General features: G+C 61.4%; 232 protein-coding genes, 1 tRNA gene and 5 pseudogenes (1 of these 238 only partly in view). 112 read left to right on the top strand and 126 right to left on the bottom strand.

The annotated features are described in order from the left end of the window. Nucleotides 1-961 carry the 5' portion of an oxygen-independent coproporphyrinogen III oxidase gene (hemN, locus tag NKJ77_RS08585; protein WP_352534967.1) on the bottom strand. It extends 389 nt beyond the left edge of the window, so the window shows 961 of its 1,350 coding nt (coding positions 1-961); the start codon lies at nt 959-961; the stop codon falls past the left edge of the window. Nucleotides 962-1,116: 155 nt separating this feature from the next. Here hemN and NKJ77_RS08580 point away from each other — a divergent pair, with 155 nt between their 5' ends. Beyond that, nucleotides 1,117-1,845: a Crp/Fnr family transcriptional regulator gene (locus NKJ77_RS08580; protein WP_352534910.1), complete on the top strand. Its 729-nt coding sequence runs from the start codon at nt 1,117-1,119 to the stop codon at nt 1,843-1,845. Here NKJ77_RS08580 and NKJ77_RS08575 read toward each other — a convergent pair. Further along, complete coding sequence (locus tag NKJ77_RS08575) at nt 1,842-2,258, bottom strand: hemerythrin domain-containing protein (protein ID WP_352534965.1); 417 nt, start codon at nt 2,256-2,258, stop codon at nt 1,842-1,844. The genes NKJ77_RS08580 and NKJ77_RS08575 overlap by 4 nt on opposite strands. Nucleotides 2,259-2,511: 253 nt before the next feature. Between NKJ77_RS08575 and ccoN the strand changes: the two genes are divergently transcribed. From ccoN to NKJ77_RS08520, 11 genes are all read left to right on the top strand, one after another. Continuing rightward, a complete protein-coding gene (ccoN, locus tag NKJ77_RS08570) occupies nt 2,512-4,122 on the top strand; it encodes a cytochrome-c oxidase, cbb3-type subunit I (RefSeq protein ID WP_352534908.1) in 1,611 nt (536 codons plus the stop codon). An 11-nt stretch (nt 4,123-4,133) separates the two neighbouring features. Further along, on the top strand, nt 4,134-4,865 hold the full coding sequence (gene ccoO / locus NKJ77_RS08565; RefSeq protein WP_352534906.1) for a cytochrome-c oxidase, cbb3-type subunit II: 732 nt from the start codon (nt 4,134-4,136) through the stop codon (nt 4,863-4,865). A gap of 12 nt (nt 4,866-4,877) precedes the next feature. Further along, nucleotides 4,878-5,027, top strand: a complete 150-nt coding sequence (locus NKJ77_RS08560) for a cbb3-type cytochrome c oxidase subunit 3 (protein ID WP_352534904.1) — start codon at nt 4,878-4,880, stop codon at nt 5,025-5,027. 2 nt (nt 5,028-5,029) lie between these two features. Continuing rightward, nucleotides 5,030-5,893, top strand: coding sequence for a cytochrome-c oxidase, cbb3-type subunit III (gene ccoP / locus NKJ77_RS08555; protein WP_352534902.1), 864 nt, complete (start codon nt 5,030-5,032; stop codon nt 5,891-5,893). Nucleotides 5,894-6,110: 217 nt separating this feature from the next. After that, nucleotides 6,111-7,670, top strand: coding sequence for a cytochrome c oxidase accessory protein CcoG (gene ccoG / locus NKJ77_RS08550; protein ID WP_352534900.1), 1,560 nt, complete (start codon nt 6,111-6,113; stop codon nt 7,668-7,670). After that, nucleotides 7,667-8,164, top strand: a complete 498-nt coding sequence (locus tag NKJ77_RS08545; RefSeq protein ID WP_352534898.1) for a FixH family protein — start codon at nt 7,667-7,669, stop codon at nt 8,162-8,164. The genes ccoG and NKJ77_RS08545 overlap by 4 nt, the downstream gene beginning before the upstream one ends. Beyond that, nucleotides 8,161-10,449: a cation-translocating P-type ATPase gene (locus NKJ77_RS08540; protein ID WP_352534896.1), complete on the top strand. Its 2,289-nt coding sequence runs from the start codon at nt 8,161-8,163 to the stop codon at nt 10,447-10,449. Before NKJ77_RS08545 ends, NKJ77_RS08540 begins: the two co-directional genes overlap by 4 nt. Beyond that, nucleotides 10,446-10,616 (top strand): cbb3-type cytochrome oxidase assembly protein CcoS, encoded by a 171-nt coding sequence (gene ccoS, locus NKJ77_RS08535; protein ID WP_352534894.1) that lies wholly within the window; start codon nt 10,446-10,448, stop codon nt 10,614-10,616. The genes NKJ77_RS08540 and ccoS overlap by 4 nt, the downstream gene beginning before the upstream one ends. A gap of 66 nt (nt 10,617-10,682) precedes the next feature. Next, entirely contained in the window at nt 10,683-11,381 is a 699-nt protein-coding gene (locus NKJ77_RS08530; RefSeq protein ID WP_352534892.1) for a CBS domain-containing protein, read from the top strand. Between the two features lie 446 nt (nt 11,382-11,827). Then, nucleotides 11,828-12,934 (top strand): copper-containing nitrite reductase, encoded by a 1,107-nt coding sequence (gene nirK, locus NKJ77_RS08525; RefSeq protein ID WP_352534890.1) that lies wholly within the window; start codon nt 11,828-11,830, stop codon nt 12,932-12,934. A gap of 52 nt (nt 12,935-12,986) precedes the next feature. Beyond that, nucleotides 12,987-13,856 carry an SUMF1/EgtB/PvdO family nonheme iron enzyme gene (locus tag NKJ77_RS08520; RefSeq protein WP_352534888.1) on the top strand — a complete coding sequence of 290 codons (870 nt, stop codon included), beginning with the start codon at nt 12,987-12,989 and terminating at the stop codon, nt 13,854-13,856. A 57-nt stretch (nt 13,857-13,913) separates the two neighbouring features. Here the strand turns inward: NKJ77_RS08520 and NKJ77_RS08515 are convergent, their stop codons facing one another. Both NKJ77_RS08515 and NKJ77_RS08510 read right to left on the bottom strand, forming a co-directional pair. Further along, nucleotides 13,914-15,089 (bottom strand): NnrS family protein, encoded by a 1,176-nt coding sequence (locus NKJ77_RS08515; RefSeq protein ID WP_352534886.1) that lies wholly within the window; start codon nt 15,087-15,089, stop codon nt 13,914-13,916. 102 nt (nt 15,090-15,191) lie between these two features. Next, a complete protein-coding gene (locus NKJ77_RS08510; RefSeq protein WP_352534884.1) occupies nt 15,192-15,629 on the bottom strand; it encodes a pseudoazurin in 438 nt (145 codons plus the stop codon). Nucleotides 15,630-15,780: 151 nt separating this feature from the next. On the opposite strand from NKJ77_RS08510, the gene NKJ77_RS08505 reads away from it, so the two are divergent. Next, nucleotides 15,781-16,482 (top strand): Crp/Fnr family transcriptional regulator, encoded by a 702-nt coding sequence (locus tag NKJ77_RS08505; protein ID WP_352534882.1) that lies wholly within the window; start codon nt 15,781-15,783, stop codon nt 16,480-16,482. A 3-nt stretch (nt 16,483-16,485) separates the two neighbouring features. Here NKJ77_RS08505 and NKJ77_RS08500 read toward each other — a convergent pair whose 3' ends face one another. From NKJ77_RS08500 to NKJ77_RS08490, 3 genes are all read right to left on the bottom strand, one after another. After that, entirely contained in the window at nt 16,486-16,701 is a 216-nt protein-coding gene (locus tag NKJ77_RS08500) for a DUF1858 domain-containing protein (protein ID WP_352534880.1), read from the bottom strand. 160 nt (nt 16,702-16,861) lie between these two features. Next, nucleotides 16,862-17,557, bottom strand: coding sequence for a VIT1/CCC1 transporter family protein (locus NKJ77_RS08495; RefSeq protein ID WP_352534878.1), 696 nt, complete (start codon nt 17,555-17,557; stop codon nt 16,862-16,864). Between the two features lie 4 nt (nt 17,558-17,561). Continuing rightward, nucleotides 17,562-18,080 (bottom strand): cytochrome b, encoded by a 519-nt coding sequence (locus tag NKJ77_RS08490; protein ID WP_352534876.1) that lies wholly within the window; start codon nt 18,078-18,080, stop codon nt 17,562-17,564. Between the two features lie 682 nt (nt 18,081-18,762). On the opposite strand from NKJ77_RS08490, the gene NKJ77_RS08485 reads away from it, so the two are divergent. The 3 genes from NKJ77_RS08485 to NKJ77_RS08475 are packed head-to-tail and all read left to right on the top strand — an operon-like array spanning nt 18,763 to nt 21,321. Beyond that, the gene (locus NKJ77_RS08485; protein ID WP_352534874.1) at nt 18,763-19,065 is read left to right on the top strand and encodes an FMN-binding protein; all 303 of its coding nucleotides are present in this window, start codon (nt 18,763-18,765) and stop codon (nt 19,063-19,065) included. 25 nt (nt 19,066-19,090) lie between these two features. Continuing rightward, nucleotides 19,091-19,813, top strand: coding sequence for an FAD:protein FMN transferase (locus NKJ77_RS08480; protein ID WP_352534872.1), 723 nt, complete (start codon nt 19,091-19,093; stop codon nt 19,811-19,813). After that, a complete protein-coding gene (locus tag NKJ77_RS08475; protein WP_352534870.1) occupies nt 19,810-21,321 on the top strand; it encodes a hypothetical protein in 1,512 nt (503 codons plus the stop codon). Before NKJ77_RS08480 ends, NKJ77_RS08475 begins: the two co-directional genes overlap by 4 nt. 7 nt (nt 21,322-21,328) lie before the next feature. Here NKJ77_RS08475 and NKJ77_RS08470 read toward each other — a convergent pair whose 3' ends face one another. From NKJ77_RS08470 to NKJ77_RS08460, 3 genes are read right to left on the bottom strand one after another with little or no spacing between them, the layout of a single operon-like run. Continuing rightward, nucleotides 21,329-22,672, bottom strand: coding sequence for an ATP-binding protein (locus NKJ77_RS08470; RefSeq protein WP_352534868.1), 1,344 nt, complete (start codon nt 22,670-22,672; stop codon nt 21,329-21,331). Further along, nucleotides 22,672-23,337, bottom strand: a complete 666-nt coding sequence (locus NKJ77_RS08465; RefSeq protein WP_352534866.1) for a response regulator transcription factor — start codon at nt 23,335-23,337, stop codon at nt 22,672-22,674. Before NKJ77_RS08465 ends, NKJ77_RS08470 begins: the two co-directional genes overlap by 1 nt. After that, nucleotides 23,334-23,651 carry a PepSY domain-containing protein gene (locus NKJ77_RS08460; RefSeq protein ID WP_352534864.1) on the bottom strand — a complete coding sequence of 106 codons (318 nt, stop codon included), beginning with the start codon at nt 23,649-23,651 and terminating at the stop codon, nt 23,334-23,336. The genes NKJ77_RS08465 and NKJ77_RS08460 overlap by 4 nt, the downstream gene beginning before the upstream one ends. A 140-nt stretch (nt 23,652-23,791) precedes the next feature. Here NKJ77_RS08460 and NKJ77_RS08455 point away from each other — a divergent pair, with 140 nt between their 5' ends. The 3 genes from NKJ77_RS08455 to NKJ77_RS08445 all read left to right on the top strand — a co-directional run bounded on the left by NKJ77_RS08455 (nt 23,792) and on the right by NKJ77_RS08445 (nt 25,428). Beyond that, nucleotides 23,792-24,025: a hypothetical protein gene (locus NKJ77_RS08455; protein ID WP_352534862.1), complete on the top strand. Its 234-nt coding sequence runs from the start codon at nt 23,792-23,794 to the stop codon at nt 24,023-24,025. A 120-nt stretch (nt 24,026-24,145) separates the two neighbouring features. Next, the gene (locus NKJ77_RS08450) at nt 24,146-24,613 is read left to right on the top strand and encodes a DUF2231 domain-containing protein (protein ID WP_352534860.1); all 468 of its coding nucleotides are present in this window, start codon (nt 24,146-24,148) and stop codon (nt 24,611-24,613) included. Nucleotides 24,614-24,729: 116 nt separating this feature from the next. Further along, a complete protein-coding gene (locus NKJ77_RS08445) occupies nt 24,730-25,428 on the top strand; it encodes a CBS domain-containing protein (RefSeq protein ID WP_352534858.1) in 699 nt (232 codons plus the stop codon). 118 nt (nt 25,429-25,546) lie between these two features. Here NKJ77_RS08445 and ccmE read toward each other — a convergent pair whose 3' ends face one another. The 5 genes and pseudogenes from ccmE to NKJ77_RS08420 all read right to left on the bottom strand — a co-directional run bounded on the left by ccmE (nt 25,547) and on the right by NKJ77_RS08420 (nt 30,425). Beyond that, nucleotides 25,547-25,990: a cytochrome c maturation protein CcmE gene (ccmE, locus tag NKJ77_RS08440; protein WP_352534856.1), complete on the bottom strand. Its 444-nt coding sequence runs from the start codon at nt 25,988-25,990 to the stop codon at nt 25,547-25,549. A 134-nt stretch (nt 25,991-26,124) separates the two neighbouring features. Beyond that, nucleotides 26,125-26,394, bottom strand: coding sequence for a DUF6455 family protein (locus NKJ77_RS08435; RefSeq protein ID WP_352534854.1), 270 nt, complete (start codon nt 26,392-26,394; stop codon nt 26,125-26,127). Between the two features lie 62 nt (nt 26,395-26,456). After that, nucleotides 26,457-26,965 (bottom strand): annotated as a pseudogene (locus NKJ77_RS08430) (NUDIX hydrolase). Nucleotides 26,966-26,988: 23 nt separating this feature from the next. Continuing rightward, entirely contained in the window at nt 26,989-29,613 is a 2,625-nt protein-coding gene (mgtA, locus tag NKJ77_RS08425; RefSeq protein ID WP_352534852.1) for a magnesium-translocating P-type ATPase, read from the bottom strand. After that, nucleotides 29,613-30,425: a putative universal stress family protein gene (locus NKJ77_RS08420; RefSeq protein ID WP_352534850.1), complete on the bottom strand. Its 813-nt coding sequence runs from the start codon at nt 30,423-30,425 to the stop codon at nt 29,613-29,615. The genes mgtA and NKJ77_RS08420 overlap by 1 nt, the downstream gene beginning before the upstream one ends. A gap of 202 nt (nt 30,426-30,627) precedes the next feature. Between NKJ77_RS08420 and NKJ77_RS08415 the strand changes: the two genes are divergently transcribed. From NKJ77_RS08415 to NKJ77_RS08400, 4 genes are all read left to right on the top strand, one after another. Next, nucleotides 30,628-32,181: a PAS domain S-box protein gene (locus tag NKJ77_RS08415; protein WP_352534848.1), complete on the top strand. Its 1,554-nt coding sequence runs from the start codon at nt 30,628-30,630 to the stop codon at nt 32,179-32,181. Further along, nucleotides 32,171-32,785 carry a response regulator FixJ gene (gene fixJ, locus NKJ77_RS08410; protein ID WP_352534846.1) on the top strand — a complete coding sequence of 205 codons (615 nt, stop codon included), beginning with the start codon at nt 32,171-32,173 and terminating at the stop codon, nt 32,783-32,785. Before NKJ77_RS08415 ends, fixJ begins: the two co-directional genes overlap by 11 nt. A 375-nt stretch (nt 32,786-33,160) precedes the next feature. Next, the gene (locus tag NKJ77_RS08405) at nt 33,161-33,409 is read left to right on the top strand and encodes a lipoyl domain-containing protein (protein ID WP_352534844.1); all 249 of its coding nucleotides are present in this window, start codon (nt 33,161-33,163) and stop codon (nt 33,407-33,409) included. Nucleotides 33,410-33,469: 60 nt separating this feature from the next. Then, on the top strand, nt 33,470-33,856 hold the full coding sequence (locus NKJ77_RS08400) for a translational machinery protein (RefSeq protein WP_352534842.1): 387 nt from the start codon (nt 33,470-33,472) through the stop codon (nt 33,854-33,856). A gap of 123 nt (nt 33,857-33,979) precedes the next feature. On the opposite strand, the gene NKJ77_RS08395 is transcribed toward NKJ77_RS08400, so the two are convergent. Together NKJ77_RS08395 and NKJ77_RS08390 are read right to left on the bottom strand one after the other, a co-directional pair. Next, the gene (locus NKJ77_RS08395) at nt 33,980-34,339 is read right to left on the bottom strand and encodes a c-type cytochrome (RefSeq protein WP_352849883.1); all 360 of its coding nucleotides are present in this window, start codon (nt 34,337-34,339) and stop codon (nt 33,980-33,982) included. Next, nucleotides 34,336-34,590 (bottom strand): hypothetical protein, encoded by a 255-nt coding sequence (locus tag NKJ77_RS08390; RefSeq protein WP_352534837.1) that lies wholly within the window; start codon nt 34,588-34,590, stop codon nt 34,336-34,338. Before NKJ77_RS08390 ends, NKJ77_RS08395 begins: the two co-directional genes overlap by 4 nt. A 193-nt stretch (nt 34,591-34,783) precedes the next feature. Here NKJ77_RS08390 and NKJ77_RS08385 point away from each other — a divergent pair, with 193 nt between their 5' ends. The 5 genes from NKJ77_RS08385 (at nt 34,784) to NKJ77_RS08365 (ending at nt 38,901) form a co-directional block, all read left to right on the top strand. Further along, entirely contained in the window at nt 34,784-35,608 is an 825-nt protein-coding gene (locus NKJ77_RS08385; RefSeq protein ID WP_352534835.1) for a universal stress protein, read from the top strand. Between the two features lie 272 nt (nt 35,609-35,880). Beyond that, nucleotides 35,881-37,158: a 5-aminolevulinate synthase gene (hemA, locus tag NKJ77_RS08380; RefSeq protein WP_352534833.1), complete on the top strand. Its 1,278-nt coding sequence runs from the start codon at nt 35,881-35,883 to the stop codon at nt 37,156-37,158. 61 nt (nt 37,159-37,219) lie between these two features. Continuing rightward, entirely contained in the window at nt 37,220-37,711 is a 492-nt protein-coding gene (locus NKJ77_RS08375) for a DUF2267 domain-containing protein (protein WP_352534831.1), read from the top strand. 3 nt (nt 37,712-37,714) lie between these two features. Then, nucleotides 37,715-38,443: a phosphoribosyltransferase gene (locus NKJ77_RS08370; protein WP_352534829.1), complete on the top strand. Its 729-nt coding sequence runs from the start codon at nt 37,715-37,717 to the stop codon at nt 38,441-38,443. A gap of 11 nt (nt 38,444-38,454) precedes the next feature. Then, a complete protein-coding gene (locus NKJ77_RS08365) occupies nt 38,455-38,901 on the top strand; it encodes a pyridoxamine 5'-phosphate oxidase family protein (RefSeq protein ID WP_023829806.1) in 447 nt (148 codons plus the stop codon). Between the two features lie 71 nt (nt 38,902-38,972). On the opposite strand, the gene NKJ77_RS08360 is transcribed toward NKJ77_RS08365, so the two are convergent. Beyond that, complete coding sequence (locus NKJ77_RS08360) at nt 38,973-39,809, bottom strand: universal stress protein (protein ID WP_352534827.1); 837 nt, start codon at nt 39,807-39,809, stop codon at nt 38,973-38,975. Nucleotides 39,810-39,994: 185 nt separating this feature from the next. Between NKJ77_RS08360 and NKJ77_RS08355 the strand changes: the two genes are divergently transcribed. The 5 genes from NKJ77_RS08355 to NKJ77_RS08335 all read left to right on the top strand — a co-directional run bounded on the left by NKJ77_RS08355 (nt 39,995) and on the right by NKJ77_RS08335 (nt 44,687). Next, nucleotides 39,995-41,848: a heavy metal translocating P-type ATPase gene (locus NKJ77_RS08355; RefSeq protein WP_352534825.1), complete on the top strand. Its 1,854-nt coding sequence runs from the start codon at nt 39,995-39,997 to the stop codon at nt 41,846-41,848. Between the two features lie 28 nt (nt 41,849-41,876). Continuing rightward, nucleotides 41,877-42,326, top strand: a complete 450-nt coding sequence (gene trxC, locus NKJ77_RS08350; RefSeq protein ID WP_352519942.1) for a thioredoxin TrxC — start codon at nt 41,877-41,879, stop codon at nt 42,324-42,326. Between the two features lie 13 nt (nt 42,327-42,339). Then, entirely contained in the window at nt 42,340-43,593 is a 1,254-nt protein-coding gene (locus NKJ77_RS08345) for an MgtC/SapB family protein (RefSeq protein ID WP_352534823.1), read from the top strand. Between the two features lie 86 nt (nt 43,594-43,679). Beyond that, on the top strand, nt 43,680-44,066 hold the full coding sequence (locus NKJ77_RS08340; RefSeq protein ID WP_352519940.1) for a hypothetical protein: 387 nt from the start codon (nt 43,680-43,682) through the stop codon (nt 44,064-44,066). Nucleotides 44,067-44,096: 30 nt separating this feature from the next. After that, entirely contained in the window at nt 44,097-44,687 is a 591-nt protein-coding gene (locus NKJ77_RS08335) for an NAD(P)H-dependent oxidoreductase (protein WP_023829812.1), read from the top strand. 180 nt (nt 44,688-44,867) lie between these two features. Here NKJ77_RS08335 and NKJ77_RS08330 read toward each other — a convergent pair whose 3' ends face one another. Next, nucleotides 44,868-45,344 carry a plastocyanin/azurin family copper-binding protein gene (locus NKJ77_RS08330; protein ID WP_031203498.1) on the bottom strand — a complete coding sequence of 159 codons (477 nt, stop codon included), beginning with the start codon at nt 45,342-45,344 and terminating at the stop codon, nt 44,868-44,870. 441 nt (nt 45,345-45,785) lie between these two features. Next, nucleotides 45,786-46,015: pseudogene (locus NKJ77_RS08325) on the bottom strand (alcohol dehydrogenase); the annotation flags it as partial. Nucleotides 46,016-46,123: 108 nt separating this feature from the next. Between NKJ77_RS08325 and arcD the strand changes: the two are divergent. The 6 genes from arcD (at nt 46,124) to NKJ77_RS08295 (ending at nt 52,013) form a co-directional block, all read left to right on the top strand. Continuing rightward, nucleotides 46,124-47,590: an arginine-ornithine antiporter gene (gene arcD / locus NKJ77_RS08320; protein WP_352534821.1), complete on the top strand. Its 1,467-nt coding sequence runs from the start codon at nt 46,124-46,126 to the stop codon at nt 47,588-47,590. Between the two features lie 13 nt (nt 47,591-47,603). Then, nucleotides 47,604-48,818, top strand: coding sequence for an arginine deiminase (locus NKJ77_RS08315; protein ID WP_023829815.1), 1,215 nt, complete (start codon nt 47,604-47,606; stop codon nt 48,816-48,818). Between the two features lie 16 nt (nt 48,819-48,834). Further along, nucleotides 48,835-49,836, top strand: coding sequence for an ornithine carbamoyltransferase (argF, locus tag NKJ77_RS08310; RefSeq protein ID WP_023835091.1), 1,002 nt, complete (start codon nt 48,835-48,837; stop codon nt 49,834-49,836). A gap of 1 nt (nt 49,837) precedes the next feature. Further along, nucleotides 49,838-50,758 carry a carbamate kinase gene (gene arcC / locus NKJ77_RS08305; RefSeq protein WP_023829817.1) on the top strand — a complete coding sequence of 307 codons (921 nt, stop codon included), beginning with the start codon at nt 49,838-49,840 and terminating at the stop codon, nt 50,756-50,758. 132 nt (nt 50,759-50,890) lie between these two features. Further along, nucleotides 50,891-51,781 (top strand): putative universal stress family protein, encoded by an 891-nt coding sequence (locus tag NKJ77_RS08300; RefSeq protein WP_352519936.1) that lies wholly within the window; start codon nt 50,891-50,893, stop codon nt 51,779-51,781. Between the two features lie 55 nt (nt 51,782-51,836). Beyond that, a complete protein-coding gene (locus NKJ77_RS08295; RefSeq protein ID WP_023829819.1) occupies nt 51,837-52,013 on the top strand; it encodes a hypothetical protein in 177 nt (58 codons plus the stop codon). Nucleotides 52,014-52,118: 105 nt separating this feature from the next. Here the strand turns inward: NKJ77_RS08295 and NKJ77_RS32390 are convergent, their stop codons facing one another. Next, entirely contained in the window at nt 52,119-52,340 is a 222-nt protein-coding gene (locus NKJ77_RS32390; protein ID WP_502902090.1) for an exopolysaccharide production repressor protein, read from the bottom strand. A 239-nt stretch (nt 52,341-52,579) separates the two neighbouring features. On the opposite strand from NKJ77_RS32390, the gene NKJ77_RS08290 reads away from it, so the two are divergent. Further along, entirely contained in the window at nt 52,580-53,227 is a 648-nt protein-coding gene (locus tag NKJ77_RS08290; RefSeq protein WP_023829820.1) for a helix-turn-helix domain-containing protein, read from the top strand. A 201-nt stretch (nt 53,228-53,428) separates the two neighbouring features. Here the strand turns inward: NKJ77_RS08290 and NKJ77_RS08285 are convergent, their stop codons facing one another. From NKJ77_RS08285 to NKJ77_RS08275, 3 genes are all read right to left on the bottom strand, one after another. After that, complete coding sequence (locus NKJ77_RS08285) at nt 53,429-55,123, bottom strand: tyrosine-type recombinase/integrase (protein WP_352534818.1); 1,695 nt, start codon at nt 55,121-55,123, stop codon at nt 53,429-53,431. Between the two features lie 441 nt (nt 55,124-55,564). Then, nucleotides 55,565-57,037: a tyrosine-type recombinase/integrase gene (locus NKJ77_RS08280; protein ID WP_352534816.1), complete on the bottom strand. Its 1,473-nt coding sequence runs from the start codon at nt 57,035-57,037 to the stop codon at nt 55,565-55,567. A gap of 86 nt (nt 57,038-57,123) precedes the next feature. Then, complete coding sequence (locus NKJ77_RS08275) at nt 57,124-57,285, bottom strand: hypothetical protein (RefSeq protein ID WP_023691300.1); 162 nt, start codon at nt 57,283-57,285, stop codon at nt 57,124-57,126. Nucleotides 57,286-57,471: 186 nt separating this feature from the next. Here NKJ77_RS08275 and NKJ77_RS08270 point away from each other — a divergent pair, with 186 nt between their 5' ends. Further along, entirely contained in the window at nt 57,472-57,663 is a 192-nt protein-coding gene (locus NKJ77_RS08270) for a DUF3606 domain-containing protein (RefSeq protein WP_023668952.1), read from the top strand. A gap of 347 nt (nt 57,664-58,010) precedes the next feature. On the opposite strand, the gene NKJ77_RS08265 is transcribed toward NKJ77_RS08270, so the two are convergent. Further along, the gene (locus tag NKJ77_RS08265) at nt 58,011-58,739 is read right to left on the bottom strand and encodes a hypothetical protein (protein WP_352534814.1); all 729 of its coding nucleotides are present in this window, start codon (nt 58,737-58,739) and stop codon (nt 58,011-58,013) included. Nucleotides 58,740-59,170: 431 nt separating this feature from the next. Between NKJ77_RS08265 and NKJ77_RS08260 the strand changes: the two genes are divergently transcribed. The 6 genes from NKJ77_RS08260 to rimO all read left to right on the top strand — a co-directional run bounded on the left by NKJ77_RS08260 (nt 59,171) and on the right by rimO (nt 64,653). After that, nucleotides 59,171-59,560, top strand: coding sequence for a sugar 3,4-ketoisomerase (locus tag NKJ77_RS08260; protein WP_023696117.1), 390 nt, complete (start codon nt 59,171-59,173; stop codon nt 59,558-59,560). Between the two features lie 43 nt (nt 59,561-59,603). Further along, nucleotides 59,604-60,824 carry an FAD-dependent oxidoreductase gene (locus tag NKJ77_RS08255; protein WP_352534812.1) on the top strand — a complete coding sequence of 407 codons (1,221 nt, stop codon included), beginning with the start codon at nt 59,604-59,606 and terminating at the stop codon, nt 60,822-60,824. Next, entirely contained in the window at nt 60,825-61,751 is a 927-nt protein-coding gene (locus NKJ77_RS08250; protein WP_352534810.1) for a glycosyltransferase family 2 protein, read from the top strand. It begins immediately after the preceding gene. 119 nt (nt 61,752-61,870) lie between these two features. Beyond that, a complete protein-coding gene (locus NKJ77_RS08245; RefSeq protein WP_032904882.1) occupies nt 61,871-62,278 on the top strand; it encodes a DUF930 domain-containing protein in 408 nt (135 codons plus the stop codon). 262 nt (nt 62,279-62,540) lie between these two features. Next, nucleotides 62,541-63,200 (top strand): TerC family protein, encoded by a 660-nt coding sequence (locus NKJ77_RS08240; RefSeq protein WP_023668959.1) that lies wholly within the window; start codon nt 62,541-62,543, stop codon nt 63,198-63,200. A gap of 139 nt (nt 63,201-63,339) precedes the next feature. Next, nucleotides 63,340-64,653: a 30S ribosomal protein S12 methylthiotransferase RimO gene (gene rimO / locus NKJ77_RS08235; protein ID WP_023691314.1), complete on the top strand. Its 1,314-nt coding sequence runs from the start codon at nt 63,340-63,342 to the stop codon at nt 64,651-64,653. A 139-nt stretch (nt 64,654-64,792) separates the two neighbouring features. On the opposite strand, the gene NKJ77_RS08230 is transcribed toward rimO, so the two are convergent. The 8 genes from NKJ77_RS08230 to NKJ77_RS08195 all read right to left on the bottom strand — a co-directional run bounded on the left by NKJ77_RS08230 (nt 64,793) and on the right by NKJ77_RS08195 (nt 73,085). Beyond that, nucleotides 64,793-65,860 (bottom strand): BMP family ABC transporter substrate-binding protein, encoded by a 1,068-nt coding sequence (locus NKJ77_RS08230; RefSeq protein WP_023682527.1) that lies wholly within the window; start codon nt 65,858-65,860, stop codon nt 64,793-64,795. Between the two features lie 50 nt (nt 65,861-65,910). Continuing rightward, the gene (locus NKJ77_RS08225; protein ID WP_023668962.1) at nt 65,911-66,831 is read right to left on the bottom strand and encodes an ABC transporter permease; all 921 of its coding nucleotides are present in this window, start codon (nt 66,829-66,831) and stop codon (nt 65,911-65,913) included. Beyond that, complete coding sequence (locus tag NKJ77_RS08220; RefSeq protein WP_031193354.1) at nt 66,831-67,955, bottom strand: ABC transporter permease; 1,125 nt, start codon at nt 67,953-67,955, stop codon at nt 66,831-66,833. The genes NKJ77_RS08225 and NKJ77_RS08220 overlap by 1 nt, the downstream gene beginning before the upstream one ends. Next, entirely contained in the window at nt 67,952-69,529 is a 1,578-nt protein-coding gene (locus NKJ77_RS08215) for an ABC transporter ATP-binding protein (protein ID WP_023691315.1), read from the bottom strand. Before NKJ77_RS08215 ends, NKJ77_RS08220 begins: the two co-directional genes overlap by 4 nt. 216 nt (nt 69,530-69,745) lie before the next feature. Beyond that, complete coding sequence (locus NKJ77_RS08210; RefSeq protein ID WP_023807406.1) at nt 69,746-70,723, bottom strand: quinone oxidoreductase family protein; 978 nt, start codon at nt 70,721-70,723, stop codon at nt 69,746-69,748. An 18-nt stretch (nt 70,724-70,741) separates the two neighbouring features. After that, nucleotides 70,742-71,572 carry a phosphatidylcholine synthase gene (pcsA, locus tag NKJ77_RS08205; RefSeq protein ID WP_023682522.1) on the bottom strand — a complete coding sequence of 277 codons (831 nt, stop codon included), beginning with the start codon at nt 71,570-71,572 and terminating at the stop codon, nt 70,742-70,744. Next, nucleotides 71,569-72,183: a DUF1326 domain-containing protein gene (locus NKJ77_RS08200; RefSeq protein ID WP_023691317.1), complete on the bottom strand. Its 615-nt coding sequence runs from the start codon at nt 72,181-72,183 to the stop codon at nt 71,569-71,571. The genes pcsA and NKJ77_RS08200 overlap by 4 nt, the downstream gene beginning before the upstream one ends. A 14-nt stretch (nt 72,184-72,197) precedes the next feature. Continuing rightward, a complete protein-coding gene (locus NKJ77_RS08195; protein WP_023682520.1) occupies nt 72,198-73,085 on the bottom strand; it encodes a DUF2182 domain-containing protein in 888 nt (295 codons plus the stop codon). A 95-nt stretch (nt 73,086-73,180) separates the two neighbouring features. Between NKJ77_RS08195 and NKJ77_RS08190 the strand changes: the two genes are divergently transcribed. After that, nucleotides 73,181-74,392, top strand: coding sequence for a UbiH/UbiF family hydroxylase (locus tag NKJ77_RS08190; protein WP_023714196.1), 1,212 nt, complete (start codon nt 73,181-73,183; stop codon nt 74,390-74,392). On the opposite strand, the gene NKJ77_RS08185 is transcribed toward NKJ77_RS08190, so the two are convergent. Next, nucleotides 74,369-75,331: an AEC family transporter gene (locus NKJ77_RS08185; protein ID WP_023714197.1), complete on the bottom strand. Its 963-nt coding sequence runs from the start codon at nt 75,329-75,331 to the stop codon at nt 74,369-74,371. The two genes, NKJ77_RS08190 and NKJ77_RS08185, sit on opposite strands and share 24 nt — an antisense overlap. Before the next feature lie 224 nt (nt 75,332-75,555). Here NKJ77_RS08185 and hspQ point away from each other — a divergent pair, with 224 nt between their 5' ends. Continuing rightward, nucleotides 75,556-75,879 (top strand): heat shock protein HspQ, encoded by a 324-nt coding sequence (gene hspQ, locus NKJ77_RS08180; protein ID WP_023668971.1) that lies wholly within the window; start codon nt 75,556-75,558, stop codon nt 75,877-75,879. Nucleotides 75,880-75,960: 81 nt separating this feature from the next. On the opposite strand, the gene NKJ77_RS08175 is transcribed toward hspQ, so the two are convergent. Continuing rightward, on the bottom strand, nt 75,961-76,584 hold the full coding sequence (locus NKJ77_RS08175) for an invasion associated locus B family protein (protein ID WP_023668972.1): 624 nt from the start codon (nt 76,582-76,584) through the stop codon (nt 75,961-75,963). Between the two features lie 260 nt (nt 76,585-76,844). Here NKJ77_RS08175 and NKJ77_RS08170 point away from each other — a divergent pair, with 260 nt between their 5' ends. Beyond that, complete coding sequence (locus tag NKJ77_RS08170) at nt 76,845-78,665, top strand: extracellular solute-binding protein (RefSeq protein WP_023829831.1); 1,821 nt, start codon at nt 76,845-76,847, stop codon at nt 78,663-78,665. Between the two features lie 49 nt (nt 78,666-78,714). Then, nucleotides 78,715-79,395: a DsbA family oxidoreductase gene (locus NKJ77_RS08165; RefSeq protein ID WP_023726576.1), complete on the top strand. Its 681-nt coding sequence runs from the start codon at nt 78,715-78,717 to the stop codon at nt 79,393-79,395. 125 nt (nt 79,396-79,520) lie between these two features. On the opposite strand, the gene NKJ77_RS08160 is transcribed toward NKJ77_RS08165, so the two are convergent. After that, complete coding sequence (locus tag NKJ77_RS08160; RefSeq protein WP_023832176.1) at nt 79,521-79,955, bottom strand: hypothetical protein; 435 nt, start codon at nt 79,953-79,955, stop codon at nt 79,521-79,523. Nucleotides 79,956-80,560: 605 nt separating this feature from the next. Here NKJ77_RS08160 and NKJ77_RS08155 point away from each other — a divergent pair. Further along, nucleotides 80,561-82,447 carry an ABC transporter ATP-binding protein/permease gene (locus NKJ77_RS08155; RefSeq protein ID WP_023682514.1) on the top strand — a complete coding sequence of 629 codons (1,887 nt, stop codon included), beginning with the start codon at nt 80,561-80,563 and terminating at the stop codon, nt 82,445-82,447. A gap of 289 nt (nt 82,448-82,736) precedes the next feature. After that, a pseudogene (locus tag NKJ77_RS08150) lies at nt 82,737-83,923 on the top strand (magnesium transporter). A gap of 74 nt (nt 83,924-83,997) precedes the next feature. Here NKJ77_RS08150 and gor read toward each other — a convergent pair. The 3 genes from gor to rpiA form a co-directional block, all read right to left on the bottom strand. Continuing rightward, complete coding sequence (gor, locus tag NKJ77_RS08145; RefSeq protein ID WP_023832175.1) at nt 83,998-85,389, bottom strand: glutathione-disulfide reductase; 1,392 nt, start codon at nt 85,387-85,389, stop codon at nt 83,998-84,000. 124 nt (nt 85,390-85,513) lie between these two features. Beyond that, entirely contained in the window at nt 85,514-86,131 is a 618-nt protein-coding gene (locus NKJ77_RS08140) for a DUF2059 domain-containing protein (RefSeq protein ID WP_023668979.1), read from the bottom strand. Then, complete coding sequence (rpiA, locus tag NKJ77_RS08135; RefSeq protein WP_023832174.1) at nt 86,118-86,849, bottom strand: ribose-5-phosphate isomerase RpiA; 732 nt, start codon at nt 86,847-86,849, stop codon at nt 86,118-86,120. The genes NKJ77_RS08140 and rpiA overlap by 14 nt, the downstream gene beginning before the upstream one ends. Nucleotides 86,850-87,003: 154 nt before the next feature. On the opposite strand from rpiA, the gene NKJ77_RS08130 reads away from it, so the two are divergent. Both NKJ77_RS08130 and NKJ77_RS08125 read left to right on the top strand, forming a co-directional pair. After that, complete coding sequence (locus NKJ77_RS08130) at nt 87,004-87,687, top strand: phosphoglycolate phosphatase (RefSeq protein WP_023691328.1); 684 nt, start codon at nt 87,004-87,006, stop codon at nt 87,685-87,687. Nucleotides 87,688-87,816: 129 nt separating this feature from the next. Then, nucleotides 87,817-87,891: transfer RNA gene (locus tag NKJ77_RS08125), tRNA-Val, on the top strand. 38 nt (nt 87,892-87,929) lie between these two features. Here NKJ77_RS08125 and NKJ77_RS08120 read toward each other — a convergent pair. The 5 genes from NKJ77_RS08120 to NKJ77_RS08100 all read right to left on the bottom strand — a co-directional run bounded on the left by NKJ77_RS08120 (nt 87,930) and on the right by NKJ77_RS08100 (nt 95,655). After that, nucleotides 87,930-88,202 (bottom strand): hypothetical protein, encoded by a 273-nt coding sequence (locus NKJ77_RS08120; protein WP_023832173.1) that lies wholly within the window; start codon nt 88,200-88,202, stop codon nt 87,930-87,932. A 107-nt stretch (nt 88,203-88,309) separates the two neighbouring features. Continuing rightward, nucleotides 88,310-90,970 carry a DNA/RNA non-specific endonuclease gene (locus NKJ77_RS08115; protein WP_352534805.1) on the bottom strand — a complete coding sequence of 887 codons (2,661 nt, stop codon included), beginning with the start codon at nt 90,968-90,970 and terminating at the stop codon, nt 88,310-88,312. Then, a complete protein-coding gene (locus tag NKJ77_RS08110; protein WP_155923996.1) occupies nt 90,967-92,097 on the bottom strand; it encodes a hypothetical protein in 1,131 nt (376 codons plus the stop codon). The genes NKJ77_RS08115 and NKJ77_RS08110 overlap by 4 nt, the downstream gene beginning before the upstream one ends. A 304-nt stretch (nt 92,098-92,401) precedes the next feature. Then, nucleotides 92,402-93,379, bottom strand: a complete 978-nt coding sequence (locus NKJ77_RS08105) for a trypsin-like peptidase domain-containing protein (protein WP_023832170.1) — start codon at nt 93,377-93,379, stop codon at nt 92,402-92,404. A gap of 11 nt (nt 93,380-93,390) precedes the next feature. Next, nucleotides 93,391-95,655: a DNA/RNA non-specific endonuclease gene (locus NKJ77_RS08100; RefSeq protein ID WP_352534801.1), complete on the bottom strand. Its 2,265-nt coding sequence runs from the start codon at nt 95,653-95,655 to the stop codon at nt 93,391-93,393. A 68-nt stretch (nt 95,656-95,723) separates the two neighbouring features. On the opposite strand from NKJ77_RS08100, the gene NKJ77_RS08095 reads away from it, so the two are divergent. Both NKJ77_RS08095 and NKJ77_RS08090 read left to right on the top strand, forming a co-directional pair. Next, nucleotides 95,724-96,065, top strand: a complete 342-nt coding sequence (locus NKJ77_RS08095) for a hypothetical protein (protein WP_156936196.1) — start codon at nt 95,724-95,726, stop codon at nt 96,063-96,065. A 96-nt stretch (nt 96,066-96,161) separates the two neighbouring features. Then, a complete protein-coding gene (locus tag NKJ77_RS08090) occupies nt 96,162-96,848 on the top strand; it encodes a Crp/Fnr family transcriptional regulator (protein WP_023668987.1) in 687 nt (228 codons plus the stop codon). Nucleotides 96,849-96,855: 7 nt separating this feature from the next. Here the strand turns inward: NKJ77_RS08090 and NKJ77_RS08085 are convergent, their stop codons facing one another. Both NKJ77_RS08085 and NKJ77_RS08080 read right to left on the bottom strand, forming a co-directional pair. Next, entirely contained in the window at nt 96,856-101,178 is a 4,323-nt protein-coding gene (locus tag NKJ77_RS08085) for a cytochrome P450 (RefSeq protein ID WP_352534799.1), read from the bottom strand. A 129-nt stretch (nt 101,179-101,307) separates the two neighbouring features. Beyond that, complete coding sequence (locus NKJ77_RS08080) at nt 101,308-103,080, bottom strand: adenylate/guanylate cyclase domain-containing protein (protein ID WP_352534797.1); 1,773 nt, start codon at nt 103,078-103,080, stop codon at nt 101,308-101,310. A gap of 357 nt (nt 103,081-103,437) precedes the next feature. Here NKJ77_RS08080 and NKJ77_RS08075 point away from each other — a divergent pair, with 357 nt between their 5' ends. The 3 genes from NKJ77_RS08075 (at nt 103,438) to NKJ77_RS08065 (ending at nt 105,081) form a co-directional block, all read left to right on the top strand. After that, entirely contained in the window at nt 103,438-103,695 is a 258-nt protein-coding gene (locus NKJ77_RS08075) for a PepSY domain-containing protein (protein ID WP_023668990.1), read from the top strand. Between the two features lie 83 nt (nt 103,696-103,778). After that, complete coding sequence (locus NKJ77_RS08070) at nt 103,779-104,519, top strand: lysozyme inhibitor LprI family protein (protein ID WP_352534795.1); 741 nt, start codon at nt 103,779-103,781, stop codon at nt 104,517-104,519. A gap of 91 nt (nt 104,520-104,610) precedes the next feature. Further along, nucleotides 104,611-105,081, top strand: a complete 471-nt coding sequence (locus NKJ77_RS08065) for a hypothetical protein (protein WP_023668992.1) — start codon at nt 104,611-104,613, stop codon at nt 105,079-105,081. Between the two features lie 96 nt (nt 105,082-105,177). Here the strand turns inward: NKJ77_RS08065 and NKJ77_RS08060 are convergent, their stop codons facing one another. Next, nucleotides 105,178-107,058, bottom strand: coding sequence for a L,D-transpeptidase family protein (locus NKJ77_RS08060; protein ID WP_352512081.1), 1,881 nt, complete (start codon nt 107,056-107,058; stop codon nt 105,178-105,180). 212 nt (nt 107,059-107,270) lie between these two features. Beyond that, nucleotides 107,271-108,017: a 3-oxoacyl-ACP reductase family protein gene (locus tag NKJ77_RS08055; RefSeq protein ID WP_023734707.1), complete on the bottom strand. Its 747-nt coding sequence runs from the start codon at nt 108,015-108,017 to the stop codon at nt 107,271-107,273. A 97-nt stretch (nt 108,018-108,114) separates the two neighbouring features. Between NKJ77_RS08055 and NKJ77_RS08050 the strand changes: the two genes are divergently transcribed. Both NKJ77_RS08050 and NKJ77_RS08045 read left to right on the top strand, forming a co-directional pair. After that, the gene (locus NKJ77_RS08050) at nt 108,115-108,723 is read left to right on the top strand and encodes a TetR/AcrR family transcriptional regulator (RefSeq protein WP_023668995.1); all 609 of its coding nucleotides are present in this window, start codon (nt 108,115-108,117) and stop codon (nt 108,721-108,723) included. A gap of 62 nt (nt 108,724-108,785) precedes the next feature. Further along, complete coding sequence (locus NKJ77_RS08045) at nt 108,786-109,184, top strand: rhodanese-like domain-containing protein (RefSeq protein ID WP_023682502.1); 399 nt, start codon at nt 108,786-108,788, stop codon at nt 109,182-109,184. Between the two features lie 45 nt (nt 109,185-109,229). Here NKJ77_RS08045 and NKJ77_RS08040 read toward each other — a convergent pair whose 3' ends face one another. Further along, complete coding sequence (locus NKJ77_RS08040) at nt 109,230-110,138, bottom strand: alpha/beta hydrolase (protein WP_023832164.1); 909 nt, start codon at nt 110,136-110,138, stop codon at nt 109,230-109,232. 48 nt (nt 110,139-110,186) lie between these two features. Here NKJ77_RS08040 and NKJ77_RS08035 point away from each other — a divergent pair, with 48 nt between their 5' ends. Further along, on the top strand, nt 110,187-110,639 hold the full coding sequence (locus tag NKJ77_RS08035; RefSeq protein ID WP_023668997.1) for a MarR family winged helix-turn-helix transcriptional regulator: 453 nt from the start codon (nt 110,187-110,189) through the stop codon (nt 110,637-110,639). Nucleotides 110,640-110,665: 26 nt separating this feature from the next. On the opposite strand, the gene NKJ77_RS08030 is transcribed toward NKJ77_RS08035, so the two are convergent. Next, nucleotides 110,666-111,277: a pyridoxamine 5'-phosphate oxidase family protein gene (locus tag NKJ77_RS08030; protein ID WP_023820733.1), complete on the bottom strand. Its 612-nt coding sequence runs from the start codon at nt 111,275-111,277 to the stop codon at nt 110,666-110,668. 65 nt (nt 111,278-111,342) lie between these two features. Then, a complete protein-coding gene (locus tag NKJ77_RS08025; RefSeq protein ID WP_023668999.1) occupies nt 111,343-111,696 on the bottom strand; it encodes a gamma-butyrobetaine hydroxylase family protein in 354 nt (117 codons plus the stop codon). 198 nt (nt 111,697-111,894) lie between these two features. Here NKJ77_RS08025 and moaA point away from each other — a divergent pair, with 198 nt between their 5' ends. The 14 genes and pseudogenes from moaA to NKJ77_RS07955 all read left to right on the top strand — a co-directional run bounded on the left by moaA (nt 111,895) and on the right by NKJ77_RS07955 (nt 121,755). Next, nucleotides 111,895-112,890: a GTP 3',8-cyclase MoaA gene (gene moaA / locus NKJ77_RS08020; RefSeq protein ID WP_031195678.1), complete on the top strand. Its 996-nt coding sequence runs from the start codon at nt 111,895-111,897 to the stop codon at nt 112,888-112,890. Nucleotides 112,891-112,942: 52 nt separating this feature from the next. Further along, on the top strand, nt 112,943-113,443 hold the full coding sequence (locus NKJ77_RS08015) for a hypothetical protein (protein WP_023832162.1): 501 nt from the start codon (nt 112,943-112,945) through the stop codon (nt 113,441-113,443). A gap of 96 nt (nt 113,444-113,539) precedes the next feature. Beyond that, nucleotides 113,540-113,896: a hypothetical protein gene (locus tag NKJ77_RS08010; protein WP_023832161.1), complete on the top strand. Its 357-nt coding sequence runs from the start codon at nt 113,540-113,542 to the stop codon at nt 113,894-113,896. 227 nt (nt 113,897-114,123) lie between these two features. Beyond that, nucleotides 114,124-115,044: a DMT family transporter gene (locus NKJ77_RS08005; protein ID WP_023832160.1), complete on the top strand. Its 921-nt coding sequence runs from the start codon at nt 114,124-114,126 to the stop codon at nt 115,042-115,044. A 7-nt stretch (nt 115,045-115,051) separates the two neighbouring features. Next, on the top strand, nt 115,052-115,684 hold the full coding sequence (mobA, locus tag NKJ77_RS08000) for a molybdenum cofactor guanylyltransferase MobA (RefSeq protein WP_023706846.1): 633 nt from the start codon (nt 115,052-115,054) through the stop codon (nt 115,682-115,684). Next, nucleotides 115,681-116,184 carry a molybdopterin-guanine dinucleotide biosynthesis protein B gene (gene mobB / locus NKJ77_RS07995; protein WP_023832159.1) on the top strand — a complete coding sequence of 168 codons (504 nt, stop codon included), beginning with the start codon at nt 115,681-115,683 and terminating at the stop codon, nt 116,182-116,184. Before mobA ends, mobB begins: the two co-directional genes overlap by 4 nt. 318 nt (nt 116,185-116,502) lie before the next feature. Next, a complete protein-coding gene (locus NKJ77_RS07990) occupies nt 116,503-117,288 on the top strand; it encodes an ABC transporter substrate-binding protein (RefSeq protein ID WP_023688509.1) in 786 nt (261 codons plus the stop codon). Between the two features lie 75 nt (nt 117,289-117,363). After that, nucleotides 117,364-118,080 carry an ABC transporter permease gene (locus NKJ77_RS07985; RefSeq protein WP_023669007.1) on the top strand — a complete coding sequence of 239 codons (717 nt, stop codon included), beginning with the start codon at nt 117,364-117,366 and terminating at the stop codon, nt 118,078-118,080. After that, nucleotides 118,077-118,907, top strand: a complete 831-nt coding sequence (locus tag NKJ77_RS07980) for an ABC transporter permease (protein WP_023832158.1) — start codon at nt 118,077-118,079, stop codon at nt 118,905-118,907. The genes NKJ77_RS07985 and NKJ77_RS07980 overlap by 4 nt, the downstream gene beginning before the upstream one ends. Before the next feature lie 104 nt (nt 118,908-119,011). Continuing rightward, the gene (locus NKJ77_RS07975; RefSeq protein ID WP_023755279.1) at nt 119,012-119,881 is read left to right on the top strand and encodes an NAD(P)-dependent oxidoreductase; all 870 of its coding nucleotides are present in this window, start codon (nt 119,012-119,014) and stop codon (nt 119,879-119,881) included. Nucleotides 119,882-119,890: 9 nt separating this feature from the next. Further along, a pseudogene (locus tag NKJ77_RS07970) lies at nt 119,891-120,595 on the top strand (DNA alkylation repair protein). After that, entirely contained in the window at nt 120,555-120,875 is a 321-nt protein-coding gene (locus NKJ77_RS07965) for a hypothetical protein (protein ID WP_245266171.1), read from the top strand. Before NKJ77_RS07970 ends, NKJ77_RS07965 begins: the two are co-directional and overlap by 41 nt. Nucleotides 120,876-120,893: 18 nt before the next feature. Then, on the top strand, nt 120,894-121,139 hold the full coding sequence (locus tag NKJ77_RS07960; protein WP_280791736.1) for a GNAT family N-acetyltransferase: 246 nt from the start codon (nt 120,894-120,896) through the stop codon (nt 121,137-121,139). A gap of 46 nt (nt 121,140-121,185) precedes the next feature. Then, on the top strand, nt 121,186-121,755 hold the full coding sequence (locus tag NKJ77_RS07955) for a DUF3299 domain-containing protein (RefSeq protein ID WP_352534790.1): 570 nt from the start codon (nt 121,186-121,188) through the stop codon (nt 121,753-121,755). A gap of 47 nt (nt 121,756-121,802) precedes the next feature. On the opposite strand, the gene NKJ77_RS07950 is transcribed toward NKJ77_RS07955, so the two are convergent. From NKJ77_RS07950 to NKJ77_RS07935, 4 genes are all read right to left on the bottom strand, one after another. Next, nucleotides 121,803-122,294 carry an Lrp/AsnC family transcriptional regulator gene (locus tag NKJ77_RS07950; protein ID WP_023832156.1) on the bottom strand — a complete coding sequence of 164 codons (492 nt, stop codon included), beginning with the start codon at nt 122,292-122,294 and terminating at the stop codon, nt 121,803-121,805. Nucleotides 122,295-122,437: 143 nt separating this feature from the next. Beyond that, on the bottom strand, nt 122,438-123,055 hold the full coding sequence (locus NKJ77_RS07945) for a uracil-DNA glycosylase family protein (RefSeq protein WP_023708350.1): 618 nt from the start codon (nt 123,053-123,055) through the stop codon (nt 122,438-122,440). After that, complete coding sequence (locus tag NKJ77_RS07940) at nt 123,055-123,666, bottom strand: glutathione S-transferase (protein ID WP_023708349.1); 612 nt, start codon at nt 123,664-123,666, stop codon at nt 123,055-123,057. Before NKJ77_RS07940 ends, NKJ77_RS07945 begins: the two co-directional genes overlap by 1 nt. Before the next feature lie 39 nt (nt 123,667-123,705). Further along, entirely contained in the window at nt 123,706-124,329 is a 624-nt protein-coding gene (locus NKJ77_RS07935) for a thermonuclease family protein (RefSeq protein ID WP_023832155.1), read from the bottom strand. Nucleotides 124,330-124,404: 75 nt separating this feature from the next. On the opposite strand from NKJ77_RS07935, the gene NKJ77_RS07930 reads away from it, so the two are divergent. Beyond that, on the top strand, nt 124,405-125,928 hold the full coding sequence (locus NKJ77_RS07930; protein ID WP_023832154.1) for a sensor histidine kinase: 1,524 nt from the start codon (nt 124,405-124,407) through the stop codon (nt 125,926-125,928). 9 nt (nt 125,929-125,937) lie between these two features. On the opposite strand, the gene NKJ77_RS07925 is transcribed toward NKJ77_RS07930, so the two are convergent. Further along, nucleotides 125,938-126,936 carry a nicotinate-nucleotide--dimethylbenzimidazole phosphoribosyltransferase gene (locus NKJ77_RS07925; RefSeq protein WP_352534787.1) on the bottom strand — a complete coding sequence of 333 codons (999 nt, stop codon included), beginning with the start codon at nt 126,934-126,936 and terminating at the stop codon, nt 125,938-125,940. A 187-nt stretch (nt 126,937-127,123) separates the two neighbouring features. On the opposite strand from NKJ77_RS07925, the gene NKJ77_RS07920 reads away from it, so the two are divergent. Both NKJ77_RS07920 and NKJ77_RS07915 read left to right on the top strand, forming a co-directional pair. Further along, entirely contained in the window at nt 127,124-127,357 is a 234-nt protein-coding gene (locus tag NKJ77_RS07920) for a DUF1289 domain-containing protein (protein WP_031195677.1), read from the top strand. Between the two features lie 13 nt (nt 127,358-127,370). Further along, complete coding sequence (locus NKJ77_RS07915) at nt 127,371-128,075, top strand: TIGR02281 family clan AA aspartic protease (protein WP_023832151.1); 705 nt, start codon at nt 127,371-127,373, stop codon at nt 128,073-128,075. Between the two features lie 5 nt (nt 128,076-128,080). On the opposite strand, the gene dusA is transcribed toward NKJ77_RS07915, so the two are convergent. After that, complete coding sequence (gene dusA / locus NKJ77_RS07910; RefSeq protein ID WP_352534784.1) at nt 128,081-129,073, bottom strand: tRNA dihydrouridine(20/20a) synthase DusA; 993 nt, start codon at nt 129,071-129,073, stop codon at nt 128,081-128,083. A gap of 128 nt (nt 129,074-129,201) precedes the next feature. On the opposite strand from dusA, the gene NKJ77_RS07905 reads away from it, so the two are divergent. Continuing rightward, complete coding sequence (locus tag NKJ77_RS07905; protein ID WP_023835072.1) at nt 129,202-130,296, top strand: site-specific integrase; 1,095 nt, start codon at nt 129,202-129,204, stop codon at nt 130,294-130,296. Nucleotides 130,297-130,454: 158 nt separating this feature from the next. Here NKJ77_RS07905 and NKJ77_RS07900 read toward each other — a convergent pair whose 3' ends face one another. After that, nucleotides 130,455-131,402, bottom strand: coding sequence for a LysR family transcriptional regulator (locus tag NKJ77_RS07900; RefSeq protein WP_023832148.1), 948 nt, complete (start codon nt 131,400-131,402; stop codon nt 130,455-130,457). 272 nt (nt 131,403-131,674) lie between these two features. Here NKJ77_RS07900 and NKJ77_RS07895 point away from each other — a divergent pair, with 272 nt between their 5' ends. The 4 genes from NKJ77_RS07895 to NKJ77_RS07880 all read left to right on the top strand — a co-directional run bounded on the left by NKJ77_RS07895 (nt 131,675) and on the right by NKJ77_RS07880 (nt 135,324). Beyond that, entirely contained in the window at nt 131,675-132,334 is a 660-nt protein-coding gene (locus NKJ77_RS07895) for an ABC transporter permease subunit (RefSeq protein ID WP_023832147.1), read from the top strand. A gap of 12 nt (nt 132,335-132,346) precedes the next feature. Further along, nucleotides 132,347-133,096: an ABC transporter permease gene (locus NKJ77_RS07890; RefSeq protein WP_023832146.1), complete on the top strand. Its 750-nt coding sequence runs from the start codon at nt 132,347-132,349 to the stop codon at nt 133,094-133,096. A 51-nt stretch (nt 133,097-133,147) separates the two neighbouring features. Next, nucleotides 133,148-133,996, top strand: coding sequence for a transporter substrate-binding domain-containing protein (locus NKJ77_RS07885; protein WP_023832145.1), 849 nt, complete (start codon nt 133,148-133,150; stop codon nt 133,994-133,996). Between the two features lie 74 nt (nt 133,997-134,070). Continuing rightward, nucleotides 134,071-135,324 (top strand): CapA family protein, encoded by a 1,254-nt coding sequence (locus NKJ77_RS07880; RefSeq protein ID WP_352534780.1) that lies wholly within the window; start codon nt 134,071-134,073, stop codon nt 135,322-135,324. A gap of 16 nt (nt 135,325-135,340) precedes the next feature. On the opposite strand, the gene NKJ77_RS07875 is transcribed toward NKJ77_RS07880, so the two are convergent. Continuing rightward, nucleotides 135,341-135,853, bottom strand: a complete 513-nt coding sequence (locus NKJ77_RS07875) for a helix-turn-helix domain-containing protein (RefSeq protein WP_245260152.1) — start codon at nt 135,851-135,853, stop codon at nt 135,341-135,343. Between the two features lie 165 nt (nt 135,854-136,018). On the opposite strand from NKJ77_RS07875, the gene NKJ77_RS07870 reads away from it, so the two are divergent. Beyond that, nucleotides 136,019-136,255, top strand: a complete 237-nt coding sequence (locus NKJ77_RS07870) for a helix-turn-helix domain-containing protein (protein WP_023716174.1) — start codon at nt 136,019-136,021, stop codon at nt 136,253-136,255. 276 nt (nt 136,256-136,531) lie between these two features. After that, a complete protein-coding gene (locus NKJ77_RS07865) occupies nt 136,532-136,777 on the top strand; it encodes a hypothetical protein (protein WP_023804518.1) in 246 nt (81 codons plus the stop codon). 204 nt (nt 136,778-136,981) lie between these two features. Here the strand turns inward: NKJ77_RS07865 and NKJ77_RS07860 are convergent, their stop codons facing one another. From NKJ77_RS07860 to NKJ77_RS07825, 8 genes are read right to left on the bottom strand one after another with little or no spacing between them, the layout of a single operon-like run. After that, nucleotides 136,982-138,058, bottom strand: coding sequence for an ABC transporter ATP-binding protein (locus NKJ77_RS07860; RefSeq protein WP_352534778.1), 1,077 nt, complete (start codon nt 138,056-138,058; stop codon nt 136,982-136,984). After that, on the bottom strand, nt 138,055-138,855 hold the full coding sequence (locus NKJ77_RS07855; protein WP_023716176.1) for an ABC transporter permease: 801 nt from the start codon (nt 138,853-138,855) through the stop codon (nt 138,055-138,057). The genes NKJ77_RS07860 and NKJ77_RS07855 overlap by 4 nt, the downstream gene beginning before the upstream one ends. A gap of 1 nt (nt 138,856) precedes the next feature. Then, the gene (locus NKJ77_RS07850; RefSeq protein ID WP_023835070.1) at nt 138,857-139,717 is read right to left on the bottom strand and encodes an ABC transporter permease; all 861 of its coding nucleotides are present in this window, start codon (nt 139,715-139,717) and stop codon (nt 138,857-138,859) included. A gap of 59 nt (nt 139,718-139,776) precedes the next feature. Beyond that, the gene (locus tag NKJ77_RS07845; protein ID WP_352534776.1) at nt 139,777-140,781 is read right to left on the bottom strand and encodes an ABC transporter substrate-binding protein; all 1,005 of its coding nucleotides are present in this window, start codon (nt 140,779-140,781) and stop codon (nt 139,777-139,779) included. A 60-nt stretch (nt 140,782-140,841) separates the two neighbouring features. Further along, complete coding sequence (locus NKJ77_RS07840) at nt 140,842-142,311, bottom strand: aldehyde dehydrogenase (protein WP_023697484.1); 1,470 nt, start codon at nt 142,309-142,311, stop codon at nt 140,842-140,844. Nucleotides 142,312-142,321: 10 nt separating this feature from the next. After that, nucleotides 142,322-143,359 (bottom strand): LLM class flavin-dependent oxidoreductase, encoded by a 1,038-nt coding sequence (locus tag NKJ77_RS07835; protein WP_352534773.1) that lies wholly within the window; start codon nt 143,357-143,359, stop codon nt 142,322-142,324. Next, nucleotides 143,356-145,155 (bottom strand): alpha/beta fold hydrolase, encoded by a 1,800-nt coding sequence (locus tag NKJ77_RS07830; RefSeq protein ID WP_023716180.1) that lies wholly within the window; start codon nt 145,153-145,155, stop codon nt 143,356-143,358. Before NKJ77_RS07830 ends, NKJ77_RS07835 begins: the two co-directional genes overlap by 4 nt. Beyond that, entirely contained in the window at nt 145,148-145,735 is a 588-nt protein-coding gene (locus NKJ77_RS07825; protein ID WP_023716181.1) for an amino acid synthesis family protein, read from the bottom strand. Before NKJ77_RS07825 ends, NKJ77_RS07830 begins: the two co-directional genes overlap by 8 nt. 133 nt (nt 145,736-145,868) lie before the next feature. On the opposite strand from NKJ77_RS07825, the gene NKJ77_RS07820 reads away from it, so the two are divergent. After that, nucleotides 145,869-146,540 (top strand): GntR family transcriptional regulator, encoded by a 672-nt coding sequence (locus NKJ77_RS07820; RefSeq protein ID WP_023716182.1) that lies wholly within the window; start codon nt 145,869-145,871, stop codon nt 146,538-146,540. 472 nt (nt 146,541-147,012) lie between these two features. Here NKJ77_RS07820 and NKJ77_RS07815 read toward each other — a convergent pair whose 3' ends face one another. Then, nucleotides 147,013-147,387: a hypothetical protein gene (locus tag NKJ77_RS07815; RefSeq protein WP_352534771.1), complete on the bottom strand. Its 375-nt coding sequence runs from the start codon at nt 147,385-147,387 to the stop codon at nt 147,013-147,015. Between the two features lie 191 nt (nt 147,388-147,578). On the opposite strand from NKJ77_RS07815, the gene NKJ77_RS07810 reads away from it, so the two are divergent. Then, nucleotides 147,579-149,021, top strand: coding sequence for a LuxR C-terminal-related transcriptional regulator (locus NKJ77_RS07810; RefSeq protein ID WP_352534769.1), 1,443 nt, complete (start codon nt 147,579-147,581; stop codon nt 149,019-149,021). A 183-nt stretch (nt 149,022-149,204) separates the two neighbouring features. Here NKJ77_RS07810 and NKJ77_RS07805 read toward each other — a convergent pair whose 3' ends face one another. Then, nucleotides 149,205-149,912, bottom strand: a complete 708-nt coding sequence (locus NKJ77_RS07805) for a winged helix-turn-helix transcriptional regulator (RefSeq protein ID WP_023825148.1) — start codon at nt 149,910-149,912, stop codon at nt 149,205-149,207. Nucleotides 149,913-150,065: 153 nt separating this feature from the next. Here NKJ77_RS07805 and NKJ77_RS07800 point away from each other — a divergent pair, with 153 nt between their 5' ends. Continuing rightward, nucleotides 150,066-150,344: a YjiS-like domain-containing protein gene (locus NKJ77_RS07800; protein WP_023716186.1), complete on the top strand. Its 279-nt coding sequence runs from the start codon at nt 150,066-150,068 to the stop codon at nt 150,342-150,344. Between the two features lie 281 nt (nt 150,345-150,625). On the opposite strand, the gene NKJ77_RS07795 is transcribed toward NKJ77_RS07800, so the two are convergent. After that, nucleotides 150,626-152,398, bottom strand: coding sequence for an adenylate/guanylate cyclase domain-containing protein (locus NKJ77_RS07795; RefSeq protein WP_352534767.1), 1,773 nt, complete (start codon nt 152,396-152,398; stop codon nt 150,626-150,628). Nucleotides 152,399-152,668: 270 nt separating this feature from the next. Continuing rightward, complete coding sequence (locus tag NKJ77_RS07790) at nt 152,669-152,866, bottom strand: RraA family protein (protein ID WP_196813640.1); 198 nt, start codon at nt 152,864-152,866, stop codon at nt 152,669-152,671. A 1,014-nt stretch (nt 152,867-153,880) separates the two neighbouring features. Between NKJ77_RS07790 and NKJ77_RS07785 the strand changes: the two genes are divergently transcribed. Both NKJ77_RS07785 and NKJ77_RS07780 read left to right on the top strand, forming a co-directional pair. Continuing rightward, nucleotides 153,881-155,353 carry a winged helix-turn-helix domain-containing protein gene (locus tag NKJ77_RS07785; protein ID WP_023829984.1) on the top strand — a complete coding sequence of 491 codons (1,473 nt, stop codon included), beginning with the start codon at nt 153,881-153,883 and terminating at the stop codon, nt 155,351-155,353. A 195-nt stretch (nt 155,354-155,548) separates the two neighbouring features. Further along, on the top strand, nt 155,549-155,671 hold the full coding sequence (locus tag NKJ77_RS07780) for a hypothetical protein (protein WP_023825152.1): 123 nt from the start codon (nt 155,549-155,551) through the stop codon (nt 155,669-155,671). Between the two features lie 297 nt (nt 155,672-155,968). On the opposite strand, the gene NKJ77_RS07775 is transcribed toward NKJ77_RS07780, so the two are convergent. Then, a complete protein-coding gene (locus NKJ77_RS07775; protein WP_245260153.1) occupies nt 155,969-156,973 on the bottom strand; it encodes a GlxA family transcriptional regulator in 1,005 nt (334 codons plus the stop codon). A 113-nt stretch (nt 156,974-157,086) separates the two neighbouring features. Here NKJ77_RS07775 and NKJ77_RS07770 point away from each other — a divergent pair, with 113 nt between their 5' ends. Further along, nucleotides 157,087-158,493 (top strand): FAD-binding oxidoreductase, encoded by a 1,407-nt coding sequence (locus tag NKJ77_RS07770; protein WP_023716192.1) that lies wholly within the window; start codon nt 157,087-157,089, stop codon nt 158,491-158,493. 263 nt (nt 158,494-158,756) lie between these two features. Here the strand turns inward: NKJ77_RS07770 and NKJ77_RS07765 are convergent, their stop codons facing one another. Together NKJ77_RS07765 and NKJ77_RS07760 are read right to left on the bottom strand one after the other, a co-directional pair. Further along, nucleotides 158,757-159,143, bottom strand: coding sequence for a hypothetical protein (locus tag NKJ77_RS07765; RefSeq protein ID WP_023740788.1), 387 nt, complete (start codon nt 159,141-159,143; stop codon nt 158,757-158,759). Between the two features lie 34 nt (nt 159,144-159,177). Continuing rightward, a complete protein-coding gene (locus NKJ77_RS07760) occupies nt 159,178-159,507 on the bottom strand; it encodes a MoaF-related domain-containing protein (protein WP_023682056.1) in 330 nt (109 codons plus the stop codon). Between the two features lie 166 nt (nt 159,508-159,673). Between NKJ77_RS07760 and NKJ77_RS07755 the strand changes: the two genes are divergently transcribed. The 3 genes from NKJ77_RS07755 (at nt 159,674) to NKJ77_RS07745 (ending at nt 165,562) form a co-directional block, all read left to right on the top strand. Next, nucleotides 159,674-160,729 carry a LacI family DNA-binding transcriptional regulator gene (locus NKJ77_RS07755; protein WP_352534963.1) on the top strand — a complete coding sequence of 352 codons (1,056 nt, stop codon included), beginning with the start codon at nt 159,674-159,676 and terminating at the stop codon, nt 160,727-160,729. A gap of 372 nt (nt 160,730-161,101) precedes the next feature. Continuing rightward, nucleotides 161,102-163,279 carry an adenylate/guanylate cyclase domain-containing protein gene (locus NKJ77_RS07750; protein WP_286461259.1) on the top strand — a complete coding sequence of 726 codons (2,178 nt, stop codon included), beginning with the start codon at nt 161,102-161,104 and terminating at the stop codon, nt 163,277-163,279. Nucleotides 163,280-163,381: 102 nt separating this feature from the next. Next, a complete protein-coding gene (locus NKJ77_RS07745) occupies nt 163,382-165,562 on the top strand; it encodes an adenylate/guanylate cyclase domain-containing protein (RefSeq protein WP_352534765.1) in 2,181 nt (726 codons plus the stop codon). A gap of 15 nt (nt 165,563-165,577) precedes the next feature. Here NKJ77_RS07745 and NKJ77_RS07740 read toward each other — a convergent pair whose 3' ends face one another. From NKJ77_RS07740 to NKJ77_RS07720, 5 genes are all read right to left on the bottom strand, one after another. Further along, a complete protein-coding gene (locus NKJ77_RS07740; protein ID WP_352534763.1) occupies nt 165,578-166,081 on the bottom strand; it encodes a YHS domain-containing (seleno)protein in 504 nt (167 codons plus the stop codon). Nucleotides 166,082-166,093: 12 nt separating this feature from the next. Beyond that, nucleotides 166,094-166,684, bottom strand: a complete 591-nt coding sequence (locus NKJ77_RS07735; RefSeq protein WP_031198904.1) for an ankyrin repeat domain-containing protein — start codon at nt 166,682-166,684, stop codon at nt 166,094-166,096. A gap of 361 nt (nt 166,685-167,045) precedes the next feature. Next, complete coding sequence (locus NKJ77_RS07730) at nt 167,046-168,458, bottom strand: hypothetical protein (RefSeq protein WP_352534761.1); 1,413 nt, start codon at nt 168,456-168,458, stop codon at nt 167,046-167,048. Beyond that, entirely contained in the window at nt 168,448-169,653 is a 1,206-nt protein-coding gene (locus NKJ77_RS07725; protein ID WP_352534759.1) for an MFS transporter, read from the bottom strand. Before NKJ77_RS07725 ends, NKJ77_RS07730 begins: the two co-directional genes overlap by 11 nt. 106 nt (nt 169,654-169,759) lie before the next feature. Further along, nucleotides 169,760-170,647 (bottom strand): helix-turn-helix transcriptional regulator, encoded by an 888-nt coding sequence (locus tag NKJ77_RS07720; protein WP_352534757.1) that lies wholly within the window; start codon nt 170,645-170,647, stop codon nt 169,760-169,762. A gap of 278 nt (nt 170,648-170,925) precedes the next feature. Here NKJ77_RS07720 and NKJ77_RS07715 point away from each other — a divergent pair, with 278 nt between their 5' ends. Next, nucleotides 170,926-171,921, top strand: coding sequence for a class I SAM-dependent methyltransferase (locus NKJ77_RS07715; protein ID WP_352534755.1), 996 nt, complete (start codon nt 170,926-170,928; stop codon nt 171,919-171,921). Nucleotides 171,922-171,932: 11 nt separating this feature from the next. Further along, nucleotides 171,933-172,892 carry a LysR family transcriptional regulator gene (locus NKJ77_RS07710; protein ID WP_023835361.1) on the top strand — a complete coding sequence of 320 codons (960 nt, stop codon included), beginning with the start codon at nt 171,933-171,935 and terminating at the stop codon, nt 172,890-172,892. Between the two features lie 44 nt (nt 172,893-172,936). On the opposite strand, the gene NKJ77_RS07705 is transcribed toward NKJ77_RS07710, so the two are convergent. The 28 genes from NKJ77_RS07705 to NKJ77_RS07570 all read right to left on the bottom strand — a co-directional run bounded on the left by NKJ77_RS07705 (nt 172,937) and on the right by NKJ77_RS07570 (nt 195,155). Next, nucleotides 172,937-173,161: a DUF2274 domain-containing protein gene (locus tag NKJ77_RS07705; RefSeq protein WP_031204816.1), complete on the bottom strand. Its 225-nt coding sequence runs from the start codon at nt 173,159-173,161 to the stop codon at nt 172,937-172,939. A 1-nt stretch (nt 173,162) separates the two neighbouring features. Beyond that, nucleotides 173,163-174,416, bottom strand: coding sequence for a TraB/TrbI/VirB10 family type IV secretion system protein (locus NKJ77_RS07700; protein ID WP_023835363.1), 1,254 nt, complete (start codon nt 174,414-174,416; stop codon nt 173,163-173,165). Then, a complete protein-coding gene (gene trbG / locus NKJ77_RS07695) occupies nt 174,413-175,552 on the bottom strand; it encodes a P-type conjugative transfer protein TrbG (protein WP_352534752.1) in 1,140 nt (379 codons plus the stop codon). The genes NKJ77_RS07700 and trbG overlap by 4 nt, the downstream gene beginning before the upstream one ends. Then, the gene (gene trbF / locus NKJ77_RS07690; RefSeq protein WP_023731494.1) at nt 175,549-176,232 is read right to left on the bottom strand and encodes a conjugal transfer protein TrbF; all 684 of its coding nucleotides are present in this window, start codon (nt 176,230-176,232) and stop codon (nt 175,549-175,551) included. The genes trbG and trbF overlap by 4 nt, the downstream gene beginning before the upstream one ends. A gap of 2 nt (nt 176,233-176,234) precedes the next feature. After that, on the bottom strand, nt 176,235-177,596 hold the full coding sequence (gene trbL, locus NKJ77_RS07685) for a P-type conjugative transfer protein TrbL (RefSeq protein WP_023835364.1): 1,362 nt from the start codon (nt 177,594-177,596) through the stop codon (nt 176,235-176,237). A gap of 1 nt (nt 177,597) precedes the next feature. Continuing rightward, complete coding sequence (gene trbK-alt, locus NKJ77_RS07680; protein ID WP_352534749.1) at nt 177,598-177,993, bottom strand: putative entry exclusion protein TrbK-alt; 396 nt, start codon at nt 177,991-177,993, stop codon at nt 177,598-177,600. 10 nt (nt 177,994-178,003) lie between these two features. After that, nucleotides 178,004-178,762: a P-type conjugative transfer protein TrbJ gene (trbJ, locus tag NKJ77_RS07675; RefSeq protein ID WP_023835365.1), complete on the bottom strand. Its 759-nt coding sequence runs from the start codon at nt 178,760-178,762 to the stop codon at nt 178,004-178,006. Continuing rightward, on the bottom strand, nt 178,759-181,227 hold the full coding sequence (gene trbE, locus NKJ77_RS07670; RefSeq protein ID WP_352534747.1) for a conjugal transfer protein TrbE: 2,469 nt from the start codon (nt 181,225-181,227) through the stop codon (nt 178,759-178,761). The genes trbJ and trbE overlap by 4 nt, the downstream gene beginning before the upstream one ends. Before the next feature lie 14 nt (nt 181,228-181,241). Beyond that, nucleotides 181,242-181,508, bottom strand: a complete 267-nt coding sequence (locus tag NKJ77_RS07665; protein ID WP_245261998.1) for a VirB3 family type IV secretion system protein — start codon at nt 181,506-181,508, stop codon at nt 181,242-181,244. A 29-nt stretch (nt 181,509-181,537) separates the two neighbouring features. Then, the gene (locus NKJ77_RS07660; protein WP_023816724.1) at nt 181,538-181,831 is read right to left on the bottom strand and encodes a TrbC/VirB2 family type IV secretion system protein; all 294 of its coding nucleotides are present in this window, start codon (nt 181,829-181,831) and stop codon (nt 181,538-181,540) included. A 35-nt stretch (nt 181,832-181,866) separates the two neighbouring features. Beyond that, nucleotides 181,867-182,883 carry a P-type conjugative transfer ATPase TrbB gene (gene trbB, locus NKJ77_RS07655; RefSeq protein ID WP_352460843.1) on the bottom strand — a complete coding sequence of 339 codons (1,017 nt, stop codon included), beginning with the start codon at nt 182,881-182,883 and terminating at the stop codon, nt 181,867-181,869. A 217-nt stretch (nt 182,884-183,100) separates the two neighbouring features. Further along, complete coding sequence (locus NKJ77_RS07650; protein WP_006338687.1) at nt 183,101-183,418, bottom strand: helix-turn-helix domain-containing protein; 318 nt, start codon at nt 183,416-183,418, stop codon at nt 183,101-183,103. Next, nucleotides 183,415-183,762, bottom strand: coding sequence for a type II toxin-antitoxin system RelE/ParE family toxin (locus tag NKJ77_RS07645; protein ID WP_031203332.1), 348 nt, complete (start codon nt 183,760-183,762; stop codon nt 183,415-183,417). Before NKJ77_RS07645 ends, NKJ77_RS07650 begins: the two co-directional genes overlap by 4 nt. A gap of 354 nt (nt 183,763-184,116) precedes the next feature. Next, the gene (locus NKJ77_RS07640) at nt 184,117-184,572 is read right to left on the bottom strand and encodes a ribbon-helix-helix protein, CopG family (RefSeq protein WP_023835370.1); all 456 of its coding nucleotides are present in this window, start codon (nt 184,570-184,572) and stop codon (nt 184,117-184,119) included. Between the two features lie 7 nt (nt 184,573-184,579). Continuing rightward, on the bottom strand, nt 184,580-186,571 hold the full coding sequence (locus NKJ77_RS07635) for a conjugal transfer protein TraG (RefSeq protein WP_023835371.1): 1,992 nt from the start codon (nt 186,569-186,571) through the stop codon (nt 184,580-184,582). A 26-nt stretch (nt 186,572-186,597) separates the two neighbouring features. After that, nucleotides 186,598-188,337, bottom strand: coding sequence for a relaxase/mobilization nuclease domain-containing protein (locus NKJ77_RS07630; RefSeq protein WP_352534744.1), 1,740 nt, complete (start codon nt 188,335-188,337; stop codon nt 186,598-186,600). Nucleotides 188,338-188,581: 244 nt separating this feature from the next. Further along, the gene (locus NKJ77_RS07625; protein WP_352534742.1) at nt 188,582-189,352 is read right to left on the bottom strand and encodes a lytic transglycosylase domain-containing protein; all 771 of its coding nucleotides are present in this window, start codon (nt 189,350-189,352) and stop codon (nt 188,582-188,584) included. Nucleotides 189,353-189,355: 3 nt separating this feature from the next. Then, nucleotides 189,356-189,691, bottom strand: coding sequence for a DUF736 domain-containing protein (locus tag NKJ77_RS07620; protein ID WP_023835374.1), 336 nt, complete (start codon nt 189,689-189,691; stop codon nt 189,356-189,358). Between the two features lie 69 nt (nt 189,692-189,760). Next, the gene (locus NKJ77_RS07615; RefSeq protein ID WP_352534740.1) at nt 189,761-190,306 is read right to left on the bottom strand and encodes a S26 family signal peptidase; all 546 of its coding nucleotides are present in this window, start codon (nt 190,304-190,306) and stop codon (nt 189,761-189,763) included. After that, a complete protein-coding gene (locus NKJ77_RS07610; RefSeq protein WP_023835376.1) occupies nt 190,303-190,824 on the bottom strand; it encodes a DUF2840 domain-containing protein in 522 nt (173 codons plus the stop codon). Before NKJ77_RS07610 ends, NKJ77_RS07615 begins: the two co-directional genes overlap by 4 nt. After that, a complete protein-coding gene (locus NKJ77_RS07605) occupies nt 190,821-191,015 on the bottom strand; it encodes a hypothetical protein (protein WP_352534738.1) in 195 nt (64 codons plus the stop codon). Before NKJ77_RS07605 ends, NKJ77_RS07610 begins: the two co-directional genes overlap by 4 nt. Before the next feature lie 43 nt (nt 191,016-191,058). Next, on the bottom strand, nt 191,059-192,219 hold the full coding sequence (locus NKJ77_RS07600; RefSeq protein WP_023835378.1) for a replication initiator protein A: 1,161 nt from the start codon (nt 192,217-192,219) through the stop codon (nt 191,059-191,061). An 18-nt stretch (nt 192,220-192,237) separates the two neighbouring features. After that, nucleotides 192,238-192,519, bottom strand: a complete 282-nt coding sequence (locus NKJ77_RS07595) for a helix-turn-helix transcriptional regulator (RefSeq protein ID WP_352534736.1) — start codon at nt 192,517-192,519, stop codon at nt 192,238-192,240. A 142-nt stretch (nt 192,520-192,661) separates the two neighbouring features. Then, nucleotides 192,662-193,204: a DUF2285 domain-containing protein gene (locus tag NKJ77_RS07590; protein ID WP_352534961.1), complete on the bottom strand. Its 543-nt coding sequence runs from the start codon at nt 193,202-193,204 to the stop codon at nt 192,662-192,664. Beyond that, nucleotides 193,086-193,427 (bottom strand): transcriptional regulator domain-containing protein, encoded by a 342-nt coding sequence (locus NKJ77_RS07585; protein ID WP_352534734.1) that lies wholly within the window; start codon nt 193,425-193,427, stop codon nt 193,086-193,088. The genes NKJ77_RS07590 and NKJ77_RS07585 overlap by 119 nt, the downstream gene beginning before the upstream one ends. A gap of 135 nt (nt 193,428-193,562) precedes the next feature. Further along, nucleotides 193,563-193,823: a DNA -binding domain-containing protein gene (locus NKJ77_RS07580; protein WP_023715497.1), complete on the bottom strand. Its 261-nt coding sequence runs from the start codon at nt 193,821-193,823 to the stop codon at nt 193,563-193,565. A 175-nt stretch (nt 193,824-193,998) separates the two neighbouring features. Beyond that, nucleotides 193,999-194,325 carry a DUF736 domain-containing protein gene (locus NKJ77_RS07575; protein WP_023816712.1) on the bottom strand — a complete coding sequence of 109 codons (327 nt, stop codon included), beginning with the start codon at nt 194,323-194,325 and terminating at the stop codon, nt 193,999-194,001. Nucleotides 194,326-194,960: 635 nt separating this feature from the next. Then, entirely contained in the window at nt 194,961-195,155 is a 195-nt protein-coding gene (locus NKJ77_RS07570; RefSeq protein WP_502897177.1) for a hypothetical protein, read from the bottom strand. A gap of 344 nt (nt 195,156-195,499) precedes the next feature. Here NKJ77_RS07570 and NKJ77_RS07565 point away from each other — a divergent pair, with 344 nt between their 5' ends. From NKJ77_RS07565 to NKJ77_RS07555, 3 genes are all read left to right on the top strand, one after another. Then, nucleotides 195,500-197,002 (top strand): winged helix-turn-helix domain-containing tetratricopeptide repeat protein, encoded by a 1,503-nt coding sequence (locus NKJ77_RS07565; RefSeq protein WP_352534731.1) that lies wholly within the window; start codon nt 195,500-195,502, stop codon nt 197,000-197,002. Between the two features lie 175 nt (nt 197,003-197,177). Further along, nucleotides 197,178-198,011: a thermonuclease family protein gene (locus tag NKJ77_RS07560; RefSeq protein WP_352534729.1), complete on the top strand. Its 834-nt coding sequence runs from the start codon at nt 197,178-197,180 to the stop codon at nt 198,009-198,011. Nucleotides 198,012-198,251: 240 nt separating this feature from the next. Continuing rightward, nucleotides 198,252-198,944: an SOS response-associated peptidase gene (locus tag NKJ77_RS07555; protein WP_023723954.1), complete on the top strand. Its 693-nt coding sequence runs from the start codon at nt 198,252-198,254 to the stop codon at nt 198,942-198,944. A 202-nt stretch (nt 198,945-199,146) separates the two neighbouring features. Here the strand turns inward: NKJ77_RS07555 and NKJ77_RS07550 are convergent, their stop codons facing one another. Together NKJ77_RS07550 and NKJ77_RS07545 are read right to left on the bottom strand one after the other, a co-directional pair. Continuing rightward, nucleotides 199,147-199,989: a plasmid partitioning protein RepB C-terminal domain-containing protein gene (locus tag NKJ77_RS07550; RefSeq protein ID WP_352534727.1), complete on the bottom strand. Its 843-nt coding sequence runs from the start codon at nt 199,987-199,989 to the stop codon at nt 199,147-199,149. Beyond that, nucleotides 199,983-201,509, bottom strand: a complete 1,527-nt coding sequence (locus tag NKJ77_RS07545; protein WP_280806193.1) for a recombinase family protein — start codon at nt 201,507-201,509, stop codon at nt 199,983-199,985. Before NKJ77_RS07545 ends, NKJ77_RS07550 begins: the two co-directional genes overlap by 7 nt. A gap of 192 nt (nt 201,510-201,701) precedes the next feature. Here NKJ77_RS07545 and NKJ77_RS07540 point away from each other — a divergent pair, with 192 nt between their 5' ends. The 3 genes from NKJ77_RS07540 (at nt 201,702) to NKJ77_RS07530 (ending at nt 203,321) form a co-directional block, all read left to right on the top strand. Further along, entirely contained in the window at nt 201,702-202,214 is a 513-nt protein-coding gene (locus tag NKJ77_RS07540; RefSeq protein ID WP_023834010.1) for a type II toxin-antitoxin system HicB family antitoxin, read from the top strand. A gap of 88 nt (nt 202,215-202,302) precedes the next feature. Continuing rightward, a complete protein-coding gene (locus NKJ77_RS07535; protein WP_023690487.1) occupies nt 202,303-202,620 on the top strand; it encodes a YMGG-like glycine zipper-containing protein in 318 nt (105 codons plus the stop codon). Nucleotides 202,621-203,153: 533 nt separating this feature from the next. Next, on the top strand, nt 203,154-203,321 hold the full coding sequence (locus NKJ77_RS07530) for a hypothetical protein (RefSeq protein WP_023834013.1): 168 nt from the start codon (nt 203,154-203,156) through the stop codon (nt 203,319-203,321). Nucleotides 203,322-203,541: 220 nt separating this feature from the next. On the opposite strand, the gene NKJ77_RS07525 is transcribed toward NKJ77_RS07530, so the two are convergent. From NKJ77_RS07525 to NKJ77_RS07500, 6 genes are all read right to left on the bottom strand, one after another. Then, nucleotides 203,542-204,420 carry a YihY/virulence factor BrkB family protein gene (locus tag NKJ77_RS07525; protein ID WP_023834014.1) on the bottom strand — a complete coding sequence of 293 codons (879 nt, stop codon included), beginning with the start codon at nt 204,418-204,420 and terminating at the stop codon, nt 203,542-203,544. Between the two features lie 78 nt (nt 204,421-204,498). Continuing rightward, complete coding sequence (locus tag NKJ77_RS07520) at nt 204,499-204,696, bottom strand: hypothetical protein (protein ID WP_352534723.1); 198 nt, start codon at nt 204,694-204,696, stop codon at nt 204,499-204,501. Nucleotides 204,697-204,755: 59 nt separating this feature from the next. Further along, nucleotides 204,756-205,037 carry a hypothetical protein gene (locus NKJ77_RS07515; protein WP_352534721.1) on the bottom strand — a complete coding sequence of 94 codons (282 nt, stop codon included), beginning with the start codon at nt 205,035-205,037 and terminating at the stop codon, nt 204,756-204,758. A 375-nt stretch (nt 205,038-205,412) separates the two neighbouring features. Next, nucleotides 205,413-205,874, bottom strand: a complete 462-nt coding sequence (rnk, locus tag NKJ77_RS07510; protein ID WP_023834017.1) for a nucleoside diphosphate kinase regulator — start codon at nt 205,872-205,874, stop codon at nt 205,413-205,415. A gap of 626 nt (nt 205,875-206,500) precedes the next feature. Beyond that, nucleotides 206,501-206,752 carry a GlsB/YeaQ/YmgE family stress response membrane protein gene (locus NKJ77_RS07505; RefSeq protein ID WP_023699916.1) on the bottom strand — a complete coding sequence of 84 codons (252 nt, stop codon included), beginning with the start codon at nt 206,750-206,752 and terminating at the stop codon, nt 206,501-206,503. Between the two features lie 891 nt (nt 206,753-207,643). Further along, nucleotides 207,644-208,039: a hypothetical protein gene (locus tag NKJ77_RS07500; RefSeq protein ID WP_352534718.1), complete on the bottom strand. Its 396-nt coding sequence runs from the start codon at nt 208,037-208,039 to the stop codon at nt 207,644-207,646. Between the two features lie 404 nt (nt 208,040-208,443). Here NKJ77_RS07500 and NKJ77_RS07495 point away from each other — a divergent pair, with 404 nt between their 5' ends. Further along, complete coding sequence (locus NKJ77_RS07495) at nt 208,444-209,088, top strand: sigma-70 family RNA polymerase sigma factor (protein ID WP_352534716.1); 645 nt, start codon at nt 208,444-208,446, stop codon at nt 209,086-209,088. Beyond that, complete coding sequence (locus tag NKJ77_RS07490) at nt 209,045-209,317, top strand: hypothetical protein (RefSeq protein WP_352534714.1); 273 nt, start codon at nt 209,045-209,047, stop codon at nt 209,315-209,317. Before NKJ77_RS07495 ends, NKJ77_RS07490 begins: the two co-directional genes overlap by 44 nt. A 661-nt stretch (nt 209,318-209,978) precedes the next feature. On the opposite strand, the gene NKJ77_RS07485 is transcribed toward NKJ77_RS07490, so the two are convergent. The 7 genes from NKJ77_RS07485 to NKJ77_RS07455 all read right to left on the bottom strand — a co-directional run bounded on the left by NKJ77_RS07485 (nt 209,979) and on the right by NKJ77_RS07455 (nt 215,566). Then, nucleotides 209,979-210,353, bottom strand: coding sequence for a VanZ family protein (locus tag NKJ77_RS07485; protein WP_245260896.1), 375 nt, complete (start codon nt 210,351-210,353; stop codon nt 209,979-209,981). A gap of 700 nt (nt 210,354-211,053) precedes the next feature. Next, a complete protein-coding gene (locus tag NKJ77_RS07480; protein WP_155923648.1) occupies nt 211,054-211,296 on the bottom strand; it encodes a hypothetical protein in 243 nt (80 codons plus the stop codon). Between the two features lie 667 nt (nt 211,297-211,963). After that, the gene (locus tag NKJ77_RS07475) at nt 211,964-212,344 is read right to left on the bottom strand and encodes a hypothetical protein (RefSeq protein WP_023734502.1); all 381 of its coding nucleotides are present in this window, start codon (nt 212,342-212,344) and stop codon (nt 211,964-211,966) included. Nucleotides 212,345-212,723: 379 nt separating this feature from the next. After that, nucleotides 212,724-213,134, bottom strand: coding sequence for a TadE/TadG family type IV pilus assembly protein (locus NKJ77_RS07470; RefSeq protein WP_023708223.1), 411 nt, complete (start codon nt 213,132-213,134; stop codon nt 212,724-212,726). Then, nucleotides 213,124-213,549 carry a TadE/TadG family type IV pilus assembly protein gene (locus tag NKJ77_RS07465; protein WP_352534712.1) on the bottom strand — a complete coding sequence of 142 codons (426 nt, stop codon included), beginning with the start codon at nt 213,547-213,549 and terminating at the stop codon, nt 213,124-213,126. The genes NKJ77_RS07470 and NKJ77_RS07465 overlap by 11 nt, the downstream gene beginning before the upstream one ends. Nucleotides 213,550-213,568: 19 nt before the next feature. Next, nucleotides 213,569-214,810 carry a pilus assembly protein TadG-related protein gene (locus NKJ77_RS07460; protein WP_352534710.1) on the bottom strand — a complete coding sequence of 414 codons (1,242 nt, stop codon included), beginning with the start codon at nt 214,808-214,810 and terminating at the stop codon, nt 213,569-213,571. A gap of 564 nt (nt 214,811-215,374) precedes the next feature. Further along, entirely contained in the window at nt 215,375-215,566 is a 192-nt protein-coding gene (locus NKJ77_RS07455) for a hypothetical protein (RefSeq protein WP_352534708.1), read from the bottom strand. A gap of 708 nt (nt 215,567-216,274) precedes the next feature. On the opposite strand from NKJ77_RS07455, the gene NKJ77_RS07450 reads away from it, so the two are divergent. The 4 genes from NKJ77_RS07450 to NKJ77_RS07435 all read left to right on the top strand — a co-directional run bounded on the left by NKJ77_RS07450 (nt 216,275) and on the right by NKJ77_RS07435 (nt 217,898). Beyond that, the gene (locus NKJ77_RS07450) at nt 216,275-216,535 is read left to right on the top strand and encodes a hypothetical protein (protein WP_023728158.1); all 261 of its coding nucleotides are present in this window, start codon (nt 216,275-216,277) and stop codon (nt 216,533-216,535) included. Next, complete coding sequence (locus tag NKJ77_RS07445; RefSeq protein ID WP_352534706.1) at nt 216,532-216,891, top strand: class I SAM-dependent methyltransferase; 360 nt, start codon at nt 216,532-216,534, stop codon at nt 216,889-216,891. The genes NKJ77_RS07450 and NKJ77_RS07445 overlap by 4 nt, the downstream gene beginning before the upstream one ends. Nucleotides 216,892-217,495: 604 nt before the next feature. Continuing rightward, nucleotides 217,496-217,720 (top strand): hypothetical protein, encoded by a 225-nt coding sequence (locus NKJ77_RS07440; RefSeq protein ID WP_023670653.1) that lies wholly within the window; start codon nt 217,496-217,498, stop codon nt 217,718-217,720. Then, entirely contained in the window at nt 217,710-217,898 is a 189-nt protein-coding gene (locus NKJ77_RS07435) for a hypothetical protein (RefSeq protein WP_031243249.1), read from the top strand. Before NKJ77_RS07440 ends, NKJ77_RS07435 begins: the two co-directional genes overlap by 11 nt. Before the next feature lie 109 nt (nt 217,899-218,007). Here NKJ77_RS07435 and NKJ77_RS07430 read toward each other — a convergent pair whose 3' ends face one another. Together NKJ77_RS07430 and NKJ77_RS07425 are read right to left on the bottom strand one after the other, a co-directional pair. Further along, nucleotides 218,008-218,286, bottom strand: a complete 279-nt coding sequence (locus NKJ77_RS07430) for a hypothetical protein (RefSeq protein WP_023670652.1) — start codon at nt 218,284-218,286, stop codon at nt 218,008-218,010. A 41-nt stretch (nt 218,287-218,327) separates the two neighbouring features. Beyond that, nucleotides 218,328-218,669 carry a transposase gene (locus tag NKJ77_RS07425; protein ID WP_352534704.1) on the bottom strand — a complete coding sequence of 114 codons (342 nt, stop codon included), beginning with the start codon at nt 218,667-218,669 and terminating at the stop codon, nt 218,328-218,330. Nucleotides 218,670-218,747: 78 nt separating this feature from the next. Here NKJ77_RS07425 and NKJ77_RS07420 point away from each other — a divergent pair. After that, nucleotides 218,748-219,147, top strand: a pseudogene (locus tag NKJ77_RS07420) (VOC family protein); the annotation flags it as partial. 1,047 nt (nt 219,148-220,194) lie between these two features. Next, nucleotides 220,195-220,497, top strand: coding sequence for a DUF1330 domain-containing protein (locus tag NKJ77_RS07415; RefSeq protein WP_023670645.1), 303 nt, complete (start codon nt 220,195-220,197; stop codon nt 220,495-220,497). Between the two features lie 523 nt (nt 220,498-221,020). Here NKJ77_RS07415 and NKJ77_RS07410 read toward each other — a convergent pair. Both NKJ77_RS07410 and NKJ77_RS07405 read right to left on the bottom strand, forming a co-directional pair. After that, on the bottom strand, nt 221,021-221,287 hold the full coding sequence (locus NKJ77_RS07410) for a hypothetical protein (RefSeq protein ID WP_352534702.1): 267 nt from the start codon (nt 221,285-221,287) through the stop codon (nt 221,021-221,023). 786 nt (nt 221,288-222,073) lie between these two features. Then, nucleotides 222,074-222,787, bottom strand: a complete 714-nt coding sequence (locus NKJ77_RS07405; RefSeq protein ID WP_352534700.1) for a hypothetical protein — start codon at nt 222,785-222,787, stop codon at nt 222,074-222,076. Nucleotides 222,788-223,491: the final 704 nt, after the last annotated feature.

Here is a 223,491-nt window from a genome sequence, read left to right as displayed (position 1 = left end):
GACCCAGGCCGATCAAGGTTTCGCATCGATCCTCGGTGTAGCCCTGAAAGTTCCGGTGCAGAGTGCCGGTTCGGGCCGCTACGGCCAACGCATCGTTAGACCTGGCGAAATGGTCGAAGCCGACGGCTTCATATCCCGCGTTCAGCATAAGACAAGCGGCCAGTTGTGCTTGAGCAAACCGCTCCGCGGGACCGGGCAGCCATGCCTCATCGATCATCGTCTGATGCTTCTTGAACCACGGCACATGGGCGTAGCCAAAAAGCGCTATCCTGTCCGGTTCCAGGGTCAGCGCCTGCGCGACGGTAGAGGAGACGCTCTCCCCCGTCTGGTGCGGCAAGCCGTAGAGCAGGTCCAGATTGACGGATTCGACACCTCGTGAACGAACGCCGTCGACAACCGCTTTGGTTTGCAAAAAACTCTGCTCGCGGTTGATCGCCTTCTGCACCTTCGGATCGAAATCCTGGACGCCGAGGCTCGCGCGGGTCATGCCGATTTCGGCAAGCGCGTCGAGGCGGGCATCGTCCATATCGTTGGGTTCGATTTCGACGCTGATTTTGGCGTCGGGAAGAAATTCGAAACTGTTACGCAGAACGGTTGACAGTGCCACTATATCCTCGGGCTTCAGCATCGTCGGCGAACCACCGCCGAAATGGACGGCACGCACGCGCCCTTTGGCTGCGACAAGACTGGCGACGGTGGCGATCTCTGCATGCAGTGAGCGGAGATAGATCGTCACCGGTTCGTAATGGCGTGTCTGCTTGGTATGGCAGGCACAGAACCAGCAAAGCTTGTCGCAGTAGGGGATGTGCAGATAGAGCGAGATCTCGTCACCACCGCAGAGCGCTTGCAGCCAGCCACGACAAACGGCAGCGTCAACGCCGGGATGGAAATGCGGCGCGGTCGGGTAGCTGGTATAGCGGGGAACGTTCTCACCGAGCTTGGCAACTAATTCTGGCCGCATGTCGCTATCCGATCCCCTTTGCATGGCGCGACACTGATCACATTGGGCGCCTGCGGCCTTGATTTCGGTCAAGGCCCCCGCAGACAAACTGCCGCAAGGCTTTTTTATCCGGCGATGGTAGGTTGCCGGCACATGGAATCCTTTGGAAGATCAAGATGACGGTGCGCCAGGACGTTCACAGTTCCGGCATCCCACTGCTTTGCCAGTCTTGCGAGGCACGACACCGAGGCGTTTGCGGCGCGCTCGATCCCGAGCAATTGGTCGGCCTCGCGAAGACCTCGTCGAAGCACAACGTTGAACCGGGTGTGGAATTGATTGGCGATGCCGAGACCGTCGACAGTTATTCCAATGTACTTTCCGGCGTGGTGAAGCTCACCAAGAGCCTTTCGGATGGACGCCAGCAGATTGTCGGCCTGCAGTTCGCCCCCGATTTCCTGGGGAGGCCCTTCAAGGTGGAAAGCGCGATCAACGCCGAAGCCGCAACCACCGTTTCCCTGTGTTCGTTTCCAAAGGCCGCCATCGAGCGCATGATGAAGGAATCGCCACAGCTCGAGCATCGTCTCTTCAAGCAGACGCTCAATGAACTCGACGAAGCACGAGACTGGATGGTGACGCTGGGGCGCAAGAGTGCTTCGGAAAAGGTGGCGAGCTTTCTCCTGATGATCGCCAGGAACATCGATCCCACGCTGGACCCGGCGGCCCAGTCGACGACCTTTGACCTGCCGCTGACGCGCGCTGATATCGCCGATTTTCTCGGCTTGACGATCGAGACGGTCAGCCGCCAACTGACCAGGTTGCGAACAGACAGCGTGATCCGGATCGACAACAATCGGCACGTGACGGTGGACAACATGGGCCGGCTGGAACGCCGCTCCGGCGCCTAACCGGCATCGACGGCCCCGATCATCGGCAAGACGTGCTCGCGTTCGAAGGCGATATGCCGGCGCAAGCTTTCGAAGAAGCCGCGCAGCATGAAGCCGACAGCCTCGGCGTTCTCAACCGTCTCTCCATGGCCGATCGCCAGCAGGATTTCAGTCACCTCGCCGGCAAAGCATTCGTCCTCCACGTGTTCGGCGCGCAATCGACGAGTTGAAACAAGGTTGGCATCGCTGCCGGTCAAAGCAGCCTCGTAGGCCGGAAAGATCACCGTCTCCTCGTATTGATGAATGTTGCGCAACAGCGGAACGATCGCGTTTGCCGCAGCCAGGCATGCCAGGCTATCGACCCTGGGCAGGGTGTCGGCTATTCTTTCCAAGGCATCGCAGAGCTGCAGCTTTTCCAGATGCGCACGTTTCATGAGCGCCGCCGGGACCGCTTCTCTGCCAGATCGAACTGTCGGTATCGACCTGTCGCGGCTCGGTTCGAACAGCGACGATCGCAGCTCCCTCTCCCTGTTCAAAGACAGTCTCCTGATCGTTTGCGCGAGCGACGCTGCCCAATCCAAAAGCAAATGGCTTTGACATGGATCAATGCGGCGATGAGGCGACTGCTGAATTGCTGTCCCGGCGGATTGGCGTCCGCGCATCGGAATCCGACGTCGGGGACAAGTCATGAAGTTCGGCACGCAAATCTTCGCTTTGGCCCTTTTTACATTTGCGGCTCTCGTGGCCGCCGGTTTCGGTGTGGACGCACCTTTCCGGCAGCATATGTGGGTGCTGTTCTTCGTGCTGCTCGGTTTTGTCGCCATCCTCATCCGCAACACGAATTTCGAAGTACCCGCTCCGATCGACCCCTCCGCCTACATGGACGGGCCAATCCGCTACGGCGCCATCGCCACCATGTTTTGGGGCGTCGTCGGCATGCTGGTCGGCGTGGTCATCGCGCTGCAGCTCGCCTACCCCGATCTCAACATCCAGCCCTGGTTCAACTTCGGCCGTTTACGGCCATTGCATACGTCGGGCGTCGTCTTCGCCTTCGGCGGCAATGCGTTGCTTTGCACGTCACTTTACGTCGTGCAACGAACCTGCCGCGCCCGGCTGTTTGGCGGCGATCTCGCCTGGTTCGTGTTCTGGGGCTACCAACTCTTCATCGTCATGGCCGCGACCGGATACCTGCTCGGCATCACCGAAAGCCGCGAATACGCAGAGCCCGAATGGTATGTGGACATCTGGCTGACCATCGTCTGGGTCGCCTATCTCATCCTGTTCCTCGGCACGATCTTGAAGCGCAAGGAACCGCATATCTACGTCGCCAACTGGTTCTACCTGTCCTTCATCGTGACCATCGCGATGCTGCATGTGGTCAACAACCTGTCGATGCCGGCCTCCTTCCTCGGCTCCAAGAGCTATTCAGCCTTTTCCGGTGTCCAGGACGCCTTGACGCAGTGGTGGTATGGCCACAACGCCGTCGGCTTCTTCCTGACAGCCGGCTTCCTCGGCATGATGTATTATTTCGTGCCCAAGCAGGCGAACCGGCCGGTCTATTCCTACCGCCTGTCGATCATCCACTTCTGGGCGATCATCTTCCTCTACATCTGGGCCGGGCCGCATCACCTGCACTACACCGCTTTGCCCGACTGGGCGCAGACGCTTGGCATGGTGTTTTCGATCATGCTGTGGATGCCATCCTGGGGCGGCATGATCAACGGCCTGATGACGCTGTCCGGCGCCTGGGACAAGCTGCGCACCGATCCGATCATCCGCATGATGGTGATGGCCATCGCTTTCTACGGCATGTCGACCTTCGAAGGCCCGATGATGTCGATCAAGACAGTCAACTCACTGTCGCACTATACCGACTGGACCATCGGCCATGTCCATTCGGGCGCCCTCGGCTGGGTCGGCATGATCTCGTTCGGCGCGCTCTATTACATGGTGCCGAAGCTGTGGAACCGTCAACGCCTCTATTCGCTGCGGCTGGTCACCTGGCACTTCTGGCTGGCGACACTTGGCATCGTTGTCTACGCCGCGGTGATGTGGGTGTCCGGCATCATGCAGGGCCTGATGTGGCGCGAATACGACGAGCAGGGTTTCCTGGTCTACTCCTTCGCCGAAACCGTGGCCGCCATGCACCCCTACTATGTGATGCGCGCCATCGGCGGGGCCATGTACCTCTCCGGCGCCCTGATCATGGCCTGGAACATCGCCATGACCATCCTCGGCTACCAGCGCGAAGAACAACCGATGCCGGGCGCCCTGCCCGTCCTGCAGCCTGCCGAATAAGGAGCCAGACAATGGGCTTGATGGACAAACACGCGCTGATCGAGAAGAACGCTACGCTTCTTCTCGTTGGCTCCCTTCTTGTGGTGACGGTCGGCGGCATCGTCGAGATCGCGCCGCTCTTCTATCTCGACAATACGATAGAGAAGGTTGAAGGCATGCGGCCCTATTCGCCGCTGGAGCTCGTCGGGCGCAACATCTATGTGCGCGAGGGCTGTTACCTCTGCCACAGCCAGATGATCAGGCCGTTCCGCGACGAAGTCGAGCGCTACGGCCATTACAGCCTGGCGGCTGAGTCGATGTATGATCATCCCTTCCAGTGGGGATCGAAGCGCACGGGACCGGATCTCGCCCGCGTCGGCGACCGCTATTCCAATCTATGGCATGTCGAGCACCTGACGGATCCACGGTCCGTGGTGCCGGAATCGATCATGCCGAGCTATGCGTTCCTGAAGGATACGCCGATCGCGGTGAAGGACTTCTCGACGCATCTGGTTGCCAACCGGCGTGTCGGCGTCCCTTACTCCGATGACATGGTCGCGAACGCCAATGCCGATTTGATGGCGCAGGCCGACCCGGCCGCAGATACGTCCGGCCTCGAGGCCCGCTACCCCAAGGCCAAGATCGGCGACTTCGACGGCAACCCGCAGCAGGTGACGGAGATGGATGCGCTGGTCGCCTATCTGCAGATGCTTGGCACGCTGGTCGATTTCAAGAATTACGACGAGGCCGCCGGCTACCGCTGAGGAGTTTTATCGATGGATTACAATTTGATGCGGGCGTTCGCTGACAGCTGGGGTCTGGTCGCCATGGCGCTGTTCTTTGTCGGCGCGATCGCCTTCGCCCTACGCCCTGGCAGCCGCAAGCTGGCCGATGAAGCTGCCCGGATTCCCCTTGAGGACGAGTGATCATGAGCGACAAGCACATCGATGAAATCTCCGGCGTTGCGACCACCGGTCATGAGTGGGACGGCATCCGGGAACTCAACAACCCGCTTCCGCGCTGGTGGGTCTGGACCTTCTACATCACCATTGTCTGGGCGATCGGATACACCATCGCTTATCCGGCATGGCCTTTGCTGCATTCGGCAACCAAGGGCGTACTCAGCTATTCCAGCCGCAATGAGGTTGGGAACGAACTTGCAGCGGCTGAAGCGGCCAAGGGCAAATATGTCGCCGCGATAGACTCGAAAAGTGTTTCGGAAATCGCCTCGGACGATACGCTGCGTGAATTCGCCGTCGCCGCCGGCGGCGCCGCGTTCAAGCTCAATTGCGTTCAGTGCCACGGTTCCGGCGCCCAGGGCTCCAAGGGCTTCCCCAACCTAAATGACGACGACTGGCTGTGGGGCGGCAAGGCGGACCAGATCCAGCAAACGATCACGCATGGCATACGCTTTGCGTCCGATGCCGATACGCGCCTGTCGGAGATGCCAGCCTTTGGCGAGATCATCAGCGCCGACCAGATCAAACAGGTCAGCGCCTATATTGCCAGCCTGTCCCAAACCGTCAGCGATCAAGCGCTGGTGGCGCCCGGCGCCAAGGTTTTTGCCGAAAACTGCGTCGCCTGTCATGGCGACAATGCGAAAGGCAACAAAGAACTCGGCGCTCCAGATCTGACCGATGCCATCTGGCTCTACGGATCGGGCGAAGCAGCCATCGCCGCCCAGGTCACCGCACCGAAACAGGGCGTGATGCCGGCCTGGGGTGCGCGCCTGGGTGAAACCAGGGTCAAGGAGCTGGCCGTCTACGTGCATTCGCTAGGCGGTGGAGAATAGGACTGGGGGTCTATTCTCCGGCCCTCACCGCCCAAGCGACGAGGCCCGGCTCTGCCGGGCCTCGATCTGCTTACGTGTTATCGGCGATTGACCTGCATCAACGCGGCGCGATCCAGTCGGCGGCACAATCCACTCGACGCTGTATTTCGCTGACCTGTCTGCACCCAGTCAGGTCACGTGCCCGGCGAAATCACGAGTTGCGCGACGGGAGAAACCGGTGCTGGACAATACGCAGGTAGAACGGCTCGAGGCTGAGGCGGTCAACTCCGCCAAAGTGCGACAGCCAATGTATGCCGCGCGCAAGAAGATCTTCCCCAAGCGAGCCTCGGGCAGCTTTCGCCAGTTCAAATGGCTGGTGATGGCGGTTACGCTCGGCATCTACTATCTAACGCCCTGGCTGCGCTGGGACCGCGGACCGTTTGCCCCGGATCAGGCCGTGCTGCTCGATGTCGCCAACCGGCGTTTCTACTTCTTCTTCATCGAGATATGGCCGCAGGAATTCTACTTTGTTGCCGGCCTCTTGGTCATGGCCGGCGTCGGTCTTTTCCTGATCACGTCGACGGTCGGCCGTGCCTGGTGCGGCTACACATGCCCGCAGACCGTGTGGGTCGATCTCTTTCTGGTGGTCGAGCGGGCTCTCGAAGGTGATCGCAACGCTCGCATGAAACTCGATGCCGGCCCCTGGACCAGCCGCAAGGTGGTGCTGCGTGTATCAAAGCACCTCATCTGGCTGGTCATAGGGGCGTTGACCGGTGGCGCCTGGATCTTCTATTTCGCCGACGCGCCAACGCTGCTCGGCGAACTCTTCACCGGCACAGCAGCCCCCGTCGCCTATATCACCGTCGCCGTGCTGACAGCGACGACCTACACGTTCGGCGGGCTGATGCGTGAGCAGGTCTGCACCTATATGTGTCCATGGCCGCGCATCCAGGCGGCCATGCTCGACGAAAATTCGCTCACCGTCACCTACAATGACTGGCGCGGCGAACCGCGCATGCGTCACGCCAAGAAGGTTCAGGCCGCAGGGCAACCAGTCGGCGATTGCGTCGACTGCAATGCCTGCGTCGCTGTCTGCCCGATGGGGATCGACATTCGCGACGGCCAGCAGCTCGAATGCATAACCTGCGCACTCTGCATCGACGCCTGCGACGGCGTCATGGACAAGCTTGGCAAGGAGCGTGGGTTGATCTCCTACGCGACGCTCTCCGACTACAACGCCAACATGATGCTGGCGACCGCAGGCGGCGCCTGTTCGGTCAACCCGTCATTGGTCAGGACGGATGACGGCCTGTTTTCGGACAGGGTGGCGCATTTCCATATCCGAAAGATCTTCCGGCCACGCACCTATGTCTACATGGCCATGTGGTCGCTGATCGGCCTGGGTCTGCTCTTTTCGCTGCTCACGCGCGACCGGCTCGAAATCAACGTCTTGCACGACCGCAATCCGCAATTCGTGACGCTGTCGGACGGCTCAATCCGTAATGGCTACACCGTCAAGCTTTTGAATATGATCCCCGAGCCAAGAACGATCGTCGTCGCCCTTGGGGGTTTGCCGGGCGCAGAAATGAGCATCGTTGGCGTCGACCTGCCGGCCGCCCGCTCGTTCGCGGTCCAGGTTGAACCGGACCGGCTGAAGATGCTGAAAATTTTCGTGCGCCTGCCTGCAGATCAGATCCACGACGAAGCGCAGACCTTCACATTCCGGGTCGAAGACAAGGTGAGCTTCGAGTCCAACGAATATACAGCCACCTTCAACGCGCCGGAGATCGCCAGATGAGCGCCACCACGCGAAAGCCACGCGAATTCACCGGCAGGCACATGCTGGCCATCATCCTTGCCTTTTTCGGCGTGGTCATCGCGGTCAACCTGACGATGTCGACGCTTGCCAGCACAAGCTGGACCGGCCTTGTCGTCGAGAACACCTATGTGGCCAGCCAGCAATTCAACAAGAAAGCCGAGGAAGGGCGCGCGCAAGCAGCCCTCGGCTGGACCGGCAAGCTGACCATTGCATGGGGCGAAGTCCGCTATGGCCTCACCGACGGCGCAGGCAAGCCGGTTCCCTTGCATGGCGTGAAGGTGCTGTTTCGCCATCCCGCCTACGAGAAGGAGGACGAGTCCGTCACGCTCGCCCTCGCCTCGGGCCAGGAGTTTACAGCACAGCACATGCCAAGGGACGGTGTGTGGATCGTCGAAATCGACGCCGATGCCGGCCTGGCCAGACCGTATCGCGACGTGCGCAGGATCATGATCTCCCATGGAGCGCTGCAATGAGCTGTTGTGCACCCGGTGCTGAAATGGCGTTGGATCTCCACACCGACACATCCGTCCTGCCGTCCAGCCAGGAAATCAGGCTGGCCAGCCGATCGCTTGGCGATGATCTCCATCAAACCGATCTGTCGGTACCGACGGTTCATTGCGGCGCCTGCATCCAGACCATCGAAACGGCGTTGGGAAAACTTGATCACGTCGAGGCCGCTCGCGTCAACCTGTCAACCAAGCGGGTCTCGGTCCGCTGGCGCGGGGATGAAGTCCCGCCTTTTGTCACTGTGCTCGAGCGCCTGGGCTACCAGGCGCATCTGTTCGAAGCCGACACCGATGCGAAGGACAAGACGCTTTCGGAGCTCATCCGCGCCGTCGCCGTCGCCGGTTTCGCGGCGGGCAACATCATGCTGCTTTCGGTATCGGTCTGGTCCGGCGCCGAAGGCGCGACCCGCGACCTGTTCCACTGGGTCTCCGCACTGATCGCCATTCCCGCCCTCGCCTTCGCCGGCGGTATCTTCTTCAAGTCGGCATGGAATGCGCTGCGCCATGGCCGCATGAATATGGACGTGCCGATCGCCGTCGGCGTGTCGCTGGCCTACGCCATGAGCCTCTACGAGACGGTCACCCATGGCGACCACGCCTATTTCGACGCGTCGGTGTCGCTGCTGTTTTTCCTTCTGATCGGCCGCACGCTGGATCACGTGATGCGCGAACGCGCCCGCACCGCGGTCAAAGGCCTCTCACAACTCGCCGCGCGCGGCGCCATGGTGCTGCGCAGCGACGGAGCACGCGACTATCTGCCGGTGAGCGAGATCGAACCGGGCATGCTGTTGCTGATCGCGGCCGGCGAAAGGGTCCCCGTCGATGGCAAGATCGCGCGCGGGACATCGGATATCGACTGCTCCCTGGTGTCGGGCGAGAGCACACCCAGAAACGTGGCGCCGGAAGATTGCGTGCAGGCCGGCGTCCTCAACCTTACCGGCCCACTGACGATAGAGGCCACTGCCGCCGCCAAGGATTCGTTCCTGGCGGAAATGGTTCGGCTGATGGAAGCCGCCGAGGGCAGTCGTGGGGGCTATCGCCGGATCGCCGACCGCGTTTCAGCGCTCTATGCGCCGGTGGTGCATCTCACCGCCTTCCTGACGTTCCTTGGCTGGATGGCGGCAACCGGCGACTGGCACCGGGCAATGACAATCGCCATCGCCGTCCTCATCATCACATGCCCTTGCGCACTCGGCCTCGCCGTGCCGATCGTTCAGGTGGTCGCCGCGCGGCGCCTGTTCGAACAGGGCATCATGGTCAAGGATGGCTCGGCCATGGAACGATTGGCAACGATTGATATCGCCGTGTTCGACAAGACCGGAACGCTCACTTTGGGTCAGCCGCGGCTCGTCAATGCGACCTCTCTTGATCCGACCATGCTGGCGATTGCAGCCGGAATGGCTGCACATTCGCGTCATCCGTTCTCAAAGGCCATCTCCGATTTTGTTGCTCCTGGCGGGCTACACACATTCGATGCCGTCAGCGAGCATCCCGGGTTCGGAATCGAAGCCACTGAAACTGGAATCACCTGGCGACTGGGCCGGCGCGGATGGGCTGGATGGAAGGCGCGGACTGGCGGCGAAGGCAAGCATGGTTATGGCGGAACGGTTCTGACACGGAACGGGCTGATTGTTGCAACCTTCGCGTTCGATGATGCGCTGCGTGCCGACGCCAGGGCTGCCGTCCAGCAGTTGGAGGATGCCGGAATAGCGGTGGGAATGCTGTCGGGCGATACCGCTCATGCCTGCCAGGAAGTCGCGGAAAGGCTGGGCGTCGGGGACGTCGTCCCTTGCCTGCTGCCATCCGGCAAGGTTGAAAGGATCGAGTCCCTTAGACATGATGGACATAAGGTCTTGATGGTTGGCGATGGTCTCAACGATACGCCTGCACTGAGCGCGGCACATGTCTCGATCGCACCCGCCACCGCCGCCGACATTGGCCGCAATGCAGCCGATTTCGTTTTTCTGCGCGAAAGCCTCTTGGCGGTCCCACTGGCGCTAGACGTCTCGCGCAAGGCGGGAAGCCTGATCCGACAGAACATAGCAATTGCGGTCGTTTACAACGCTGTGGCTGTGCCCATCGCCATTCTCGGCCATGTTACTCCTCTTGTCGCGGCGGTTGCGATGTCTGCCTCGTCGTTGCTTGTGATTGGAAATGCCATGCGCCTGCAAGGCTTCGCAACGGGTGCGTCGTCCGCAATTGCGCGGCAGGACAGGCCCACGCGGGCCGGCGCCTTGGCCGAATCCTCATGACGACGCTCGTCTACCTCATCCCGGTCGCCCTCTTCCTTGGCGCGCTAGGCCTGGGCGGGTTCCTGTGGGCGTTGAGAAGCGGCCAGTACGATGATCTCGATGGCGCTGCGGAGCGCATTTTAATCGACCGCGACGACGGCGCGGAGAATGCTCCTCGCTCCAAGTGACTCAGATCAAAGCGCTGCGGGTCGGGATGTCCCATCGTCGGCCGACGTAAGATCAGGAGGGTAAGGATGCGAGCCGAAGCCATCATGACGAAAGCAGTCATCACGACGGATGCGAACGCGACGATCGCCGAAGCGGCCGAGCTCATGCTTTCAAACAAAGTCAGCTGCCTCCCGGTAACCGACAGCGACGGTGCCCTGGTTGGCATTGTAAGCAAAAGCGACTTCTTGCGCCGGGAGGAACTTGGGACCCAGCGTGTGCGTCCGCGCTGGCTGGAGTTTGATCTTGGCCCGGGCACAGTCGCCCAAGACTATGCGCGCTCGAACGGACGGATCATCCATGAGGTGATGACCACAGCCGTCATTTCGGCGCCTCCAGGCGCCTCGATTGCACAGATTGTCAACTTGATGATGCAACACCGCATCAACAATGTGCCGATTGTCGATCGGGACAGGGTCGTCGGCATCATCACGCGAACTGATTTGCTGCCTGTCCTGATCCGCGCCATGCCGAAACAGGGCACCACGCCACCCGATGACGACCTGATCCGCAAGGCCATACTTGCCGAGCTGCAGGGACAATCGTGGGGCGGCGGTGACTTGATTGATGTAAGGGTCAGCGACGGCGTCGTCGAACTGACCGGGGCGATTGTCGACGAGCGTCAACGGAAAGCCGCGATCGTTGCGGCGGAGAACGTTGCCGGCGTCGGACAAGTCAAGGACAGCCTCTTCCTCCGTACAGATCCGCTCTCGGTGATGGTTTCATAGCTGCGAAAAAAGCGGGGACGCAAAGCAGAGTCCCTTTGGGTTCTGCTCCCTTCCCACATCACTTGGACATGATGCCGTCGGCGAGTTCCTCCGGCGTATAGCGCCCTTCATGCTTGGCGAGCACGCTGTCAGCAGCGAAGACGCCCGTCCTTACGGAAAGGCGATGGCCGTTGCCCTTTCTTGGTGGGATTGGGCACCGAACGAATTCCGATCTGTCTGTAAGGCAATGGCGGCCGCTGATCGTCAGAGAGCCGCCAGTGACTGCGCACGCTTGCAGATAACTGCTACACCAAACTGCTGCATCTCAAACTTGGCGCACAAGATTGCCGCAGTCCGAGGCTGTTGTTGCTCCAATTAACACTCACTAATTTGCTCCAGCGCAAAGAAACGCTGCGTCAGGTCAGTTACCTTCTGCTCATCCGCAACGGTAGAGATAGGAGATTGATATGATCACGCGACGCGAAGCCCTCTTCGGAGCAGCGATTGGCGCTGCCGCCGTGGCGGCACTGCCCGCACTGTCGGCAACGGTGACGAAAGCAGACATTCGAGGACTTCCCCGCGACAAGGTCAAGCTCGTGGCACCGCCTTTTGTGCATCCGCACGACCAGATCGCCAAAGGCGGTCCGAAGGTCGTCGAATTCACCATGACGATCGAGGAGAAACCGATGGTCATCGACGCCGACGGGACGCAGCTCAATGCAATGACTTATAACGGCTCGATCCCGGGCCCGCTGATGGTCGTCCACCAGGACGATTATGTCGAACTGACGCTCATCAATCCGGACACCAACTCGCTAGCCCACAACATCGATTTTCACGCAGCGACGGGTGCGCTGGGCGGCGGCGCCCTCACCTTGATCAATCCGGGCGAACAGGTGACGCTGCGCTTCAAGGCAACCCGAACGGGAACGTTCGTCTATCACTGTGCCCCCGGCGGACCGATGATCCCGTGGCATGTCGTCTCCGGCATGAACGGCGCCATCATGGTGCTGCCGCGCGACGGGCTCAGGAACGACAACGGCGAGCCGGTCAAATACGACAAGATCTTCTATATCGGCGAGAGCGACTTCTATATTCCGCGCGATGAGAAGGGCAATTACAAGAGCTATGAATCGGCAGGCGACGGCTACGACGACATCGTCAAGGTCATGCGCGGGCTGATCCCGACGCATGTGGTGTTCAACGGCAGGGCCGGTTCGCTGACCGGCGACAACGCCATGAAGGCGAAGGTCGGCGAGACCGTGTTGATCGTCCATTCGCAGGCCAACCGCGATACGCGGCCGCATCTGATCGGTGGTCACGGCGACTATGTCTGGGAACAGGGCAAATTCGCCAACCCGCCGGCCAAGGATCTGGAAACCTGGTTCATCCGCGGCGGCTCGGCGGGGTCGGCGCTCTATACGTTCCTGCAGCCCGGCGTCTACGCCTACGTCAATCACAATCTCATCGAGGCCGTGGAACTTGGCGCGACCGCTCACTTCATGATCGACGGCGAGTGGAATGATGATTTGATGACCCAGGTCGAGGCGCCGAAACCCATCGCCACCAACTGACGGCACTCCAAATTGCCCGGACAGCGTCGCTGTCCGGGCACGGACAACAGCCATGTCTCGTTACATCCTGAAGATTCTCGCGGTCGCGATGGCGGCTACTTCTGTGCCGGTGGGTCTGTCGATAAAGGCGGCCAGTTGGGACCGGCAGCCTCACTCCCCAGCTGCCACGACGACCTTGCAGTCCGGCTCCATAATCTATCCGACGCCTGGCGAGTTCCTGAAGGACGGCCGCCCGCAAGGTAATCCCCGCCTCAAGCGCCAGCTCAACAAACCGCTCGAAATCATGACCTATCAGGTCAGCGCTGACGACTATGCGGACTGCGTGTCGGCCGGAACCTGTCAGCCGGCACAGGAGACGCACGCAATCCCGAGCAATGCTCCCGTAACCGGCGTGAGCTATCTCGATGCGAATGCCTACGCCCGGTGGTATTCGCAAGCGACCGGTGACGACTGGCGATTGCCGTCCGACGAGGAATGGGCGTTTGCCGCGGCGGAACGGTTCGCAGGCGAGTTCGAGGGTGTCGAAAACGACGCCAGCAACCCCGCCAGACGTTGGCTCACCAGCTACAAAGCCGAGGTGGACCTCAATCGCAAACCGGACCCGCTGCCCAGGAGCCGTGGCTCTTTTGGTTTCAATTCCCTGGGCCTCGCCGACTTTTCCGGCAACGTCTGGGAGTGGACTTCGACCTGCTATGTCCGCACCACATTGGCTGAGGATGGAAACGGCGTCGCGAGTTCGGTCGACAATTGCGGCGTCCACGTCCTTGAAGGGCTTCACAGAGCCTACATATCGAACTTCGTCAGCGACGGAAAAAGCGGCGGCTGTGCCGTTGGTACCCCTCCCGACAATCTGGGTTTCAGGCTGGTCCGGGACCATCGGGGGTGGGCGAACCGTTTCCTCGGCTATCTCGGCATTGCGTGACAAATCAGAAGCGGCTTTTCCATTCGCGTTTGGACAGTCGCCTGCTCCCCTGCCGCCTCACCGCGCCTTTGGCCTCATCAACGCAGCTCCATAGATCAGACTGAAGCCGCCAAATGCCGCCACCCATGCGGTGCCGGCCATGTCGATCGCCATGTCGAAGGGGACGAAGGCAGCCAGGATCCTCAATGATCCCGCGAGGAGGACGCTCACGAAGATGAACGAGGCGCCTTTCCCGGCCTTCAGCGACCGCCCGGTATGCCCGAGCGTCGCGCGGGTCATTACGGCAAGCGTCATCGCGCCGACCGCGCCAGTTCCGAGCGCGTGTAGCCCTGCAGCAGCCGGCACGATGGCAGGATAGAAGATCGACGCCGAAACCAAGGCAAGACCGACAGGCACAAAGGCATATGCAAGATGGAGGATGAGCACCAGCGGATCCCGCAGCGTACGTTCGCCAGCCCAGCGCGACAGACGCCATGCCTGGCAGATTGCGGCGACAGCCATGAGCATTCCTGAGGCGCTGTTGCCGGGGGCGAACGTCCATGCTCCCAGCGCAATGGCTGAGATCGCTACCGATGCGATGTCAAAACGGTCGAACGGTGCAGGCAGCCTGCCAGGATTTTCGCGGGCGAGCCAGTTGCGGGTGAAGTTCGGAATGATGCGCCCCCCGATCAGCGAGATGAGCATGATCGCCGCAGCCATGCCGAGCCTGCGGCTGATATCGGACGTTCCTTCAAGGTGCGCCTCGATGTGGAACGCACCGTTGGCGCAAGCCAGGACGACAAGCGGCAGCAGCACCTTGAGATTGCGCCAGTTCCGTCCCGCGACGATTTCGCGTGCCGCCGCGGCACTGACCGCAAGCAGAAAAGAACCATCGATCAACGCGGCTGCTTGCCAGCCAATATCGGCCGAGAAGAAGACAGCGGCACGACCGGCGAGCCACAGGACAACCAGCGCCAGCAGCGGCAGGCCTTGCACCGGCAGCCGGCCGGTCCAGTTCGGGATGGCGGTCAGCAAGAACCCGGTAACGATCGCCGGCAGATAGCCGAACAACATTTCATGGATGTGCCAGTCGACCGGGACAAACGCACTGTGGGCATCGAGTTCGCCGGCATAGATCGGCAGCCAAAGCAGAACGGACAGTGCAGCATACAGCGACCCAAGCAAAAAGAAGGGCCTGAACCCATAGGAAAGAAGTGCAGGCCCGGCGTAGGCCCGCAGGCGTTGAATTCCCATGATTTGTGTCTCCAAATGAACAGGGCCGGATGAACCGCCGCCCTCGGTCCGTCCGGCCCGTGCCCGCCCTTTATGCGGCAGGCATGCCTGTATCGATTGCTCTCAGTTGGCGGGAACCTGGGTGAACAGGTCGGCGAACACCGTTTTTGCCTTCCCGGGGTGCTTGACCGCCTTGGCGGTATCGAGATTGACCGGCTTGCCGACAATGATCAGCGCGACCATGCCCATGCCGTAATGGGGCGCGCATTTGACGCCGTAGACACCCTCCTTTGTCACCGTGACGGTAATTTCCTCGCTGGGCTTGCCCTTGAAAGGCTCAGCGCCATCCGGAAGCATGCCCTTGATCGACTCGGCGTCGTGTGTCTTGTCGGTCGGCACGAACTTGACGGTGTCACCGGGCGCCGCCTTGACGAAGGCTGGCTGGAAAACCATGGCGCCTTTTTCGCCCTTGTTGAGCATTTGCACCACGTGCTCTTCCGCGCTTGCACTGCCGGCGAGCGCGAGGATGGAAATTGCGGCGGCGAGGATGGAGAGTTTCATCGGTTTGTCCTTTGTTTCGTCTTCGCGGCGTTGCGCCGTTCCATGCCATTTAGCTTGATGCGGCCCGAGACAATTTGCGCTGGCGCAAACTCGGGATAAGAAAGGTTTGCTGCACGATTGATGCGGCCCGTAGGACCTTGAGGAAATCCGTTTGGTTGCGCTGGACAGATCGCTGATATCGCAGCTGCCGCTCTTCCAGGGGACGGAGCCCCAGGAGCAAAGCGAGATTCTCAAAGGCGCTCGATCGTCACGCTACGCCAAGGACTCCGCGATCTTCGAGCAGGAAACTGAGGCCCATTCGTTTTTCGTGCTGATCTCTGGCCACATGCGGGTCGTCCGCACCACTCCGGATGGGCAGCAGATCATCGCCAGATACATCAGCGAAGGTGAAATTTTTGGTGTCGCCGCGGCGCTTGGCCGGACGACCTATCCCGCCAGCGCTATCGCGGCGGTCGACTGCGTGGTGCTGGCTTGGCCCAACGCCCTTTGGCCGGAGCTGGCGCGCCGGTTTCCCGCGTTTGGGGCAGCCACCTACAGGACGGTTGGAAGCAGGCTGCAGGAGACGCAGACGCGGGTGGTGGAGATGTCCACCGAGCAGGTGGAGCAGCGCGTTGCGCATGCGCTTCTGCGACTGGCTAACCAGACCGGACGAAAGACCGACATCGGCATTGAAATCGACTTCCCGATTTCGAGGCAGGACATTGCCGAGATGACGGGAACGACGCTGCACACCGTCAGCCGGCTCCTCAGCAAATGGGAAGAGAACGGAATAATTGTCAGCGGGCGCCAGAGAGTCACGGTCAAAGATGCGCATCGCCTTGTGGTTCTGGCCGAGAACCGGGTAAAGGACTGACCGTCATCGTTCTCCTCGAATGGCCAATTCGAGTTCGACCAGAAAGTCGCCCTCATCGACTTGATGTTCCCGGCATGCCTCAGTCACCGTATGGAAAGTGCCTATCGGACAGCCGACGCAGAGCATCTTGCGTCTCAACACCACAGCGACCGTTGCCGGCCATTTCCTCATGATTTCGTCGACGACCATATCGGGGTTGATCGAACTGCGCTGTTTCATGATGACGTCTCCGCGATTTGCGAAGCCCTCTTCATAAATCCGGCTCGGACTGCCTTCGTTGCGCTTACGCAACTTCACAGCAAATGCGCTGAACCACTCTCTGAGCAGGACTGTTTTGCGCGAGGAACAAGTGTTCAGAGATCAACGCCGGACAACCGGATCAGATGGCAGTACCAACCGCAGCGCCAATGCCGGCGGTTAGTGCCATCGCCAGTGCCCCCCAGAATGTGACGCGAACAGTTGCCCTTGGCACATTGGCGCCGCCAGCCTTGGCGCCAATGGCGCCCAGCACGGCCAGGAACAGGAGTGAGGCGACAGATACTGTTGCGGCAAGCCATGCGGCTGGTGAAACGAGTACCATCGCCAATGGCATGGCCGCGCCAACCGAAAATGCCGCCGCCGAAGCCAGCGCCGCCTGAATTGGTCGCGCTGTCGTCACTTCCGAAATGCCGAGTTCGTCGCGCGCGTGGGCGCCAAGCGCATCCTTCGCCATCAACTGGGTGGCGACCTGCAATGCGAGCGTTTGCTCCACACCACGCTTGACATAGATGTCTGCGAGTTCCTGTCGCTCGAAGTCTGGCTGCGTCGCCAACTCGCCTCGCTCACGGTCGAGGTCGGCTCGCTCAGTATCGGACTGCGAACTGACCGAAACATATTCGCCGGCCGCCATCGACATCGCACCGGCGACCAACCCGGCAACGCCGGCCACCAGAACATTGGAGGCCGCGGCATTGGCCGCCGCCACGCCAACGATCAGGCTGGCGGTCGAGACGATGCCGTCATTGGCGCCAAGCACGGCGGCGCGCAGCCAACCGATGCGCGATACAAGATGGTTTTCACTGTGCAGGCGGCTCATGACATCACGGCGCGCGCCGTCCGGCGGGTCGCAGCATCCTCACCAGCACATCCGATTTCACATAGAAATGTTGCCACAGCGCCGCTACGGCATGGAGGCCGACGACAATGATGATCACCGGCTTGGCGAGTTCGTGTATCTCACCCATCGCTCGAAAGCTGAAGAACCATGCCAGCGCCCCAGTGATCGGCATCCCGAAAATGAAAAGATACAGCAGGAAATGGGCGGCCGCGGCAATCCGTTTCAGCCAGACGCTTTCTTCGGGCGGCGCCGCCGGTACACCATGCCGCAGACGGACCGCAAACCGCCAGATGGCCAGCACCAGAACGGCCAAACCGACATAGACATGAATGTTCGCGTTGAAGATGTCGTCAGCTGCCGGCTCGGTGCCACGCGAGAATGCCCGGTAAGCCGGATTGATGTCCTCGCCAATTAAAAGCTGAAGGACGATCAGCACTGCGATAGTCCAATGCAGCACTATCTGGGTTCCGGAGTATCCGGTCGGCTCGTTGGCAACAGTCACAGGCAGTACCTCGCTTGAGAGAACCTTCCTACCACGCTGCTTATGCGACAATCTTGATCTAGGACAAGTCAATTTGCCGTCCCCTTGCGCTTTCACGGGCCCCTCGCAGGTCGACTTCGGCTGACAGCCAGTTGTCAGCTTGGTCGTGGGATATTGCATCCGAACCGGGCCAGACGGATCGCCGTGCGAGATTCAACGTGGAAACAAAATTCCGATGAAACAGATTGCCTTTTCACTTTTCGTGATCGCCGCCTCTGGCGCTTATGTCTGGGATCAGGCCGGCAAGAAACCGGCGAACGATATGCTTGGCGAAGCGCTGCCGGCCAACACAGCCGAAGCGCCTTCCGTGCAGCCAACAGAGCCGGCATCCGCTGCTGCTTCGCCGGTGCTTCGGACCTTGCCGGCGCCCTCACCCCAGTTCAGAACAAGGTCCCCGGTCGCCAGGGAAACGACGGCTGGCATAGCAGCTCCCGCCGAACGGTCAAATGATCCAGTCAAGCAGACAGTGGTTCCAGTGGCACCACAACCGTTACCAATGCCGCCGGCGCAGCCAGTGACGCCGGCTGTCACAGATACTGCGTCGTCAGCGCCTTCATTCGCCGTAACGCCCGCCGTCTACATACCAGTCCCGCAGCCGAGGCCGGCATATCCGGAAGCACCAGCACGTGTCGTCCGGGTGGGCATGAAGCTCGCCGCACAGGGCTATGCCGATGGCGTCTACACCGGCCCCACGGCCGATGCCTACTACGGCATCATCCAGATTCAGGCCCTCGTACAAGGCGGGCAGCTTACAGCGCTGAAAGTGCTGAAATATCCATCCGACCGCCGCACCTCCGTCAGCATCAACAGGCAGGCGCTGCCCATGCTGCGCGACGAAGCGATCAGCGCACAGAGCGCCAATGTCGACATTATTTCGGGAGCGACGCTGACCAGCAGGGCTTTCATCCAGTCGCTTCGCGGCGCGCTGAAGAAAGCGTCGTCGTAGGTCCATGCGCGAAACGCGAATTTTGATGGGCATGCCCATCACGGTCGATGTCGGCGGCGCGTCGAACGGGGAGCTGATCGACACGGTCTTCGGCTATTTCGAGCATATCGACCTGCGCTTCAGCACATACCGGGCCGACAGCGAGATCACAGCCATCAACCGCGGCGATATTCCCGTCGTCGAGTGGTGCGGCGAGATGACCGAAGTGTTTGCTCTCGCACGGCAGACGAAAGACGAGACGGACGGCTACTTCGACATTCGCAAGCCCGACGGTTCGCTCGATCCTTCCGGCATCGTCAAGGGCTGGGCCATCCGCAACGCGGCAGCCATCGTTCAGCGAGCCGGCATCAGCGATTTCTTCATCGAAGCGGGAGGTGACGTCCAGTCCAGCGGCAAGAATGCCTCGGGCCATGACTGGAGCGTCGGCATCCGAAATCCCTTCAACGCGGATGAGATCGTAAAGATCGTCTATCCCCGCGGTCGCGGTGTCGCAACCTCCGGCACCTATGTCCGCGGTCAACACATCTACAACCCTCATGGGATTGGCAGTCCGATCCAGGACATCGTCAGCCTGACCATCATCGGCGCCGATGTGCTCGAAGCCGATCGTTTCGCCACCGCTGCCTTCGCCATGGGACGGGACGGCATCCTCTTCATCGAGCAGACGCCCGGCCTGGAGGGCTATGTCATAGACACCAATGGCCGCGCCACGCCGACAACCGGGTTCGGAGCCCTTTGCCTGCCATGATCAAGACCATCGACCGATTTCTCGATCACCTGACCATGTACAGGCTGGTCCTCTACTATCTGATGGCACTGGTCGGCGCGGCGTTCGTGCTCGGCTTCGTCAAGCTGGTGCCACATGATCCGATTGCGCTTGCCTTCACCACGGCGCTTGCGCTGGCCGCCTGCTGGACCACCAACAAGGTCTTTGCGCATGTCTTCGCAGTCCCGGCCAACAACGAGTCCGTCTATATCACCGCACTCATCCTGGCACTCATCCTCGATCCGGTAGCAGTCACTGACATAAAGGGGATTGCGGCGGTGGCGTTCGCGGCCGTCTGGGCGATTTCATCGAAATTCATTCTCGCCATCGGCCGGAAGCACCTTTTCAACCCGGCTGCGCTGGGCGTGGCGCTGTCCGCGCTGCTGCTCGACCAGCCAGCCACATGGTGGGTGGGCGGCAATCTGCCGTTGCTTCCGATCGTGCTCGTCGGCGGCATGCTCATCGTCCGGAAACTGCGCCGGCTTGACCTTGTCTCGACCTTCGTTTTTGTGGCGTTGGCGACCATTCTGGCAACCACGGACCCAGCGCAGTACTGGACCGCGCTCGCAGAGACACTGGGTTCATCGCCGCTGCTGTTCTTTGCCTTCGTGATGCTGACCGAGCCGCTGACGGCACCGACGATGCGTTGGCCGCGTATCGCCTTTGCCGCCATCGTCGGCTTTCTGTTTGCTCCCAACATCCATATCGGCTCGTTCTATTTCACACCGGAAGTAGCCCTGCTGGCTGGCAACCTGTTTGCCTACGCGGCAGGCCCGAAGGGACGCTTCGTGCTGACTTTGGAACGCATCGAGCAATCGGCCGTCGACAGCTATGACTTCATCTTCCGGTCGCCGCGCAAGCTCGCCTTTGAGGCCGGCCAGTATCTCGAATGGACGCTTGGCCTCGATCGTGCCGACAAACGCGGCAACCGCCGCTATTTCACGGTCGCCTCGGCACCTACGGAGGAAACGGTCCGCCTCGGCGTCAAGTTCTATCCGCGATCCAGTGCCTTCAAGCGCGAATTGATGACCATGAAACCGGGCAGCACGATCCACGCCGCGCAACTGGCCGGCAACTTCACACTGCCCGCCCGTCGTGAAACCAAGATCGCTTTCCTGGCCGGAGGCATCGGGATCACGCCGTTCCGCTCGATGCTGCAATATCTGCTCGACCGCAAGGAGCGGCGACCGATCGTCATCCTCTACGGAACAGAGGGACAGCAGGACATCGCATATCGCGACGTGCTTGGCGCGGCCAGGCAGGAACTTGGTATCAAGACGGTCCACGCTGTGGCGCGCGGGGGCGAGCGCGGGCAGTATCCCGGATATATCGACGAGCGCCTGATACGTCTGGCCATACCCGACTACCTCGAGCGCACCTTCTACATTTCCGGCCCGCAGGCCATGGTCAAGGTGCTGCGCCAGAAGCTGCTGGCGCTGGGCGTGCGTCGCTCGAAGATAAAGGTCGATTATTTCCCAGGTTTCGCCTGAAACACGCTCAACTGTGTCGCGGCAAGGAAATGGTCACAACCAGACCCGGATCGGCGTTGGCCATGGCAAGGCGTCCGCCATAGGCTTCGACAATGTGGGAAACGATGGCCAGGCCAAGGCCGTTGCTGCCGGCCCTGCTGTCGAGCTGGACGCCACGTGACAGAGCGGTCTCCCGATCGGCATCCGGAATGCCTGGGCCATCATCGGCGACAGTGACGATTACCTCGTCAGCGGTGGAGGATGCATCGACACGGACTGACGACTTTGCGTAGCGCGCGGCGTTTTCGACCAGATTGCCGAGGATTTCCGACAGGTCGCCTTCGTCGATTGGTGCCGTTAATTCTACCGCGACGTCCATCTTGAATGAAAGCTTCCTGCCGCTTGGCGTGCGTTTGACGACGGCAATGACGCCGGCCGCGACGTCCGACACAAGGCACGATGCCTTGCCAGAGACGCCTGGCGCGAGTCGGGCGCGAGCGAGCTCCCGCTCGACATGGCGCCGGATCGCTCCAGCGCTCTTCTCGATCTCGTCGGCCAGTTCCGTCTCGCCTTTCTTGCGTAACGCGCGAATGTCGGCCGACAGCACTTGCAGCGGCGTCTTGAGGCCGTGTGCCAGATCGGTGGCACGCGAGCGGGCCCGCGCGAGAGCCTTCTCCTGGGCATCGAGAAGACGGTTGATTTCGTCAGCGAGCGGCTGCACTTCGCTTGGTGCCACCACATCGAGCCGTGCTGTTCGCTGTGCTATCACGCTTCCAACGGCAGCACGTAAGGTTTCCAGGGGTGCAAGGCCGATGGTGATCTGGATGAAAAACGCGGCCATGAGGACTGCAGCGAGCATCAAGAGAGCCGGAGCAAGATCGCGGACATATTCGCTTACCGACACCTCAACGGTTCGATGATCTTCCGCCACGATAGCGCGAAAGGACCGGCCGCCGGCATCGATGATCGTGCGCTCGACCGCAATAGTGAGTTCTCCGCCCGGGCCCGTGAACTCCTCGACCGTTCGCAACCCACCACTTGCGCTCCGGGCAGGCAGGAGCAGCTTGGCGTCCCACAATGATCGCGAACGCTCGAGGCTGCCGGTGGCGACGTCCTCCACCTGCCAGTAGTAACCGGACAGCGGATTGGCAAACCGAGGATCGGTCAGCACCGGGGTTACGACAAGGTGGCCGTCACTTGTGAAGGTCGTTGCGCCGATCAACTCGTTGAGGTCGACCGTCAGTTCGCCCACCACGCGCCGCTCGACGTGCAGTTCGAACAGATAGCGCAATCCGGCGCCGGCGACAGCGAGTGCGACGAGAATCGAGATGGTTGCCGCCAACCACAGCCTGAAGCGGATCGAGTTGCCCATCAGGCGGCATCGTCGGGCATCAGATACCCAAACCCGCGTCGTGTTTCGATGACGTCGCTGCCGAGCTTGCGTCGCAGCCGCGCGACAATGACCTCGATCGCGTTCGGATCGCGGTCATTGCCTGAATCGTAAAGATGCTCAGCCAGTTCGGTCGGCGCCACCACCCGCCCTGCATGATGCATCAGAAACGCCAGGAGCCGGTACTCCAGCGGCGAAAGAGAAACGGGAATACCGCGCAGCGAAATGCGCATCTGGCGCGTATCCAGAAGCAGCGGGCCGGACCTCAAAACGGGTGCCGCCTGCCCTGCCGAGCGACGCAGGATCGCCCGCAACCGGGCGAGCAGTTCTTCCATTTCGAAAGGCTTGGGAAGATAGTCGTCAGCACCCGAGTTGATGCCCTCCACGCGCTCCGTCCACATCCCCCTTGCGGTCAGGATGAGAACCGGAAACCGGCGGGCGTTGGCTCGCCAACGTTTCAAGATCGTGAGGCCATCGAGCTTGGGCAATCCGAGATCCAGAATCGCGGCATCATAATTCTCGACATCGCCCGCGAACCAGGCAGCTTCACCATCCTTTACGACATCGACCGCCATTCCGGACGCCTTGAGGGCGGTCGCGATATCGGCAGCGATACGGGGCTCGTCCTCGGCCAGGAGGATCTTCATCGATCTCCCTCCCCATCGCGCATAATGACACCCGCACCGGCGTCGACGTCGACGGTCTTTCGCCGACCATCGGCACCGACGACCTGCAACCGATAGACCCATCTGTTGGCTTTGCGGATGAGATCGACCGCAACAACATCGCCAGGCGCTTTGGCGCGGACAACGTCCAGTATGTCGGCAAGGCCCTTGATCTCGCCGTGCTCGTACAAATCCCGCGCCCGGTCATGGTCACCGTCATCGTCCTCATCGGCACGGACAGCGACAGGCATGGCCAGGACAAGTCCAGCGAGACCCAGCACCGCCAAACGCTTCAACTGGCTTTTCATCGGCAAGGCATGTCGCACGTTCAAGCTTTCAATTTGCTGTCAGTCATCCTCAGCCCGCAGCAAGCAAAGGGTCCATATCAAGGCATTATCGCGTCCAATCATGGCCGCGCCGAGAAGGATACCAAACCATGCGCAATTCCATGCTCATCCTTGCAGCACTTGCAGGCTTCACGATCTTTGCACTACCGGCGGCCGCTGAATCGGACGAAGGATCATGCGGGGCGTCATCGTCTGTGGCCCCAGCCGGCCCGATCGACCTGCAGGCTATCCCGATGCAGGACGCCGCCACCCCGAAAGCCATCAAGGGTGATGACGGTGCGTGCGACGACCGGCAGGGCGATGAGGCCGACGAAAACGACTAGATCTCTCGTTCGCGGTGCGTGGCCCGCCACAGCACATAGCACGCGCCAATGTCGTGGGCCAAGGCTCGCTGCAAGGCCGGCAATTATCCAAGATCCCCTGCCAATCTCCGGAGAGTTTTCGTGGTCCCCATTCAACACATCCACCCCGTTCTTGTTCATTTTCCTATTGTTCTGATCTACACGCTCGCGGCTATCGACCTTGTGGCGTTGGCTGGTGGCAGCGCCGTCACCAGGAAATCGGGCGCCGGCACCATCTCTACGTTTGTGGCCCTGGCTGCCGGAGTGTTCGCCATTGGGACCTGGTTCTTCGGCGGTCTTGCCCTGGATCACGCCGAAGCGGCCGGCTTCAGCAGCGATATCGCAGAAATCCACGAAAGCCTGGGGGGTATCACCGCCTTTGCCTTCCTGATTTGGGGACTTGTGCGGCTCGCGCTTTGGATACGGAATCGCGAGTTTCGGGCTGTAACGATCGCCATCCCTTTGATCGAAATCGGCGGAGCGGTGCTGGTCACGGCGACGGCCTACTATGGTGGACTGCTTGTCTACGAACTTGGCGTGAATGTCGCCAAGGCCGCGATCGCTGGTTGACGGGAATGCCGACCTTCCTTTGGACCATTTGCCTTGAGAGCAAAATGATCCAGATCAAGGCCCTTCCTGCATGTGTCTTTTAAGAAGTCGGAGAATTGGAAACTCCGGAGAGCGACATGCAAGCCGAAGCCATAATGAGCAAGTCGGTCATCGCAATAGATCCGTCCGCATCGATCGCCGAGGCGGCCGGATTGATGCTCACCAACAAGATCAGCGGCCTTCCCGTCATTCGCAGCGACGGTTCTCTTATGGGGATCGTCAGCGAAGGTGATTTTCTTCGCCGCAGGGAACTGGGCACGCAGCGCAAGCGCCCACGCTGGCTGGAGTTTCTGGTTGGCCCGGGAAGCCTTGCCCAGGAGTATGTCCTCGCCAATGGACGGTTGGTCGAGGAGGTGATGAGCGACAGCGTCCTGACCGCGCCTCCCACCGCGTCGATCGAGCAGATCGTCGAACTGATGATCAAGCACCGCGTCAAACGCATCCCGATCGTCGAGCATGGAATGGTCGTTGGCATGATTGCCCGCTCCGATCTGCTCCGCGCGCTGTTGCGCGTTTCGACAAGCGCGGCGTCAAACGCCGCCAGCGACAACGAGATCCGGCAGAGAATTGTCGCGGAGTTCTCGGCACAGAAATGGGCCAATGCCGATTTGATCGGCGTCGTCGTGGAAAATGGCGCGGTCGAACTGAGTGGCGCCATATTCGACGAACGCCAGCGCCAGGCGGCCATTGTCGCCGCGGAAAACGTCGCCGGCGTCAAGATGGTGAAGGACAATCTCTTCTGCGCCGGGCCGATGTCCGTGCTGCTGGTTTCCTGAGCTGGGGAACCGTGCGTCGCGGACGCACCGCGCGATCGGTGTAAACCAGGCTGGCGGCCGAGCCACTGGCTGCGACCGATTAGTGTCGCGCTGAGCGGCGACTTTTACAATCACCAGGCTACTCACCGTTGCTTTCTTGCCAGACGTCCTTGGCCTTGAGTCCGTCGGCCACATCCTTGGGCATATAGCGCTCGTCATGCTTCGCCAGAACGCTGTCTGCGACGAATACGCCATCCGGATTGAAGGAGCCCTCGGTGATGACGCCCTGCTCCTCACGGAACAGATCAGGAAGGATACCGATATAGGTGACCTTGACCGATTTTTGCGTGTCGGTGACCGAGAAGGCGACGGTTGCGCCCTGCCCGCGGGTGATACTACCTTTCTCGACCAAACCGCCCAGCCTGATGCGCTGGCCGGGCTGCACACTGGCAGTGGTCAGCTCGGCTGGCATGTAGAAATAGGAGGCTTTCTGGCCGAGCGCATAAAAGGTCAACCCGGTGGCCGCGCCGAGGAAGGCCAGCCCTCCGATGATCACAGACAGTCGCTTCTGCTTGCGGGTCACGGCAGGTTACTCCGGCGCCGCCACGCCAAACGCAGCGGCGTCGGCGTTAAATCCATTGGTTTTGTCATCATTCACAGCAGTGCTGCAATTGAGCGGTGACGTCCGTCGAGCGGCCGCGTCCTGTGTAGGAGCCGCTATCGCTCGCCAGATACGTGTTGCAACCGGGCAATCAGGTCACGGTTGTGGCAATAGTCCGGTGGCTCGCTCGCATGCTCGTGTTCATCGAGCCAGGTCATACATTCGTCCTGATGGCCGCAGGCACGGCAGCGGTTCACCGCCCGATTGGTGACTGCGGCATGGTCTGCCACGACCTTCAAATGTCTGTCGACGCCGACCGTCCGCATCATGCGAGCCATCAGAGCCGTTCTGGCATCGACCGAAATCAGGTAATCGAGAAAGGTCATATTGATCACTCCTGCCTACTCGCCATTATTGCCATGTTGGCGGCAGGTGGCGTTGATCTCGATCAAGAGGCGGCATCCTTGCCAACCTCAGAGCCTTCGAAAGGGAGCATGCCGCGCTCGACAGAAGCGACAAGGCGGTCGAGGAAGGGCTGCTGACCGGCAAGCAGTTTTGTCCGGCCCAGATCTAGATCCAGCCATTCACCGCGATCCACCTCGGGAAACGACTGCACGCGGCCGCTGCGTCGTGGCCATTCCATCTCAAACATGTTGCTGCGCAACGTCGCGGTGTCGAAATCGCGTTCAAGCGCGAAAGCAGTGATGAGTTTGCTCTTTCGCTGGCGCTGCTCACCCAGATTGAGCAAGGCCCCTTGGCCTCCCAACCTGTCTCTTCCCTGAATTCACGGCGCGCGGCGGCTTCTGGCAACTCGCCTTCGTCGTACTCGCCCTTGGCGATGGACCAGGCGCCATGATCGCGGCTTTGCCAGAAGGGGCCGCCTGGATGGACAAGCAGCACCTGCAGCCCCTTGTTCGATCTACGATAAGGCAGAATGCCCGCGCTTCTTTTCATCATCGCTTCAAGGCTCCCGACATGGCCTATGATCTCCGATAGGCCAAACGAGGCTTGGGCTCTCCATTGATCAGCTGACCCGAACTCCACCGGTGCGACTGGCGGCTCTCCCGTCCAAAGAACCAACGCTTGGTCGCCTCCGAGGCCAGGAGATAGAGCGCGGTGATAGCAACAAGCCCGGCAAGCACGGGCAGCGGCAAAGGCACGAAGCCGAACCAGGCAGCAAACGGCAGATAGGGGATCATGATCGCGACAACCCCGACAGCCAACGTAAGCCAGGCGAGCAACGGGCTCGGACGGCTTGTCCAGAAAGCTCTGTGTGTGCGCACAATGAGCACGATCGCAAGCTCTGTCAGCAACGATTCGACAAACCAGCCGGTCTGGAAGGCAGCCGCCGTGGCGTGCGCGACAAACAGCAGGAACGCGAACGTGGCGAAATCGAACAGCGAGCTGACCAGGCCAAAGCTGATCATGAACCGCCGCACAAAACGGATGTCCCAGTGGCGCGGCCGGCGCAGCTGGTCTGAATCCACATTGTCGCTTGCGATGGCGAGAGAAGGAACGTCGGAAAGGAAATTGTTGAGCAGGATCTGCGTTGCCAGAAGCGGCAAGAAAGGCAGGAAAAGCGAGGCAATAGCCATGCTGATCATATTGCCGAAATTGGCGCTGGTGGTGATCGAAATATACTTCATCGTGTTGGCAAATGTCTTGCGGCCATCGTCGACGCCGCGCACGAGCACGCCCAAATCCTGCTTGAGAAGGATGATATCGGCGGCCTCGCGCGCGACATCGACAGCGCTGTCGACTGAGATACCAATATCGGCCTCATGGAGGGCGGGCGCATCATTGATGCCGTCGCCAAGGTAACCAACCACATGGCCCCTGCTTCGCAATGCCTGAACGATGCGCTCCTTCTGGTTGGGATCGATCTCGACGAAGAGGTCGGTGTGCTGCACGCCCGCAAAGAGCGCGCTCTTCGTCAATTTCGACAGCTCCTCGCCGGTCATGATCCTGTCGGCTCGCAGGCCGACCGCCTGGGCAAGATGCGCGGCAACGTAGCGGTTGTCGCCCGAAATGACCTTTACCGCGATGCCGCGACGGGCGAGCTCTGCAAGTGTCTCCTTGACGCCTTTCTTAGGCGGGTCGAGGAAAAGCAGGAAGCCCGCGAAGGCGAGATCGATTTCGTCTTTCCTGCTGAACGTTTTCCGGCTCTCAAATCGTCGGATCGCAACACCCAGCACGCGGTAGCCGTCCGCGCTCCAGCGCCGGAATTTGTCGTCGATCGCCGCACGGTGCGTTGCATCAAGGGGTTCCAACCCCTTGGCTGTGTGGACGAACGCGCAGATTTCGAGGACATTCTGTACGGCGCCTTTGGTGATCAGAAGGTCATCGGTGCTCCGCACAATGACGGATAGACGCTTGCGGATGAAATCGTAGGGGATCTCATCGACCTTCGTGAAGGCAGGCAATGACCCTCCCTCGCCCGGCGCACCGGCGATCGCCTCGTCCAGCGGGTTCTTCAATCCGGTCTGCAGCGTCGCGTTGAGACGTGCCCACAGCAGGATGCCGGCTGACGCATTGCCGTCGACATCGAGCCAACCGTCGAGATGGATGACGCCTTCCGTCAGTGTGCCGGTCTTGTCGGTGCATAGAAGGTCCATGCTGCCCAGATTTTCGATGGCGTCGAGACGGCGCACGATGACGCCATTGGCCGCCATCGCGCGAGCCCCTCTGGCCAACGTCACACTGATGATGGCCGGAAGCAGTTCCGGCGTGAGGCCAACCGCCAGTGCCAGCGAAAACAGTAGCGATTCAATCAACGGTCGGTGCAGCATCAGGTTGGCGAAGAACACCAGGATGACGATCGCCAGCAGGATCTCGGTCATCAGATAGCCGAACTGTCTGATCCCCCGGGCAAAGCCCGTTTCCGGGATTTTTCGCTCCAGGGCTGCGGCGATCGATGCGAATTCGGTGCGGGCGCCTGTCGCCGCCGCAAGCACGGTTGCAGTACCGCTGCGCACCGATGTGCCGGTGAAGACCACATTGCTGCGCTGCGAAAGCGAAGCCTCTGGCGCCGACTGCCCCGGTGCCTTCACCACGGGAAAGGTTTCGCCGGTCAGCACGGCCTCGCTGATATTGAAATCGCGTGCGTCCAGAATGATACCGTCAGCAGGGATGAGATTTCCTGCTGAAAGCCGGATGACGTCGCCCGGCACGATGTCTTCGGCAGCAACCGAGCATTCGACGCCGTCACGCAGCACAATGGCCTTGCGCGAAATGCGCTTTTTCAGCGCTTCTGTCGCACGCGACGCGCCATATTCCTGGGTGAAGCTCAGGACGCAGCTTGCCAGCACAATTGCGCCGATGATCGCGGCCTCCTGACCCTCACCGACAAAGGCCGACACACCGGCTGCGAAAATGAGGATCAGGACCAGCGGGCTCCGGAACTGGCGGGCAAACACTGCCAAGGCCGACGCGCTCGACGTCGACGCCGGTGTGTTTCGACCGAATTTTACGAGCCGCGATGCGGCCTCGGAGGCGGCAAGCCCGGATGGCGACGTCTCGAGGCTCCGCAGGAGGTCATCGGTCTCGATCGACCAATAAGCGGCGCCGTCCGGCGGCACGGATTGCTGGTCAGCTTCGCCTGTCATCAATACGACATGAAGCGGCTGATGCCGCTCTCTTCGATGAGCGTGCGGGTGACGCCGCCAAACGCCCATTCCCGCAAGCGGCTGTGGCCGTAGGCGCCCGAAACGATCAGGTCCGCGTGAATCGAGCGTGCGAAAGTCAGCAGCCGGGCGCCATCAGCCTCGCCGGCGATCAACTCGGTTCGCGCCTTGATGCCATGGTGCCCAAGAAAGGCGGCGACATCGTCGAGGCTGTTACGAATGCTCTCGTCACGACTGTTGTCAATTGTGGCGACGACAACCTCGTTCGCCTTGGCCAGGAACGGCAGTGCATCGGCTATCGCCCGCCGTGCCTCCCTGGTGTCCTTCCAGGCAACCAGCACGGTTTTCGCGCGGATATGCTCGATATTGCTGGCAGTGACCAATACTGGCCGCCCCGTCCCGAGTGCAAGGCTGCCGATATCCACGGCGCGAAATACATTGTCTCCATCAACGCCGCCGGTTACGATGAGATCGGCCGCGACCGCTTTTGCACTGAGAAGGCGGGTCGGACTGCAGACCGCTTGCTCCCATTCGCTTGTGATCGAAGCTGGGACAAGCGTCTCGAACACGTCACGCAATTCAGCGAGCCGCTTTTCGATTTCCGTTCGCTGGATCTGCATGACCTCGCCCTCGTAGACCATGCCGTCGCCTGTCGCGACCAGAGGCGGGACATCCGCCGCCGCCAAGCCGATCAGATGGGCCCCAAATCGTTCGGCGAGCTCTATCCCCACCCGAACAACGGGTGCTGGGTTCGCATCAATGGCAAGGTTCATGATAATTGACTTGTAGGACATTGCGGGTGCCTTTCGCTGGAGCGGCGCTATGCGTGATGAGTCGCATTCGTCAGCGTCCGGTGCCTTGACGCGCGTCAAAGACCCCGCCAATTGCGCCTACCAACGGAATCTCTTGCGGAACCGCCGTCGCGATCTGTTTTGCCTGTGCGACGAGAAGTGATAGGTAGCCCCGGTAGCACCGTCTCGAACCCAGGAATTTCAGGTGATCAAAGACGAAGCGCTCAGTTTGTCGCCCGGTGGGACGACACTGAAAGCCCTCTTGTCGCGGATGTTCGATCAGGCTCCGGGCTTCATCGCGCTCATGCGCGAGCCGGGTCACGTTTTCGAATTAACCAATGCCGCCTATCAGCGATTGATCGGCAACAGGCAGGTGATTGGAAAGTCAGTCCGGGACGCCTTTCCCGAACTCGAAGGACATGAGTTTTTCGAACATCTGGACCAGGTCTACACGACCGGCAAACCCTTCAGGGGCGCCGGGGTTAAGGTTGGCCTTCGCAACCAAGCCGACGGGCCGCTCGAAGAGCGCATCCTTGATTTCGTCTATCAGCCCATCAAGTCCGACGATGGCCGTATCACCGCGATCTTCATCGAAGGCACGGATGTCAGCGAACTCTCCTTTGCAAACGCAGCTCTTCGGCTGCGTGAGGACCATTTACGATCGATCCTGGCAACAGTGCCGGATGCAATGGTCGTCATCGATGAGCAAGGCGGGATCCAATCCTTCAGCACAGCCGCCGAAACATTGTTTGGCTATCAGTCAGGTGAGGTCATTGGCCAAAACGTGAAAATGCTGATGCCTGCGCCCTACCGCGATGAGCATGATGGCTATCTTCTTCGCTACCTGACGACGGGCGAGCGCCGGATCATCGGGCTCGGGCGCACCGTTACCGGGGCACGCAAGGATGGCACGACCTTCCCGATGGAGCTTTCCGTCGGCGAGATGCATCCGGGAACCGGACGCTTCTTTACCGGCTTTTGCCGCGATCTGACCGAACGCCATCGGGCAGAAGCTAGAATTCAGGAGCAGCAGCAGGAGCTTCTCCATATGGCGCGGTTTACAGCACTTGGCGAAATGGCCTCGACCCTTGCTCACGAGATCAATCAGCCGCTGACGGCCATCACCAACTATTTGAAGGGCAGTCGTCGGCTGCTCGAGAAAAGCACCGAAGAGAATGCGCCCATCCTGCGGGATGCCGTGGAAAAGGCCGCTGAGCAGGCGCTGCGGGCTGGAAACGTCATTCGCCATCTAAGAGACTTCGTTGCAAGAGGCGAAAGCGAGCGTCAGGTCGAACGGCTGCCGGCGCTCATCGAAGAGGCCTCGTCGCTGGCCCTGGTCGGGGCAAGGGAGATAAATGTCCTTGTCAGCTACAAGCTCGATCCTGCTGCCGAACTGGTGTTAACCGATCGCATCCAGATCCAGCAGGTTCTGCTGAACCTAATGCGCAATGCTGTCGAAGCCATGCAAGACGCGCCGCGACGCGAACTGCTGGTCACGACTATTGCGCGCGCCGACGGGATGGCGGAGGTGAGCGTCATCGACACCGGGGCCGGTCTCGCGCCGGAGATTTCCGCCCAACTGTTCCAGCCATTCGTCACCACCAAGAAGCAAGGCATGGGCGTCGGCCTCTCCATTTGCCGCACGATCGTAGAATCGCACGGTGGTCATATCTGGGCCGAGGCAATGCCGACCGGCGGAACCGCTTTCCGCTTCACCTTGCGCATCGTTGAGAAGGAAGAGGTCTCCAATGGCCGATAGTGATTTGGTCCACGTGGTCGACGACGACGTCGATGTTCGCAAGTCGCTCGGTTTTCTTCTGGCCACAGCGGACTTCGCCGTGCGCCTGCACGAATCGGCCACAGCGTTTCTGTCGACGGCGACGGGCAGTCTCGACGGCTGCATTGTCACCGACGTAAGAATGCCAGGGATAGACGGCATCGAGTTCCTGCGCCAACTCAGAGCCCGCGGGCATACCATTCCGGTCATTGTGATGACGGGTCATGCCGATGTGGCGCTGGCCGTGCAAGCGATGAAGGAAGGCGCTTCCGATTTTATCGAAAAGCCGTTCGACGACGAAATGCTGATCGAAGCGATCCGCTCCGCGCTGGCCAACCGCAACCAGGTCAATGCAGCGCATCCGCAGTCCGCGGAAATCCGCGGGCGTCTGACGACCTTGTCAGAACGCGAGCGGCAGGTGCTGGACGGGCTTGTCTCGGGTCTGCCGAACAAGACGATCGCCTATGACCTCGGCATCAGCCCGCGCACCGTTGAGATCCATCGGGCCAACGTTATGAGCAAGATGGGCGCAGGCAGTCTGTCACATCTTGTGCGCATGGCGTTGATCGTGGAATCCAGACCCTAGGGAGAACCTTCTAAAGGATTGCCAGTTCTGGCCTGAACCTTCTCAGACCTCCACTCGCGCCAGTGCGTCGGCCGGATGTCAACACGGGCGCCGGTGGTGGCGTTCTTCCAGCCTTCTCGACTCCTTACGCACGAAAATACCAGTGCATGCGTCCCCTCTTCGTCGAAGACGGCGAGTTCGAGGTCGCGACCATACGGTGCGCTTAGGATTGGGTTCCACATCGTCATAGCTTTGACGGAAACAGCGCGGCGCGCTTTGACTTGGATCATTTTCAAGAATTGCTGAACTTTTCTCCGCAAGACGGCACCCTGCCTTGATCGTGATCAAGGACGCTCCCGTCGAGCAGTCTATCGTTCCATTCAAAGGAGAATTGCGATGCAGTACATCAAGGTCGACGAGGCGCTGTGGGCGTCCAGTATGTTGCCCGAGGGCATACTGGAGCGTTGGTTCATTGCCAGCGGCGACACGATCAAGGCCGGCGAGCGAATAGCCGAAGTTCGCGTCGAAGAAGCGCTTCACGAGATTGTCGCGCCGGCAGGTGGCCGCGCCACGATTGTCGCCGCAGCAAATGCCGTCATCGAACCCGGCTCGATCCTGGCAACGCTGGAGTTCCAATCCGCGTGAGGCTTCGACCCCTCACGGCGACAATTGCACTCATCAACAATAACTCAAGGACGTTAAGACATGCAGACCCAAAATGCCGTCGCCTGGCTCGACCATCGCGAAGCCAAGGTGTTTTTCTTCAACCGTGAGTCAGCCGAAAGCATGAGGCTTGCCGCCACGCTGGCGCATCATCAGACCCATAACAAGGCAGGCAGCATCGACGGCAAGCGTGCGCCGGAAAACGATGCCTTCTACCACGATGTGGTCAACGCCCTGCAGCCGGCCAAGGAATGGCTGATCGTGGGACCAGGATCGGCAAAGGATGAACTGGCCAAGCATATCCGCGACCACCATGCGCACTTGAAGGACCGCATTTTCGGTGTTGAACCGGTGGATCATCCTACAGAGGCCGAGATCGTGGCGCATGCGCGGACGTTCTTCCGTGCCGCTGACCGGATGTTGCCCTAGCTCCGTCTGGAGTTGCTCTGATGGAGCCTGCGAGGTCGATTGCATGGTACAGAGCGGCTTGGATGAACTCCGATCGCGCAGCGATCCGTCAGGCTCGTTCGGTCGCTGCGCCTTTGACCTCGATCACGGTTGCTGCAAGCTGCCGATGTAAGCGATTATCGCCTCGATCTGGTCAGGGCTCGCAACCCATTCGGGCATGTCCGGATGGCCGGTCGAAATTCCCTCGGCGAGAGCTTCCTCGAGATCCGCGATCGGATAGCGCTTCGACAAGGTGCGAAATGCCGGTGCGTCGGGATGGGTGCTTTTATCGGTTTTTCCAATGGCGTGGCAGCGGGCACAATTGAACTCGACCAAGGCATGACCGCGTTCCGTCAGGTTGTTGGCCTGTGCGGGCAGCACGGAACCAACCAACACCACCGCAGGGGCGCAAACCGATCGAAACCACCGCAGCCAGCGACGCCCTTTGCCTAGATTTCTGCTCATGGCATTCTGCAGGAAAGTGGAGAAGATGTCGAAGGCGTCGTTAAACTCGGCGCCGGCGATAAGATCACCGGCAGCTTTGCATCCTGCTCGTAGCGATGTTTCAGAAACCCCAGCGCTTCAAAGTGATAGCGCATCATTGCCTTGAAAGCATGGGCCTGAAGGGACGCCGCAGCGAGAAGGGCCTTCCGGCCGGTCTCCATCATCGGCAACAGTTGCATGCCGAATTGCGACGGTCGGGGATGGGTCAGCATGATCGGCACTCCATTGTGATTGGTGCAAACAAAAGTGTTCGCCATGCGACGCTAACACTGTTCGTCGCCAAGTCGTTGATCCGGATCAACAGATGCTATCGGGCCCACCGATATCGTTCTCGCGTTTGACACGCATCAAGGTCGCTGCCCGTTCTGCGTGGCTAGCTCGGTTGAACACAAAGGGGCTACCGCGATGGCTTTCAAGACGATCATGGTTCAACTGGACGTGGACACCATCGCCGCGCCACGCATCTCCATGGCTTGGGATCTTGCTCAACGACATAATGCCGATCTGATCGGATTCTGTGCAGCCGAGCCGCATTTTGTCATGCCAACCGGCACCGATGACCAGGCCGCGACCAAGGCGTTGTGGTGTCAGGTGGAGGAGATAGAGGGCCGCCTCAACTGTTTGAGAGAGGAATTCCTGAGCACGGTTAACGGCAGCAATCGTGCCTCGTGGCGCGGAGAAATAGGAAATCCTACTCGCCAGCTCGCACTCAATGCGCGTGCCGCCGACCTGATCCTAACTGGCTCGCCGGCGGTTGACCTGATCGTCGACCACCATCGTATGCTGGATCCGGCAAGTCTCATTCTTGCAGCCGGCCGCCCGATACTTGTGGCGTCGGAAACCTCTGCCCCGATCAGAGCTGAAAGCATCCTGATAGCATGGAACGATACGCGGGAAGCACGCCGCGCTGTCGTCGACGCAATGCCCCTTCTGGTCGAGGCCAGAAATGTTGTGGTCGTCTCCGTAAACCGGGGAAACGCCGCGCCTCCGGACGATGTTGCGGACGTCGAGCGCTTCCTGGTGCGCCACGGGGTGAAGGCGAGATCGGAAGTTTTGGATGCGCACCGCTCCGAGCCGGCGGACCTGCTCCTCCAGATTGGTAGGGAGAATGCCGCTGATCTGATTGTCCTGGGTGGCTATGGCCACAGCCGTGTCCGTGAAATGACCTTTGGCGGCGTCACGCGCTCAGTGCTGCGCAGCGGATCGTTGCACCGCTTCATCTCGAACTGAGCAAAAAGCCGTCTTGGCTCCCTGACGTTGACATGGATCAAGGTTGGCCTTTCCGGCGAACAGCTACATTAACCCTGCCAACTTGAGCGTAGCCGGTGATTTGAGGGCGCAAGATACCGCGGGCAAACGCGGGCGCGCAGAGCGATCATCATGCAGACGACAAGACTTGGTAAGGGGCCGCCACACTGTCCTTGCGCCAACGGATGAAAATCCAGGCGGCGGGATGGTGCAGCGGCACCACGGATTGCTCAACAGCCATAGGGATTGCCGACATGAACTATCAGCGGTTCTTCGAGGAAGCGATCGACCAGCTCCACGCCGAGCGGCGCTACCGGGTTTTCGCCGATCTCGAGCGCATTGTCGGCAAGTTTCCGCGCGCTATCTGGCGTTCCAACGGCCGCGCCGAGGAAATCACCGTCTGGTGCTCCAACGACTATCTCGGCATGGGCCAGAACCCCGATGTCATCGCCGCTTTCCAGAACGCGGCCGGCAAGATGGGTTCGGGCGCCGGCGGCACCCGCAACATTTCCGGCACCTCGAACCCGTTGGTCGAGCTTGAGCTGGAACTGGCCGACCTGCACGACAAGGAAGCCGCGCTCGTCTTCACCTCCGGCTTCGTCTCCAACGAGGCCTCGATTTCGACCATTGCGCGGCTTTTGCCCAACTGCCTGATCATTTCGGACGAGCTCAACCATGCCTCGATGATCGAGGGCGTGCGGCGCTCGGGCGCCGAAAAGAAGATCTTCCGCCACAACGACGTCGCGCATCTCGAAAGCCTGCTGCAGGCGGCGGGCCGCGAACGCGCCAAGCTGATCGTGTTCGAGAGCGTCTATTCGATGGACGGCGACATTGCGCCGATCAAGCAGATCGTCGAACTGGCCGAACGCTACAACGCCATGACCTATATCGACGAGGTCCATGCCGTCGGCATGTACGGACCGCGCGGCGGCGGCATCACCGAGCGCGAGGGGCTGGCCGACCGCATCGACATCATCGAAGGCACGCTGGCCAAGGCGTTCGGCACGCTGGGCGGCTATATCGCCGGCAACAGCGCAATCATCGACGCGGTGCGCTCCTATGCGCCGGGCTTCATCTTCACCACGGCGCTGCCGCCGGCGATCGCCGCCGCCGCCACCACCTCCATCCGCCATTTGAAGCGCTCGCAGGCAGAACGCGATGCGCAGCAGCGCCAGGCGTCGCGGACCAAGGAGGTTCTGTCTGCCGCCGGCCTGCCGGTGATGGAGTCGCCGACACACATCGTGCCGGTGCTGGTCGGTGACCCCGAACTCTGCAAGATGGCCAGCGACCGCCTGCTCGGCGTGCACGGCATCTACATCCAGCCGATCAACTACCCGACCGTGCCGCGCGGCACAGAGCGGCTGCGCATCACGCCGACGCCGTTCCATACCGATGCGCTGATTGCGGGACTGCAGGACGCGCTGGTCGAGACATGGGATGCGCTGGGCATTGCCTACGGCTCCGCCGGACGGCCCGCTGTCGCAAAGAGCGATCGGATTGTTCCCCTGCTGGTGCCGAAGTCGGGCGGCTGAAAGCTGCCGGCTGCTCAAGCGGCCTTCATCTCCTGTGCCTCGAGCAATTTGATCCTGCTCAATGCTCAACGCCCTTCGATGCCTGAGAATGAAGTTCAAATCTTCGAGGAGCTTCATCATGGGCCATAATTCTCACACATCCTTCGCTGACTTCACGCACGCTGCCCAGCAGGCCCAGCAATGGGTCAGGGAGCTTGCCGGCGATCTCTCCTGGAGCGAACCGAGCTCCTGCCGCCTCCTGCGATGCGTTCTGCACTCGGTGCGCGACTGGTTGTCTCAAGCGGAAATGGCTGATCTGTCAGCGCAGCTGCCTGTTCTGGTTCGTGGCATCTACTTCGAAGGCTGGAAGCCATCTGCGCCTGCGTGTGAACGCACGAAGCGCGACTTTATTCTCAGCGTCAGGAACAGTTTTGGCTACGATGACGAGATCGACTTCGACGTCGCCATCAACGCGGTATTCAAGCTCCTCGATCGTCACATTTCGCATGGTGAGATCGTCCAGGTCAGGAACTCGATGAAGAAGTCACTGCGCAACCTGTGGCCGGTGAATTGACCGATGTTTCGCGACCGCGAAGACGCTGGAGTGAAGCTCGGCCTGGAGCTCGGCAGGCTTCAATTGCATCACCCCATCATACTGGCCTTGCCGCGTGGCGGCGTGCCTGTCGCTGTGGAAGCGGCAAAGATTCTCAACGCTCCTCTTGATCTGCTTATCGTCTGCAAGGTCGGCGCCCCAGGTAATCCCGAGCTGGCTGTTGCAGCAATCGTCGATGGCGACCCCGGGGAGGTCGTGTTGAACCGGGAGATCGTCGAGGCCTATGCGCTCGATCGAGGCGAGCTACGCGTGTTGATTGCAAATGAGCGTCCAGAACTCGAACGCCGGCGCGCTGCCTATCGAGGGAAGACCAAACCGATCTCGATCGCGGGAAAGACCGCGATCATCGTCGATGACGGGGCCGCGACGGGTACAACCATGAAAATCGCGATCCGCGCCATCAAGCGCCGGTCACCCAGGGAAATCATCGTGGCAGTTCCTGTTTCGCCGCAAGAGACGGTCGCTGAACTGGCACGCGAAGCGGATCGTGTGGTTTGCCTAAGTCAACCAGGACAGTTCCGTGCCCTGAGCTACCATTACATCCGGTTTCCTCAGCTCTCGGACGGTGATGTCGTCGCTGCCATGGGCGAGGCTGTCCGGTCGCAAACCGACAGGCAACACCTCAGTGCGCAACACGCAGCCGGTTCGAAAGTCGCCACGAAATCAATGCCACGGAACAACCCAGAGACATAGGAGATCACCCCATGCTGGTCCGAACACTTTCTGCCTTGGAATGCACCAAGATTCTGACGGCCAATCGCGTTGGCCGCCTGGCATGCGCGAAGGACAGGCAGCCTTATGTCGTGCCCCTCTACTACGCCCATTCAGATGCTCATCTTTATGCATTTTCAATGCCGGGCAAGAAGATCGAATGGATGCGAGTCAATCCGCTGGTGTCCCTCCAGGTCGACGAACATGGCCAGGGCCGAGGATGGAGAAGCGTGGTTGCCGATGGCCGATACGAAGAACTGCCTGACCACATCGGTCACAAGCTTGAGCGGGACCATGCCTGGTCGTTGTTGAGCAAGCATACCGACTGGTGGGAACCTGGTGCACTCAAGCCCGTCACTCCTCCCACAGCCGACAGTGCACCGCACGTCTTCTTTCGGATCCTGGTCGAACAGGTGTCCGGCCGGGAAGCGAGCGAGTAGTCGTCCCATCGGATCTTGCGAGAATGCAAAGGGCCGGCGCAATCTGCGCCGGCTTTTCTCCTGTTGAACTGCTATCGCGCCATCAACACAGGCACTGACGAGCCCTCAAGCATCGACTTGGTCACCCCGCCAAAAATCCGCTCGCGCAGCCGGGAGTGTCCATAGGCGCCCATGACCAGGAGCTCGGCAGCCATGTCGCCGGCACGCTGGCGAAGCACGTCGGCGACCGAATGGTTCGCGCTCGGCAGTCGTTCGACAGTAACCTTCACGCCATGCCGGGCGAGATAGGCAGCGGCATCTGCCCCCGGCTCCGCACCGTGATGGAACTCGTCCTCGATCGGGTCGACCATAGCGAGGTGAACCTCTTCGGCGCCCTTCAACATATCGAGCGACTCGCGGACGGCGCGCGATGACTCAAGGCGGGCGTCCCAAGCGACCAGGATGCGTTTTGGTTTAAGGGTCGGGCGCGAGCCATCGGGAAAGAGCAGAATGGGCTTCCCCGACGAGAACAGCGTGCCCTCGATGACTTTGTCCTTCAGCGCATGGCTTGCCAGCAGATCTGGTCCCAGAATGGTCAGATCGGCGTAGCGGGCACGTCTGCCAACAACATCGTCCGCCCATCCCGTGTCGGGATAGTCGTCGCTCAGATCAGCCGATACCCCGGTTTTGGAGAGAAAGCCAGCGACGTCGGAAATTCTCTTCTTGAGCCTCTTGATCTCGGCCTGACGCTCCTCCAGCCAGGCCGGTGAGACGACAGCACCATATTCAACACCCGAGGGCGGTGCGGCCAGCTCGAGAACGAGCACGGAGAGATGGGCACCGATTTGTTCGCACAAGTCAGCGGCGAGCTTCAGATCGCCCTCCCCCTGGTTCGGTCCGGTAACCGTAAGCAGCGTCTTGAAAGTCACAGCAGCAACTCCTCAGTTCGAGTGAAGGTTCAGTTGATGCTGAAGCGTAAGCGAGAGGGGTTGGGGCGTTCATTGCGCTGAATCAAAGCGTTCTCCAGTTCTCGCGATTAGCTGTTGCCCGAGTTCGACGCGCCGGTCGGCGGTGGCTAAAATTGGCGAGCATCGACCAGATCGGAAGACATCGGATGAACGAGTCTACTCTACGACGCACATTGCTGGTCATCGCCATCCTGGGCCTCGCCATTGGTTTAGGGGTCTGGCGAACCAGGCTCGGCCCCTTTGAAGCCGACATGATCTGGACGGTGGCCACCTTGCCCGTGGTGGCAGCTCTCGCGATTTCCATTTTGCGTGATTTCTGGATCGGCCGCTTCGGCGTCGATGCGATTGCCTTGGTATCGATGTCCGCCGCGCTTCTGCTCGGACAACCCCTGGCGGCCGTGGTGGTGGCAATCATGTATGCCGGCGGCACGGTGCTTGAGGATTTTGCCCGCGGCCGCGCGGAACGCAACCTCAAGGCCTTGACCGACCGGTCACCGCGTGTCGCCCATCGAACGTCAAAGCTGGAGACCGAGACCATCTCCGTTGAAGACGTTGCCGTGGGCGACGAGCTATTGGTTCGGGCCGGCGAACTGCTTCCCGTCGATGGCATCCTGCTTGATGATTCGGCCTCTCTCGACGAGTCCGCCGTGAGCGGAGAACCGCTGCCGGAAAGGCGGACAGCGGGCGATATGCTCCGCAGCGGCACCATCAATGCGGGCGAGACCTTCAGGATGCGGGCCTCTGCTCAGTCCGAGCAGAGCACCTACGCAGCGATCGTTCGCATGGTTGCTGCAGCGCAGACCGTGAAAGCGCCTTTCATCCGCATGGCCGACCGCTTCGCGCTGCTCCTATTGCCAGCGACTCTGCTTGTCTCCGGTGGCGCCTGGTACATGTCTGGCGATCCGATTAGAGCATTGGCCGTGCTGGTCGTCGCGACGCCCTGTCCGCTTATCCTTGCTGCGCCCGTTGCCTTCATCGGCGGCGTGTCACGGGCGGCCCGCAGCTGCGTTCTGATGAAAGGCAGCGCGGCTCTGGAGGCGCTTGCACAAGTCCGGACCGCAATCTTCGACAAGACGGGGACCTTGACCATCGGCGGAGCTGAGCTCATCGAAATCGAAGTGGCGACCGGTCGCGACCCCGACAATCTGCTGCGGCTACTCGCGTCTTTGGAACAGGCCTCGCACCATGTGCTCGCCGACTCAATTATCCGGGCGGCGCGTGGCAAGCAGTTGACGCTTTCGCATCCGCGTGATGTCCACGAGCGTCGCGGTGCGGGCCTGAAGGGCCGGGTCGACAACATCTCGGTCACCGCGGGGTCGCGGGATCTCGTGCTCGCCGACAAGCCGCTGCCCGGCTGGGCGAAAAGCGGCGAGGAGAAATACCGGGAAGAGCCGGTGCTCAGGGTTTTTGTAGCACTAGGCGGACGGCTTGCCGGTGTTTTCACGTTGGGCGACGCCCTGCGTGTTGATGCGCGTGATGCACTCGGCAAGCTGCGCTCCGCTGGCATTGGGCGCATGATCATGCTCACAGGTGACGACGCCGTGGCTGCCAAGCGCATTTCCGCGTTGCTCAACCTCGACGCCATAGTCGCCGATGCGACCCCTGCCGATAAGGTCGCGACGGTCGAAGCCGAGAAGTCCGTGGCACCGACGATGATGGTCGGCGACGGCATCAACGATGCCCCTGCCCTTGCGGCCGCAACGGTCGGTATTGCCATGGGCGCACGTGGTGCGACCGCCTCCTCCGAGGCGGCTGACGTCATCGTACTGACCGACAGGCTGCAGCCGGTCGCCGATGCAGTTCGGATTGCACGGCGAACGCGATCGATCGCCTTGCAAAGCATCATTGCCGGGCTGGCGCTGTCGGGGCTGGCAATGATCGCGGCGGCCATGGGGCAGATTACCCCGGTTGCCGGAGCGCTGCTGCAGGAAGGGATTGACGTGGCGGTCATCCTGAACGCGCTGCGCAGCCTTGGCGATGGCCATCGGTGGCGCGCATAGTGGACGAACAGTTGATCGGTGAATTGCCATGGCACAGCAGAATCTGGTGGTTTGCAGCAAATGCGGTGGGGTCAACCGCCTGCCACTAGGCCGCAATGCCATGGAGGCGAAATGCGGAAAGTGCGGGAACAGGCTTTTTTCGGGACATCCCGAAGATGTCGATGCCGCGATCTTCGATAATCAGATCGGGCGCAGCAGCCTTCCAGTTGTCGTCGACGTCTGGGCACCATGGTGCGGCCCCTGCAAGATGATGGCTCCGGCTTATGAGGCGGCAGCAAATGAACTTGAGCCGCATGTCCGCCTGATCAAACTCAATTCCGACAATGAGCAGGCCGTTGCGGCGAAGTTTGGCATTCGAGCCATCCCGACCATGATCCTCTTTCATGGCGGACGCGAGATTGCGCGCACATCCGGCGCAATGACGGCAGGCCAGATCGTCAGGTGGGTTCGCGACCGCCTGCCGACGGTTGCCGCCTGAACGTCGCCGGCCAATGGATCCGCTCATCGCCCGGCTCGGACTTGCCCTCGCAATAGGTCTGCTTGTCGGCTTGGAGCGTGGCTGGCAGGAGCGGGATGCACCCGCTCGCACTCGCACAGCCGGCATCCGGACATTCGGCATATCCGGCCTGCTTGGCGGCGTGCTCGCCGCACTCGCCAACGCACTCGGCGCAGTATCCGTACTGGTCGGCGGTTTCATCGCCTTTGCGGCAATCTTCGCTTGGTACAAGGCGCGTGAGGCTGCCCATGACGAGGATTTCAGCGTCACCAGCGTGATCGCTGGCCTTGGCGTTTTTGCGCTTGGTGCGCTTTCGGTCGCCGGCGATTATCGGGCTGCCGCTGCCGGTGGGGCGGCACTGGCGGCAATCCTGGCCAGCCGAGAAGTCCTGCACGGCCTTCTGAAGCGCCTGACATGGGTCGAACTGCGCTCGGCGCTGATCCTGGCGGTGATGACGGCAATCATCTTGCCCCTGCTGCCAAACCGGACAATGGACCCATGGGGCGGTTTCAATCCCTGGGAGGTCTGGTTCCTGACGGTGCTGATGGCCTCGATTTCGTTCGCCGGCTACGTGGCTGTTCGCATACTGGGCAACACGCGTGGTCTGCTGGTCAGTTCGCTCACCGGTGCAATCGTCTCTTCCACAGCGGTGACCTTGGCGCTTGCCCGCAATGCCGCATCGGCAAGCAATCCGCTACCGCTCGCCGGGGCGGCATCCCTGGCTGCAATGGTTTCAGTGCTCCGCGTATGCGCCGTGGTTCTGATCGTCGAGCCAAGCGTGCTCGCATCGGTCGCCATTCCGGCGATTGCCGCGGCGCTCGCCTTCGCTGTCTGCGGCGCGTTGCTGCTGTCTCGCGACAGCGGGAACGGTGAAGGCAGCGCGATCGCGCGCAATCCATTCGAACTGGGCCCGTTGCTGCTCTTCGCCTTGCTCTTCGCCATCGTCGCGACCGCGAGTGCGGGGCTGGCCGCTCAATTCGGTGGGCGCGGTTTGCTGGCGAGCTCGGCGCTGGCCGGCGCATTCGATGTCGATGTTTCGGTGCTTGGCGCGCTGCGCCTGGTCAAGCATTCCGTCTCCGTCGAGACCGTGGGCCAGGCCGTGCTCGCGGCACTGGCGGCAAACGCCATTGGTCGCCTGTCGCTTGCGGTATTTGCCGGGCCGGTCAGGTTCTGGTTGCCAATGGCCGTCGCAACTCTCATCGCCGTCACCCTTGGTATCTGCGCCCTTTTGTTGCTTGCTCCTGGATAGAAGCGTTGTTCTCGATCCATCTTTGATGCGGATCAATGGCCAGGCCCTGACACCGTTCTATGGGACTCCATGAAAAGGAGTTCGCAATGACCAATCAAAAAGATCTCACCCCGAAATTCCGCCATGTCCGGCTGTTGCTCGCGCGCGAGAAAGGCCATCCGGAAGGGAACCGCGAGGAGGGCTATGACGTGCTGGCTCCATTGACCGGCGAAGGGCGGATCGATGCGGAAGAGTGGAAATCGCACAGCGCCTCCTGCCGTGTTCGCCGGTTTCGCACTGGCGAGCAGGATCTGATCGGCCGGCTGAGGCGCAAGCCCGGCGGACAGTGGTATTTCGACTACGCGGAAGGCGACCGCGATGACGAAATCGGCTTCCATCTCGGCGACGAACGGTTCGTGACCGGTGAATATGTGTCGATCGAGCGCAACGGCGCCATGCACACCTACCAGGTAGCAAGGGTCGAGCGGCCCTGACAGCAACGCCAAGCTCCCTGGGAGAAGACCATGTCACGACGCATCCTGATTGTGGTCGGCCATCCCGACCCATCCCCCGACCGGCTCTGCCGCGGTCTTGCCAACGCCTATGCCGAGGGCGCGGAAAGGGCGGGGCACGCCGTCCGACGGGTCGATCTGGCAGCACTCGACTTTCCGATGCTACGCACGATGCAGGAGTTTGAGCACGGTGCTGTGCCCGACAGCCTCAAGGACGCCGCCCAATCGATCGTTTGGGCCGAGCACATTGTCTTTGTCTTCCCGCTATGGCTCGGAACCATGCCGGCCATGCTCAAGGCATTCCTGGAACAGGTGATGCGGCCGGGAACGGCTTTTGCCTACCCGGACAAGGGCGGTGGATTCACCAAGACGCTGCTTCGCGGCCGTTCTGCGCGCGTCGTGGTTACGATGGGCATGCCTTCCGTTGTTTACCGGCTATGGTTCCTCGGACACGGCATCGCGGGCATGAAACGAAGCATTCTGCGTTTTGTCGGCATCAGTCCTGTGCACGAGACCTTGTTCGGCATGGTCGCTGGCGGCAACGATGCGACCCGTGCGAAATGGATCGGACAAATGCGCACGCTTGGTGAGCGTGGGCTTTAGCTGGTAACCCAGAAGCCGGGACAGCGGTTCAAAGGCATCTTTTGCCGGAGCCACAAACAAGCCAGAGCTTATGCGGCCGCCAACCGGAAATCGCGCGAGTTTTGGATGACGCGGGGATACGCATGCGAAATGAGAAACCCGCCACACCTTGGCGCGACGGGCGTCTCATCAAGGCGCGCCTTACTTGACCAGGATTGTCGCCCACATTCCGTTCATAAAGTGGCCCGGAATATTGCAAAAGACGGCATAGCTGCCGGGCTTGAGGTCGAGCGTCAGAGATCCGGTCTTGCCCGGATCAAGTTCGGAAACCTCGCCAAGATGGCCCGCCGCATCCTCGTTGACACGATTTTCATTCGGCACATATGGCAGGGTTGTCTTCTTGGCATCGGCGATCGGCACGACGATCATCTCGTGGACTGTATCCTTGGAGGTATTCTGGACTTGAAAGGTCACCTTGCCTGCGGGTACGAAGGTCTTGTCCAGCTTGACCCTCATGGTTGCCATGCTCATGTTGGCCGGCATGCCCATGCCCATTTTTGCATCGGCGTTCACCACCCCTTCCTTGTCCCATAGCTTGACGTTCACGGTCGTGTTGGCGAAGGCGGGTGCCGAGGCTGTTAATAGAACGAGGACCAGTCCGGTCTTGAAAGGCTTCATGTCTAAATGCTCCTGATCGCTCGCGGCGACCCCGTGAGCGCTGTTTTTGGAATCATTCCCGGTCGCCGCACCCGGCTAGAACAGCCAAGCTGACAACACGCTGACAGCGGATACAAACGGCGACCAAGATGCGATGGACCTTCACCCGAAGCGCTGCGTGTTTCACGGACTTATGGATCGACCGTGAACTCCGTCCACATGCCCGCGCGTAGTGACCTGTCACGTTAGAGACAAGGAGGTATTTTCCAGCCTAGATCGACGGTCGGCGTGCCTGACTTGCCGGGCCGAGTTCTGATACATCGCCATGTCGCCAGCTTATCTTCATCCACCCGATTTTCGGACTAAACATATACGGAAGCGGCTTGCCGGGATCGGCAAGGTACATCACGATCTTTCATGGACGGTGGGAGAACCGGCCAGATAATCCTCGTAGATTGTCAATCACGGTACCAGGACAGCCGCGCCGCTCAATCTCCCTTGCCTCAGATCGTCCAACGCCCGATTTGCCTGTTCCAGCGGATAGGCTTTGGTATGAGTGCGAGCCCGCGCACTCTTCGCAACGGGAAAGAACTCTTCCGCGTCGTGGCGCGTCAGGTTTCTACCGATATTAGTTCCCGCTCTTCCCAGAGCAATTCGTAGGACATCGCTGGGATGTCACTCATGCGTGGACCCTCAACTTCACCTTTGGAAATCAAACTTTCATTTGACCCGCATCAAAGCTGCCGGCTCGTTCTTCCTATTCATTGCCTCCCATCAGAGCCTCAATCTGGGAGAGCATCATGACTACGGCTGATTTCAACATCCCTGTTCCGAAAGTCGCGACAGCGGCGCCAACGAAACTTCGACTGGGTTCCCTGACCGCATTGGTCATCGGTTCCATGGTCGGCTCCGGCGTGTTCAGCCTGCCGCAGAACATGGCAGCCGGTGCCGGTCCTCTCGCCATCCTGATTGGCTGGGCCATCACTGCGGTTGGCATGCTGGCGCTGGTCTTCGTCTATCAGTCGCTTGCCACCCGCAAGCCGGAGCTCGACGCCGGGCCCTACGCCTACGCCAAGGCCGGCTTCGGCCCCTTCATCGGTTTCAACAGCGCCTGGGGTTACTGGATCAGCGCCTGGGTCGGCAACGTTTCCTACGCTGTGATCGTGTTCAGCGCCCTGTCCTATTTCTTTCCCGCCTTCGGCGATGGAAACACCTGGCAGGCGGTGCTCGGCGCGTCGATCCTGCTGTGGCTGATCCACATGCTGGTTCTCGCCGGCATCCGGCAAGCGGCGATCATCAACCTCATTGTGACGGTGGCGAAGATCGCTCCGATCGTGCTGTTCGTCGGGGTTGTTGCCGTCGCCTTCAAACTTCAGGTCTGGTCTCTCGACTTCACCGGTCTCGGCAACGCCAGTCTCGGCTCGATCACCGCGCAGGTGAAAAGCACGATGCTGGTGACCCTGTGGGTCTTCATCGGCATCGAAGGAGCCAGCGTCTTTTCCGGTCGCGCCGAGCGCCGCAAGGACATCGCCACGGCGACCGTTCTCGGCTTCTTCACTTGTCTCGCGCTCTACGCCCTGGTGTCGCTGCTGTCGCTTGGCATCCTGAACCAACCCGAACTCGCTGCGTTGAAGAACCCATCGATGGCCGGTGTCCTGGAGGCGATTGTCGGCCCTTGGGGCGCCATCCTGATCAACATCGCGCTGGTCGTGTCCGTGATCGGCGCCTTCCTGAGCTGGACACTGCTCGCCGCCGAAATACCGCATGTCGCCGCCAAGGACGGGACGATGCCAAAATTCTTCGGCCGCGAAAGCGACCGCGGCGTGCCGTCGATCTCGCTTCTGATCACCAACCTGCTCGTGCAAGCCTTCCTGGTGATCACCCTTTTCGCGCAGAGCACGTACCAGGCGCTGTTCTACATCGCGTCGGCCGCAATCCTGGTTCCTTACATCTTTTCCGGCGCTTACGCGGCCAAGCTCGCGCTGATGGGAGAGAGCTACGCGAGTGGCGAGCAGCGCGTCGGTCCGCTATTTGCTGGGTTGCTGGCAACGGTCTACGGGCTGTGGCTCGTCTACGCTGCGGGCCCTGCATACCTGTTCATGTGTGCGATCCTCTATGCGCCCGGCATCATTTTCTACATTTGGGCTCGCCGGGAAACCAATCAACGCGTGTTCCATCCTGTTGAAGCAGCTCTCGCCGCAGCCCTGGTCGCAGTCGCCCTCCTCGCCGTCTACGAGATGTGGACCGGCGCTGTCAGCGCGCTGTGAAGGGGTCGGCACGATGACAAGCCTGGGTGTTCACTCCGAAGTTGGCCGTCTGCGTGAAGTGATGGTTCATCGTCCCGATCTCAGCCTGCGCAGGCTGACACCGGAAAATTGCAAGGCGCTGCTCTTCGACGACGTGTTGTGGGTCAAGCGGGCCCGCCAGGAACACGATGTCTTCGTCGATGCGTTGCGCGAACGCGGTGTGTTGGTGCATTCCTTCGGGGAACTCCTGGCTCAGACGATGAGCCTGACCAAAGCCCGCGACTGGCTTCTCGACCGCCGGGTTCATCCCGGCGTCGTCGGGCTTGACATGGTCGACGAGCTGCGCGGATGGCTCAACGAGATGCCGTCAGAGCAATTGTCATCTTACCTTGTCGGGGGCATTGCCCGCGCCGAGCTTTCTTTCGAACCCAAAGGCCTGACGGGAAGGACGCTCGCCCCCCAGGATTTCGTGCTGCCGCCGCTACCGAACCAGCTTTTCACCCGCGACAGTTCCTGCTGGATCTACGGGTCGGTGTCGGTCAATTCCATGTACTGGCCGGCCAGACGTCCGGAAGCTGCCAATGTCGAAGCCGTCTATCGTTTCCATCCCCACTTTCGCGACAGTGGCATTCCATTCGTGTCGCCAGACTTGGGAACCGGCACCAGCCTGGAAGGCGGCGACGTCATGCCGATCGGGGGTGGAACGGTTCTCGTCGGTATGGGGGAGCGCACCACCCCGCAAGCCGTCGGCGGCCTTGCGCGCAGCCTGTTCGCGGCGGGTGAAGCGACGCGTGTGATTGCCGCGCTAATGCCACGGGACCGCAGCTTTATGCATCTCGATACCGTATTCACCTTCTGCGATCGCGACCTTGTCACATTGTATCCGCCGGTGGTTGACCGGCTGCGTACCTTCTCGCTGCGGCCGGGCGATGGAGCGGCGGCAGTCGAGGTCACCGATGAGACGAAACCGTTCACGACGGTGGTTGCCGAAGCCCTTGGCCTGAATTCGCTGCGGATCATCGCCACCGGCGGCGACCGCTACGAGACCGAGCGCGAGCAATGGGATGACGGCAACAATGTCGTGGCAATCGAGCCCGGCGTAGTCATCGGCTACGACCGCAACGTCTACACCAACACGCTTCTGCGCCGTGCCGGAATTGAAGTGATCACGGTCGAAGGCGCCGAGCTTAGTCGCGGCCGCGGCGGCGGTCACTGCATGACCTGCCCGATTGCCCGCGACCCGATTTGACCCGAAAGGAAATACGATGTCGATCAATCTTCACGGCCGCTCCGTCCTGACCCTCGATGACCTCACCGCCGAAGAAATCCGCTTTCTTCTCAAGCTGGCCGCAGACCTCAAGGCGGCCAAGCTGGCCGGACACGAGATCCCGCGTCTTGTCAGAAAGAACATCGCTCTGATCTTCGAGAAGGATTCGACACGCACACGGACGGGGTTCGAAGTGGCGGCCTATGACCAGGGCGCTCACGTAACCTACTTTGGCCCTACCGGCAGCCATATCGGCCACAAGGAATCCATGAAGGACACCGCTCGCGTCCTCGGCCGCATGTATGACGCGATCGAGTTTCGCGGCTTTGGCCAGCACCAGGCCGAAGTGCTGGCTACATATGCCGGCGTGCCGGTCTACAACGGCCTCACCGACGAGGCGCATCCGACGCAGATCCTCGCCGACCTCATGACCATGCGTGAATTCACGCACAAGCATCTTTCGGACATGACCGTCACCTTTGTTGGCGAGGGCCGGGACAATGTCGCACGGTCGCTGGCGTTGGGGGCAGCGAAGGTCGGCATCGACATGCGCATCGCCTCGCCAAAGGAACTCTGGCCGGATGAGGAATTCTGCGCTCATGTCCGCGACCTGGCGGAGCGCAGCGGTGGCCGCTTCCGACTCGACGAGGACGTGACGGGGTGCGTCCAGGAGGCTGATTTCATCTACACTGATGTCTGGATGTCGATGGGCGAGGACAAATCCGGCTGGACCGAACGTATCCGCCTTTTGACGCCCTACCGGGTTACGAGCGAAGTGATGGCCGCCGCCCGCAACCCCCACGTCAAATTCATGCATTGCCTGCCGGCATTTCACGACACCGAGACCGAGATCGGCGCCTTCGTAGCGAAGGAATACGGCATGGACTGCATGGAGGTCACCGACGAGGTGTTCGAGTCGGCCGCGTCGGTCGTCTTCGATCAGGCCGAAAATCGGATGCACACGATCAAGGCTCTGCTCGTGGCAACGATCGGCAACTGAGATGCTTATTGTCGTTGCACTCGGCGGAAACGCACTGCTGCGTCGTGGAGAACCGATGACGGCCGGCAACCAGCGCGCCAACATCGTACGCGCTGCGTCCGTGCTGGCCAAACTCGTCAGCGAAGGGCATTCGATTGTCGTCACGCACGGCAACGGTCCGCAGGTGGGACTTCTGGCCCTGCAGGCAGCTGCAACCTCGGATGGCCGCACATTTCCACTCGACGTGATTGGCGCCGAAAGCGCAGGGATGATCGGCTACGTCATTGAGCAGGAACTCGGCAACCTCCTCAAAGAGAGGCTGTTTGCGACCCTGCTGACACAGGTGAAGGTCGATCCACACGATCCCGCTTTCGCTCACCCGACGAAGCCTATCGGCCCGGTCTACGATGAGGCAACCGCAACCAGGCTTGCCAGCGAGCGCGACTGGCAGATAGCACCCGATGGCGACAAATGGCGCCGCGTCGTGCCGTCGCCCAGGCCGCTGGAGATCCTGGAAGCTGCAGTGATCTCGTTCCTGGTCGAGCGCGGCGTGATCGTCATCTGCACCGGTGGCGGTGGTGTTCCAGTGATAGCCCGCGACGACGGCAGTCTTTTCGGCGTGGAAGCAGTTATCGACAAGGACCTGGCAAGCTCACTGCTCGCCCGCCAATTGAAAGCCGACATGCTGCTCCTGTTGACCGATGTCGACGCCGTCTATGTCGATTACGGAACGGCGACTGCTCGGGCGCTCCGGCGCGTGGATCCGAAGGAGGTGTCGGGGTGGAATTTTCCCGCCGGCTCCATGGGACCGAAAGTCAGCGCTGCGGCGGAGTTCGCTGAAGCAATGGGCAAACCTGCCGCTATCGGCAAGCTCGATGACGCCGTCGAAATTGTCAGGGGCGAACGCGGTACCTGGTTCAAAGCCAGTTGGAGCGTGGATTGATGCGTTTCAAGGCCGCTTGAACGCCTAGTGCCATGAGCGGTGCCGGCATCAGGCTTCGCTTCGGACCATCCCGGCGGTGCGACGGGTCCATGACGATGTAGCCTGAGGGACTGGCAAGATGTGCAGGCTTTGATGCGCATCAAGGCGGAAGGTCGCACCTCGGGCGATCCTGCAATAAAGCTCATCGGAGGAACGACAATGACCTTCAACACCATCATGGTCCAACTCGATGTCGATTCCCCGGCAGTGCCGCGAACGACCTACGCGCTGGAGTTGGCGCGACGCTTCGAGGCTACGCTGATCGGTTTTGCGGCGGCTGATGCATATGTGTTTGTTCCTGGTGACGATGGCGACACGGCGGCGGCTGAAATTATGCGGCAGCGCCGGAACGGGATCGAGGATCGCCTGAAGATCCTGAAGGAAGAATTCCTGAGTGTCGTTGTCGGACACGATGCCTCCTGGCGCGAGGAGGTCGGCGATCCAACATGTATGCTGGCGATGCATGCGCGCGCAGCCGACCTCATCGTGACCGGGGCTCCCGCACGAGGAGTTCCGAGCGACCGTCACCGGATGGTCGATGTCGGAACGTTGGTACTGTCGGCCGGGCGGCCCGTGTTGCTTGCGGCTGACAAGGTTGCGCCGCCTAAGTCCGAAAATGTTCTGGTGGCTTGGAAGGATACCCGCGAGGCGAGGCGCGCGGTCACCGATGCGATGCCCTTTTTGACCGGTGCACAACATGTCCTTGTGGCGACGATCGAGGAACAGAACCTGAGAAACGCACGCGAAAGCGTCGGGGACGTCATCCGGTTCCTGATGAGACATGGCGTCGAGGCAAGATCGGAGGTTTTGGACGTCGGCCAAGCGGACGCTTGCGAAGCCGTGTCCGAAGTCGCCCGGGCGATGGGTGCAGATATTGTGGTCGCGGGCGGCTATGGCCACAGTCGTATCCGCGAATGGGCTTTTGGCGGCATGACCCGCTCCTTGCTGAAGCAAGGGGCGATTAACCGGCTGCTCTCGAACTGACCCACTGGGAGCAGGGATACGCAGAGTCGAGGCGAATGCGAGCGGGAGACCAATGATGGCAAAGAGAACGGACAAGGTCGAGGTTGGCATGGATCTGGCCGCGAGGTGCCGCGTTACCGAAACTTGGCAAGACGATCTGGGGGACCGGTGGGCCACGGTTCTGATCGAGGGCCACGACATCCCGGTCACACTCAAGGTAGTCCACTTTTACCCGTTCGATGACGGCAACTAGCGCGTGACCAGGGCATATGGCGGCGCGACTGTGGGACCTGATCTCTTGAAGCCGCGGCTGGATTTGGGAAGGCCGTTGGCGGATGAGTCACACGGTCTGGCGGCTCTAAGAGTGCATGCCGTCGCGGCGGAATGGCTTAACGTGGCTTGGCGGTGCCGAATTTGCTGCAGCGTCTGCAGTCGTGCGTTTGTAAACAAGGCGTATGACAAAGGCGAAGTATGCGACCTGCAGAACTACAAGGTCGATAATCGCCCAGCCTACCGTGGTCCAGATTGACCCGGTTGCCGCGTAAGCCCACAGACACACAATACCCGAGGTCAAAAACATTCCGAGCAGGAATTGCGCAAGATACATCGCGGTCCACCCAGCCGTTCGACGAAGGATTTCGAAACGACTCTATTGCTGTCGCCCAAAGCGAACGAGGTCTTAAGCGACCGGCGCGCCTGGCCACTTGATGTGGATCAACAATCCGCGCGACTAGGTAGTTTCCCGTAGGGATATAACCGAATTTCGCGACCCGCGGATTCGCGCGATTGCTGTGTCACGGAACAACCGGGAAAACAGCCATGCACGCTTACACCGCTTCCAGAATTTCATTGCCGACGCATTCTGCTCAGCCGAGCCTGCCAGCGGTCTTTGGCTCGGAACCGCAACTGCCCGTCAACTTCTTTCCCGCCGGTTCGGAGATTTATGCTCAAGGTGAGAAGGCCGGCGCTCTCTACCAGGTCGAATTCGGCGCCGTGCGCATCTACCGCCTGCTCGCGGATGGCCGCCGGCAGATCAGCGCCTTCCACCTCGCCGGAGAGACTTTCGGCTTCGAAGCCGACACGAAGCATCATTTCTTCGCCGAGGCTATCAACGCCACCGGGGTACGCGCCTTCCGCATCGGCACTGGAGCGGACATGTCCCATCAGCTGTTGCCCCTGGCGCTCAAGGGCCTGACGAGGGCGCAGGAGCACCTCCTGGTGCTTGGCCGCCAGAACGCTATCGAACGCGTAGCCGCTTTCCTCGTGGATATGGCGGAGCGGCAGGGCGGCTTGCGGCAGGTTGAGTTGCCAATGTCGCGTATGGACATCGGCGACTATCTCGGCCTCACCATCGAGACCGTATCGCGGGTGTTCACCCGGCTGAAAGACAAGGGCGTCATCCGGCTGCTCAACCTGCGCAGCATTGAAATTGTCAAACACGACGCGCTCCATTGCATGAGCGAATGACCGAGCATCGTCGAACGGCGGCATGGGAACCGCTGATGACTCACCGTTCGTGACTTCGCAATGGCGTTAGACTCGAAGTGCATTTGATCCACCGCAACCACGGATTGATCCGATGCGAGCTCGAATTAGATCAAGGTGAATTGCGCGAAGGGAGTTCGCAGCTCGGCGTCGCTTGCAACCTGCCTGCATCACGTGCCCCTGCTAGTCCGTGCGGCCACGCCTTGCGCGATATTCGTCAATGAAATCAGATATTTCGAGCAATTTCTTTTCGATCTTCGCTTCATCACTTTCGGGATTTGATGCCATGCTCTTAACCAATTCCCCTTGGTGCTCGACCAATACCTTCCCGTAGTAGGCATGAGTGGTGCTAACCCGGCTATGTCCAAGATTTTGACTTAAAGCCCTGTCTTGGAGAATGCTCAGTTTTCGCCCGTACATCTCGTGGACAATCATATGGCGGAAACTGTGTGGACCGTGAGCTGGAAATCCATTGGCTTGAAAAGCGGCTTTGACCACGCGGGTTGCCATCTGTCCGTCGGCCCAATGGTCCTTTGTAAAACAGCGCTTTTGAAAAGACGCTGATCTGCCTCGCTCGAAATGCATCTTCGGAAAAAGGGGGTCGGCATCGCTGAAGGAAAATTTTGTGCGCAGGACGTTCACCCAATCGACGAAGATTTCCGTCCAAAACGCGTGCATTGGGAACAAAAAGGAAGATATCTCCTTGCTGAATTTCGTTTCAACCTCTCGAGATGCTTGTCGAACAAGGAGCCTTTCGACGTCGACACGTTTTAGTTTCAGCGTTCGTGCGGCATTGACGCGAATGCCAGTTAGACCGAAGAGCGCCACCAGCGCTCTGTTGCGCTGTTCCTCAAATGTTTGAGCGGGCATAGACCTCAGGACCGAAGTCACGTCGTCGATGCTTGGGAACTTGCGAGGCGATGAAGCCTGACCAGAGCGCCGCTCTTTCGAAGTCAGATTGAGATACTCAACATCGTTCGAATTTATGTTGCGATTGAAACCGGGTTGGCCCTTCAACCAGACCAAGAACCGCTTCACAGTCTTTAGGATCGAAAGGATGGTGGGCAGTTCAAGAGGCCCCGCTTTGAGATAGGATTTAAAATCCATCGCTTCTTGTTTGCAAAACGATTTTCGATCGACGAACGCGCCAAACTGGTCGAATATCAGGAGCGCAATTTCGTCCTTTCGGATCGATTTAGATGATCTCCCTTGGGCGTGTTCGCAGAATTCAAAGAAGCTGCTTTTCAATCGCTCATTGTGAGGATTGCGGGGAAGGACGACCGGGCGTGATACGCTGCTATCTGAACCGTTGTTCGTGCCAAGATTGATGGCTGGTGACGGCTCAGAAGGGGCTTTGGAACGTGATTGACTATGGCTGGGCGCTAACTCTGCATAGGAGTCAGCCTCCATTGCGGGTTTGGTGCTCCAAGTATCACGCACAACGAATCCCGCTATTTCGCCCACTGAAACAGACAGCATCTTCTGAAAATGAGCCGCGTCGGAATTCGTCATTGTCCGGTTCATTTTCGATCCGCAGTGGATGCAAACCGCACCGACCTGGGTAGCGCCAGCTCTTGTTGGCAGGATCATTACGCTTCCCTGCAGCGGCCGCCTGGCCACCTTGCAGCCCAGACAATGCATCATGCCGGGTGGGCAGGGATTTCGCCGCTTCTCCCATTTTTCATGCAGCCACGCACGTACCACCCAGCCGAACAGCATCGTCGGCTGCAATTCATCCATCGGCTGCAGCCCATCCTTTATCCATTCGCGTACGGTGGCATCTTCGCGCTCGGTCGCTGCCGCGAGCTCCGCAATCGTGTAGGACTTGGTAGCGCGGATCTTTCGATAGTCTGGGCGTCGCTTTTTCATTGAGATCATGGATTTACCCATCGATTGGGAGGGGCGTCGTTCAACCAAGGGCCGGTGTCACCGACGCCGTTTGCAGGCGTTATTTGATGCGTTGGGATGTTGGCGAAGGATGAGAGCTTGGCCGCTCGAGCGTCGGTTGAAACCTGGCTTCGAAAGCTGTGAGCTCGGTCAGCCGCCACCGTGTGCAGCCTGGTCCTATTTTGACCGGCTTGGGAAAGTTTGGGCGATCGGAGGACCACCGCCAAACACTGTTCACGGAAATGCGATAGCGCTCAGCGATATCTTTAACTGAAAGGAAAATCTCTGGAACATACGACATTGACGACCGGGCCTTTGCCGTGGCTAAGCCACAGCTGTTGCCCGCACGTCATGCGCGGTGTTGCTCGAAGACCGCAGAGGTCAAGAGTTAGATTCCATACGGCACCCCAGATCGGCTAGACCCAAGAGCTATCAGGATGCCCCAACAGATAGCGATTCGCTTTGCGGATCAAGATGGGGGCTTGCGGGGGGCCGAACCGCTTCACAAAAGTCTGCCCAATCCTGCATAGGCTGCCGGCGCTTGTCGAACAGATCGCCACGCCTATAAGCAGCCTCGACCTTATTTCGTATGGAATGGGCCAACGCCATTTCGGCCACATCGCTTGGGTATGCAGTGCGCTCCGCAACCCAATCACGAAATGTAGACCGGAAGCCATGTGGAACTGCTGAAACGCCCATTCGCCTCATGGCCGCTGACAGCGTCATGTCGGACAGTGCCCCTCCTCGAGGCGCTGTAAAAACCAGGTCCGAATTCAGGAACCTTGGGACTTTGCCTAGGGCATGCGTGGCTTGTCGAGAGAGAGGTACGCTGTGTTCCCTCCCCGTTTTCATTCGATGAGCTGGGACTGTCCAGACAGAGCTCCGCAGATCAAACTCGTCCCACTTTGCCTCACGCACTTCGCCTGATCGAGCGGCGGTTAGAATGGCAAATTCTAACGCCTTGGCCCCTACCCCTTCGATCCGCTTCAATGCGACCAGGAACGCTGCAATCTGATCGAACGGCAAGGCTGGATGATGTGATACGGCCTTCAGTTTCTTCGGCTTGGGAAGAATTGCATCAAGGTTCCCCTTCCATCGGGCGGGGTTCTCTCCCGATCGAAACCCCGACACTGTGGCCCAGGACAAGACGTTTTCAATCCGACCCCGGAGCCGTGTCGCCGTCTCAGTCTTGTCAGCCCAGATAGGTTCGAGAACCTGGACAATGTGCGCCAGGGAGATCGATCCTACCGGCAACCCGCCCAATGCTGGAGACGCGTAGGTCAAGATCGTCGTCAGAACTTGCGCGGCGTGTTTTTCGTTCCGGTATTCGCGACGCTTCGACTTATGCCATCGCCGCGCCGCTTCATCGAAGGTAATTTCACTGGCGGCCGCAGACAGCAAGGCTCTCCTAGCCACACGCCTTTGTTCGGCAGGGTCATTACCCCGATCAACTGCTGCACGCATCTCACGCGCTTTCTCTCGAGCTTGGGCCAGTGTGACATCCGGATATCCACCAAGCCCAATCTCGCGCCGGCGTTGCCCAATTGAGATTCGAAGCAACCAGGAGCGTGCGCCTGTATCCTTGACCTGCAACGCCAGACCCGCCACACCGCCGACGGCGTGTAATCCCGGTTTCGAAAGGCGCTTGACCTCTAACGGCCCTAGTTCTTTGGCTTTGCGCGGCAAAAGGACACTCCAAGACCCATCATTGGACCCACCAAAAAGTATGAAACATCGCGAGACGAGATGCAACAGGATAAGGCAGTCAAAGACTCTACATGTCTGAATTTGAATGATATTCTGAAGGGCCCGAAACGTCATGATATTGCTGGGCGGCGGACACTCCCTCCGCCAGATATTTTGGCTATCGTGCTGAATTGCCGCTGTATTTTCAAAGAGGGCCAAATCTTTCCTAACTTCCTAAAACGAAGAAGCCTGCCACCGTGAGGCAGCGGGCCAGCGTGAGCGCAAACGTTGCGCGAGCCCCAGGATCAACGTTCGTCCTGGCGATAGAGCCGTTTGGTCGCGCGGTCGCTTTCCATGCGTTCTGCAGGACCACGGTGGCGTCGGGTCATAAGAACGTATGCCATCAATAGGGCCAGCAACAGTGGCCCACCAGCAACGACGATCAACCACATCACACTTTCAAACATGAGGCATCTCCTTCACGTCACAACCGTCAAGGAGAAGAACCGTTCCGTTCAAAGTTACAGCAACACCAGCACCTCCTGCGACTGAGGGTCGTTTTCCCATGTGACCGTTTCGGAAATCCGGGCTCCGCTGCAACAAAAGGCTGCGGCTGCACGTTGCGGTTGATCATTCAACCAGGAGCAAAGCAAATGGCCGACGACAAAACGAAGACGGACTTCCGCGATCGGGACCGCGTCTCTGCCGATGAGGATTATGAAGTCGAGTATTTCGCCACCAAGGCCGGCATCACCCCGCAGCAGGTCAAGGAATTGATCGCGAAGCACGGCAACCGACGCGAGACGCTGGAGCGGGAAGCGAAGGCTCTGGGGAGCGGTAGGTAGGCCGGCATGCCAGAGTACCAGGTGGAAGAGTGGCATGGAGAGGAGTGTGTCTCAACTCAGGCCACGAGCGCCGATGATCCGTTATCTGCGGTAGAGAAGGTCACGGGCCAAAGGGTGTCGCCTAGAGCGCTTCAGGAGCATTGGTTTCGTGTGGTCGATGAAGATGCGCGAAGCACGCATGAATTCAGCCTTGAGGACGGCGGCGCGGCTGCAGATTTCGCAAAATAGCCATCACCAGAATCTCGGACCTGCATTGGGACCAACGCTGCAGACAGGCGAGAAAGGTGCAGCCGCCGGGCGGACCCGACGGCTTATCGTCGATTGGATCGCGGCCGCCGCATGGGGCCTTAAGGCGCGGCCGGCGCCAGCTTGGCGGCTACTTGGTCGATCTTGTCGGCAAGTACGCTATTGGCCCAATCTGTCACCTCAGGGTCAACGGGCTTGTTGGCCATTTGGGCAAGGGCTGCATCGATCGATGGGACGTTGGCAGCGGCAGCTGTGGCGGCGGTCTGAGCAGCGGCCGCATCCTGGGTGGCGTCATCGAGCGCTGCCTGTGCTGCATCGAGGTCGGCCTGCGTCGGGACATCTTCGGGCGGGGTATTCGGGTCAGCCGCTTTCGCATTCAGCGCGTCGAGCGCCGCTTTGGCGTCGGCAACCGCCTGATTAGCGGCATCGAGCGCCGATTTAGCGTTCTTGGCTATTGCCGACTGTGTCACAAAAGCCTGCACGCCAGCGAAGTTCTTGCTCTTGGAGTGCATAAAGGCGTTGGCGTTGCGCTGCAGTGAGTTCAATCGGCCCAGCTTGGCATGGATATTCTTTTCCTTGGACACTGAACCGGTAGCGGCCTTGGCGACCTGGCCCTTGGCGGATGCCGACTTGCCGAGCGAACCGCCGCCTCCGCCATTGCCGCCAGCATTACCGTTTCCTCCGCTATTGCCATTGCCATTGCCGTTACCGTTACCGTTACCATTGCCATGGCCGTTACCATGGCCGTTGCCACCAGCAGCAGCCAGGGCCGGCGACACCAGAAGCGAGAACACCGCAAATGCAGCAAAAAGGGTCTTTCGGGATGTCATAACTACCTCCGAGATTGCCACCGCCACTAACCGCTATAGCGGGCAACATGAGGAATCGCTAACACGAAGGGTAAACTTGGATATAGCTGTGCTTTCATTGCGAGAACGAAGCGGCCGGCCGGCGAAACGCCAACCAGCATAACTCTTTGAAATTGCTGAAGTAGATCACCCTCGTTGGGACCGGCCGGCCTTCCGAACTCAAAGGTCCTAGACCGCTCGGACCAAGGTCTTAAGCCGTGGTTTCGGCCGCGACTCAGAAGTCGTGACGGCGCGGCGACCTTCGGTAGTCGGCACCGTATCGGCCTGAGGCCGAGCTCGACATCGATCCGCTGCTGTGTCTCAAAACACCGCCTAAGTGGTTGTATTCTCTGTCTTTTGATATAAGCGCTAGTCTGAGGTAAATTTCGACCGGCATCTGGCGGGCTTACGTTATGCAGCATCGAACGTTCTTTGGCGGCAAGGTCACCGAGATCCCCACTTCGTTACATTGCGATCCCAGGGGAATGCTGACCGCTATCGAGTTCAGCGGCTACAATTTCCAAGCCGTGCGGGCGTTCGTCGTCACCGCGCCGCGCGGCACGTCGCGGGGCGGACATGCACACGGCTCGGGCCGGCAATTGATGATGCAGCTGTCGGGCGAGATCGGCATCGAATTTCGCTATCAGGAACAGATCGAACGGCTGACGCTCACCGCATCGAACCGCGCGGTGCTGGTCGATGCCCCGGTGTGGGCGCTGCAGACCTATGAAGGCGAGAACCCGTCTTTGCTGGTTTTCTGCGATACCGAATACGACCCTGAAAACTACGTATCGAACCCCTGATGACACTCATCGGGAAAGGAGAGGCCGCGATGCGCGCCAGGACATGACAGCGCCTCGCGGCAGAATGGCTATTCTCGGCGCCGGCATCATGGGCGCCAGCCTCGCTCTCATGATGGCCCGCAGAGGCTACGCGGTGTCCCTCTTCGACAAGGAGAGCGAGCCGATGGCCTGCGCCAGCCGTTGGAACGAGGGCAAGATTCATCTCGGCTATCTTTACGGGAACGATCCCTCGCTGCTGACCGCCCGGCATCTGCTTTCGGGAGGACTGTGTTTCGGCAGGCTTGTTTCCGAGCTGATCGGAAGCAATCTGGAAGCGCACACGACCTTTTCGGAAGACCTTTATCTGGTCCATCGCAACTCGATCGTCGCTGCCGAGGCGCTGGGGGCGATCTTTGAACGTGTGGATGTATTGGTGCGCAGCCACGCTGACGCCACCAGCTACCTTGCCGACGTATCGGCGGCGCGATCGAATCGGCTTTCCAAAACTGAATTGGCCGATGTCACCAACTCGGACCAGATCGTCGGCGGCTTCCAGGTGCCGGAGCGATCCATCAACACGCGATGGGTTGCCGACCGGCTTTGCGCCGTGCTTCGGGGTGAACCCAACATCAGCTTGCGAATGGCGGCCAAAGTCCTGTCGGCAAAGCCGGTGGACGGAATTGACGGGAAATGGCGCGTGGCGGTCGCAGGCGAGAAAAGCGAGGCGTTCGACATTGTCGTCAATTGCCTATGGGAGGGGCGGCTGGCTGTCGACCGCACGGCCGGCATCGAGCCGGTTCCCGGATGGTCGCACCGCTACCGGCTTTGCCTGTTCGGCCGCACCAGCCAGCCTGTCGATGTGCCGTGCGCGGTCGTCGCCCTTGGCCCATTCGGCGACATAAAAAACTATAACGGGCGCAACTTCTATCTCTCCTGGTATCCGAGCGGGTTGCTTGCGGAGAGTGGCGAATTGTCGATCGAAACGCCACAAGCGCTCGATGCCGACGCACGACAGCGGTTCATCGGCGACGTTCGCGCCACGCTCACTCGGTTGGTGCCCAGTGTTTCCAGCATGTTCGACGATGCCGAGGAACTTGAGGTACGCGGCGGCTTCGTGTTTGCGCAAGGGCGTGGTTCGCTCAGCGACCCGAAAGCCACGATCCATCGCCGCGACCAATTCGGGGTCAACCGCCTGGGCAACTACATCTCGGTCGACACAGGTAAATATTCGACGGCGCCGTGGCTTGCCGACAGGCTGGCGCGGCAAATCTGCGGGATCGAGTGAATGGGTGAGACAGAACACGGCGGCGCGAAGCAGGTAGCGCAGAAACAAGTCGAGCTTCGATCCGGCTGGCGGCCGAAGGTCACCGCGCTGGTGCCATGCTACAATTCGGCGGCATTCATTTTGCGTACGCTGGACAGCCTCGCCGCGCAGACCTGGGACAATATCGAGATCCTGGTCGGCGAGGACAATTCGACCGACGCGACATTCGAGATCGTTTCGGCCTTCGCCGGCGGCCGCGACGATGTCCGTATCCTGCGCCGGGACAAAAACCTGGGATGGCTGAAGAACTCCAACGATCTGATGGCCAATGCCAGCGGCGAATTGATGTTCTTTGCCTTCCATGACGACGTCATCGATCCAACCTATATCGAGGCGCTGGTGCGGGCGCTCGATGCCAATCCCGAGGCCGTACTGTCGTTCAGCGATGTCGAAGTGATCGAAGTCAGACGCGAAAGTGCCACGTGGAAGTTCGACCTGCTGGAGGGCTTGCAGGACGGTTTTGTGCGTGGCCGGGTGATGGCGCGCCAGCCGCATGGATGGTGGGTCCCCAACCGTGGGGTATTCAGGGCCTGGGCGTTCCACCGCAGCGGCGGGATCAAGCCCAACAGCCAAGGCGAATTCAGCGCCGACTGGACCTGGCTTCTGCATCTGTCGCTGCTCGGCGGCTTTGTCCGCGTGCCGCAAGTGCTCTGCCACAAATACTATCGGGCGGGCAGCATCAGCCGGCGCTGGGAACGCAACAGCACCCAACGAAGGGCATTGAGGGCGGCGGGGATAAGGGAGGTCTGGCACAGCGAGGCCGGCCTGGCACAGAGAACCTTCCTCGCTGCCTATATCGCCTTGCGGCCGTGGCGGTGGCTGCCGCGATCGCGAGAAGCGGAAAGACGGGGAAACAGGCAATCGGTGCATGGCAGCCCGGACAATTAAGAATGGCGCCGGCGACGTGTCAAAGCGGCTGCGTCAAGACACCCTGCCCGGCCAACGACGATTTCCGCGCATATCCGGCTGCCCCAAAATGGCACTCCGGTTGATTTTTCACGCGAGTTATGGTCGTTCTCCCGCCCATGAAAAAACTATTCCTTGCGGCGCTGGCCTCGGTGACGCTGGCCTGGCCCGCCCACGCGATGGACGCCGCCCTGCGCGCCGGCCTGCTGAAACTCGACCCGGAGACCCGGCTGGAGCAGAGATGCGACGCCGAAGTGCTCGACCGCATCAGCCATGACGACCACAAGTACAAGGCAGACCGCGTCGTCGCCTACGCCTTCGCGACGCCGGAAATGAAAGCCGATGTCATCCGCAGCCCGGGTGCTGCCTTCCGCAGCAAGGGACAGTGGTACCGGCTGAAGTTCAAATGCGAGACGGCGCCGGACCATATGGAGGTCCTGCAGTTCCGTTACCGCATCGGCGACGAGATTCCGGAAGCCGACTGGGCGAAGTACAATCTCTACGACTGAATTCGCTGCGACCAGAATTCTCTCTGGCAGAACGACCTTCCCTATTCCCGTGGCTTTCAGCGTCGGCCGTTAGAGCGGTTCAGCTTTTTATGGAGCAGCTGACCCACTCTAACTCTTTGTTTTTGCATAATTCCCGACGGAAAACCGCTACGCACTTTTCCTGGAATTGCGCCGGCAGTCTCTTGACGCGCGGGAACCATACACGTTAGGGCGTCGGCATATCCGACGACGAACACGCCGATACAGCAAGGGGCTCCGGTCGATGGACATTTTCAGCGCTGCAAGCATGACGGCCCTCCTCCAGGTCATCGCCATCGATCTGGTGCTTGCCGGCGACAATGCCATCGTCATCGGCCTTGCCGCCGCCGGCCTGCCGGTCGAGCAGCGCAAGAAAGCCATCCTGATCGGCGTGTTGGCAGCGACGGTGCTGCGCATCCTGTTTGCCGCCGTCACCGTCAAGCTTCTTGCCATTGTCGGCCTGCTGCTGGCCGGCGGCATCCTTTTGTTGTGGGTGTGCTGGAAGATGTGGCGCGAGCTGCGGACGTCGCATGCCGACGAGTTCGAGGCGACCGAGGCGCTGTCCGATTCCGACCTCAACAGCGACAGAACGGTAGGTGGCAAGGCGCCGCGCAAGACGCTCGGCCAGGCGGCCCTGCAGATCGTCGTCGCCGATGTTTCGATGTCGCTGGACAATGTGCTGGCGGTCGCCGGTGCGGCGCGCGATCATTTTCCGGTGCTTGTCATAGGTCTGGTGCTGTCGATCGCCTTGATGGGCTTGGCCGCGAGCTTCATTGCCAAGCTGCTGCACCGCCACCGCTGGATCGCTTATGTCGGCCTGCTGATCATTCTCTACGTCGCGATCGATATGGTCTATCGCGGCGTTGTCGAGGTCTGGCCGCATGTCAGTCCTGTGGTGAGCTGACTCTGCCGGTCCTACAGCTTCTGTATATTACGGGTATCTGCCGGAGGCAGTGGTCGCGTTCGCCGCAGCCGCTGCCCATACCAATGCCGCAATAAGTGTGGTACTGGCCGCCGATCCCGAAAAACCCGGAATGTTTCTCATGTCTGCGCCTCGCGTCAGTTTCGTCAGCCTTGGATGCCCGAAGGCGCTTGTGGATTCCGAGCGCATCATCACGCGCCTGCGCGCCGAAGGCTATGAGATCGCGCGCAAGCATGACGGCGCCGACCTTGTCGTCGTCAACACCTGCGGCTTTCTCGATTCGGCCCGCGACGAATCGCTCAACGCCATTGGTTCGGCGCTTTCGGAAAACGGCCGGGTGATCGTCACCGGCTGCCTCGGCGCCGAGCCGGACGTCATACGAGAGAAGCACCCCAACGTCCTCGCCATCACCGGCCCGCAGGCCTATGAGAGCGTGATGGCTGCGGTGCATGAGGCGGCGCCGCCCAGCCACGATCCCTATATCGACCTTCTGCCGCCGCAAGGCGTCAAGCTGACGCCGCGCCACTACGCCTATCTCAAGATTTCCGAAGGCTGCAACAACCGCTGCACCTTCTGCATCATTCCGGCACTGCGCGGCGACCTCGTCTCGCGCCCGGCGGCCGATGTGCTGCGCGAGGCCGAGAAGCTGGCCAAGGCCGGCGTCAAGGAACTGCTGGTCATCTCGCAGGACACCAGCGCCTACGGCATCGACATCAAGTACCAGACGTCGATGTTCGGCGACCGCGAAGTGCGGGCGAAATTCCTCGACCTTTCGGAGGAGCTGGGCAAGCTCGGCATCTGGGTACGCATGCACTATGTCTACCCCTACCCGCATGTCGCCGATGTCATCCCGCTAATGGCGGATGGAAAAATCCTTCCCTATCTGGACATCCCCTTCCAGCACGCCTCGCCGCAGGTGCTGAAGAACATGCGCCGTCCAGCCCATGGCGAAAAGACGCTGGAGCGCATTCGCGGCTGGCGCGAGGTGTGCCCGGATCTGGCGATACGCTCGACCTTCATCGTCGGTTTCCCCGGCGAGACCGACGAGGATTTCGAGATGCTGCTCGACTGGCTGGACGAGGCCAGGATCGATCGCGCCGGCTGCTTTAAATACGAGCCGGTCCGCGGCGCCCGCTCCAACGATCTCGGCCTCGAACAGGTGCCGCAGGAGATCAAGGAAGCGCGCTGGCATCGCTTCATGCAGCGCCAGCAGAAGATCTCGGCGACGCAGCTGGCCAAGAAGGTCGGCAAGCGCCTGCCGGTGCTGATTGACGAGGCGCATGGCACGTCTGCCAAGGGCCGGACAAAATACGACGCGCCCGAGATCGACGGTTCGGTGCATATCCAGTCGCGCCGCCCGCTGCGCCAAGGCGACATCGTCACGGTCAAGATCGACCGCGCCGACGCCTACGACCTTTACGGCTCGGCGGTTTAGAAAATTACCAAAAAGGGCGCCTCCCGGCGCCCTCGGATTTTTGGCACAGCCCTCGGCGCGGTTTCGCAGTCGAAGCGTGCAGCCCGCGAAATGAAAAAGGGCGCCGCGCGGCGCCCCTTCTCCTTTGCGTTTCCGATATTTACTGCGGCAACTTGTCGTCGACGCCCTTCACATAGAAGTTCATGCCGAGCAGCGTGCCGTCGTCGGCGACTTCGCCGTCCTTGAGCCACGGCGTGCCGTCCTGCTTGGCGACCGGTCCGGTGAAGGGGTTCCAGCCATCTGCGATTTTCTTGGCGGTTGCCTCGGCCATCGCCTTCACATCGTCCGGCATGTTGGTGAAGGGCGCCAGCTTGACGGCGCCGTCCTTGATGCCGAGCCAGACATTGTCCGGCTTCCAGGTGCCGTCGAGCGCTGCCTGAACGCGGCTGATGTAGTACGGCCCCCATTCGTCCGTCAGCGAGGTCAGCTGCGCGTTCGGCGCGAACTTGATCATGTCGGAGGACTGGCCGAAGCCGTGCAGCTTGCGCTCTTCCGCCACCTGCAAGGCAGCGGTGGAATCGGTGTGCTGAACGATGATGTCGGCGCCCTGATCGAACAGTGCCTTGGCCGCGTCAGCTTCCTTGCCCGGATCGAACCAGGAGTTCACCCAGACGATCTTGGCCTTGAAGTTCGGGTTGACCGATTGCGCGCCGAGCATGAAGGAGTTGATGCCCATCACCACTTCGGGGATCGGGAAAGAAACGATATAGCCGGCGACCCCTGCCTTCGATTCCTTGGCGGCGATCTGGCCGAGCACGTAGCGGCCTTCATAGAAGCGCGCATTGTAGATGCCGAGATTGTCAGCGGTCTTGTAGCCGGTGGCGTGCTCGAACATCACTTTGGGGAACTTCTTGGCGACCTTCACTTCCGGGTCCATGAAGCCGAAAGAGGTGCCGAAGATGATCTTGCAGCCTTCGCGCGCCAGACGCTCGAAAGCGCGGTCGGCATCGGGACCTTCCGAGACGTTCTCGAGATAGGCGGTTTCGACCTTGTCGCCGAGCGCCTTCTCCACCTCGAGGCGGCCTTGGTCGTGCTGGTAGGAATAGCCGAAATCGCCGATCGGGCCGGTGTAGACCCAGCATGCCTTCAACTTGTCGGCGGCCTGTGCGGACGCCGCCAGTGACATGGCGGCGGTCGTGGTCATCAACGCGATAAGCAGTTTTTTCATTGTGTTACCTCTCTGAGTTTAGCCTTGGAGCTTCCCGTTTGTTTTTGTTGTCAACGATCCGGAACGAATGGCTGCCCCAAGGAAGCCGGCGTGTTCATCATCGTCAGACGCTTGTTGCGCGAGATTAGAACGAGAACCACGACGGTTGCCAGATAGGGCAGAGAAGAAAGCAGCTGCGAAGGCACCGGAATGCCAAATGCCTGTGCATGAAGCTGGCCGATCCACACCGCGCCGAAGATGTAGGCGCCGGCCAGCACGCGCCACGGACGCCAGGAGGCGAAGACGACCAGCGCCAGCGCGATCCAGCCGCGGCCCGCGCTCATGTTCTCTACCCATTGCGGCGTGTAGACCAGCGACAGGTGGCCGCCCGCAAGGCCGGCGCAGGCGCCGCCGAAGATGACCGCGAGATAGCGGTAGCGGATGACTTTGATGCCGAGCGCATGTGCCGATGTGTGGCTGTCTCCGATCGAGCGCAGGGTGAGGCCGGTGCGGGTCTTGAACAGGAACCACATGACGGCCGCCGTCAGCGCGATCGAGATGTAGAAGATTGGGTCCTGGCCGAACAACAGCCTGCCGACGACGGGAATGTCGGTGAGCACCGGAACGTAGAGGTTTGGCAGCCGCTCGCCCGGCTGGCCGACGAAGCTGGTCCCCATCATGCCGGACAGGCCGAGGCCAAGCAGCGTCAACGACAGGCCGGTCGCCACCTGGTTGGTGGCGAGCGACAGCGTCATCACCGCAAACAGCAGCGAGAACACGGCACCCATGGCGATTGCCGCCAACAGGCCGATCCAGGGCGATCCCGTGAGATAGCCGGCGCCGAAGCCGCCGACGGCGCCCATGATCATCATGCCTTCGACGCCGAGGTTGAGCACGCCGGAGCGCTCGACCACGAGTTCGCCGATTGCCGCTATTAAAAGCGGCGTTGCCGCCGTGGCGATGGTCAAAAGGATGTTGACGGCGATGTCCATCAGCGGGCTTCCTTCAACTTCGGCGCGGCTTCAAGCTTCGCCGCGCTTTTCGTCAGCGCCATGCCGACCAGGCGAATGCGGTAATGGATGAGCGTGTCGCAACCGAGCACGAAGAACAAAAGCATGCCCTGGAACACACGCGCCACCTTGTCGGAAATGCCGAGCGCGCTTTGCACCGCCTCGCCGCCGAGATAAGTCAGCGCCAGCACCAGGCCGGCGGCGACGATGCCGAGCGGATTGAGCCGGCCGAGGAACGCCACAATGATCGCTGTGAAGCCGTAGCCGGGCGAGATCACCGGTTGCAGCTGGCCGATGGCGCCGGAGACTTCCGAAATGCCGGCAAGCCCGGCCAGCGCGCCTGACAGCAGGAAGGCGAAGAAGACCATGCGGTTGAGGCCGAAGCCGGCGAAGCGCCCTGCCCTCGGGCTGGAGCCGAGCACGCGGACCTCAAAACCCTTGAGCAGGCGGCTCATTAGCACCCAGATCAGCACGGCTGCAACAAGCGCGAAGACAAAACCCCAATTGGCACGGCCGGCGTCCGGCATCAGTTCCGGCAGGACCGCCGAGTCGTTGAACTGGATCGTCTGCGGAAAACCATGGCCCTGCGGATCGCGCCAGGGGCCGCGCACCAGCCAGTCGAGGAAAAGCTGGGCGACGTAGACCAGCATCAGGCTGGTCAGGATTTCGTTGGTGCCGAAGCGCGTCTTTAGGAGAGCAGGGATTGCCGCATAGGCGGCGCCGCCGACCATGCCGAACAACAGCATCAGCGGCAGCACAAGCGGGCCTTCGAACCCGGGAAACAGCACCGGAATGGCCGAGCCGAAAATGCCGCCGAGGATGAACTGTCCCTCAGCGCCGATGTTCCAGATGTTGGCCTTGTAACAGACCGACAGGCCGACCGCGATCAGGATCAAAGGTGCGGCCTTGATCGCCAGTTCATGCAACTGCCAGACCTGGCTGATCGGCTCGATGAAATAGATCTCGAATGCGCTCAGCGGGTTGACGCCGAGCAACGCGAACAGAACCGCGCCGGCGATGATCGTCAGGGCGAAGGCGATGAAGGGCGACAGCGCGGAAAACAGCATCGAGCGCTGCGGGCGTTTGACGAGTTCGAGGCGCATCATGCCGTCTCCAGACCATGTTCGGCGTGGCCGGGCTCGGCGCCGCCCATCAACAGGCCGATCTTTTCGAAAGTTGCCTCGGCGATCGGCAGCGGTTTCGACAATTCGCCATTGTGCATGACCGCGATCGCGTCCGAAATCTCGAACAGCTCATCGAGGTCCTGGCTGATGACCAGAACCGCCGAGCCGCTGCGCGCCAGTTCGATCAGCGCCTGGCGGATGTGGGCGGCGGCACCGGCGTCGACGCCCCAGGTCGGCTGGTTGACGACCATGACGGCAGGGCTGCGGTCGAGTTCGCGGCCGACGATGAATTTCTGCAGATTGCCGCCCGACAGGGCCGCGGCTTCCGGATCGGGCGCGCTCTTGCGCACGTCCATCGCCACGATGATGCGCTGGGCGGCGGCATAGACCGCTCCGCTTTTGACCGTGCCGCCGGCGCCGACAAAAACCTTGCCGTCGGTGGCGTGCCGCGACAGAAGCAGATTTTCCGAAAGCTTCATGCGTGGCGCCGCGCCATGGCCGAGGCGTTCTTCCGGCACGAAGGCAGCGCCCATCAGCCGCCGGCCTGTGATCGAGAGCGAGCCGGCATCCTTGCCGCGGATGCGCACGGATGCGGCGTCCTGCTGCAGCACCTCGCCGGAGACGGATTCGAAGAACTCGCCCTGGCCGTTGCCGGCGACACCGGCAATGCCGATCACCTCGCCGGCGCGCACAGTGAGGTTGATATTCTTCAGCGGGATCGAAAACGGGGTTGCCGGCTTGCGGCTGAGGGCGCGGATTTCGAGCAGCGGCTGCGCGGCCTCGATGCCTTCGGCCGGTGCGCGCACCACGGCCTTCACCTCGTTGCCGACCATCATGCGGGCCAGCGACGAAGCCGTTTCCTCGCGCGGGTTGCAATGGCCGACGACCTTGCCGTGACGCAGCACGGTGGCGCGGTCGCAGATGCGTTTGACCTCTTCCAGCCGGTGCGAAATGTAGAGGATGGATTTGCCCTCCGAGCGCAGGCGCTCAAGCGTTTCGAACAGCTTGTCGGCTTCCTGCGGCGTCAGCACCGAGGTCGGCTCGTCGAGGATGATGAGCTGCGGCGTCTGCAACAGGCAGCGGATGATCTCGATGCGCTGGCGTTCGCCGACCGAGAGATCGCCGACCAGCGAGTCCGGATCGAGCGGCAGGCCATAGCTGAAGGAAAGCGCCCTCGCCTTGGCCGCGATCGAGCTGATCGGTGAGCCGTCATCCAGAGACAGAGCGATATTCTCGGCCGCGGTCAGCGCCTCGAACAGCGAAAAGTGCTGAAACACCATGCCGATGCCGAGCTTCTTCGCCATGCCCGGACTGGTGATCCGCACCGCTTCGCCGTTCCAGAATATCTCGCCGGAATTGGGCTCCAGCGAACCGAACAGCATCTTGACCAGCGTCGACTTGCCGGCGCCGTTTTCGCCAAGCAGCGCGTGGATCTCGCCCTTGGCGATGTTGAGGTCGATATGATCGCACGCAGTCAGCGTGCCGAATATCTTGGTCAGGCCACGAACCTCAAGCAGGTTCGCTCCATCATGATCTGCACTCACAGTGCCTCCCATCCGGTTTCCGGATATGTTCTGTGTTCCCGCCAACATCGTATGCGCTGGCCGCTCTCGTGCGAAAGCAGCACCCACCTTGAAAGAGCTTCAAGAATTTCAGCGGAAACTCAAGGGGTAAAGATAGGCCCGTTTCGCACAACAAACCGACCGACCGGTTTTTCGTGCAAACAGTGCCTGGGCGCCGCGGCAAAGCACTGAAAGGAAGGCAAACCTCCGTCAGGGGATCAGTATTGTCGTACCCGTGGTCTTGCGCCCTTCGAGATCGGCTTGCGCCTTGCCGGCGTCCTTCAGCGCATAGCGCTGGTTGATCTTGATCTCGACCGCACCGCTCAACACCACATCGAACAATGCCGCGGCGGAGATTTCGAGGTCTTCACGCTTGGCGTTGTAGACGAACAGCGTCGGCCTGGTAGCGAACAGCGAGCCCTTCTGCGCCAGCAGCGACATCGAAAATGACGGGATCGGTCCAGAGGACTGACCGAAAGAGACGAACATGCCGAGCGGCTTCAGACAGTCGAGCGAGGCCGGGAATGTGTCGTTGCCGACCGAATCGTAGACGACGTCACATTTCTTGCCGCCGGTGATGGCGGCGACGCCGGCGACGAAATCCTGCTCCTTGTAGTTGATGACATGGTCGAAGCCATGCGCCTTGGCGAGCTCGATCTTGTCGGTTGAGCTTGCCGTGCCGATGACGGTGCCGCCGAGATGTTTTGCCCATTGTCCCAGGATCAGCCCGACGCCGCCGGCGGCGGCATGAAACAGGATGGTGTCGCCTGCCTTCACCTTGAAGGTCCGGCGCAACAGATACTCCGCCGTCATGCCTTTAAGCATCATGCCGGCGGCCTGTTCGTCGCTGATGCGGTCCGGTACCTTGACCACGCGGTCGGCGGCGACAATGCGCTGTTCGGCATAGGCACCGACATTGACGGCATAGGCGATGCGGTCGCCCGGCTTCAGCCAGTCGATGCCTGCGCCGACCTCGAGAACCACACCTGCCGCCTCGCCGCCCGGGATCAGCGGGAAGCCGCCGGGCGGCGGATAGAGGCCGATGCGGTGATAGACATCGATGAAATTGAGGCCGATCGCGGTGTGCCTGACCAGGATCTGCCCGGCGCCGGGTTGTCCCGGATCGGCGTCTTCATAGGTCAGGACTTCCGGACCGCCATGGGCGTGGATACGGATTGCTTTGGACATTTGTGGGCTTTCCTGCGGTCAGGCTTTCTTAGTGTCCGGCTTGGCGCCGAGTTTGGGGAAGAACTGCATGATACCGCCGATGCAGGCGAGGTAAAGTCCGGTGATGGTGATGCCGACCTTGGTAAAGACGCCGACCTGTTCGCCCAAAACGCCGATCTGGTCGTAGAAGGCGGCAAGGGCCGCCTGCGCCAGCGCCAGCGCACCGAAAGCACACCAGAGCAGCGTCATGCCAAGATTAATTGGCCGCAGCCGCACCACCCGCACGGGATGAATGAAGTTGATCGGCACGAAGGTGAGGATGCCGGCCGCCACGACGACGCCGAAGGACACCCACTGTCCCGGCTCGATGACGAACAGCGTGAACACGACCATGTTCCAGACCACCGGAAAGCCTTTGAAGAAGTTCTCCTTCGTCTTCATTCCGGTGTCGGCATAATAGATGGCGCTGGACACCACGATGATGGCCGCCGACAGGAAAGACAGCCCTTCGCCCATGAAGCCGCGCTGGTAGAGCGCGAAGGCGGGGATCAGCACATAGGTGACATAGTCGATGATGTTGTCGAGGAGTTCGCCCGACCAGGTCGGCAGGATCTCCTTGACCTCAAGCTTGCGCGCGATCGGCCCGTCTATGCCGTCGACGAACAGCGCCAGCCCCAGCCACCAGAACATCGCCGTCCAGCGTTGCTCGCTTGCCGCCACCAGAGACAGGAAGGCCAGGAACGAGCCAGACGCGGTCAACAGATGCACCGAGAATGCCCGCGCCTGCGGCCAGGTGACCTTTTTCTTCGGCCTGGGTATCCGGTCGGTGATCTTTTTGGCGGCATTCCTGGCGGTTGTGTTCTTGCTCACGGGCCCCGCCAATCCAGTTTGCAGATTTCGGCCGAGCGGCCGGCAAAGTTCCAGTTGTGGCCGAACGCCCGCATCTTGCTTTTGTCGGACCTGGCCACGATGATCTCCGGCGCGATCCAGTATTCCGAGTTGCCGATCACGGTATCCTTCTCGCGATCCTTGCCGGGAATCGGTGTGACCGCCCCGTCGATGATCTTCGGTATCTGGAAAATACGGGTCTTGTCACGCGTCTCGTAGGTGATCGGCACCTGCTCGACACCGAGGAACTTGCCGACAAGGATCGACAACAGCGAGGTTGTTCCGCCGGCCTTCCCGGTGAAGATCCTGGTCAGCGCTTTCACCGCGTAGACGGAGGCGCGCTTGTCGATGAACAGGCCTGCGGTCCAGTTGCCGCGGCTCATAAAGCCGGGGATTTCCATGACCAGACCGAGATTGAGGCCGGACAGGTCGACCTCGCCGAAATGGCCTGCGTCGATGCGGAAGCCCGCCCAGGTCTGACAATAACCCTCCGTCGGCGGATGGCTGCCAAGCGACAGCACGCAAGGACAAAAAACCGTGCAATTGCAGGAGAGTACGAGCTCTCCTTTCATTGCCCAGCCTTGCTCTGCCATGGAATTATCCCCCGTCATGCCGAGACTACTAGCAGGGCGACTGCCCAGACAAGCAGTATCGCACCGGCCACTCGGGTTGGAAGGCTGCCGGTGGTCTGTTTTTCGATCAAGGTGAACAGGCCGATCAGCGCCATCCAGAACACGTTCATCGCGCCGACGGCAAACATCACCAGCATCAGCGCCCAGCAGCAGCCGAGGCACCACAGGCCCTGCTTCAGCCCTAGCCGGAAGATGCCACCCGGCTCCGCGCTCCAGTTGGAAAACAGTGTCGAGAACGGGTTCCGGCATTCTGTCAGGCAGGCCTGCTTGAGGCTGCTGAACTGGTAGAGGCCGGCAACCAGCAGCGCGGCCGCCGCGGCAAGGCCGCTCACCGCATCGAGCAATCGAGCGGAGGACGCAAATGCGTGGACGAGCAACGTCAGCACCGCGAAGCCGATAGAGGCGACAAGCCATGTCGAGAGGTAGCCGGCGACCAGGACCAGCGGGTGGGCCACCGGCTCGCCCTTGATGCGGGCGGTGTCGGCGATTTCACAATAGGTACGGATCATCGGCGCCGCCGACGGCAGCATCGTCGCCACGGCCATCAAAAACCACATCACGATCAGCGCCAGAACCGGTGCGCCGCCGGCATCAAGTGGTGCGGGCATCAGGCACATGCCGAAGAAGCGGTCGAGGACATCCGGCAGCGGCAGTTGCGGCAGATATCGCAGGACCACATCGCCTGGTACGCCGGGGAGCCGGCCTTCGGCGCCGCGGATCGCCATGGCGCCGAGAATGAACCAGGCGAGCAGAATGCCGCCGACGATGGCGATGTTGACCGTCAGGCGGGGGCTGCGGGCCAGGCTTGCCGTGGCGCGGCCGGCGCGGTCGAGATGGCTGAAATCGTCCTGCTGGCCGGTCATGACAACCGAATGAGCCTAATCGCCGCGTTGATCAAGCCGCATGGTCTGACCTATATCCATGGGTAGACACCTGCATCGCAAACTGGAAGTCCAATTTGGATCATCGCGAGACAGCACGGATACTGGTAGCCGGCAGCGGCCCTGCCGGACTGATCGCGGCGCTCGGTTTCGCCGAGGCGGGCTTTCCGGTAACCCTGGTCGGACCCGAAGCAGGCGGGCCCGATGGCCGGACCACGGCGCTGATGAACCCTGCTCTCAAGGTTCTCGATCGGCTGGGCGTGCTGGCCGAACTTGCGCCGAAGGCCGCGCCGCTGAAGGTCATGCGCATCGTCGATGCGACCAGCCGGCTGATCCGCAGCCCGGTGGTGACTTTTCGCGCCATAGAGATCGGCGAGGAGCAGTTCGGGCTCAACCTGCCCAACAGTGAGCTGAACCCGACGCTGGCCAAGTCCGTCGCGGCACATTCCGGCATCGAATGGCTGACGTCGATGGTCGAGAGTTGGCGTCTGGACGCCGATCAGGCGCATGCCGTTTTGGCTGATGGCCGCGAAGTCTCGGCCTCGCTCGCGGTCGCTGCCGATGGGCGCCTGTCGCCGGCGCGTGAGGCGGCGGGCATAGTGGCCTCGGTGCGATCCTACCGCCAAGCGGCGCTGGTGCTGAATTTCGGCCATCGCAGCGAGCATGGTTTCACCTCGACCGAGTTCCACACAGAGACCGGGCCGTTCACCCAGGTACCGCTGCCCGGCAACCGCTCCAGCCTCGTCTGGGTGGTGAAACCGGAGACGGCGAAGGACCTCGCCGCACTCGATGACGTGACACTTTCCGAGCGTGTCGAGCAGCAGATGCAGTCGATGCTGGGCCGGGTGTCGGTTGAGCCCGGCCGACAAATTTACCCGCTTTCAGCGGCATCACCGGGGCGCTTCGCGCAAAACCGTGTGGCGCTGGTCGGCGAGGCTGCACATGTGTTCCCGCCGATCGGAGCCCAAGGTCTCAACCTCGGCATCAGGGACGTTGAGGATCTGATTGGAATCGCACGCGAAAATCGCGGCGACCCTGGCGCCGCAAGGGCTTTGGCCGCCTATGATTCCAGGCGCCGTCCCGACGTTCTGGCGCGTTCGGGCGCGGTCAATCTGCTTAACATGTCGTTGCTGTCGGACATGTTGCCGGCGCAGATGGCACGCAGCGCCGGCCTCAATGTGCTCGGCAGTTTCGCGCCGCTGCGCGCCTTTTTCATGCGCGAAGGCTTGAGGCCGGGCAGCGGCTTTGCGGCGCTTACCGGCGGTTCAGGGAAACAGGTCCGGCGGTAAGATGCCGTGGCGGATCATGTAGAGCAGCCCGGTCACCGTCAGCACCGAGAGACAGGTGGTGATCATGACGCTGGCCGAGGCGCGTTGCACCCAGACGCCATATTGCTGGGCGATGACGAAGACGTTGGTTGCAGTCGGTAATGCCGCCAAAAGCACGGCTGAAAAAACCCAGATTTCGGAAAAGTTCCCGATCCAGCTCAGCACGACGTAGCAGAGCGATGGATGCAGGATCAGCTTCAGCGCCGCGATCGACGCCAACTCATGCGGCACGCGGTTGAGGGGCCGGAGCGCAAGCGTCACGCCCATGGCAAACAGGGCGCAAGGGGCGGCCGCCCGAGACAGATATTCGAGCAGGCGATCGACCGGCTGCGGTGGGTGAAAGCCGAGATAGGCGGCGCCGACGCCAAGCGCGGTCGCGATGATGAACGGGTGCAGGACGATTTTCCTGACTACGCCGAGGATGAGCCGCCACGGCGATGTCTTGTCGTCGCCCGACAGCGCCATCATCATCGGCGCGATGGCGAAATGCATGATATTTTCGAAGCAGAAGATCAGCGCAACGGGGACCGCCGCTTGTTCGCCGAAGGCGAGCAGCGCCAGCCCCGGCCCCATATAGCCGATATTGCCGTAGGCCGCGGCCAGCGCCTTGATCGTCGACTGGGCGATCTCGCCGCGCGACGCCGTCGCCGACCATACGAACATGATCGAGAAGATCGTGTAGGTGGAAAATACCGAGCCGAAGATGAAGCGCCATTCCGTCAACTGTTCGAACGGCGTGCGGGCAAGCAATTGGAAGAACAGGGCAGGAAGCGCGACATAGACGATGAAGGTGTTCATCCAGCCAAGCGCTTCCAGCGGCTGCCTGGTCATGCGCGCAACCAGAAAGCCGATGAAAATCAGCCCGAAGAACGGAATAACAAGACCGACAATGTCAGACATTTTTGCCCTGGCCCGAAACCCCGGGACCGGGCTAGCCCGTAGCTTCATCGGGCGTCAAGCGCTTCGGCATTGAACTGACACGCCATCTGCGCCAAATAAAGCCTGATCCCAGACCTAAGTCGGGCTCGATTTTTGGCCACGGCGTGTGTAAATTCAAAGTCTTAGAGCGCTCTTCGCACATTCGAGGGGACGCCGGGCGCTCTAGAGGCTTAGTGGTGAGTATGATGAAAACGGCCAAATTTTCGATCGGACAGGTGGTTCGTCATCGGCTGTTTCCGTTCCGCGGCATCATTTTCGATGTCGATCCGCAATTTGCCAACACCGACGAATGGTACGAAGCCATCCCGGCCGACGTGCGGCCGCGCAAGGACCAGCCGTTCTACCATCTGCTCGCCGAGAATTCGGAAACCGAATACATCGCCTATGTCTCCGAGCAGAACCTGCTCGAGGATCAATCGGGCGAACCGGTCCGGCATCCACAGATCGGCGAGATGTTCGACAAGCGGCCCGACGGACGCTATGAGCCAAAACGCCAGTCGAGACACTGACATCACCTTGCATCGACGTGACGACAACAAAAAAGCGGGGCATGACCCCGCTTTTTGTCGCTCCGGTATCTGTCCCGGCGATTAGTTGGCGGCTTTGGCCTTGGCCTGCTCGTCCTTGAGCTTCTTGGCGAAGTCCTGGTTGTTCTTGACGACGAAATCCTGAAGTTTTTTCTGCCGATCCTCGATGTCCGACTGCTGCAGCGGCGCGCCGTCAAAGGCGCCGCTGAAGCCGGTCAAGGCAACCTTGATGGGATTTGGCTGACTTTGGAAGTTGATCGAGGTCAGCGTGATCGCCTGTCCCTTCTTGAAGGACGCGACGAGCGCGTCGGTCAGCGGCACTTCGGCAACGCAACGGTCGGCGAAGCAAATGACATAATCCAGCTTCGTCGCCTTGCCGGCGTCTATCTGCAGGGCGATGCCGGGGGGCACCAGGCGACCTGGGGGAACCGTGACCTGGAAGACCTTGCGGTTTACCTTGCCCTTCAACTCGATCAGGCTGACGCCGGTGACGAACTGGCCGTTGCCGGCAGTGATGATGTTCTGGACATTGCAGATGTCGACATCTTCCTGCTTGGTGCAGGCCTTGAACCAACCCTGCGGAATCTGTTGCTGTGCCGAAGCGGTGGGAAGTCCGGCGCCCAGAAAGCCGACCACGCCCGCGGCCAGGACCGAAAGGCGGTATGCGTTGCTGTTCAGGCTCGTCATGTCGTGCATTTCCTCTCAAATGATCCCGGGACCGGCTTCTTCGCGCCGTGTGGTCCTGCTACCTGTTGCCGAATTGAGGCAACAGAATGACTTCGGAGCGCGTGTTACACTGCATGAGCAGCCGAATCCAGCCCGCCGCCTGCAATTCTTGGCCTCGCAATTTGGGTCGTGCGATTTGGGTTGATGTATCTGGCCGGAGCGCCGCGGCGCCATGTTAGGGTGCACTCCGAATCATCAAGCCGCCCAGTAAGGAGACGGTCATGGGCCGCATTCTTGTTTGGCTGATCGCCGCAATTTCGTTCTTCGCCTTTGCACCCGGCGTGGCGATGTCGGAACCGAAACATGCCATCGCCATGCAGGGCGAGCCGGCGCTGCCAGCCGACTACCAGCATTTCGACTACGTCAATCCCGATGCGCCGAAGGGCGGCAACATCACTTACTGCGTCGTCGGCAGCTTCGACAATCTGAACCCGTTCATCCTGAAGAGCTTGCGCACCACGGCGCGCGGCATGCAGGACCTCATTTTCGGCAATCTCGTCTTCGAGCCGTTGATGATGCGCAACTACGACGAGGCCTTCAGCCTCTATGGCCTGCTCGCAGACACAGCCGATATGGATCCCGAGCGCAAGTGGATCGAGTTCCATCTCAACCCAAATGCAAAGTGGTCCGATGGCGACCCGGTGACGCCGGATGACGTGCTGTTCACCTACGATGTCTTCACCGACAAGGGCCGCCCGCCCTACAGGGATCGCATGAGCCTGATCGCCAAGCTCGAAAAGACCGGCGATCACAGCGTGCGCTTCACCTTCAACGACAAGGCCAATCGCGAGACCCCCTTGATCATCGCGCTGACGCCGATCATCCCAAAGCACGCCTTCAACAAGGATACCTTCGACAAGACGACGTTGAAGCCGGTGATCGGCAGCGGTCCCTACATCATCGACAAGGTGCAGCCGGGACAGCGCATCGTGTTCAAGCGCAACCCGAATTACTGGGGCAAGGACATCCCTTCCAAGCGCGGCTTCGACAATTACGACCAGATCACCATCGAGTACTTCCTCAACGCCAATGCCAAGACGGAAGCGTTCAAGAAAGGCATCTGCGCCATTTACGATGAGGGCGATCCGGTCAAGCGCGAGCGCGATATCGATTTTCCCGCCTATCATCGCGGCGAGGTGATCGCCGAGACCTTCGACACCGGCATACCGCCCGTGGTGACCGGCTTCCTGTTCAACACGCGACTGGAGAAGTTTTCCAATCCGGAGGTGCGGCGCGCGCTCGGCATGCTCTACGACTTCGAATGGGCCAACAAGAACCTGTTCGGCGGCAAGTACACGCGCACGATGAGCTACTGGCAGAATTCCGAACTTTCCGCGCTCGGCCATTCCGCCAGCGACAGGGAAAAGGCGCTGCTGGCGCCCTACCCCGGCCGCGTGCCGGCCGATGTCATGGACGGCAGCTGGCGCCCGCCGGTGAATGACGGCACCGGCCAGGACCGCAAGGTGCTGAAGCTGGCGTTCGACCTGCTGAAGAGCCAGGGCTACGCCGTTAGGGACGGCGTCCTGCTGGATCCCAAGGGAAACCCGTTCGGTTTCGAGATCCTGACGGCGTCGCAGGACGAGGAACGCTTTGCCGCCATCTATCAGCGCTCGCTGGAAAAGATCGGCATCGCGGTGACCATCCGCAGCCTCGAGGCCGACCAGATCCAGTCGCGCAAGCAGCGTTTCGACTTTGAGGTTCTTGTCGGGTCGAGCGGGTTCAGCAACTCGCTGTCTCCCGGTATGGAGCAGAACCTTCGCTGGGGTTCTTCAGAGGCCAAAAGAGAAGGTTCATTCAATCTGGCCGGCGTCGCCGATCCGGCGGTCGACGCGGCGATCGACGCGATGCTGAGAGCACGGACCAAGGAAGACTATGTCGCCGCCGTGCGCGTGCTCGACCGATTGCTGATCTCCGGCAATTACATGGTGCCGATGCAGTACAACGCGCAGCAATGGCTCGCTTACTGGAATTACCTGGACCATCCCAAAAAGACGCCCATATTCGGTTATCAATGGCCGACCTGGTGGCGCAAGCCGAACTGAGCGTGGCCGAGATCGGTCTCGCTGAAACGTTCGGCTGCAGGAGATCAAGATGAGCGATGACAATTCCATTACCGTCGACGTGGTTTCCGACGTCGTCTGCCCCTGGTGCTTCGTCGGCCAGAAGCGGCTGGATAAAGCGATTGCCGCTGCCGGCGACGTTGAGGTTCATGTGCGCTGGCGGCCGTTCCAGCTCGACCCGACCATCCCGCCCGAGGGCAAGGACCGGCGCGAATACATGCTGGCCAAATTCGGCAGCGACGAGCGCATCCGTCAGATGCATGCCCGCGTAGAGCCGCTCGGCGAAGCCGAAGGCATCAATTTCGCTTTCGACGCCATCAAGGTCGCCGCCAACACGCTGGACGCGCATCGTGTCATCCGCTGGGCCGGTGCCGCCGGTGAAGCCGTGCAGAACCGGCTCGTGCGCCGGCTGTTCCAACTGTATTTCGAGAAAGGCGGCAATATTGGCGACCACGCCGTGCTGATCGATGCCGCCCGCGAGGCCGGCATGGACGCTGCCGTGGTCGAAACGCTCCTGCCGACCGATGCCGACGTCGAGGAGGTGCGCACAGAAATCGCCACGGCATCGCGGATGGGGATCACTGGCGTGCCGTGCTTCCTGCTCGAAGGCAAATACGCCGTCATGGGCGCGCAGGACGCCGACACGCTGACTGATGCCATCCGCCAAGTCGCGGCCGCAAAGGCCAAGGGCGAACTGGAAAAGGCCGGCTAGAGCCTGTTCCATCCCGATGGAAATCGGGATGGGCTCTATCTCCTTGTTTGAGCATGATCTCTGGACAAAACGGTTTCCCGTTTGTCCGAGAAAACCGGCAACCACTTTTCGGGATCATGCTCGGGTTATTTCACCGTCACCTTGGCTTTGCTGAGGAAGAAGCCATGCCCGTTGCTGCCCGTGCAGGTCAGTCCCTTGGTTGACGACTGGCAGGTAAGCGGCCCTTTGCTCCAGCTGTTGCCATAGGCCAGCTTCGCGACATCGCTGCAGCAGCCCTGCTCTCCCGGATTCTTGATCAATGTCGCCGGGCCGTTCGGCCCAAGGATCACGGTGACGCAGCTGGGCTCGACGCGCGAACAGCTCAGTTCCGGACCGCCATCCTGTGGTTCGTAGGTGCTGGTGCCGCCCTTCGGCGTGTAGATGCAGCCGATGTTGCCGGACGGAGCATTGAACTCGATTTGCCCTTCGGCGCTTGCCGGAATGGTCTGGCTGACGGCATGCGCAAGAGGCAGCCAGGCAAAGAGCGTCACCATTGCGGGAACGGCTGCGCGTGCAAGCATTGGGGAGCTTCCTTGTTGGGGACCGGACATGCATCGGTGCCGACAGTGCCCGGCAAGGTTCATTCCAGTGCGCTTGATTGTCAAACGGTGTTGAGCTGCAGCTAAAAAGCGTGGGCCAACTCATGAGCAGTCGCCGTGCAGGAGCGACGATCTTGCGTGCCCAACCATGATGGCCGGTGAAATGATTCGGGCGGCCTGGGGCGATCACGGACGGCAATTTTTCGGGCGATCCGGTTAGCGCGCGGTGGGAAAACCGGCCGACGGGCAGGCCTTTTGGTCACAAAGCCGTGTATGAGCCTTCCCTCAGGGAATATATTCGCACATCTGAGCGTTCTCGCAACACATTGAAACAAAGGACAAATTTGACCCAAAGACGGCGATCTCGCAGTACCAACTGTTGCCTCATGGCAACGGCGGGTGGGCTGCTTCACATTCGCCGGGATAAAATTCATAGAAAATGATCAATTGGTGTTACTATCCGTAACAAAACTAAAAAAGGTTTGGGCGGGATTGTGATTCGGGTCGACAGACCGCGACGTTCAATATCGGCACTTTGGAAACGCGACGCCCCCGCCGGGCCGTCGCCCCTGACGCCAGTATCGTCGATGCGGACCTTCTGGGGACTGATGCGGGCCTACTGGTTCTCGGACCGGTGGAGAGAGGCCTGGGCTCTCACCGTCGTCCTCGCACTCATCATAGCCCTGTCGAGCAAGGCCGACGTCTGGTTTACCGTGTTGGCGGGCGAACTGGCAGCCTCAATCGCTTTTTTCCACGACGCCGCGAATACCACGCCCCTTGAATCAGTGCTTACCAATGCCGGCCTGCTTGTGCTGCTGGTCGTGTTCAAGGACATGGGAATCATAGGCGCCTGCAAATTTGTATCGGCGACATTGCATCGCAAATGGCGCGCCTGGTTGAACGCGCGTTTCAATGCGGCGCTGCTTGATACCAACCATACTCACTACCACGCTCAGAATGGCTCGCCAGATGCGCCAGCGCCCGACAACATCGATCAGCGCGTGCAGGAATCCATCAAAGACATGGCGGGCGGCGCCATCGGGCTTGCCCAAGGTGTCTTCGGCGTCTTCACCTCACTTTATTTTGTCGGCGGCGCTTTGCTGGCGAATTCCGTGGAGGTAAAAGGCCTGGATGCCCTCGGCAGCTATGGCAGCGCCGTCCTCGCTCTCCTGGCGGTTGCCATCTACGTGCCGGTCAATACCTGGATCGCGATCAAACTCGGCGGAATGCTGGAGTGGCTCAATGTCAGGATGCAGAAGGCCGAAGGCACCTATCGCAGCGAGCTGATCACCTTGTTGCGCCGCAGTTTCCATGTGTCGGCGTCGCAAGGCGAAGACGTGCAAAAGACGATACATGGACGGCTCTATCTCGATATCGATACCACCTGGTCGAAGCTCAACATCGTCAACACCCTCTATGCGGGATTCGAATCGGTCTATAATTTCGTCGGGGCCAAAGTTGTCGCCTACGGACCTGGTCTGGTGCCGTTCATCCACAACGGCGTCGACCTCAAGGGCTACATAACCGGTTCCGAGCAGGTCAACGCGCTGATCAGCAAATGTTCCTGGTTCATCCATGTCATGCCGAGTCTCGCCACCTTGCGGGCCAACAGCCAGCGCGTCATCGAGTTGGCGCACGCCATTGAAAACGTCCAACAGCCGCAGGAATTCTACAGCCAGACCGGCCGTTCCGATTTCCACTATGCCAGCCAGAACCCGGTCTTCGGCCTGACCATCCAGAAGCTTGAACTGGCGCATCAGGGTGAAGACGCCACGCCGTTCCTGAGCGCAGCCAATCTGCGCTTTCGGCGCGGCGAGTGGGCATTCCTCAAGGGCGAATCCGGCTGCGGCAAGACTTCGCTGATCAAGGCGATCAACGGCTTGTGGCCTTATGGCCGCGGCACCATCGTCTTCCCTGACGGTGTGAGGAGCTTCTATGCCGCCCAGGAGGTCAAGCTGCAGCAGGTGTCGCTGAAGCAGCTGGTGTGCCTGCCCGGTTCCGAGGACGACTATGGCGATGCGCAGGTCGCGGCAGCCCTGCACAAGGCCGGCCTCGGCGATTTCATCGAACACATGGCCGATGAAAGCCGCGAGGGAAAGATCTGGGACCAGCTGCTGTCCGGCGGCCAGAAGCAGAAGCTGGTTGTGGCCCGCATCGTGCTGCAGCAACCGGGACTGTTGTTCCTCGACGAAGCGACCGGCGCGCTCGATCCGGATGGCAAGATCGCCTTCCACCAGGCCATCAAGGACAACTGTCCCGATGTCACGGTGATCAGCATCATGCATGAGGCGGTGGCGCCACGCTCGGCCTCGGGCGAGGAATTCTACCACAGCGTGGTCGCGATCGCCGACGGCGTCGCCACCAAGAGGCCGCTTGTTCCGAACCTTCCGCGCGAGCTCACCACCATCCTTACGCAGCCGCGGCCGGTCGAGGACAAATGGATGCGTTTTTCACGCCGGCTGAAGCAGAAATAGCAGCCACGCCGAAGCGCGTTCCGCCACTGGCGGCGGGGCACTCGCTCCCTCCCCTTCAATAATCATCACAGTCTCGCGATTGGGCCGGCTCCCGGCTGTTTTCCGCCACCCCCGCGATTGACTCGCCAAGATGCGCTCCTATGTTGCGCCCGCTCGCTGAATTCCAACTCGAACCCGCGAGCAGAAAGGTCACCGCGCCATGCCTGGCGACAGTAGTCGAACGCAACCGCCGTCCGCCTCGATGTGACCTCTAACGGCTCACGTCCCGCCGGACGGCAAGGAGTGAGCCATGAACGAATTTACCCCCGTCGTAGCGGGCGACGATGCCGTCGCTATCGCGCGTATCCTTGCCAATGATCACGTCGCCGATGTCGTCGAGGCCCTGAACCGGGAATCTCGCGATACCGCGATAGAACTGCTTTGCGAAATGCCGTTCGAGCGGCTGGTCGAGATCTTCGACCAGCCTGAACTCGACGGCGCCTCCGATCTGGCCGAGGCGCTGCCGCGCGCCAAGGCGTGCAAGCTCCTGACCGCCATGTCGGTCGACCGCGCCGCCGATATCCTGCGCGAACTGGACGAACCGGCGCGCTCCGAGCTGCTCGGCGGGTTGGTCCCGCCGCTGCGGGCAACGCTGCGACCGGCCTGCGCCGGCTGATCACCGGCGAGCCGGACGATCCGATCCTGTCGGTGGCGCCGGATCGCGCCCCGGTGACGGTGACGCCGCTGACCGATCGCGAGACACTGGCGCAGACGATCTCCAAATATGACCTGCTCGCGGTTCCCGTCGTCGACCACGGCAAGATCCTCGGCATCGTCACCATCGACGACATCATCGACACCATGATCGAGGAGACGACCGAGGACGCGCATCGTTTCGGCGGCATGGAGGCGCTCGACGAGCCCTACATGAAGATGAGCTTTCTCGCGATGATCAAGAAGCGCGGCGGCTGGCTGTGCGCGCTGTTCATCTCGGAGATGCTGACCGCCAACGCCATGCAAAGCTATGAAGGCGAACTGGAGAAGGCGATCGTGCTCACTCTGTTCATTCCGCTGATCATGAGCTCCGGCGGCAATTCCGGTTCGCAGGCGACCTCGCTCGTCATTCGCGCGCTGGCGCTGCGCGAGATCGGCCTTCGTGACTGGTGGCGGGTGGCGTTGCGCGAATTGCCAACCGGCCTGGTACTCGGCGCCATGCTTGGCGTGGTCGGCATCTGCCGCATCGCGCTCTGGCAGTATATGGGCTTCTACGATTATGGGCCGCATTGGCCGCTGATCGCGGCGACCGTGGGGGCAGCCCTTGTCGGTATCGTCACCTTCGGCTCGCTGTCGGGGTCGATGCTGCCGTTCGCGCTGAAACGGATCGGCTTCGATCCGGCGAGCGCCTCGGCGCCGTTCGTCGCCACGCTGGTCGATGTCACCGGCCTGGTGATCTATTTCTCGGTGGCGCTGGTCATCCTGCGCGGCACTTTGTTGTAATAAGCTTCAGGCCTCCCATCGCGGTGGCAACAGCGGCTGCCATGGGGGGTTCTTCAAGATCGAGCGCGCGGGCGTCAATCGACCCGCACGCCGTTCTTCACGCGGTAGGTGGGCTTGTACATGGTGACCAGTTCCTCCGCTGCCGTCGGGTGGACGGCCATGGTGCGGTCGAAATCATCCTTGGTGACGCCGCCCTTCAGCGGAATGCCGAGCAACTGCGCCATCTCGCCGGCGTCCGGCCCGAGGATGTGCGCGCCGAGCACTTTTCGCGTGGCGCCATCGACCACCAGCTTCGTCAGCATCTTTTCGTCGCGGCCCGACAGCGTGTGCCGCATCGGCCGGAATGTGGCGCGGTAGATTTCGATATCGGAGTAGCGCTTGACGGCATCGTCCTCGGACAGCCCGACGGTGCCGATCTCCGGCTGTGAGAAGACGGCGGTCGGAATGGTGTCGTGGTCGGGCGCGGTCGGATTGCCCTTGAATGCGGTCTCGATGAAGCACATGGCTTCGTGGATCGCCACAGGCGTCAACTGCACGCGGTTGGTGACGTCGCCGATCGCCCAGATGTTGTCGATGTTGGTGCGGGAATATTCGTCGACAACGATGGCGCCGGTTTTGCCGAGTTCGATGCCGACGCCTTCCAGGCCCATATTCTCAGTGTTGGGGAGGCGGCCGATGGCGAGCATGACCTGGTCGACTGTCAGCACCTTGCCGCCGGTGACCAACGCATCCAGCCTGCCGTCCGGCCGCTTGCGGACCCATTCCGACACGGCGTGGCAGAGGATCTTGATCCCCTTCTTTTCCATGGTTTCGTGCAGCATGCGCCGCAGGTCCATGTCGAAGCGCGACAGTATCTCCTTGCCGCGATAGACCAGCGTGGTGTCGACGCCCAAGCCATGGAAGATATTGGCGAATTCGACGGCGATGTAGCCGCCGCCCTCGATCATGATCGCCTTCGGCAGTTGCTTGAGGTCGAAAACCTCATTGGAAAAGATGCAATGCTCGTGACCGGGCAGCGCCGGGTGCGGCGCCGGCCGGCCGCCGGTGGCGATCAGGATCTGGTCGGCGGTGACGGTGCGGTCATCGCCCAGGAGATGCACGACATGCGGGTCGACCAGCATGGCGCGCGAGTGGAACGTCTCGCCGCCGGCGCCTTTCACGTTCTTTTCGTAGATCGCTTCCAGACGGGCGATCTCGCGGTCCTTGTTGGCGACCAGCGTCGGCCAGTCGAAGCTCGCCTCCGGCACCGTCCAGCCATAGCCGGCGGCGTCGGCAAAATGCTCGGGAAATTGCGAGGCATAGACATAGAGTTTTTTCGGCACGCAGCCACGGATGACGCAGGTGCCGCCATAGCGGTATTCCTCGGCGATGCCGACACGCTTGCCGAGCGCTGCCGCCACGCGCGCCGCCCTCACCCCGCCGGAGCCGCCGCCGATGACGAAGAGATCGTAGTCGTAACCGGCCATGCTGCTGTTCCTTGCCTCAAGAAATGTTTGAGACAGGTAGGCCGCATGAAGCCAAAAGAAAAGCCCGGTTTCCACCGGGCTTTCTGGTCCAGCGGCAAGGATGCCGGTGGCGAAATCAGACGTCTTAGTTCTTCGGCGCTTCCGGCTGGTCACCGTCTGCGGGCGCATCGCCGTCGGCAGGTGCAGCGCCATCGGCGGGGGCAGTTGCGTTATCCGGCGCAGGCGCGGCCGGAGCAGCGGCCTTCGCGGCGGCTGCCAGCGTTTCGCCGACCTGCTGGGCGAGATCGCGCGCCAGGCCGTTCTGCCAGATGTCGGCGGCCTTGACCAGTTCGCGCGTCACGTTGGGGCCGTTGTCGAGCAGCTTCTTGCCGGCATCGGAATTGTAGAAGGCGGCGATGTCGGTGAGATCCTTCTCGGAGAACACCTTGGCATAGGCGAGCGCTGCTTCCTTCTCCAGATCGGCACGGCGCGAGGCCAGCGCCAGTGCCTTTTCGCTGACGGTCTTGCCGATCAGCTCCTGCATATCAGGGTTCTTCTGGATAAGCTGCTGCTCGAGCGAGGCCGCCGCTTGCGGCAGGATGTTGTCGAACGAGTCGGTCGCGTGGATTGCCGTGACCGCCGCCCGTGCCGCCTTCAGATGCGATTCCGTGATCTCCTGCGAGAACGCCGGGGAAGAGAAGGCGAAAACGGCCGAAGCCGCCAGAACGGCGCAAAGATTGCGAACCCGGTTATGCAACATCATGATCGGTAGAACTCCCTGGTTTTCGGGCGGCATGGACGGTTTGGATGCCGTCGCCGCCGGCGATGATGGCCGCTGACGCCAGCCCGATGAAAAGACCATGCTCGACCACACCAGGAATGGCATGGAGAGCATTCGAAAGCGCTCTTGTATCCGGAATGCGGCCAAAAGATGCATCGAGGATAAAATGGCCGCCGTCTGTAACAAAAGGCTGGCCCCCCGTCATCCTCAATGTAACCGGGCCGGAAAGGCCGAGACTTTTGGCCGCTGCCGCGACCGCGATTTCGGTGGCGCGCAAGCCAAATTGGTTGACTTCGATCGGCAAGGGAAACCGGCCAAGGGTCTCGACCATCTTCGAGCGATCGGCAATGACGATCATGCGCTGAGATGCCGCCGCGACGATCTTCTCGCGCAGCAGCGCGCCGCCGCCGCCCTTGATCAGCGTCAGCGCCGCGTCGATCTCGTCGGCGCCGTCGACGGTAAGGTCGAGCTCGGGCGTTTCCTCAAGCGTCGACAGCGGCACGCCAAGTTCGCGGCAAAGGGCTGCGGTGCGCTCCGACGTCGGCACGCCGATGACGGACAAGCCGGTGGCGATCTTTTCGGCCAGCAGCCGCACGAATTCGTCGGCCGTCGTCCCGGTGCCGATGCCGATGCGCATGCCGTCGCTGACATGGGCAAGGGCTGCCCGCGCGGCCTCGACTTTCAACTGCCTCGCGTCCATGCTCGCCCCGGGGTTTGGCTTGGTTCTGATTTTTCTGAATGCGCGCTCCTAGCACTTTTGCCCGCAGGGTCAAAGACTTTGGCTCGCACCGGCTTGCCTGAAAGAAGCGCAGCCGCTATCGCCTGCCTGCAATGCATCAGCCACAGGACAGGCCATGACCCAACCGATCATCGTGTTCGACCTCGACGGGACGCTGATCGACACGGCGCCGGATCTGCTCGACAGCCTCAACCACAGCCTTGCCGCCAGCGAGCTTGCCGCTGTCGACGAGGCCGGCTTCCGGCGTTTTGTCGGCCAGGGCGGACGGGTGATGATCGAGCGCGCGCATACCGCGCAGCAGAAATCGCTGGCGGTGGAGGAGCACGACAGGCTGCTGAAGGTGTTCCTCGACCACTACACACTCAACATCCCCGGCAAGTCGCGCCCCTACCCCGGTGTCGTCGAAGCCATCGCCCGCTTCGAGAAGGCCGGCTATCTGCTCGCCATCTGCACCAACAAATATGAGGCGAATTCGAAAGCGCTGATCGAGGCGCTCGGCCTGACAAAGCATTTCGCCGCGATCGCCGGCCAGGACACGTTCGCCTTCCGCAAGCCCGACCCGCGCCATCTCACCGAAACCATCAGGCTCGCCGGCGGTGACCCGCACCATGCGCTGATGGTCGGCGATTCGCAGACCGACATCGACACGGCCAAGGCCGCCGGCATTCCGGTGGTCGCCGTCGATTTCGGCTACACCGACCGCCATGTCAGAGAATTCGAGCCGTCGGCGGTGATTTCGCATTTCGACGCGCTGACGCTCGACCTGGCGGAACGGCTGATTGCAGCTGCGGCCGGCTGAGCGAAACGGGCGATTGCGCGGCAGCGTCCGCCCTCGGCCTATTTCAGGCGTAGAAGGCGGGCGCATCGCCTTGACTTCACAACCCTGCCTCCCTTATATCGCGGCTCGCTTGGCCTTCGGGCAACGAGCGGGCGATTAGCTCAGCGGGAGAGCACACCCTTCACACGGGTGGGGTCGCAGGTTCAATCCCTGCATCGCCCACCATTTTCTTTCCCGGAACAGCACACTCCAAGCCAGCACTCCTAGCAGCTGCAACTCGCCCCTTCCCCACCAAAATTCTTCTGCGCAAAGTTCAACGCGCTTGAGTAGCTCGTATAGCTCTGGAACTGGCAGACATCAGAGCCGTTCCGCACCTTCATCTGCTCGAGATCCCAGAACGAGACCTCGATGTGATCGTTGGCGCAATAGACCGTGTATTTTTCAGGCTCCAGCGCGCTGGCTTTCTGCAGCGGCATGGAGACGGCTGGAATGGAAAGCGCGGAAAGTGCAAGCATGACGGCGTGACGCGTGCGCATTGAAAACCCCTGGAGTGAAATTGCCCGTATTGTCGCCGCTATATCTGAGCGGCGCATCACGGCTTTTTGACGAACCGCTTTTTTCGGCTGCCGGCTTTTCGGCGCCGCTACATGCTGATCCAGATCTCCAGCGTGTGGGCGCCGATGACCGGTACCGCACGCGCAGTCACCGTCTGGCCGGCGGCGGTCAGGTCGGCGGCCAGCAGTTCCGCGGCGCGGCGGTCGGCGTCGTTGTATGGATTGTAGCGAACCTCGTTCTTGCCGGCTGCCGCCTCCACTCGTTCCTCGCCAGGGTTTGGAATGCCCCAGCCCAAAGCGCGCATTTTTGCGGAAAGCGCCTGGGCGTCCTCGCGCGTCATGCCGGCGAACTGGACGTAAACCGTTTGCGTGCTGGGCTGGATGCCGAGTCGATCCTTCAGTGTGTTGAGCGCGTCGCGATCCTGGTCGCCAATGATCGCCTGGCCCTCGGCTGCCGACATTGCGAGATCGGCAATCGCCCGGCGCGCACCGGCGAACACAAGCTGCGAATCCGGGTCCTGGCGGTTCCACAAGTCAGAGGGAACCCCGAGCAACGCGTCAAGCACGTTGAGGCGCCCGGCAGGGCTCATTCCGGTCATGCTTCGCAGGCCGGCCATCTCGACAAGAGCCGCCACGATCTTGCGCCGTTCGGGCACCGGCAGATCCTGATTGCCGAGGACCGCGGTCAATTCGCCGAGCAGTGCATCATTTGCCTTGTCGAGCAGCTTGACGCGCCCCGCCAGTTCGTCGGCGACTGTTCCATTCGGGCCAGGGTTCTTTACCGAATCCGTCCATTCGATGAGAGTGCCAAAATTCAGGCTCGTTGCCTTTTCCAGCTCGGCAACCGAGAGCTGGTAATTCTCGGGCTTGAACGCGCCTGTGGCGTCGGCCGGAATGAGATACGCATCGATGACGAGCTCCGGCTCCTTCACCTCACCCTTCTCGGCAGCCGGCACGGAAGAGACGGCGAGCTTCCAGTAGGCGTACGGCGCCGGTACGCCGTCGACCGGCTGGTCGGCGGGCCGGAAGACGGGACCGCTGAAGATGGTCACCTGATTGGCCAGCGGATTGTGCTGCGTGCGCACCCAGTTTTCGAGCGGCGCCCACATATCGTCGTAGAAGGCCGGCGACTGCGGCATCGTGTTGGGCAGGACATCGGCATACCGCGCCAGTTTGAGCGCCGCCGTTGCCGGATCGCTTGTGAATTCCTCACCCCAGGCGATGTCGCTGGCGTTGGCCAATTGCGCCGGCAGCCAGCGGGGGTTGGGACCAGCAGGGTACCAGCTGCCGTCGGGCTGTTCGCTGGGCTTCAGGCGGTCATCAATGCTCAATCCGCCGCCGGTGACTTGCAAGGGCATCCTTTGCGACCGGTCCAGATTGACCGCTGAATAGATGGCCATGCGGTGGCTTCGGCCCATGACCAGCGAGTAGTTGATATAATCCAGCGGCCTCGCCAAGGCATCGCTTGCCAGATCGCCGGTCAGCCTGGGCAGGGCTATGTTGGCCTGAATGAACTCGACTTTATAACCCGTGAGAATGTTGGGCAGCTTGTCGGTCAACTTGCCAAGCAGCGGTTCAAGTGCGCTCTGCAGCGGCGCCGGCAACTCGCGGAGACTGATCTCGCTGCTTTTGATCCGGCCGGCCAGTTCGACAAGCACCGCCTGCTTCAAATCGGGTGTCAGCTTTTCGAGGGACACATCGCCGCCTTTGAGCTGGTCGATTACAAGCCCGATGGCAGACCGCAAGGTGGCCTGCGTGTCTTGCTGCTCACGCAGTCTTTTGGCAGCGTCCTCGGCATTCTTCAAGGCAGCGTCGCGCGCGGCCTCTGCTCGTACGCGTTCGCTTTTTGTGTCCGCGAGCGCAGCGCTTAGGTGCTTATTGAGTTCCACGACGTCGTTCGCCGCGGACTCGGCCTTGGCACGCGCGATGACGGCATCATTCCTCTGGTTAAATGCGAAATTCCTCTGGTTAAATGCGAAATAGGTAGTTCCAGCGAGGATCGCAGCCAGCATGGCGAACAGCGCGATCAATATGTTCTTGCTGCGATCACGCTGCTTCTGGCTGTCCGTCTCCGCCTTGGCGCTCGCCTCGACGAATTCGGCAATGTCTGGCCCCTGTGGAAGCTCGGCGGCCTCCTTCAGCGCTTCGCCGCGCAGGAGATAGCCGGGGTAGCCGGTGTTCTTCCACTGCCGTGCCTGGGCGGCGACGCGGATGCGAAAGCGCTCGGTGAGTTCGTCCGAACTCAGTTCGTCGTCGGAAGCGGATTGCTCGTTGGACCCAGAGGCCGTGGGGCCGGCTTTGGCCGGCCCGACAATGGCATCCGTTGCAACCGACCCCGGATCGTCCGCCGCGACAGCGACCGTTTCAAGGCCGCCGCCACCTGCGAAAGACGCGAGCCGCACCGGGCTGACGTCGGCTGAGGTGATGTCTGGCCGCGTGACTAGTTCGGCGGACCAATAATCGAGTATGCGCTGCGCCGCGCGCCGGTCGGATTCCCGCGCGATGGTGCTGCCGGCGCGCCGTGCCTTGGCCAGGAAGTCGCGGATGGCCTGCGCATCGGGGGCCGTGTTGTCGATGCTGGCTTCCGTCGTCTCGGCGCCGGCCTTGTCGCTGCGGCTCATCGATGGGTCGACGGCTTCATTGCTGCTGGCGATGCGCATCAGCTCGAGATGTGCGATCCGGATGTCGCTCAGCGAAATAAAATCGGCCGGAGTTTCGGTCTCCGTGCCTGTCGCAAGTTCATCGCTCATGGCCCCAGGTCCTCAATGATCTTGTGCAAAGGCGTGCTGACGCGGACGATCGAGGCGCATTCCGTTTTCAGCGCCAGATCGACCTGGACGAAGCGTTGCTGGGCCTCGTCCCGATAGGCTTCGAAGGCAAGGATGAAGGCGGTATCGACGGTCTCGCGCGATAGCTGGTCGTTGACGTCGGTGGAGTAGTCGACGAGCGTCTCCCGCCACGCTCCAGTGGGGTCGAGGTCGGCAAGAACCTTGACCTTCACTTCCAGGTTTCGCCACAGCGGCGAAAACTGGAACGGCAGCGACTTGTCCGCCGCAGCGCCCCCTTCTATCGGCTCGATCATGTCGGTAAGGCTGGCCAGCTTGTTGTCGATGTCCTGCCATAGCTTGTGCTCGACGACGCGCGCATAGATGGTCGAGGACAGCACCATGATCGCGTCATGCGCGGCCTTGATCAAGGGCACGGACGGCTCTTCTGCAGGAAGTTTGCCGGCTATCGTATCTAGACCGGTGGCCAAAAGTCCGAAGGGCAGGTTCTTTGCCGTGACGAAAATCTGCTGGTTGAGCCGCGACGGCACGACGCGTAGCACGGTGCGCACGTCAAACAGCGCGTCGTAGGCGTCCGGAGACTTGTTATCGATGGCAGCCTGCAACTTGATCGCAGCCGCCTTGAGGTCGTCGAGCCAGGCCTGCTCGATATCGTGAAGCGCCGGCCCCGCCGGCAGCTCCATGACCGACTCTCCGATAGAGACACAGAAGAGCTTCAATATTTTGAGGAAATTGCGCATGACGCGGACCTGCTCCAGGTCGGCCCCCATGTCGCGGGCGGCGACCAGCAGGTTCTGGAAGCTGCCGATGCCGTATTGAAAACTCTGCAGATGGTCATGCAGGTCCTTGTAGGTCTTGAGGACATCGATCTGGCTGGTGACATTGGTGAGGCCGTTGTCGGCGGCAAGCGTGGCCTGAATGTCCTTGGACTGCTGGTTGACGGCGTTGAAGCCTGCGAGCGCGGTGTTGACCCGATCGTCGGTCGTCAGGCCGGGCAACTCGGCCGTCGGTTTCTGGCCCGCGGCGAGTTCGTCCAGATAGGCCTTGAACCGGGCCGCGCACTGCGGATTTTGCGCCACGACGGCAGTCATAAGCGCCTGCGACAGTTTATTGGTCAACGCATAGTCAAGGATGTTGAACCAGACTGTAAGCGCCGCCCCCTGGAGGTTGATGGCGCCAGCGACGATTCCAGCGTCCTTGGTTACCTGCAACCAATCGGGAGGCAATGGGTAGAGATCAGCCAGTTGAAGCCTGAGGTCGAAATAGGCGCTGATCTCTGAACTCCCTGGTGTTTGGTGTGTGGCGTTATAAACCGTCACATCCGAAAAAATTTACATGCCGTAGTCCCAAATCGCCGCGCATCGAGCTGCGCCATCGGTCTGCATAGCTCACCATCTACACAGGCTTTGCCGCGAGGTCTTGGATGATGGTGTCGATCGCGATGCCTTCGTTGCGATAGTATGTGCTTTTGGTAGGCGCGTTGGGCTCGGTGAGCCAGCCTCCGCTGTGATGCAGCGCAATCAGGTTCCAGTCGGTGTCGAAGACCGGCGAGCCCGACGAACCCGGCAGTGTGTCGGTGAGATACTGGACGCGGCCGCCGCCGACGAAGGCTACGACATTGGCGACGAACGAAATCTGTTTCTGCGCACCGCCGGGATGCTGGATGATGTTGACATGATCGCCGGCCTTGACGGTCATGGGTTTCAATTCCAACTCGCCCCATTTGGAGGCATCGCCCTTGATGCGGACGGCGGACCAATCATTGTCCTTGGAGGTACGAAGAGGCACGGCGGTGTCGATGTCGAACTGATCGAGCGGCGCGTCGAGCCCGGCAACGGTGCGCTGATAGTTGAACTGGACCACCGTGCCGGCCAATGAGGCATCGTCAGGCAACACATGGTTGTTGGTGATCAGGATCCCGCCGGTGGTCATGAAGCCGGTGCCGGAGCTGCCATCCGCACGCTTGATGCGCACCACCGATCTTGCCCTGACAAGGCCGAGTTCGAGATAGCTGATCGGCACCAGCGTGCTCTTGTCGCCGAGTATCTTTTCGAGCTGGCCTGGTACGCCGCTCCACTTGGCAGTGGCGGGCCCTTCGACCGGTGGTGGCGGGGCATGCTGCTTTGCCTGCAGCAATGCCTCGTCGCCGGGATTCTCATCAAGCGCAAAGGCGACGAGGTCATCGGCCTTGGTTTCCTGTTTTGCGCGCTGGACAATCGCAAACCAGTTGTTGATAGCCTTGTTGTCAAAGGCGATTTGCGACGTGGCCAACCCAACCCCTTTGGCGACACGCACGCCATCGCCGATCATCGGATAGAGATTGGCGAGGATCCGGTTGAGGCTGGTCAGCTCCGTTTGCGTCCACTGGGTCATTGGACGCTCCCCTAGCCGTTCTTCTTCCGCTTGCGTGATCCCGCCCGCATGGCAATTTCGGTGCCGCGAACCGTTTCGTACTGGTCGGCATCGACCAGCGACTGGTCGAAGCTGACGCCGGTCATTTCGGAGATTTCGGTCAGCGGGTACATGGCGCCGATGAACTCGTCGGAGACGGCAAACTCAAGCTGCGTGTCCGACAGATCCTGTTCGAGCACGAAGCCGTAGCTGGCGATGCCGTCACTGACGCGGGCGACCACCACCTTCCAGAAGCGGCGCGGCACTAGCGCGCGAAGACTGGTGCCTTTGGGACCCTTGCCGGCAAAGGTCCGGTCGTCTTCGGCGAGGACCGGCCCGGCGAAGACGCAAAGCCGCTCGCTCGCCGCCTCCGACAGGACGTGGTTCTCAAGATCGCCCCAGTTCTTCTCGCCGCTGTCGGAGCGGTTGTAGCCTTCGACCTGGGGCGAGCAGTTGGTGACATGGAAGGAGCAGACATTGCCCCTGAGCAGCAGCTCGAAGGTGCTGCCCCAGGCCACGTCATCGCGCCTGACGATATGGCCCTTGTCGAAGGCGCCCTGATCCTGGGTGTAGAAGACATCGGGGATCTGATACTTGTCGTCGAGCCGCAGATCCGGGAACCAGCGCTCGCTGAACAGGCCGCCACGCGAATAGTTGCGGCCCTTTTCCGGCTCGCGCAGATTGCTCTCCTCGGTGACGTTGGAGGCGGTGAACAGCGCCAGCCGCCGCTTGGCGTGCATCTTGAGCGAAAAATTCTGGTAGTCGAGTTGCGTGCCGCCGGCCTTGAGCGGCGCCAGCACGGAGAGGTCGGTGGCCTCAGGCATCGGCACAACGACCGGCGCGAGTTTAGTGCCGCCAGAGAGAAATTTCTCGTCGTAGCCCTTATAGCCGGCATAGTCCGCGACCGTTTTGGGAACGAATGCGCCGCCTGGAGGGGTCGACTTGGCCGCTTCGAGCTCGACCGTTTCCGTGACCGCTTCATGGGCAGGCGTTGCGCCGAGCGAGACGGTGATGCGCAACGGCACTTCGAAGGTGACGCTGCCGCCCGGCGAAACGACGACGCCTCCGGATGGAGGCGTCTGGGTGGCGACGCCCGGGATCTGCTGGACGCCGCCGACTTCAACCAGGTTTACGCCCTCGGCCGGCGACCCGCTGTCCGCCTTGTTCCACCATGCGCCCCAATCGTTTGGGCCGCCGCTGGCGGCGCCGGCGAAATTGAGGCCGAGGTCGACGACACGCTGGTCCTTGGCCAGCGCGCCGGTCGGCACGGCGTAGTTACGCTCGAGATAGCGGCCGGCGAAATGCAGCGCCACGACCTCGCCGGTGGCGAGGTTGATCATGGCGGTACCGGAGTTGCCGCCAGTGGTCGAGCAATCATGTGTCGCCGCGCTGACGATCTTGCCGAAACTCTCCGTATCGAAGCCGCCCTGCAGCATGCCCGGTTGCAGGCGCTTGACCTGGAAACGATTGCGCATGAGCTCGTTCTGGACATCGACCGCGTTGCGATTGTCGAACGCGGGATAGCCGATGGCGACGACTTCCTGGCGCAGCATATCGCGCGCGTCGGCGACCGCGAGCGACAGCGGCGTGATGTTGTCGGGCAGGCCTTCGACTTCGAGGATCGCCATGTCCCAATAGGGATGGATCATCCGGACATTGCGGATCTTGAAGACGTTTCCCGCCGCCGAATCGCGCTTGAAGTCGATGCCGGCGGCGCGGCCGTTGATGAATTGCAGATTGCAGTCGCCAAGGCCGTCCGCAAATATCTGCGCCACATGACGATTGGTCATCAACAGGTTGCGGCCGACGACGAAGCCCGTGCCGCCGTAAGGGATATTGGTGTTCCACAACAGTTCGATACGCCCGATCGCCGGCAGGGCGGCTTCGATGCGCTGCTTCAATGCGGCCTCGCTGGTAAGCTTCGTCCACAGCGAATGGCCAGGTGTCGGAGCGCCGTCGAAAGTCAGCGTCGTAAAGGTGCCATCCTTGATGTCATAGACCGGCCGCAACTCCGGGATGATTATGGCTTCCAGATCGGAAAGCTGCTCGGGCGCGACTTCGGCGCCCCGCGCGAGGCTCTCCATGCCAGCGCGCGCCGATTCAAACGCCGCCTCCGTCTTGCCGGCTTCCGCAGGCGCAAGGGATTCCAGAGCGCCGCCTGCCATCGTCTCCACGTTGCCGAGGACCGATTCAGTCCCCTCGCCCCCGGTGACGAGATCGAGATATTGACGGATTCGCTGCTCTCTGCTGACCGGCATAGTCGCCCCCAAAGGTTCTGTCGAAGTAAATAACTGTATTGCCCCATTTTAGACTGGTGCATTTCTGATTGGCAGGCAAGGAAACAAATCAACTCGCGTCGAAGATGACCGGAGTGCAACGTCGGCATGTCTTTGCCGCAGTCGCTCGCGCGATGTATGACGCTCGCATTATTTCAGCGATGCCGTATGTGATCTCCGTCACAGACGCTCACGCTGTTTGCGCCCACCTATCGCAACGGGTGGAAGGGCCATTGCGGCCGCTCGGTTTTACAGAAATTTTATCACCTATCCATTTTTATCAGTTGGCGCCTGCACGCGCGGCTCCTCTCGCCGCGCGTGCAGGCGGCTTTCCGCCCGGCACGAGCCAGGCACTGGGCGCGACCACTGCGCCAAGCCTTTACAAGGCGTAATCGCAAGGGATGAACGCCGGCCTTTGACGCGGTGCACTCTTGCCTTAGACTTCGGCCCTTAAACTTCGCCGATTGCGGCAATTGGGAATTTGGAACATGGCTTTTGGCGGCCCAAACGACAGAAACGATCTGCCGCGCCTGGCACGCATCGATCCAAAGCTGTTCGATATCCTGTTCAGCGGCTGCAAGGTCGAGCGCTACGCCGCCGGCCAGCATCTGTTCGTCCAGGAAGATGCCGCCGACCGGATCTACGGGGTGATGAGCGGCACGGTGGAAATCTCGATCTATTCGCCTGGCGGGCAGAAGCTGGTGGCCAATATCGAGCTGTCGCGCAGCCTCGTCGGCGAGATCGGCGCGCTTGACGGGCGGCCACGCACCGCCACCGCCATCTGCCTGACCGCTTGCGAGCTGGTTTCGCTCAGCAGGACACAACTCTTTGATCGCATTGAGAGAAATCCACCGCTGGCACGCGCGATGATCGAACTTCTGTGCGCCCGGCTGCGCTGGGTCAGCGGCGAACTCGGCGACCAGGCCTTCTTCGGCATCGAGGCGAGGCTCGCCAAACGCCTGGTCTTCCTGGCCAAGGTGATGGCCGACAGCGCCGGCTGGATTCCGATCTCGCAATCGGAACTCGGAGAGTTCCTCGGCGCCACGCGCGAGTCCGTCAACAAGACGCTCAACGACTGGCGCAACCGCTCGTTCATTGCCATCAAACGCGGCGGCCTGCGCATCACCGACACCGGGGCGCTGCGCCATATCGCCGAATCGCAGGACGACGACTGACGCCGAATCAGAGCCGCGAAATCAGATATCGCAACGCCGAGCGGCTGGGCATGAAGAAATACCCACCCCCCTTGGTGGTGACGAATTGCGGCATGTCACGGAGCGTCGTGACCTTTTCCCATGACGGAATGGTGAACCTGCCATCGCCGCCGCGCGAACCAATCGTCGGGTCCTTTTCAGCGACGAGGCCCTGGAACGTGGCCGACGAAACCCAGGTCTGCTGAATGAATTCGTACTGGCGCTCTATGTCGGCGTTGAGGCACATGAACAGGAGCCCCTTTTCGACCTTGCCATTCTTGCCGTCCTGCTTCTGATAGGTGCGGCCGACCCGCAGGATACGATGGCGCTTGCCGATATTGATCTGCGTATCGCGGTCCTCACCCAGCGAGTCGCGTGGGTTGGAACGGCGAATGTGGGCACCAAGCGGGCAGCGATGGCCTTGCGGATCCTCGGCGCCAGCGGCGAAGTTGTTGTCGATGACGCGTCCCGGATGATCCGGGTTGCGCACCAGCGAGCTACCGTTCTGCCAGCGGCCGAGCATCTTGGCGGCAATCCAGTCTTGCGTGATGGCTTGGTTGCCGAGTTGGCTCGCGACCAAGGCTGCAGCCTTTTTGCAGTAGTTGTTGAAGACGTCGACGTGCTGCTCGAACTGGCGAATAACCAGGAATGAACCGTTGCGCCCGAAATCGCGCGGCGGTGGCGGCAGGCCCGGAATCAGCCGGCTACGGCGCACCTGCGAAAGGATTCCGGTCCGATCGCGTGATGCGCTTACCGAGGGCGAGGCTGGATAGAACCCATGCTCATCACGATAGCCGAACAGAAACTCGCCGGGCGCGACCAGATGCATGGGCGCGGCGCCCCTGCTGGCGCGGGTCGTGCCCCGGACAATCGGCTGCGAAATCCCGTCCGCGAAACCGAAATGCTCGTAGGCTGGCCCACGTTCCGACCGATCGTCACGCTTTGCCCCGTCGGACGATTTCGTCTTCGTGTCGGTCGGACCCCGGTTTACGGCGAGCGGCAGTTCGGCGACGACCTTCATGCCTGCACCGGTCGTCTTTCGTCTCACTGTGGCAATCTCGGTCTTCAACCGTCCCGGGTCTTCGGCATAGCAGACGATGACCAGGTCCACAGGGTTCTCCAACGACCCCCACTCCCATTCGTCCGGGCCGTCGCGGCCTCGGTCGTCCAGTATGCGCCCACGCTCGGGATTGCCCATGCCATGGCGAAAGGCGATCGGAAATGTTTCCAGTGGATCGCCCTCCACACCCTCGTCGAGCCCAAACTGCCGCAGGCCACCGGGACCAAAGGCGACTATCATAGCGCGCCCGGCGGGCCTGCCTTCGCCGAAACTCGTCTGCTCGACAACGAAATCGAGCCAGGCTCTGCGCTTGGGCGCCGGCAACTTGTCCGGCACCCGGATCGCAAGCATATGCGAATAAGCGAGCGGGCCGAGCGGGCCGAAGAAGATGGACTGGATCTCGCCGGTTTCCAGCTGCTGTTCGAGAGGCGCCGGAAAGGCAGAGCTGATATTGGCCAGCAGCGAAGTGGTCTTTTGAACGGTGGTTGTTTCGCTCGCCGGGCGCCGTAGCGAACCGAACAAGCTCAGCCAGTCGCGCGCCTCATTGCCGACGGCGGAAGCAATGCCGCGCCTGACCCGGGAATTGATCCGGATGCGCTCTGTGTTGATTTGGGGATAGGCGGAGTACCAGAACAGGGTCGGCACCTGCTGGCGCCGCGCCCAGCGCTTGAAACGATCGCCGTCGCGCGCGCCGTCCAGGAACAGCCATCGTGTGCGTGGATAGCCCACGGTGTTGCTCCACACGCCGGTCAGGCCAGCGGACGCCTTGGCGATGAAGTCCTCAAGATAGCTTTCCCAGCTGCCGCCGTAGTTGGAGAAGAACATCAATCGGGTGGAGCCGGGCAGCAATATCCAGCGGGCGAAATGGATGGTGTTGATGGTGTTGAGGAACCCTGGCTTGAACACCTTCTGGGCAGCTATCGAGATCAGGTAGAAGGAAAACCTGAGCGCCAGCCGCCGCAGGATGCCGGCCTTCATCGTCGAAATCGCAGTCAGATGGTTTTGTGCCGCGCGGCCCTCCTTGACGAGTATCGCGTTCAATTCAGATATGCCGATCGATGTGCTTTCCGGCCGATCCCTGTCCTCGCGGCGTCGCAGCGCCAGCAAGCACGAAAACGCCAGCAGCGCCGCTGCCACCAACACTCCAAGTCCCGACAACAGAAGTGAGGTGATTGCTACGGCTATGGCGGTGAAGGAGATTTCCTGGGAACTGATGTCGATAGATCTGCCGAACACCACACCGTAGGTCATGTACCAGCAAGCAGCCCAGATGATCGCCACCGTGACGAAGACCGGTGGTACCAGCAACGTCGTCATCAGGGCACGGCCCCAATGACCCGGCGGCTTTTCCAGCAGGCTCTCGGCCGGCTCGAACGCCCAGGCAAACGTCCCTAATGACTGGACATGCTGGCGAACTTCAGCGAGCACGGCAGGAGCGTTGCCGGCGCCTTTGCGTGGCCGCTCGACGATGTCGCGCACGGCTTCGAAAAGCTGCTGCTCGGCCTTGATACGCTGGACCGAGTGCCCCGGCGTGCCCGAAAACACCAGTCCGGCATTGCTGCCGAAGGACGGCGATATGTCGACATTGTGCTTGCGCAGGAAATCGTTCAATGCGCCGCCATCGCGCAGATCGCAGACATCCTTGAAGATCGGCCGCAGCCGGTGCCCGATGGCGTGCGTGACCGCATCGATGACATCGTCGATGCTGCCGTCACCGGAAATCTCGAGAACCAGAGCTCCTTTTTCCTGACCGGAATCAGCGCCGATCTCGCCGGTGCCGACCACGGTCAGGCTGGTGAAGTGGACGGTGCCGGCAATGTCGAGCGCGGTGCGGATATCTTCGACGGCCGGGTTGCCGAGGCTGGCAACCTCGTCGCGGACAGCATCCAGCGACGCGGATCGGGTGACCGGGCAGACCACCGTCACCATAGACTGCGTTACGGTGCGGCAGAGTTCTGCCCGTTCGAAATCGACCTTGAGGGTTTCGGGATAGGCGCCGATGCGGGTCATCCGCCCGGCCTTGCCGGGCATGCGGCGCACGCCCTGCTTCTGGAACAGGGCGCGCAGGCTTTCGCCGATCTGGTTCCTGGCGATCTCGGCGCCGATGCACTGATGAATGCCGTGGCCGAACACCATGTAGTCGCGATGCGGGCGCGATGTGTCGAACTGGTCCGGGTTCTGCACGGCGTCGGCATCGAACATCGCCGACAGCGTCGCCGGCATCACCACCGTGCCGGCCTTCACCAGGCGCTCGCGGCGCGTACCCTTGCCGATGATCGCGTCGCGCGCCGTGTAGCGCCAGGGGCCGACCCAGATCGGCTTGAAGCGCATGGCTTCAAGGACGGCCCTGTCGAGCTTGGCGGTATCGTTTTCGGCCAATGCGGCATCGATAGCCTGCCGTGCGTCCGGCCGCGACAGGATCACGTCGAGGCAATTTCCGGCGGCCAGCACATTGGTCGGGACGAAGCCGGCGATCATGCCCAGCATGATCGAATTGAGGTCGTCCCGCGACAGGCGGCCCTGATCCATCTGGACAACCAGCCTCGCCAGCGGTTGCTCGGCCTTCAAGCCCCGGTCCCTGGCCGACTGGATGGAGCGATCGATGACTTTGAGAAGACGGTTGCCCGCCACCACTGCGAGTTCGCGCATGACGGGGCTCGCCGTCGGGTCCGAAAAGAACAGCGCACTCAGCGCGATCGCCCAGTCGGCGAATTCGGATTCATCGTCGATCTCGACGCCGAAATAATCTCGACAGATGTGCACCGGGACGATCTTCATCAACTTGGAGATCGCATCGAAGCCGGGGCTAGCGCGCGTCATGATCTCTTGCGAATGACGCGCCGCGATCGGCCTGACGGCGGCTTCGACCTCGGCCGGCGGGAATGCACTCAGCACCGACGATTTCATGCGCCGGTAGTCGGCGCCGTCCTGCATGCCGAGGATGAAGTTGGATCCCCGGGCAAGCTCGGTCATTTCCGGGCCGTATGGGGTCTGGAATTCGTCGCCGCGCTCCAATATGTCGCGGACATCGGCGTTCTTGGTGACCACGAGAACACCGAAGAGCTTGCCGGTCGGCCGGAAACGCCGCAACAAGGAAAGCGCCCAGCGGGGGTCTTCGGCCAGAGACCCGACGATGCGCGCAATCAGCCCTGTCTTCCGGATCCGGCCGAGATCGAAGGGCGGCATTTCCGACAGCGGGCGCTGGTTTTTCTGGGCCGCGCGAATAGCGTCGAAATACTTCAGTTCGGTCATGCGCGTTCAAGCCCCCCGGCTATCCACGTTATTGCGATGCCGGCCGTTCAACGCCTAGGTTTGCATCGGTTGCACGTATGTGAATCTTTTCACAGTTGGTCCATGTTCCAGCCAGCATTGACGCCATGTTCATTTGGCCAGTCGGAAATTGGCGACGAGGAACTCGTTCGCGGCCTTGTCGGTGAAAGGTATCCAGCGCACACGCTGTTCTGAAAAATCGGGATGCCGGGTGGCGAAAATGGCCATCTCGCGCCGCGCCTGTTCCGGCCGGCCGCTTCGCATCAGCGCGCCGATCTTCAGGAACCTGGAATAAAAATAGCCGGGAGACAGGTTGAGCGAGCGATCGGCAGCAGCGATCGCCGCCGGCCAGTTCTCGACCAAACAGTAGGCCGCCGTCAGTTCCCCCAGATTGTGGAAGCGGTAGAGGTCGAACGGGCTCAATCGCTCGGTATCGAGAAAGAACGGTATCGCGGTGGCGGCATTGCCGAGCAGCAGCTGGGCGCTGCCCATGGCCGAGCGCGCGAAGGCAAAGCTCGGATTGATGTGGACCGCTTCCTCGAGATGGTCGACGGCCGACCGCGGTTCGCCGCGCATGATGTCGACGGCGCCGAGATGGGCGTGCGGGCGCGCATCCAGGCTGTCCACCAGCAACGCCTTGCGGGCAAACTGCTCGACCTTGTTCAAATCGTCGCTGTCGCCGAAACGCAGCCATGCCCGCCAGAAATACCACCACGCCAGTTCGTTGAGCACGGCGCTCGAATTGGCGTCTTCGCGGTAGGCCTTCTGGAAGAACTCGAGTGCGGTTTCGGTGTCGCCGCGGGTGCGCCGGTTCATGTGCCAGCGGCCGCGTCGCACCAGTTGCCAGGTCTCCAGGCTTTCCCAGGGAACCTGGAAGGTGCGTGCCTGTTCCGCCCGGTCGACCTCCTTGTCGAGGATCGAAACGATCTCAGCGCCGATCTGGTCGCGCAGGTTGAAGATGTCGACCAGATCGCGATCGAAGCGCTGCGACCACACCAGCCGCCCGTTGGACGCGTCGGCCAGCGAGGTGTTGAGGCGGATTTGGCCACCATTGCGCATCAGCGTGCCGCTGACGATGTAGCGCGCGCCGAGCGCGTTGCCGATCACCCGCGTGCCCAGCGTGTCGTCGCGGAACTGGAAGCTGGAGCCCTTGGCGATGACCGAGAGCCATCTGGTGTTGGAAAGACCATAGATGATGTCCTCGGCGATGCCGTCGGCCATGTAGCCGATGTCATGCTCGCCGCCATCGGCGTGGAAGGGCAGGACGGCGATCGCCGGCGGCCCCTTGGACGACAGCTTCTGCTGCGCATTGGCCTGGGGAATGGCGGCGAACGACGCCGCCGGCGAGGATCCGTTGCCACTGCGGCCGGCGATCAGAACGCGCACCGGCAAGGCGATGTTCTTCAGCATGAATTCGCCGAGATCGGTGAATTCGGCCGCCGTCTTGTCCTTCACATGGTGCCAGGTCGTCTCCGAAACGGCGAGACCGTCGCCCGGCGCGAATTCCTGGATTCTCGCGGCGATGTTGACGTCGTCGCCGTAGAGGCGTCCACCACGCACGATGACGTCGCCGGTGTTGATGCCGGCCCGAAACGGCATGCGCATGTCGTCGGCAACCTCGGCGTTGAGGGCGACGATGCGGCCCTGGAAATCAAAGGCCGCGCGCAACGCCTCGATCGGATTGCCGAACTCGGCCATGATGCTGTCGCCGGCGTCGCCGAACGTGCGGCCGCCAAATGTGCCACAGCTGTCGGCGATGATGTCGCGCCGTTCCTCGAATGCCGCGACAGCAGACTCGTCGTCGATGCCCATCAGCCGGGAGAACCCGACGGCATCGATAGAAATGATTGTCGCCAGCTGACGGGTGTAGTTCCGTACAGCCATGTTCGAGCCCCCGCTCCCTTTCTGGTTCTGGTCCAGCACAGGCGACGACCCGTTCCTGAAACACTTCGCCGCGCGCTGAGAGATGAAGATTCCGGCGGGGTTGGCGCGCCATGCCACCCCGCCAGGACCAGAAGTCTAGCAGGGTCTTGGGCAAAGCTCTACCACCATCGGGTTGTCCAGCGCGGGCCGTGGCAGCACTCATGGTTGGCCGGCGGTTGGCGCAAATATTGGCGTGCCGTCGCTCTGAGCGCGGCGATCTAGGGCTTCACGGAAGCTGCGCGATGTCAGCTCTCGGAACAAACTGTGCTGCCTGCGAGTTTCCGGTGCGGTTCATACCAACGTGAAATGAGGGTAATCATGCGAAATCTTGTTCTGGCGACCGGTGTCGTCGTTCTTCTGGCCGGCTCGACGGCCTTTGCCGCGGATGACAGCCCACTGCCGCCGACGAATGCCCAGAAACTGTCGGCAATCATCGCCAAGGTCGAGCAGCGCGACGGCTTTCGCTATGTTAAGGAGGTCGACTGGGACAAGGACGGCTACACCGTCACCTATTACACCGCCGACAAGGCGAAAGTCGAAATCACCTTCGATCCCGTGACCGCCGAACCGAAATAGCGCCGATACCGCACCGCTTCGGCAATTCCGTCCGCCACGTTTTTTGCCTACGATGGTGGCAGTTGTCGGACAACGGGGCGACCATGCTTTCTTCCAATCGAATTGCCAACTCGCTTGCGCTTGTCGTCGCACTGGCTGGCGCGGCGGTCTGCCTTGGTCCAGCGCGTGCCGACGGGCCGTCCTTCGATTGCCGCAAAGCCAGCCTGCCGGTGGAAAAGGCGATCTGTGCCGACCCGCAACTGTCGGCAATTGATGCCTTGGTGGCCGAGGCCTTTACGGGTTTCGAGCCAGCCTTTGGCGGCGACAAGCGCAAGATCGCCCGTGCGCTCATCGACGACAGGAACGCCTGTGGGCAGGATGCCGCCTGCATCGTCAGCGCCCAGAACAACGCGCTGCAGACCTACGGCAATGCGCCGTCCTGGGTGCAGGATTACAACATCGCCCTGATCGGCAAGAAGGCGCTCGACACCGCGGCCCGCCATCCGGGCAGCCCCGACCAGCCCCTGCCCTCGTCGATCGGCCAATGCGCCTTGACCCACATCACCGCGCTGACGACGCGGCTCGGCGACGACCCGCTGGAAACGGCCGGCCCTGAAGCCGGCAGCCTGGCGCGGTTCAGCAATGGCGGCGCCGGGGTTTCCTACGAGCGGGAGCCTGGCCTTGCCAGTTCGAAAGCCGGCGATCCTGTCGTCATGTGCCTGATATCGATCCCGAGGGATTGTCCGCAGGGCGACGAGCGCGGGCGGGTCTATTACGGCGTCGACCTCACGATAAAAGGCACATGGGTTTTGCCGGATTCGCAACATCTATGCGGCGGCGCCTGAAGATTTGCCGCAAAGCACTGCTGGATGCACTCTTGCGCCGATCCGCCTTTGATGGCTGAGTGCGCGTAACAGTTGCAGGGCACGGGGGTGCATGGCCATGGTTAAGCATGTTTTGAAGCGCATCCTGATGATGCTTGCCGGCTATTTCGTTTCGGTGCTGATCGGATTGTTCGCGGTCGTGGCGATATATTGCGCACTCGCCGTATTGCCCAACGCGCCGGACTATTTCGGCGCCATGCAATTTTCGCCCATTGTCGTGCTGCTTTGGCCGCCGCTCGGCATGGTCGTCTATTTCCTGACGATCGTGCTGACCGGCCTGCAGACGCTGATCTTCGCGCTGCTCGCCGAATTCTTTGCCCTGCGCAATTTCCTGGTGCACATGCTGTTTGGCGCCGCTGCCGCTGCAGCCGGCTTTTTCCTGGTCTGGCCGGCCGCGGAAGAGGATGCCGGACGCTGGGCCGATATCGGCATCATCGCCGCCGCCGGCCTCGTAGCCGGTCTGGTCTATTGGCTGATCGCGGGCCGCGACGCCGGCTTCCGGCGTCCGCTCATCCAGCGCTGATCGCAGGAAACGGGCGACCGTCCATCGGCCAAAAATCTAATAAAACCAGAGAGACAAAGTGAGTTCCTCGTTCGTTGAACGAGGAACTCCGCTGGTTCAGCTCGTCGGCGAGCGCACCGCTTCAGTCGCTTCCAGCGCCTGCATCAGCCGCGTGTCGCGGTCGTAGACGTCGTTGAAATATTCGACTTTGCCGGACAGATCCGGCCAGGCAGTGAAGTAGGAGACATAGACGGGAATCGTGCGTGTCACGTCTTCGCTGGCATGGCCGTGCTTGAGCTTTTCGGCGATGTCGTCGACCGAGACGCCGAGCACCGCCGCCGCCATCCCACGTGGATCCTGAAGGCGAATACAGCCATGGCTGAGCGCCCGCATATCGCGCTGGAAGAAGGATTTTTGCGGCGTGTCGTGCATGTAGATGGCGTGCTTGTTGGGGAACAGGATCTTCAGTTCGCCCAGCGCATTGGCTTCGCTCGGCTGCTGGCGCACGCTGTAGGGAATGTTGGCGCCGTAGGCGCCCCAATTGACCGAGGAAGAGGGAACCCGCCTGCCGCGCGAATCGGTCACCTCGTAGCCGGCACGGTCGAGATAGCCCGGATCGCCACGCAGCCTTGGCAGCATCTCGTTGACGATGATCGACTGCGGCACGCCCCAATAGGGATGGAAATCGACCTGCTTGATCTCCTTGAAGAAGAAGGCGGTCTGGTTGGTGGTCCGGCCGATGACGACGCGGGTCTTCAGCTTCTCCTCGCCATTGTCGATATAGCTGGCGGTGAAGGCGGGCTGGTTGATAAAGACCCGCGGGCTGCCGAGATCGGACGGCATCCAGCGCAATTCTTCCAGCGCGACCTGCACCTTCTGCAGCCTGTCTGCCTTGGATGCGCCGGCGAGCGAGGCGACGGTGCGCGGGCCGATGACCCCATCGCCCTTCATGCCGGCCTTCACCTGCACGGCCTTGATGATCGGAACCAGTTCGGGAACATAGACATCGCTGGTGCCGAGACGAGACAGGATCTCGCCATAGGCGCCGCCCATCTCGTCGTCGAGATTGCGCGCGATCAGCGTCAGCAGCTTCGGCAGTTCGGCGCTGGTCTCGCCGGGCTTCAGCAACAGCTTGGGATCGACGACGATTTCGTTTTCGGCGCTCGCCTGCAGCGATTCAAGTTCGACGCGCAGCGCCTGATATTCCGCGTTCTGCGGGTGCCGCGATTCGAGGTAGGTGCGCACTTCCTGGGTGTGGGCCAGCGTCTTGAGCGCGCCTTCCATGTCGACCGGCTTCGGCGGAAATTCATAGTAGCCGGTGATGCGATTGGGATCGACGCGCCCGCTCTGGGCGTCACGGGCATAGCGCAGCACGCGCGCCGACAGCGCCATCTCGAAGCGCACGAGTTCCTTCAGATGGGCATCGGCATCGACTGCCGATGCGTTGGCTGCCGGCACCTCGACCGTGTAGTCGGCCGACGTGAGACCATAGCTTGCGGCCTCGCCAAGCACCCTCACCGCGTCCTGGGCGCGGGCATTGGGATTGCCATCATTCACCCAGATGAAATCAGGATTGGCAGAGTAATAGGCAATCAGTGCCTTGGCGATATCGGGCTCGGCATAGAGTTCATAGTCGCTGAGGCCTGCAACGGCTTCACGGAAGGCAGTGCTGGTTGCCGACGGCACAAAGGCGGCGTCTTCAGCTGTTGCCACCTGGGGAGGTGCTGCCACCAATGCGGCAAAGTCGACGCGCACCAGCCGGTCGGCCTTGTAGGTGTAGTAGGACGGACTGCTGATTCTGGTGCCGCCACCGCCCGATACGGCGGGCTTCGGCTTGCGCTTTGGCGGCGGCGGGAATTCGCCTTGCGGCCTGTGCTTGACGCCACCGCCGAACAGCATGTCGAACAGGCCTTGCGCGCTTGCCTGCGGCACACCGAAGGCCAGTGCTGCCGCCACTGCAAGCGGCATCACGGTGGCTTTATTTCCGAGGAATTTCATTAATCACCCGCTCCGGCTGCAAGCCGGCTCCCGTTCCGCGCCGCTAGACGATCTTGCCAACCGCATGGCGGATGTAAGGCGCTACTATACCGATTCATACCGATTTCGTTAAGCTTCCATAAATTTCCGCAGGCCTGTTGCAGAACGGTTTCACAACATCGTGACGTCTAGAGCGGCGTTGCCGCTCCAGACCGGTCAAAGCGGCTGCTGCTTCAGGCGTTGGCGCCACCGTCGATGGTGAGCGCGGCGCCGGTGACGAAGCGCCCTTCCGGACCGGCGAGCCAGGCAACCATGCCGGCGATCTCGTCAGCCTTGCCGAAGCGGGGCGTCGCCATCTTCCGCCGCTGGTGTTCGGCATGCGGGCCTTGGGCCGGGTTCATGTCGGTGTCGGTCGAACCGGGATGAACGACGTTGGCGGTGATGCCGCGCGGACCGAGGTCTCGCGCCAGCGCCTTGGTCAGGCCGACCAGCGCAGCCTTGCTTGTCGAATAGGCGCTGAGGCTGGTGTCGGTGACGCGCTCGGCCAGATTGCTGCCGATCGAAATGATGCGGCCGCCCTCGCCCATGTGAGCCGCTGCCGCCTTCGAGGCCACGAACGGCGCTCTCAGATTGACCTCAATGGTCTCGTCAAAGTCGGCCAGCGACATCTGTTCGATGGGCGCCGCGCGCCAGATGCCGGCGCTGTTGACCAGGATGTCGAGCCGGCCGAAGGCATTCACCGCCTCGGTGACCGAATTTTCGATGGCGGCAGCGTCGCGATTGTCGGCTTGGATGGCGATCGCGCGACCACCTGCCGCTATAATCTCGGCGACGACAGCTTGGGCCGGCGCCGCACTGTTGACATAGGTGATGGCGACGTCGGCGCCATCGGCCGCGAGCCGCTTGGCAATCGCAGCACCAATGCCGCGGCTGCCGCCGGTGACGAGTGCTGCCTTGCCGTTCAATCCGTTCGCTGACATGTCATGCTCCTTTATATAACGATCGATACATAAATCTGGCAACCTTGCCTCGCGACGTCAAGTGAATTATGTATCGGTCAACACAGAAAAGATCGTCATGCCGGAAAGAGGCCGTCCCCGCACCTTCGATCGAACCGCCGCCTTGCGGCAGGCGATGGAGCTGTTCTGGGCCAAAGGCTATGAGGGCACCTCGATCGCCGACCTGACCGCGGCGATGGGGATCAGCTCGCCCAGCCTCTATGCCGCCTTCGGCAGCAAGGAGGCGCTGTTTCTGGAAGCGACCGAGTATTACACCCGCAACGAAGGCACCGAGATCTGGAGCGCGCTGGACGAAGCGCCGACGGCATGCCAGGCGATCGAGAATTTCCTGCGCCAGACGGCAAAAGCGTACTCTCAGGACGACCGCCCGCAGGGCTGTCTCATCGCGCTGGGCGCACTGCACCAGGATTCAAGCAGCGGCGCGATCTGCGATGATTTGCGCCGCCGCCGCGCCGAAAACCACACCCTCTTGCTGAGACGGCTGGAACGCGGTGTGGCGGAAGGCGAATTGCCGGCGGGCTTCGACAGCAACGCGGCGGCGACCTTCTATGCGACGGTCCAGCACGGCATGTCGATCCAGGCCCGCGACGGCGCCTCGTGCGACGCGCTGATGGCCACAGTGGCCGGAGCGATGGCGGCGTGGCAGGGGCTGGTCGGAACAGCGTGACAAAGCGCGGAGCTTGTGCTGGAAATCCAGTCGGCGGCGAAATGCGCCGGGAGGGATCATCCGTGAAAAAAGGGTATCGCGAGTTGCTCGACGAGGCCAATGCCGAGATCGAGGTGGTCTCGCCCGAGGAAGCGGCCGGGCTGCTCGACGACGAGGACACCATCTTCGTCGACCTGCGCGATCCACGCGAGATCGAGCGGGACGGCCAGATCCCCGGCGCCAAACATGTCACTCGCGGCATGCTGGAATTCTGGATCGATCCCGAAAGCCCCTACCACAAGCCGTTCTTTGCCTCGGGCAAGAGCTTCGTCTTCTTTTGCGCCGGCGGCTGGCGCTCGGCGCTGGCCACCAAGACGGCGCAGGATATGGGGCTGTCGCCGGTCAAGCACATCCTTGGCGGCTATACCGCCTGGAAGGCGGCCGGATTGCCCGTCGAGCCGGGCGGCAAGAAGAAGGGCTAGCTCACCGCTCCGGCGTTGTCGGTGTCGGACAATACACCGATTGAATCAATGCAGTATCGGCTCGCGCTCGTTTTTGACAAAGGTCACAGCGCGTTCGATGACACCTTTGTCGGCGAGAATGCGACGGTGGCCGAGCCCATCGGCCCAGTGCAGCCGCACATGGCTGCCGGCGCCGGCGTAGCGCCTGGCATGGTCGGCCGGAACTTCGCGGTCGTCCGGCGCGTGGATGACCAGAGTCGGCACCGGCGCTTCGGCCAGCTGGCGATCGCCGGTGAATTCGTGCAGCGGCCGGCCCGACAACCTTTTCACCTGATCGGCCATGGAAACTTGCGAACGCGGGCCGACGTTGAGCATGCGGCTGAAGTCGGCGAAGATCGCCGGCAGGGAACTTGGCGCGGCCACCAGCACCAGCCGCTCGGTCGCCACTGGGTGGATACCCCTGATCGAACCGGCAATGGCATTGGCGGCGACGGCGCCACCGAAGGAATGGCCGACGATCGCCTTGAACGGACCGAACCATTCGCTGGCGACCCTGACCGCCTCGACCGCATTGACCATATTGAGATGACGGCCCAGCGACTGGCCATGGCCCGGCAGGTCGAGCGAGGCGACCCGGTAGCCCGCATCGCGAAAGCCTTCGATCAGCGCCCGCATATATTCCGTGCGCGAACGCCAGCCATGGACCACCAGCACCGTGCCGGCGGACGCCCTGCCCGGCTCGGGCCGGAATTCGTGCACCATGACGCAGCCGGCCTTGGTCGTCAGCCGATGATGGCGCGCCTCGGCCATGAAGCCGGCGGCGCGGTCGACCGCACGCCGCTCGCCGTCGCTGAGCGCCTTCACGCTCGGCGTGCGGCAGAACAGTTCGAAGGCCGCGCGCCCGCTCAGACGCGGCGCCACAAGCTCGGCCGCGCCGAACACGCCCCGGATGACCTTCAGTCCAAATGATGCCATAGTGGCGATCCATCCATTCCGTTCAAGCATGAACATAATAGTTCAAACATGAACATTAAACAAGAGCTGCCCTGGGACAACCCGCGCTTTCGCAACTGGGTCGCGGTGGCGCGCGCCTGCCATGTGCTGGAGCGTGCGCTGGCGGTAAAGCTGGCGCCGCTGGATCTCAAGCCGGCGCAGCTCGACGTGCTGATGAACCTCTATCGCCATCCCGGCATGTCGCAGCACGATCTCGCCCGCAAGCTGCTGGTCGGCCGCTCCAACATCACCATGCTGTTGCCGCAGCTCGAGGCGCGCGGCCTGCTGCGCCGCGAAGGCGATGAGAAGGACAAGCGCGTGCTGCGGCTGACGCTTACCGAGGCCGGCACGGAGCTTTTGATGAAGGCGCTGAAGGTGCATATGGCGCTGATCGAAAAGGCGATGAGCCAGTCGACAGCGGAACAGTGCGATATGATCGGCGAACAGATGCGCAAGATCTATGACGTGCTGAAGGATACCTGAGCCGTTCGATCCACGCGCCTCCCACCTCACCACATCGTCTTCTTCGCCCGCTCCGGCCATTCCTTGTCGTAAGTACCGGCATCGATATTCTTGCGGCTGGTGACTTCCAGGATTGTTCCGGGTGTCGGCAGCGATTTCGGGTCGACGTGCTTTGCCGGGTTCCACAGCTCCGAGCGAACGATGGCGCGGGCGCACTGGAAATAGACCGAATCGACATCGACCACGGTGACCGAGCGCGCCGGCTTGCCTTCGACGGCGAAGGAGGCGCAAAGCGCGGCGTCGGTGGTGATGCGGGCGCGGCCGTTGACGCGCAGCGTCGTGCCCGAACCCGGCACAAGAAACAGCAGCGCGACGCGAGGATCGCGGATGATGTTCTTAAGCGAATCGGCGCGGTTGTTGCCGCGCCTGTCCGGCATCATCAGCGTTTTCGGGTCATGCATGCGCACAAAGCCGGCGAGATCGCCGCGCGGCGAACAGTCCAGCCCTTCCGGCCCGCTCGTCGCCAGGGCGACAAAAGGCGAGGCTTCGATGAAGGCGGCATATTCGGGAATGACGTGGTCGAGTTCCTTGACCGTCGACGCTTCGCCGGGCAGGCCGTAGAGGGCTTCGAGCTGTTCGACCGTGGTGATGTCAGACATTTTCCCGTCTCCGAACCGTTGCCAGCGTTACCCCCAGTCAATGACGTTTTGCCGACAGTGCCGAACTAGCGGTCGCGGCTCAGTCCCTTCTCCTGGAGCTCGGCGAGATAGGCATTCCAGCGCGCGTCCTTTTCGTGGCCAAGCGTGTGCAGGTAATTCCAGGTGAAGATGCCGGTGTCGTGGAAATCGTCGAAGGTGATGCGCACGGCGTAGTTGCCGACCGGCTCGATCTTCAGGATAGCAACGTTACGCTTGCCGGGAACCGTCACCCGCTGGTCCGGCGAATGGCCCTGCACCTCGGCCGAGGGTGAAGCGACGCGCAGCAGTTCGGCCGGCAGTTCGAACGGCCGATGATCGGGAAAGGTGACGGACAGCAGTTTTCTGTCCTTCGAGACCCTGAGTTCCTTCGGCGCCGTCATTGTTCTGCATCCCGTCAATCCGCCCTTCCCTACGCTGCTTCGCGCGAGCGGAAAAGGCCATTTGGACCCGGCCGACACCGGATGTCGGCCAGGGAATGTCACCAAAGATCGAGAGCGGCTATCTTGAATGGCGGGTTGGATCGTATCACATAGCCGTATATAACGGCGCCACTCGCAGCCACGGGAATGCTTGAACGCATGGACATGATCGATCCCTTCGGTCGCACGATCAGCTACTTGCGCGTGTCGGTCACCGACCGCTGCGATTTCCGCTGCACCTATTGCATGGCCGAGGACATGGCGTTCCTGCCCAAGAAGGACCTGCTGTCACTCGAGGAACTCGACCGGCTCTGCACCGTCTTCATCGAAAAGGGCGTGCGCAAACTGCGCCTCACCGGCGGCGAGCCGCTGGTGCGCAAGAACATCATGCATCTGGTGCGCCAGTTGTCGCGGCACTTGAAGAGCGGCGCGCTGGAAGAGTTGACGCTGACCACCAATGGCTCGCAGCTGTCGCGCTTTGCCGCTGAGCTTGCCGATTGCGGTGTCGAGCGCATCAATGTCTCGCTCGACACGCTCGATGCCGACAAGTTCCACGCCATCACCCGCTGGGGCCATCTCGGCAAGGTCATGCAAGGCATCGATGCCGCGCAGGCGGCGGGGCTGAAGGTGAAGCTCAACGCCGTTGCGCTGAAGGACTTCAACGACGCCGAACTGCCGGAGATGATGCGCTGGGCACATGGCCGCGGCATGGACTTGACCGTCATCGAAACCATGCCGATGGGCGAGATCGACGCCGACCGGACCGACCAGTATCTGCCGCTATCGCTGCTGCGCGCTTCGCTCGAGCGCCAGTTCACGCTGAGCGACATCCCCTACAAGACCGGCGGTCCGGCCCGCTACGTCCATGTCGCAGAGACCGGCGGCAGGCTGGGCTTCATCACGCCGATGACGCATAATTTCTGCGAAAGCTGCAACCGCGTGCGGCTGACCTGCACCGGCACGCTCTATATGTGCCTGGGTCAGGAGGATGCCGCCGACCTGCGCGCGCCGTTGCGTGCCTCGGAAGGCAACGAGCTGGTCGCTGCTGCCATCGACGAAGCGATCGGCCGCAAGCCGAAAGGCCATGATTTCATCATCGACCGCCGCACCAGCCGCCCGTCGGTGTCGAGACATATGAGCGTCACCGGCGGCTGATTTTCTCCGCGATTGGTGCAGAATGCTTCCGTTGGAAGCGAGGGGGATTTCCATGCAGCGTGTTTGCCAAACCGGGCTGTCAGCGCTGGTCGTGGCCCTATCATTGGCGACCACAGTGGCGCTCGCAAAGCCGTTCACCTACATCAATGCGCGCTATGGCACGGTGTGCACGTTCCCGAGCCAGATTTTCAGCAAGCCGATGCCTGAGTCCCTCAATGGCGACGGTCGAAAATGGGCTAGCCCCGATGGTGCGAGCTTGTCCTGTTACGGCGGATACAAGCTGACGGAAGATACGCCCGACAATCTGGTTGAAAAGGAAAAAGCCGACCCTGACTCTGGGGAAAAGGTCACTTACAGCAAAACCGGTAAGAACTGGGCAGTGGTCTCAGGCACCAAAGGCGACAAGATCTTCTATACCCGAATCGTCTTCGAAAAAGAGGATGCAATCCATACAGTCTGGATCGAATATCCCGCCTCGCTCAAGGCCAAGTACGACCCACTGGTCGGCGCTATCGGCGACAGCCTGCATGGGGCTGAGCAACACTGGGAATAAATCGCTCTCGACGCTGCAAACCCGATTTACCGCCATCGCGTTCCGCCCTAAATTTCGGCCTATAGCGGCTCGTCGCTCGGTTTGGGGGAATACGACATGCGCACATTCTTACTTTCTCTTGCAATGCTTGGGTTTGCCGCCGCGCCGGCAGCAGCACAGTCCATCAGTGGCAGCTACACCGTTGCGGGCACCAATTTCGACGGCTCGAAATATGGCGGCGAAGCCACCATCACACTGACCAGCGAGACCACCTGCACCATCCATTGGGAGACGGGCGGATCATCGTCGGACGGCATCTGCATGCGCAACGACGATGCCTTCTCCGCCGGCTATGTCATGGGCAAGGAAATCGGTCTCGTCGTCTACAAGGTAGAAGATGACGGCTCGCTGCACGGCCTGTGGACCATCGCCGGCAAGAACGGCAGCGGCACCGAGGTGCTGACGCCGAAATGAGCCTGCCGGTCATCGGCCAGCCCTCTCAGGGATTTCTATGGGTCACGGGTGAAAATCCGTGGCCTATTTCTTTGACGTTGCTGTCTTGCCGCCGGCTGCTACAGGCTTGAGCGGTTCACCGTTTCGCCGAAACGTCGAACCGCTTTATTCTTTGTTTTCACGCAATTCCGGACGGAAAACCGTTTCACACTTTTCCTGGAATTGCTCTTGCAAAACCGGTAACGCCCTTGCCTCTTTCCCCAAACATTCGCGGCGCGCTGTGCATGATGGTGGCCATGATCGGCTTCACCCTCAACGACGCCATCACCAAGTTCTCGTCGGAATCGATGAACATGGCGCAGGTCATGCTGGTGCGCGGCGCCTTTGCGTCGCTGCTCGTCGGCCTGCTCGCCTGGCAGCAAGGCGCGCTCGCACGGCCGGGCTCGATGCTGCAGCCGCTGGTGGCGCTTCGCGTGGTCGCCGAGGCCGGCGCCACCGTCGCCTTCCTTGTCGCATTGGCGCATCTGCCGATCGCCAATGTCTCGGCGGTGCTGCAGGCGCTGCCGCTGGCGGTGACGATGGGGGCGGCACTCGTATTCAGCGAAGCGGTCGGCTGGCGGCGCTGGCTGGCGATCGCGGTCGGCTTTGGCGGCGTGCTGATCATCGTGCGGCCAGGCTTCGAAGGCTTCAGCATCTATTCGCTGTACGCACTCGTCAGCGTCGCCTGTTGCGCAGTACGTGACCTCGCCACCAAGCGCATCCCGAGGGCTATCCCGACCTTGCTGGTGTCGACGGCAACGGCAATCGCCATGACCATCGTTGGCGCCGTGCTGCTGTCGCCGATGGGTGGCTGGACGCCGATGTCCGGCAAAGGCACGGCACTTTTGGCATTGGCGGCGGTGCTGGTGCTGATCGGCTACCAGTTCATCATCATGGCAATGCGGGCCGGCGACATCTCCTTCATTGCGCCATTCCGCTACACCGCCCTCTTTTGGTCGATGCTGCTTGGCCTCATCATCTTCGGCGATGTCCCCGACCTGCCGATGATCGTTGGCTCCGCCATCATCATCGGCTCCGGCCTCTACGCGCTCTATCGCGAACGGGTCGTCGGCCGGCAGAAGCCGGCGGCCGAAAGCGCTGGACCCGACATGGCGCCGGACGGCATATAGGTTGGCCATGAGCCAAGACATTGCAGGAATTATCCTGGCCGGAGGCCTGTCACGGCGCATGGGCGGCGGCGACAAGACTTTGCTAGCGCTTGGCGAGCGTCCGCTTCTCGACCATGTCGTTGCCCGCCTGGCGCCGCAGGTCGGATCGCTGGCGCTCAGCGCCAATAGTGACCCGGCGCGCTTCGCCGCGGCCGGTCTTCCGGTTCTCGCCGATGCGGTGGAAGGCTATGCCGGACCGCTGGCCGGAATTCTCACCGGCCTCGAATGGGCGGCAGCGAATACCGCTTTCAAGGCATTGGCGACGGCCGCCGGCGACACGCCGTTCCTGCCGGTGGACCTGGTCGAGAGGCTGGCTGCGGCTGTTGACGAGCGACCAGGCTCCATCGCTGTTGCCAGTTCCGGCGGCAGGCGGCATCCGACCTTTGCGCTGTGGCCGCTCGGGCTGCGTGAGGCCTTGCGCCATTTCCTGATCGACGAGGACAACAGGCGCGTCTCCGCCTTCATCGAGCGGCACGACTGTGTCGAAGTGGAATTTCCGTTGCTGACCCACGGCAGTGACGAGATCGACCCGTTCTTCAACATCAACACACCGCACGACCTTGCGGTGGCCGAGCGTCTGTTGCAGAGCATCGGCCCATGAACATCTTCGGCATCACCGGCTGGAAGAATTCCGGCAAGACCACACTGACCGAGAAGCTGGTCACAGAGCTCGTCCGGCGCGGCTGGACGGTGTCGACGGTCAAACACGCCCATCATGAGTTCGACATCGACAAGCCTGGCGCCGACAGCTTTCGCCACCGCCAGGCGGGCGCCACCGAGGTCGCGGTGGTGTCGGGCAAACGCTGGGCGCTGATGCATGAATTGCGCGGTGAGGAGGAGCCGACGCTGGAGGCGGTCCTGTCGCGGCTGGCCCTATGCGACATCGTGCTGGTCGAAGGCTACAAGCGCGAGGCGCACAAAAAGATCGAGACCCGGCGCCTCGATGCCAAGGACCGTTCGCCGCTGTCGGCGAACGACGGACATATCGTGGCGATCGCCGCAGACTTCGCGGTTGCCGGCGAAAGCCTGCCTGTGTTCGATCTCGACGACACGGGAGGGATAGCCGACTTCATCGAGCGCATGACCGGCCTCAAACCTTGAGGCCTCTGCCCGAGCCCGGTTCAGCCGCCCTCTTCAGCCGTTGCATTGTCTGAGCGCGTCGCGCCGAACGGCCTCATGCGACGCGCTTCAGGTTGTTTTATTTATGCATGTCGTTGTCCCAAAACCGCTGCACACTTTTGGGCGACATGCATTAACCCGGCGTCAGCATTGGCTGGACCCGCAAATCCCGCAAGCAACGGTTTTACAGTTGCTTTTCTCCCGAAAACAGTGGGAGTATCGCGCCAGCGGGCGGTCAAAAGCACCGCCCCACAGAGCCGTTCCGGAACGACGGCCGGGAGCCATAAAGAGAGGACTATCATGCGTATTGCACTGCGTATCGCGCTCGCCGCATCGGCTGCGCTGCTGACGCTCGGCGTCGCCCAGGCTCAGGAAACGACCCTGAGAATCGGCACCGAAGGCGCCTACCCTCCATTCAACAACCTGACCTCCGACGGCCAGCTCGTGGGCTTCGACATCGACATCGCCAAGGCGCTCTGCGACGAGATGAAGGTCAAGTGCACCTTCGTCGCCCAGGATTGGGACGGCATCATTCCGGCCCTGCAGGCCGGCAAGTTCGACGCCATCGTCGCCTCGATGTCGATCACGCCGGAGCGCGCCGAGAAGGTCGACTTCACCCACAAATACTACAACACGCCGTCGGCGATCGCGGTACCCAAGGATTCGACCCTCAAGGGCGTGACCAAGGAAGACCTGGCCGGCAAGACCATCGGCGTCGCAACCACCACGACGCATTTCAATTATGCCTCGAAAACCTATACGGACAGCACGGTCAAGGGCTATCCGAGCAGCCCCGAAGAGCAGGCTGATCTCGCCAATGGCCGTCTCGACGCGATCGAGGACGATATCGTCGTGTTGCAACAGTTCCTGGATTCGCCTGATGGCGCCTGCTGCAAGATTCTCGGCCAGCCTTCGCCGCAGCCGGTCGATATCTTTGGACCGGGCGCCGGCATCGCCGTGCGCAAGGGCGAGACGGATCTGGTCAACAAGTTGAACAGCGCCATCGACGCAATCCGCGCCAACGGAAAGTACAAGGAAATCAACGACAAGTACTTCAAGTTCGACGTCTTCGGCGCCGAGTCCTGATCGTCTGAAACAAGGCGGCAGGGGAAATTTCCTGCTGCCGCCTTGGCCTGACAGAAGTGGAGACAAGACCCGTCAATGCCAAGCCAGAACATATGGATACTTCTCACTTGGGGACCCGATGGCTGGATTGACGATATTGCCTATGGCGCACTGGTCACCATTGCGCTCGCGCTGGCGACACTGCCGATCGGCCTGACGATCGGCTTTTTCGTCGCCTGGGCAAAACAATCCGAAGAGCCGTCGCTTCGCGTGGCTGCCAACATCTACACCACGGTGTTTCGCGGACTGCCGGAACTGGTGACGCTTTTCCTGTTCTTCTTCGGCATGCCGATCCTCTTGCAGTATGTCATCCGTCTGTTCAGGCCGGAAGCGACGGTCGATGTCGACAGCTTCCTCGCCGGCATGATCGTGCTGTCGCTGATCTTTTCGTCGTATTCCAGCGAAGTCTTCCTGTCGGCCTTTCGCGCCATTCCGAAGGGCCAGTATGAGGGCGGCTATGCGATCGGGCTGTCGAAATGGCAGACGATGCGCAAGGTGATCCTGCCGCAGCTGCTGCGCATCGCCTTCCCCGGCCTTGAGAATTGCTGGCTGAGCCTGCTCAAGGACACGGCCCTGGTGTCGGTCGTCAATCTGGCTGAAACCTTGCGCAACGCCGGCGTGGCGGCCCGTGTCACCAAACATTCCTTCCTGTTCTACAGCGTCGCGGCGATGGTGTTCCTTATCCTTGCCATCCTGTCGTCGATCGCCACCGGCTTCATCCTGCGTTCGCTCGGGAGGAGGGAGGCACGATGAGCGTCGTGACGCGCGCCGCCGTCGGCATCGAGAAGCCACCACCACGGGCGCGAGGCTGGCCGCGGGCCCGTATCGTCGGCTACGCGCTGGTCGGCTTCTGGATCCTGTTCGGCATCGGCATCGCCGTCTATCTGGTTTACGCTTGGAATGGCGAATTCTTCGCCAGATACGCGCCGGCCTATCTGCAGGGCTTGGGAACCACGCTTGCGCTGGTGGCCATCTCGATGGTGCTCGGCGCGCTTTTTTCGCTGCCCGTCACCTATGCCCGCATGTCGAAGAACCGCTATCTGTCCGTCCTGGCCTATTGCTACGTCTACTTCTTCCGCGGCACGCCGCTGCTGGTCCAGGTCTATCTCGTCTATTACGGCCTGGGCTCATTCCGGGTGCAGCTCGAATCCGTCGGGCTGTGGTGGTTCTTCCGCGACGCCTTCAATTGCGGTGTGTTCGCCTTCGCGCTCAACACCGCCGCCTACCAGGCCGAAATCCTGCGCGGCGCCATCGAGAGTGTTCCGAGGGGCCAATGGGAGGGCGCTGCTTCGCTCGGCCTGCACAAGCTGCAGACGCTGCGCAAGGTCATCCTGCCGCAAGCGTTTATCGTGGCGCTCCGACCCTACGGCAACGAGCTCGTCTTGATGATCAAGGCCTCTGCCATCGTTGCCATCATCACCGTCTATGATTTGATGGGCAACGCGAAGCTCGCCTACGCCAAGTCCTTCGACTTCCAGGCCTATGTCTGGGTCGCCATCGTCTATCTGGTGATGGTCGAGATCCTGCGCCACGGCGTCGAATGGATCGAGCGACGGATCACCATTCATCTGATCCGCTGAGCGGTCGGCTGTACCAGTCGATCGGCTCATGCGCGTCTTGACGAATTGTGTGCAGTGCCTAGAGCTTGCGCTGACAATTTCGCTTTCATCTGAAGGGCAAACCCATGGCATCTGTGGCATTTCTCGGTCTTGGCGTGATGGGCTATCCCATGGCCGGGCACCTCAGGAACAAAGGTGGCCATGAGGTCACCGTCTACAACCGCACCGCAGCGAAAGCCGAGCAATGGGTTGCCCAGCATGGCGGCAAGCTTGCTTTGACGCCGGCAGAGGCCGCAGAGGGCCAGGATTTCGTCTTCTCCTGCGTCGGCAATGACGACGATCTGCGCTCGGTGACGACCGGGGCCGATGGCGCCTTCGCCGCGATAAAAAAAGGCTCCGTTTTCATCGACAACACCACCGCCTCGGCCGAAGTCGCGCGCGAACTGGCCGACGCCGCTGAAAAGGCCGGCTTTTCCTTCCTCGACGCGCCGGTTTCCGGCGGGCAGGCGGGCGCCGAGAACGGCGTGCTGACGGTGATGGTCGGCGGCGAGCAGGCTGCCTTCGACAAGGCCAGGCCGGTCATCGACGCCTTTGCCCGGATGGTCGGGCTGATGGGTCCGTCGGGCGCCGGCCAGCTCACGAAAATGATCAATCAGATCACCATTGCCGGGCTGGTTCAGGGACTGGCCGAAGGCATCCATTTCGGCAAGAAGGCCGGGCTCGACATCGAGAAGGTCATCGAGGTGATTTCCAAGGGCGCTGCCGGGTCCTGGCAGATGGAGAACCGCCACAAGACGATGAATGCCGGTAAATATGATTTCGGCTTTGCCGTCGACTGGATGCGCAAGGATCTCGGCATCTGCCTCGATGAAGCCGACCGCAATGGCGCGAGACTGCCGGTGACCGCCCTTGTCGACCAGTTCTACAAGGATGTGCAGGCGATGGGCGGCAAGCGCTGGGACACCTCGTCCCTGCTGGCGCGCCTGGAAAAATAGGCGTTCGCAATGGCCGAGCTTTCGCCCCAATCGAGCGCCGATGAGATCGTCGCCCATTTGCGCTCGATCGGCTCGGAGGACAATCGCCGCGGTATGCTGCGCTACGGCATCAAGATCGAGCGCGCGCTCGGCATCTCGCATGGCATGCAGCGGCAGATCGCCAAAAAGATCAAGCGCAACCACGAGCGTGCTTTCGAGCTTTGGCAGACCGGCATCATGGAGGCGCAGTTCATCGCTTCCGTCACGGCCGACCCGAAGCGCTTCTCAGCCGCGGATGCACGACAATGGGCCGCGTCCTTCGATTCCTGGGATATCGTCGACGGCGTCTCCGATCTCTTCGTCGACACGGACGCCTGGAAGGAGCTGATTGAAGAGTTCGCGGCGGACGAGCGCGAGTTCGTTCGACGCACGGCCTTTGCGATGATGGCGTGGTCCGTCGTGCACCGGAAGCAGGAGCCGGTGGCGACTTTCCTCGGCTTCCTGCCGATCATCGAAGCGCATGCCGCCGACAGCCGCAATTTCGTGAAGAAGGCGGCAAACTGGGCGCTTCGTTCGATCGGCAAGCGATCGTTGGAGATGCACGGTGCTGCCCTTGCCGTGGCCGAACGGCTGGCCCAGTAGACCGACAAGACGGCTCGCTGGATTGGCAAGGACGCCGTACGGGAACTCACCAATGCCAAGATCATCGAGCGGATCGCCCCCAGAAAAGGCTGACCTGGCCAACGTCCGGTTCACCGAGGTGACGCGGCAGACGCGCGCCGATTTCGAAGGCCTCTTCGAAGCGCAAGGGCGTCCGAAGTATTGCTGGTGCATGGCCTGGCGGCCCCTGCCCGGCCGCCGCGAGCATGTTCAGCACGCCGAGTTGAAACGGGCCATGATGGCGCTTGTCGAGGCCGGCACGCCGGTCGGAATCTTGGCCCAGATTGACGGCAAGACCGTCGGCTGGTGCTCGGTCGCGCCGCGCCAGACATATCGGAAGCTGACGTCGCAATAGGACGATGACGAGACCGGCATCTGGTCGATCGTCTGCTTCTATGTGCCAAGGGCGCTGCGCGGCGGCGGGCTGGCGGCCGCGCTGCTTGACGCTGCCATAGATCACGCCTTTGCCAAGGGCGCCGGCGTGATCGAGGCCTACCCGGTCGGCGAGGCATCGCCGAGCTACCGTTTCATGGGGTTTCGCGACATGTTCATCGCTCGCGGGTTCCATGAGGTCGGCATGGCCGGCTCTCGCAGACATGTGATGCGGCTCGAGCGTTGACGCGATCGGCCGCGGCGTCTTTACTCCTGCACAAAGGAAGCGGCCGATGAGCAGTCCTCTCAAATCGACCTTGGCGCTTGCAGCCGCGTTGTTGGTGTTCACCGCTACCAACGCCTCAGGCCAAACCGCGCACATCTTCTGGAAAGATCTGCGTCCTGCGACGCAGGCGGTGGCCGAAGATGCCGGCCTGCCGATGATTGCGGCAAAACTGCCCGATCGTGGCGAGACATTGTCGCTCAACCTGCAAGACAAGATAGTACAATTAGCCGGCTACGCATTGCCGGTCGACCGTGATGGCGATCTCGTCTACCAATTCCTGCTGGTGCCGTGGACAGGCGCTTGCAGCCACATGCCGACGCCGCCGCCCAACCAGATCGTGCTGGTGACGCCGGCCCGTCCCTACAAGATGTCGCAGTCCTATGAGTCGGTTGCCGTGACCGGCGCCTTGCGGCCCGGCTTGGAGAAGAGCCAGTTGTTCATTCTCGACGGCGTCAGCATCATCCAGTCCGGCTACACCGTACGCAAAGCCGATGTGGTGGCAGTCGACACGGTGCCGGACACGATCACGCTGCCGGTCAACTCGCCCTGGAGTTTCCTCAACAAAAAGAAAGACTAAGCGCCGCCTGCTGTGCAGCGTCACCGCCCAGTCACGGACAACCGCGCTCAGGCCGCGTTGGCGCCGGATTCCTTGTCCAGCAGCATGTAGTCGAGCGGCATTTCGGTCGTGTACTTGATCTGCTCCATGGCGAAGGACGACGATACGTCGCGGATCTCGATCTTGGCGATCAGCCGCTTGTAGAAGGCGTCATACGCGGCGATGTCGGGCACCACGACGCGCAGGAGATAGTCGACGTCGCCGCTCATGCGGTAGAATTCGACCACTTCGGGAAATTCCTGGATGACTTCCGAGAAACGCCGCAGCCATTCATGGCTGTGCGAATTGGTGCGGATCGACACGAAGGCGGTGACGCGCACATTGACCTTTTCGTGGTCGAGGATGGCGACGCGCCGCTTGATGACGCCCTCTTCCTCCAGCTTCTGGATGCGGCGCCAGCACGGCGTCGTCGACAGGCCGACTTTCTTGGCGACATCGGCAACCGCGAGCGTCGCGTCCTCCTGCAGGAGGCGGAGAATTTTTCTGTCGAGGCGATCCATTAAGGTGCTCCTGGTGCAGGCCGCGTTCCCTCGGGCGCGACGCGCTTTGGGAATAGATTGGCTATACTCCCTCTTATTTCGACCTTTCACAAGAAAGAAATTCTGCCGGATGGCACAAAAGCGAGTGATATCTTGCTTAAAGTCTAATCTATGCGATAGCGGATTTCCGATCTCAGAAACGGCAGCAAATCCATTTCAAACCATGGATTCTGCTTCAGCCATCCTGAGTTGCGCCATGACGGGTGTGGCAGCGGCAGCACTTTCAGGCTGGCCGGCGCATCCCAGATGGTGCGCCAGTCCTTCACGGTTTCGGTCAGCGACGGCCGGCGCGTGGCGCCCATATGCCAGGATTGCGCGTAGGAGCCGATTGTCAAGACGAGGTCGATCTGCGGCATCAGCGCCATCAGCGGCGCGCGCCAGGCCAGCGCGCATTCTCGGCGCGGCGGCAGGTCGCCGCCCTTTGCGTCCTGGCCGGGGAAGCAGAACCCCATCGGCACGATGGCGAATTTTTCCGTGTCGTAGAATTCCTCGCTGGTTACGCCCAGCCAGCTTCGCAAGCGGTCGCCGGACGCGTCGGTGAACGGCATGCCGGACGAATGCACCTTTGTGCCTGGCGCCTGGCCGGCGAGCAGGATGCGGGCGCTGGATGATGGCAGCAGCACCGGGCGCGGCTCGTGCGGCAGTGGCCTGCCGACTGGAGTGTCGACGCAGATGCGGCAGGCGCGGACCTTTGCCGTCAGGCGTTCGAGTTCCGCCTCCATCAGGCGGAAGCGCTCGGGCGACTGGAGACGGCACTGTACCAGCGCAGCACGTTTGTGCACTCGTCCGGCACTTTGATGCGCGCCGGTTTCATGAAATCCATGGCGATCATGCCGGTGATATCGGCGATCGAATAGGCGTCGCCGGCGGCGAATTCGCGGTTTGCCAGTTCGGGGTCGAGCAGTTTCAGGAATTCAACCGCTTTCGCCTTGTTGGCCTCGCCCCATTCGGGGATCTGCGGAATTTCCCATTCCTTCATCGCCGGATGGATGTGGCGAAAAGCCTGGGCGACGCAGCTGAGCAGATTGAACTCCATGCGCCTTTGCCACATCTCGACCTTGGCCTTGCCGAGCGCGCCTTGCCCGAACAGCGCCGGTTCGGGATGCAGTTCCTCGAAATAGCGGCAGATGGCGACGGATTCGGTGAGAATGGTGCCGTCGTCGAGCTCGAGCACCGGCAGCCGCTGCAGCGGGTTGCGCGACCTGACCGGTTCCTGCTTGTGCCCCATCGCACCCATGTCGACCGGCACCAGCGGCACTGCGATGCCCTTCTCGGCGAGGAAAACCCGTACTCGCCGCGGGTTGGGGGCGCGGCCGCCGTCGAACAGTTTCATGCTTATCCTCCCGATCTGGTCCTTCAACTATAGTGCTCGTCACCAGAAGCGAAACATCTCTCGCAAGGCATCACCGACCGAAGCCAGCGTGCCGTGCTTTCTTTCGAGCGGGCCGTCGTGGTGGCTTTCGCGCCACTCTTGCGGCGCATCGAAAGTGCCGGCCCAGATGCCAACCTTGCCGGCGCGGGCAATGGCCTGCTCGGCGTCGAAATCGCCATAGGCAATGGCCCAGCCGGCCTCAACCTGGGCCCGGTTGAGATCCTTGCCACCGGCCTTACAATCGCCGAGCAGGCGGCCGTAGCGGTCGCGCTGCCAGCCGCTGCAGGTCACCGGATTGCCTGATATCAGCCGCACCAGCGCCTGGCGTGCCAGCCTGCCGCAAGCGTAGTCTGCGCCATCCCTACGGCAGATCTGCTGGTATTCCGGAGCGTCGATGCCGCGCATGCGGATACGTTCGGTGCCAAGGGTGAGTGAATCGCCATCGTTGACGATCGCCGCCCCTTGCGCCTTGCGCGTCTCGAAACGGTCGAGGCGTGCGGCGAGCAGGATCAGCAGGCCGAGCAGAATGACCGTCAGCGCGTAATCCAGCAGCTTGCGCCACAGGCTTCGCGGCGGCGGCGGATGGTATCGCCGGCGCGGCCTTGGCGACCACGAACGGCTCATATGGCAAACAGTCTCTTAATCATTCGAACGTAGCTTAACGAATTGAGATCGCTGCGCGCATAAATCGAAGTTTCCATGCCTCTGCTACGCTCGAACACAGCGGATAAATTCATTGTGGACCGCCGGAAACCGCACCGCAACAGCGATGTGGCGCGCGCGGTGCGCAAGACGCGCGACCGTCTTTCGCAGCAGGTCGGCAATCTCGACTTCGACCGCGAGCTGCTGAAGCTGCATGCCGGGACCATGGTGCGCGGCGCAGCCATCATCCCACTGCTGGTGTTGGCGTTCGCGGCGGCCGGGCTGCTGGCCGGTGTGGACAAACAGATCAGCGTCTGGGCGCTGTTCACCCTGATCTGCTATTCGATCGTCGCCTTCATGGCGCGCCGCGTCGAGCGCACCGAAGCCGCCGAGCTCAATCCTGTTCGCACCCGCAGGGAATTCCTGATCGGACATTCGCTGTGCGGCCTCGGCTGGGCGTGGTTCGCATGGCTCGGCTGCGCCACCTGCCAGATCGACCAGTTCCAGGCCGCCAAGGCGGTGGTGCTGCTGCTGGCCATGGCGGCGACCGCTATCATGGCGTCGTCCTTGCGTGGCTCTCTGCTTGCCACCTTCGTCGTTCCGGTGGCGGTCTATGCCTATGCTGAAACGAAATTTTGGGTGCCGGTCGGGACGATCATGGTCGCCCTGCTGGTCGCGGCATTGCCGTTCTTTGCCTATATCGCGCGCCATCTCAACCGCTCGTCGCTGATACTTCTGTCCTTCCGCTCCGAAAAGGACGCGCTGCTCGCCGAGGTGGAGACAGCGAAATCGATGTCGGACGAAGCTCGTCGGCGGGCCGAAGACGCCAATCTGGCGAAGTCGCGCTTCCTTGCTTCTATGAGCCATGAGCTGAGGACGCCCCTCAACGCCATTCTCGGTTTTTCCGAGGTGATGGCCAATGAGGTGCTCGGGCCGATGAGCAACCCGACCTATCGCGACTACGCCCGCGACGTGCACGATTCCGGCCAGCATCTGCTCGACCTGATCAACGAAATCCTCGATCTGTCGCGCATCGAGGCCGGCCGCTATCAGCTCAACGAAGAGCCGGTGATGCTGCTCAACATCGCCGAAGATTGCTGCCACATGATGGAATTGAAGGCGCGCAACAAGGACATCCGCATCGTCCAGGATTTCGAAAGTGCCCTGCCGCGGCTGTTCGCCGACGAGCGCGCGGTGCGGCAGATCACGCTCAACCTCCTGTCCAATGCCATCAAATTCACCGCCACCGGCGGCGAAGTTCGCGTGCGCGTCGGCTGGACGGCGGGCGGCGGCCAGTACATTTCGGTCAAGGACAATGGGCCGGGCATACCGGAAGACGAAATCCCGATCGTGCTGTCGGCCTTCGGCCAGGGCTCGATCGCCATCAAGAGCGCCGAACAGGGCACCGGGCTCGGACTGCCGATTGTGCAGGGCCTGCTCGCCATGCATGGCGGCGAATTCGAACTTCAGTCGAAATTGCGCGAAGGCACCGAGGCAATCGCCATCTTCCCGCTCGCCCGAGTGATGGAGGAACTGCCGGCGCTGCCGACAAAGGCGGTCGCGGCGGCTCGCCGACGCTGACAGCTTGTTCTAGGCTTTGACCGCCGCCGCCATGCCCGAACTGGTAAGCGCCGCCGCCTTGACCAGACCGGCGGCAAGGGCGGCCCCTACCCCTTCGCCATGGCTGATGCCGAGATCGAACAGCGGCCTGAGGCCGAGCCGCTCGGCGGCAAGCCTTTGGCCGGGCTCCGGTGACAGACTGGCCAGCAGGCAATGGTCGAGCGCACCTGGGTTGGCGGCATGCAGCACGGCAGCGGCGGCGGTCGCGGCGAAGCCGTCGAGCAGCACCGGGATTTTTTGCATCCGGGCGGCGAGGATGGCGCCGGCAATGGCCGCAAACTCGCGGCCCCCGACCCGGCGCAGTGCTTCCAACGGGTCCTTCAGAGCCGCACCATGGAAGGCGACGGCTGCATCGGCTGCATCAGCCTTGCGCGCCTGCATGGCCGCGTCGGCACCGGAGCCGGGGCCGACCCAGTCGGCTCCGCTGCCGCCGAACAGGGCCACGCACAAGGCCGCCGCAACGGTGGAGTTGCCGACGCCGAGATCGCCGAGGCAAATCAGATCGGCGCCACCGGCGATGGCTTCCATCCCGAAGGCCATGGTGGCGGCGCAGCCGCGTTCGTCGAGGGCGGCGTCCTCGGTGATGTCGGCGGTCGCAATGTGCAGCGCCAGATCGAACACCTTGAGGCCAAGATTGTTGGCGACGCAGATCTGGTTGATTGCCGCACCGCCGGCAGCGCACAGCTCAACGGCGTTTGCGGTCGCAGCGACAGGGCGCGGCGAGATGCCGTGGCGGGTCACGCCATGGTTGCCGGCGAAGATCGCCATCAGGGGCCGGTTCACCGCCGGCGGGGCGCGCCCGCTCCAGGCAGCAAGCCAGGCGGCGATGTCCTCGATGCGGCCAAGCGAGGCTTTCGGCTTGTCGGCCTTGGAAAACACGGTGCGCACCCTGTTTTGCGCGACTGTATCGGCAGCCGGCAGGCTCGCCAGCAGATTGCGAAAATCGTCGAAGGGCAGCGCGCTGGTCATGTCGGTCCTGATCATCCCCTGTGGTTGATCAGCGGCATAACCGCCTTGCCCGGCCGGCACAACTCCCCTCGACATTGGCGCGAAAGCGGTTGCCCGCGCCGCATTCCGAAGGGCTTGCATTGGCTTTGCCGTTGCACCATGTGGAGATGGAACGAGGGATTCCGGACGGAACCTGCAAGAGAAAGTCATGACGGCCATCGAATCCCCGTGCATCCTGGTCTGTTCGATCGACATGAAAACCGGCTTCTGCTTCGGCTGTGGCCGCACGCGTGATGAAATCGGCGCCTGGATGGGCATGACGCCGGAGCTACGCCGCAGCGTCATGGCCGAGTTGCCGGCCCGATTGGAAACGGTCGAGCGCCGGCCGCGCCGGGAAACACGCCGCAGCCGCATGGCGCGCGAGCGCGGCGTCCTCTCTTGAAACGGCAGGTCCAATGAACCGACTGTTCTGGATGGTGATGGCGGCAATCGGCCTCGGGCTGGTGCTGCTTATGATCAACAACGACGCCGGCAGCACGTTCGGCATCGAGAATTACGATTTCAGCCGTCTGGTCTGGCTGGGGGCGATCGGCTTGCTCGTCAGCGCCGGCCTTGTCCGGTCCGGCAGGCCGCTCGGCGTCATGGCCCGCAATCTCGGCACGTGGGCCCTGATCGTGCTGGCGCTCGTCGCCGGCTACCAGTACCGCTACGAGTTGCAGGATTTCGCCAGCCGGGTGACGGCGGGCCTCGTTCCCGGCAGCCCGCTGGCGCTCGGCGTCGAGGACGGCCATGCCACCGTGACCCTGGACAAGGCCGACAGCGGCCATTTCGAGGCCCGCATCACGATCAACGGCGCGCCGATCCGCACCGTCGTCGATACCGGCGCGACCAGTACAGTGCTCACCGCCGAAGACGCGGAGGCGGCCGGCTTCAATCCGGCAGCGCTGAGCTTCACCGTCCCGGTCTCGACCGCCAATGGCATGGCACGCGCCGCTTCGGTGCGCACCGACGAACTGGCGATCGGCGGCATCGTGCGCAAGAACATGCAGGTGATGGTCGCCGCGCCCGGCGCGCTCAGCCAGAGCCTGCTCGGCATGAACTTCATCGGTTCCCTGTCGGGTTTCGACGTGCGCGGCGACCGGATGATTCTGCGCGACTGAACTGCCTAAGCGGCCTTTTCAACACGGTCGAAATCGACGGCAGCGAACGCTGCCTTCAGCACATCCGGTCCGGCGCCGGGTTTCGTCGCGTCGGTGGACAGTATCTGCCGGAAGCGGCGCGCGCCCGGCAGGCCGTGGAACAGCCCGACCATGTGGCGGGTGACGTGGCCGAGCCGCCCGCCCTGCTCGATATGCCGCGCGGCGTAGTCGGCCATCGTGTCGATCAGCGCGGCAAAATCGTAGGCGCCGGCCTTGTCGCCGTAGAATGCCGCGTCGACGCCGGCCAGGATGCCTGGCGTGTGGTAGGCGGCGCGGCCAAGCATGGCGCCATCGACATGATCGAGGTGGCGAGCCGCCTCTTCGAGCGATTGAACGCCGCCATTGATGCCAATGAATTTGTTCGATTTTCTAGCCTTGAGGCGATAGACCCTGTCATAGTCGAGCGGCGGGATGTCGCGATTTTCCTTCGGGCTCAGACCCTCCAGCCAAGCCTTGCGCGCATGCACCCACAGCGCGTCGGCGCCGGCCGCGAAAACGCCGTCGGCCAGCGCGTCGAGCGCGGGCTCCGGATCCTGCTCGTCGACGCCGATGCGGCATTTGACCGTCACCGGGATTTTCACCGCCGCCTTCATCGCCGCCACACAATTGGCGACGAGGTCAGGCACTTTCATCAGGCAGGCGCCGAACGTGCCGGACTGGACGCGGTCGGACGGACAGCCGACATTGAGATTGATCTCGTCGTAACCGAAGCCCTCGCCGATGCGCGCCGCCTCAGCCAGCTTTTGCGCATCGGAGCCACCGAGTTGCAGTGCCACCGGATGTTCGGTCTCGTCAAAACCAAGCAGCCGCTCGCGCGTACCATGGATGACGGCGTCCGCCACCACCATTTCGGTGTAGAGCAGCGCACGCCGCGTCAACTGGCGGTGGAAGAACCGGCAATGCCGGTCGGTCCAATCCATCATAGGCGCAACGGAAATCCTATGGTCTTGATTTATCACGCTTTTTCTCGTATTTTCAGGGCCTTAAAACGTGCACACGTTCGCCGTTTGTACGACACGATATCCGTCAGTTTTCGCATTTTGTACCCCTCCCTGTGCACACAGCGTGCACGAAAAAGAGACCACCCATGGCATCCATCAACAAGTTGGCTTCCGGCAAGTGGCGTGTGCAGGTTCGCTGCAAGGGCCACTACCTCAGCACCAGCTTCTCGTTCCGCAAGGACGCCGAGATGTGGGCGCGCCGAATTGAGCGAGAAATCGACCTGGGTCAGAAGCCTGCTCCCAAGCACAAGGACGGGATCAAAACGGTCTCCGACCTGATCGACCTGCATATCGCCGATATGACGGAAGTTGGCAAGTTGATCGGGCGTTCGAAGGCATTCAGCCTGGACCTGCTACGAGCCAGGCTCGGAAGGCTCAACATCGCGGATCTCAGTCGCGAACAGGTCATAAAGTTCGGCAAGGAACGAGCCGAGGAAGGCGCCGGACCTGTCACCGTTGGAATAGACATCGGATACATCCGGACATTGCTGGTGCACGGCGCGGCTGTGCATGGACTGCCTTATTCAGCGGAGCCGGTGGAACTTGGTCGTGTCGCCCTCGCCCGCTTGGGTCTTGTTGGCAAGGGCAACGAACGCGATCGGCGACCGACACTTGGCGAGATAGAGGCCCTGATCCGGTACTTCAGAGAAAACAACTTCCAGATTATCCCCGTCGACAAGATCATCCGCTTTGCGATCGCCACCGCCATGCGGCTCGGGGAAATCTGCAACGCCACGTGGGAGGACCTGAACGACCGCAACAACACCCTGCTGATACGAGATCGCAAGGACCCACGCCACAAAAAGGGCAATCACATGCGTATCCCGCTCCTCGATGTGAGTGGTTACGACGCCCGCGCGATCCTCGAAGAGCAGCGTTTCTCCACTGAGGGAAAGGGACGCATCTTCCCCTACAATGGGAAGTCGGCCGGAACCGCCTTCCGACGTGCCTGTCATGAACTTGAGATCGAGGATCTGCACTTTCACGACCTGCGTCACGAAGGCACAAGCCGCCTGTTCGAAGCTGGCTTCACCATCGAGCAGGTCGCCATGGTCACCGGGCACAAGGATTGGAAGATGCTCCGCCGGTATACCCACTTGAGGCCGGAGCAACTTCATGTGATCGCGGCGAGGCTTCAACAAACACCGCCACATGCGGAGTTGCGGCAAGCAATCGGTTAATACCACATTGCCAGACATCCGCCGTTGCTGGGAGGACAACGACGAATCCAGGATGGATTGAGCGATGTTGTCACGGGTCGCAAGGATTGGAAGATGTTGCGTTGACATACGCATCTCAGCCGGAAACCCTGCACACGGTCAAGAGCTGCGAGGGCAGCCTAGCCGACCGCCAATAAATTGGCGCTTCCAAAGGAAACCGCAGGCGGCTCCGTGGAAAACGCAGCGATGATCGCCTCGAGCGAGACATTCAATACGCTGGAAAAGGTCCGGCCCTTCTGCCAAATCGCAACGTAGTGATAGAGCGCGGACGGCTCCACTGGCCTTATTCCCAAGTGAAACGCCGCGTACTCACGCGCAATGATCTCATTGGTTATCGAAATGCCTAGGCCAGCCGAGACGTATCCGGCTTCGTGACCGTTGCAATCGAATTCTACCAGTATGTCCGGCTCAACGCCGGCGAAGCGTAAGGCATTGAAGTTCATTTGATGGGCGGCGAACTGGGGATCGATGTCAACGATCGTTTCGCCTGCCAGGTCGTGAGCATCGATACAGGTCTGTTTTGAAAAACGGTGGTCGGGATGAAAGATGCATACGTTTCGTGCCGACCCAAGCGGCGCCCACTCAAACAGATTTGGATCCAAGGGCAGCCTCGAGATTCCGAGTTCGGCACGCCCTGACAGGATGTGCTCGCCGATCTGCTCGTAGCTTCCCGAAAGTGACCGGACATTCGAGGCGGTCTTTGAGTGGATGATCGCCACGACCTTGGGCAAGGTCACGAAACCGAAAACAGAAGGCGCGGCAATCGCAATCCTCTGCTTTTCCTCGTTCTTCATAGCGAAGATCGACGCTTCCAGCCGATCCAGCGACGTCAGGGCAAGTTCCACGTTTCGCAGGAGTTCCCAGGCTTCCTGCAAGGGGACGATGCGGTTGGCTGATCTCTTGAAGAGTGTGATGCCGAGCGTGGTCTCGAGTTGCTTCACATGTTGACTGACGGCCGGCTGGCTTATCCCGAGCGCTGCCGCCGCTCGCCTTGTCGAACCGGCCCGCAACACCTCTCGGAAGACCTTCAGTTGACGGAGCTTCAGGTCGCTCTGCAGCAACTCCATTCCCTGCGCTCCTTTCCCTGATAACGCCACCCGGGAAGGAGATAACGCCAACCTGGGAAGCAACGAACCTCCTCAGTATATAACGGTGCGTTATAGATAAAATAATAAAAATTATAGATTGAGTGCGCAATTTCAAGCGATAGAATGAACTAATATCTCAAATTAACTCCAAATTACCAATATAACAATTCGCAACCTTGGGTTATACGTCTGAGTCCGCGCGACAAAGGGCCGGCGTATCCTGCGGTATTGCGAGTCGAGGAAAGCGCCCCATGGGTGGTTTTACTACTCAGTTTGTTGTCGCACTCACCGTGACCATAAGCCTGGCTCTTGTCAGCGGCTGCCTGGGTACGGCATTCGGGCTGTTTCTGGCCATTTCGAAGGGCACGGCACAGCCGCGCCTCAACAGCGTCGTGACGGCCTACACGACGGTTGTCCGTGGTGTGCCAGAACTTCTCATTATCCTGCTCATCTACTTCGGCGGAACGACCCTTGCCAGCAAGATCGCCGGCCGGTACGTGGAGGTGAACGCATTCACCGCAGGCGTTATCGCGCTCTCGGTCGTCTTCAGCGGCTATGCGACCGAAGTGTTTCGCGGCGCGATTGCGGCGGTACCCGCGGGTCAAACCGAAGCGGCAAAGTCGCTTGGGCTGAACGCCTGGCAGCGCTGGGTGTTCATCATCGGACCGCAGATGCTGCGGCTGGCGCTGCCGGCCTATGGCAATCTCTGGATCTCGCTCTTCAAGGATACCGCGCTGGTCTCCATCGTCGGTCTGACCGACATCATGCGCGTTGCGTATGTGGGGGCCGGATCCTTGCGCGCACCATTGACCTTTTACCTTGCCGCCGCCGCTCTCTACCTCTCGCTGACCACCGTCACGCTGCTGTCGATCCGGCTGGCTGAGCGACGTTATCCGGCCCTCGGCCGGTAGGAGGGAGCGACCATGAACCTCGGCCTGATGTTTGACGCACTGGTTGTCCTGCCTTCCGGTGTTGGTCTCACATTGACCCTGACGGTCTTGTCACTGACTGCCGGATTTCTTCTGTCCGTGCCGCTGGCCTTCATCCGCGCGTTCGGACGTCCCGGCCTCTCGCTCTCGGTGCTGGCATACACCTATGTCATACGCGGCACGCCGATGCTGGTTCAACTCTTCCTGCTCTATTATGGCCTCGCTCAGATCGAGGCGGTGCGAGCCAGCATCTTCTGGGTCATCCTGCGCGATCCTTTCTGGTGCGCCCTTTTGACATTCTCGCTGAACAGCGCGGCACACACCACCGAGATCCTGTGCCGGGGTCTCCAGTCCGTACCTAAGGGTGTCACCGAGGCGGCCACGTCTCTCGGCTTGAAACGCTTGCAGATCGCTCGCCTGGTCACCTTCCCGATCGCTTTCAGGATTTCGCTTCCGGCTTATGGGAACGAGATCGTCGGGATGATCAAGGGTTCGTCCCTGGCGAGCACCGTTACGCTGCTCGAAATCACCGGCATGGCGAGACAGATGGTTTCGACGACGTTCGCGCCCTACGAGATCTTCATCGTCGCCGGAGCGATCTATCTATCGCTGACATCGATTTCCGTAAAGGCGATCCAATTCCTGGAACGGCGGCTGTCGACGGACGGCCATCCGGTGCGTCGACGAAAGGCGCGATTGCGCCCCGCCCTACCTGACCCAGAGATCACGACGCCCCTGCCCTGACCTGCGGGTTTTTGGCAGCCCTTCCTATCCAAACCAACGAAGAGGTGCATCATGCGCATACCCCTGGCTATTGCTGTTTCTATCGCATCCCTGATGTCGGCATTCCCGGCGAGCGCCGAAAGCGAGCGCGTCATTTCGATCGCCTCCGAAGGCGCCTCGCCGCCTTGGGACAGCACCGACGCGAACGGTCAACTCTACGGTTACGATATCGATGTTGGACAGGAGCTGTGCCGTCGCATCGAGATCAAATGTACCTTTGTCCCGCAGGATTGGGACGGGATCATCCCGGCACTGCTTGTCGGCAAGTTCGACGTCATCATGTCCGGCATGGCGATCACGGAAAAGCGCAAGCAGAAGATCGCATTCTCCGTTCCCTACGCCACCGGCTTCAACCAGTTCGTTGTGCGCAAGAACCTGGGTCTCGATCCTGGCGACATCAAGCAGAAGGTCAACCTCTCGACTATCGGGGACAAGGAGAAGGCGACCATTGAACGCCTCAGATCGACACTCGCCGGCAAGGCGATCGGGGCCCTGCGCTCGTCAAATTCGGAAGCGGTCGTGAAGGAAATGCTGGGCGATGTCGTGACCATCCGCAGTTATGACAGCCAGGACAACATGAAGCTCGATCTTGCCGCGGGTCGCATCGACGGCGGTCTCGCCGACTACTTCACCTGGCGGGATTTCCTGGAGACGCCTTCCGGTTCGGATGTGGTGTTTTTCGGCCCTGAACTGAATGGCGGGCTCTGGGGGCCGGGCGTCGGCGCAGGTCTGCGCAAAGACGATACGGAGTTGCTCGCCAGGTTCAACGCGGCCATCGACGCGGCCACCAAGGATGGGACGATCAAGGCGCTGAGCCTGAAATGGTTCAAAAGCGATATCTCGCCTGCAGTCGCGCAATAGGCAGCAACCGACTTCGACATTGACGTGGCGCCGGCCGGAATGCCAGCGCCCTCCCCTCCTTCAAGGCGAGCCCCATGAAAGACCAGTTCTGCGCGGTCGTTACCGGCCAATCCCTGATCAAGCACGATATCCGTGACATCAAAGACGAACGCTTCATCGCGGTTACGGACTTCCTGCGACAAGGCGACGTCGTCTTCACCAACTTCGAGTCGACGATCCTGGGCAAGCACGGCGGGTGGCCGACCAAGGGCAAATACTTCGGATATTCCAGGGCTGAAGTGCTCGACGCATTGCAGGCGAACGGTTTCAACGCGCTTGCGCTCGCAAACAACCACGCCTTCGATCTCGGCGTTGGCGGCATCCTGTCGACGCTGGAGGAGGTGGAAGCGCGGGGCTTCCTCCATGCCGGCATCGGGGCCGACGAGACGGATGCGAGGAAACCGGGCCGCCGCCAGCTGGGCGCGCGCGAGGTCGCACTTCTTGCGATGGATGCAGGCCCTGGCCCGACCAACATGTATGCCGAAGACCGTACGGCCTTCCGGCCGGCTCGGCCGGGCGTCAATCGCCTGAGCACCGTTCGCAAGATGGGGGTGCCGGACGGACATTTCAGCAGACTGGCAAGGCTGGGCGCCCATTTGCAAAGCTCCCCGTTTGAACTGGCCAACTATGCGCAACCGGAGGACCCGGTAGAGGTGGCAGCCGGCAAGGAGATCAATTTCTACGGCACCGTGTTCACGCAAGCCGCCGATTTCGGCCGCCTCATCGAAGTCGACCAGCAGAGCGCAGCCATCCATCTGTCCGCCATCCGGCACGCCGCGGCACAAGGCGATTTCGTCATTGCCTATCTGCACCACCATCATTGGGAACCAGGTTGGCAGAACGTGCCGCGCTGGGTGCAGGTCTTTGCCAGGATGTGCATCGACGCCGGCGCCAACCTGTTCGTCAGCCACGGTGCTCCGGTGCTGCAGGCAGTGGAAATCTACAATGGCTCGCCGATCTTCTACGGCCTCGGAAATTTCCTTTTCCACGTCCACCCGAAGGAAACCGAATGGGATCCACCGGAAGTCTGGCAAAGCATCGTCGCGGCCTGCCGCTATGATGGGAGCGGAAACCTCGCAGGAATAGACCTCCTGCCCGTCGTGATCGGCGCGAAAGCTCAGTCTCTCGGATCAGCAACGGGCAGATTGGTACCCGTCGCCGTCGCTGGAAGCGCGGCGCGAGACATCCTCGAGGGATTCGCGACCCGATCGCGGGCGTTCGGCGTCGAAATCGAAGTGTCCCCGACTTGCGGCCGCATCGCCCTGCCCGCTGCACGAAAATTCGGCTGACGGCCCGACCGACCGCTCACACCGTCTTGCATTCCGCCGGCGGGGACTCGCCGCCCGTCTCGCTATCTGCCTTTGTGTCTAGCTGGGCCAGTTCTTCTCCTAACGCCGCGATCAGGGACGAGACGCGACCGCGCACACGCGGCGGAAGTTTCACTAGCCCTTCAATCAGTCGCCGACCCTCCGCGCTGGCAATGAAATCCAGGCGCTCATCGACCGGCAGGGGCCGCGCCTCGACGCGGGTTTCATCGTTTCCCGGCAGGCCTTCAAAGAAGCGGCCGACAGGAACGCCGAGCGAACTGGCGATCTCGTAGAGCATCGACGCGCTCACGCGATTGCGCGCGTTCTCGTATTTCTGCAGCTGCTGGAAACTGATGCCGATGGATCGGGCAAGCTGGGCTTGCGATACGTCCGATTGGACGCGAACCGTCGCAATCTGCCTGCCGACATGCTGATCGGCGGGATGCGGGTCGCTTTCGATCTTCGGCTTCGGCCCCGTCCGAAGGAGGACTGAGCGTTGCGGTTTCAACAAGGCCTTTCGATCCTCCATTAGTCAGCCGGACAGAGAGTCTGTCGCCACGCGCCGGGCTCTCCGCACCGATGTGATCTGCAGGTCGACTCGCCATTTTATATACCTTATGGGGTGCAAAATGACCCTATTGGTGGCAAAGAAAATCTGCCTGCCGATTGTGGCCTCATGGTCAGTCCACGACAGATTCGAGCCGCACGAGCTTTGCTTGGTTGGTCGCAGCAGGAGCTTGCGGACAAGGCAATCGTGTCGCTGAACGCTCTGACCCGGTTGGAAAACGGCAAGGTAGATTCCCGGATCAGCACTTTGCAGGCCATTGAGGCGGCCCTGATAAAGGCGGGTGTCGAATTCTTATCCGCTGGTCAAAAGGGTGAAGGTGTTCGGCTCTTAGATCCTCAGGCTTGAATGTCCCGTTGGCGGAAGGACAGGTTCTCGCAGCTGCAACCGCCACAACTACCCTCCGGCGGGTGACGAGAGGCAAAGTCGTGGTATTGTCGGAATCAGCCATGATCCGAGTTTCCTGAAGCTTGGTTGTGGTCAGGCTGGGATGACTCCCCGACGCACGTCCTCAGCCGAGTCCAAATGTGAGCCCCTGCTCCTATGAAACTTTGGAAGCAGAAAAACTATGTGAGCGATTTCATATCACATGAGCCATAAGTGATCAACTTGAAATTAGATGATATGAAAGAAATTATGGGCGCCCAGATCAGAGGAGCGCGAGGATTAATACGTTGGAGTGCCGAAGATTTGGCCGATGCGGCGAGCGTGGGAGTAGCCACAGTTAGGCGCGCAGAAGCTGCGGATGGCGTCCCTCCAATCACAATAGCAAATCGGAATGCGATCCGTGGTGCCCTGGAAAGGGCGGGCATCGAGTTCATTTCGGAAAACGGCGGTGGCGCTGGCGTGCGCTTGGCCAAACGGCAATAGCGAACAACGCGCAGCTTCGAGCGATCGTCTAAATCTCATCGCCGACGTCCCGCTTGCTTTTTGCACTAGGTGCGGCCATCCGCACAGGTGACATTGAACGACTGAAAAGGGGCCGAAAGGGGACTGTCAGCTTCTAAGCACGAATTTTCACAAGCGGACTTTCATGCCGCAATGGAATCGACCTGACAGGGCGCAATCCAAGCCCTAGCCAGGGAACAGGAATGCCGAGGCAGGATCGAAGAAAATGCGTTGACCCGGTGCGATGGCGCTGTCCGCTTCCTCTGCATCGGAGGTTGGCCTGACGTCGATATCTTCTCCGGCCGCCGTGCGCGCCACGATGCGCCGGCGGTCGCCGAAGAAGGCGGTATCGACGATCTCGACGCCGAGTGCTGCGCTCGCTGGCCCGGGCGTCAGGCGGAAGGCTTCGGGGCGTACCATCAGGCGCACCTTTTGACCTTGACCAAAGGATGTTGTCGTCTTTACGCCGGTCACGATCGAGCCGTCGGCCAGGCGGACCGTCGACGCGCTACCTGCGGTTAGCAGATGCTCGGCCGGCAGGAAATTCGAGTTGCCGATGAAGCCGGCGACAAACTCGCTCGCCGGCCGGAGGTAAAGATCCTCACCGGTGCCGATCTGTTCGATACGGCCTTCCCTGAACAGAGCGATGCGATCCGAAAGATGCAGCGCCTCCTCCTGGTCATGCGTGACATAGAGGATCGTGACGCCTGTCTCGCGGTGGATGCGGCGGATCTCGGCCTGGATCTCCTGGCGCAACTTCTTGTCGAGTGCCGACAGCGGTTCGTCCATCAAGAGGATCGGTGGGTCGTAGGCCAGCGCGCGTGCAAGCGCCACGCGCTGCTGCTGGCCGCCAGACAGCGCGCCCGGATGGCGGTCGGCGAAGTTTTCGAGGCGCACCAGCGCCAGCATGTCGGCAACCTTGCGCTTGACCTCACCGTCGGGCCGGCGGCGCACGCGCAGCGGAAAGGCGACGTTCTCGGCGACGCTCAGATGCGGAAAAAGGGTGTAGCGCTGGAACACCATACCGATGTTGCGCTTGTGCGACGGCACCGAAAGCAGCGATCTGTCCTCCAGGAGCACATCGCCCGAGCTCGGATCCTGGAAACCGGCGATGGCGTACAGCGTGGTCGACTTGCCGGAGCCCGACGGGCCGAGGAACGTCAGGAACTCGCCCTTGGGCACATCGACGGTGACGTCGTGGACGGCGACGAAGGCACCGAACGTCTTTCTTACTGCGCGTATGGACAGGAAGGGAGGGATCATCTGGTCAATTTTCTGCGAAGGAGTGCGGTCACGATCATCAGGCACAAGGTCAAGCCGACAAGCAGGCTGGAGGCGGCGGCGACGACCGGGCTGAGGTCGGCGCGCAGGCTGCCCCAGATTTTCACCGGCAAGGTTTGCAAGCTCGGGCTCGCCATGAAGATCGCCACCACGACCTCGTCCCATGAGGCCAGGAAAGAGAAGATCGCCGCCGAGAAGATGCCGATCCTGATCGACGGCAAGGTGATCCTAAGCCTCGCCTGCAGCGGGCTGGCGCCGCAGACGATGGCCGCGTCCTCGATGGATTTGTCAAAACCCTCGAGCGCGGCCGTGATCGGAATGATGGCGAAAGGCAGCGCCAAGATGGTGTGGGCGATGACGAAGCCGACCGTGGTGCCGGCAAGGCCGATGCGCAGGAAGAAGGCGTAGATGGCGATGGCGAAAACGACCACCGGCAGCACCATCGGCGTCAACAGCAAGCCGCGCAGGACCTGGCGTCCGCGAAACTCACCCCTGACCAGGCTGAAGGAGGCGAACAGGCCGATGATGACGGCGAGGATAGCGGCCATGGCGGCAATTCGGGCACTGGTCAGAGCGGCATCGATCCAGGTCGGGTCGCCCAGCAATTGCTGATACCATTTCAGCGTCCAGCCGGGTGGCGGAAAGGCCAGCCAGCGCGACGAGCCGAATGACAGGAGCACGATGAAGACCACCGGCAGCAGCAGGAAAGCCGTGACGGCCGCCGTGAAGCCGCCAAGCACCATCCGCAGCCATCCGAGCCGTTCATAGTCGAGCAGCATGTCAGGTCCCTCCCCCGGCGCGCCTGGCCCCAACCAGGCGAAACTGGATCGCGTAGAGCGCCATGGTGACGGCAAGCAGGACAAAGGCGGCCGCACTGCCGAGCCCCCAGTTGAGCAGCGACTGCACCGTCTGGGCGATCATCTCGGCCAGCATCATGTTCGATGTGCCACCGAGCAGGGCCGGGGTGACGAAGTAGCCAAGCGACATGACGAAGACCATCAGGCCGCCAGCAGCGACGCCGGGAAGCGACAGCGGCAAGAGGATGCGGCGGAAGGCCTCGAACGCGCTTGCGCCGCAAAGGGCTGCCGCGCGCAGCGTCATCGGGTCTATCGACCTCAGTGTGCCGACCAGCGGCAGGATCATGAAGGGCAGCATGATGTAGACCATGCCGATGGTGACGCCGGCCAGATTGTTGATGAGCGGCAGCGGTTCGTGAATGATGCCCAGGCCCATCAGTGCCCGGTTAATGACACCGGTGCGCTGCAGCAGCACCATCCACGCATAGGTGCGGGTAAGAAGGTTCGTCCACATAGACAGGATGATGATGCCGAAGACGATCGAGCCCAGGGCGGGCGGCATGATCGCCAGCATCCAGGCGACGGGGAACGCCACCAGGATGGTGACGGCGGTTACGACCGATGCAACCAGAAAGGTGTTGAGGAACACCCGCACATAGGTGCCGCTGCCGAACAGCGCCGCGTAGTTCTGTAAGCCCGGTTCGGGATCGGTGACGCTGCGCAGCAGCAGGGCGACCACCGGCACGATAAAGAACAGCCCGACCAGGAGCAGGGCCGGCAAGGCGCTGCCACTGCCGGTCGGCAGGCCGACGATCGAGCCGCGTCTAGGAGAATTTCCTTGCATCGAGCGGTCCTGTCTCGAAACGGGGCGCGCAAGCCGCGCCCCGTCGGTCTGCAACGGCGTTACTTGGTCTGCCAGGCATACCAGCGCGTCGCGATCTCGTCGCGATGCTCGGCCCAGTAGTTCATGTCCAGGTTGATCTGGCCCTCGACATGGGCATCTGGCAGGGCCTTGACGGAATCGGCCGGCATCTCCGCCTTGGCCTTGGTGTTGATGGGCGCATAGCCGCTTGCTTCGGCGAATTTCGCTTGGCCGGTCGGGCTGGTGGCGGCGGCAAGGAACTTCATCGCGCTGGCCTTGTTCTTGGTACCCTTCGGCACGACGAGCACGTCGGCGGCGGTGAGGTTCTGGTTCCAGGAGACGCCGACATCGGTGCCGTCCTGCTGAAGGGCGAAGACGCGCCCGTTCCACAATTGCCCGAAGGCGGCCTCGCCGGAGGCGATCAACTGCTGCGACTCGGCGCCGCCGCCCCACCAGACGATGTCGGACTTGATGGTGTCGAGCTTCTTGAAGGCACGGTCGAGGTCGAGCGGATAGAGCTTGTCCGCCGGCACGCCGTCGGCCAGCAGAGCGATCTCGATCACGCCCGGCGCCGACCATTTGTAGAAGGTCCGCTTGCCGGGAAACTTCTTGGTGTCGAACATGTCGGCCCAGCCGGCCGGTTCGCCCGGGACGGCGCCCTTGTTCCAGGCGAGCACGAAGGAATAGTAGAAGCTGCCGACGGCATGCTCATTGCTGAAGCGCGGGTCGAGATCGGTCTTGGGCACGACCGCATAGTCGATCGGCTCGAGCAGTCCGTCCTTGGCGGCCTTGATGGCGAAATCCATCTCCACGTCGACGACATCCCAGGTGACGTTGCCGGCGTCGACCATGGCCTTGAGCTTGCCGTAGTCGGTCGGTCCATCCTGCAAAACCTTGATGCCGGAGCTGGCCTCGAAGGGGGCGGCCCAGGACTTGGTCTGCGCCTCCTGCGTGGTGCCGCCCCAGCTGGTGAACGCCATCTCATCGGCCTTGGCGGCTGTCGCCGCGAGCAGTCCGGCCAGCAGGCCGGTCAAAATCAATTTCATTCTCATTCTCCTCTGTTGGTCTGCTCTTGTTTTTCTCAGTGCACCTGCGTCCTTCGCAACTCAGCGCATGACGAAGGGATCGGGGATCGGCTCGTCCGAGGTGTTGATCCATACGGATTTCGAGCGCGTGTAGTCTCTGATGGCGTCGAGACCGCCTTCGCGGCCGAGGCCCGACAGGCCGTAGCCGCCGAAGGGAACGAGCGGCGATACGGCGCGATAGGTGTTGACCCAGACAACGCCGGCATGGATGTCGCGCGCCATGCGATGCGCCTTGCCGAGATTGCTGGTGAACACGCCGGAAGCCAGGCCGAACGGCGTGTCATTGGCGAGTGCCAGCGCTTGCGCTTCGCTGTCGAAGGCAAGCACGCTGAGCACCGGTCCGAACAATTCCTCCCGCACGCAGGGCAGATCGCTGCCGCCGGCATCGATGATGGTCGGTGCGTAGTAGAAGCCGCTGCCGACTGGCCGTGTTCCACCGGTGACCAGCATGCCGCCCGCGGTGAGGCTTTCCGCGACAACCTTCTCGATCCAGTCGCGCTGCCGCAGCGTGGCGAGCGGACCCATTTCGGTCGCCGGATCCTGCGGATCGCCGATGCGAATCGCCTCGGCCTTGCGCTTCAGGCGAGCGAGGAATTCATCCTTCACCGAAAGTTCAACCAGCAGCCGCGAGCCGGCGACGCAGCTCTGGCCGGTCGCCGCGAAAATGCCGGCGACCACCGCATTGGCGGCACTGTCGAGGTCGGCGTCGGCAAAGACGACGACCGGGCTTTTGCCACCGAGTTCGAGCGTGGTGTAGGCAAGGTTTTCCGCCGTGTTCCTGACGACGGCGCGCGCCGTCGACGGACCGCCGGTGAAGGCGACGCGCGAAACCAGCGGATGGCTGGTCAGGCGCCGGCCGCAATCATGGCCAAAGCCGGTGAGGATGTTGACGACACCGGCTGGAAAGCCGGCCTCATGAACCAATTCGGCAAAGGCAAGCAGCGGCGCCGGCCCATCTTCGGAGGCCTTGAGCACGATGGTGCAGCCGGCGGCGAGCGCCGGGCCGAGCTTGACGGCCGAGAGGAAGAGCTGCGAATTCCACGGCACCACCGCGGCAACGACGCCGATCGGTTCGCGGCGTATGGTGACGTCGAGATCCGCCTTGTCAACAGGCACATGCGCGCCTTCGTGCTTGTCGGCAAGCCCGCCATAATAGCGGTAGTAATCGCCGACATAGGCGATCTGGGCGCGGGTTTCGCGGATGATCTTGCCGGTGTCGCGCGTCTCGAGTTCTGCAAGGCGCCCGGCATTGGCGGCGACGAGGTCGCCGAGCTTGACCAGCAGTTTTCCACGCGCTGTCGCAGTCATCCTTCGCCATAGGTCTGAGCGCAGCGCGCGGTGCGCCGCCTCGACGGCACGGTCGACATCGGCTTCGCTCGCCGCCGGCATCCTGGCCCAGGCCGTCCCGGCCGATGGGTCGACGCTGTCGAACGTGGCGGACGGCTCGTCGAAGCGGCCGTCGATGAAGTTCCTGAAAACAGCGTCGGTCATGGGCTCGCGATCAGAGGAAGGCCGGCATCACCCGGTCGATGAACAATTGCAGCGATTTCATCTTGCGCTGGTGCGAAAGGCCGCTGTCGATCCAGATCGAATACTGGTCGTAGCCGAGCGCCTCATAAGCCTTCAAACGGGCGATGACCTCATCAGCCTCGCCAATCACCAGGTTCTGCCTGATCTTGTCCGGCGCGTATTGCGGCATGGCCGCGATCTCATCCGCCGTCAGCGGCTCCAATATGCCTTGATGCACCGGCTTCTTGTTCTGGAACCAGGCGCCGAACTGGCAGTAGAAAGTCGACAGGTCCTGGGTGAGGCGATCGGCATCGGTCGCGTCTTCGGCGACGAAGGTGTGCATCAAAAGCATGATTTCCGGTCGTTCGATCTCGGGATGCGCGGTGCAGGCGCCGTTGAAGCGCTGCATCAGGCTGGTCACCTCGTGATCGCCGGAAGCCAGCGGCGTCACCTGGACCTTGCAGCCATTGGCGACGGCGAAATCATGCGAATTCGGGTCGCGGGCCGCCACCCAGATGGGCGGGTAGGGTTTCTGCAGCGGCTTGGGCGAGGAGGTGGTGGCCGGGAATTGCCAGAACTCGCCGGAGAGTTCGAAGTCGCCGTCCCAGAGGCCGCGGATCGCCGGTATGATCTCGCGCATGCGCTGGCCGGCCCCCCAGGCGTCGAGGCCTGGAAAGATGCGCTGATATTCATAGCTGTAGGCGCCGCGCGCGATGCCGATGTCGAGCCGGCCGCCGCTGATTACGTCGGCCATCGCGGCTTCGCCGGCAAGCTTGATCGGGTGCCAGAAGGGCGCGATCACGGTTCCGGTACCGAGGCGGATGCGGCTGGTCTTGGCGGCGAGATAGGCGATGTCGATGAAGGGGTTCGGCGAGATGGTGAATTCCATGCCGTGATGCTCGCCGATCCAGGCGGTCTCGAACCCTGCCTGCTCGGCCAGCAGGACCAGTTCTTCTAGCTCGGTCACAAGCTCGGAATGCGGCTTGGCCAGGTCCGATCGTTCCATGTGCACGAAGAGCGAGAATTTCATCGCTGGTCACCTGTATTGACGGCGGAAGCGCCGGCGCTGGCGAGCGGCCGGACCTCGCCTTCGACATTGTTGCCGACATAGACACCGAATGCATCCACCGAGCATTCCCTGACATAGCGCGCGAGCATCGAGCGGATGGCCGGATCGGCGATCTTCAATCCTTCGATCGCGTCGATCTCGATCAGCCGGATGCCGCGATCGCTGGAAGCGGGCACGTCGAACGTGCCGCGATAGTAGACATGCGTGCGTGAAACAGTTCCGGCATCGTCCCAGACGGCGAAAAGGAAGCCGAGCTGAGCCTCAATGGCCTTTGCCACAAGCAACCCTCGGAGGCTATTGCCATCGCCCGCCGAGCCCAATCCCCGGCCACGCGGCAGTTCAAAACCGTCCGCGGTTTCCACGAACAGGATCCGGCCGCCATTTTCGAGGATGGCGCCAACATCGGTGCCGGGTTGGGTTGCGGCGAGCGCGTCCTGGCTGAGGCCGGGTGCGACATAGGCGCCGCGGCAATAGCCGAGCGGCTGCGAGGAATTGTGCTGGAAATCGCGGACGCGCCCAATGAGGATCGAATGATCGCCGGCCTCGACCAGTCGCTCCATGTCACAGTCGAAGGACGCGACGGAGCCGTCCAGCACAGGGCTGCCGGTCCGTCCCGGCCGCCAGGCAACGGCGGCGAACTTGTCGGCCACTTTCGAGGCGAAGATGCCGGACGCTGCCTTTTGACCCTCGTTGAGAACGTTGATGGCGAAGCTCTTCGATGTCGCGAAGACGGGATGGCCAAGCGCCTTGTGTGCGATGCAGACCAGCACCAGCGGCGGATCGAGCGAGACCGAGGTGAAGGAGTTGGCGGTGAAGCCGCGCGGCTCGCCTTCGGGGCCGATCGTGGTGACGATGGTGACGCCGGTGAGGAAGGAGCCAAGCGCACGGCGGAATTCGCCGCTGTCGAACCCGGTATTCGCTTGCGCAGGGCCGTCTTGTTCGGTCGCTTCGTCCTCGGTGAGGAAGTCAACGATGCAGCGCGTGGTGAGGTCCGGTGCCGCGACCGCCATCATGTGCTTCTCACCCGGCAGTACCGTGCAGCGGCCATGCGGCGCCAGGCGTGCCATCGCGGCTGACATTGCCGGTGAAGAGTTCCTGTCCTCGGAGCCGGTCATGAACAGGGCCGGCACGGCCAGCGTCGGCAGGCGATCAGCATGATCGCCGTCGGCACGAGTGAACAGGCGATAGGTGCGGGCATAGCCTTCCGGGTCGACCGCGCTCAGTGCGGATGCCGTCTTCTGCGCTGCCGCTTCCAACTCGACCGGCACCGGATCGCCGAACCAGCGGGCGATGGTCCGTGCCGTGCCGGCCGTATCGCTGCGGCCGTTGAGCGCCACCGCGCGCTGGCGAACGGCTTCGGCCAGTTCAGGTGTACGCCGGAACACGGCATTCAGTGAAACGATGCGGCGGACGCGCTCCGGTGCGCGCAGCGCGAGTTCCTGAGCAACGAGTGCACCCATCGAGTGGCCGACGACGGATACCTTGTCGAGGCCGAGATGGTCGAGGAGGCGAATGGCTTGGTCGGCATAATCGGCCAGTTCCGGATCTTGCGGTGGCAGCGGCGACTGACCATGGCCGAGCATGTCGATGGCGATCGCGTCGAAGCGGCCAGCCATGCGCTCGAGCTGCGGCTGCCAGATCGCAGCGTTCATGCCGACACCATGGATGAACAGCACTGGGGCACCGACACCGGCCCGGATGAAGCCGGTGCCGTCGGGCGCCGTGCCCTGTCGAGCCCATGCGGAAGCATCAGCCATGCACGTCCCCAAGCTCCTTGAGGTCCTGATAGCGGTCGCCGATGCGGTGATGCGGGCGACCGCCGATCGAAGCGCCAAGCGCGACCACCAGTTCGTCCGGCGCCGGCGCATCGCCGATCTGGAAATGCACGGTCAGGTAATGCGAGCGCCGTCCCTCGTCATTCTTATCCATTAGCGGGATCATGATCGGCGTGTTTGGCCCGCCGCGCAGATTGGTGAAGGCAAGATAGGTCTTGGCGCCGACGGCACGCCGATAATGATTGCCGAAATGGAGTGTGTGGATCAGCGCCGACGCATGCTCGATCTCGCCCGACGTACCGCAGATGGCGGCCTTGCCATAGCCCTCGATAGCCTCGCCGGAACCGGCGACGGCAACGATCTCGCGGGTCAGGATCTCCCCCAGCACCGGCGCACAGGCTCGGATTTGGGGCGACAGATCGTCGGTGAAGCCGCGACCGGCCCAGGGATTGGTCAGCACCGCGGCGACGCCGATAAGGCGCAGCGGCCGGGGGGTGGCCTTGCCGCCTTCGATCAGCGTGTTCTCGGTATAAGTCACGATCTTACGGATGGCGGTCTGCATTGGATTTCCTCGGGTAGGTGATGCCTCGGAACGTCCAATCCCGCTGTCATCTTATGGTATACCATGATATGGAGCGCCAAGTACCTTGTCAACCGGGCGTCGAATCTGTTTTGGTAGGGCGCAGGAGGCATACATGCCAGACGACAACCTTCGCATCGACCGCAGCGCCAAGACCTTGAGGACGCTGGCGCTGGAGCGCATGCGCGAAGCGATCATGGATTTCCATTTCCAGCCTGGCGAAAGGCTCGTCGAACGGCCGCTTTGCGACCAGCTCGGCGTCAGCCGTTCCGTCGTGCGTGAGGTTCTGCGGCAGCTGGAGGCAGAGGGGCTCGTGCAGATGATCCCTGGGCATGGGCCGGCCGTCGCCAGGCCGGACCTCGGCCGTACCGACGAGATCTACGAGCTTCGGGCTCTGCTTGAAGGCATCGCGGCCCGAGCCTGTGCCCTGTCGGCCACCGGCGAGCAGTTGGCAAGGCTCGAAGGGGCGCTGGCGGATTTGTTCGATGCGTGGGCGTCGGCGACGCCGCCTGCGGTGATGCGGGCGACGACCAAATTCTACGAGGCGCTGTTCGAGGCCGCCGACAAGCGTGTCGCCTGGGAAATCGTCTCCGGGCTGAATGTCCGCATCAACCAGCTTCGTTCGATGACCATCGTCTCGACCAACCGGCGCGAAGCAGCGATCACCGAGATGAATGAGATCATGGATGCGATAAGGGCGCGCAAGCCCGATGAAGCGGAAGCGGCGGCACGGCGACATGTCGAATCGGCGTGGCAGATCGCTCGAGATAAACTTCGCCTGGTCTAGGTCCGCGTGAGCCTAGCCTATCCAACCCTTCGAAGCGCCTTGCAGAAAATGTCTGCTTCCCGGCAACGAAAATGCAACTTTACGACTGAGATGACCCGCAAAGCGGTCCGGCAGCTTCGGAGCCGTATCCGGACGGTCTGCTTCTAGGAAGCGCTCGTCGGTAAGCTGCCGTTCGAGTTCACGGTCATCGAGCGAAGTTTGCCTTGTCAACTGACGAATACGCTGCTTTGACGACCAAGTTTAGCGGGCGCTCTTACCGGCCGGCCCCTTGACGGCTGGAACAGGGCCGGTAGCGGATCGGCAGCTTGCGGAGCCACGCAGCCGAAGAGCGGTCATTCCATGACGTTGTTTACAGCTCCAGGAGGAGTGTCACTCCTCCTGGAATAACAACCTGCCATTCGTCGACGCCTCCTTCCAACCTGGGGAGAACCGCCGGAAATCAGGCTGTCAGATTGCACACCGTCGCGTGGAGTCATTCATCGCGCCAGTATGGGTGGGAACAGCTGAATTGGCGCGAGCCAACCAGACGGCGTTTGGTCTCCGATATCGGTCCTCGGACGGGCAGATCATTCGCGGTCATGTTGGGTACGACGCTGTAACCCTGATCAACAAGCTGCAGTTTCAGCTCCGCCAGGTGGCGCCTGAATCCATTTTCGATGTAGCTGCGCGGATACCGCCATCCGTTCCTGCATGCTCGCACGAGAATGTCGGAATACAGTTCAGAGCTGGCAGCTTTCACCGCTTCTTCGGAAGTCAGTTTGCTGTTGGTTTGGGTACCTTCGGACAAGCATCGCCCCACCGACACCAAAAGCACCAGTATTACGGTCAAGACAGACAACTTTGTCATGGAGCCCTCCGTGTTCTGAATCGACCAGGCCTGCCAAGCAACCTGCCCTGCCGATCTGCAGAGACTAGGATGCTGACCCGTCGCATGGAATCGTGCAAATGCAGTGTTTTCGATATCGCATCTGTAGTATTTCATCCTGATGTAAGGCCATCGGGTTCTGGCCACAGGTCGGCAGCAAGGAAAATGGAACGATGCTTCGCGCCGTAGGCAATCCTCTCGCCGGCTTATCGGATCGGGAGTTGATGGTCGCGGCAAAGTTTGCGGAGGGCATGACTTATCGCGAAATCGGCGAAACACTTTTCATAGCGCCTACCACCGTTCGGACCCATCTTTCGGCCATTTATCGGAAGCTCGATGTTCGTAGTAAAGTGGCGCTTGCTGGGTTACTTGCCGATCACCGCCAGCAGGACCGCAGCCATGCACCACCCGGAAGTCTTTCGACCGATGAGCCGGGTCCGCCGGTCCTCGCAGTTCTCCCGTTCGACAATTTAAGCGGAGAAGAACGCTGGACTCGTATCGCTGATGGTTTGTCGGCGGACCTCATAGTTGATCTCTCTCGCTACCGGGACCTTGCGGTGATCGCCCGCCAAACAATGCTTTCCTACAAGGGACGGCATGTTGACGTGCGAGCTCTCGGACGAGAGTTGAATGCCGACTATGTGATCGAGGGAAGTTTTCAAGTGGACGGGCAGCGGGTGCGCATCCGCGTCCAACTCGTCGACGCCCACACAGGGGTCGATGTCTGGACGATGCGTTACGATCGTTCCGCGAACAACCTGTTTGCGATGCTGGACAGCGTGACCGAAAACGTCATCAATGTCCTTGCAACTTGCCACGGTCAGCTCGCCAATCTGCGACGCGATGCGGCTCGTCGGAAGGCTCCAGCAAGTTTGCAGGCCTATGACTGCTATCTGCTTGGGCTTGAGCAGAAGCACCTTTTCACCCGTGAGTCGAACAAGGAGGCGATACGGCTACTGGCGCGTGCGATCGAACTCGACCCGGGTCTAGCAAGAGCTTGGACCGCGCTGGCACTTGCGCATGCTGTGGAAGCTATCAACGGGTTTACCGACAACCTTTCCGGCTCGATCGAGAGCTGGAGCCAATGTGTCAAGCAAGCGCTGGCGCTCGATCCGTCCGACATTTACGCCCGCATAATGCTTGCCGATCTTCGGGCATTGCAGGGCGATGTCGAAGCTGCTGTCGAAGAACATGACCGAGTGTTGGTGGCTGCTCCAAATGACGCGGACTCACTTGCCTTTCTTGCGGGTAGCCTTGCTCTTGTTGGCAGCGACCCGAAGCGTGGCTACGAACTGGCCAAGCGAGCGGTCCGGCTAAATCCTTATGTTCCCTGGTATCATGGAATGCTCGCTCGATGCAGCTACGTTCTTGGCTTTTACCGTGAATCACTGGTCGCGCTACGTCAATCTGCGCCAGATTCGCCCGCCACCCTTCTGTTTCTGGCAATGGCTCATGCGATGCTCAATGAAACTCCTCAGGTCGCCAGGATCAATTCGCGACTGAAGGACGAGTTCCCGAATTTCACGGCTGAGGTGTTCATCAGAACCTATCCGGTTACCAATCCTGTCGCCATTGCTACAATCAGAGAAGGCGCCCGTCGTGCGGGTTTGGCCTAGCTTCTTCACTCTGGTCACCTCAGAGGCGCATTGCTCCTCGGGCAGCATTGGGGCCGAATGCGGACTGGCGGCTTTAACTGAGCAGCAATCAACAACGGACGATTGCACCATAGCTTTTGAGGCCAGCCAAATGGCTTTGTCGTCCTGGGCGGGTTGCATAAGGCTGCACTCCAAACATGGCTTTCAAGGAAGCTGGACGATTCCCTCAAGCGCCGCGTAGACCGAGATTCGAAGCCAACGGTCCATGCTTCGCGCGAGGCCGGGGTCGCCGATGAGGAAAAGGCCGCCCCTCTCTTTCTCACGCTCGATGCTGGAGCGGCCCTCCAGGATGGCTCCCAGCGAAACAACGCCGGTCTCGACGTAAAGATCGACGTCCCGGCCGGGGTCGAGCGCGCATAGCTCGGGCAAGTCTGAGCCTGGCTCGACCACAAACCAGTAATGGGGACACCTCGGTGGGGGATCGTCGCGGAAATGGAAGCGGATGACGGCGCGCCGCCGCGGCAGTTCAGCGAGGTCAATCTTTCGCCGCACGGCCCACATGAGGGTCGAAACATCCACGTCGGCGAGCGCGATCTCCGCCTCGATGTTGCATTGCGCCCATTCCGCCAGCGCGTTCATCGCCGGCTCGAGCCTTATCGACTTTTCGGTACGGAAATAGCTGATGGTGCCCGTCGCCTCGTCCTCGACGCGCTCGACCAGGCCCAACGCTTCCATTTCCTTGAGCCGCCTCGACAAGAGGGCGGACGAGACGTTGCCCACCCCCTTGCGAATGTCATTAAAGCGGGTCGAGCCGTTCCAGAGCTCGGTCAGGATTTGAATTGTCCAGCGTGGCTCCAGGAACTCGCAGGCGTGCGAGATCGGGCAGACCAGTCCGTAAGGCCGTCGCGTCATGACTGACCGCTCCTTTGCCGCAGGTTAGGCCTTTCGGAGGTCTGAGGCCAGTTCACAATCTGAAGCGGAACGCTTCCGAAGCTGCCCTGGCGCCTTCTCGCCTTCTGCCGTCACGTGATCGCCATTCGCATTCCCGATCAACGGAGGTTCACCATGACTTGGCGTAACATGACGCAAACGACAATAGGCCAGACCGCACGGCGCTTGCCGGGCACTTTTCTTGACCCTCCGCTCGAACGCCTGCTGGCCCTTGTCCGTGAGTGGAGGACCCGCCGCAACATAGAGCGCGGGCTCGGTCACCTGTCCAACTTCCTTCTGCGGGACGTTGGCTTGACCGAAGCGGACGTCGAAGCGGCCTGCGCCGACAGCTTCGATAGGTCCGCCTCTCGCGCGCTCCAGAGTGCAGCGCAGAACCGCACGGGAAATTGGTGAGAAGGGAGAGCCCCGGGAGCGGAAGCCGTTTTGACGGCGGCAATTGATCAGCCGAACTCAGGGCCATCCCCAGTAGCGCCTTGGTTTCAGAGATCTAGCGCGCCGAAGCGATTCGAATGCATACTTCCAAGTGGTCGGCCGGCTCTTCGGATTCATCGTGAGGAACGTCTGCTGTTGGAAGAAACCCACCGAAGCTTTGACAACCGAGTTGAGGCGCTGAGCGCACGCTCGTGCGGTATAGTAGGTCCGATAGCGAGCTACGAGCACGGCACGATCCGCAACTATCGAAGCCCGGCAATGCGCAGCCCCTCTACATAGAGAGCCCGGTGCTTGTCGTGAACGATCGGATGAAACTTGTCTACCCATTGAAGGGATAGGGACGGTTGAAGGCGCTTGGCCTGCGAAAGCGCATGAACCGCGATGTCCATTTCACCGGCCATCCCAGCGGCCGCCGCGTACGTCCGCCATGCAGACCCAAAATGGGGCCGGAGTTCAACCGCGCGACATTCGCATTCGACCGCGTCTGCATATCGTCCAGCCATGAAATGACATAAGCCAAGGATGGAGAAATTCGCAGCATATGTGTGATCGCGAGGACTTAGCCTACCCGCGATTTCAAGATGGTCGAGCCCCTCGGCGGGCATGCCCCCATATCCGTAAGTTGAGCCCAGGATCGAATGCGCAAAGGCGAAGCTCGGGTTTAGCTCGATCGCTTCATTTAGTTCTCTCACAGCAGAGTCGAAGCCGCGCGAAATCATGTGGACAAACCCTGCCGCTAAATGCGTCCACGGGTCCTCGGGGTCGCCTTGGATTGCCCGCTGCGCGAGGGCGCGAGAGGTGGGCAGAATGTCTGCTGCGTTGGCCCATCCTGACAAAACGCGGGCCGCGTGAGCCCACGCCAACAGGCTGTTGGCGCGGGGATAGTCAGGATCGAGGTCCGTAGCCTGCTTCAGAAATCCCTGTGCAATCTCGATTTCCGTAGCCGAACTCCAGGTCCAGACATATGGCATCGCCTTCATGACGAATCCCCAAGCGTCAAGATTGGTGGGGGACCTGCTCTGAAAGCGTTGCTGTTCCGCCGTGTAGAGCCGCGGCTCGATCGTAGCGATGACACTTTCGGCAATCTGATCCTGAAGCGCGAAGAATTCCGTCAATTCCACATCGTATCGTTCAGCCCACACTTGTACCCCGGTCGATGTGTCACTGACTTGCGCGCTTATCCTGAGTCGATGACCTGAGCGCCTTACACTTCCGTCCAGCACATACCGCACACCAAGCTCTCGACCGACTTGTTTTAAGTCGACCGCTTTTCCCTTGTAGGTGAACAAAGAGTTCCGGGCGGACACGAAGAGCCAACGAAGACGCGACAGCCGAGTAATAATGTCTTCGGCAAGGCCGTCGGCGAAGTATTCCTGTTCGGGGTCGCCGCCCATGTTCTGGAATGGCAAGACAGCAATCGAAGGGTTGTCGGGCAGCGCCAGCTGTTCGGAGGACCCGGCAGTCGCAGACAGATCGGTTTTTGGGACCGTGTCGCGCATACATAGGCGATAGGTGCGCACCGGGCGTGCGATATTTTTGAGCTCTTTCTCGCCCAGATCGACAAATTCTTCCTTCAGTTTGTCGCGCACCTGTTCGTAAGCGGCGGCCGATAAACAGATGCCGTTCGGCTCAGCGATGCTTTCTAGACGGGCGGCAATATTGACACCATCTCCCATCAGATCGCCGTCGCTCTCCTCGACAACATCGCAGAGATGAATGCCGACGCGAAATTCAATGCGTCGCCCGGGCGGTAAGCCAGCGTTGCGCTCAATCATGCCGTTCTGCATTTCGATTGCACAGCGTACGGCGTCAACAACGCTCCGGAACTCTACGAGGGTGCCGTCACCCATAAGCTTCACAACGCGCCCATTGTGGACAGCGATGGTCGGATTGATGAGATCGCTCCGGAGCGCCCGTAGCCGCGCCAGCGTTTGATCTTCGTCCGACCCCGCCAACCGGCTGTATCCGACCACGTCGGCGACCAGGATCGCCGCAAGTTTCCGCGTCTGGCTCACTTTGCCCACTCCTGTCGACTAAGTGGCATAGCACAGATTACAAAATCCCGTTTTCGAAGGCGACGTTCGATAGGTGAATTCCGAGATAGCCTCAAACAAAGCAGCGCGGGATCTGATTGGAAGTGAATTACGGCAACCACGATCTGTTGGCGAGGCGGACCTTAGGTGCCGTTGAAAATTTTCAGTCAACGAAGCGCGTCCTGTCAGACTTGATGATGACCTCGGCGAAATCGGGCGAGACCTTGCCGCACCAGGCCATCAAGAGTTTTCTCACCGCCCTGATACGGTGAGCCGCGCCAGCACCGTTTCAGCCTCGAGGCGAGGCACCACGGCGATACCATCGCGGTCGCCGACCAGTATGTCTCCCCGCGAGATGGTCATTCCTCCCAGTACCACCGGGAACCCGGCCGTGCCTGGACCATTGCGCGCCGGCGAGTTCGCGACGATCCCGGCACAGTAAACCGGCACCCGCCCGCCTCGATCCCGACAACATCGCGCACGAGGCCGGCGCACCCCTTGTTTCGCACCATGCCAAGGACGAGATCCTCAGTGACCGCCGCACCAGCAAAGCTGTCGGTGGCCGCAACGATGATATCGGCCAGTATCGCAGTACCTGGCGAGAGTGCCTTAATCCCTGGTGCAACGCCCCTCGCCCGCCCATGGCGTCTAGGACTAGGCTCACGGGCAAGCCGGAAAAGGCACTGATGATCTCTGCCGCAGGCCGTTCGAAACGGCTTTTGATGGTGAGCAGCGGTGGGTCTTCAATCATGTGGCGGCCTCACACCCTGAACGAACGAAAGACGAGCTGCAGCGGGATATTTGCGGTTCCTCAAAGGCGCTGCCGCAACTTCCATGCCCTTGAGAGATATCGAAGGCGAGGATCTTCGCTCTGGGGGCGAGGTGAAGTTCAAGCACCTGGCAGCTGAATTCCTCGCCATCGTAAAGAGCTGCGCGTCGTCGATCGCATCGAGGCAGCGACCCAAGGCGCCTCGCCGAGAGTGGAAGACGAGGAATAGTTCGCCCGATTCGCGTGATCGCATTTCGCGATAGCCGCCGGCGAGCCAGTCATTGGCTTCTCGGCGCCGGCCGATCTGTACTCCAGCGACCAGGTTTCAGAAAAGTTTCAGAATTTCGCCGGTACGCACCGCTCCACATGCGCCATGATCCCTACAATCTAGGGAGTGGCCATCATGGAAAACGACGTCGAAAGGCTCCGCATACGGCAAGAGCTTTACGAGTTGTACTTCAGTGGGGTCAACAGCTTGGCCTGCGCGCCAATGCCCGGCACCTTCTTCGAACTTCTAGAGTTGGGCGCCCTGGCTCGCCATGAACCCGTGCCTGAGGGGGCAGAACCTGCGGCTGCGGCAAAGGTCTTGACCGTAAGCGCGGATGGCCCCTGTATGTCGACGAGCCCGGCTCGGTTTGGCAGAGCGCTTCTGAATGTCGCATACAGAATCAGGGAGCATAGCAATCGGCGAGTGCGTGTTTGACACTTCGCGCGGCTTGCTGTTGCGCCAGGGTCATCCCGTCAAACTTCGTCCCAAGACATTTGCACTCCTGAGCCATCTCGTTGGAAAAACAGGGCACGTCGTCAGCAAGTCGGAGCTGATGGAGTCCGTCTGGCCTGGGCTGTTTGTAACCGAAGACTCGCTCACCCAAGGCGTGCGCGAGTTGCGCAAGGCGCTGCGCGATGACTCACAAAGTATAATTCGCACCGTCTCAGGCCGCGGCTACCTCCTTTCACCGCTTGGCGCGCCGGCGAGGCCGCCGTCCGACCTGCCTTCTGTAGCGGTGCTGCGCTTCACTAATGAAGGCGATGCGACCGACACGCCTCTGGTCGATGGTTTTGCCGAGGACATTGTCAACGCTCTGGCGCGATTTCGCACTGCTGTTGTCCTGGCGCGCAACTCAAGCTTTTCCTTTGCGTCGGAGGACCCCGGCAACTGGACCGAGGTCGGCAGGAGACTCGGGGCAACCTTCCTGGTTCGGGGACGCATGGGCCTTCGCGACGGCACCGTACGGGTGGCGATCAACCTCATCGAAGCGGCAAACGGCGCGGTCTTGTGGGGCGAGAAGTTCACAGCATCGGGCTCAGCTGTTTTCGACATGCAGGAAGAGATCGCGCTGCGTGTGACGAACCGTCTTGTCGCACGGCTCGACGATGCGGGCTTGACGCGCGCCCGTCCAAAGCCTCCAGCAAGCCTGGCGGCTTATGAGCTTCTTCTCAAGGGGCTGGTGCATTTGCGTGGCTACGGCGCCGACGATAATCAGGCAGCACGGAACTACTTTGCTGCGGCCGTCACCAAGGATACGCATTATGCGCTCGCGCGCTCATACCTTGCATTTGCCGACCTGATTATCGGCGATTATGGAATGGCTCCTCCGGAGGTGCTGGCCGACATAGTAGAGCAAGCCCGCTTCGCGGTAGGACTCGCACCAGAGGAGCCTCGCTGCCATCGGATTCTTGCCCAAGCACTGCTGTGCACGCGCACATACGATGCCGCCGAGCGGCACTTTCGAAGATCCTATGACCTCAATCCCTTCGATGCGGACACGATCGCGCAGATCGGCTATCTGCTTGCCATCAGGGGCAAGCCTTTCGAAGCCCTGACCTGGATCGACAAGGCGGTTCAGATCAATCCGATACATCCAGACTGGTATCATTCCGACCGTGCATTCGCCCAATACGCGGCGGGAGACTACAAGGGAGCCGTTGTCAGTTGGTCGATGTTGCCCATGACTTCGGCCGTAAGGCTCACATGGCTGGCGGCGGCACAGGCGAAGTTGGGCAACCAGGACGCGGTATCGCGGCTCGTTTCGGAACTCAAGCGTATCGCGCCATCCTACACTCCACTGGAGTCGATCCGGGCCAGCATGCTTTACGAGCATGAATCTGACGCTGACCATCTTCTCGACGGAGTCGCGAAAGCGCTGATGATGTGGAGCGCCGCCTGAACTGTTTGGTTACCGGCCGGACTGGCGGAGCTTTGGGCAACGTTGAAACATTACGACACCGATGTGTCGGATGGTTTGCATTCAAAGGTTTTTGCGACGCTATCTGAGAGCTCTCGTCGGTGATCGCGGGAGGAACTATGGAATCGCCCGAGCATGCTTTCGAAATCATCCGCTACAAGAAATTGGACCGTCCGCGTGCCGGCCTATAGCAACACGCTGACCTTCGCTTTCGAGGCAGAAAGCTACGCACGCTCCTATGCGGATGGCCAGGCTTTCCGCCTTAGCGTCGAGGTGGCTGAGCGCAAGAAGTGTGCGTGAAGGGGGCCTACAATCCTGGTCGTTTCGCCCCAGACGGCTGAACCCGACGATGTCCGCCACCAGGATTGCCGCAATCTTACGGCGCTTCGGTCATTTCTGCTGCCAAAACCGCCACAAGCTTTCGTTCTGGGCGCGCCACGATCCCCTCCGGCCCTACACCTGGGTTTGCTCTAACGTGGCACCCCTGCCTACGCGCAACCAGCTACCAGAGTCCGCTTCAATCGGCGGCAGAGCTCGGCCCAATGGCCGAATTGCGGCGCATAGCGGAATATAGCATCGCGCCTAGACGGTTGAGATTCAACCGCGGCTCAGAACTCGCCGGAGAGCACTGAAACGAATGCGATATTGCGCCGGCGTCAGCCCGACCTTGCGGCGGAAGAGACGCCCGAAAAAACTCGCATCCTCGTAGCCGACTTCATTGGCCACCCCCTCGACCGCCAGGTCGCCGGTCTCCAGCAGTTCCTTGGCCGCTTCGAGCCGGAGCGCGTGGATGTAGTCGATTGTCTTCATGTCCGTGGCCCTTGCGAAGCGGCGCACGAAGGAGCGCTCGGACAGGCCTGACAGCTTGGTCATGGCGGTGACGGGCGAAGGGGTCCGGTAGTTGCGTTCGGCCCATTTCTGGCAGCGGTTGATCACCGCGTCGTCGGTCTGGCGAAAGCGCATCAGCGCTGCGAAGGGCTGCTGGCCCATGTCGTGCCACTGCAGCATGTAGACCTTGGCGACCTCCATCGCCTCCCTGAGGCTGACGAAGCGCGCGATCAGATAGAGGGCGAGATCCTGCCAGCTTGAGCCGCCCCCGGCCATGACGATGCGCTGGGCCTCGCCGCTCAGCACGAGCGACTGGCCCGGCTTCACCTTCACGCCGGGATAGTTGTTCGTGAGCGTCTCGACATAGCCCCAGTGAATGGTGGCCTCGCGATTGTCGAGCAGCCCGGCCTCACCGAGCAGCACCGCGCCCGAACATGCGCTGGCCAGCATGGCGCCGTCGTCATGCGCTCGCTTCAGCCACGCGGCTTCGGCGTCATACTGCCCGGCAACGCTTTCGCCCGGATTGACGAAGAAATCTGGAATACAGACGATGTCGGGTGGCGGGCAATCGGCAAGGCTGTGATCTGGGCGCACCCAGATGCCGTTTGCCGCGCGAAACGGGCTGCCGTCCCCGGCGACCACATAGGGCCGCATGCGTGGCGTGCCCGCGGCTCCGCTGGTGATGAACAGGAAATCCCTGCCGGGCGAGGAAAACAAGTCGAACATGCCGTAGATCGTGGAGGCGGTAGCCTCCGGAGCGGCAAGGATCGCCACATTCAATGGTCTCGCCTGTTCAACCATGGCAGAAATGACCGCCTTCCAGCATTTTCGACTTTAGCGGCCGTGCCCGCGCCGCGCTAGCGTGTGTCAAACGAGGAGACCGCTACATGGCCGCCACCGCTACCCTTGCACAATCGAGCATCGATAGCTTCCGTTCCATCTTGTGCGGCGAGGTGCTGGAGCCGTCGAACCTGTCCTATGACGCGACGCGGGTCGTTTGGAACGGCATGATCGACCGCCGTCCCGCCCTCATCGCGCGCTGCCGGAGTGCTGCCGATGTCGTGGCGTCGGTGAATTTCGGGCGCGAGCATCGGTTAGCGATCGCGATCCGCTCGGGTGGCCACAATGTTGCAGGCTACGCCGTCTGCGAAGGCGGCCTGATGATCGACATGTCGCTGATGAAGGGCGTGCGGGTCGCGTCCGGCCTCGACCGTGCCCTCGTCGAGGGCGGCGCGACCTGGGCCGATGTCGATGCGGCCACCACCCCGCTTGGCCGCGCCACGCCGGGCGGTCTCATCTCGGCGACGGGCGTTGCCGGCCTGACGCTTTCCGGTGGCATCGGCTGGCTGCGCGGCAGCCACGGCCTCAGCGTCGATAATCTGCTGGCCGCCGATCTGGTGACCGCCGATGGCCGGCTCATCCATGCCGACGCGACGCAGAACCCGGATCTCTTCTGGGCGCTACGCGGCGGCGGCGGCAATTTCGGCGTGGTGACGAGCTTCGAGTTCAAGCTGCACCCGATCGAACCGGAGCTGATGTTATGCGGTCCGGCCTATCCCGAGGAGCGCGCCAACGAGATCATTCCGCTCTGGCGCGACTTCATGCAGACCGCACCCGACCGCCTGAGCGGCCTGGCCGAGTTCTCCACCCTGCCCGACGACCCCTCGATTGCCGAGCATGCAAGGGGCCGGCGCGTCCTGGCGCTCGCGCATGTCTATGACGGACCGGCCGACGAGGGCGAACGGGTCGTGGCGCCGTTGCGCAGTTTTGGGGAACCGCTCGTCGATTTCAGCGGCCGCATGCCATATCGCACCATCCAGTCGCTCTATGACGGGCTGTTCCCGAAAGGCCGCGACCGCTGCTACTGGAAATCCACTTACCTCTCGCGCCTCGACGACGAGGTCGTCGGGGAGACCACTGCTTGGATGGCGAAGCGCCCCTCCGAAATGACCTTCGCCTCGATCTGGAAGTTCGGCGGTTTCGTCCAGCGCGTTGCAGCCGATGAGACTGCCTTCGGCGACCGCTCCATGCCCTTCATGCTCAGCCTCGACGCCATCTGGCCAGGCGCTAACGAGGACGATGCGAACATCGGCTGGGTTCGCAGCTTCTGGCAGGACATGCAGCGCTACTCGACCGGCCGCCTCTATCTGAACTTCCCCGGCCATGGCGAAGGATCGGATCTCGTCCGCGACGCCTTCGGCGCTGAGGCTTACGCGCGGCTCGCCAAGATCAAGCACAGATACGATCCGGACAATCTGTTCCGCCTCAACCAGAACATCCTGCCAATGCGCTGACGCACAATCAAAATCGGGTGTACGGTGCGACCCTCGTCTCGCCGTGAGAGCTTTGATCGCGCTGAGTCGCGAGCGACGACCAGCGTGGTCGCCGCGATGCCCGCTTTCAATCAGTGGCAAATCTGTCCGCAACGGCTGAGATGAAGCGCAAAGCTGTCGGGCAACCTTGGGGACCGCAAGCCAACTGGCAGCTTTAAGGCTTCAATCCGTCAGAAGTGGACGTTCAGCGTGCGCGAGTTCCGGTGGCCAGGATCACGTCTGCTTTATGACTTCATCTCGACACGGATACCATGCAGGGTCTTGCTCGAAGCGTTGAGCACGCGACCCGCTGGTTGGGGGGCCATATGCACCACGAGACACCCTTGACCGTCCCATGCCTGAACCGCTTGGACGACATCTCGATTGGGCGGCATCATGGTTCCATCCGGCGCGAAGTCGTGGATAGGGCCTTCCACCTCATCGAACACGAATACTGAAGGCCAGCGGTGGTGATGTGTCGGCTCTTCCTCGTCGGGCTTGAGGATTACCTCAAGCACACGTAGCCGGTCATTCTCAAACAACACCTTATGGTTTCCGGGAGCCGCGATAACGGCGTCAAGCTTTGGATCCCACTGCGTAGGGTCGGTCTGGTCGATCACCTTGGTGGTCATGGCGTAATTCTCCTCTCAGATAGACAGGCGGCCCTCACGCCGTCGTCACTGGTTGAATTGTGCCTTGCGCGCAGAACTGCTGCCCGTCCGCCAGTCGCGCATAGTTATGAACGATCTGGTTCTCGTGATCTTGAACCTGCACGACGAAGTTGCCGCCTTGCTCGGTCCAACTCATGATGACAAGTCCGGGTCGAACGCCGGTCAGACTGCTCTGAACCACCTCGTCGATCTTTGTAGCGCCGATCGTAGCCTGGACCCGCAATTCGGTCGGCGACAGGACCGTCAACCTCGGTACAAACTGTCCGAACAAGCAATCAAAAGTCTTTCCGACGAGCGAGGTCGGAGCACCATTGGTGGTAGCCATCCTAATCCTCCTTGATGATTTTCGAAATCAGCTCGGCCGATGCTCGGGACAGATGCCGAACTGCTACTTTCAATTTTTGGAGCGCTCCAAGTGCAAGTCCCAACATTTTGGACCTAGCGTCAAGAAAAAACTTGGAGCGCTCCAAGAAATTGTCTAATTGAGGGAAATGAACGCTTCTAAAATGCCTACGCTCGCCGATGTCGGCCGGGTCGCGGGAGTCTCCCGCGGCACCGTCTCCAACGTTTTCAACCATCCGCACCTGGTGCGGTCCGATCTGCGCCGGCGCGTCGAGGCCGCGGCTCGCCAGCTCGGTTATGATGGCCCCGATCCGAGAGGACGCGTGCTGCGCGACGGGAGGTTTAACGCCCTTGGCCTTATCCCTCCAGGTGCATATGCCATTGCCGACATGATCAGGAGCCCATATCTGCGTGAGCTGGTGCTTGGCGTTTCGCTTGCTTGTGACGAGGCTGGAGCGACATTGAGTTTGGTCAATGGTACGGACGAAACACGCACCTCCACCATTCGAGAGGCCTTGGTTGACGGCTTCATTCTGGGCCACAGCGCGGACATCGAGTTGATCGCGTCTTTACGTCGCCGGCGGCTGCCCTTCGTCATCCTCGAGAGCAATGCCGGTCCGGACGTCAATTCTATCCGGATAGACGGCAGGAGCGGGGCGCTGGCGGCCATCAGGCATCTGGCTGCTCTTGGACATCGGCGTTTTGCAATCCTGTCCATTCGGCGCACATCGGGGTCACCCATCGTCCATTTGCCTGGCAATTCCCCGCGCGCTATCTCTGCCGGTTTTCAACTCGATCAGGAGAGACTTTTCGGCTTCGCCCAAGGGTTGGCTGAGTTCGGTCTGTCAATCGACAATGTCCCGATCATCGAGACGACTCCAGGTGATCCTTCGGCCGGAGAGGTCGTGTTCGACCAGGTTCCGCAGGCAACGGCGATCCTGACTATGTCGGACTGGCAGGCGATCACCGTCCTGGACGAAGCGCGTCGGCGCAATATCAATGTACCCGAGCACGTGTCGGTCGTCGGCTTCGATGGTACCGCAGAGTCTTCGCGCACCACGCCTCCACTCACGACAGTGGCTCAAGACATTGTCGGGAAGGGGAGACTTGCCGCCACGACGGTGTTTGCAAACGGCGCCCCGAGCCAAGTGATCATACCGGTCGAACTGTTGGTCCGCGGCTCGACCGCCCGACCACGCGGTTAGGCCGGTCACCTCATACTCGTCGTAACGCACAGTGCGCACTGCGAACTCCAGCGTGGTCGCCGTCAACGTCTGCTTTCAGAAGGTATCAAAGGTGGCTGCAACGGCCGAGATCAGGCGCATTGCGGTCCGGCAGCCTTGGGGCCGGGACCAGTAAGTCCGCTTGTGGTCAGTTAAGAACGACAGAGGCCGATCTCGACCCACATCAGCCATGCGGCAACATCCGGTTTCGCACAAGGCTAAGCCATGAGGGCAATGTCTTCAAAACGACGTGGTTGCATTATCGCTGTCCAGTAGGCCAAGCATGCTCGCATTCGAAACGCCAGTCGAATACGCTCAGCGAAGCTTTGAGCTAGGGAGGCAGGACAACCGCACATGGAGCGAAGGCTTACCGCGATCCTTGCTGCCGACGTGGTCGGCTACAGCACGCTCATGGGCGAGGATGAGGTCGGCACGCTCGAACGACTGAAGGGTTGCCGTCGAGAACTGGTCGACCCCGCGATCAAGGAATTCCACGGTCGGATTATCAAGCTCATGGGAGACGGGGCGCTGGTCGAATTCGCCAGCGTCGTTGATGCCGTCCAATGCGCTGCCGCGATTCAGCGCCGGATGGCTGTCCGAGACCCGGGCACCTCCGATCCCCGCCACATCCGGTTTCGCATCGGCGTCAATCTCGGTGATGTCATCGTAGAGGAAAATGACATCTACGGCGATGGCGTCAACATCGCCGCGCGCCTCGAGGCTATGGCCGAGCCGGGGGGTGTATGTATCTCCGGAACCGCATTTGATCATGCCGTTCACAAGGTTGATGTCGGCTTTGCCAGTCTTGGCGAGCAGCGCCTCAAGAACATCGCCGATCCGGTTCGCGCCTATCGATTGCTGCTGGATCCCGCAGCATCGGGAAAGGTCACGGCCGCGCCACACCGGCCGAGCTCGCGCGTCATCATCCTGGCAGGCGCCGCCGCCTTGGCGATCGCCGCGATTGCCGGCATTTTCGCATGGCAGAAGTTCTCAGTGCCATCGCGGCCATCGGTTGCCGTGCTGCCGTTTGCAAACCTCGGCGGCGATCCAGGCCAGGACTATTTCGCTGACGGCATCACCGAGGATCTGATCACCGACCTCACCAAGCTGTCCGGTCTGGACGTCATCGCGCGCAACTCGGTGTTCGCCTACAAGAACAAGCCTGCAGCGCTGGCGGACGTCGCGCGCGACCTTGGCGTCCGCTTCGTTGTCGAGGGGAGCGTCCGCCGCACCGGCGAGCAGATCCGCCTCAATGCCCAGCTCATCGATACGGCAACGGGCGACAATCTGTGGGCCAACCGGTTCGACCGTGGCATGGCCGGCGTGTTTGCCGTCCAGCACGAGATGAGCGGCGAGATCGCCAAGGCGCTTGGCATGCAACCTTCGGCAGCGGAAAGCGAACGCATGGCGCGGCCGCCGACCGAAAACCTCGAAGCCTACGACTTCTATCTTCGTGCCGAGCAGACAGCACGGACCGGTCGGCGCGACGGCCTGCGGGAGGCGCTCACGCTCTACGACAAGGCCGAGCAGCTCGACCCCGCTTTTGCGGAAGCCTTCGCGGCGGATGCAAGCACGACGGTGTATATCTGGCGTGAATCGTTCAATGACATCATGCAGAGCGCGCCAGCACGAAAGAGAGCATATGAGAAGGCGAGCCGAGCTTTGCAACTCGACCCTGACCTTTCGTCGCCCTATGCTATTCTTGGGATCATGCAGGTCGTGGATCGCCGCTACGAGGAAGCCATCGCTTCGGTCGAGCGAGCCGTCGCACTCGGCCCCGGCGATGCTGAGACGCAAATAGCCCTGGGATACGTGCAACTGTTCGCCGGCAGTCATGCTGAGGCTGCCGAAGCGGTCGAGACGGCGCTCAGGCTCGATCCCAACCTTTCACCTGTAAACCGGCAAATTGCCGGTCTGGTCTTTCTAATTCAAGGGAGCAACGACAGGGCGATCGAGGCCCTCGAACGCACCCGCGACGATGCGCCGTCAGTCGGAGATTTCACGATCACGCTTGGTGCCGCCTACGCCCGCGCCGGCCGCCTGCAGGATGCCAGGGCGGCAGTGGCCGAGGGGCTAGGTGCCATGTCCACGCCAGGTTTCGATTCATTGTCCGCATACCGACTCAACGGTGCCCAATATCGTAACCCGCAGGATTTGGCTCTCATCGTCGACGCGTTGCAGCAGGCGGGCTTGCCCGAATGGCCGTTCGGTTTCACCGGCGATGAGCACAACCGCTTGAAGGGCAAGGAGATCGCCTCGCTGGTGCTGGGCCATACTCTGCAGGGTCAGCTTGAGCCCGGTCTCCAACCAGCCTTCCTCCAGATCGGGAGCGACGGCAAGGCAGCCTTCCGCTCCACGACGCGGCTGGTCACCGAGACCGTCCGTGTCGATGGCGACTTATTGTGCGAGCTGAGCGAGAATATGTTCGGGCGCCCCGACTGTGGACCCGTCTATAAACGCCGCGACGATGGAGGCGGCGGCTATTCCTTCGTCAACTCAAGCAAGGTGTTTCACTTTACGGTTGTTCAGTAGAAGCACACGCGCGTCATAACGGACGCACACACTCGCGTCCGATGCGGGACTAGAATAGGCTGCGCGAAGCCGCTTGATCGACCAAGGAGGGCGCAGGCAGGTATGGAGCGAAGGCTTACCGCGATCCTTGCTGCCGACGTGGTCGGCTACAGCACGCTCATGTGCGAGGATGAGGTCGGCACGCTCGAACGACTGAAGGGTTGCCGTCGAGAACTGGTCGACCCCGCGATCAAGGAATTCCACGGTCGGATTATCAAGCTCATGGGAGACGGGGCGCTGGTCGAATTCGCCAGCGTCGTTGATGCCGTCCAATGCGCTGCCGCGATTCAGCGCCGGATGGCTGTCCGAGACCCGGGCACCTCCGATCCCCGCCACATCCGGTTTCGCATCGGCGTCAATCTCGGTGATGTCATCGTAGAGGAAAATGACATCTACGGCGATGGCGTCAACATCGCCGCGCGCCTCGAGGCTATGGCCGAGCCGGGGGGTGTATGTATCTCCGGAACCGCATTTGATCATGCCGTTCACAAGGTTGATGTCGGCTTTGCCAGTCTTGGCGAGCAGCGCCTCAAGAACATCGCCGATCCGGTTCGCGCCTATCGATTGCTGCTGGATCCCGCAGCATCGGGAAAGGTCACGGCCGCGCCACACCGGCCGAGCTCGCGCGTCATCATCCTGGCAGGCGCCGCCGCCTTGGCGATCGCCGCGATTGCCGGCATTTTCGCATGGCAGAAGTTCTCAGTGCCATCGCGGCCATCGGTTGCCGTGCTGCCGTTTGCAAACCTCGGCGGCGATCCAGGCCAGGACTATTTCGCTGACGGCATCACCGAGGATCTGATCACCGACCTCACCAAGCTGTCCGGTCTGGACGTCATCGCGCGCAACTCGGTGTTCGCCTACAAGAACAAGCCTGCAGCGCTGGCGGACGTCGCGCGCGACCTTGGCGTCCGCTTCGTTGTCGAGGGGAGCGTCCGCCGCACCGGCGAGCAGATCCGCCTCAATGCCCAGCTCATCGATACGGCAACGGGCGACAATCTGTGGGCCAACCGGTTCGACCGTGGCATGGCCGGCGTGTTTGCCGTCCAGCACGAGATGAGCGGCGAGATCGCCAAGGCGCTTGGCATGCAACCTTCGGCAGCGGAAAGCGAGCGCATGGCGCGGCCGCCGACGAGCAATCTCGAGGCCTATGATTACTATCTACAAGCCGAGACGGCGTCACGCAGCGTCCTGCAGGCCGGCCTGCGGGAGGCGCTCACGCTCTACGACAAGGCGGAGGAGCTTGACCCCGCCTTTGCCGAAGCCTTCGCGGCCGACGCGCGCACCACAATCTATATCTGGCGGGAGGCCTTCAACGACGTCATCCAGAGCGCGCCAGCACGAAAGAGAGCATATGAGAAGGCGAGCCGAGCTTTGGAACTCGACCCTGACCTTTCGTCGCCCTATGCAATTCTTGGGATCATGCAGGTCGTGAATCGCCGCTACGAAGATGCGATTGCCTCTGCCAAGAAGGCTGTTTCAATCGGTCCGGGCGATGCAGAGGCGCAAGCAGCCCTTGGATATGTTCAGTTATACGCCGGCAATCATGCCGAGGCAGCCACTGCGGTCGAGACGGCGCTCAGGCTCGACCCCGACCTCTCAGCGATCAACCGGGAAACTGCTGGGCTGGTTTTTCTGCTCCAGGGCAATGTCGAGAAAGCGATCGAGACTCTCGAGCACACACGCGACGATGCGTCCACGGTTGGCAACTTTCGGTTTACGCTCGCTGCGGCGTATGTCCGCGGCGGCCGCCTACCGAATGCGAAAGCCGCAATCGCCGAGGGGCTCCGCCTCGTAGCAGGGTCCAGCTACGTGGACTCTTTGGCTGGGTGGGAGATGACTCATGCACATTTTCGGAATCCGCAGGATCTGGCGATACTCGTCGCCGCACTGCGCCAGGCGGGCCTCCCCCAATGGCGCTTCGGCTTTACCCCGGCCGAACAGGACCAGTTACAGGGTGCCGAGATCGCGTCCCTCGTCATTGGCCATACACTGCAAGGCCAGATCGAACCCGGTCTCCAACCAGCCTTCCTTCAGATCGGAAGCGACGGCAAGGCGGCCTTCCGCTCTACGACGCGGCTAGTCACCGAGACCGTCTACGTCGATGGCGATCTGTTGTGCGAGCAGAGCGAGAACCTGTTCGGTCGCCCCGACTGTGGTCCCGTCTACAGACGCAACGACGCAGCCGGCAAAAGCTACTCCTATGCCAATACAAGCAAGGTGTTTCACTTCACCGTGGTTCGGTAGACGCACACGCGCGTCTCAATGATAGTGATCGAGTTCCAAATTGGCCGCGACCTTCGGCCAGTTGGCATCGGCTTTCGGGATATTTTCAGCTGCATGCGCGGCGAAATCATCCGCATTGTCGACGTCGTAGATCAGGTAGAGCTTGCCGTCGATAATCTTGAATGCCTCAGGATCGACATTGACCGTGACCCCCCCGCCCACGACTTCGCCGGCGCAGTACCCGCCATATTGAGGAGCGTACCTGACCGGTTCGCTCATGAACATTTCCTGGTGTTTCTTGCTGGCGAAATGCCAAGGTGTCCCCAGCCATTCATAAGTGAACTCTTCGGAGCCCTTCACGGCCTTGCCGTCAGTGAAGTAAGCGACCGTGTCGTAGCCCATGATCGCCACACCACCAAAATAGCCGGTGTTTACCGAATCGTCGGCACATGCCGATCCCGCGCCGGCGACCACAGCTACCGCGACCAGGGCAGCCGTCCCCAAACTCCGAACCAGTCGTAGCTTGATCATCGTGCTCATCTGTATCCTCCGTTAATCGTGGATCTCGGCGCACTTCGCCGCGTTCGCCTCGCCAAGAATTTTGGCTTGGCAGGTAGCACCATGGCGTTTGAAAAGTCGTATGATATCCGTGTTGCCCTTCCAGAATGCGCGCGTTATCGGCATGTAGCCATGCCCCTCGGCATGGTTCACATTGGCACCTTTCGCAATGAGGAACTCGGCCAGTTCAATGTGGTTTTCCTCGCCGGCCACCAGCAACGGCGTAGCACCCGCCTTGTTGGCGGCATCGTCGAGCACCGCGCCTTTTTCCAGCAGCAGCTTGGCGATCGGCAGGCTGCCCGAGAAGGCCGCCGCATGAAGCGGGGTAAAGCCGCCCGAGTTACGCGCCATGATGTCGGCACCCTTGGCCAGCAAGAAGTCGGCGATTTCCGGCTGGTTATCGAGCGCTGCAGCGATGAGCAGCGTTGCCTGGTCGCGCGCCCGGCTGTCGACGTCGGCACCGCCTGCCAGGGCTTGCTCCACGGCAACCTTGTCGCCGGCGGCGATGGAGTCGAACAACTGCTCACCTGCGGCTGCTGTTGTAGCCGCCAAAACCAGCATTCCAAGTGCCAGCAATCCGCGCATTGTGCAAGGTAGCATATTAGCTTGTGGTCATACAAGCTGTCCTGGGCACATCAGGTGGATCCAAGGCGGACGGCGCGGCCAGACATAGCGAACGCGGCCCAGGGCGGGAAGGCGTTAGTGCTACTGGCTTCGTCAGTACGGCACCAATCCAGGCTGAATTTTGAAGAGCGTCGATTACCGAGGCGCCGAGCGGCGTCGAGCGTAACCGCCTGTTGCTCCGTTGGGATAGCCGGTAAGCGCAAAGGTGGCCGTTGGCGGAAGTGTCCGCTTTCGGATGCAACTATGGCTTGCTCAATGACCGACATGGGGCGCAAAGCTGCCATTCGTAACCGGCGTACACATAGGAAGTGCATAGGACATTTCAGGAAAAGGCCCATTCCGCATCGGACGGCGTGAACAACCCCTGCCGCAGTCGGCTGTGAAGTTCATTCCACGACGGGTCTGTCACGAAGCCTTTCATGCTTCCACAAGCCTCGGCGAAGGAAATGTCGCCCAGGCGGTCGATAAGACCAATCAACCCACGGTTCCTGCCATTTAGGAATAGTTCGAGCGGATCATCGTCACACTCAATTACCCGATGTCCCCAGGCACCCGGTATGTCCTCGTTTGCGAGAGCCTGCCGAAGATCTTCATCCACACCTGCGGCCTTGAGCGCCCGGCAGACGACATAGCGCATCAGGGGGTAGTAGATCGGCTGATAGCTGCCTCCAAGCGCGCGCACGCCGGGCAGGATCGACAAAACCAGAAACATCAGCAGGAGATTCGGGACAAGGCTGCGGTTTGCCAGCCGCTCGAGAATGTCGGGGGCTGTGAAGCACGCCACCTTCATACCGGTCGCAGGATCGATGAGTTCGCCGGCGATCAGACGCAGCGGACGGCGTTTGCCATTTTCATAGAACCAGAAGAAATCAGTACCCCGAGCGAGCCAGCCACTCCACGGGCCAGACGCGAGTCCGTCGAGGCCGGCAAGGATGTTGGAAGCGAACTTCGGGTCTTCCAGCAGTCTCATGCGTAGCCAGGAATTTTCCTCCGACAGATGGTTGGCCACCAGGTCGGCAACATCCTCGTCGTCGATCTGCAGGAAGGCGAAGCGGCCTCCGAACATTTTTGGCCAAAGGATGAGATTGGCTGCCTTGATGGCGTGCGCGGGCCGCTCGAATTGCGTCTTCGGCAGAAGGCTACGAAGCAGCGTGAGCGCGTCTCCGCCAGTGCTTGGCTCCGTCGGTAACAACTCGAACCTGTAAGGTCCCGGCCCGGCTAGCAGGCTGTATCCGATCATCCGGCTTCGGCTCAGGCCAAAGACGTTGACCGGCTTGCCGTCAACGGTGATCCAGCCTGGTCCCTTGCGTGGCTTTTCGACGAGATTCACCGTCGAAACGGCGTAGGAAACGTAGGTCGAACAGCCATGCGCCGAGAGACCAAGGAGGCTGAAGATATGCGTATAATAGGCTTCCGGCTCCAGGAGGAGAAACAAATGAGGGCCTGTCTGCAACACGCGGCGCCTTTGGAAATCCCTGCAGATTTCCAAGGCGGTATCGGCAGACAACCCGTTTCGTGTCGCTGCCTTCCTGATGATGTCGAGTAGTTTGGTGAAGGCTCGGAGCCGGATTTCTGGCATGGGAACCGAAGCCGGCGCCGTAAACAGGCGAAACGCATAATCACGGATCGGCCGGGAATGGTATGGGCTCATCCAGGGGTAGAGTGCCGTCAGCGACCCCAGGACTGCCTGTTTCGCATCTACGCCTGCTGTTAGCTCTTCCACCTCACGTTTCACCTTTTTCTCGTGTCTGAATTACACCCACGCTCAAACACAAAATACTGACGAGGAGCGCCACGCCAAAGCTCAAGAAAATCGTCGAAGGAAATGCTCGATCTCCGACAGCGGCGGCAATGCCGAAGATGAGTAACCCGAGCACCACGGCCACACTATGCATAATGCCTTTGGCCCGGCCCAAAAGATAAATGGATACATGCGACTGCAATGTGACTTCAACGCTGACGCGTCCAAGATTGTATAGAAATCCGAGCGCGACAAAAAGGATCACTGTCCAGGGCGTGGGCAGAGATGCCAGCGCCATGAGTACCAGCGCCGTTAAGCCCAAAAGCATGAGATGCCGCACGTGGGTACTCATCGCTCTTTCAATCCGGAATAGAGAGACCGCACCGATCAGTGAGCCCGCCGACCATGCAGCCTCGAGGTAGCCGAAATCCGCGGCAGTACCCTTCTGCTCCTGGAAGACGAAGCTAGATCCCATGACGCTGACAAGCACCGCGCTTGTGTAGAGAAGCGCGTAGACGGCAATGAGACGACGCAGGCTCGGATCTAATTGTGCTGCCGAGATTTTGGCGAAGCGGACATCACGCGAAACCGGTTGCAGCCGCATCAAGGCTAGGCAGCCCGATGAAAACAAAAAGAAGGCAGCAATAACGGTGAATGGCAGGACTGGGGAGCGATCATGCAGCAAAGGCCCTGCAAGCAAAGCTGCGCCGAGATTGCCGACCTGCATGACGAAGAAGACGGCGGAATTCGAGGCTACAAGATCGCGGCCGTCAGCTATCACGGGGATCATTGATTGAGAGCTTGTAAGCGCGACACGGTCGCAAAACGAAAAGAGGGCCGCTGACAGGCAGATGATCAGAAACACGTCCATGTAGAGGAGCGCCCAAGCGGTAGCCAGCATAACGAGGAAGCGGCTGAGGTCTGCCGCAACGTTCAGGCATCGCCTGTCAAACCGATCCGCCGCTACGCCGGCCAGAGGGCTCGCGACGAATTCGGCAATGCTTGCGATCGCAAGGAACGTCGCCACGCCGGCGGTTCCGTACCCTCGCTCGACGAGAATCCAGGCGGATGCGATGTAGTAGCCGTTTCGGGCAACAGCCGCCGATAGCGTGCTGGCCAGGAATCCGAGGCAGGGATTGGACCGGCCGGCCCGTCCTTTGCCGTTACGAATTCGAGCCAGGTTTGACATAAGCGGCGTATCCGGCTGACCGCCGATGGATACCGTCTTCCGCCAAGCCTGCTTTACTGTGATGTTGGGGTTTTCCGATACTTGCTGAGAACCGACAAGCGGCGGGCTAGATTCTGCAGTTACGACGAAACTCCGTCGGGACCGCGCCGAATGCCCGCTTAAAGGCGGTCGTGAAATGGCTCGAGCTGCCGAAACCACATTCCATCGCGATTTCCGTCGCCGACAGACTGGTCGATCGCAGCATGTCCGCGGCCTGCTCCAGCCGTCGCTGCGCAATGAATGCGTGCGGCGTCATGCCTGTCGACTGCTTGAAGGCCCTCCAGAAATGGAACCGGCTAACCCCAATTTCTTTCGCCAGATCGGCGAGCGTAGGTCTGCCGTCCGACAACGTCTCGATCATGTCCACCGCCCGCTTGAGATCGAACGATGACAAACCGCCTTTTGCCGGCTCCTGATGGAAGCCGTTCAACCTCAACATTTGGCCGAGCAATTGCGTGGCGTGGCACTCCACCATCGTTGCGCTGATGGGGTCAGGCTGCTTGAGCTCCAAGGCAATCCTCTGCAACGCCAACTGTACAGTGCCGTCCCGAAACCCGATCGACGGCGGCAGCACTGCCGGGCGATGGCGAGCCGTTCCCGCAAACACATCGTCGGCGAACTCTTTTGCAATCGAGACTAGGAGGTAGGAAGCGGTCGCGTCCCCCTCGTCCCACCCATTCCAATCACTGCCGGCGGGCATGAAGATTATCGAACCGGCCCGGCGCGGCAAAAAGGCAATCCGGCGCCCATCCACGATGTCTTCTCCGCGGCACGCCGTGCCCTTCAGGTTCATCAGGAACAAATGGTTTGGCTGCAGGATTCTTGTTTCCTGGCGCTCAAGCCCGGTTCTTTTGACCACGTCCGCCCGCACGCTCCCCCAATTCTCATATTTGTGTGTAAGCGACTGGTGCCGGGAACGGCGATTCTGGGTCGGGTCGAGCGCAAGAGTATTCACGTATCCGCAGCCTCCTTACTGGCGAGCGGCCAGTCGGCGCATGATGTGGCGAACCATGGGTTGCTGAACAACACGCAAATAACTCTGGATTGGTAGAAGATGTGACTTTAGCGAAAAAATGGCAAACGAGTGAAAGCCGCCTGTATCCGGCAGGCCTACCAGTTGGCTCAGCCAATACTTGAGCCCGGTGAAATATTAGACCCCACTTATCTTGGTGGAATTTCCCCCATCGACGTATCGGCATCTCACCAATGGAACGGTGCTGGAGGCATACTGCGATGCGTGGACTCGACGACTTTCTGGCTGAGTGCGACCACGGCCCACGGATCAACGGACTGGCAGGCTTTTTCGCGGCGACCGCCGCTGGCAAGAGCGGGATGCCAATCCGCAAGCCCGTCGCCGACGCCCGGCTTCTGCCGAGCGATGAACTGCTGCGCGGCCTGGTCAGCCTGCATGCGGCACGACAAGGCTTTTTTGACCAGCATTATCACGGCAGCATTCCCTACAGATTGGAGGAGGAGTGCCGGACGGCCTACGCAATGCTGAAATACGCACGGGATCGTGGTGGTCCGCATTCGCTATACAGCCTTGGAACAGCGGAAGGCACGATGGCGAGGACACTGTCCGAACTGTCGGAGGGACAGATACGCACACTGTCGTGCAGCCCGAACGCGGAGAATTATAATTGCTTCATGGCTTATGGCGAACCGCCGCACGCTGACTTCTTCGTCGGCCCCTTTCATCATTTGACAAAGGACGTCCTGCGTTCAGATCCGCGACTGGCAAATTTTGCCCACGGGTTCGACATCATTCTCGAAGATACGACCTTTCAGATGTACTCGCCCAACAGAGCAAGCCAGATCGAATTCGTGACCCAGCACCTCAAGCAGGACGGAATCTTCGTCTTCGTCGAAAAGTTCCGGGCAACCGAGGAGCCGGACTACAGGCGTCGCGAATACCAGAAGGATTTTGGGTTCAAGGCGCGCTATTTTCCCCCAGATGAAATCGAGAAGAAGCAAACCCTCGTTCTGGATACGATGTTCGGCAATGAGGTGACTTTGGCACAGATGGCCGACGCCATACGCCAGCATTTCAGCTACTGCTCACTGACGTGGAACAGCGGAAATTTCTGTAGCCTCGCGGCGAGCAATAGCGAGGAAAACCTAAACCGGTACCTTTCTCAGATGGTCACTCCGGCCATTCCGCACGAGTACGTCTACGAAACGAGCTTGTGTCCGCCCCTGCCCGTTAGCGTCGCCGCCGCGCAGGAATAGGCTCCTGGGCCTTGGGACAGGTCGACAACACGCTACGCCGTTTGGACTATGTCTTCGCAGCTGTCGATCATGGTAGCCTCAGGCAGGCCGCAAGAGTCCTCAGAGTGAGGGAATCCTGTGTAAGCCGCAACATCGTTGCTCTCGAGCAGTTGCTGGACATGCAGTTGTTTGACCGCGACGTCCATGGCGTCCGGCTGACCGAGGCCGGCCGGGCCTGGGTCGATCTTGTCCGGGCCCATTATGAAGGCTTGCAGGATGCATTGGCTGGAGGTGGTCGCGCCGACCATGAACCCAAAACAATCAAGATAGGGTTGTGCGGCCAGATAGGCCGGGCGTTCGTGGCACGGCTTATCGATCGATTTCGCAGCTTACATCCGGACGTGAGCATCGCCTTCGAGGACGTTCCCCATGAACAATGTCTGGCGGCCATACGTCGCCGGCGCCTTGACATCGTCTTCACACACGGGCTTGAGAACGCCGCCTTATGCCGTAGCGAGATATTTGCGTACGAGCGCTTGTTCGTTCTCCTGCCCTGCAACCATCCGCTTGCTGAACAGCCTGTGGTCACATGGGCAGATCTTGCTGATACGTGTCTGCTGGTTTCAGGCGGATCCTCCCGGGATCTGCGTTTGCTGGAGCATATCGCTGCGAATGGTGGCCCCACTGTCCAGATATGTCGCGCCAGCGAAGCAACGGTCATCCTCAAGGTGCAACTCGGTCAAGGCGTGGCTCTGGCGGGCGAGGGTTTTGCCAGGACAGTCGCCATCGACGCGACGGTGTGGAAACCGATCAGTGGGCAGCACAGCGTCAGTTCGATCGAGGCAGTGTGGCTGGAATCGAACCCAAAGCGCGCGCTTTTGCGGCTGGTTGGGACCGCAAGAAACATGGTGGCAGCAACGCGGCCCAGGCCTACCCCTGTCAATGGAGGAAGTTCGGAACGCCGCGGCACGATTTCTGAAGTCACGCCATGACTCGGAGGCGCGACTGACCCGGTTCGACTTCGGTCGCCCGGCCCTTAGCCACCTTCCGAACGCTTTGCCTTGGCAAAGCCCCGATCCGTCGCAATGAACCGCTCCAACATCGCAACGATGAGGCGCGGCGCATCGGCGGGCCGTTGCCCCGCATCGCGGCCGAGGATCTCGGCATAAGTTTGCAGGTCACGGTGCAATGCCGCGGGTAGCTCCACCATGACCTTGACAGGTTTGTCGTCGGCGATCGGCCCCAGTTTCAGCTTGGCCATTTCAGCCTCCATAAGGTTCAAGCACGAGATCGCGCGTGACGATGACGCGCACCGGGTATCCCGGTCGGATGGTGAGTGTCGGCGCTATGTTGAGCTGCCGCTGCACGATCTGCTGGCCTGTCTGGCTGATGCTGTCCGAGGCGCCCTGGCGAAGAGCGCGCATGATGTCGCTCTCCTGTCCCGATGAGCCTGCCTGCGCGCCGATGCTCAGAACCGTGGAGAGCGCTGCAGCCTTGAAGAGCTCGCCCCAGTGATAGTCAACGCCGTCCTCGAGCCCAGCATAGCCTTCCGCGTCCGCGCCAGGCTCACGTTCCAGAATGATGGAGCGGCCGTTAGGAAAAATCAGCCTGGTCCAGGCCAGCAACACGCGACGCTGGCCGAAGCCGACACCATTGTCATACTGGCCGATGAGGCGCGTCCCCTGCGGAATGAGACGGACTTGTCCGGTGGGGCTGTCATAGACATTCTCCGTCACCTGCGCGGTAATCTGACCCGGCAGGTCGGAGCGAATGCCGGTCATGAGGGCGGCCGCGATGACAGCGCCCGCCTGCAGGACGTTTTTCGACGCCGGCGCCGCGACGCGATCAGGTGAGACGGTCCGCTTGTCCGCCGGCTGATCAAGGAACGCGCGCTGCCGGTCCTGCGCCGAGGGCGTCGCTGGTTGCGGCGCGAGGCCAAGGCTGGCGAGCTCGGTCTGTGGCATGGTGCCTGTCCCGCCTGTTCCAGGCTGAGCGGCAGTCGCGTCGCTTGCGGGCCGCGTTTGCGTGGACGCGAACAAGCGCGCCGTCCTCGCCGCTTCCAGTTCCTGCTCCCGGCGCTGCTCCTCCTGGTCCAGTCCAACGGGACCTGTTGATAGCGCGGGGCCGCCATTCTGCGCGGCGAGGATCGGGCGGCCGAGATCGCCGGGAAGCGGTGGGCCAAGCTTTGGGACGCCTGCATAGTCCTTTGGCAGGCCGGCGAGCCCATCGGGCGTCGAGCGATTGTCGGTTGAGTACAGCTCCTGACCTTGGCCTTGTTGACGGTTCTGCAGCGCGTAGATCAGCGCACCGCCGACAGCGAGGCTTGCGGTGAGCCCCAACGCGGCCAGCGCCTTGCGGGACAGACGCGTCACCCGCGGTTGCTCGGCGCGCAGCCGCATGGCCGCGGCCGGCTCGCCTGTCAGGGGCCGGGCGTCATCCTCGACCGACGCCTCCGGCCGGGCGTCATCCGCCGGCCCCCGGCCCTCTTCCTTCCCGGGATCCAATCTGTCGTTCATGATGACGACCCTCCCCTGTTTGTTCGGAGGGACGTCGCTTTCGGGGTCTCACCAGGGCCACGCATCCATGAAAATCGACTGCTCTTCACCCCATCGGTGCGGGAGATGCGGATGCGCTGCTGGTTCTTGCCGGCGCCGAAGCGCAACTCGGCGGCGGCAAACAGCCGGTCGACGATCATGTAGTTGCCGCGCACGCGATAGTTGACCAGCTCGGACGTGTCACCGTCCGGCCCGACGACGAAGAGTGGCGGCATCTCGCCCTGGCCGATGCCCCGCGGGAATTCGATGAACACCTGCTTACCATCGTCGAAGGCGCGCAACGGCCGCCACGGTGCGCGATCGCCAGTCACGTCGTAGCGGAAATTGACGCGAGAAAGATCGATGCCCGTCGAGACCGGCTGCACAGCTTCAGCCTCTTGGTTCTGACGCCGCAAAGCGATGAGTTGGTCCTGCGGATATTGCCAGGAAACCGATGCCATATAAGTCGACGGCGTCGAGCGCAGTTCCATGTGATAGGTCCGCCGATCGGTGTTGATGACGAGATTGGTGAGAAGGTCGGCGCGCGTCGGCTTGACGAGGATGTGGACCTGCTTGGCGCCGCCCGTACCGCTCTCGGTATCGCCGATGATCCAGCGCACGGTGTCGCCGGCGGCGACGGGACCGGAGCCGACGAGCTGCTCGCCGGGCTGCAGCGCGATGTCGGTGATCTGCCCCGGCGAGGCATAAACCTGATAGAGCGCGCCATCGACGAACGGATAGACCTGCATCGAGTTGATGAAGCCGTTGCGGACAGGCTGGACGCGCGCGGCCGCATTGGCCAGGTTCACGCGCGCGGCCGGATCGGTCGGTTCCGGGTCGGGCTTTGCGGCCTTGCCGACCGGCTTCAACTGGCCTGGAAGCGGCAGCGGCTTGGACAGCTCCACCACCTTGACGGGCGGGGGCGGATCGACCGCCTGCACGGCCGGGACCGGATCGTCATAGGAAATCTCCGGCGGCTTCTGCCTGGTGGCACAGCCCGCAAGCGCCGAGGTCAAAAGCAGAAGTGCTGGAAAGGCCATTTTGCGTAAGGCCGGCATTGCGCGAACGAGGAAAGCCGGACACCCCCGGGGGGCGGTGTTGCAGAGTGCGGGCATCATTGTCCAAGCTCCTTCGACCAGTTGATGGCGTTGATGTAGATGCCGAGCGGATTCTTCCTCAGCGTGTCGGCGTCGCGCGGGGGCTGCATGACAATGGTGAGAATGGCCGACCAGCGCTCCGTGGAAGCGAGTGATCCATCCTGATAGCGGCGTTCGATCCAGGCGATGCGGAAGCTCGCCGGCGATGCGCGGATGACCGACGACACGTCGACGGCGACCTGCTGTTTGCCGACCTTGGTGAACGGGTCATTGGCGCGCGCATAGTCGTTGAGGGCCAGCGCCCCGCTCTTCGTCGCGAAGTCATAGGCGCGCAGCCAGTTCTGCCGCACGATGACCGGATCGGCGGGGATCGACCTCACCTGTTCGATGAAGTGTGCCAGGTAGAAGGCAATCTGCGGATCGCTCGGCTGATAGTCGCCGATCGCGGGTCCCACGGCCTGCGCCTGGCCGAGACGATCGACCTGCACCACCCAAGGCACGATCGAGCCTTTCGCGGATTGCCAGATGAGCGCTGCGGAGAAGCCCGCGGCGAGCGCCAGGCAACCGAAAGCCATATACCGCCAGTTGCGCGCCTGCACGCGAGCGGAACCGATGCGCTCGTCCCAGACCTGCGCAGCACGCTGGTAGGGCGTCTCGGGTTGTGGGGATCTGCCGTAGTGCGTGGAGGGTCGTTTGAACATGCTTAGTCTCTTTCAGAGAGGTTGATCGAGGAGCCGCCGCCATGGCTGTCGCCACTGCGAACAGCGTGGGCGGCGGCCTGGACGCCATGGGACATCTGTTGCGAGCGCTTCATGCGCTTCGCCCAGGCAGGCTGACTTTCAGTGGCGGAGGACGCAACGGGAGCGGAGCTGGCTTCGGGCGCGTTCGCGCCGATTGTGCCAGCCGTGGAGGATCCGCCTGTCGTCTGGAAGGCAGCGCGAGCGCCGGACTGGAAGCTCTGCTTCATGCTGCCTGCCGCATTATTTGCCGCTCGCTTCAGCGGTGAGATGGCGCCCTGCGCGCCGGCGCTGATGACACCGCCGAGCCCGGATGCGACGCCGGAAAAGCCTGACTGTCCCGCCGCGCCGAGGCCGTAGGCTGTGGATGCCCTGCCCGCGGTGGCGGCACCGCCACGGGCCGCCGTTGCAGCACCGCTGCTGACAGCCACGCCTCCGGACACGATGGCGCCGCCGGCCGCTGTGCCCACTGCTGCCATGCCGCCGGCGGCGAGCCCGGTGCCGACCGCCGCACCCGCGCCGAGCTGCGGGCCGCCGGAGACGAGACCGTTGGCGATACCAGGTCCAAATATGCCAAGGCCGAGCAGCGACAGCGCGGCCAGCACGATCGCCATGGCGTCGTCGATCGACGGCGTGGTCCCGCCGAATCCGGAAGTGAACTCGGAGAAAAGGGTTGAGCCGATGCCGATGATGACGGCGAGCACGAGCACCTTGATGCCGGACGAGATGACGTTGCCAAGCACCCGCTCGGCCATGAACGCGGATTTGCCGAACAGACCGAAGGGTATCAGCACGAAACCGGCGAGCGTCGTCAGCTTGAACTCGATCAGGGTGACGAAGAGCTGGATCGCCAGGATGAAGAAGGCCAGCAGCACCAGCGCCCAGGCGAAGAACATGCAGGCGATCTGGATGAAGTTCTCGAAGAAGGACCAATAGCCCATCATGTTCGAGATCGAGTCCAGCAACGGCCGGCCGGCATCGAGCCCGGTCTGCGCCACCTTGCCCGGGCGCATGAGATCGTTGACGGTAAAACCCGTACCCGAGGCCTTCAGGCCAAGCCCGGCGAAGCTTTCGAAGACGATGCGGGCGAGATTGTTCCAGTTGGAAATGAGGTAGGCGAAGACGCCGACGAAGAGCGTCTTCTTGACGAGGCGCGCCATGACGTCGTCGTCGGCACCCCAGGACCAGAAGAGCGCCGCCAGCGTCACGTCGATGACGATCAGGGTTGTGGCGATGAAGCCCACCTCGCCGCCGAGCAGGCCGAAGCCGCTGTCGATGTAGCGTGTGAAGACTTCGAGGAAATGGTCGATGACGCCCATGCCGCCCATGTCAGCGCGCCTCCGGCCGAGGCGGCTCGACCTGCATCGCGGGAGCGGTCACATCCGTCCCCTCCCCTTCTTGCCGGTCGCCTGACGCGGGCACATTCGGAAACAGCGTTGTCGGCGCTACCGGCGCAGGCGCGGTTGCCGAGTCACGTTGACGGAGAAACCGGCGCCGGCTCTCTGCCCAGGCTTTCAGACAACCGGGATCGCGAGGACCGGCCTCGCCCATCCCGGAACAGCGGCGCAATTCGAACGCGAGCAGGTCTTGTGACGCGGTGGAACGGTCCCGTGTCCCAAGGGCGTCAGGCTCATCGTCCTTGCTGCTCATCTCGATCGCGGTCACTGTCAAAGCGACCGCGATGAAGACGACCGCACTGACACGAGCGAGGATCTTGCCATCCATCGCTCCGGCCTCAGTTCTTGCCATAGAACATCTGCGCACTGCCGGGTTGGTAGCCCGAGCCCTGCGTCAGGAAGCGGCGGCGCTGCTCCCGGCCCTGGTCGGCGGCGGTGGCCTGCTCGGCCGATTGCAACGCTTGCGCCCGACCATTCGCGGCGACGACAGCGGTGAGATCGGCAAGCTGCTGCGCCTGAAGCCCGAGGAGCTGGTTGCCGGCCTGTGTTGCCTGAAGCGCGCCCGTCGCACCCTGGCTTTGGCCGACCAGTGCCGACATCTCACTGCGATTGGTGTCAATGTTGCCGACGACGCCCGCCTGCACACGCATGGCATCCTGAAGGGCACCAACCGTGTTGCCCCAGCGCGAGCGCGCGTCGGCGACGAGTTGCTGATCCGAAGCCGATAGCGAGACGTTGCCGTATTTCTGCTGGAAGGCCTGATCGATCTGCCGCACGTCATAGGCAACGTTCTGCGCCTGACTGAGCAGTTGCTGCGTACGCTGCACGGACTGCTGAAGCTGTTCCAGCGAGGAGAACGGCAGGCTTGCGAGATTGCGCGCCTGGTTGATGAGCATCTGCGCCTGGTTCTGGAGCGAGGTGATCTGGTTGGTGATCTGTTCGAGCGAGCGCGCTGCCGTCAGGACGTTTTGCGAATAGTTCGAGGGATCGAAAACGATCAAGGCCTGTGCCGGTGTCGTCAGGAAAGGCGAGAGCGCGGCAGGAGCGACAAGCAGTGCGGCGGCGAACCGCATGCCAAGGGAACGGCGTTGTTTCATGGGGACTTCTCCTTGTTGGTGAGGGCGGGGCTGGTTAGGGCGGGGCTGGTTATGGCGGGAACGAGTTCAGCGGCCCAGCCGACGCCACGGTGGCTAAGCCAGGCTGCGAGGAATCCGTCGCGGCCGTGCTCGGCGAAGATGCGGGCGATCGCGGCCTGGTCGGTCTTCGAGGACACAGCGCAGAGCGCGAGCGCCACATCGGACAGACCGAGCTCGAACAGCCGGTTGCCGCGTCGGGACTGGCAGTAATAGTCGCGCTTTGGCATCGCCCGCGCGATGATCTCGATCTGCCGATCGTTGAGGCCGAATCGACGATAGATCGCCGTGATCTGCGGCTCGATTGCGCGCTCGTTTGGCAGCAGAAGCCGGGTCTGGCAGCTCTCGATGATCGCGGGCGCGATTGCCGAGCCGTCAATGTCGCTGAGCGACTGCGTGGCGAAGATGACGCTGGCGTTCTTCTTGCGCAGCGTCTTTAGCCATTCGCGGAGCTGGCCGGCAAAGCCCTCATCGTCCAGCACAAGCCAGCCTTCGTCGATGATGAGAAGGGTTGGCGAGCCATCGAGCCGGTCCTCGATGCGATGGAAGAGATAGGACAGGACGGCGGGCGCGGCACCTGTTCCGATCAGCCCCTCGGTTTCGAATGCCTGGACCGACGCCGATCCGATATGCTCGTGCTCGGCATCGAGCAGGCGGCCATAGGGACCTCCGACGCAATAGGGGCGCAATGCCTGCTTGAGATCGTTTGATTGCAGCAGCACGACCAGGCCGGTGATGGTGCGCTCCTCGACAGGCGCGGACGCCAGAGAACTCAACGCCGTCCAGATATGCTCCTTGATCTCAGGCGTGATCGTCACATTCTCACGCGTCAGGATCGCCACGATCCAGTCGGCGGCCCAGGCGCGCTCGGGGACATCGTGAATGCGCGCGAACGGCTGAAGACTGACGCTATCGGACGCTCCATCGCTGAGATCGCCGCCGAGATCATGCCAGTCGCCGCCCATGGCGAGTGCCGCCGCGCGGATCGAACCGCCGAAATCGAAGGCGAAAACCTGCGAGCCTTCATACCGGCGGAATTGCAGCGCCATCAGTGCCAAGAGCACGGACTTGCCCGCGCCGGTCGGGCCGACGATCAGCGTATGGCCGACGTCACCGACGTGAAGCGAAAGCCGGAACGGGGTCGAGCCTTCGGTCTTGCCGAAGAGCAGAGGGGGCGCCGCAAAATGCTCGTCCCGCACCGCGCCCGCCCACACCGCTGAAAGCGGTATGATGTGGGCGAGATTGAGCGTGGAGATGGGAGGCTGGCGGACGTTGGCGTAGACATGACCCGGCAGGCTGCCGAGCCAGGCGTCGACGGCATTGATGGTTTCGATGATCGCCGTGAAATCGCGGCCCTGGATGACCTTTTCGACCAGGCGCAGTTTTTCGTCGGCGATGCCAGGATCATCGTCCCAAACAGTCACCGTCGCGGTGACATAAGCCATGCCCGCATAGTCCGCGCCGAGCTCCTGGAGCGCCATGTCGGCATCAGCGGCCTTGTTTGCGGCGTCGGTGTCCACGAGGACGGACGCTTCGTTGGTCATCACTTCCTTGAGGATCGCGGCGACCGATTTGCGCTTGGCGAACCATTGACGCCGGATCTTTGTCAGCAGCCTGGTGGCATCGGTCTTGTCGAGCAGGATCGCGCGTGTCGACCAGCGATACGGGAAGGCCAGCCGGTTCAGTTCGTCGAGCAGACCCGGCGTGGTCGCGGTCGGGAACCCCGTGACCGTGAGAATGCGCAGATGCAACGCGCCAAGCCGCGGCTCAAGCCCGCCGGTCAGCGGCTGGTCGGCCAGCAGGACATCGAGATACATCGGCGTTTCGGGAACGCGGACACGGTGGCGATTGGTCGAGACGCAGCCATGCAGATAGGTCAGCGTCTCGGCGTCATCGAGCCAACGGCACTCCGGCATAAAGGCTTCGACAAGGCGCAGGACGCGGTCGCTGCGGTCAGTGAACCCGGTCAGCACCGCGTTGGGGTCGAGGCCCTTCTTCTCACGCCCTTCGTAGAGCCAGCTTTCGGCACGGGCGGTGTCTTCGGCGGGCGCAAGGTAGGTGAGCGTCAGAAAGTAGCTGGACTCGAAATGCGCGCCGGCCTCCTCGAAGCCCGCCTTTCGCTCCGCATCGACCAGCGTGGAGGCCGCATCCGGAAAGCTGCTGTCGGGATAGCGGGTCGAGGCATGGCGCTGCGCCTCCACGAAGATCGCCCAGCCGGTGCCAAGCCGGCGGAAGGCATTGTTGAGCCGGCCGGCGACGGCGACCAGTTCTGCCGGCACGGCGCTGTCGAGATCGGGGCCGCGAAAGCGCGCGGTGCGCTGGAAGCTGCCATCCTTGTTGAGGACGACGCCGGCGCCGACCAATGCCACCCAGGGCAGGAAGTCAGCGAGCCGGCTGCTGCGGTTGCGATATTCGGCAAGGTTCATCATCTGTGCGACCTCGCTTAGACCGTGAGATGCGCAGGGATGCGCAGATGCCGGCGAACAACATCGACGAAGAGCGGATCGCGCTTGGCGGCCCAGACGGCGGCAACATGGCCGATCGCCCAGATGGCGATACCGACGAGCCACAGACGCAGCCCCAGCCCCACGGCGCCCGCGAGCGTCCCGTTCATGATGGCGATGGCGCGCGGGGCGCCGCCGAGCAGGATCGGCTCGGTCAGCGCGCGGTGCACGAGGACCGTATAACCCGGTACTGTATAATCCGGCATTGGGCCGCCCTGTTCGACAGCGCCCACCATCAGACCAGCGCTCCGCCGCCGAACGAGAAGAACGACAGGAAGAAGCTCGACGCCGCGAAAGCGATGGACAGGCCGAACACGATCTGGATGAGCCGGCGGAAGCCGCCCGACGTGTCGCCGAAGGCGAGCGTCAGGCCGGTGACGATGATGATGATCACCGCCATGATCTTGGCGACCGGGCCTTCGATCGACTGGAGGATCTGTTGCAGCGGCTGTTCCCACGGCATCGACGAGCCGGAGGCATAAGCGGGCGCGGCCATCACCAGGAAGAGCGTGGCAACGGAAACAGTCATGGCAAGACGATGGCGCCCGAGGCGCAGGCGTTGGATCACGGATTTTCTCCTTCAGGGCTTTGGATGAGCAACGGCGGGCTCTCGTCGCCCTCGAGGACGGCTGGCGCGACCCGGTAATCTCCGTCCGGGCAAAGGCCTTCGACACGGGCGAGTTCGGACAACCGGCGCGCGGAACCGCGGCCGGAAAGGACGGCAACGAGGTCGATCGTCTCGGCGATCAGCGCGCGCGGGACGGTGACGACGGCTTCCTGGATAAGTTGCTCCAAGCGGCGGAGCGCGCCAATGGCGCTGCCCGCGTGGATCGTCCCGAGGCCGCCGGGGTGGCCAGTGCCCCAGGCCTTGAGCAGTTCGAGCGCCTCGGCCCCGCGCACTTCGCCGACCGGAATGCGGTCGGGGCGCAGGCGAAGCGATGAGCGAACAAGATCGGAGAGCGACGCGACGCCGTCTTTCGTGCGCATCGCCACGAGATTGGGCGCGGCGCATTGCAGCTCGCGCGTATCCTCGATGATGACGACGCGATCGAAGGTCTTGGCCACCTCGGCCAGCAGCGCGTTGATCAGCGTGGTCTTGCCCGTGGATGTGCCGCCTGCAACGAGGATGTTCGCGCGGTTGGCAACGCCCTGGCGCAGCGCGTCCACCTGCTGCGCCGACATGATTCCGGTCGCGACATAATCTTCGAGGGTGAAGATGGCGACGGCGGGCTTGCGGATCGCGAAGGCGGGCGCCGCGACGACGGGAGGAAGAAGCCCTTCGAACCGCTCCCCCGTCTCGGGCAGCTCGGCCGAGACACGTGGGGCGCCGGCATGGACTTCGGCACCGACATGATGAGCGACGAGGCGAACGATGCGCTCGCCGTCCGCTGCTGACAAACGCTCTCCTGTGTCGGACAACCCCTCGGACAGGCGGTCGATCCACAAACGTCCATCGGGATTAAGCATCACTTCGACGATGCCGGCGTCGTCGAGATAGCGCGCGATCGCAGGTCCGAGCGCTGTGCGCAGCATGCGTGCGCCGCGCGCCAGACCTTCTGAATTGTGAGGCGAAGCTGCCATCCTGTCCCCGTTTCGATCCGGGGGAACATGGACGGCCCCTGGACGGGGATGATTAAGAGAGCCGCATCTCGAGTGGTTTCAACACCTATATCGAGGCGTAGTGGCGTAGCGTGCAAATACAGGAGATTGGCGGTGCCGACCTGTGATCAAGGCCGGCGATCTTCAGGCAAGGGCGGCGCTCGCCGTCAATTGTGCGCTCGTCGGTAAAGCCGTCAGATCACGCGGCTTCAGCACGAGTTGACCGTCGAGGCTTGTGGCGAACCACCACGTCGACCTTGTAGTCGAGCCGGTCCAGACAGCGAACCAGCCTGTCTATTGAAAACTTACCCGTTCGCCCTGTGGCGATCGCGGAGACGTCGGGCTGTTTCATTCCGAGCAGTTCAGCCGACTTCGCCTGGGTCAGGCGCCGGCGCTTGATAATGGCGCGGATCTCGCGGGCCAGCTTGGCCTTGAGCAATTCCTCTTCGGGATTGTCAAAGCCGAGGTCCGCAAACACGTTGCCGCTGCTCACTTCGGCGGTGATGTCTTCCGTCATGACTTTGTTCCTTTCCCATAGTTTTCACGATAGTGCGCCTCGGCCGCCTTCAATCGTACTGTGACGAGATCGATTTCATGCTTGGGTGTCTCCCTGCCCCTCTTCGACTTCTTCTGGAAGCAATGAAGGACGTAGATCACGCCAGCGAAGCGGACGGTGTAGACGGCGCGGTAGGTATCTCCGTCGAAGTCGTCGACCACCTCGAGGATGCTGCGGCCCCCAAACCCTTTCAGGGCTTTGACAGCCGGGTGCTCCTCACCATTCTGGGCGTCGTTGATTGCGACACCCATCAACCGGCGAACATCGACCGGAAACTCGCGCAGGTCATCCTTCGACGATCCCATCCATACCGTGAGCTTTTGGTTTTTCATTCGCCCTTTGCCTTATAGCATACAGACTATAATTTTCAACGAAAAGATCCTGACACCGCCTAGCCACTGAAAATAACTGATTCGGCTCAGACGGCTGCTTTTTCTAGAAGCTCATAAAGGCGTGGTCCTTTATGCAATCACGGATCTTGAATTGCGGATTTCGCGCCCAACATGGTTCCCATATCAGCGACCCTGCCCTGCGGCTGTCTAGCTCTTGTCTGCCAAACCCGACAGGTTGGCAACGCGAGTTCCATGACAACATATCGTTACAATACTCTGATATGCTTGACATATCGATGCTTGCAAAATCTCGGTCCGCGAGTCCGTTCAGCGCGCGGGCGTGCCGGGCTGGTGTGTGTCCAGACCGCCATCGATGTCCTCGGAGATCTCCTGCCGAAGCTTTGGACCTCTCGCCAGGCGCCGGCCGAGCGCGGTGACGAAGGCATCATAGCGCTCGCCAGCCTTGGAGTGGGCTGCCTGTGCCGCGGGCTCGGGCAAGGCTGGTGTTGTCGCCAGCCAGAAGCGGACGAAAACAGCGAGCGTCTCCACGGCAATCGCGACATCGCGCTCCTGGCGCGTCATACGGCGGTCCAGCTGGTCAAGCCGCTTGGTGATCGCCGCCTCCTGCCGCTCGGCGGCATCGGGTGAGAGGAACGAGTCGATTGCCGCCTCCGCGACGAGCGACCGTGAAAAATCACGGCGCGCCGCATGTTCGGCCAGCCTGCTCATCACCTTCGGATCGAGATAGACGGACAGGCGTTGCTTGCGAGGTGGCTTTACCATGGGAGCCTCACATATCCACGCCGTCGCCGGGGTCGAGCGACGCCTGCCGCGCAACGCCTTGCATCAGGCGCGTCAGTCGACGGTTGCGGGCAACCTCGTCCTCCACGTCATCCAGGTGATCGATCTCGAATTCGTTCTCGGTCGAAGGCTTCACGACCTGCTCGACGCGACTGAGCTCGGGTTGCCGACGACGCTCGGAATCAGTTGTGTCGTCATCCGTGGCCAACGGCGCCGACATGGCTTCAGCAATCTGCGGACGAGAAGGCAGAGGTAGGTTCGTCCAGTCGTCCGGCCTCCCCTCCTCCGCCTCTGCCGCCGCCGTCAGCACAGGCGGCGGCAGGATACGTTCCCGGAAGCGAGCATCCTCATGATAGCGCGCCTTTTTGGCGCGGATCGGCGGCGCACCCGCGACCATGACGATCTCGTCGGTCACCGGCAGCTGCATGACTTCACCCGGCGTGAGCAGCGGGCGAGCCGTCTCGGAGCGGGAGACCATGAGATGACCGAGCCACGGAGACAGCCGGTGGCCGGCATAGTTCCTCATGGCCCTCATCTCGGTCGCTGTTCCCAGCGCGTCGGACACGCGCTTGGCGGTGCGCTCGTCATTGGTGGCAAAGCTTACCCGGACATGACAGTTGTCGAGGATCGAGTTGTTGGCGCCGTACGCCCTCTCGATCTGGTTGAGGGATTGAGCGATCAGGAAGCTTTTCAGCCCGTAGCCGGCCATGAAGGCGAGCGCCGATTCAAAAAAATCGAGGCGGCCAAGCGCCGGGAACTCGTCGAGCATCAGGAGCAGCCGGTGCCCTTTCGCCCTGACCTGCAGATCTTCAGTCAAGCGGCGGCCGATCTGATTGAGGATCAGGCGAATGAGCGGCTTGGTCCGATTGATGTCGGACGGCGGCACGACGAGGTAGAGTGTCGTCGGATGCTCGTCGTCGATAAGGTCGCTGATGCGCCAGTCGCAGCGGCGCGTGACCTCTGCCACGACAGGATCGCGATAGAGGCCAAGAAATGACATGGCGGTGGACAGCACGCCGGAGCGTTCGTTGTCTGATTTGTTCAAGAGCTCTCGCGCGGCGCTGGCGATGACCGGGTGCGGACCAGCCTGCCCCAGATGCGCGGTTTTCATCATCGCTGACAGCGTCGATTCGATCGGACGCTTCGGATCGGAAAGGAAACCGGCCACGCCGGCAAGCGTCTTGTCCGGCTCGGCGTAGAGGACATGCAAGATCGCGCCGACCAGCAGGGCGTGGCTGGTCTTCTCCCAATGGTTTCGCCTCTCGAGCGAGCCTTCGGGATCGACCAGGATGTCGGCGATGTTTTGAACGTCGCGGACTTCCCATTCGCCGCGACGCACCTCGAGCAGCGGGTTGTAGGATGAGGATTTGGGATTGGTGGGATCGAACAGCAGGACCCGCCCATGCATGGCGCGGAAGCCCGCGGTGAGTTGCCAGTTTTCGCCCTTGATATCGTGAACGACGGCGGAGCTCGGCCAGGTCAGCAGCGACGGGACGACCAGGCCGACACCCTTGCCCGAACGTGTGGGCGCAAAGCACAGCACATGCTCCGGTCCATCGTGGCGCAGATAGGCGCCGTCAAAGCGCCCAAGCACCACCCCATCGGAGCCGAGAAGGCCCGTTGCCTTGACCTCCTGCTTGTCGGCCCAGCGGGCGGAGCCGTAGGTCTCGACCTTCTTGGCCTCTCGAGCCCGCCAGACCGACATGCCGATGGCGACGGCGACGCAGGCGAAACCGCCGAAAGCCGCGATAAAGGCTCCCTCTACGAAGATCGACGGCGCGTAGGCATCGAAGCCATACCACCACCAGAAGAATGACGGCGGAAGGTAAAACGGAAAGCCCAGGATACGGAACCATGGCCTGCCGAGCTCGGGCTGGAAAGCCAGACGCCAGGCCACCCACTCCGTCGCGCCCCAGGTCGTGAAAATCACGATCGCGAAGACTGCGAGGATCTGGCCCCAGAGTATCTTGGTGGCGGACATAGAAGCGGTCCTTTCTTTCAAAGAGGTTAGAGACCGAGGCCCCGCTTGCGGGCGAAGCTCCAGTCGATGCCGTCGTCATCGCGAGCGATGCCTGAGACATGACGGCCAAGATGCTTTTCGAGAGACGGCGTCCAAGGCACCAGTTGAAACCCGAGCCCGTCATCGATCATGGCGAAGCGGCCGGAAGCGAGCGTGAAGCGCTGCCGGTAGGAACCGGTGACATATTCGCCGCCACGGGCGCGGTTGAAAGGCTGGCCGGTTTCGGCCGAGAGCTTTTCGCCGAGCGCTTCCAGTTCGCGGCGACGCAGCGTGTCGATCAGGTTGCGCGTGAGGCTTATGCGTTGGCCATGCCGCTCGCCGAGACCCTGTTGGACGAGGTGGTCGGCACGGCGCTCCATTGCCTGCCGTACCTCGGCGCCGAACCCGCCGTCCGACAGCGCAATCGGTTCGCGGGCGATATTCTGACGGTCGAGCCAGGTGGCGCCGGCGGCGGTAACCTGCCGCTCAATATCGAGATCGGAACGGACAGCAAGTGCTGCGCGCGGATGTCCCTGCGCGTCATTGAACTTGCGCAGCTCGACGATGGAACCCGGAGCGCTGTCGCCAGCGGCGTCAAGATCGGACAGCTTGATGTGATGGGTGCGGCCGTCGGTGCCATCGACCACGGCGTAGGCGCTGCCCTTCAACTCGTCATCGAGACCGCGGTCGACCAGCCGACCGACGATTGGCGTGTCTAGGCGCTCCGCTGCCAGCACATAGTTCGCCGCGCCGCGCTCGATGCCCTGTTCTGTCAGGGCGCGGTGCATCCGCTTGATGATGTCACCGCGTTCGCCAAGCTCGCGCAGAGTCGCCTCGGCCTTGTCGTCGATGATCCACTGGCCCGGCCCGACCTGTTCGGCAAGGCCGAGGGTTTCGAGCTTGCGCACCCGCCCGACCTTCAGCACGTAATACTCATCGGGCTGGGCGTTCGCGGTGGAGGCAAGGTCGATGACGCCTGTGTCGCGGCCGTCGCGAACAAGCTGGCGGTCAAGCTGGGTCCAGCGTTCGGCTTCGACCTGGCGCTGCAGATTGCGATGGATGTCGAGATCTGTGCGCGGGCCGAGTTCCTGGGTAACGAGATCGGCGGCGCGGGCGCGCATCCCCTCCTTGATGTAATCGCGCGAGATGACGAGATCCTGCCCGTCATCAGTACGGCCGCGCAGGATGATGTGAAGGTGCGGGTTGTCGGTGTTCCAGTGATCGACGCCGGCCCAATCGAGCTTCGTGCCGAGGTCCTTTTCCATCTGGCCCATCAGATCGCGGGCGAAGGCTTTGAGATCCGCCATGTCGACGGCATCCTCCGGCGAGACGATGAAGCGGAAGTGGTGGCGATCATCGCTGCACCGCTCGGCGAAAGCACCGCCATCCACCTCCCCGGTCTCCGGCCCGAATAGCTTTGCCTTCTCCCCGTCACGGGTGACGCCCTCGCGGCGCAGATAGGTGAGATGGGCGGCAAGCGGGGCGGCGCGCGCGTGATGGCGCACCAGCCGTGTCTTGATGATCACGGTGCGCGAGCGGCCGCTGAGGAGACGATTGGCGCGCACGCTTGCCGAGCGGCCACGCCCGAAGGTCGAGCGATTGCCCGGACTGAGCCGGCCCGAGCGAGAGATACGAGCGCCGGCCTTCTGGGCGGCGGCAAGCGCTTGCGCGATGAAGGGCCTGGCGCGCTGGGCACTGGGCGAGCGGATACGGCCGGGCCGGATCCGGAAACCATCCTCGCTGGTCATGACGGAGGCCCCGCACATCGCATCAAGGCACGGAAATCACAGGGAAAACGGCGGGCCGGCGCGGTGCGCCAGATACTCGCACCTCGCGGAAATGCTGCATAACCTCTTGAAACAACACGACCGACCGATGCCGCACCTCGCGGCTTTTTATCTCGCCATCTTCCGGTTGTTCTGCCCACCTTCCGCCTCCATCCACGCCACGGTGCGCTGGAGCTTGCGGTTGCGCGAAAACGCCCATACGCGCTCATGGCTGGATCCCTTCGCCCGCTCGCGCCACGAAGAGGCCCTCGGACAGCGGCACGATGGCGGAGACATCGCGCACAGTGGGTGCAGAGTTCACGTCATTTGGTGGTCGCTCGGTCGGCACGAGAGCGACAGCTTGTATGCGATCCGGCTGACCTACGAAGGGCGAACCGTGCTTCCAGGGAATGGCCTCGACAGACGTGACGGCGGAAGGGCGGGTGGTTTCGCGACCTCCGGCAAGCGGGGCAAGTGCTGCAACATAGGCGCGAGTCTCGGCCGGTAGCGGACGCCCAGTGAGGCAGGCTTGGTAGCGTGCAGGTCCCGCGTTGTAGGCGGCCAGAAACCCCGGCGAGCCGAAGCGGTCGTACAGTTCGCGCAGATACGCCGTTCCAGCCAGGATGTTGTCGCGGGGATCGAACGGATCGCGGCCAAGCGACCAGCGTGCGCGCAGATAATCCCATGTACCGGGCATGATCTGCATCAAGCCGCGGGCGCCTGCGCTGGAGACGGCGCGCACATCGCCCGCACTCTCCTTGCGCATGATGGCGCGTATCAACGCGGTCGGAACGCCGAAGCGGTGCGAGGCTTCTGCGATATACGCGCCGAACGGGTCACGCTGCGACAATCGCGCGATGGCCAAGTCCTGCGCTACCGCCGCCGCCGTCATGACGGCGACGGACAGGCCGCAAAGGAGGAGCAGAGCCATGCGCCGGGCAGCGCGAAGCGGCCCGGGCGCACCGCGATGGCTCGTCGACGGACGGCGAGCGCGCATTGTTCAATCCTTCTCCCTGCGGTCGCGCGGGCGCGCCCAGTGCAGCGACCAGGAGGTCTTGTCGTCGCCATTGCGAAAGAGGTTCGCGCGTATCGGCTGCGCGAAGGTCGGGTCGTCGAGCTGGATCGAGACATAGTCTCCGGCTTTTTCGCTGGAGCGTTTCCAGCCGGCACCAATCTCGGGGCCGTCCTCGTTACCGGCGTGAATGCGGTAGTCAGGCGCATTCTCCGTTTCGCTCGCCTCTGCCGCCACAATGGCGATATCCAGGTTGAGACTGAGCGTGTGGACGCGGCCGCTATAGCCAGTCTTCTGGCGCGTGAATTCTCCGATCTGTTGCATGTCAGGCTCCTGTTTTCAGTGGTGCGGTGATGAAGGCTGGCGGCACGAAGCGCGCCGCCGGTCGCGCGCTCACCGCGTTGGCGCGCGCCATTCGAAGAGTCCGTTGCCGTCCTCGTCTGTCCACAGCGGGACGGCGCGGCCGATGATCTGCTTGGTGGAGAGGAGGCCGAAGTAACGTCCGTCGAGGCTGTCGCGGACCTGCCAGTTCATCAGGAAGACTTCCCCGGTCGGGATGCGGCGGCAGCCCTGCCAGACCGGCAGGTCGCGGCCGGCCCGATCACGCTCGAGCGCCGCGCCCGCCTCGATACCGTCGACAGTGATGGTGAGCTTCGAGCGACATACTCGTTGCCCGGAAACGCCAAGGATGTGCTTCAAGAGTGGCACGCCCCTCGGCAGATAGCCGCGATCGGCGAGGAACGCCGCGAGCGGCTCGGGGGCGTCGACGGCCACAAGATCGGTGACCTCGAACGGTCCGTGGAAGTCGATCGTGTAGAAGCCGATCGGTGCGCTAGCTGACGCATTCCAGATGAGCTTCGTGGGCATCAAAGTGAGGCCGGGATAGCCGATGCCCATGGTTGCGAGAACGCTAGCGAGGATGATACCGGCGCGCGTCACGGCTCGGTCCTCTTGCGCAGCAGGAAGGCGCGATGTTGGTCGAGCGTGTAGCTGCGCGGCGTGTGGCCGGCGGTTATCCGGTTGTGGATGTGCCGCCAATGATCGGGCGATACCAACTCAGGCTCGATGTCGAGGCGCTGGATGGCGTCGATCGCCTGCAGCACGCGTTCGACCTTGGGCCAGCTCTCGACCTTCAGCAGGATGTCGCCGCCCGGGCGCACGAAGGGCAGTGTCTGATAGGCTTCGCCAGACGCGACCGCACGCACGATGTCGATGCGTGAGATGATCGTTCCAAAATCGTTCGCGGCCCAGCGCACGAAGGCGAAGACCGCGCCGGGGCGAAAGGACAGGATGCGCCGGCGACGATCAACAATCTGTTCCTGGGCGTGCGTGCCGAACCGTATCCAGTTCTCGATCCTCTTCTCGACCCAGGTCAGTTCGACATGGATGAGATTGTCGGTAGCATGGTGCGTGGCCGGGAACGCGCCGCGCATGCGGGGAGCCGCAATGCCAATCATTTCGGTTCTCCTGATGCGGGGGGAAATTCGCACGCGAGCCTCGCGCGCAGCGTGTTGGGGACGATGACGCCGTCCCGGAAAGCGGCGATGCGTGCGCGCTCCTGAGTCGTCATGTCGGTGGTCGGGCGCACGACGAAGGTCGCGAACTGATTTCCCTTGCAGGTCAATTCATCGGCGAGAAGCAGCGTCAAAGTTGCCTTGCCGACACGAATCTCTTGATTGAGGAGTGGGCGATCATCGGGCGGCTCCCGAGCGCGGATCAAGAGGCGGATTCGGGGCTTCGGAGACGCTGGTTGCCGTGTTGCGACCGCCAGAAACCGTCGACGTGTTCGGAGTCTTGTTGGTGGTTACGCTGAGTGCGTGGCTGGGTCGCCGGACGAGCCTCTGCACATCGCGCGTACGCACTTCAAGGTTAGATTCTGGGTTAGAGTCTAAGTTAAGGGCGCGATTTCGGCTTTGCTTTCCAAGGGTTAGGCCCGGTTTGGGTTCCTGATAGCACGAGCCTGCGGTTCCCGATGGCACGATAGGTCCGGTTCCCGATAGCACGATGCCGTCCACAGGCTTTCCACAGGAGGCGATCCGCTCGAAAGCGAGCAGCGTCCGGCCGCCCATCTCCACTTCGAGGAAGAGCGTGTAGCCGGGCAGCGGCTGGCGGCGGATGATGTCGCGCAGATCGAAGGCAAAGCGCTTGTGGGGCGACAGGCTGCCGGATTTCTGGTGAAGGTGACGGAAGTCGAAGCGCCAGCCATGGGGCTGGCGTCCGCCATGCTTGCGCACCAGCCGATAGAGCCAGCGCTCCAGCCCGCCAGTCAGGTCGAAATAGGCGCGATCGATCGTCAGCACGAGCGCGTCATCGAGGACTGCCTGGTAGAACCAGTCGGGGACGATCAACTCGATCCCCGCGGGTTTGCCATGGCGATCGATGCGCTCCTGCCACTCATTGATCCATGAGAAGCGGTGACGCCGGCCTTCGGCGGGCTGACGAATCGTCGTCGAGACGGTGGTCGACTGCAGCCGGTCAAGCCCCGCCTTCAGGCGCTGATAGTCGCGCAGGCTCTTGCCGCGGCCGACGAAGGTCAGAATCTCATAGGGCGTGGCGGCCATCAGGCGCGAGGTGCGAAGGCCGGCGTCGCGCGCCTCGACGATCTGGCTCGCGGCCCAGATCAGGATGTCGGCGTCCCAGATGGTCGCCATGCCATGATCGGGTACGGCTTCGACCCGGATCGTGACGTTGCCGGCCGTGAAGTCGATTGGCGCGACGCGATGGGTCTTGGAGAGGGAGAAGAACGGATAGGCCATGAGATCCTGCGCATCTCGCGGGGCGAAGTCGCCAGGCAGCGCCCTGAACAGGTCGAGCTGCCCGCGCTCCGAAAGGGATTGGTTTCGCGCCGCCATTTGGAAATCCGCGCGCGGTCAGCGTGCGTATCGTCCGCCGTGCGTCGGCGGCATCGGCGTGTGACGCTTGGCCGACAGGACCGACCCACGCGGATCGGATGTAGAGGTGACAGCGCCGCGTTCGGCCCAAGCCTGAAGATCGTCGACGGCATAGACGACACGACCGCCGAGCTTGCGGTAGGAAGGACCAGTGCCATAGGTCCGGTGCTTTTCGAGCGTGCGGGCGGACAGGCTGAGGAAATCCGCAGCTTCCTTGGTGCGCAGGAAGCGCGGCGGCAAAACGGCGATATCGGGTCGCATGGGTCGAACCTCCGTGGGTTTTTGGGCGGCCGCTGGCGTGCAGCGGTGGACGGAGACCACGGTGGCGGAGAGTAAGCTTCGTCAGGGATGGGGAAATTGAGGGGGGGCTAAAACTCCACCCCTTTTGCGCGGCCAGACCCCGCTAGGATCGGCGGCGATGACGCAGGATTTGCAAATAGCCGCCGCCGATCATGGCGGTGGCGCCTTCAACGAGACCGATCACCGCATCGCGCAGCGCGGAGGTTTTCCAAGGATCGGCGGCGACGCGCTTAGACCCGTAAAGGGCGACGCCAATGTCGCGGTAGCTCGCGCCGTTGGCACGGGCGTCTGCGGCCTGCATCATCAGACGAAACCGGCGGCGCTGCTGTACTGTCATACGGGTGTCCGAAGGTGTGGGGCGCCCCTGCAAGGAGCGCCAGAAACGGGTGAGTGCTTCGATCCGTCCCAACGTTTCTGCATCCAATGGGATCAGCGCCGCCAGGTGGCCGTGCGGGTCACTGCCGGGCAGAAGGATAAGTTGGGTCGCGACACCTGCACTGTGGACAGTGTGACGTCCTTCCGGGCTGTCATGGAGCACGCCCAGGGCGGTCAACGGCGCCGATCGCAAGGAAGACAGGAATTCCGGCGCCGGCACGAGAGAAACCACAGCTGGATCGACGTCGGGCGACCATAGAATGTCTTGCACCAAGGCGGACAAATCCGGCCTGGCCGGGAAATCGTAACCCCCACAGCCGCTGTGCCTCAGGGTGGAAGGGTGCCTTTTCGGCTCTTGTGGTCAGGAGCGCTTGGTAGTGCCGTTGATAGGGTTCGTGACGCCGCAGACACTCCCAGGCGAGCCCCTCGATGGGCAACGTATCGAAATAATCATAGCTGTCATTGTCTCGCCAATGCGACGTATCCGGCCTCATCCAAAGAGCTCCTCGCAAACAACGCATAGACCCCGCCTGCAAACGATTCCGGGTTGTAGCGATTGGCGGAAGACCCTCGCCGGGCATCGGGTGATGCCGTTCCGGCATCACCCGGGAACCGCAGGCGCTGTGGTGCTAGTTGCCGGGCCGACGCAAGAGATGACGGTAGCCTGCACGCGCCATCCAGCGCGCTCGCGCCAGATGGCTGTCATGGATGCGCCGGGCGCGTTGCGGCTCCTTCGTCAGATCAATGCCGAAGAGAATTTCGACCACCTCGCGCCAGTCCGCGCCGTCATCGGCGGCGTCAAGCAGGCGCATATAGAGCTTGACGTGTTCCCGATCGTATTCGGTGAGTTCGTCACTGGTCGGCGCGGTTTCGTCAAACGGCTCGATCATCGTTGCCTCGTCTTCCCAGAGTGAAAGCCTGCATTTTACAGAACAATTCTGCCAACGGAGGCCGGTTGATCAGCATCAGGCGATGCGGGTTCGGCATCGCTCTCGGCTTGAGTGAACCGAACCGGACCGTCCGCGGAAGAGGCCCCGGCCTTCCGGCCGGGGCATGCGCGGGTCCTCAGTCGCTCCGCCGCGCGTTCGGGCGGGACCAGATGAGCGAGAAACCCTCACCTTCCTCGTCGTCGAAGAGGTTGGCGTAGATCGGGGCGTTGAAGCTCGGATCGTCGAGCTTGAGGCCCAGGTAGTCGCGGCCCTCGTTGGAGGTCTTCGACCATGCGGCGCCGATCTCGGCGCGGCCGACCAGCACCCGGTGGCTGGGAGCGTTCTCGCCAGTGGCGCGAGTGTCTGGGACGATGCGCACGTTCTTGGCCTGGACGCTGAGGGTGACGATTTCACCGGTGAATTCGTTCGAGGCGGACTTCTTGAAGGTGCCGATGGTAGCCATTGTAAGTCTCCGTTTTCTGTTCCCGAGCCCGCACCATGCGGCCTCGATGGCGATCACTTGGCCGGAGGCGACGGACGACGCATCGCTTGCGACCGGAGCAAAGCGGAGGACGGCGCAAGAACGGCTTTCTTGTCTCGCGAGGAATGGCGGCGCTCGGGTCCCCATGCGCGTGCGGCATGGGGTGGGAGCCGGCAGGGGAAGAAAGTCGGGACGCGCCGTTGCGGCCCAGGCGGTCGAGGCTTCAGCCGTCCTTCGGCCAGATCAGCCCATTGAAGACGCCGTTGGAGCGCTCTTGGGACAGATTGGCACGGAGACGTTGGCGCGCAACGCGCCTCGGGCAGATCGCTACAGGCTTCACCGCATCGCCCTCGCATTCCAGGCACAGATTCCGCGCACCTGCAACGCCGCCGCCACCGCCCGCTGCCGTCCTGCCACCGACTGGTCGGTCCGCCATGGGCATCGACTGAAGAAAGTCCAAGGCCATAGACGAGGCCGCGCCGGCACGTGGCCGTTGCTCGATTCTGGCCTGGAACCCGATTGCTCCAGCCACCGATAATGAGGTGGCTAGGCCTTCCTCGGTCTGGTCCATCCGCCTCGTCCGCGCGGGTCTAGGCGCGAACCACGTTCCTGCCGGGTCAGTCGGCGGCTGTCATGCCCACCACCCGGAGATATGCCGTGACGCCGACGACGGCGGTCGCGCCAATGACGGAAAAGACGATCTGCCAGGTTTCCGAAGTCATTATGTGCTTCGCGATGCCATGGGAGGCATGGCAGCCGGTAACGATCGCAGGCGCGATGAAGACCAGAGTGATCGCCACCTTGGCCCACATGGGGCTGACAACGCCGAGGAGGATTGGCCGACGCCGAGCGTCAACCCGGCTGCGAGGCTTCCGACGAGGATCGCGTCAAGCCAGCCGGCACAGCAATATCAATGCTTTAGCGCCAAACTTGCTCCGGTCAGTTCTGCGGTTCGCTATCTCTGATCAGCGGCGCAGGCCAATACGCAGTCGGGATAGCCACTCCGGACATTCGCGCGCAGCGGCCAGCGCCCGATCGCTATCTTCTAATCGATGGACAGGTGGCCGCGTTCTGGGCATAGGCCTCGAAAGCGACCCGGGGATTAAAGCGGTGCCGACACTGTTCCGAAAACCGCCGGAACGTCTAATATGCCCAGATGCAGGGGACACGCATCGCTTTTGGTCCGTTCGTACTCGATCCCGACATCGGGACGCTCCTGAAAGAGCAGATCCCGATCGTTGTTGGGCATCGTGGGCTGACGCTGCTTGCTGCGCTTACGGCCCGGCCCGGCGAGATCCTGACCAAGGCCGAACTGATGGACGCTGCCTGGCCGGGAACCGCCGTTGAGGAAGGCAACCTTACGGTCCAAATAGCGACACTGAGAAAGGCACTCGGTCCGGCTGACAACGGCGGCGAGTGGATCGCCACGGTGCCTCGCGTCGGCTACCGCTTCACCGGGACTGTCGAGCCGGTGGCGAGCGCATCCCGCAGACCGATACCAGGGTCCGGCAAGCCGTCGATTGCGGTCCTGCCTTTTGCCAATTTGAGCGGCGATCAGGACCAGCAGTATCTCAGCGATGGCATAACCGAGGACATAATTACGGAGCTGGCTAGGTTCCGCTCCCTCCTTGTCATCGCGCGGAATTCATCTTTTCAGTTTCGCTATCCGGCATTGGACATTGCCGAAGTCCATCGCAAACTCGGAGTTCGCTACCTCGTCGAAGGCAGCATACGAAAGCTCGGTGATCGCATTCGGATCACCACACAGTTGATTGACGCTTCCACCGGTACCCACCTGTGGGCCCAACGGTACGACAGGGCCCTCGACGACATCTTCGCATTGCAAGACGAGGTTGCGGCTCTCATCGCCTCGATGGTCGAAGGCCAAGCGGAGGCCGATTCGACGAGCAGGACCAGACGCAAGCCTCCGGCCGATTGGGATGCATACGACTGCTACCTGCAGGGGCGCGCACAGTTCTACCGGTATGAACTGGACATGGCCGAGCCCCTATTCGTCCGGTGTGTCGAGCTCGATGCAATGTTCGCTCAAGGCCACGCCTTCCTCGCGCAGGCGCTCGTCGGCAGATTTTGGTACGACAACGATCCGCGGACGCTACAGAACGCCTGGGACTCGGCACGAACGGCGCTCGCTCTCGACAGGAGCGATGGCGTCTGTCACCAGAGCATGGGCCTGGTGCTTACGCACATGCGCCAGCACAGCGACGCGGGAGTGCATTTCGAGCAAGCGCGCTCATTAAACCCGTTGGACGTGAACATAGCGGGGGACTACGCAAGCTGGCTCAACTACGGCGGCCGGGCCGAGAGCGCGCTGAACGTGCTTGAATCTGCGCTGCTGCGCGACCCGTTACCTCCAATATGGTTCTGGGAGGTGAAGGGCAGCTCCCTCTTCCTGCTAAGAAGGTACTCGGAGGCCGTCGGTTCGTATCAGAAGGCCGGCGACCAATTCTTCATTCATGCCTTTCTCGCAGCGGCGTACGCTCATTTGGGCGAGACGCAGAAGGCGCGTGCTGAAGTTCAGGAAGCACTGATGAGGAAACACGATCTGACTATCCGGCTGATTTCACGTCTCCCGTTCGCCCACCAAGTCGACCTCGAGCTTTTCACGTCAGGCTTCAGAAAGGCCGGTTTTCCCGCGTGAACGCAACCTTCGGCGCGCGCCGGTCAGGCCCGACAGCCGAATGCACCCCAACAGGTCATCGAACCCCCTTAACCGAGATCGAAGTCGAGGGCGTCGGCACGCATCGGCTTCCCGCGCGTCTCGTCTTCTGGACTCTTCGTTGAAACAGTCGCATCCTCTCTGCGGGGATGAGGGCGTGGACAAATACCGATACGACAATCGATCTGATCGCTGGCGAAAGCGAACCGGTGCCAAGCATAGCCGTGCGCACCGATGGGCGAATGTGCCGCGGCGCATGATTTTGGTGACTGCGGTAGCGGCTGGCGCTCTGGTCGCGCAAACCGCCATCCAGCACAGTGAAAGTTTGCCAGAGATCAATGCATCGAATTGGTTCGGCTCGAAGCCGGCGCCGATCGCCGGTGTCGCGTCTGTGATCGACGGCGACACGATCGAGATCCACGGACAGCGCATCCGCTTCAACGGCATCGATGCGCCCGAGAGTAAGCAATATTGCGAAGACGCTAAGGGCTTCGAATACGCCTGCGGGCGCCATGCTGCCCAAGCCTTGGACGAGTTCCTCGCTGCATCGCGTCCGTTGCATTGCAGCTTTGTTAACCGAGACCGGTACGGCCGGCTTGTTGGGGATTGCGATCGCGCCGACGGTCGCAACGTCCAGAGCTGGCTTGTCGAGCGGGGCTTGGCACTAGATTGGCCGCACTACAGCCACGGAGCCTACGCAAGACAGCAGGCGAAGGCCCAGGCGGCGAAGGTCGGTCTGTGGGCTGGAGCGTTTCAGGCGCCATGGGATTGGCGCGCAGAGCATGCGAATGGCACCACCAGGCCGTCAGCAAAACAACCACTCGGCATCATGCGTAATGGGCAGGTGGCGCAGAGCTATTCTTGTCAGCCACGGCGAACCTGTCCCCAGATCAGCTCATGCAACGAGGCGAACTGGTATTTGGCCAACTGCTCTTGGGGCGGCAAGCTCGACCGCGACAAGGACGGCATTCCTTGCGAGAGCCTTTGCTAAGTCCGCAGTGAGAGGGGACATGGGATGATCGTCGTCGACTTTGCCCTTTTTGCCTCCACAGCGCACACCAAGGGGAACTCTGTGGTCGCCCAGAGCCTTCCGCAAGGCTACTGGCGAAGGCAATCAATCGGTCACCGCCGCCAAGATACGCGGCGTCTGGCGCCGCAGCGACGAGTATAGGAGAATTCCGACCTTGGCCCGCTCAGCGTGCCTGAACTCCTGCGCAACTGAGGCAGAGCGATGTGCGGACGTTACACCAAATATCTGTCGTGGTCGGAAATCCACCGGCTCTACCGCCTGACTGCGCCGGCGGAGACGGGCCGCAACGACGAGCCCCGGTACAACATCGCGCCGACTCAGGATGTCCCATTCGTCACTGCCGGTGAAGATGGCAATCACAGGCTCCGTGAAGGGCGCTGGTGGCTGGTCCCTTTCTGGGCAAAGGAAATGCCCAAGGCGGCTATGTTCAATGCGAGGATTGAGGGCATCGATACAGCGCCCGCCTTCCGCGACGCCTACAAGTCCAAGCGCTGCCTGATCCCTGCCGATGGCTTCTACGAGTGGACGATATCGCCTGCCGACGGCAAGAAAGACCCTTGGCACATCTACCAGCCAGGCCACGCGCCTTTCTCGTTCGCCGGGCTTTGGGCTTACAATTCCAATCTCGACATAACCAGCTGCACCATCATCACCGAGCCTGCCGCAGAACCGATGAAGCAGTTGCATGATCGGCAGCCTCTCATTCTCGACCCGGCCTACTATGACGCCTGGCTGGACCCGGCGACGCCCAAGGACAGCCTCAAGGACGTTCTCAGCCACGACATCGACGGTCAGCTGCAGTTCAACCGCGTTGGACGTGAGGTGAACACGAGCGCCGTCAACAAGTTGCCCAACGACCATCCCGGCCTGGTCGGGCCGATCAACCCGTTATGAGCGACGAACCGAGCCGGCTTGCCGAAGGGATGACAGCGATTTCGCGCGGCCGAGAGCCGATCGAAAATCGCTTTGCGAGCATTCTGGCTGCGGCAAGCTCGGCGGGTTTGGCTTTTCGAGGCCTGGACAGAAGTCACACTGGTTCTGTTGTTTGCATCCCGGCGACGGCGATCGGTTTCTATAGGAGTTGACGTCCGACCATCTAGCGCCCCTGTTCGAGGCATGGCATCGAGAAGCTGTGAAACTCTTCAAAATGCCCCGGAAAGGTCCGGGCGAGATACCGCACCACTCTGGAATTATCCATCAACCGGTCGAAAAAGCGGTTGGCTGCGACAAGCTCCAGGCCCACCTGGCCATGACGTTCCGCGGCGCTGAGAACCGCAAGGCTTACCGCGCCGACATCGAGCACCATCGCGCCGCGCTGGTCTTCCGCTTGTGTGGTGATCGTTGAGAGATTAAAACCCTCGACCAGCAGGGCTTGCGGTGTCAGAGCGACGAGTAGTCTCGCGTAGGTGATCCTGACCCGGTCCATCGCCACCATCAGCCGGGCAATCTCCAATTGCCTAGCTGGCAGCACCTTCTGGAGCAACCCGAAGATTTTTGTTTTTACCGGCGCGTCCCGAAGCAGGTCGAGGACATCAGGGCAAATTCCGTTAACGGCTTTCCGGTTCTCGCCTGTCTCGGAAGCGGGTTTTCCGGGAGAGCAGAACATTTGCGGCTCGCGGGTCGCGCCACGCAACCTATGTGCCAGTAGGCTTGGCATTGTCCTGAAGCCCTCGGACACCAGCGTGGCGCAGAATTGCTTGTCGCGCATCATCAGGTGGAGCGCCGCTACTATCCGGGCTAGGCTCTGTTCAGACTTTGCCGCTTGCGTGACGAAATCGCGCATGCGTTTGCATTCCGTATCGTAGGTCGCCAAAAATTCGTGTGAACGAAGCCTCTTCTTGGACCCTAATGCGCCAGCAACAATATTGCTCGCATGTCTGTCGCCACCGTTTTCCAACGCACGGTAGGCGGCGTCCTTGGCTAAGCGCTTGACTACCAAGCCACGCCTCCGACAGGCTCTCGCTCTGCCAACCTGATAATCGGGTCGAGCGTGGGAAAAATATAGCTGTCCAGCGGTATCCCATTGATGGCATGCAGTTCCGATTTACCCGCGATCTCGTGGGCAGGCGCAATCAAATAGTCCCGAATGGTCAGGTCGCCGGGATTCATACGGATCAGGACGAAAATGTCGGGTAGTGGCCGTTTATCGGCCTTGGAAAACCAGCGTGGATAGCCGAAGCCGGAAACCCTGCATCGGCCCATTGTAATCGCCACCGTGATCTCCTCGTTTATCCGCAGGAGGTCCATCGCCATGTCATGGGCAGCAACCCCGCCCTGCTTATCAATCGCGCCCACAAGATCCCGGATAATCTGCAGCCTCATTGATTCCAGGTGCCGGTTCACGCCGATGAAGCGGTAGTTTTTGGATGGCTCGTATCCGATCAGTTCATAGGCTTTGACAATGGTTCCAAAACGCCACTGGTAGCGTTGGGCCGGCGGGCACCCGGGATCCGCGTCGATCATGGCCAACGACAAGGCGCCACGGCGAGCCAGAAGTGCCCTAAGAGCGGCCAGCATCTCGTCGTTGGTCATGTGGCGATAGATGGTCTTGAGCACGATCTGCGCCCGGTCGAACAGTTTGCGGTCGACGATCGGCTCCAGGACGTTTTCCACCCGCACCCACTGTTCCGGGGGATTTCGGACTTGATGGCTTCTCAGCCGGGCCGAATGCTTGTTCCAGACGCTGTTGCCAATGTAGTTTTCGTTGGTCAGCACCGAGTGGACGGATTCCCGCGTCCATGGTCGCCGCAAATCGCTGAGCACGCCGCGCTTGTTCAGCAGTCTTGCCATCTCCAGCTCTGTCTTGCGTGTTCTGACAAAGTGACTGAAGATCCACTTCACTGTCGCAACCTCGTCAGGCGGGCCGAGCACCAGAACTATTCGATCCGTCTGCTGGCTCTTGTATTCGTGGGATGAAAGGATGCCTTTTGAACGGCCGTGTTGATCGACAAGCAGGCGCCGCAGGCCAAAGGCGGCCTTCCCGCCCTGCCGGAAGCCCAGCCGGATCAACCTAGCCTGGCCGATGAAGACTTTTTGCGAGAGCATTCTGCTCTGCTCGGCAGCCATGCTCCGTTTGATTGCTTTGAGGACGTCTGACCCGATGCTGCCGTCGTTTGCGAATTGCTCGGCGCAAAATTCGATACGGACGCCGGCCATCTGGCATCGGTATTCGTAGGCTGCGCTTTCATCAATGTTCTGAAAACGCCCCCAACGGCTTACATCATAGACCACAACCGTCTCAAAATCGGCTCGCCCACTTTCGACATCGGCCAACAGCTTCTGAAGACCGGGGCGCCCTCCAAGGTTTAAGCCGCTGCGACCGAGGTCCTCGTAAGTGGCGACAATCTCGTAAGCCATGAGATCGGCATAGTCGCGAATGGCATCCGCTTGGTTGTCGATCGAGTAGGTCTGGTGTTCCGTCGACATGCGCACGTACTGCGCGGCGCGAACTCTAGGCACAGTCTGGTTCCCGCCATCTAACTTTGGCACTTTCCCCACACTCTCGACCGTTGCCTAGGCAATGTCTGCCTGCGGCATGCCCAACCTACTAGGCAGCTTCCTACGGTCCCATTAGGAATACCTCGACAGTTTGTGTCGAATGGCTCGATAGTCTGATCGAGCCTCGAAGCCGCTCCTTGGGGGAACCGACCCGTGCGTCACTATATCGGACTGATCCACAAGCAAGCGGACAGCGACTTCGGCGTATCCTTTCCCGATTTTCCGGGCGTGGTCACCGCCGGCACCAGCCTGGACGACGCCCGCGCCATGGCCGAAGAGGCCCTGGCCTTCCATCTCGAAGGCCTTGTCGAGGATGGCGAAGCCATTCCCGAGCCATCATCCCTGGAAGATGTCGTGTCGAACAATGACAATTTCAGCCGGGTCGCCGTCCTGGTAGCGCTCAAAGCCGAGACCACAAAGGTGGTGCGCGTCAACGTCACCATTCCCGAAGATGTCCTCGACCAGATCGATCGATATGCGGAATGCGATGGCTATAGCCGGTCCGGATTCCTAACCGCCGCCGCGAAAAAGGCGATTACGCGACGAGCCAGCCTAGCTGCTCATCAACGGATTCAAACCGATGCGCTATTGACCTGTTCGCGCAGGCCGTTTCCGCTTTGGCAACCATTGTCTTCAAGGCCCGAGAAACCACGTCTCATTTCGTGAGCGGGCGTGCCGCCGTTTGGCCGCAATGCGCCAGCAACTGGCAACCATTCGCCCCGATCCGCGTTTGGGGCTCCAAAGGAGTTCCAAGATGATCATCAGACAAACCATTGCCGCCGTGCTCATGACTGCAGCACTTGCAGGCTGCGCGACGCAGACGGAACAGCAGCAGAGGGCAACCACAGGCGCACTCATCGGCGGCGGTGTCGGCGCCCTCGCCGGCCAGGCACTGGGCGGCAACACCGAAAGCACGGTCGTGGGTGCCGCCGGCGGCGCCTTGCTCGGCGCAGTCATCGGCCAGTCGACCACGCCGCAGCGCCGCGGCGAACAGCTTTGCCGCTACCAGGACCGCCGCGGCCGGATCTACACGGCGCCTTGCGATGATCGCTATTACAACAACGACTATTGATCCAGCCTCCCTGGAAGTGCGGCTCTCTTACCTTTGCTGCCGCCCTTCCAGGGACCCGGGATCCGTTCGGCGTTTCACAATATGAGAACGCCCGCTCAGTCCATTTACACCCTCTGCCTCATGAGCTTGCGCTCGGTGGTTGCAAGGATCCCATTTCGCGGAAGCGAAGTGAAGCGGTGGTTTTTGGCGCCAACAATGACATCGCATTGCGTCTGAAAGTGTCGACAGCGACCATCGGCTGCGGCCGAAGAGCCGGGGTGATGGTCACGCTGCCAAGCAGCATCAAGGCGCCAAGCGCGCCTTGGCCAAGCGAACGGCTTGCGCTGCATGCACAAAATGTGGATAATTTGTTAGGTGGAGATTCTCGCTCACACCATCCAAAGGCCTCCTTCGGAGGCCTTTTTCATGTCATGTTGCTTGGCAACTGAGTGCCACAACGAATGGGTGGCAGTCCTCGCCTAAACTAGGCGAAGGAGCACTGCCGCCCCGGTCCTTCGACCGCTTTCACGTCGTAAGCTTGGAGAACAATCCCGATGCTCAAAAGCATTGCGGGCTGGCTCGATGCTGCAACTGCGATTGCCATTGTTCGGCTCCTGATTGACCTCATGAACCTGTACCGCTCCGCCGCCGCCAAGAAGGCGCCGGACGGCAGGCGCGCGAGTACAAAGCCGATACGCAAGCGCCGTCCGCGTCGCCGCTGAACCGCGTCTTTCGCAACTCAAACTGTGACCCTCATGGTTTGACCAACCAGCGCACTTGCACTCATTATATGGTGTCGACCGTATCCAGATATGGTGTCGACCGTATCCAGCTCGCGTGCCCTGCTCGGTGATGCGGTCGGCGCCGATGGGTGATGTGGCGAAGCCCCGGCCGGTGCGCCGCGCGCCTAGTCGATTTGGTGGTTAGTGGCATGTGTTGCAGTCAAGCACTGTGAAGCACAGCATCCAGATCGGACCTGCTGCCGTGTCGAATGGAATAGGCGCGAGTGATTTCCGCACCAAAAAGAAAAATTTCCGCCGAGTAGTAAGCCCACAGCAGGATGACGAGCAGCCCACCGGCGGCCCCATATGAGGCCGCGACCGCGCTGGAGCCTATATACCAACCGATAAGCGATTTCCCGAGCGTGAACAGGGCAGCGGTTACAACAGCGCCAATCCAGACATCCCGCCATTCCAGGGTTCGATCAGGCAAGATCTTGAAGATGGCGGCGAAAATAGCTGCGAGGAGGACAAAAGAAACGACCGCGTTGATAACGGCCAGGACAAGTGTCCCGAACGGCAACTGTGCGTTGATGAGGTTGCCTAGGGCCGAAATCGCCGTGCTCGCGACTAGAGAGACGAGCAACATGAAGCCAAGTGCGGTGACCAGTCCCAGACTTACCGCACGTGCGCGCACCAGGCGCGACAACGAACTGCCCTGCGCTTCGACCTTCCATATTATGTTCAAAGACTGCTGTATTTCGCCGAAGACCCCGGAAGCGCTCACAAGCAAGGTGATGATGCCAATCACCGCCGCCCAGGTGCCGCCGGATGGCTTTTCGGATGCGCTCTTCAGTGCGGTTTGCAGGATATTTGCGCTTTCTGTACCCATCATCCCTGTGATTTGGGCGGACAATGCCGCTTGGGCTGCCTCGTGACCGAATGCGAGACCCGCAATTGCAACCACGATGAGCAGAATTGGCGCCAACGATGTTGTGGCATAAAAAGCGATTGCCGCGCCATGGCTGAGAGCATTGTCGTTGACGAACCCAACGATGGCTTCTCGCACCATTGCCCATGCATTTGTGATCGCGCGATGCATTTTGCGCCCCAGTCGAATTGGCGTTCACTAGCAATGCACCAGCACATGTGATGTTCCGGTTGCGGGCTACTAACGCCCTCAGGGGGAGCAGGCGACGTCAGTGATGCGGCCTATGACGGTCCGCGACCGTGCGAGCCAAACGCGAGCACCCCGGCCGAGCACGAACTTGAACGCCTCGTCCTGCTTCTCGAAGGTCTGGAGGATCGCGCCGCCGTCGAGGACCTGAAAGCCGCGTTGATAGGCGAAGCGGACGGTAAGGCGATCTGCTGCTGGCATGGCTCCGATATAGCGTTCAATCTTCCTCGCGGAAATCCTGCAGTGAGGCATGACGCAGGTCATCCTCGCCGCGCAGGTGCTTCACGCGTCCAATGACGCCCGGCTTTACCCATTGCGTGGCCGGCCGCTTCATGATGCCCTTGGGCGCCGTGCCTGAGTGCTCCTGGACGCGTTTCCATAGCCGGCTTGCCCGCTTCACGCTCGACGCCGAGCAGATCGAAGTCGTCGATCGCATAGCACTTTGCCTTCAGCCAGTTGGTCGACGGACCGCTGCGGTATTTGCTGTCGCGGCGCTTCGAGAAAAGCATGCCAACAAGACCGCGCATCTCGTCATGTGCCACGATACGGGTTTCAGCAGGGCCGTCATTTACCCGAGAGGCGACGCGGGTGCTGAGGGTCACCACGTTCGGGGATGTCTTCCCGAAACATCACAACCGCGCTCGTAATCTTTCGGTCAGGTAAATCCGAGAATGTGTCACTGCGGGCGTGGTGGCGCTCCTGCAAAGACCTCAAGAATGGTGCAGTCCTTAGTGGTCAATTGGCAACGATCGAAAGTGGGCACGGCACGTTTCCAGCCGGCCTCTGAAACAATCCGGCGTCAAGCAGTTGAGCGGGCGGGAAACCTACCTGCGCCGGGCAAGGACACCCGGCACAGGGTTACACTCCCGCGACCGGGCTGCCCGCGTGAGTGAGCAGACGGATCGAAACGCCCATGTCTAGCCCGCCGCAATGGTCGAAGGCGCCGGCGCGCGCCGATCGGCTACATCGATTTCCGGAGGGGGCTGGCCCACCTCAAGCACCAGCAATTCGTGCCGACGCCCGTCCCGGGCGGTCCACATGATGGACTGCCCAGCCGAAAGGCCGATCAGAGCCGTGCCGATCGGCGTGAGTATCGAAACCTTCCCTTCGGAGATGTCCGCATCGCCAGGGAAAACCAGCGTCACCGTTTTCGGATCGCTGGTGTCGGGCTTGAACGTTACAGTCGAGCCCATCCGGACCGCGCCGGCGGAGACCCAACCGTCGGCCACGATGCGAGCCCGCTCGAGTTCGGCGAGCAACTCATCCGACGCCTCCGGGGTTCGTGCGGCAACGGTGTTCGCGAGGGCCGACAAACGTGCGTGATCCGACTGCGTGATTCGGATGTTCGGCTTGCGCCGGATTTTCTTGGTAACTTGCATTTGAACACTCATGTTTCTGCCTGGTCGGACCTGCCAAGGGATCGCCAACGATTTTCAGTGCGACGGAAATCTATCCTGAACGCGCCGATGTTGCAGGGCCGATGCGGCCCTGCGCCAATGTCACATGTCGATTTTACATGTTCACCCCTCGGCTGGGGGCGCGCATGGCAGCCGAGCCGAGGGTTACGATCCCGCTATGGGGCAAACCCGGAAAAGGAAATCCCGACGGATTTTGGCAGCGGCGCACATAGCCCTATAGTTGGTAAAGTAATCTGCGGAGTCAAGGCGGCCACGCGAGCCTGAACCCAGATGCCGGCAGATCGATCTTGATCTGGGGGAGTACGACACCGTTCACCGCTAACAACGGCAGGAGTCCGCACCCCCCTTCTGAGAGGAGGCGAAATCAGCAGCGTCAATCCACTAGCGCGGCGGTTGATGTCTCGAACGCCGCTCTTCCGGCCAAAGCGCTGGGGCAGCACCACGAGCACGACGGCCGCGAAGCGGAAAGGTCGCCTAAACGTAGCCGAACTCGCTGATGTGAAGACCGCGACAGGTGCAGCACCAGAAAGGCGCGTGAGCGCAAGGCTCAGGCGCCTGAACCAGAATGTTTCAAGGTCGAGTGGTCGCTAGCGTCTAACCATTCGGCCCACGGCAATCAAAATACATGCACCGATGAAGCCGGCGGCAAGATAGCCAAGCCAGCCGGTCAACGATATCCCCACAAGTCCGAGAAGGACGTTGGCGAGGATGGCGCCGACGATCCCCAAAATGATGTTCATGAGCACGCCCATATTGCTTTTCATGAACATCTCGGCGAGCCAGCCGGCGATACCGCCGATGACGATCGCAGCTATCCAACCGACACCTGGATTTTCCATAGTTCCCCCTTTTCCTTGAACCTAAATTGGTTCGGCGGGGAAACGTCCCATAAGTCAATAAAGTTCCGCGACTGTCTGAGCTAGACTCAGCAGTCGCGTCGCCGGGCCGCTGCGCGCGATTTGCGGGCTATCGCCACTACCGCCCCAGCAGACGGCAGCTCTTGCATCGGTTCCGTGGTCATTGCCCCGGCCTCGCTTTCGAGACCCAAGACTGGTGCACATGGATCATGACATTCAATTCCGCTCTCTACACGAACAAGTGCCTTTCCTCGAGATTAGGATTCGACGCCGCAACGGCGTCGAACCCCAAAGGAGACTCACATGAAACGTAAGATTTTGACAGCTACAGCGATCTCTCTCTGTCTCGCCACCGCGGCCTTCGCGCAGTCGTCGGGAACATCCAGCGGGCACGAACGGAACGTCCGGCTCATCGGCCGGGTCGGGTATGAGCTCTACGTCCAGCTCAGGCCAAAGCGGTATCCCGAGCGGCTGGGACAGCAAGCTCTCGGGCTCATTCTTCAGCGACGCCAATTCGGGAAGACTTCTGTCGCAGGATGAGATCCGCAAGAACTGGTCGTCCCTGAGCTCTGAACAGCAGGCACAGGTTCGCTCCGACTGCTCGAGAATGACGGCCAGTAACGGCACTGGCTCTGGCACAATGACCGGCACGTCAGGTAGCTCGGCTTCTACCGGCAGTGATACAACGGCGAGTATCGGCACCGGCTCTGGCACAGCCACCGGCACTTCAGGCAGCTCTGGTTCGACCGGCAGTAACACCACGGCCAGCAACAGCACTGGTTCGGGTACAACCACCGGCACGTCGGGATCCTCGAATACAGCTGGCGATACGACCGCCAGCACCAGCACGGGTTCGGGCGCGAACTCGGCTGCTCAAATGGCTTCGATGCAGCAGCTCTGCACCCAAGTCCAAGGGATGTGACTGAATGCGGGCTCCGGGCCGGCTTGGCCGAAATAAGAAGAGGCCTTGAAGGCCCCGACATCGCTTTGGCTTTGGCTTGGTAGCAATTTCGGCGCTGAAGTCGGTCGGTGATCGGTGTCAGAACTTCGCGTTAGCCGGGCGACAAGTGCCTGAACGCCCTCGCTAGGAGTAATGCCGAGACTCTGGAATTGCCTTCCGAACTTGGAGAAGGTTAGCTGCGAGTTCCCTTCCCTCTCGGCTAACGCCAGATGGACAATCTGTGCGCCGCTGGTGCCGTCTGTCGCATGGCCTCCAGTCATCTTTTTTCGCTGTCCGGGAATAAAAAGCCGCTTGCCCTGGTCCTCCATGCATAAGCTGCTGATTGACCTTGAAGGAACGCCGCACTGCAAACCCACACATTGCCGAGCACGACGGTATCGGTCGACGCGTTCCAGGACCTCTGGAAGGCGATAGGTCGGCCGCCTGCGGCCGGCTGGCTCACCTGTCTGCCGAAGGTGCTGCCGCGGTCGGGATCGGGAAAGCTCAGGTGCCGCGGATGCGAAATGGGTCGTGAATTCGGCAATGCTTGTGCTCGAGAAGCATCCATCTGGATGCATGTTTGCGGTCCAGTGTGTGATTGACATCGATGCGACGTTTGCCCTCACATTCAACGCAGTTGGCGACCCGGGATGTTTCCTCTGGGTTCGATCGCAACGCAGAACCATTCTCGCCCCATGAGCACTCAAGGCGAGGCGCATGTGACGGTGTACCGATGCTGAGCAGCAATGCGCGAGCCGACCGCTTCGGCGAAGTGGTAATGCCCCATCTCGCCGACGCGCTTTCGCTGGCCCGCTGGCTGACCGGCAATGCCACCGACGCCGAGGATGTCGTGCAGGACGCCTGCATGAAGGCACACGCCAACATCGCAAGCTATGCAGGCGGCAATGCACGTGCCTGGCTGCTCACCATCGTTGGCAACTCGTGCTACACATGGCTGGCGCGCAATCGACCGCGCAGCATCGTCTCGGTGGGCGACCTCGGTGATCTCGACGAGGTGAGCGCCGCTCACGCAGTCGATCTGATTGAGAGCGAAAGCCCGGAGGCGAGCCTGATCGCCAAGGCAGACGTGGCGGCCCTGGAGGCGGCGATCGCCGCTCTGCCGCAACCCTTTCGAGAAACGCTCGCGACGCCAAGCGGTCGGCAAGTGCTACGATATCCTTCAGCACCGCCTCCCTGCGGCGATGCGATACGATGTCGCGGGCCGCCTCGTCCGCGAGCACCTTGGCAGGCGCTTTCTTTTCGCGCGATATTGCCATCGTTTTCCTTTCCATTCGAGGGGGCTCAGCGTGTGAGGCGCAAGCGGGAGGGTCGGGATGCAGATTTTCGATCACATCGAGGCGCTGCTGGATGCGGGTGAAGCCTCGACGGCACTTAAGGAAGTGCGGGCGCTGGTGCATCAATTTGGGCCCGGGTCCAATGTCTTGGCGGGCGCCGTCAGTGACCTCATTATTGACCTGTCGACGCTATCATTCGTCGCCGATGCTTACGGAGGCCGCATCGCAGAGGCGGCGCGCATGTTGGCCCGAAAAAGACTATTAAAAATCAAGTTGCTCGCACCTCGTCAAAGCGTTGAAGTGGTCAGCTAGAGATTGGTGGTCGCTACGAAAAACGTGTAGACCTGCTCGGTGCTCCGACCGCATCGAAACCTCTCGCCATCATCGGTTCCGTACGGACGGAAGAGCCGCCTGACCCTGCGACCAGATGAAAGCTTGGACTTGCGGCAGACCGCAAGCAGTTGGAGCTTGAATTGCCGACACACTCTCAGGAACCGTTGCCGGGATCGCACTCCATTGGTCGTCGGCCCAGATCCGGCGCGCCTCGCTTAAGGTGCCGGTCGAATATGGCCAGCTTCTCTTCGTAGCGGAGCCGCACTCTGGACCTGCAGCTATCGCATTTGAAACCGGCAATCGTTTTCAGCCAGGATCCCCTTCTCACTATAGGGCGTGAACAGGAGGGGCATTGGAATTCTAAAGGTACGTCGCGCAGTTCATTTGATAGAGGCACTGTGCATGTTCTCCTCAGCGGCACGGCCACTGCAACAAAGTAGAAGGAGAAATGTTTCCGGCTTCGGCCATTTGCGCGAAAGAATCGGACCTAAGTCTAAATGGTGAGCGGCCTGAAACCCATTCGCCTTGCTATCGGCCTTTGCGTCGGAAATTGAAATAGCGAGGGTGATCGAAGGCGGCCCCGGGCGTGAGGCTGGCAAGTGGGGCCAAGACGGCGGCGGTAAAGCGGAGCCTGTGGCGATCAAATAACCGGTTCGCCCAGAATCTCGTTCACCCAGCTCATAGTTCTCAGCCCGTATGCCATTCCGGCGCAGTCGGCAAACCAGTCGAAGACACTCATGTCACGCCCTGTGACGCATTGAAGGATTTCGATCGCTGCGCCCGTTAAAGCAAGTAGAACCGCCAGCCGGACCACCTGTTGGGGCCAGCCGAGGCTACCCAAAGCCGACAAGGTGGCGAACGCGGCGGCGTGGTTGAGCTTGTCGTGATGAGACGTAAAGGCCAATCCGAGGGCGTGCAGCAAGTGGTCTGGCAATAGCGCGAGCAACAGGACGACCGCCAACGTGGAGAGAAAGGCAGCCCTTGCCATGCTCTGATAAAAGCTCGACTGCGGCAATCTATCCGCAGCACTCCCGGTTCCTAGTTCTCGCTTCCGATACTGGTGCACTAGGCAGAGCTCCAACCTGCATCTGAGCTACGAGCGCGAACAACTGGCATGCTTAACAGGCCTCCTGATGTCATCAGGAAGTTCCATGAAACAGCCTATGTCACTCTGGATGGTTCCATAGGGCGCTGCGAATGTCGCCCTCCATTGTGATGAGGCCGAGGGTTTCCTGCCGAAAAGGCGCGGCGGAATAGGCGAGCCATTGGTACCGCTTGCGCCCAGGTGCGATGCGTATCGTGCTGGGCGGGAGCGGAACTCTTCCAGCCTTGGCCCGGCTGTGCAGCCGGGCCGACGCCCTTCTGAATTCAATTCGCCGGCGTCGCGGCTAACAGACGAAACCGCTGTTTAGTCTGGTCATTCCTGCCTTGGTGATCTCGCCTTTACATATTCCAATCCTAGACGCTAGGCCAGCAGCGGCCACTCGCGGCTGTCCATCAACAATCCCAAACATCAGGTCGCGGTTATATACAAAAAAGCCGGCCACCTTTCGGCAGCCGGCCAGTGCAAACAAGGAAGGGAACGTTGCACTGATGGGGCAGTGCACCGTCCGAAGCGTTTCCAGGCGACAATGTTCCACCGATGAGAGAACAAAGAAGGCTTCACCGCCAGCGCACATTCCCCTTAGCCGCGCTGTATTGCCATCGGCTAGTCTCTAAAGGCCTTTAACCAGCCACGGATTGGTGTCGTATCCGAGGCGCGGCTTTTCCGGCGTTCCATCGGCCGGCAATTTGGCGGTTCCGGTCGGCCTGCAGTCCAGCTCGAGCACCTGCTTCTTGGCCGACTGCTTCGTAGAGCAAAGGTCCGTGGCGTCACTCACCACCACCTTCTTCTCCTTGGCAACAGCGACACCAGTCCCAGCGATCACGATCGCCGCACAAAACGCAGCAACTCTCATCATACTTCCCCACCGTTGCGCCTCCGCAAAAGGCTGAGCATGACGTGACGGCACTTTTAAATTAGCGCAAGCGAATATTAGCTGCCTAGTCCCTTCACATCGGCTCTGGTCGCCTCCCCTTGCTGCCGGCGCCTTGCGATACCGGCAGCGCGATATGCTAGGATGGGCGCATGCCTGCTCATGACCGGGCGGCCGCTGTTAATGACTTGAGCTTGACATGGCAGAAGGCTGCAACCGTCAAGTTTCCCAAGTCGTCGTGGCGATGAACGATCGCGTCGAGGATCGCTTACCAAGCGGCGTTTACTAAGTTCCGCTGGTGCAGCCCTGCGCGATCACACCATAACCATGTGATGACAAATCAGCCATGTGTGTGGTGCGGCGGGCTTGTTCCGCTTGTGGCCGGCGCCTACCCACCCGGGTTCCCCAACCATGGCGTCGGCCATTTTCGTTCTCTCAGCGATTATAGGCCTTTGCTATCGGCCTATGTGTTGGCCTTGGATGGCGAGATCGCGGTTAGATCGCCTCGTTCGTTTGGATGTTTCGCTGGCGTTGGCAGGAGGCGCATATGTTCGCCAGCCGGCGGATACCACACCGCCCCACCGGTCAGGCCCAGCGCGTCCGCTGCAAAGTCCCCGCAGACCGCTGCTGGGCCGCTGGCGGGCAGCGGCTACTTGCTGACGATCCAATCCACCAAGCCAGTTTCGATCAGCTCGCACCCAGTGAAATCGCGCACCAGGGCCTTGGCTAAATCGCGCCATTGACACTCAGGCGTACCCGTTTCCCCTACTAGGGCTCGGAATGCAGAGCGGAGAACGTCGGCTTGAAATGCGGAGACGGCAACAGTAGACGGGTCGCCATCTTCCCAGCCTAGCGCCACGTCGTGACGACGTTGACCAAGGCGCTTCAGAAGCTCGCGTGAGGCTCGGATGGCCCTGCGCGATTGATCCATGTCCCGGCGAAATGTGGCGGGTTCCGCCATGGACTTCTGGCGCATCAGCAAGGTGGCCGTAGTGGCCGCTCGAGCGATATCTATGGGCGTTGCAACCATCGCAGCCTCCCAGAAAAGGCAATGGCAAACGCCACATTAATAAGCTCGCCGAAACTCTCTCCGCAATGAAAAGAGTTGTACGAATTTTACCAACCCGCACCCTTTCAGTGATGCCGGGCCGCTGCTGTCCTCGCTCTTGTTCTGTCATCGTAATGAAGGACGACATCTCCGAGCACCCGTAGCACACCTGTTGCATGGAAAAAGCTGTAGGCGTTTATAGGTGCCCGGGCACTCCGCCATTTGTTTGCGTTGTGGAGCGGGACAAAGCAGGTTTCCTCACTCAGGCCGCCTACCGTGAAGCGGGGCACAAACCCGACTTCGACGCATTGCCTTGGGAAGCTGAATACAGGGCCGCCAACTCAACGAAGCCGGCCGTATCCTAGCTGGCAACCAGGGGCACCGTGACGGTCGTGGCGTAATTTATCGGATACTGGTCGAAATACGGGAAAGCGATGACGAAGGCATAGCTGGCGGTCAGATGCGCCATCTTGAAACCGCCGCTGGCAGGGTCGGTCGCGATCGTCACAATGACGTTCTTCAGACCCAGGTTCACCAATTTCTGCGTGGCGATGGCCTGGATGTCGCTCTGCGAAAGCGTGTTGTTCAGCTGCAGCGCCCGGGAAGAGGTTTCCAGTGTATAGCGGACGGTCGACACGGCATTCATGGCCCAGCCGAAGGCGAAGATTCCGAACAAAAGCATCACCAGGAAAGGCGCGATCAAGGCGAATTCCAGCCCGGCTGCGCCGGAGCAGTCACGGCGCCACCTGGATCCGATCCTTTCAGCGGACACGGATCACCTGCTGATGACTGATCGCGCGCGGGTGCGGGAAGACACCGAAGTTAAACGGGGGCACCCAGGTGCCCGTCGCCGTTATCTGGACGAAGACGGTCGGCAGCTTCGTTCCGCCGCAAATGGTGGTCGCATCCACGACCGTGGCGCCGCACAAATAGGAGCGGACCAGTACGACCGCGGCGTCCTCGGGCTTGTCGTTCCAGCTCGAAAGCGCGACCGCCTGCGTTCCGGTGTCATTGGACGCGCCGGCCATTACGAGATTGGCCGCGGTTTTGACGCCCGCGCGCATCTGCAGGTAACTCGTTACGTAGGACCAGCCGTCGGCGATGCCGAGGCAGACGAGGCACAGGATGGGCAGCAACATGGAAAACTCGACGGCAGCTATCCCGGATTTGTCCAGGACAATGCGCAAGGTCCGCCCACCCATCCCGCTACTCGACGAGCTGAACGGATTGCGTCGCCGGAATGTTCTTCATCCCGAGGCTGGTGCAGTCCTGCTTGATGGTCGTACTGCCGGACCACTGGATGGTGTCGGCGACGACCTGAGTGCAGCCACCGTTCCCCGAGAAGTTGCCAAGGTAGTTGACCTGCTGCCTGGGGAAATAGATGGCGCCGGTCAAAAGCGAGTCCGCTGTGCCATTGAAGGTGCTCTGCGCCGCGGTCCCGGTCCTGTCGCCGTAGAACAGCACGCCGGAATAGGCTCCGGAGGTAGGCGCGCTCAGCGTCACCTTGGCGTTGCCGTTCATGCTGACGGTGTTGCTGCCTGCCATGAAGATGGTTACCCCGCTGCCGGCGACGACCGCGTTGGCGTTGACCTTCATACCGCCCTGCACGACGTAGACGCCGGGCTGCAGGGTGACGTTGCCGCTGAGGCTCATGCCGCTACAGTAGGTGCCAGGCTGGAGTGTTTGCGACGTCTTGTTGCCGTTGACATTCTTGCAAGGGTTGCCGGCTGTCGGCGTCGCCAAGCCGGAGAAAGGATCGGCTGCCGGCAAGGCTCGGGTGATGTTGGACTTGCAGACTGTGGTCGCTGGATTGTTCAGCACCATGCCGCCGACCGTGATCAGGCAGTCGGCCTTGAGCACCGCCGAGCCCTGCGTCTTTATGGCGTCCGAGGCAATCGAGTCCGACATGACCGAACAGCCGGTGAGGTTGACGGTGGTGTTGCCGGAAAAGAGCGCAGCCTGGGAGGCCGACGGACTGAGCGCCAGCACGCAAGCTTTGGAGGCGTCATTGATCAGCGCCACCGCCCTTGCCTGTTCGGCAACGGGCGCCTGGTTGAAAATAGCCGTGAAGTAGCGGTCGAGGTTCTGCTTGACGATGACCTCCACCGCCTTCTTCGCGGTGTTCGGGCCGGACAATGGCGGCGTGTTGACCTGGATCGTGCCCGGCGTGGCAAAATTGTTCGAGGTCGCGGACTGCGTGGCGGCGGCGATGATGGTCGGGTTATCGGAACCCGCGACTTTCTCGAGCGCACCGGCATAGGCCGCGGCATCGGCAACGGCCTGCAGCTTGAGGCTGCTGTAATACCAGAAGGATGTCTCCACACCGAGGCCGGCGCCGCCGACCACGACCGGCAAGGTGAAGGCAACGATGACGGCAACGTTACCGTTCGTGAGGCGCCTTAGGCGGCCCAAAGCAAACCAGATCCGGGTGAACGCGTTGGATGCCATATGTATTAGGAACCACGAATAGATAAACGAATGTGTAAAAAACCCGTTCCGATTCGATGAAGTCCGACCTGCCAGACGAAGTAGATGTGCTGCAATTCCTCCTCGCCTCGCATGTGCTTCACGCGGCGTCATCATTACGGCCAATGGAGGCGCATTGCTGACCGGCAGCTTTGGGGCCGCAACCTGACCGTCCGTGATTGAGAGCCACATGGCTGCGCGGCTGTTCCGCCATTGAGCCTCGACAGGAGTCCTAGATCCACCCACACGCATATCTTGGGTCGATCGCGCTTCGCGCAAGGCGCCAAATTGCCAGGTCGTGAGTTCGGACAGCGGAAGCATTCTCCTCATGGGTGTGGTTTGTGAAGCACAAGATTTCACGATCACCACCAAGTTTCGGGATGACAGCTTCGTGTTGATCCCGATGATCGGCAGCGTCTGCGGTGAAGTCTCCGTTTAGCGGCTTACCCGGATAGACGGCAATGCAGGAGTCGGCAGTCTCCTGTTCAAGCATATCCATGGGCCATCACCGTCGCGGCCGTGAGGTTACCCAGCCGCAGGAGGGTCCTAAAGCCGCACAACCTCGTCGAGATGTAGCCGTATCCGCTGGCCTTCAGCGAAGGACAGCGCAAACGATTCGAGGCCGAATGAGCGTGTAATTTCCTGGTCGGTCTCTATGATGCGCACGACCCATTCGCCACTGGCTCCGACCACCTCCACGCGAGGCAACGCCTTGCGGATTGGCACCACGTTGCTCATCACATCCTCCCTACGAAAAGCAATGGCAAGTCGATTTAAGACCCTGGTAGTCGGTAGTTCAATAACAAATGCTTGTGCGGATCGGACGAACCACCCTGGATGGGCAGTACGAATGCGGGCGAATCACACCTCAGTCAGGCGAACCCTCCCGGGAACCTTCCGTGAGATAGCCTCTGCTTTGGGTCGTTGGCATTCAGGATGGCCGCCAGTTCTTCGGCATACTCCATGTCGGGAAGGTCGACAGATGGGTGGCCCGCTACAATAGCCGGCAGCCCGGTGAACACGTCGAATACCGTCCACGTCCCATCCGGTTCCCGCCTTACCCCGTACCGCAGAGTTGCCATGAGAGGATGCTAATGGAGGCCGCGAATATATGGTACAAAAAATGCGAGCGGGCGATCGGGCAACAGGCACGCCTTTCCGGAACTGTTGCCGCTGCGACGGGTTCGGTCGGGCATGACCAGAATAGCCGACCTCGGACCGCCCATCCCCGGCAAGCCACATGACCTGACTGGGAAGAGCATTTCTATGCGCGCCCCATTTGCGCGCAAAAGGTAGACCGTCGCGACTTCCGCCAGGTGATGTGGCACGAGCAACCGGACCACCAGCCGCTGGAATGCGACGCCTAAGAGCGCAGCACAACCCAACTGGTCATCGCTATCGAAGCAGCGTTTGCGGGGCGGCCGCTTCTAGGCGCATGGTGGCTAGATGACCCGAATACGGGTGGGATCGGATGGCGCCACGATTTATAGCGAAACCACTGTCCTGGCCGACCGAACCGGCGGCTGGCTGGTCCGGGCCGGAATGAACCGGGGCAACGCCCGGCTCAACGGCTACGCTCTCGATCAAGTGCACCTGGTCCCGGAAGATCGCGCCGTGGAGGTCGGTTTCGGCGGCGCAGTTTTACTGCCGCAACTTCTCCGTGAGGCAGCATTCGTTTGCGGGGTTGACCGCTCGCAGATGTCGTGAACGCTGCCTGCCGCCGGTTCGCCGATGCAGTGCGCGCCGGACGAGCCGAGTTCCGAGTTGGGCTAGTCGAGGACTTGCCCTTGCCGGATAGCACATTCCACAAGGCTCTCAGCGTCCACACAGTGTACTTCTGGCAAAGCCTTAGAGCTGGATCCGCAGAGCTCGCTCGTGTCCTCAAACCAGGCGGTCGCGTCGTGCTTGGCTTCCTCCCGAAGGCGCATATGGACAGGATGAACATGCCGGCCGACATTTTTACACCTCGCGAGCCGGATGAGGTCATTGCTGCCTTGCGAGATGCAGGGTCAGCGACCCTGAAGTGCGGAGACCGAGCACGGAAACCGCATGGCTCGTTGTGACAGGCACGCGAAGATAAGTTTCGGCGCCTGGAAGCGGAAAAGCCCGCCGCCGAAGCCAACTGGCTTTGTTGCAGGGGTTTGCCTAGGCTCCTCTGGGTTCAACACTGGGTGCCAATTGCGCCGTCACTGCGCTGAGACGCCCACGTTTGGTCAGTACTGGCTTGCTGTATTCTTTCTTCATCACTGCAGTCCCTCTCTAGCGAATTTCGGCAAAGCGCCTTGGGCCTAAAGGTTCTCACTCATCGGTGCAGGTTGATGGCGTGCACACAGCCGTTACGGCCGAGAGCTTCTCGCGCTTCCTAGTTCCGGCTTCTGATAAGGCTTCTTCATGCAGGGTTCCCCACGTTTGTCCCTCAATGCGAAAATGCGGTGCGCCGACCACGATTGTCAACCGGAAACACTGAAGTAGCGGCCGAGCGACGCCAGGGGCCGGCACGCGCGGTCAGGGCGGCGTGCGCAGCGTGGATGCTGCAATTGCCTGGCCGGTTGCCATGGCCTGCTAACGAGCGCACACTGCCGCGGTCGCCTCGAAAAATCAAAAACAAACAGGCACGAGGCGCTTGGGAGCGATCATCAGGCTTTCGCCCGACCAGGGAGAAGGCCCATGCCCACACCGGCACAGAGCCGGCTCATGTATTTTATGGGCCAACTCGTTCACAACGAGAGCATCGTTTCCAAGCAGGATATTATCGTCGGCTTACTGGATCACGAAGGCAGTCCGACGGCCGACGCCGACGAATTGCTGGCGAACTTGCATCGATCACTGCAACAGGCCCGACAGAGCTTGCACGAGGCGCAAGAGATCTATGGAGTCAGAAATGCGGAGTAGCGAAAAAACAAAACTCGCATACACAGCCGCAGAGTTCGCCGAAAAACACGGTTTGACCGTGAAGGCAGCCGAAATCATCCTGTCCGTGAACGGCTCCTCACGTGTCGCTTGCGATGCAGCAGCACGCGCATTCAAAGAAGCGGTTGCGCACCGAGAACACAGCAATGACGGCGAATGAGGCCCGCGCCTGCTTCCGAGGCTGCGCGGGCCGACCATGACGAGTGGAGAGGACATCTTGGTCACCGGCAGGAATCGCTGAAGAACGAGCCGGGTGTGACCGAACAGCCTCATAGCGAGGTTGTTCCCGACTGACGCAAAAAAGCCCGCCAGCATGAGCCGGCGGGCCAAGTAATGGGTCGCTGTCCAATGAACGCGTTAGGTGTCTTCAGATGGATTTTGGTCGAGAAGCCGCCGCGCGTCAGGCGCAACAAATCGGGCGCCGATTGAACGCCCTGCGGACGCAGGAACGCCTTCGTCTCGCGGGCGCTCCGCGTAAGCAAATCTTCGCCGCCGAGAAGCTCAATCGTCTCGGCCCAACCGTCGTCTGCAAGCAATTCGTGTGTCATCGCAGTTAGAATCCCACCGATTCCGCAGGGCAATACCTATCTTATCGCCTAGGCCCTTTTGCCCCTACCGCCGAGACATGAGCGCGCACCACGGAGCTGTCGAACATCTGCACCAGGTGCGCCGACGACGAGAGCGCAGCGAGATGATCAAAGAACGTTTCGAACACGCCCGCCTTGCTCAGCCGGTCGAAGCGTTTCCAAACGCTGTTCCATTTGCCGAAACGCTCCGGCAGCGCTCGCCATGTAATGTTGTGGACTGAGAATAGTGCAGAGCCTCCACGAATAGCAGGGTCGTCCCGACCCTTGGCTCCGCGCCGTGGCAGCGATCCGCGGAACACCTCCAGCGCCGCCGACCAATCCATCTCCGTCATCTTCGTAGACATTGCCGACCTCCAGAATCAGTCGGCAATCTATGAATCACACCGGATTCCTCTCAAACCAATACCCGTGTCGTTGCGCCCCTCGGGTTCGGCGTCACCATGTCGCTAAGCGAGGAGGCTGCCTTTCTCGCGGCGGGCGGATATCACCATCATCTGGCGCTCACTAACTGGAAAAGCCGCGGCGGCGCCGCGCCCCCGATTGGCACGACGGGCCTACACCATGTCGCGTTTCTCTATCCGACACGGGCGGCGTTGGCGGCTGCGCTGCGCCGCCTGCGAGCAGCAGGGGTGACGCTCACCGGCGCGAATGACCATGGCGGCTCGGAGGCGATCTATGTGCGCGATCCCCGGCAACGGGGTAGAACTCTATTGGGATCGCCCGGAAGCGGAATGGCCGCGCAACCCGGACGGCGCGCTGAAACTGGTCAGCAATCCGCTCGACGTGGACAATCTCGCCCGCGAGGGGGCATCAGACTGCTAAGCGGGCCACCGCCATGGCGGGCTGCGTTCGGAGGACTGCTGCGACAGTGCTAGCCATTCACCGAGCCACGGAGCCGGTTGGCTGCGAGCGGAGGGCAACCATTCGGCTGGCGGGCTTCGCCACCCCAGGTATTAAAGTGTACGCTTCGAGAAGACCGTCGGCAAACTCAAGCGCTTAAAATGCATCGCAATACCCTGCGGGAAGAGAAGCGAAGCTTCGCATCCGAGCTTATGGGACTTGACCGGCGGCTAGCCAGACGGCTCCCGCGCGGCTGAGACGGCCCTGTCCCGTTCCTTTGGATGAACTGCGCCTTGTGGCCGGTGATGTTCTCGATCGCCTTCAAAAGGGGTCGATGAACCTCACAGAGCTTGGCATGCTCGCTGTGGTACGCACAGCGACCCGAATATGCTCTTGTGCAGCGCTTCGGCTGCCGCCAGGAAGCGCTCGATTTCAGCCCGGGAAAGCTGTTCGGAAGGTTTGGTTCTGGCCATTTGTGCTTGCGCAATTACTAATTTAGTGAAACCTTACGTTCTTCTGGGGAGTAGACGTGAGACCGGTCGGTCCAGCTATGGGGCGGCATTGAACATGATGTTTTTTCCGCGATTACTGATTGGGATGTTTGCCACGTCGACCGTGGTAGCGACCTGGATTTACCTAGCAACCGATTCGTTCTGGAAGTCCCTTGCATGGACCTCGCTGATTTTTATCATCTTTCAGGTTGCATATTTCCTATTTTCATTCGCGCTTTTCGACAAGCTTTGGTTGAAAAGAACCGAAGAAATACCGAACCCTGCCGAGCCTACCTGTCGAGACGGCGGTGTCTCATCTGAAGGGCGCTCGATGACGCTTTGAGGGAGACCGCCAGACACGAGAGCATGCGATCATGCTAATCTTTGCGAACCATGCGAAAGAAGGAAAGCCGTGGCAGCGCCAACAATCATCGAAAAGCGCGCTGGCGCTGGATGTCGCCACGGAGATCGTCGTTAGGGTGCGGACCGACGACGCCGAAGCCGAGGAGGGCGAGCGGGGTCTAAGGAGGAAACACAGATGGCTGCCTATCTGATAGCGGATGTAGACGTAAAAGACGCTGCCTTGTTCGAGGAATATCGGCGGGACGTTCCCGCTACCGAAGAGCGGTACGGTGGGCGGTACCTGGGCCGCGGTGGCGCCACCAAGGTTTTGGAAGGTGATTGGGATCCACACCGACTGGTCATTGTCGAATTCCCCGACATGGCGTCATTGATGGGCTGGTATAATTCGCCGGAATACGCCCGGCTGATCGAGATCCGCAAACGTTCCGCTAACACCAGGATCATCGCTTTAGAAGGGATTGCAACGCCTGCGGCGTGACCCATAAGCGCGGCCAGCGGACCCGACGACAGTTGGGCATCCTCAGCGTCATTTCTTCCTCACGGCGAGATGCCGGAGCAGCAAGACCACTTAGTACCGTCTATGATCAATTTGCCGCTGCGCCGGCGAGCGAGCAAAAGACGCGGGAACAGGTGTCTCGTGACCGCCGTGTTATCCCGATCATCCGAAGACGTTCGCTCTGGTGCGGGACGACTTCAAGTTCTTTTTCAAGGGTGTTCGGAGGTTGGCCCACGGCTGAAGGGCTGCACAACCAAGGGCGACGATCAGCTTCTCCACCTTCAGACACATCGTGATAACCTGTCGGCCATGAAATCGGTGGCTTGAGAGAAACGTGGGCGGGCCCCAGGAGACTAATTTCTGCCCATGGGAAGGCGATGTCCGCGCTAGCCGGAATGTCAGCTACCGAAGATCCGCCGCCTGAAGGCTGCCAGTCCGCTAATGGCCGCCCCAAAGCTGCCGGTCAACACAAGATCGCATTGGAACCGATCCTTCGCATCCCCCGTTATCGAATGGAAGGGACATTACTTGTCATTAGGAGATGAAGAATGAGGCGGCTTCTTTTTGCCACTGCCATGATGGCTGTTTCCAGCGGGCTTGCGTTCGCGGGGACGACAGGCACAACAGGGACAACAGGGACGACGTCGAGTGGCTCCTCCACTACCACAACGATGCCGACGACAGATAACAACACGGATTCGACCACAACGAAGTCGACCAATTCGAACTCAGCGAAGGACTGTGCGCCGGGCCAGCAGAGTGGCAGTGCCAAGCAGGCCGCTCCTGGTCAACAGGATGACACCAGTGCCAAGTCCGCAGCCCCTGGACAGATGAAAACGACTGCCGAAGGTTGCTAATTGTGCCGGGAGAGGCCGGTTTGCACCGGCCGGATGGATGCCTACCGCTGCCGACCGGCGGCAACGGTCCGGCCCGTGCGCCCTTCGATCAGCGCGGGCCGTTTTTCTGAAAGAACCTCCCTTAATCGTCCAACGAGCCTGCAGCCTTTTCTTGGGCGAGCCGGAATGCATAGTTGGTTGCGATGTGATTGTTGAAAGCGGCCTTGGCGAAGGCAGATTTGAACGCGACAAACGCCTCAAGCGGCACGTCCAGGAAATCGTATTGCTTCCCCCCTGGCTCAAAACCAGACAGAGAACCCTGGTCCGGGTCAATAGTCGAACTTGCGCATCGAGGTCGACGGCATGGTGCGTTTCAAGAAACCAGCGTGAGCCGCGGCCAGCCGGGTATGGACCGCCCTACAGGCTGAACTGTATTCGAAGATGTGACCGGGCGCAGAATGACGTCTCGTTCCGCCGCTTCGCGCGCCGCCCTGATCGGAGTTTTCGCGTTGACGGTGTGGGTGGCCGTCACGGCATCGCCTGCCATCTCCTCAACACGGTATTTCGGCACTTTTGTTCCTACGCGTCGGTAGCTAGCAACTCCGCTTGTTTAGGTCGCCCTCACAGAGGAGAATAAGGTGGCAAGCTCGGGTCGCCCTGCCGCCGGGGGGGTGACCCGGCGGCTTGCACGTTCGACTAGGGTCGCTTCAGCTGTGACCGCCTTACGGCGTTGCCGCAGGAGTCTGCTTGGCAGCCATCTCGTCGATCTTCTCGGCAAGCACGCCGTTGGCCCATTCGGTGACCTTGGCGTCGACCGGCTTGTTGGCCATATCGGCGAGCGCGTCATCCAGCGACGGGACGGCGGCAGCAGCATCGGCCGCCGCTATATTGGCGGCATCGAGCGCCGCCTGCGCTGCGTCAATCTGCTCCTGGGTCGGGACTTGGTCGGCCGGAGTATTCGGGTCGTTCAATTTGGCGTTCAACGCGTCGACTTCGGCTTGGGCGGCATCTACCGCGGCTTGGGCACCCTTGGCGGCCGCCGACGCTGTCACATAAGCCTGAATGCCGGCGAATTTCTTGCTCTTGGAGTTCATGTAAGCGTTGATGTTGCGCTGCAGCGAGTTCAGCCGGCCAAGCTTGGCGTGAATGTTCTTGTCCTTAGGCGTCGCGGCGACCTCAATGTCGTCGACGGCGACCTGGTCTTCGCCCGAGGCCTTCTTTCCGGCGTGAGCCGATGCCGACTTGCCGTGCGAAGCGCTGTTGCCGGACTTGCCGCCACCGTTGCCCTGACCACCGCCATTACCGTGACCACCGCCATTGCCGTGACCACCGCCATTGCCGTGACCACCACCGTTTCCACCCGCGCCAGCGAAAGCAGGAGCGGTCACTAGCGCAAGCGCGACAAGCGCTGCCAAAAGGGTTTTTCGGGATGTCATGGTACCTCCTCAGGCGAATAGTCACCTCGCCGATTCGTTATAGAGCGGCTTGTAAGAGTTTCCTAATCCGACTGAGGGAACTTTAGATAAATGCTTGTTGCAATGAGCGACTGACGACTGCGAAGCTCTTTGCAATCGTCTGAAATTTAACAAAAAATTCGGAGTCGCAGACCGTATCGGCCTTTTGCGCGACTGAAGTCGCCATACCGATCGGACCTTGGTCGGGCGATGCACAACCGCGGAATGCTTGCGGCATTTCGGAGTATGGCGTCACCATGTGGCTGTGACTGCGCATTGGCAGACAACTCGCCGGGCGAAGACCCCAACAACCTCGAGCCCGGCGAGCCTTACACCTGATCAGAGTACGCGATCAGGACCGGGGATCAGCCGGCGAAAGATGTGGGTGCAATATGGGTGCCAAACTATTCGTCCCAAATTGGGACCATGCTGCGGCCGGCAAGCTGCGCTTAGGTCTCATAAAAGGCTTAGGCGCTGGCATCGGAAATGGCGATCGCTGGTTAGATCTTCCTTCCTCCGTTTGTATGATTCGTGGGCATTGGCAGGCGTGCGTATATTGTTTGCCGGCGGGCGCTGAGTCTCACCGGTCGGGCCCAGCGGCCGGTAGTGTGCTGAGAGTTCTGCAAATTCGCTGAGAGGGGGCGGTCATGGCAGGCTGGTGATTGTTCACGTCACCTGATTCCCGC

This window comes from Mesorhizobium sp. M0052, assembly GCF_040323255.1.
Lineage (GTDB): Bacteria > Pseudomonadota > Alphaproteobacteria > Rhizobiales > Rhizobiaceae > Mesorhizobium.
Note: the sequence above shows the minus strand (reverse complement) of the source record. Positions and strands in the feature narration are given on the sequence as shown.

Bases quoted from the DNA above. Each gene is read 5' to 3' on its own strand.
- NKJ77_RS07920 (WP_031195677.1), top strand. From the start codon at position 127,124: ATGACGGCCATCGAATCCCCGTGCATCCTGGTCTGTTCGATCGACATG.
- NKJ77_RS08065 (WP_023668992.1), top strand. From the start codon at position 104,611: ATGGCCATGGTTAAGCATGTTTTGAAGCGCATCCTGATGATGCTTGCC.
- mobA (WP_023706846.1), top strand. From the start codon at position 115,052: ATGAGCCAAGACATTGCAGGAATTATCCTGGCCGGAGGCCTGTCACGG.
- NKJ77_RS08495 (WP_352534878.1), bottom strand. From the start codon at position 17,557: ATGAGCCGCCTGCACAGTGAAAACCATCTTGTATCGCGCATCGGTTGG.
- NKJ77_RS08375 (WP_352534831.1), top strand. From the start codon at position 37,220: ATGCTCAACGCCCTTCGATGCCTGAGAATGAAGTTCAAATCTTCGAGG.
- NKJ77_RS08405 (WP_352534844.1), top strand. From the start codon at position 33,161: ATGCAGTACATCAAGGTCGACGAGGCGCTGTGGGCGTCCAGTATGTTG.
- NKJ77_RS08110 (WP_155923996.1), bottom strand. From the start codon at position 92,097: ATGACTGCCGTCGTGGCGCAAAATCCGCAGTGCGCGGCCCGGTTCAAG.
- rpiA (WP_023832174.1), bottom strand. From the start codon at position 86,849: ATGGACGCGAGGCAGTTGAAAGTCGAGGCCGCGCGGGCAGCCCTTGCC.
- NKJ77_RS08105 (WP_023832170.1), bottom strand. From the start codon at position 93,379: ATGACCCAGTGGACGCAAACGGAGCTGACCAGCCTCAACCGGATCCTC.
- trbL (WP_023835364.1), bottom strand. From the start codon at position 177,596: ATGGGCGGCATGGGCGTCATCGACCATTTCCTCGAAGTCTTCACACGC.
- NKJ77_RS08275 (WP_023691300.1), bottom strand. From the start codon at position 57,285: ATGTTTGAAAGTGTGATGTGGTTGATCGTCGTTGCTGGTGGGCCACTG.
- argF (WP_023835091.1), top strand. From the start codon at position 48,835: ATGTCGATCAATCTTCACGGCCGCTCCGTCCTGACCCTCGATGACCTC.
- NKJ77_RS08300 (WP_352519936.1), top strand. From the start codon at position 50,891: ATGCGCATCAAGGCGGAAGGTCGCACCTCGGGCGATCCTGCAATAAAG.
- NKJ77_RS07735 (WP_031198904.1), bottom strand. From the start codon at position 166,684: ATGCGCGGATTGCTGGCACTTGGAATGCTGGTTTTGGCGGCTACAACA.
- NKJ77_RS07525 (WP_023834014.1), bottom strand. From the start codon at position 204,420: ATGCATCGCGCGATCACAAATGCATGGGCAATGGTGCGAGAAGCCATC.
- NKJ77_RS08140 (WP_023668979.1), bottom strand. From the start codon at position 86,131: ATGATGTTGCATAACCGGGTTCGCAATCTTTGCGCCGTTCTGGCGGCT.
- mobB (WP_023832159.1), top strand. From the start codon at position 115,681: ATGAACATCTTCGGCATCACCGGCTGGAAGAATTCCGGCAAGACCACA.
- NKJ77_RS07755 (WP_352534963.1), top strand. From the start codon at position 159,674: ATGAACGCTTCTAAAATGCCTACGCTCGCCGATGTCGGCCGGGTCGCG.
- NKJ77_RS08255 (WP_352534812.1), top strand. From the start codon at position 59,604: ATGACAGCGCCTCGCGGCAGAATGGCTATTCTCGGCGCCGGCATCATG.
- NKJ77_RS08330 (WP_031203498.1), bottom strand. From the start codon at position 45,344: ATGAAGCCTTTCAAGACCGGACTGGTCCTCGTTCTATTAACAGCCTCG.
- NKJ77_RS08170 (WP_023829831.1), top strand. From the start codon at position 76,845: ATGGGCCGCATTCTTGTTTGGCTGATCGCCGCAATTTCGTTCTTCGCC.
- NKJ77_RS07665 (WP_245261998.1), bottom strand. From the start codon at position 181,508: ATGCCGGATTATACAGTACCGGGTTATACGGTCCTCGTGCACCGCGCG.
- NKJ77_RS08250 (WP_352534810.1), top strand. From the start codon at position 60,825: ATGGGTGAGACAGAACACGGCGGCGCGAAGCAGGTAGCGCAGAAACAA.
- NKJ77_RS07800 (WP_023716186.1), top strand. From the start codon at position 150,066: ATGACTTGGCGTAACATGACGCAAACGACAATAGGCCAGACCGCACGG.
- nirK (WP_352534890.1), top strand. From the start codon at position 11,828: ATGATCACGCGACGCGAAGCCCTCTTCGGAGCAGCGATTGGCGCTGCC.
- ccoN (WP_352534908.1), top strand. From the start codon at position 2,512: ATGAAGTTCGGCACGCAAATCTTCGCTTTGGCCCTTTTTACATTTGCG.
- NKJ77_RS07955 (WP_352534790.1), top strand. From the start codon at position 121,186: ATGAGCAGTCCTCTCAAATCGACCTTGGCGCTTGCAGCCGCGTTGTTG.
- NKJ77_RS07530 (WP_023834013.1), top strand. From the start codon at position 203,154: ATGCTCAAAAGCATTGCGGGCTGGCTCGATGCTGCAACTGCGATTGCC.
- NKJ77_RS08055 (WP_023734707.1), bottom strand. From the start codon at position 108,017: ATGTCAGCGAACGGATTGAACGGCAAGGCAGCACTCGTCACCGGCGGC.
- NKJ77_RS07765 (WP_023740788.1), bottom strand. From the start codon at position 159,143: ATGACCACCAAGGTGATCGACCAGACCGACCCTACGCAGTGGGATCCA.
- NKJ77_RS07945 (WP_023708350.1), bottom strand. From the start codon at position 123,055: ATGGAGGCGGAACTCGAACGCCTGACGGCAAAGGTCCGCGCCTGCCGC.
- NKJ77_RS07865 (WP_023804518.1), top strand. From the start codon at position 136,532: ATGAAAGAAATTATGGGCGCCCAGATCAGAGGAGCGCGAGGATTAATA.
- NKJ77_RS07565 (WP_352534731.1), top strand. From the start codon at position 195,500: ATGCAGGGGACACGCATCGCTTTTGGTCCGTTCGTACTCGATCCCGAC.
- NKJ77_RS07885 (WP_023832145.1), top strand. From the start codon at position 133,148: ATGCGCATACCCCTGGCTATTGCTGTTTCTATCGCATCCCTGATGTCG.
- NKJ77_RS07925 (WP_352534787.1), bottom strand. From the start codon at position 126,936: ATGACCAGCGCGCTGCCCTTCGACGATTTTCGCAATCTGCTGGCGAGC.
- trbG (WP_352534752.1), bottom strand. From the start codon at position 175,552: ATGATGCCCGCACTCTGCAACACCGCCCCCCGGGGGTGTCCGGCTTTC.
- NKJ77_RS08285 (WP_352534818.1), bottom strand. From the start codon at position 55,123: ATGATCTCAATGAAAAAGCGACGCCCAGACTATCGAAAGATCCGCGCT.
- NKJ77_RS07700 (WP_023835363.1), bottom strand. From the start codon at position 174,416: ATGAACGACAGATTGGATCCCGGGAAGGAAGAGGGCCGGGGGCCGGCG.
- NKJ77_RS08015 (WP_023832162.1), top strand. From the start codon at position 112,943: ATGCAGCGTGTTTGCCAAACCGGGCTGTCAGCGCTGGTCGTGGCCCTA.
- NKJ77_RS08080 (WP_352534797.1), bottom strand. From the start codon at position 103,080: ATGGCTGTACGGAACTACACCCGTCAGCTGGCGACAATCATTTCTATC.
- NKJ77_RS07660 (WP_023816724.1), bottom strand. From the start codon at position 181,831: ATGACTGTTTCCGTTGCCACGCTCTTCCTGGTGATGGCCGCGCCCGCT.
- NKJ77_RS08200 (WP_023691317.1), bottom strand. From the start codon at position 72,183: ATGGCAGAGCAAGGCTGGGCAATGAAAGGAGAGCTCGTACTCTCCTGC.
- NKJ77_RS07860 (WP_352534778.1), bottom strand. From the start codon at position 138,058: ATGATCCCTCCCTTCCTGTCCATACGCGCAGTAAGAAAGACGTTCGGT.
- NKJ77_RS07770 (WP_023716192.1), top strand. From the start codon at position 157,087: ATGGCCGCCACCGCTACCCTTGCACAATCGAGCATCGATAGCTTCCGT.
- NKJ77_RS07715 (WP_352534755.1), top strand. From the start codon at position 170,926: ATGCGTGGACTCGACGACTTTCTGGCTGAGTGCGACCACGGCCCACGG.
- NKJ77_RS07475 (WP_023734502.1), bottom strand. From the start codon at position 212,344: ATGGTTGCAACGCCCATAGATATCGCTCGAGCGGCCACTACGGCCACC.
- NKJ77_RS07760 (WP_023682056.1), bottom strand. From the start codon at position 159,507: ATGGCTACCACCAATGGTGCTCCGACCTCGCTCGTCGGAAAGACTTTT.
- ccoP (WP_352534902.1), top strand. From the start codon at position 5,030: ATGAGCGACAAGCACATCGATGAAATCTCCGGCGTTGCGACCACCGGT.
- NKJ77_RS08060 (WP_352512081.1), bottom strand. From the start codon at position 107,058: ATGAAATTCCTCGGAAATAAAGCCACCGTGATGCCGCTTGCAGTGGCG.
- NKJ77_RS07830 (WP_023716180.1), bottom strand. From the start codon at position 145,155: ATGGCTGATGCTTCCGCATGGGCTCGACAGGGCACGGCGCCCGACGGC.
- NKJ77_RS07915 (WP_023832151.1), top strand. From the start codon at position 127,371: ATGAACCGACTGTTCTGGATGGTGATGGCGGCAATCGGCCTCGGGCTG.
- NKJ77_RS07425 (WP_352534704.1), bottom strand. From the start codon at position 218,669: ATGTCTACGAAGATGACGGAGATGGATTGGTCGGCGGCGCTGGAGGTG.
- NKJ77_RS08545 (WP_352534898.1), top strand. From the start codon at position 7,667: ATGAGCGCCACCACGCGAAAGCCACGCGAATTCACCGGCAGGCACATG.
- NKJ77_RS08480 (WP_352534872.1), top strand. From the start codon at position 19,091: ATGGGCATGCCCATCACGGTCGATGTCGGCGGCGCGTCGAACGGGGAG.
- NKJ77_RS08195 (WP_023682520.1), bottom strand. From the start codon at position 73,085: ATGACCGGCCAGCAGGACGATTTCAGCCATCTCGACCGCGCCGGCCGC.
- NKJ77_RS07815 (WP_352534771.1), bottom strand. From the start codon at position 147,387: ATGACAAAGTTGTCTGTCTTGACCGTAATACTGGTGCTTTTGGTGTCG.
- NKJ77_RS08445 (WP_352534858.1), top strand. From the start codon at position 24,730: ATGCAAGCCGAAGCCATAATGAGCAAGTCGGTCATCGCAATAGATCCG.
- NKJ77_RS08540 (WP_352534896.1), top strand. From the start codon at position 8,161: ATGAGCTGTTGTGCACCCGGTGCTGAAATGGCGTTGGATCTCCACACC.
- NKJ77_RS07980 (WP_023832158.1), top strand. From the start codon at position 118,077: ATGAGCGTCGTGACGCGCGCCGCCGTCGGCATCGAGAAGCCACCACCA.
- mgtA (WP_352534852.1), bottom strand. From the start codon at position 29,613: ATGACAGGCGAAGCTGACCAGCAATCCGTGCCGCCGGACGGCGCCGCT.
- NKJ77_RS08025 (WP_023668999.1), bottom strand. From the start codon at position 111,696: ATGACGGCGCCGAAGGAACTCAGGGTCTCGAAGGACAGAAAACTGCTG.
- NKJ77_RS07705 (WP_031204816.1), bottom strand. From the start codon at position 173,161: ATGGCCAAGCTGAAACTGGGGCCGATCGCCGACGACAAACCTGTCAAG.
- NKJ77_RS07975 (WP_023755279.1), top strand. From the start codon at position 119,012: ATGGCATCTGTGGCATTTCTCGGTCTTGGCGTGATGGGCTATCCCATG.
- NKJ77_RS08420 (WP_352534850.1), bottom strand. From the start codon at position 30,425: ATGTCCTACAAGTCAATTATCATGAACCTTGCCATTGATGCGAACCCA.
- NKJ77_RS08260 (WP_023696117.1), top strand. From the start codon at position 59,171: ATGCAGCATCGAACGTTCTTTGGCGGCAAGGTCACCGAGATCCCCACT.
- NKJ77_RS07415 (WP_023670645.1), top strand. From the start codon at position 220,195: ATGGCTGCCTATCTGATAGCGGATGTAGACGTAAAAGACGCTGCCTTG.
- NKJ77_RS08175 (WP_023668972.1), bottom strand. From the start codon at position 76,584: ATGACGAGCCTGAACAGCAACGCATACCGCCTTTCGGTCCTGGCCGCG.
- NKJ77_RS07520 (WP_352534723.1), bottom strand. From the start codon at position 204,696: ATGCCAGCAGCAGATCGCCTTACCGTCCGCTTCGCCTATCAACGCGGC.
- NKJ77_RS08240 (WP_023668959.1), top strand. From the start codon at position 62,541: ATGGACATTTTCAGCGCTGCAAGCATGACGGCCCTCCTCCAGGTCATC.
- NKJ77_RS07595 (WP_352534736.1), bottom strand. From the start codon at position 192,519: ATGCGACCCGATATCGCCGTTTTGCCGCCGCGCTTCCTGCGCACCAAG.
- trxC (WP_352519942.1), top strand. From the start codon at position 41,877: ATGGCACAGCAGAATCTGGTGGTTTGCAGCAAATGCGGTGGGGTCAAC.
- NKJ77_RS07620 (WP_023835374.1), bottom strand. From the start codon at position 189,691: ATGCAACAGATCGGAGAATTCACGCGCCAGAAGACTGGCTATAGCGGC.
- NKJ77_RS08040 (WP_023832164.1), bottom strand. From the start codon at position 110,138: ATGGCATCATTTGGACTGAAGGTCATCCGGGGCGTGTTCGGCGCGGCC.
- NKJ77_RS07450 (WP_023728158.1), top strand. From the start codon at position 216,275: ATGACCCGAATACGGGTGGGATCGGATGGCGCCACGATTTATAGCGAA.
- NKJ77_RS08185 (WP_023714197.1), bottom strand. From the start codon at position 75,331: ATGTCTGACATTGTCGGTCTTGTTATTCCGTTCTTCGGGCTGATTTTC.
- NKJ77_RS08035 (WP_023668997.1), top strand. From the start codon at position 110,187: ATGAACATTAAACAAGAGCTGCCCTGGGACAACCCGCGCTTTCGCAAC.
- NKJ77_RS08100 (WP_352534801.1), bottom strand. From the start codon at position 95,655: ATGCCGGTCAGCAGAGAGCAGCGAATCCGTCAATATCTCGATCTCGTC.
- NKJ77_RS07635 (WP_023835371.1), bottom strand. From the start codon at position 186,571: ATGTCCGCCACCAAGATACTCTGGGGCCAGATCCTCGCAGTCTTCGCG.
- NKJ77_RS07900 (WP_023832148.1), bottom strand. From the start codon at position 131,402: ATGGAGTTGCTGCAGAGCGACCTGAAGCTCCGTCAACTGAAGGTCTTC.
- NKJ77_RS08510 (WP_352534884.1), bottom strand. From the start codon at position 15,629: ATGAAACTCTCCATCCTCGCCGCCGCAATTTCCATCCTCGCGCTCGCC.
- NKJ77_RS08470 (WP_352534868.1), bottom strand. From the start codon at position 22,672: ATGGGCAACTCGATCCGCTTCAGGCTGTGGTTGGCGGCAACCATCTCG.
- NKJ77_RS08475 (WP_352534870.1), top strand. From the start codon at position 19,810: ATGATCAAGACCATCGACCGATTTCTCGATCACCTGACCATGTACAGG.
- rnk (WP_023834017.1), bottom strand. From the start codon at position 205,874: ATGCAAGTTACCAAGAAAATCCGGCGCAAGCCGAACATCCGAATCACG.
- NKJ77_RS08225 (WP_023668962.1), bottom strand. From the start codon at position 66,831: ATGGACATCGCCGTCAACATCCTTTTGACCATCGCCACGGCGGCAACG.
- NKJ77_RS08245 (WP_032904882.1), top strand. From the start codon at position 61,871: ATGGTCGTTCTCCCGCCCATGAAAAAACTATTCCTTGCGGCGCTGGCC.
- NKJ77_RS08515 (WP_352534886.1), bottom strand. From the start codon at position 15,089: ATGGGAATTCAACGCCTGCGGGCCTACGCCGGGCCTGCACTTCTTTCC.
- NKJ77_RS08030 (WP_023820733.1), bottom strand. From the start codon at position 111,277: ATGTCTGACATCACCACGGTCGAACAGCTCGAAGCCCTCTACGGCCTG.
- NKJ77_RS07570 (WP_502897177.1), bottom strand. From the start codon at position 195,155: ATGTGGGCCAAGGTGGCGATCACTCTGGTCTTCATCGCGCCTGCGATC.
- arcD (WP_352534821.1), top strand. From the start codon at position 46,124: ATGACTACGGCTGATTTCAACATCCCTGTTCCGAAAGTCGCGACAGCG.
- NKJ77_RS07835 (WP_352534773.1), bottom strand. From the start codon at position 143,359: ATGAAATTCTCGCTCTTCGTGCACATGGAACGATCGGACCTGGCCAAG.
- NKJ77_RS07440 (WP_023670653.1), top strand. From the start codon at position 217,496: ATGCCCACACCGGCACAGAGCCGGCTCATGTATTTTATGGGCCAACTC.
- NKJ77_RS08580 (WP_352534910.1), top strand. From the start codon at position 1,117: ATGACGGTGCGCCAGGACGTTCACAGTTCCGGCATCCCACTGCTTTGC.
- NKJ77_RS08385 (WP_352534835.1), top strand. From the start codon at position 34,784: ATGGCTTTCAAGACGATCATGGTTCAACTGGACGTGGACACCATCGCC.
- NKJ77_RS08335 (WP_023829812.1), top strand. From the start codon at position 44,097: ATGTCACGACGCATCCTGATTGTGGTCGGCCATCCCGACCCATCCCCC.
- NKJ77_RS07805 (WP_023825148.1), bottom strand. From the start codon at position 149,912: ATGACGCGACGGCCTTACGGACTGGTCTGCCCGATCTCGCACGCCTGC.
- trbJ (WP_023835365.1), bottom strand. From the start codon at position 178,762: ATGAAACAACGCCGTTCCCTTGGCATGCGGTTCGCCGCCGCACTGCTT.
- NKJ77_RS07650 (WP_006338687.1), bottom strand. From the start codon at position 183,418: ATGACGGAAGACATCACCGCCGAAGTGAGCAGCGGCAACGTGTTTGCG.
- NKJ77_RS07555 (WP_023723954.1), top strand. From the start codon at position 198,252: ATGTGCGGACGTTACACCAAATATCTGTCGTGGTCGGAAATCCACCGG.
- NKJ77_RS08500 (WP_352534880.1), bottom strand. From the start codon at position 16,701: ATGAAACAGCGCAGTTCGATCAACCCCGATATGGTCGTCGACGAAATC.
- NKJ77_RS07455 (WP_352534708.1), bottom strand. From the start codon at position 215,566: ATGAGCAACGTGGTGCCAATCCGCAAGGCGTTGCCTCGCGTGGAGGTG.
- NKJ77_RS07965 (WP_245266171.1), top strand. From the start codon at position 120,555: ATGCCAAGATCATCGAGCGGATCGCCCCCAGAAAAGGCTGACCTGGCC.
- NKJ77_RS08115 (WP_352534805.1), bottom strand. From the start codon at position 90,970: ATGAGCGATGAACTTGCGACAGGCACGGAGACCGAAACTCCGGCCGAT.
- NKJ77_RS08215 (WP_023691315.1), bottom strand. From the start codon at position 69,529: ATGGGAGGCACTGTGAGTGCAGATCATGATGGAGCGAACCTGCTTGAG.
- gor (WP_023832175.1), bottom strand. From the start codon at position 85,389: ATGGCCGGTTACGACTACGATCTCTTCGTCATCGGCGGCGGCTCCGGC.
- NKJ77_RS07890 (WP_023832146.1), top strand. From the start codon at position 132,347: ATGAACCTCGGCCTGATGTTTGACGCACTGGTTGTCCTGCCTTCCGGT.
- hemA (WP_352534833.1), top strand. From the start codon at position 35,881: ATGAACTATCAGCGGTTCTTCGAGGAAGCGATCGACCAGCTCCACGCC.
- NKJ77_RS08050 (WP_023668995.1), top strand. From the start codon at position 108,115: ATGCCGGAAAGAGGCCGTCCCCGCACCTTCGATCGAACCGCCGCCTTG.
- NKJ77_RS07580 (WP_023715497.1), bottom strand. From the start codon at position 193,823: ATGATCGAGCCGTTTGACGAAACCGCGCCGACCAGTGACGAACTCACC.
- NKJ77_RS07820 (WP_023716182.1), top strand. From the start codon at position 145,869: ATGCCAGACGACAACCTTCGCATCGACCGCAGCGCCAAGACCTTGAGG.
- NKJ77_RS07745 (WP_352534765.1), top strand. From the start codon at position 163,382: ATGGAGCGAAGGCTTACCGCGATCCTTGCTGCCGACGTGGTCGGCTAC.
- NKJ77_RS07880 (WP_352534780.1), top strand. From the start codon at position 134,071: ATGAAAGACCAGTTCTGCGCGGTCGTTACCGGCCAATCCCTGATCAAG.
- NKJ77_RS08295 (WP_023829819.1), top strand. From the start codon at position 51,837: ATGGCAAAGAGAACGGACAAGGTCGAGGTTGGCATGGATCTGGCCGCG.
- NKJ77_RS08560 (WP_352534904.1), top strand. From the start codon at position 4,878: ATGGATTACAATTTGATGCGGGCGTTCGCTGACAGCTGGGGTCTGGTC.
- NKJ77_RS07600 (WP_023835378.1), bottom strand. From the start codon at position 192,219: ATGGCGGCGCGAAACCAATCCCTTTCGGAGCGCGGGCAGCTCGACCTG.
- NKJ77_RS08220 (WP_031193354.1), bottom strand. From the start codon at position 67,955: ATGATGCGCCTCGAACTCGTCAAACGCCCGCAGCGCTCGATGCTGTTT.
- NKJ77_RS07505 (WP_023699916.1), bottom strand. From the start codon at position 206,752: ATGGAAAATCCAGGTGTCGGTTGGATAGCTGCGATCGTCATCGGCGGT.
- NKJ77_RS08395 (WP_352849883.1), bottom strand. From the start codon at position 34,339: ATGAGCAGAAATCTAGGCAAAGGGCGTCGCTGGCTGCGGTGGTTTCGA.
- NKJ77_RS08390 (WP_352534837.1), bottom strand. From the start codon at position 34,590: ATGCTGACCCATCCCCGACCGTCGCAATTCGGCATGCAACTGTTGCCG.
- NKJ77_RS08520 (WP_352534888.1), top strand. From the start codon at position 12,987: ATGTCTCGTTACATCCTGAAGATTCTCGCGGTCGCGATGGCGGCTACT.
- NKJ77_RS07610 (WP_023835376.1), bottom strand. From the start codon at position 190,824: ATGATTGGCATTGCGGCTCCCCGCATGCGCGGCGCGTTCCCGGCCACG.
- NKJ77_RS08290 (WP_023829820.1), top strand. From the start codon at position 52,580: ATGCACGCTTACACCGCTTCCAGAATTTCATTGCCGACGCATTCTGCT.
- trbF (WP_023731494.1), bottom strand. From the start codon at position 176,232: ATGTTCAAACGACCCTCCACGCACTACGGCAGATCCCCACAACCCGAG.
- NKJ77_RS08090 (WP_023668987.1), top strand. From the start codon at position 96,162: ATGGCTTTTGGCGGCCCAAACGACAGAAACGATCTGCCGCGCCTGGCA.
- NKJ77_RS08530 (WP_352534892.1), top strand. From the start codon at position 10,683: ATGCGAGCCGAAGCCATCATGACGAAAGCAGTCATCACGACGGATGCG.
- trbB (WP_352460843.1), bottom strand. From the start codon at position 182,883: ATGGCAGCTTCGCCTCACAATTCAGAAGGTCTGGCGCGCGGCGCACGC.
- NKJ77_RS07480 (WP_155923648.1), bottom strand. From the start codon at position 211,296: ATGAGAGTTGCTGCGTTTTGTGCGGCGATCGTGATCGCTGGGACTGGT.
- NKJ77_RS07930 (WP_023832154.1), top strand. From the start codon at position 124,405: ATGCCTCTGCTACGCTCGAACACAGCGGATAAATTCATTGTGGACCGC.
- NKJ77_RS08130 (WP_023691328.1), top strand. From the start codon at position 87,004: ATGACCCAACCGATCATCGTGTTCGACCTCGACGGGACGCTGATCGAC.
- NKJ77_RS07575 (WP_023816712.1), bottom strand. From the start codon at position 194,325: ATGGCTACCATCGGCACCTTCAAGAAGTCCGCCTCGAACGAATTCACC.
- NKJ77_RS07855 (WP_023716176.1), bottom strand. From the start codon at position 138,855: ATGCTGCTCGACTATGAACGGCTCGGATGGCTGCGGATGGTGCTTGGC.
- NKJ77_RS07430 (WP_023670652.1), bottom strand. From the start codon at position 218,286: ATGACACACGAATTGCTTGCAGACGACGGTTGGGCCGAGACGATTGAG.
- fixJ (WP_352534846.1), top strand. From the start codon at position 32,171: ATGGCCGATAGTGATTTGGTCCACGTGGTCGACGACGACGTCGATGTT.
- NKJ77_RS07850 (WP_023835070.1), bottom strand. From the start codon at position 139,717: ATGCAAGGAAATTCTCCTAGACGCGGCTCGATCGTCGGCCTGCCGACC.
- trbK-alt (WP_352534749.1), bottom strand. From the start codon at position 177,993: ATGGATGGCAAGATCCTCGCTCGTGTCAGTGCGGTCGTCTTCATCGCG.
- NKJ77_RS07740 (WP_352534763.1), bottom strand. From the start codon at position 166,081: ATGAGCACGATGATCAAGCTACGACTGGTTCGGAGTTTGGGGACGGCT.
- NKJ77_RS07495 (WP_352534716.1), top strand. From the start codon at position 208,444: ATGCTGAGCAGCAATGCGCGAGCCGACCGCTTCGGCGAAGTGGTAATG.
- ccoO (WP_352534906.1), top strand. From the start codon at position 4,134: ATGGGCTTGATGGACAAACACGCGCTGATCGAGAAGAACGCTACGCTT.
- NKJ77_RS08315 (WP_023829815.1), top strand. From the start codon at position 47,604: ATGACAAGCCTGGGTGTTCACTCCGAAGTTGGCCGTCTGCGTGAAGTG.
- NKJ77_RS08085 (WP_352534799.1), bottom strand. From the start codon at position 101,178: ATGACCGAACTGAAGTATTTCGACGCTATTCGCGCGGCCCAGAAAAAC.
- trbE (WP_352534747.1), bottom strand. From the start codon at position 181,227: ATGATGAACCTTGCCGAATATCGCAACCGCAGCAGCCGGCTCGCTGAC.
- NKJ77_RS08120 (WP_023832173.1), bottom strand. From the start codon at position 88,202: ATGCGCACGCGTCACGCCGTCATGCTTGCACTTTCCGCGCTTTCCATT.
- NKJ77_RS07840 (WP_023697484.1), bottom strand. From the start codon at position 142,311: ATGACCGACGCTGTTTTCAGGAACTTCATCGACGGCCGCTTCGACGAG.
- NKJ77_RS07640 (WP_023835370.1), bottom strand. From the start codon at position 184,572: ATGGTAAAGCCACCTCGCAAGCAACGCCTGTCCGTCTATCTCGATCCG.
- NKJ77_RS32390 (WP_502902090.1), bottom strand. From the start codon at position 52,340: ATGTTTTTGACCTCGGGTATTGTGTGTCTGTGGGCTTACGCGGCAACC.
- NKJ77_RS08230 (WP_023682527.1), bottom strand. From the start codon at position 65,860: ATGAAAAAACTGCTTATCGCGTTGATGACCACGACCGCCGCCATGTCA.
- NKJ77_RS07935 (WP_023832155.1), bottom strand. From the start codon at position 124,329: ATGAGCCGTTCGTGGTCGCCAAGGCCGCGCCGGCGATACCATCCGCCG.
- NKJ77_RS07750 (WP_286461259.1), top strand. From the start codon at position 161,102: ATGGAGCGAAGGCTTACCGCGATCCTTGCTGCCGACGTGGTCGGCTAC.
- NKJ77_RS08165 (WP_023726576.1), top strand. From the start codon at position 78,715: ATGAGCGATGACAATTCCATTACCGTCGACGTGGTTTCCGACGTCGTC.
- NKJ77_RS08340 (WP_352519940.1), top strand. From the start codon at position 43,680: ATGACCAATCAAAAAGATCTCACCCCGAAATTCCGCCATGTCCGGCTG.
- NKJ77_RS07870 (WP_023716174.1), top strand. From the start codon at position 136,019: ATGGTCAGTCCACGACAGATTCGAGCCGCACGAGCTTTGCTTGGTTGG.
- NKJ77_RS07500 (WP_352534718.1), bottom strand. From the start codon at position 208,039: ATGGAGGACCAGGGCAAGCGGCTTTTTATTCCCGGACAGCGAAAAAAG.
- NKJ77_RS08365 (WP_023829806.1), top strand. From the start codon at position 38,455: ATGCTGGTCCGAACACTTTCTGCCTTGGAATGCACCAAGATTCTGACG.
- arcC (WP_023829817.1), top strand. From the start codon at position 49,838: ATGCTTATTGTCGTTGCACTCGGCGGAAACGCACTGCTGCGTCGTGGA.
- NKJ77_RS08435 (WP_352534854.1), bottom strand. From the start codon at position 26,394: ATGACCTTTCTCGATTACCTGATTTCGGTCGATGCCAGAACGGCTCTG.
- NKJ77_RS08355 (WP_352534825.1), top strand. From the start codon at position 39,995: ATGAACGAGTCTACTCTACGACGCACATTGCTGGTCATCGCCATCCTG.
- NKJ77_RS08155 (WP_023682514.1), top strand. From the start codon at position 80,561: ATGCGGACCTTCTGGGGACTGATGCGGGCCTACTGGTTCTCGGACCGG.
- NKJ77_RS07845 (WP_352534776.1), bottom strand. From the start codon at position 140,781: ATGAAATTGATTTTGACCGGCCTGCTGGCCGGACTGCTCGCGGCGACA.
- NKJ77_RS08270 (WP_023668952.1), top strand. From the start codon at position 57,472: ATGGCCGACGACAAAACGAAGACGGACTTCCGCGATCGGGACCGCGTC.
- moaA (WP_031195678.1), top strand. From the start codon at position 111,895: ATGGACATGATCGATCCCTTCGGTCGCACGATCAGCTACTTGCGCGTG.
- NKJ77_RS08070 (WP_352534795.1), top strand. From the start codon at position 103,779: ATGCTTTCTTCCAATCGAATTGCCAACTCGCTTGCGCTTGTCGTCGCA.
- ccoS (WP_352534894.1), top strand. From the start codon at position 10,446: ATGACGACGCTCGTCTACCTCATCCCGGTCGCCCTCTTCCTTGGCGCG.
- hspQ (WP_023668971.1), top strand. From the start codon at position 75,556: ATGAAAACGGCCAAATTTTCGATCGGACAGGTGGTTCGTCATCGGCTG.
- NKJ77_RS07990 (WP_023688509.1), top strand. From the start codon at position 116,503: ATGCGTATTGCACTGCGTATCGCGCTCGCCGCATCGGCTGCGCTGCTG.
- NKJ77_RS08400 (WP_352534842.1), top strand. From the start codon at position 33,470: ATGCAGACCCAAAATGCCGTCGCCTGGCTCGACCATCGCGAAGCCAAG.
- NKJ77_RS07725 (WP_352534759.1), bottom strand. From the start codon at position 169,653: ATGTCAAACCTGGCTCGAATTCGTAACGGCAAAGGACGGGCCGGCCGG.
- NKJ77_RS07905 (WP_023835072.1), top strand. From the start codon at position 129,202: ATGGCATCCATCAACAAGTTGGCTTCCGGCAAGTGGCGTGTGCAGGTT.
- NKJ77_RS07985 (WP_023669007.1), top strand. From the start codon at position 117,364: ATGCCAAGCCAGAACATATGGATACTTCTCACTTGGGGACCCGATGGC.
- NKJ77_RS08345 (WP_352534823.1), top strand. From the start codon at position 42,340: ATGGATCCGCTCATCGCCCGGCTCGGACTTGCCCTCGCAATAGGTCTG.
- NKJ77_RS07625 (WP_352534742.1), bottom strand. From the start codon at position 189,352: ATGCGCGCTCGCCGTCCGTCGACGAGCCATCGCGGTGCGCCCGGGCCG.
- NKJ77_RS07435 (WP_031243249.1), top strand. From the start codon at position 217,710: ATGCGGAGTAGCGAAAAAACAAAACTCGCATACACAGCCGCAGAGTTC.
- NKJ77_RS07585 (WP_352534734.1), bottom strand. From the start codon at position 193,427: ATGAGGCCGGATACGTCGCATTGGCGAGACAATGACAGCTATGATTAT.
- NKJ77_RS07645 (WP_031203332.1), bottom strand. From the start codon at position 183,762: ATGGGATCGTCGAAGGATGACCTGCGCGAGTTTCCGGTCGATGTTCGC.
- NKJ77_RS07950 (WP_023832156.1), bottom strand. From the start codon at position 122,294: ATGGATCGCCTCGACAGAAAAATTCTCCGCCTCCTGCAGGAGGACGCG.
- NKJ77_RS08075 (WP_023668990.1), top strand. From the start codon at position 103,438: ATGCGAAATCTTGTTCTGGCGACCGGTGTCGTCGTTCTTCTGGCCGGC.
- NKJ77_RS08210 (WP_023807406.1), bottom strand. From the start codon at position 70,723: ATGTCCAAAGCAATCCGTATCCACGCCCATGGCGGTCCGGAAGTCCTG.
- NKJ77_RS07810 (WP_352534769.1), top strand. From the start codon at position 147,579: ATGCTTCGCGCCGTAGGCAATCCTCTCGCCGGCTTATCGGATCGGGAG.
- NKJ77_RS07535 (WP_023690487.1), top strand. From the start codon at position 202,303: ATGATCATCAGACAAACCATTGCCGCCGTGCTCATGACTGCAGCACTT.
- NKJ77_RS07895 (WP_023832147.1), top strand. From the start codon at position 131,675: ATGGGTGGTTTTACTACTCAGTTTGTTGTCGCACTCACCGTGACCATA.
- rimO (WP_023691314.1), top strand. From the start codon at position 63,340: ATGTCTGCGCCTCGCGTCAGTTTCGTCAGCCTTGGATGCCCGAAGGCG.
- NKJ77_RS08160 (WP_023832176.1), bottom strand. From the start codon at position 79,955: ATGCTTGCACGCGCAGCCGTTCCCGCAATGGTGACGCTCTTTGCCTGG.
- NKJ77_RS08265 (WP_352534814.1), bottom strand. From the start codon at position 58,739: ATGACATCCCGAAAGACCCTTTTTGCTGCATTTGCGGTGTTCTCGCTT.
- NKJ77_RS07460 (WP_352534710.1), bottom strand. From the start codon at position 214,810: ATGGCATCCAACGCGTTCACCCGGATCTGGTTTGCTTTGGGCCGCCTA.
- NKJ77_RS07630 (WP_352534744.1), bottom strand. From the start codon at position 188,337: ATGACCAGCGAGGATGGTTTCCGGATCCGGCCCGGCCGTATCCGCTCG.
- NKJ77_RS07490 (WP_352534714.1), top strand. From the start codon at position 209,045: ATGCAGATTTTCGATCACATCGAGGCGCTGCTGGATGCGGGTGAAGCC.
- NKJ77_RS08370 (WP_352534829.1), top strand. From the start codon at position 37,715: ATGTTTCGCGACCGCGAAGACGCTGGAGTGAAGCTCGGCCTGGAGCTC.
- NKJ77_RS08010 (WP_023832161.1), top strand. From the start codon at position 113,540: ATGCGCACATTCTTACTTTCTCTTGCAATGCTTGGGTTTGCCGCCGCG.
- NKJ77_RS07825 (WP_023716181.1), bottom strand. From the start codon at position 145,735: ATGCAGACCGCCATCCGTAAGATCGTGACTTATACCGAGAACACGCTG.
- NKJ77_RS07940 (WP_023708349.1), bottom strand. From the start codon at position 123,666: ATGAAACTGTTCGACGGCGGCCGCGCCCCCAACCCGCGGCGAGTACGG.
- NKJ77_RS07405 (WP_352534700.1), bottom strand. From the start codon at position 222,787: ATGACATCCCGAAAAACCCTTTTGGCAGCGCTTGTCGCGCTTGCGCTA.
- NKJ77_RS08575 (WP_352534965.1), bottom strand. From the start codon at position 2,258: ATGAAACGTGCGCATCTGGAAAAGCTGCAGCTCTGCGATGCCTTGGAA.
- NKJ77_RS08465 (WP_352534866.1), bottom strand. From the start codon at position 23,337: ATGAAGATCCTCCTGGCCGAGGACGAGCCCCGTATCGCTGCCGATATC.
- NKJ77_RS08485 (WP_352534874.1), top strand. From the start codon at position 18,763: ATGAAGCTCGCCGCACAGGGCTATGCCGATGGCGTCTACACCGGCCCC.
- NKJ77_RS08455 (WP_352534862.1), top strand. From the start codon at position 23,792: ATGCGCAATTCCATGCTCATCCTTGCAGCACTTGCAGGCTTCACGATC.